Origin of the sequence: Kiloniella sp. (assembly GCF_048270245.1) — a bacterium.
GTDB lineage: Bacteria > Pseudomonadota > Alphaproteobacteria > Kiloniellales > Kiloniellaceae > Kiloniella.
Window position 1 is genome coordinate 57,672 of sequence record NZ_JBLWTH010000006.1, and the last position, 183,569, is coordinate 241,240.

The 183,569-nt window shown below is 45.8% G+C and carries 172 protein-coding genes and 1 pseudogene (1 of these 173 only partly in view); 98 read left to right on the top strand and 75 right to left on the bottom strand.

What is annotated here, in order from left to right; all coding sequences use genetic code 11:
• Together ACN0W5_RS14350 and ACN0W5_RS14355 are read left to right on the top strand one after the other, a co-directional pair.
• Positions 1 to 270, top strand: partial view of an Lrp/AsnC family transcriptional regulator gene (locus ACN0W5_RS14350; protein WP_299381415.1) — the 3' portion only. The gene continues 195 nt to the left of window position 1, outside the view; 270 of the gene's 465 nt are visible here — the last part of the coding sequence; the start codon falls outside the window, past its left edge; its stop codon occupies positions 268 to 270.
• Between the two features lie 164 nt (positions 271 to 434).
• Positions 435 to 1,736 (top strand): FAD-dependent oxidoreductase, encoded by a 1,302-nt coding sequence (locus tag ACN0W5_RS14355; RefSeq protein WP_417454786.1) that lies wholly within the window; start codon positions 435 to 437, stop codon positions 1,734 to 1,736.
• A 1-nt stretch (position 1,737) separates the two neighbouring features.
• On the opposite strand, the gene ACN0W5_RS14360 is transcribed toward ACN0W5_RS14355, so the two are convergent.
• The gene (locus ACN0W5_RS14360; RefSeq protein ID WP_417454787.1) at positions 1,738 to 2,397 is read right to left on the bottom strand and encodes a LysE family translocator; all 660 of its coding nucleotides are present in this window, start codon (positions 2,395 to 2,397) and stop codon (positions 1,738 to 1,740) included.
• Between the two features lie 159 nt (positions 2,398 to 2,556).
• Between ACN0W5_RS14360 and ACN0W5_RS14365 the strand changes: the two genes are divergently transcribed.
• The 3 genes from ACN0W5_RS14365 to ACN0W5_RS14375 all read left to right on the top strand — a co-directional run bounded on the left by ACN0W5_RS14365 (position 2,557) and on the right by ACN0W5_RS14375 (position 5,565).
• Entirely contained in the window at positions 2,557 to 3,726 is a 1,170-nt protein-coding gene (locus ACN0W5_RS14365; protein ID WP_417454788.1) for an aminotransferase class V-fold PLP-dependent enzyme, read from the top strand.
• Positions 3,727 to 4,016: 290 nt separating this feature from the next.
• On the top strand, positions 4,017 to 5,000 hold the full coding sequence (locus tag ACN0W5_RS14370) for a GlxA family transcriptional regulator (RefSeq protein WP_417454789.1): 984 nt from the start codon (positions 4,017 to 4,019) through the stop codon (positions 4,998 to 5,000).
• 94 nt (positions 5,001 to 5,094) lie between these two features.
• The gene (locus ACN0W5_RS14375) at positions 5,095 to 5,565 is read left to right on the top strand and encodes a hypothetical protein (protein WP_417454790.1); all 471 of its coding nucleotides are present in this window, start codon (positions 5,095 to 5,097) and stop codon (positions 5,563 to 5,565) included.
• A gap of 10 nt (positions 5,566 to 5,575) precedes the next feature.
• On the opposite strand, the gene ACN0W5_RS14380 is transcribed toward ACN0W5_RS14375, so the two are convergent.
• The 4 genes from ACN0W5_RS14380 to ACN0W5_RS14395 form a co-directional block, all read right to left on the bottom strand.
• Positions 5,576 to 6,541 carry a metal ABC transporter permease gene (locus ACN0W5_RS14380; protein ID WP_417454791.1) on the bottom strand — a complete coding sequence of 322 codons (966 nt, stop codon included), beginning with the start codon at positions 6,539 to 6,541 and terminating at the stop codon, positions 5,576 to 5,578.
• Entirely contained in the window at positions 6,541 to 7,755 is a 1,215-nt protein-coding gene (locus tag ACN0W5_RS14385) for a metal ABC transporter permease (RefSeq protein WP_417454792.1), read from the bottom strand. The genes ACN0W5_RS14380 and ACN0W5_RS14385 overlap by 1 nt, the downstream gene beginning before the upstream one ends.
• Positions 7,756 to 7,823: 68 nt before the next feature.
• Positions 7,824 to 8,636, bottom strand: a complete 813-nt coding sequence (locus ACN0W5_RS14390; protein ID WP_417454793.1) for a metal ABC transporter ATP-binding protein — start codon at positions 8,634 to 8,636, stop codon at positions 7,824 to 7,826.
• 21 nt (positions 8,637 to 8,657) lie between these two features.
• Positions 8,658 to 9,638, bottom strand: a complete 981-nt coding sequence (locus ACN0W5_RS14395) for a metal ABC transporter solute-binding protein, Zn/Mn family (RefSeq protein WP_417454794.1) — start codon at positions 9,636 to 9,638, stop codon at positions 8,658 to 8,660.
• Between the two features lie 291 nt (positions 9,639 to 9,929).
• On the opposite strand from ACN0W5_RS14395, the gene mntR reads away from it, so the two are divergent.
• From mntR to ACN0W5_RS14410, 3 genes are all read left to right on the top strand, one after another.
• Positions 9,930 to 10,394, top strand: coding sequence for a manganese-binding transcriptional regulator MntR (gene mntR / locus ACN0W5_RS14400; RefSeq protein WP_299378539.1), 465 nt, complete (start codon positions 9,930 to 9,932; stop codon positions 10,392 to 10,394).
• Positions 10,395 to 10,568: 174 nt separating this feature from the next.
• Positions 10,569 to 11,174 (top strand): superoxide dismutase, encoded by a 606-nt coding sequence (locus tag ACN0W5_RS14405; RefSeq protein ID WP_417454795.1) that lies wholly within the window; start codon positions 10,569 to 10,571, stop codon positions 11,172 to 11,174.
• A 245-nt stretch (positions 11,175 to 11,419) separates the two neighbouring features.
• Complete coding sequence (locus tag ACN0W5_RS14410; protein WP_417454796.1) at positions 11,420 to 13,123, top strand: hypothetical protein; 1,704 nt, start codon at positions 11,420 to 11,422, stop codon at positions 13,121 to 13,123.
• Positions 13,124 to 13,207: 84 nt separating this feature from the next.
• Here the strand turns inward: ACN0W5_RS14410 and ACN0W5_RS14415 are convergent, their stop codons facing one another.
• Positions 13,208 to 13,552, bottom strand: a complete 345-nt coding sequence (locus ACN0W5_RS14415) for a hypothetical protein (protein ID WP_417454797.1) — start codon at positions 13,550 to 13,552, stop codon at positions 13,208 to 13,210.
• A gap of 270 nt (positions 13,553 to 13,822) precedes the next feature.
• Here ACN0W5_RS14415 and ACN0W5_RS14420 point away from each other — a divergent pair, with 270 nt between their 5' ends.
• Positions 13,823 to 15,025 (top strand): phosphoglycerate kinase, encoded by a 1,203-nt coding sequence (locus ACN0W5_RS14420; protein ID WP_417454798.1) that lies wholly within the window; start codon positions 13,823 to 13,825, stop codon positions 15,023 to 15,025.
• Between the two features lie 42 nt (positions 15,026 to 15,067).
• Here the strand turns inward: ACN0W5_RS14420 and ACN0W5_RS14425 are convergent, their stop codons facing one another.
• The 4 genes from ACN0W5_RS14425 to ACN0W5_RS14440 form a co-directional block, all read right to left on the bottom strand.
• The gene (locus tag ACN0W5_RS14425; protein ID WP_299378529.1) at positions 15,068 to 15,427 is read right to left on the bottom strand and encodes an AzlD domain-containing protein; all 360 of its coding nucleotides are present in this window, start codon (positions 15,425 to 15,427) and stop codon (positions 15,068 to 15,070) included.
• Complete coding sequence (locus ACN0W5_RS14430; protein ID WP_417454799.1) at positions 15,424 to 16,161, bottom strand: AzlC family ABC transporter permease; 738 nt, start codon at positions 16,159 to 16,161, stop codon at positions 15,424 to 15,426. The genes ACN0W5_RS14425 and ACN0W5_RS14430 overlap by 4 nt, the downstream gene beginning before the upstream one ends.
• Before the next feature lie 120 nt (positions 16,162 to 16,281).
• Positions 16,282 to 17,850, bottom strand: coding sequence for a PAS domain-containing sensor histidine kinase (locus ACN0W5_RS14435; RefSeq protein ID WP_417454800.1), 1,569 nt, complete (start codon positions 17,848 to 17,850; stop codon positions 16,282 to 16,284).
• On the bottom strand, positions 17,850 to 19,112 hold the full coding sequence (locus ACN0W5_RS14440) for a DUF2336 domain-containing protein (protein WP_417454801.1): 1,263 nt from the start codon (positions 19,110 to 19,112) through the stop codon (positions 17,850 to 17,852). The genes ACN0W5_RS14435 and ACN0W5_RS14440 overlap by 1 nt, the downstream gene beginning before the upstream one ends.
• A 314-nt stretch (positions 19,113 to 19,426) precedes the next feature.
• On the opposite strand from ACN0W5_RS14440, the gene ACN0W5_RS14445 reads away from it, so the two are divergent.
• Positions 19,427 to 19,702: a hypothetical protein gene (locus ACN0W5_RS14445; protein ID WP_417454802.1), complete on the top strand. Its 276-nt coding sequence runs from the start codon at positions 19,427 to 19,429 to the stop codon at positions 19,700 to 19,702.
• A gap of 55 nt (positions 19,703 to 19,757) precedes the next feature.
• Here the strand turns inward: ACN0W5_RS14445 and ACN0W5_RS14450 are convergent, their stop codons facing one another.
• The gene (locus ACN0W5_RS14450) at positions 19,758 to 20,183 is read right to left on the bottom strand and encodes an Lrp/AsnC family transcriptional regulator (protein WP_417454803.1); all 426 of its coding nucleotides are present in this window, start codon (positions 20,181 to 20,183) and stop codon (positions 19,758 to 19,760) included.
• Positions 20,184 to 20,356: 173 nt separating this feature from the next.
• Between ACN0W5_RS14450 and ctlX the strand changes: the two genes are divergently transcribed.
• From ctlX to ACN0W5_RS14465, 3 genes are all read left to right on the top strand, one after another.
• Entirely contained in the window at positions 20,357 to 21,319 is a 963-nt protein-coding gene (ctlX, locus tag ACN0W5_RS14455) for a citrulline utilization hydrolase CtlX (protein ID WP_417454804.1), read from the top strand.
• A 75-nt stretch (positions 21,320 to 21,394) separates the two neighbouring features.
• Positions 21,395 to 21,937 carry an NUDIX domain-containing protein gene (locus ACN0W5_RS14460; protein WP_417454805.1) on the top strand — a complete coding sequence of 181 codons (543 nt, stop codon included), beginning with the start codon at positions 21,395 to 21,397 and terminating at the stop codon, positions 21,935 to 21,937.
• Between the two features lie 229 nt (positions 21,938 to 22,166).
• Positions 22,167 to 24,275, top strand: a complete 2,109-nt coding sequence (locus tag ACN0W5_RS14465; RefSeq protein WP_417454806.1) for a methyl-accepting chemotaxis protein — start codon at positions 22,167 to 22,169, stop codon at positions 24,273 to 24,275.
• A gap of 42 nt (positions 24,276 to 24,317) precedes the next feature.
• On the opposite strand, the gene ACN0W5_RS14470 is transcribed toward ACN0W5_RS14465, so the two are convergent.
• Positions 24,318 to 25,238: a LysR family transcriptional regulator gene (locus ACN0W5_RS14470; RefSeq protein WP_417454807.1), complete on the bottom strand. Its 921-nt coding sequence runs from the start codon at positions 25,236 to 25,238 to the stop codon at positions 24,318 to 24,320.
• Between the two features lie 97 nt (positions 25,239 to 25,335).
• On the opposite strand from ACN0W5_RS14470, the gene speB (ACN0W5_RS14475) reads away from it, so the two are divergent.
• Positions 25,336 to 26,298 (top strand): agmatinase, encoded by a 963-nt coding sequence (speB, locus tag ACN0W5_RS14475; RefSeq protein ID WP_417454808.1) that lies wholly within the window; start codon positions 25,336 to 25,338, stop codon positions 26,296 to 26,298.
• 34 nt (positions 26,299 to 26,332) lie between these two features.
• Here the strand turns inward: speB (ACN0W5_RS14475) and ACN0W5_RS14480 are convergent, their stop codons facing one another.
• The 6 genes from ACN0W5_RS14480 to ACN0W5_RS14505 all read right to left on the bottom strand — a co-directional run bounded on the left by ACN0W5_RS14480 (position 26,333) and on the right by ACN0W5_RS14505 (position 31,887).
• The gene (locus ACN0W5_RS14480) at positions 26,333 to 27,049 is read right to left on the bottom strand and encodes a hypothetical protein (protein ID WP_417454809.1); all 717 of its coding nucleotides are present in this window, start codon (positions 27,047 to 27,049) and stop codon (positions 26,333 to 26,335) included.
• Between the two features lie 46 nt (positions 27,050 to 27,095).
• Positions 27,096 to 28,037 carry a signal recognition particle-docking protein FtsY gene (gene ftsY, locus ACN0W5_RS14485; protein WP_417432189.1) on the bottom strand — a complete coding sequence of 314 codons (942 nt, stop codon included), beginning with the start codon at positions 28,035 to 28,037 and terminating at the stop codon, positions 27,096 to 27,098.
• A 36-nt stretch (positions 28,038 to 28,073) separates the two neighbouring features.
• A complete protein-coding gene (mtaB, locus tag ACN0W5_RS14490; RefSeq protein WP_417454941.1) occupies positions 28,074 to 29,393 on the bottom strand; it encodes a tRNA (N(6)-L-threonylcarbamoyladenosine(37)-C(2))-methylthiotransferase MtaB in 1,320 nt (439 codons plus the stop codon).
• 71 nt (positions 29,394 to 29,464) lie between these two features.
• Complete coding sequence (locus ACN0W5_RS14495; protein WP_417454810.1) at positions 29,465 to 30,319, bottom strand: hypothetical protein; 855 nt, start codon at positions 30,317 to 30,319, stop codon at positions 29,465 to 29,467.
• 134 nt (positions 30,320 to 30,453) lie between these two features.
• Positions 30,454 to 31,317 carry a diaminopimelate epimerase gene (gene dapF / locus ACN0W5_RS14500; RefSeq protein WP_417454811.1) on the bottom strand — a complete coding sequence of 288 codons (864 nt, stop codon included), beginning with the start codon at positions 31,315 to 31,317 and terminating at the stop codon, positions 30,454 to 30,456.
• 117 nt (positions 31,318 to 31,434) lie between these two features.
• Positions 31,435 to 31,887, bottom strand: a complete 453-nt coding sequence (locus ACN0W5_RS14505; protein ID WP_417454812.1) for a PAS domain-containing protein — start codon at positions 31,885 to 31,887, stop codon at positions 31,435 to 31,437.
• Between the two features lie 404 nt (positions 31,888 to 32,291).
• Between ACN0W5_RS14505 and ffh the strand changes: the two genes are divergently transcribed.
• The 5 genes from ffh (at position 32,292) to rplS (ending at position 35,947) form a co-directional block, all read left to right on the top strand.
• Positions 32,292 to 33,662, top strand: a complete 1,371-nt coding sequence (gene ffh, locus ACN0W5_RS14510; protein WP_417454813.1) for a signal recognition particle protein — start codon at positions 32,292 to 32,294, stop codon at positions 33,660 to 33,662.
• A gap of 73 nt (positions 33,663 to 33,735) precedes the next feature.
• Positions 33,736 to 34,122: a 30S ribosomal protein S16 gene (gene rpsP, locus ACN0W5_RS14515; protein ID WP_417454814.1), complete on the top strand. Its 387-nt coding sequence runs from the start codon at positions 33,736 to 33,738 to the stop codon at positions 34,120 to 34,122.
• A 27-nt stretch (positions 34,123 to 34,149) separates the two neighbouring features.
• Positions 34,150 to 34,674, top strand: a complete 525-nt coding sequence (gene rimM, locus ACN0W5_RS14520; protein ID WP_417454815.1) for a ribosome maturation factor RimM — start codon at positions 34,150 to 34,152, stop codon at positions 34,672 to 34,674.
• A gap of 55 nt (positions 34,675 to 34,729) precedes the next feature.
• A complete protein-coding gene (gene trmD, locus ACN0W5_RS14525; protein ID WP_417454816.1) occupies positions 34,730 to 35,461 on the top strand; it encodes a tRNA (guanosine(37)-N1)-methyltransferase TrmD in 732 nt (243 codons plus the stop codon).
• 57 nt (positions 35,462 to 35,518) lie between these two features.
• The gene (rplS, locus tag ACN0W5_RS14530; RefSeq protein ID WP_047764988.1) at positions 35,519 to 35,947 is read left to right on the top strand and encodes a 50S ribosomal protein L19; all 429 of its coding nucleotides are present in this window, start codon (positions 35,519 to 35,521) and stop codon (positions 35,945 to 35,947) included.
• A 132-nt stretch (positions 35,948 to 36,079) separates the two neighbouring features.
• Here the strand turns inward: rplS and ACN0W5_RS14535 are convergent, their stop codons facing one another.
• Positions 36,080 to 36,970, bottom strand: coding sequence for a DUF547 domain-containing protein (locus tag ACN0W5_RS14535; RefSeq protein ID WP_417454817.1), 891 nt, complete (start codon positions 36,968 to 36,970; stop codon positions 36,080 to 36,082).
• Between the two features lie 499 nt (positions 36,971 to 37,469).
• On the opposite strand from ACN0W5_RS14535, the gene leuC reads away from it, so the two are divergent.
• The 8 genes from leuC (at position 37,470) to ACN0W5_RS14575 (ending at position 48,035) form a co-directional block, all read left to right on the top strand.
• Positions 37,470 to 38,876 (top strand): 3-isopropylmalate dehydratase large subunit, encoded by a 1,407-nt coding sequence (gene leuC / locus ACN0W5_RS14540; RefSeq protein WP_417454818.1) that lies wholly within the window; start codon positions 37,470 to 37,472, stop codon positions 38,874 to 38,876.
• Positions 38,877 to 38,893: 17 nt separating this feature from the next.
• Positions 38,894 to 39,496, top strand: coding sequence for a 3-isopropylmalate dehydratase small subunit (gene leuD / locus ACN0W5_RS14545; RefSeq protein ID WP_417454819.1), 603 nt, complete (start codon positions 38,894 to 38,896; stop codon positions 39,494 to 39,496).
• A gap of 141 nt (positions 39,497 to 39,637) precedes the next feature.
• Positions 39,638 to 40,750: a 3-isopropylmalate dehydrogenase gene (leuB, locus tag ACN0W5_RS14550; protein WP_417454820.1), complete on the top strand. Its 1,113-nt coding sequence runs from the start codon at positions 39,638 to 39,640 to the stop codon at positions 40,748 to 40,750.
• Positions 40,751 to 40,968: 218 nt separating this feature from the next.
• Positions 40,969 to 43,167 carry an inverse autotransporter beta domain-containing protein gene (locus tag ACN0W5_RS14555; RefSeq protein WP_417454821.1) on the top strand — a complete coding sequence of 733 codons (2,199 nt, stop codon included), beginning with the start codon at positions 40,969 to 40,971 and terminating at the stop codon, positions 43,165 to 43,167.
• Between the two features lie 160 nt (positions 43,168 to 43,327).
• The gene (locus tag ACN0W5_RS14560; RefSeq protein WP_417454822.1) at positions 43,328 to 43,489 is read left to right on the top strand and encodes a hypothetical protein; all 162 of its coding nucleotides are present in this window, start codon (positions 43,328 to 43,330) and stop codon (positions 43,487 to 43,489) included.
• A 158-nt stretch (positions 43,490 to 43,647) separates the two neighbouring features.
• Positions 43,648 to 44,664 carry an aspartate-semialdehyde dehydrogenase gene (locus ACN0W5_RS14565; RefSeq protein ID WP_417454823.1) on the top strand — a complete coding sequence of 339 codons (1,017 nt, stop codon included), beginning with the start codon at positions 43,648 to 43,650 and terminating at the stop codon, positions 44,662 to 44,664.
• 243 nt (positions 44,665 to 44,907) lie between these two features.
• Complete coding sequence (locus ACN0W5_RS14570) at positions 44,908 to 45,495, top strand: TetR/AcrR family transcriptional regulator (RefSeq protein ID WP_417454824.1); 588 nt, start codon at positions 44,908 to 44,910, stop codon at positions 45,493 to 45,495.
• A complete protein-coding gene (locus ACN0W5_RS14575; protein WP_417454825.1) occupies positions 45,492 to 48,035 on the top strand; it encodes a PEP/pyruvate-binding domain-containing protein in 2,544 nt (847 codons plus the stop codon). The genes ACN0W5_RS14570 and ACN0W5_RS14575 overlap by 4 nt, the downstream gene beginning before the upstream one ends.
• Before the next feature lie 37 nt (positions 48,036 to 48,072).
• On the opposite strand, the gene ACN0W5_RS14580 is transcribed toward ACN0W5_RS14575, so the two are convergent.
• Positions 48,073 to 49,134: a GlxA family transcriptional regulator gene (locus ACN0W5_RS14580; protein WP_417454826.1), complete on the bottom strand. Its 1,062-nt coding sequence runs from the start codon at positions 49,132 to 49,134 to the stop codon at positions 48,073 to 48,075.
• 158 nt (positions 49,135 to 49,292) lie between these two features.
• Here ACN0W5_RS14580 and ACN0W5_RS14585 point away from each other — a divergent pair, with 158 nt between their 5' ends.
• The 8 genes from ACN0W5_RS14585 to ACN0W5_RS14620 all read left to right on the top strand — a co-directional run bounded on the left by ACN0W5_RS14585 (position 49,293) and on the right by ACN0W5_RS14620 (position 58,917).
• On the top strand, positions 49,293 to 50,501 hold the full coding sequence (locus ACN0W5_RS14585; RefSeq protein ID WP_417454827.1) for an MFS transporter: 1,209 nt from the start codon (positions 49,293 to 49,295) through the stop codon (positions 50,499 to 50,501).
• 194 nt (positions 50,502 to 50,695) lie between these two features.
• Positions 50,696 to 51,577, top strand: coding sequence for an HpcH/HpaI aldolase/citrate lyase family protein (locus tag ACN0W5_RS14590; RefSeq protein ID WP_417454828.1), 882 nt, complete (start codon positions 50,696 to 50,698; stop codon positions 51,575 to 51,577).
• Positions 51,578 to 51,606: 29 nt separating this feature from the next.
• A complete protein-coding gene (locus ACN0W5_RS14595; protein ID WP_417454829.1) occupies positions 51,607 to 52,659 on the top strand; it encodes a MaoC family dehydratase in 1,053 nt (350 codons plus the stop codon).
• Positions 52,660 to 53,112: 453 nt separating this feature from the next.
• Positions 53,113 to 53,505: a succinate dehydrogenase, cytochrome b556 subunit gene (gene sdhC / locus ACN0W5_RS14600; RefSeq protein WP_417454830.1), complete on the top strand. Its 393-nt coding sequence runs from the start codon at positions 53,113 to 53,115 to the stop codon at positions 53,503 to 53,505.
• 1 nt (position 53,506) lies between these two features.
• Positions 53,507 to 53,887 carry a succinate dehydrogenase, hydrophobic membrane anchor protein gene (sdhD, locus tag ACN0W5_RS14605; protein WP_417454831.1) on the top strand — a complete coding sequence of 127 codons (381 nt, stop codon included), beginning with the start codon at positions 53,507 to 53,509 and terminating at the stop codon, positions 53,885 to 53,887.
• Between the two features lie 10 nt (positions 53,888 to 53,897).
• On the top strand, positions 53,898 to 55,700 hold the full coding sequence (gene sdhA / locus ACN0W5_RS14610) for a succinate dehydrogenase flavoprotein subunit (protein WP_299374173.1): 1,803 nt from the start codon (positions 53,898 to 53,900) through the stop codon (positions 55,698 to 55,700).
• Between the two features lie 35 nt (positions 55,701 to 55,735).
• Entirely contained in the window at positions 55,736 to 56,524 is a 789-nt protein-coding gene (locus ACN0W5_RS14615; protein ID WP_417454832.1) for a succinate dehydrogenase iron-sulfur subunit, read from the top strand.
• Between the two features lie 212 nt (positions 56,525 to 56,736).
• Entirely contained in the window at positions 56,737 to 58,917 is a 2,181-nt protein-coding gene (locus ACN0W5_RS14620) for a PAS domain S-box protein (protein ID WP_417454833.1), read from the top strand.
• A gap of 9 nt (positions 58,918 to 58,926) precedes the next feature.
• Here the strand turns inward: ACN0W5_RS14620 and ACN0W5_RS14625 are convergent, their stop codons facing one another.
• The 5 genes from ACN0W5_RS14625 to ACN0W5_RS14645 form a co-directional block, all read right to left on the bottom strand.
• On the bottom strand, positions 58,927 to 59,394 hold the full coding sequence (locus ACN0W5_RS14625) for a periplasmic heavy metal sensor (protein WP_417454834.1): 468 nt from the start codon (positions 59,392 to 59,394) through the stop codon (positions 58,927 to 58,929).
• A complete protein-coding gene (locus tag ACN0W5_RS14630; protein ID WP_417454835.1) occupies positions 59,394 to 59,876 on the bottom strand; it encodes a hypothetical protein in 483 nt (160 codons plus the stop codon). Before ACN0W5_RS14630 ends, ACN0W5_RS14625 begins: the two co-directional genes overlap by 1 nt.
• Entirely contained in the window at positions 59,873 to 60,463 is a 591-nt protein-coding gene (locus ACN0W5_RS14635) for a sigma-70 family RNA polymerase sigma factor (protein WP_417454836.1), read from the bottom strand. Before ACN0W5_RS14635 ends, ACN0W5_RS14630 begins: the two co-directional genes overlap by 4 nt.
• 55 nt (positions 60,464 to 60,518) lie before the next feature.
• Positions 60,519 to 60,932 carry an EF-hand domain-containing protein gene (locus ACN0W5_RS14640; protein ID WP_417454837.1) on the bottom strand — a complete coding sequence of 138 codons (414 nt, stop codon included), beginning with the start codon at positions 60,930 to 60,932 and terminating at the stop codon, positions 60,519 to 60,521.
• Between the two features lie 78 nt (positions 60,933 to 61,010).
• A complete protein-coding gene (locus ACN0W5_RS14645) occupies positions 61,011 to 61,217 on the bottom strand; it encodes a DUF6494 family protein (RefSeq protein ID WP_417454838.1) in 207 nt (68 codons plus the stop codon).
• A gap of 143 nt (positions 61,218 to 61,360) precedes the next feature.
• Between ACN0W5_RS14645 and ACN0W5_RS14650 the strand changes: the two genes are divergently transcribed.
• From ACN0W5_RS14650 to ACN0W5_RS14690, 9 genes are all read left to right on the top strand, one after another.
• On the top strand, positions 61,361 to 61,738 hold the full coding sequence (locus tag ACN0W5_RS14650) for an SDR family oxidoreductase (RefSeq protein ID WP_417454839.1): 378 nt from the start codon (positions 61,361 to 61,363) through the stop codon (positions 61,736 to 61,738).
• Between the two features lie 61 nt (positions 61,739 to 61,799).
• A complete protein-coding gene (zapE, locus tag ACN0W5_RS14655; protein WP_417454840.1) occupies positions 61,800 to 62,921 on the top strand; it encodes a cell division protein ZapE in 1,122 nt (373 codons plus the stop codon).
• 222 nt (positions 62,922 to 63,143) lie between these two features.
• Entirely contained in the window at positions 63,144 to 63,461 is a 318-nt protein-coding gene (locus ACN0W5_RS14660) for a TraR/DksA family transcriptional regulator (RefSeq protein ID WP_417454841.1), read from the top strand.
• Between the two features lie 210 nt (positions 63,462 to 63,671).
• Positions 63,672 to 64,631, top strand: coding sequence for a malate dehydrogenase (gene mdh / locus ACN0W5_RS14665; RefSeq protein ID WP_417454842.1), 960 nt, complete (start codon positions 63,672 to 63,674; stop codon positions 64,629 to 64,631).
• Positions 64,632 to 64,924: 293 nt separating this feature from the next.
• Complete coding sequence (sucC, locus tag ACN0W5_RS14670; protein WP_417454843.1) at positions 64,925 to 66,121, top strand: ADP-forming succinate--CoA ligase subunit beta; 1,197 nt, start codon at positions 64,925 to 64,927, stop codon at positions 66,119 to 66,121.
• Position 66,122: 1 nt separating this feature from the next.
• Positions 66,123 to 66,998 (top strand): succinate--CoA ligase subunit alpha, encoded by an 876-nt coding sequence (gene sucD / locus ACN0W5_RS14675; RefSeq protein WP_299380402.1) that lies wholly within the window; start codon positions 66,123 to 66,125, stop codon positions 66,996 to 66,998.
• Positions 66,999 to 67,054: 56 nt separating this feature from the next.
• Positions 67,055 to 69,991: a 2-oxoglutarate dehydrogenase E1 component gene (locus ACN0W5_RS14680; RefSeq protein ID WP_417454844.1), complete on the top strand. Its 2,937-nt coding sequence runs from the start codon at positions 67,055 to 67,057 to the stop codon at positions 69,989 to 69,991.
• A gap of 110 nt (positions 69,992 to 70,101) precedes the next feature.
• On the top strand, positions 70,102 to 71,784 hold the full coding sequence (gene odhB / locus ACN0W5_RS14685) for a 2-oxoglutarate dehydrogenase complex dihydrolipoyllysine-residue succinyltransferase (protein ID WP_417454845.1): 1,683 nt from the start codon (positions 70,102 to 70,104) through the stop codon (positions 71,782 to 71,784).
• A gap of 153 nt (positions 71,785 to 71,937) precedes the next feature.
• The gene (locus tag ACN0W5_RS14690) at positions 71,938 to 72,291 is read left to right on the top strand and encodes a hypothetical protein (RefSeq protein WP_417454846.1); all 354 of its coding nucleotides are present in this window, start codon (positions 71,938 to 71,940) and stop codon (positions 72,289 to 72,291) included.
• A 167-nt stretch (positions 72,292 to 72,458) separates the two neighbouring features.
• On the opposite strand, the gene ACN0W5_RS14695 is transcribed toward ACN0W5_RS14690, so the two are convergent.
• Both ACN0W5_RS14695 and ACN0W5_RS14700 read right to left on the bottom strand, forming a co-directional pair.
• Positions 72,459 to 73,829 (bottom strand): alanine/glycine:cation symporter family protein, encoded by a 1,371-nt coding sequence (locus tag ACN0W5_RS14695; protein WP_417454847.1) that lies wholly within the window; start codon positions 73,827 to 73,829, stop codon positions 72,459 to 72,461.
• 257 nt (positions 73,830 to 74,086) lie between these two features.
• On the bottom strand, positions 74,087 to 74,716 hold the full coding sequence (locus ACN0W5_RS14700) for a helix-turn-helix domain-containing protein (protein WP_417432160.1): 630 nt from the start codon (positions 74,714 to 74,716) through the stop codon (positions 74,087 to 74,089).
• A gap of 413 nt (positions 74,717 to 75,129) precedes the next feature.
• Between ACN0W5_RS14700 and lpdA the strand changes: the two genes are divergently transcribed.
• The 3 genes from lpdA (at position 75,130) to ACN0W5_RS14715 (ending at position 79,310) form a co-directional block, all read left to right on the top strand.
• Positions 75,130 to 76,530, top strand: a complete 1,401-nt coding sequence (lpdA, locus tag ACN0W5_RS14705) for a dihydrolipoyl dehydrogenase (protein ID WP_417454848.1) — start codon at positions 75,130 to 75,132, stop codon at positions 76,528 to 76,530.
• A gap of 160 nt (positions 76,531 to 76,690) precedes the next feature.
• Positions 76,691 to 77,938 carry an MFS transporter gene (locus ACN0W5_RS14710; protein ID WP_417454849.1) on the top strand — a complete coding sequence of 416 codons (1,248 nt, stop codon included), beginning with the start codon at positions 76,691 to 76,693 and terminating at the stop codon, positions 77,936 to 77,938.
• Positions 77,939 to 78,077: 139 nt separating this feature from the next.
• The gene (locus tag ACN0W5_RS14715) at positions 78,078 to 79,310 is read left to right on the top strand and encodes an MFS transporter (protein WP_417454850.1); all 1,233 of its coding nucleotides are present in this window, start codon (positions 78,078 to 78,080) and stop codon (positions 79,308 to 79,310) included.
• An 11-nt stretch (positions 79,311 to 79,321) separates the two neighbouring features.
• On the opposite strand, the gene ACN0W5_RS14720 is transcribed toward ACN0W5_RS14715, so the two are convergent.
• The 3 genes from ACN0W5_RS14720 to fsa form a co-directional block, all read right to left on the bottom strand.
• Positions 79,322 to 80,233, bottom strand: coding sequence for a tyrosine recombinase XerC (locus tag ACN0W5_RS14720; RefSeq protein WP_417454851.1), 912 nt, complete (start codon positions 80,231 to 80,233; stop codon positions 79,322 to 79,324).
• Positions 80,234 to 80,318: 85 nt separating this feature from the next.
• A complete protein-coding gene (locus ACN0W5_RS14725) occupies positions 80,319 to 81,044 on the bottom strand; it encodes a DUF484 family protein (protein ID WP_417454852.1) in 726 nt (241 codons plus the stop codon).
• Between the two features lie 21 nt (positions 81,045 to 81,065).
• Positions 81,066 to 81,722 carry a fructose-6-phosphate aldolase gene (gene fsa / locus ACN0W5_RS14730; protein ID WP_417454853.1) on the bottom strand — a complete coding sequence of 219 codons (657 nt, stop codon included), beginning with the start codon at positions 81,720 to 81,722 and terminating at the stop codon, positions 81,066 to 81,068.
• 280 nt (positions 81,723 to 82,002) lie between these two features.
• Here fsa and ACN0W5_RS14735 point away from each other — a divergent pair, with 280 nt between their 5' ends.
• From ACN0W5_RS14735 to ACN0W5_RS14765, 7 genes are all read left to right on the top strand, one after another.
• Positions 82,003 to 84,267 (top strand): primosomal protein N', encoded by a 2,265-nt coding sequence (locus tag ACN0W5_RS14735; RefSeq protein ID WP_417454854.1) that lies wholly within the window; start codon positions 82,003 to 82,005, stop codon positions 84,265 to 84,267.
• A gap of 403 nt (positions 84,268 to 84,670) precedes the next feature.
• Positions 84,671 to 85,231 (top strand): F0F1 ATP synthase subunit delta, encoded by a 561-nt coding sequence (locus ACN0W5_RS14740; protein WP_299379660.1) that lies wholly within the window; start codon positions 84,671 to 84,673, stop codon positions 85,229 to 85,231.
• On the top strand, positions 85,231 to 86,763 hold the full coding sequence (gene atpA / locus ACN0W5_RS14745; RefSeq protein ID WP_417454855.1) for a F0F1 ATP synthase subunit alpha: 1,533 nt from the start codon (positions 85,231 to 85,233) through the stop codon (positions 86,761 to 86,763). The genes ACN0W5_RS14740 and atpA overlap by 1 nt, the downstream gene beginning before the upstream one ends.
• 47 nt (positions 86,764 to 86,810) lie before the next feature.
• Positions 86,811 to 87,695, top strand: a complete 885-nt coding sequence (locus tag ACN0W5_RS14750; RefSeq protein WP_417454856.1) for a F0F1 ATP synthase subunit gamma — start codon at positions 86,811 to 86,813, stop codon at positions 87,693 to 87,695.
• Between the two features lie 45 nt (positions 87,696 to 87,740).
• On the top strand, positions 87,741 to 89,165 hold the full coding sequence (atpD, locus tag ACN0W5_RS14755) for a F0F1 ATP synthase subunit beta (RefSeq protein WP_047764955.1): 1,425 nt from the start codon (positions 87,741 to 87,743) through the stop codon (positions 89,163 to 89,165).
• Positions 89,166 to 89,213: 48 nt separating this feature from the next.
• On the top strand, positions 89,214 to 89,618 hold the full coding sequence (locus ACN0W5_RS14760) for a F0F1 ATP synthase subunit epsilon (protein WP_417454857.1): 405 nt from the start codon (positions 89,214 to 89,216) through the stop codon (positions 89,616 to 89,618).
• Between the two features lie 150 nt (positions 89,619 to 89,768).
• Positions 89,769 to 90,506: a TerC family protein gene (locus ACN0W5_RS14765; protein WP_417454858.1), complete on the top strand. Its 738-nt coding sequence runs from the start codon at positions 89,769 to 89,771 to the stop codon at positions 90,504 to 90,506.
• Positions 90,507 to 90,590: 84 nt separating this feature from the next.
• On the opposite strand, the gene ACN0W5_RS14770 is transcribed toward ACN0W5_RS14765, so the two are convergent.
• The gene (locus ACN0W5_RS14770) at positions 90,591 to 91,169 is read right to left on the bottom strand and encodes a PhnA domain-containing protein (protein WP_417454859.1); all 579 of its coding nucleotides are present in this window, start codon (positions 91,167 to 91,169) and stop codon (positions 90,591 to 90,593) included.
• A 295-nt stretch (positions 91,170 to 91,464) separates the two neighbouring features.
• On the opposite strand from ACN0W5_RS14770, the gene ACN0W5_RS14775 reads away from it, so the two are divergent.
• Together ACN0W5_RS14775 and ACN0W5_RS14780 are read left to right on the top strand one after the other, a co-directional pair.
• On the top strand, positions 91,465 to 91,977 hold the full coding sequence (locus tag ACN0W5_RS14775; RefSeq protein ID WP_417454860.1) for a GNAT family N-acetyltransferase: 513 nt from the start codon (positions 91,465 to 91,467) through the stop codon (positions 91,975 to 91,977).
• A 62-nt stretch (positions 91,978 to 92,039) separates the two neighbouring features.
• On the top strand, positions 92,040 to 92,369 hold the full coding sequence (locus ACN0W5_RS14780; RefSeq protein ID WP_417454861.1) for a 5-carboxymethyl-2-hydroxymuconate Delta-isomerase: 330 nt from the start codon (positions 92,040 to 92,042) through the stop codon (positions 92,367 to 92,369).
• Here the strand turns inward: ACN0W5_RS14780 and ACN0W5_RS14785 are convergent, their stop codons facing one another.
• The 13 genes and pseudogenes from ACN0W5_RS14785 to rplU form a co-directional block, all read right to left on the bottom strand.
• Entirely contained in the window at positions 92,370 to 92,861 is a 492-nt protein-coding gene (locus ACN0W5_RS14785) for an RNA pyrophosphohydrolase (protein WP_417454862.1), read from the bottom strand.
• A gap of 28 nt (positions 92,862 to 92,889) precedes the next feature.
• The gene (locus ACN0W5_RS14790) at positions 92,890 to 94,263 is read right to left on the bottom strand and encodes a divergent polysaccharide deacetylase family protein (protein ID WP_417454863.1); all 1,374 of its coding nucleotides are present in this window, start codon (positions 94,261 to 94,263) and stop codon (positions 92,890 to 92,892) included.
• A gap of 36 nt (positions 94,264 to 94,299) precedes the next feature.
• Complete coding sequence (locus ACN0W5_RS14795) at positions 94,300 to 95,595, bottom strand: S41 family peptidase (RefSeq protein ID WP_417454864.1); 1,296 nt, start codon at positions 95,593 to 95,595, stop codon at positions 94,300 to 94,302.
• Positions 95,595 to 96,845 (bottom strand): murein hydrolase activator EnvC family protein, encoded by a 1,251-nt coding sequence (locus ACN0W5_RS14800; protein WP_417454865.1) that lies wholly within the window; start codon positions 96,843 to 96,845, stop codon positions 95,595 to 95,597. The genes ACN0W5_RS14795 and ACN0W5_RS14800 overlap by 1 nt, the downstream gene beginning before the upstream one ends.
• Positions 96,846 to 96,972: 127 nt before the next feature.
• Entirely contained in the window at positions 96,973 to 98,517 is a 1,545-nt protein-coding gene (gene gpmI / locus ACN0W5_RS14805; protein WP_417454866.1) for a 2,3-bisphosphoglycerate-independent phosphoglycerate mutase, read from the bottom strand.
• 301 nt (positions 98,518 to 98,818) lie between these two features.
• Complete coding sequence (gene rlmH, locus ACN0W5_RS14810; RefSeq protein WP_417454867.1) at positions 98,819 to 99,292, bottom strand: 23S rRNA (pseudouridine(1915)-N(3))-methyltransferase RlmH; 474 nt, start codon at positions 99,290 to 99,292, stop codon at positions 98,819 to 98,821.
• Between the two features lie 33 nt (positions 99,293 to 99,325).
• Positions 99,326 to 99,784, bottom strand: coding sequence for a ribosome silencing factor (rsfS, locus tag ACN0W5_RS14815; protein WP_366941153.1), 459 nt, complete (start codon positions 99,782 to 99,784; stop codon positions 99,326 to 99,328).
• Between the two features lie 182 nt (positions 99,785 to 99,966).
• Entirely contained in the window at positions 99,967 to 100,632 is a 666-nt protein-coding gene (locus tag ACN0W5_RS14820) for a nicotinate-nucleotide adenylyltransferase (protein WP_417454868.1), read from the bottom strand.
• Positions 100,633 to 100,656: 24 nt separating this feature from the next.
• A complete protein-coding gene (locus tag ACN0W5_RS14825; protein ID WP_417454869.1) occupies positions 100,657 to 101,916 on the bottom strand; it encodes a glutamate-5-semialdehyde dehydrogenase in 1,260 nt (419 codons plus the stop codon).
• Between the two features lie 81 nt (positions 101,917 to 101,997).
• Positions 101,998 to 103,146: a glutamate 5-kinase gene (gene proB / locus ACN0W5_RS14830; protein ID WP_417454870.1), complete on the bottom strand. Its 1,149-nt coding sequence runs from the start codon at positions 103,144 to 103,146 to the stop codon at positions 101,998 to 102,000.
• Positions 103,147 to 103,161: 15 nt separating this feature from the next.
• Entirely contained in the window at positions 103,162 to 104,211 is a 1,050-nt protein-coding gene (gene obgE, locus ACN0W5_RS14835) for a GTPase ObgE (RefSeq protein WP_417454871.1), read from the bottom strand.
• A gap of 214 nt (positions 104,212 to 104,425) precedes the next feature.
• The gene (rpmA, locus tag ACN0W5_RS14840) at positions 104,426 to 104,683 is read right to left on the bottom strand and encodes a 50S ribosomal protein L27 (protein ID WP_047764940.1); all 258 of its coding nucleotides are present in this window, start codon (positions 104,681 to 104,683) and stop codon (positions 104,426 to 104,428) included.
• A 186-nt stretch (positions 104,684 to 104,869) separates the two neighbouring features.
• A pseudogene (gene rplU, locus ACN0W5_RS14845) lies at positions 104,870 to 105,178 on the bottom strand (50S ribosomal protein L21); the annotation flags it as partial.
• A gap of 285 nt (positions 105,179 to 105,463) precedes the next feature.
• On the opposite strand from rplU, the gene ACN0W5_RS14850 reads away from it, so the two are divergent.
• A complete protein-coding gene (locus tag ACN0W5_RS14850) occupies positions 105,464 to 106,618 on the top strand; it encodes a saccharopine dehydrogenase family protein (RefSeq protein WP_417454872.1) in 1,155 nt (384 codons plus the stop codon).
• A gap of 131 nt (positions 106,619 to 106,749) precedes the next feature.
• Here the strand turns inward: ACN0W5_RS14850 and ACN0W5_RS14855 are convergent, their stop codons facing one another.
• The 5 genes from ACN0W5_RS14855 to ACN0W5_RS14875 form a co-directional block, all read right to left on the bottom strand.
• A complete protein-coding gene (locus ACN0W5_RS14855) occupies positions 106,750 to 107,040 on the bottom strand; it encodes a DUF1330 domain-containing protein (RefSeq protein WP_417454873.1) in 291 nt (96 codons plus the stop codon).
• A 121-nt stretch (positions 107,041 to 107,161) separates the two neighbouring features.
• Complete coding sequence (locus ACN0W5_RS14860) at positions 107,162 to 108,340, bottom strand: hypothetical protein (protein WP_417454874.1); 1,179 nt, start codon at positions 108,338 to 108,340, stop codon at positions 107,162 to 107,164.
• Positions 108,341 to 108,380: 40 nt separating this feature from the next.
• Entirely contained in the window at positions 108,381 to 108,728 is a 348-nt protein-coding gene (locus tag ACN0W5_RS14865; RefSeq protein ID WP_417454942.1) for a RidA family protein, read from the bottom strand.
• 166 nt (positions 108,729 to 108,894) lie between these two features.
• Complete coding sequence (locus ACN0W5_RS14870; protein ID WP_417454875.1) at positions 108,895 to 109,671, bottom strand: IclR family transcriptional regulator; 777 nt, start codon at positions 109,669 to 109,671, stop codon at positions 108,895 to 108,897.
• A gap of 171 nt (positions 109,672 to 109,842) precedes the next feature.
• Entirely contained in the window at positions 109,843 to 110,451 is a 609-nt protein-coding gene (locus tag ACN0W5_RS14875) for a carboxymuconolactone decarboxylase family protein (protein WP_417454876.1), read from the bottom strand.
• 102 nt (positions 110,452 to 110,553) lie between these two features.
• Between ACN0W5_RS14875 and ACN0W5_RS14880 the strand changes: the two genes are divergently transcribed.
• The 7 genes from ACN0W5_RS14880 to ACN0W5_RS14910 all read left to right on the top strand — a co-directional run bounded on the left by ACN0W5_RS14880 (position 110,554) and on the right by ACN0W5_RS14910 (position 118,550).
• A complete protein-coding gene (locus ACN0W5_RS14880) occupies positions 110,554 to 111,354 on the top strand; it encodes an IclR family transcriptional regulator (RefSeq protein WP_417454877.1) in 801 nt (266 codons plus the stop codon).
• 33 nt (positions 111,355 to 111,387) lie between these two features.
• A complete protein-coding gene (locus ACN0W5_RS14885; protein ID WP_417454878.1) occupies positions 111,388 to 112,353 on the top strand; it encodes an NADPH:quinone oxidoreductase family protein in 966 nt (321 codons plus the stop codon).
• A gap of 190 nt (positions 112,354 to 112,543) precedes the next feature.
• On the top strand, positions 112,544 to 113,731 hold the full coding sequence (doeA, locus tag ACN0W5_RS14890) for an ectoine hydrolase DoeA (RefSeq protein WP_417454879.1): 1,188 nt from the start codon (positions 112,544 to 112,546) through the stop codon (positions 113,729 to 113,731).
• A complete protein-coding gene (argE, locus tag ACN0W5_RS14895) occupies positions 113,728 to 114,891 on the top strand; it encodes an acetylornithine deacetylase (RefSeq protein ID WP_417454880.1) in 1,164 nt (387 codons plus the stop codon). The genes doeA and argE overlap by 4 nt, the downstream gene beginning before the upstream one ends.
• 40 nt (positions 114,892 to 114,931) lie before the next feature.
• Positions 114,932 to 115,438, top strand: a complete 507-nt coding sequence (locus ACN0W5_RS14900; RefSeq protein ID WP_299373051.1) for an Lrp/AsnC family transcriptional regulator — start codon at positions 114,932 to 114,934, stop codon at positions 115,436 to 115,438.
• 133 nt (positions 115,439 to 115,571) lie between these two features.
• On the top strand, positions 115,572 to 117,083 hold the full coding sequence (locus ACN0W5_RS14905) for an NAD-dependent succinate-semialdehyde dehydrogenase (RefSeq protein WP_417454881.1): 1,512 nt from the start codon (positions 115,572 to 115,574) through the stop codon (positions 117,081 to 117,083).
• An 84-nt stretch (positions 117,084 to 117,167) separates the two neighbouring features.
• The gene (locus tag ACN0W5_RS14910) at positions 117,168 to 118,550 is read left to right on the top strand and encodes an aspartate aminotransferase family protein (RefSeq protein ID WP_417454882.1); all 1,383 of its coding nucleotides are present in this window, start codon (positions 117,168 to 117,170) and stop codon (positions 118,548 to 118,550) included.
• A 60-nt stretch (positions 118,551 to 118,610) separates the two neighbouring features.
• Here ACN0W5_RS14910 and ACN0W5_RS14915 read toward each other — a convergent pair whose 3' ends face one another.
• Complete coding sequence (locus ACN0W5_RS14915) at positions 118,611 to 119,438, bottom strand: 3-keto-5-aminohexanoate cleavage protein (RefSeq protein ID WP_417454883.1); 828 nt, start codon at positions 119,436 to 119,438, stop codon at positions 118,611 to 118,613.
• 2 nt (positions 119,439 to 119,440) lie between these two features.
• On the bottom strand, positions 119,441 to 120,775 hold the full coding sequence (locus ACN0W5_RS14920; protein ID WP_417454884.1) for an aspartate aminotransferase family protein: 1,335 nt from the start codon (positions 120,773 to 120,775) through the stop codon (positions 119,441 to 119,443).
• Between the two features lie 148 nt (positions 120,776 to 120,923).
• Here ACN0W5_RS14920 and ACN0W5_RS14925 point away from each other — a divergent pair, with 148 nt between their 5' ends.
• The 5 genes from ACN0W5_RS14925 (at position 120,924) to ACN0W5_RS14945 (ending at position 127,447) form a co-directional block, all read left to right on the top strand.
• Positions 120,924 to 121,817, top strand: coding sequence for a MurR/RpiR family transcriptional regulator (locus ACN0W5_RS14925; RefSeq protein WP_417454885.1), 894 nt, complete (start codon positions 120,924 to 120,926; stop codon positions 121,815 to 121,817).
• A gap of 537 nt (positions 121,818 to 122,354) precedes the next feature.
• Complete coding sequence (locus tag ACN0W5_RS14930) at positions 122,355 to 123,320, top strand: TAXI family TRAP transporter solute-binding subunit (RefSeq protein WP_417454886.1); 966 nt, start codon at positions 122,355 to 122,357, stop codon at positions 123,318 to 123,320.
• A 198-nt stretch (positions 123,321 to 123,518) separates the two neighbouring features.
• Entirely contained in the window at positions 123,519 to 126,338 is a 2,820-nt protein-coding gene (locus ACN0W5_RS14935) for a TRAP transporter permease (RefSeq protein WP_417454887.1), read from the top strand.
• A gap of 12 nt (positions 126,339 to 126,350) precedes the next feature.
• The gene (locus ACN0W5_RS14940; RefSeq protein WP_299381085.1) at positions 126,351 to 126,779 is read left to right on the top strand and encodes a universal stress protein; all 429 of its coding nucleotides are present in this window, start codon (positions 126,351 to 126,353) and stop codon (positions 126,777 to 126,779) included.
• A gap of 266 nt (positions 126,780 to 127,045) precedes the next feature.
• The gene (locus ACN0W5_RS14945; RefSeq protein WP_417454888.1) at positions 127,046 to 127,447 is read left to right on the top strand and encodes a DoxX family protein; all 402 of its coding nucleotides are present in this window, start codon (positions 127,046 to 127,048) and stop codon (positions 127,445 to 127,447) included.
• 72 nt (positions 127,448 to 127,519) lie between these two features.
• Here the strand turns inward: ACN0W5_RS14945 and ACN0W5_RS14950 are convergent, their stop codons facing one another.
• The gene (locus ACN0W5_RS14950) at positions 127,520 to 128,776 is read right to left on the bottom strand and encodes a multidrug effflux MFS transporter (RefSeq protein ID WP_417454889.1); all 1,257 of its coding nucleotides are present in this window, start codon (positions 128,774 to 128,776) and stop codon (positions 127,520 to 127,522) included.
• Positions 128,777 to 128,822: 46 nt separating this feature from the next.
• Positions 128,823 to 129,743, bottom strand: coding sequence for a LysR family transcriptional regulator (locus tag ACN0W5_RS14955; RefSeq protein WP_417454890.1), 921 nt, complete (start codon positions 129,741 to 129,743; stop codon positions 128,823 to 128,825).
• 127 nt (positions 129,744 to 129,870) lie between these two features.
• Between ACN0W5_RS14955 and betC the strand changes: the two genes are divergently transcribed.
• Together betC and ACN0W5_RS14965 are read left to right on the top strand one after the other, a co-directional pair.
• Positions 129,871 to 131,394 carry a choline-sulfatase gene (betC, locus tag ACN0W5_RS14960; RefSeq protein WP_417454891.1) on the top strand — a complete coding sequence of 508 codons (1,524 nt, stop codon included), beginning with the start codon at positions 129,871 to 129,873 and terminating at the stop codon, positions 131,392 to 131,394.
• Positions 131,395 to 131,637: 243 nt separating this feature from the next.
• Entirely contained in the window at positions 131,638 to 132,537 is a 900-nt protein-coding gene (locus ACN0W5_RS14965) for an ATP-binding protein (protein WP_417454892.1), read from the top strand.
• A gap of 45 nt (positions 132,538 to 132,582) precedes the next feature.
• Here ACN0W5_RS14965 and ACN0W5_RS14970 read toward each other — a convergent pair whose 3' ends face one another.
• The 11 genes from ACN0W5_RS14970 to ACN0W5_RS15020 form a co-directional block, all read right to left on the bottom strand.
• Positions 132,583 to 133,773 (bottom strand): PP2C family protein-serine/threonine phosphatase, encoded by a 1,191-nt coding sequence (locus ACN0W5_RS14970; RefSeq protein WP_417454893.1) that lies wholly within the window; start codon positions 133,771 to 133,773, stop codon positions 132,583 to 132,585.
• A gap of 65 nt (positions 133,774 to 133,838) precedes the next feature.
• Positions 133,839 to 134,147, bottom strand: coding sequence for an STAS domain-containing protein (locus tag ACN0W5_RS14975; RefSeq protein ID WP_417454894.1), 309 nt, complete (start codon positions 134,145 to 134,147; stop codon positions 133,839 to 133,841).
• Between the two features lie 66 nt (positions 134,148 to 134,213).
• A complete protein-coding gene (locus ACN0W5_RS14980; RefSeq protein WP_417454895.1) occupies positions 134,214 to 135,422 on the bottom strand; it encodes a methyl-accepting chemotaxis protein in 1,209 nt (402 codons plus the stop codon).
• 69 nt (positions 135,423 to 135,491) lie between these two features.
• The gene (locus tag ACN0W5_RS14985) at positions 135,492 to 136,559 is read right to left on the bottom strand and encodes a protein-glutamate methylesterase/protein-glutamine glutaminase (RefSeq protein ID WP_417454896.1); all 1,068 of its coding nucleotides are present in this window, start codon (positions 136,557 to 136,559) and stop codon (positions 135,492 to 135,494) included.
• A gap of 13 nt (positions 136,560 to 136,572) precedes the next feature.
• The gene (locus ACN0W5_RS14990; RefSeq protein WP_417454897.1) at positions 136,573 to 137,250 is read right to left on the bottom strand and encodes a hypothetical protein; all 678 of its coding nucleotides are present in this window, start codon (positions 137,248 to 137,250) and stop codon (positions 136,573 to 136,575) included.
• 1 nt (position 137,251) lies between these two features.
• Positions 137,252 to 138,163 carry a CheR family methyltransferase gene (locus tag ACN0W5_RS14995; protein WP_417454898.1) on the bottom strand — a complete coding sequence of 304 codons (912 nt, stop codon included), beginning with the start codon at positions 138,161 to 138,163 and terminating at the stop codon, positions 137,252 to 137,254.
• 55 nt (positions 138,164 to 138,218) lie between these two features.
• On the bottom strand, positions 138,219 to 141,479 hold the full coding sequence (locus ACN0W5_RS15000; protein WP_417454899.1) for a methyl-accepting chemotaxis protein: 3,261 nt from the start codon (positions 141,477 to 141,479) through the stop codon (positions 138,219 to 138,221).
• Between the two features lie 51 nt (positions 141,480 to 141,530).
• Entirely contained in the window at positions 141,531 to 142,124 is a 594-nt protein-coding gene (locus ACN0W5_RS15005; RefSeq protein ID WP_417454900.1) for a chemotaxis protein CheW, read from the bottom strand.
• Positions 142,125 to 142,130: 6 nt separating this feature from the next.
• On the bottom strand, positions 142,131 to 144,425 hold the full coding sequence (locus ACN0W5_RS15010; protein ID WP_417454901.1) for a chemotaxis protein CheA: 2,295 nt from the start codon (positions 144,423 to 144,425) through the stop codon (positions 142,131 to 142,133).
• A 114-nt stretch (positions 144,426 to 144,539) separates the two neighbouring features.
• On the bottom strand, positions 144,540 to 144,905 hold the full coding sequence (locus ACN0W5_RS15015) for a response regulator (RefSeq protein WP_417454902.1): 366 nt from the start codon (positions 144,903 to 144,905) through the stop codon (positions 144,540 to 144,542).
• A gap of 4 nt (positions 144,906 to 144,909) precedes the next feature.
• Positions 144,910 to 145,206 (bottom strand): STAS domain-containing protein, encoded by a 297-nt coding sequence (locus ACN0W5_RS15020; protein WP_417454903.1) that lies wholly within the window; start codon positions 145,204 to 145,206, stop codon positions 144,910 to 144,912.
• 680 nt (positions 145,207 to 145,886) lie between these two features.
• Here ACN0W5_RS15020 and phnD point away from each other — a divergent pair.
• The 4 genes from phnD to phnE (ACN0W5_RS15040) all read left to right on the top strand — a co-directional run bounded on the left by phnD (position 145,887) and on the right by phnE (ACN0W5_RS15040) (position 149,366).
• Entirely contained in the window at positions 145,887 to 146,864 is a 978-nt protein-coding gene (phnD, locus tag ACN0W5_RS15025) for a phosphate/phosphite/phosphonate ABC transporter substrate-binding protein (protein ID WP_417454904.1), read from the top strand.
• An 80-nt stretch (positions 146,865 to 146,944) separates the two neighbouring features.
• The gene (gene phnC / locus ACN0W5_RS15030) at positions 146,945 to 147,745 is read left to right on the top strand and encodes a phosphonate ABC transporter ATP-binding protein (RefSeq protein ID WP_417454905.1); all 801 of its coding nucleotides are present in this window, start codon (positions 146,945 to 146,947) and stop codon (positions 147,743 to 147,745) included.
• The gene (phnE, locus tag ACN0W5_RS15035; RefSeq protein ID WP_417454906.1) at positions 147,742 to 148,548 is read left to right on the top strand and encodes a phosphonate ABC transporter, permease protein PhnE; all 807 of its coding nucleotides are present in this window, start codon (positions 147,742 to 147,744) and stop codon (positions 148,546 to 148,548) included. The genes phnC and phnE (ACN0W5_RS15035) overlap by 4 nt, the downstream gene beginning before the upstream one ends.
• On the top strand, positions 148,548 to 149,366 hold the full coding sequence (phnE, locus tag ACN0W5_RS15040; RefSeq protein ID WP_417454907.1) for a phosphonate ABC transporter, permease protein PhnE: 819 nt from the start codon (positions 148,548 to 148,550) through the stop codon (positions 149,364 to 149,366). Before phnE (ACN0W5_RS15035) ends, phnE (ACN0W5_RS15040) begins: the two co-directional genes overlap by 1 nt.
• A gap of 75 nt (positions 149,367 to 149,441) precedes the next feature.
• Here phnE (ACN0W5_RS15040) and ACN0W5_RS15045 read toward each other — a convergent pair whose 3' ends face one another.
• A complete protein-coding gene (locus ACN0W5_RS15045) occupies positions 149,442 to 150,155 on the bottom strand; it encodes an SDR family NAD(P)-dependent oxidoreductase (RefSeq protein WP_417454908.1) in 714 nt (237 codons plus the stop codon).
• 102 nt (positions 150,156 to 150,257) lie between these two features.
• On the opposite strand from ACN0W5_RS15045, the gene ACN0W5_RS15050 reads away from it, so the two are divergent.
• On the top strand, positions 150,258 to 150,725 hold the full coding sequence (locus ACN0W5_RS15050) for a flavodoxin family protein (RefSeq protein WP_417454909.1): 468 nt from the start codon (positions 150,258 to 150,260) through the stop codon (positions 150,723 to 150,725).
• A gap of 67 nt (positions 150,726 to 150,792) precedes the next feature.
• Here the strand turns inward: ACN0W5_RS15050 and ACN0W5_RS15055 are convergent, their stop codons facing one another.
• Both ACN0W5_RS15055 and ACN0W5_RS15060 read right to left on the bottom strand, forming a co-directional pair.
• Positions 150,793 to 151,761 carry an NAD(P)-dependent oxidoreductase gene (locus ACN0W5_RS15055; protein WP_417454943.1) on the bottom strand — a complete coding sequence of 323 codons (969 nt, stop codon included), beginning with the start codon at positions 151,759 to 151,761 and terminating at the stop codon, positions 150,793 to 150,795.
• A 35-nt stretch (positions 151,762 to 151,796) separates the two neighbouring features.
• Complete coding sequence (locus tag ACN0W5_RS15060) at positions 151,797 to 152,981, bottom strand: mandelate racemase/muconate lactonizing enzyme family protein (RefSeq protein ID WP_417454910.1); 1,185 nt, start codon at positions 152,979 to 152,981, stop codon at positions 151,797 to 151,799.
• 187 nt (positions 152,982 to 153,168) lie between these two features.
• Between ACN0W5_RS15060 and ACN0W5_RS15065 the strand changes: the two genes are divergently transcribed.
• Positions 153,169 to 154,077, top strand: a complete 909-nt coding sequence (locus ACN0W5_RS15065; RefSeq protein ID WP_417454911.1) for a LysR substrate-binding domain-containing protein — start codon at positions 153,169 to 153,171, stop codon at positions 154,075 to 154,077.
• Between the two features lie 14 nt (positions 154,078 to 154,091).
• Here the strand turns inward: ACN0W5_RS15065 and ACN0W5_RS15070 are convergent, their stop codons facing one another.
• Together ACN0W5_RS15070 and ACN0W5_RS15075 are read right to left on the bottom strand one after the other, a co-directional pair.
• Positions 154,092 to 154,985 (bottom strand): DMT family transporter, encoded by an 894-nt coding sequence (locus ACN0W5_RS15070; RefSeq protein WP_417454912.1) that lies wholly within the window; start codon positions 154,983 to 154,985, stop codon positions 154,092 to 154,094.
• A gap of 56 nt (positions 154,986 to 155,041) precedes the next feature.
• Entirely contained in the window at positions 155,042 to 155,539 is a 498-nt protein-coding gene (locus ACN0W5_RS15075; protein WP_417454913.1) for an Lrp/AsnC family transcriptional regulator, read from the bottom strand.
• Between the two features lie 170 nt (positions 155,540 to 155,709).
• On the opposite strand from ACN0W5_RS15075, the gene ACN0W5_RS15080 reads away from it, so the two are divergent.
• Positions 155,710 to 156,024 (top strand): hypothetical protein, encoded by a 315-nt coding sequence (locus ACN0W5_RS15080; RefSeq protein WP_417454914.1) that lies wholly within the window; start codon positions 155,710 to 155,712, stop codon positions 156,022 to 156,024.
• A gap of 9 nt (positions 156,025 to 156,033) precedes the next feature.
• Here ACN0W5_RS15080 and ACN0W5_RS15085 read toward each other — a convergent pair whose 3' ends face one another.
• Positions 156,034 to 158,112: an FAD-dependent oxidoreductase gene (locus ACN0W5_RS15085; RefSeq protein WP_417454915.1), complete on the bottom strand. Its 2,079-nt coding sequence runs from the start codon at positions 158,110 to 158,112 to the stop codon at positions 156,034 to 156,036.
• Positions 158,113 to 158,412: 300 nt separating this feature from the next.
• Here ACN0W5_RS15085 and ACN0W5_RS15090 point away from each other — a divergent pair, with 300 nt between their 5' ends.
• The 9 genes from ACN0W5_RS15090 to speB (ACN0W5_RS15130) all read left to right on the top strand — a co-directional run bounded on the left by ACN0W5_RS15090 (position 158,413) and on the right by speB (ACN0W5_RS15130) (position 166,671).
• Complete coding sequence (locus ACN0W5_RS15090) at positions 158,413 to 159,441, top strand: ArsJ-associated glyceraldehyde-3-phosphate dehydrogenase (RefSeq protein WP_417454916.1); 1,029 nt, start codon at positions 158,413 to 158,415, stop codon at positions 159,439 to 159,441.
• A gap of 155 nt (positions 159,442 to 159,596) precedes the next feature.
• Positions 159,597 to 160,829, top strand: coding sequence for an organoarsenical effux MFS transporter ArsJ (gene arsJ, locus ACN0W5_RS15095; protein ID WP_417454917.1), 1,233 nt, complete (start codon positions 159,597 to 159,599; stop codon positions 160,827 to 160,829).
• Between the two features lie 114 nt (positions 160,830 to 160,943).
• Positions 160,944 to 162,086: a TRAP transporter substrate-binding protein gene (locus ACN0W5_RS15100; protein ID WP_417454918.1), complete on the top strand. Its 1,143-nt coding sequence runs from the start codon at positions 160,944 to 160,946 to the stop codon at positions 162,084 to 162,086.
• Between the two features lie 192 nt (positions 162,087 to 162,278).
• A complete protein-coding gene (locus tag ACN0W5_RS15105; RefSeq protein WP_417454919.1) occupies positions 162,279 to 162,962 on the top strand; it encodes a hypothetical protein in 684 nt (227 codons plus the stop codon).
• A 40-nt stretch (positions 162,963 to 163,002) separates the two neighbouring features.
• Positions 163,003 to 163,506: a hypothetical protein gene (locus ACN0W5_RS15110; RefSeq protein ID WP_417454920.1), complete on the top strand. Its 504-nt coding sequence runs from the start codon at positions 163,003 to 163,005 to the stop codon at positions 163,504 to 163,506.
• A 198-nt stretch (positions 163,507 to 163,704) separates the two neighbouring features.
• Entirely contained in the window at positions 163,705 to 164,313 is a 609-nt protein-coding gene (locus tag ACN0W5_RS15115; protein ID WP_417454921.1) for a DUF1007 family protein, read from the top strand.
• Positions 164,307 to 165,302, top strand: a complete 996-nt coding sequence (locus ACN0W5_RS15120; RefSeq protein ID WP_417454922.1) for a nickel/cobalt transporter — start codon at positions 164,307 to 164,309, stop codon at positions 165,300 to 165,302. The genes ACN0W5_RS15115 and ACN0W5_RS15120 overlap by 7 nt, the downstream gene beginning before the upstream one ends.
• A 120-nt stretch (positions 165,303 to 165,422) precedes the next feature.
• Positions 165,423 to 165,740, top strand: coding sequence for a hypothetical protein (locus ACN0W5_RS15125; protein WP_417454923.1), 318 nt, complete (start codon positions 165,423 to 165,425; stop codon positions 165,738 to 165,740).
• Positions 165,741 to 165,852: 112 nt separating this feature from the next.
• Entirely contained in the window at positions 165,853 to 166,671 is an 819-nt protein-coding gene (speB, locus tag ACN0W5_RS15130) for an agmatinase (RefSeq protein WP_417454924.1), read from the top strand.
• A 69-nt stretch (positions 166,672 to 166,740) separates the two neighbouring features.
• Here the strand turns inward: speB (ACN0W5_RS15130) and ACN0W5_RS15135 are convergent, their stop codons facing one another.
• The 3 genes from ACN0W5_RS15135 to ACN0W5_RS15145 form a co-directional block, all read right to left on the bottom strand.
• Positions 166,741 to 168,819, bottom strand: coding sequence for a methyl-accepting chemotaxis protein (locus ACN0W5_RS15135; RefSeq protein ID WP_417454925.1), 2,079 nt, complete (start codon positions 168,817 to 168,819; stop codon positions 166,741 to 166,743).
• A 135-nt stretch (positions 168,820 to 168,954) separates the two neighbouring features.
• Positions 168,955 to 170,625 carry a U32 family peptidase gene (locus tag ACN0W5_RS15140; protein ID WP_417454926.1) on the bottom strand — a complete coding sequence of 557 codons (1,671 nt, stop codon included), beginning with the start codon at positions 170,623 to 170,625 and terminating at the stop codon, positions 168,955 to 168,957.
• Between the two features lie 274 nt (positions 170,626 to 170,899).
• Complete coding sequence (locus tag ACN0W5_RS15145; protein WP_417454927.1) at positions 170,900 to 171,151, bottom strand: DUF1289 domain-containing protein; 252 nt, start codon at positions 171,149 to 171,151, stop codon at positions 170,900 to 170,902.
• Positions 171,152 to 171,362: 211 nt separating this feature from the next.
• Between ACN0W5_RS15145 and ACN0W5_RS15150 the strand changes: the two genes are divergently transcribed.
• Positions 171,363 to 173,024 (top strand): adenylate/guanylate cyclase domain-containing protein, encoded by a 1,662-nt coding sequence (locus tag ACN0W5_RS15150; RefSeq protein WP_417454928.1) that lies wholly within the window; start codon positions 171,363 to 171,365, stop codon positions 173,022 to 173,024.
• 17 nt (positions 173,025 to 173,041) lie between these two features.
• Here ACN0W5_RS15150 and ACN0W5_RS15155 read toward each other — a convergent pair whose 3' ends face one another.
• Positions 173,042 to 173,506 (bottom strand): tetratricopeptide repeat protein, encoded by a 465-nt coding sequence (locus tag ACN0W5_RS15155; RefSeq protein ID WP_417454929.1) that lies wholly within the window; start codon positions 173,504 to 173,506, stop codon positions 173,042 to 173,044.
• Positions 173,507 to 173,789: 283 nt separating this feature from the next.
• Between ACN0W5_RS15155 and ACN0W5_RS15160 the strand changes: the two genes are divergently transcribed.
• Positions 173,790 to 174,587, top strand: a complete 798-nt coding sequence (locus ACN0W5_RS15160) for a class I SAM-dependent methyltransferase (protein WP_417454930.1) — start codon at positions 173,790 to 173,792, stop codon at positions 174,585 to 174,587.
• Positions 174,588 to 174,618: 31 nt separating this feature from the next.
• Here ACN0W5_RS15160 and ACN0W5_RS15165 read toward each other — a convergent pair whose 3' ends face one another.
• Positions 174,619 to 175,221 (bottom strand): regulatory protein RecX, encoded by a 603-nt coding sequence (locus ACN0W5_RS15165; RefSeq protein WP_417454931.1) that lies wholly within the window; start codon positions 175,219 to 175,221, stop codon positions 174,619 to 174,621.
• A gap of 52 nt (positions 175,222 to 175,273) precedes the next feature.
• Between ACN0W5_RS15165 and ACN0W5_RS15170 the strand changes: the two genes are divergently transcribed.
• From ACN0W5_RS15170 to ACN0W5_RS15210, 9 genes are all read left to right on the top strand, one after another.
• Positions 175,274 to 175,555, top strand: a complete 282-nt coding sequence (locus tag ACN0W5_RS15170; protein ID WP_417454932.1) for a TfoX/Sxy family DNA transformation protein — start codon at positions 175,274 to 175,276, stop codon at positions 175,553 to 175,555.
• Positions 175,556 to 175,652: 97 nt separating this feature from the next.
• Positions 175,653 to 176,477, top strand: coding sequence for an ABC transporter permease (locus ACN0W5_RS15175; RefSeq protein ID WP_417454933.1), 825 nt, complete (start codon positions 175,653 to 175,655; stop codon positions 176,475 to 176,477).
• A 13-nt stretch (positions 176,478 to 176,490) separates the two neighbouring features.
• Positions 176,491 to 177,309, top strand: coding sequence for an ABC transporter permease (locus ACN0W5_RS15180; RefSeq protein ID WP_417454934.1), 819 nt, complete (start codon positions 176,491 to 176,493; stop codon positions 177,307 to 177,309).
• A 200-nt stretch (positions 177,310 to 177,509) separates the two neighbouring features.
• Positions 177,510 to 178,448, top strand: coding sequence for a TraB/GumN family protein (locus ACN0W5_RS15185; protein WP_417454935.1), 939 nt, complete (start codon positions 177,510 to 177,512; stop codon positions 178,446 to 178,448).
• 52 nt (positions 178,449 to 178,500) lie between these two features.
• Entirely contained in the window at positions 178,501 to 179,448 is a 948-nt protein-coding gene (locus tag ACN0W5_RS15190) for a TraB/GumN family protein (RefSeq protein WP_417454936.1), read from the top strand.
• A gap of 137 nt (positions 179,449 to 179,585) precedes the next feature.
• Complete coding sequence (locus ACN0W5_RS15195) at positions 179,586 to 180,764, top strand: aspartate aminotransferase family protein (RefSeq protein WP_417454937.1); 1,179 nt, start codon at positions 179,586 to 179,588, stop codon at positions 180,762 to 180,764.
• Between the two features lie 32 nt (positions 180,765 to 180,796).
• Positions 180,797 to 181,705 (top strand): ornithine carbamoyltransferase, encoded by a 909-nt coding sequence (argF, locus tag ACN0W5_RS15200; protein ID WP_417454938.1) that lies wholly within the window; start codon positions 180,797 to 180,799, stop codon positions 181,703 to 181,705.
• A gap of 18 nt (positions 181,706 to 181,723) precedes the next feature.
• A complete protein-coding gene (locus ACN0W5_RS15205) occupies positions 181,724 to 182,692 on the top strand; it encodes an Hsp33 family molecular chaperone HslO (protein WP_417454939.1) in 969 nt (322 codons plus the stop codon).
• Between the two features lie 130 nt (positions 182,693 to 182,822).
• Positions 182,823 to 183,419 carry a hypothetical protein gene (locus ACN0W5_RS15210; protein ID WP_417454940.1) on the top strand — a complete coding sequence of 199 codons (597 nt, stop codon included), beginning with the start codon at positions 182,823 to 182,825 and terminating at the stop codon, positions 183,417 to 183,419.
• Positions 183,420 to 183,569 lie beyond the last annotated feature (150 nt).

The following is a 183,569-nucleotide window of genomic DNA, read 5'->3' on the forward strand; positions in this document are numbered from 1 at the left end:
ACGGTTTTTGTCGAGTTGCGAACGGCGCATCATGGGGATGGATGGCTTGAAAGTTTTTCCGAGGGTATCAGTAAGATTGATGAGGTGGTTGAATTCCATCGGCTCAATGGGAACGTGGATTATTTGTTGAAAATTCTGGTGTCTAGTATCGAAGACTATGACAGGGTTTATAAGAAGATTATTCGCACGGCACCATTGCATGATGTGACGTCATACTTTTCTATGGAAAAAATTAAAGAAACAACAGAGGTGCCGCTGGATAAAAGATAAGAGGAAGGCATATGGCGTTATCATTTAGCGTCGTTAAATACAGAAATCGGGCTTTTTACTTCCCATGATTTCATCGACGTGGCAGCTTACTATTCTACGATATTCTTTATTTCAGATGTAAATCTTTTGTGTGAATTTTTTCTCTCCAATAACTGAGCATGGCCATGGCTGAATTTGAAGCTTTCAAGCATGAACCTTTTTGGTGGACTGATCCTCGTTTTCAGCCAGATAGTTACGTTCAGCCTGATACCCCACCTAAAAAAGTTGATGTTGTCATTATTGGCGCAGGATACACAGGACTTTCTGCGGCGCTTACCCTTGCGCGTGCAGGACGATCTGTCGTTGTTTTGGACGCTGAACGTCCGGGATGGGGGTGTTCAGCGCGAAACGGGGGCCTGTTGGGACCAAGCTTTCATAAACTTGGCCTCAAAGGGCTAGAGCGCGCGTATGGGAAAGATAAAGCGCGTGGCATCATGCGTGAAAGTTTGGATAGCATGCGGTCGCTGATTTCTTTTGTGGAAGAGGAAAAAATAGATTGTGAATTGGTAATGCGTGGGCGGTTTCGAGGTGCCGTTCATCTTAAGCATTATGATAACCTCGCCCGACAAGTTGAGGTTATGCAAAAAGAGCTTGGTCTTAACGCGCATATGGTTCCAAAATCTGAACAACACTATGAAATTGGGTCTGACCTTTATCATGGTGGAGCTGTGTATGAAGATGATGGCACGCTTCAACCTGCGTTATTACTACAAGGTATTTTGAGTAAAGCTACTGAGGCGGGTGCAAAGGTTTATGGTGGACAAGCTGTGCAGGATGTTTCTGGCTCAGCAGGTGAGTTAGAGGTGCGCACGAAGAACCATTCTGTGAAAGCGAGCGATGTTATCGTGGCTACGAATGGCTACACGCCTAAAAATTTAAAATGGTTTCGTCAACGCATTATCCCGATCCGGTCTGCGGTAACAGCGACAGAAGAGTTGCCGCCGGAAAAAATTGTCGAACTTTCACCTAAATTAAGAGGTCACGGCGATACGCACCGTTTGGTTTTTTATTACCGTCCGTCGCCTGATGGAAAGCGAATGGTCTTTGGCGGTCGTGCAAAGGATCTCAAGGATAACCCCAGAGAGTACGTTGCTTATCTAGGAGCCGCGATGCGACGAATTTATCCACAGTTACAATCGGCAAAGATTGAATATGCGTGGTCCGGTGTTGTGGCCTATACTTTTGATCATGCGCCGCATGTGGGGAAAATCGATGGTGTCCATTATGCTATGGGGTATTGTGGTTCAGGCGTTGGACGCGCGGTCTATTTCGGTCGTAAGACAGCGTTGAAAATTCTGGGTGATCCTGAAGGTCGGACCGAATTGGATGACCTGCCTTTTAATAGCAGGCCATTTTATAGCGGATCTCCGTGGTTCATGCCCTTTATGATTCGCTGGCATGCTTTTGCGGACAGAATGGGATGGTAGCTTACCTTTGAGCCGAAGCGAGTAGAGCACCAAAGCTGACAAAAGTTGCGCCGAGCACGCGGCGAACAAGACGAATGCGCTTTATATTGCTCATAAAATTTTTCAAGCGTCCGCCCATCATGGCAATCATCAGGTGGTTTAAGAAACAGAGAATCGCATAAGTTGCGGACAAGATTGTTGCCTGAAATAGTGCGGATCCTTCTCCGCTCATAAAGGGCGGGAACAGCGCCAATATAACGACGATCGCTTTTGGGTTGGTCAGTGATACAATTAGGGCTGTTGAAAAAAGTTTGTGTTTTTGAGGGGGACGTATGTTTAGATCGTCTTCTACCAAGCCGCTTTTGTCTCTCCAAGTTTTAATGCCGAGCCAGATCAGATAGCCTGCGCCAATAAATTTTAGAATGGTAAAGGCTAGGGCTGACGTTTCCATAATTGTACCCAAGCCCAGAGCAACTCCAAATCCGAGAATAAATAAGCCAAGCGCATTGCCTGTTGCAGACCAGATCGTTGCGCGCCCGCCAAATTTAAGGGTGTTTGAAAGTGCTAATAATACCGCCGGTCCTGGGCTGATTGCCGGAACAAAACTAACGGCTATGAAAAATAGCCAAACTTCTAGTGTCATGGAGAGGCTCGATTTGAGGGCGTGATTGATGAGAGCCAAACTCTGCGCCTTTTTTGAGAGGCAGGCAAGCTTGATGAATGAAAAAGGGATTATTGCGTTTATGTCACAATTGTTAATCCGAATTTACCCTTTTTACAAAGGGTCCGTTTGCGTACTCTCTGATGAATTTATTTTAAAGATACTGCTAAGGATTTAATGATGGCTGGCCGCAATTCACTTTTCATCCCCGGACCAACAAATATGCCGGAACGTATTCGTCTGGCGATGGATATAAATACAGAGGATCACCGGGCTATGTCTGCGCCGGATTTCATGGTGCCCTTGTTTGAAGATTTGAAAAAAATCTTCCGGACAACCAAAGGTGAAGTGATTGTTTTTCCATCATCCGGGACGGGTGGATGGGAAGCGGCCATTACCAATACGCTTTCACCGGGCGATAAAGTGCTTACGGCGCGTTTCGGACAGTTTTCGAGCCTGTGGATTGATTCGTGTCGTGCACTTGGTATTGAGGTCGAAGATATTGATGTGCCGTGGGGTGAGGGTGCGCCTGTAGAGCAAATTGCTGAACGCCTTGCTGCTGATACCCAGCATGAGATCAAAGGTGTCATTGTTTGTCACAATGAGACTGCAACGGGTGTTACATCTGATATCAAGGGTGTTCGCGAAGCTTTGGATGCCTGTAACCACCCAGCGTTGCTGTATGTGGATGGTATCAGTTCAATTGGTGCCATTGAGTTTGAGATGGACGCATGGGGCGTTGATCTTGCCGTCGCTGGTTCACAAAAGGGCTTCATGTTGCCAACAGGGCTTGGCATTATTGGCGTTAGCCAAAAGGCACTTCAAGCGGGTGAAACGGCATCGTGCCCGCGGTTCTATTTTGATTTTAAGATGATGATTAATCAGACACGTACTGGTTTTGGTCCCTATACACCTGCCATGGGATTGTTGAGAGGCTTGCGTGCTTCTGTTGATGTTCTGCTTGAAGAGGGCATGGAAAACGTGTGGCAAAGACACCATCGTCTGGCCGAAGGGGTACGGCAAGCTGTTGCCGCATGGGGACTGTCGACCTGTGCCAAAACACCTGCATGGCAATCTGATACGGTTACCGGTGTTATGGTTCCTGAGCATATTGACGGGCAGGAAATCGTTAAGCGAGCCTATCAGGATTATAACCTTTCCCTCGGCGGGGGGCTTACTCAAGTCGCTGGAAAGCTATTCCGTATTGGACATCTTGGTGATTTGAACGAATGCATGCTGTTTAGCGCACTTGGCGGAGCTGAGATGGTTATGCGCGATCTGGGAATGGATATTGAACCAGGCAAAGGTGTTGGTGCTGCGATCGAGTATTGGCACAAGAATAAAGTATAGCTGTTTTACTTAATCCTTCTTCCCGATATTCTTATGCGTTGTTTCATCGCTCATGCAGAAAAATCTACACTTCACTCTTTACGCCTTGAATAACAATTAAGTTAAACAGCTAAAGCTAAATACTGCGTCTAATTATGAAAGGCTGTCTGTTTCAGGCAGCCTTTCTTGTTTCTACTATTGAAACCTTGGAAAAGGCCGCTTAGAAGGGGATGTGTCGTTTTATGTAGAAAGCGACAGAATCCAGTTGTTGTACTCGTGACACGTGTCAAACATTTGTAAAAGAGAATAAAATGTTTCCAGAACCCAAAGAAGGCAAAACCCGGCGTGTTGGCTTTTTGCTCTTGCCTGGGTTCTCAATGAACTCTTTTACCTTTGCGATGGAGCCCTTGCGGGTTGCAAATAAAGTTGCGCGAGAAGAGCTTTACGATTGCCCTGTTTTCTCACTGGATGGAAAGAACGTTGAAGCATCTAATGGCTTGCGATTGGAGGTGCGGGGTGATTTGGTATCTGCGAGCGAGCCTGAAAATATTATCCTTTGTGGCGGACATAATATATCGGGGTTTGATACCAGTGATTTTATGCCATGGCTCAGAGCCGTGGGGCGTCAGGGCAAGGTGATTGGGGCGCTTTATACAGCGTCGTATTATTTGGCCAAAGCCGGGTTGGTTGATAAAACCAAATGTGCGGTCCATTGGGAATATTTGTCAGCCTTCAAAGAAACTTTTCCCGAGATTGAAACATCAAACGAACTGTTCGAAGTTAGTGCAAGAGGCTTTACCTGTGTGGGCGGTACGGCTGGGCTGGATATGATGCTGAACTTTATCTCTGACCTGCACGGGTTTGAGCTGGCCAGAATGGTGGCGGATCAGTTTGTGCACGAACGTATTAGAGATCGTCGAGAGTTCCAGTACTTTGGTCTTTCCGCACGCTATTCCATTCAAGATCAACGCCTGTTGCGAGTGATCCAAATTATGGAAGATCACTTGGAAGAGCCTTTGAGCCTTGAAGAGTTGTCCAAAATTGCGGGATCGTCACGCCGTCAACTAGAACGCATGTTCAGCAAGCAGTTTAATAAGTCGCCGGCCAGATATTATAGCGAACTCAGGCTCTATCGATCACGACAGTTGATCATGCAAACCAAGATGCGGATTATCGAAGTGGCCTTGGCTTGTGGCTATAATTCATCGGCGCATTTCTCGCGCTGTTATCGTAATTTCTTTGGCTGTACGCCGCTTTCAGAACGTAAACTGCCAACTCAAAGCCAGAAGTTATAATCATCATTTACCCGCTAGGTATATCTACGCTGATCCAATTATTGCCTCTTTTCGCTTATACTCTTCCCTAACGAACAAGAAATGAGGTTACGTTATGAAGCGTCTAATCAGAAAAAGTTTCACTGCGGCAATTATACCAACCGTTCTTTGTTTGACGGCTGTGGGGATTGTGTCCATGTCGCCAGCCTATGCGGCACAAACGTCGCAAGAACAGGTCATTGGAAATGTGATCAGTGAAATTGAGCGGACGGTGATTAATCGTTATTTTGGCAAAGAAGACCAGACGTCCAAAGATCACAAAAAGAATAAAGGGAAGGGCAAGAAGAAAGGCCTGCCGCCAGGTTTGGCTAAAAAAGGATCTTTGCCTCCCGGACTACAAAAGCAGCTGGATGAAAAAGGGTCTCTACCTCCTGGTTTAGCCAAGCGTGATCTGCCTAGCGACTTGCAAAGCAGATTACCTCGCCGGGCAAACAGCAGATTTGTGATCGTAGATGACGATGTTGTCTTGATCGATATTTTGACCAATAAAGCCTTGGATGTTCTCGAAAACGTTTTGAAGAAATAGACTTCCGAATTTAAAGCGGCGCGGGCTCCTGAAGGGCTTTGCGCTGCTTCAGGAAACGCCCGAGCGTCCCGTGATTCGGGGCAAATATCATTGAAAAGGCCTGTAGCAGACACGCGACAACGGCAATCATACCCGCTGCGTTTAACGCGTAATTTTCACCGAGTAGAAACGGGCCAAAAGCGGCGATCAAGTATCCGAGGCATCCGGATAAAAGTGCAAAGAAGGATGACAGGATGATCTGGGAACTCAGTTTATCCGTCCACATACGTGCCGTTGCGGCGGGGCAGATGAACATGGCAATGACAAGAATGGATCCAACGGCATCAAATGCGGCAACAGCAGAGGTTGCAGTTATGATGATCAGGCCAATGCTGATGTAACGGGCATTGAAGCCCAAGGATGTTGCCATCGCGGGATCAAAGGTTGATATCTTCAATTCTTTAAAAAAGAGGATAATGACAAGCAGGACGAGAAGGGTAACACCCCCAAGCCTGCTGATACTGCCCGGCATCTGTGCCAGCCCATCAGTTGATAATATATCAGACCAGTTGTTTAGCCCGAACCAGAGAGTAGATTCCAGATTTCCGTAGAGGGCATGTTCGACATCAAGATGAACACCAGAGGCTCCGGTCTGTTCCAAAATGAGCACACCAAGAGCAAACATGGATGTAAAAACGACTCCCATGGCTGCACCTGGTTCTACATTACCAAGACGGCGGATAACTTCGATCAAAAGGGCCGATATCAGCGCCGCGCCCAAAGCGCCGAGCAGCATGGGCAATGTATCTAACGTTCCAGACAAGAGGTAGCCGACCACGATACCCGGCAAAACAACGTGGCTCATGGCGTCGCCAATCAAACTCTGGCGCCTGAGAACAAGGAAGTTGCCAGGTAAACCACAACAAAGCCCAGCAAGAGAGGCAACCAGTAGTGCTGGGAAATCAATCTGGAGAAAATCTGCGAGTGGTAAATCCATTAGCCGATTTCCTTCTGCGGATTGTCAATCGACATTTCCAGCTCTTTTATTAGATCGCGGGGAAGAATGTCGGTAATCATGGCAAGCGACCAGCGGTTTTGAGCGAAGGCTTCTTCCGGATAGTCATTGAGGTATTGATTCCAAAGTGCTTGGTCTCTGGACATGGAAGTAACGATTCTCGTCCCCCTTTTTGTTAGGGTGAGGTCGTTGTTCAAAACGCCTTCATGTTTCAACAAGAATGAGGCCAAAAAAGATAGATCCGGTTGCCCCTTGTCGAGGGATAAAAGAGCACGGCGGCGCGTAATTTTGAGTCTGAAGGAAAACTGTCTTAAGGCCGTGGCAACCACACCTCTTTTCGGGGCAAAAAGAAGAGAGAGTGTAAAGAGAGCTGTTGCGGTCAACACGATTGTTGCCCCAGAAGGTAAGTCCGGGGTAAGCGCAGATAACGCTGCCCCAAGATAACAGCTCATCCCGCCCGTAAAGGCAGAAATTGCGACCATAACGCCCAGGCGGTCAGTCCAAAAACGGGCCGCAACGGGTGGGATAATTACAAGCGCGATGATCAGAATGAGTCCTACAGTTTTAAGGCCAATGACAACAACCGCGAGCAATAGGGCCATCATAAGAAGGTCAATTTTACTCACGGCCCAGCCACGTGATGCAGCGTAATCCGGATCAAAGCATACCAAGCCAAATTCTTTCATGAACAGGACAGCAAGCACAGTTATGACAAGGGCTGAAGTGGCGATCATTTCGGCTTCACTCTGTAGCATGCTGGCTGTGGAGCCTAGTAAGTAACTCTCCAGACCCGCCTGGCTCCCGCTTTTCAGGGTTTGAATGTAGCTCATCAATACAACGCCCAGACCAAAGAACGAGCTGAGCACAGTACCAATAGCCGAATCTTCTGGAAGGCGTGTGTTGTCCTTGATCCATTGGACTAATAAAACGCCAAGTATACCGCTCAGTGTTGAGCCGATCATGAGAAAAGGAAGGCTTTTGCCTGTCCCTGTCAGGGTAAGGGCAACCAGAAACCCCAATGTGATGCCGGGAAGAGTTGCATGGCTGATTGCATCGCTGATCAAGGCGCGTTTACGCAAAAGAGAGAAGACACCGACAACTCCCCCTGCAGTGCCAAGTAAGCCAGCACCGAGAAGGACAACATTCGTGTTGTACCCACTCTGTAAAGTTAGGGTTTCAAAAAGTTCCTGAAGCACGATTCTGCCTTTGGCGTTTCTGGTGGTATTTTCTGGTTTTTAATGTGTTCTGGGTCTTTAGGTTAGGATCATTGGCCTGCGAGAGACATCAACCCTGACAATTCCGAAGGTGCTAGGCGGCCACCGTAGGCACGTTGCAAGTTTTCAGAGGTAAAGGCCTCGTGCATTGGGCCACTGGCCACTGACCTGACATTGAGAATAAGCGCGTGATCGAAATAATCCGGGGCCGATTGAAGGTCATGGTGAACACAAATTACGGTTTTCCCCTGATCTTTTAGCTTTTTCAATACATTGATAATGGCACGTTCTGTCGCGGCATCGACACCGACAAAAGGTTCATCCATGAAATAAAGCAATGCGTCCTGTGCCAGTGCACGGGCAAGAAAAACACGTTGTTGTTGCCCGCCAGATAGCTGTCCGATCTGCCGATCTGCGAAATCGACCATCCCGACTTTCTCTAAATAAGATAGAGCCTGTTCTTTATGGGCTTTTCGAACGGGTTTCAGCCAGCCAATCTCGCCGTAAAGTCCCATGGTGACAACATCAAGCGCAGAGGCGGGGAAATCCCAGTCCACGCTGCCGCGTTGAGGAACGTATCCGATAAGCTTACGTTGCTTGTCCACGGGCTTACCGTAAACGGTGATTTCCCCCGATAGCTTCGGGATCAAGCCAAGGGCAGCTTTGATGAAAGTTGACTTCCCGGCCCCATTGGGGCCTACGACCGCGACCAACCCTTTCTCCGGTGCAATAAACGAGAGATCCCAGACCACTGGTTTGTGGTGATAGGCAACAGAAAGTCCTTCGATTGCCAAGGGGGCTTTTTTTGCGGTCTCTGAGCTGAGGGATGTACTCGGTTGCAATTTCAATAGTTTCGCGATCATCGGAAAGTTTCCTGTACAGCCTTAGTTAGCTGTGTGTTGGGTCAAGGTCAATTGTTTGCTCATGCCAGCTAGCGGTGCTTCACCCCCAAGGGCACGGCTAATTACTGTCGCATTGTGATCAAGCATGCCGATATAGGTGCCTTCGTAGGTTCCCGCGGGCCCCATCGCATCGGAAAAAAGCGTGCCCCCGATTGTTATGTTATGGCCACGAGCTTTAGCGCCTTCGATTAAAGCTTTTACATTTCGATCGGCTACAGAACTTTCAACAAAAACGGCGCTGATCTTACGTGTCACGATAAGATCAACAAGGGTTTCAATCTTTTTTAATCCTGCTTCACTTGCGGTGCTTAACCCCTGAATGCCGACAACTTCAAAGCCGTATGCTTTGCCAAAATAGTTAAAAGCATCATGAGCAGAGATAACAACTCGCTCGTTCGAGGGAACAGTTGCAAGAACAGTTTCTACATATCCATTAAGCTGTTCCAGTTTGATCAGATATTCGGCGGCATTTTTGTCGTAGAAATCGGCGTTTACCGGGTCGTGCTTTTTAATAACATCAAGTGCTTTACTCGTCACGGCCATCCACTTTCGGACATCCATCCAAACATGGGGATCGTTTTTGTTTTCGTAATCCTGGCTAGTTAATAGCATAGATTCATTGATCGTTTCTGCCAAAGGAATCACTGGCTTCTTTGTGGCCATACGCTTTAGGGCGTCTTCCATCTGGGCTTCTAGATAGAGACCATTATAGAGAACAATGTCGGCCTTGGTTAGGGCGGCAACATCGTATCTGTTCATCCGATAGGTGTGTGGGTCAACGCCTTCGCCCATCAGACTGTCCACTTCCATCTTATCCCCGACGATATGGCTGACGACATCGGCAATCTGAGCAATGGTGGTAACAACAACGGGTTTATCAGCTTTGGCGAGCTGACCAGATGCGATGAGCATCGCTGCTGCTAAGATAGTCTTTGTTACAAAGGTAAACGATTTAAATAACATCATTTGTTTCTTCAGGTCCGCTTGCTTTTGGAGCTTAGGGCGAGAGCGAATCGATTCGCGTAGGTGGGCAATGTTATGTTGCTGCTAGATTAATTTGTAGCTTAGGCTACATTTGGTGTCAATGGCATAATAGTTGGCGTGTGCCTTCTAATATTTCGTATGGGCTTAAAAAGAAATTTTTAAAGAATAAATGAAAGAGCTTGCTCTTTTACATACGGGATTCTTTCAGGTAAGTAGGGGGCGAAGCAGAGTTGATCTTAAGGTGAATGGCGGAAGGTTATATTTAAGTCCATGGCATCAGTTACTGACCCGGGAAACGCTGAATCGAACTTAGAGTTAGAAGATGCAGAACAACAGGCTGCAAAGTTTGAGCGTGTCCGCGAAGCCCATAAAACAGAAGTCGCCGAAGATTACGTAGAATTGATTGATGATTTGATCAATGTGAATGGTGAGGCACGAGTCGTTGAACTGGCCGAACGTATGGGCGTCAGTCACGCGACCGTTAATAAAATAATCCAACGTCTACAGCGCGAGGGATTAGTTATTTCTAAGCCTTATCGATCGATTTTCTTGACGGAGGAGGGGCGTGAAATGGCTTTGGCTGCACGCCGTCGGCATGAAATTGTAGTTCGTTTTTTGAAGGCTGCGGGCGTCAGTGATGCAACGGCAGAGATTGACGCCGAGGGTGTGGAACACCATGTGAGTGAGGAGACACTTAAATGTCTTTCTGCTTTAACACTTAAGATCGAGAAATAAATAGCCTTTCGCTTGAATGTCCCGTTTATCTGTTCCCGATTTTCTTTTCTTTTTGATTATTCGGAACTGAAAATCATATAGATGCGGTTTTCGCTTTTGAAACAGGGGGTAAACGGGCTAAAGTGCGGCAGAAATTCGAACACTGAAACGAAACTAAAGAATTGGGGAAATCTCATGGCTCTTGAATTACCAGCCCTTCCATATGCTTACGATGCACTGGGACCATACATGTCAGCAGAAACTCTTGAGTTTCACCATGACAAACACCATAACGCCTATGTTGTAAATGGTAACAAACTTCTCGAAGGTTCAGACTTGGAAGGTAAGTCCCTTGAAGAGATCGTTAAAGGCTCTTTTGGCGATGCGTCTAAAGCGGGCATTTTTAACAATGCTGCACAGCACTGGAACCATATTGAGTTCTGGAACATGATGAAGCCAAATGGCGGTGGCGCTATTCCTGGTGAACTTGAAAAGAAAATCATCGAAGACTTCGGTAGTGTTGACCAGTTCAAAGCTGACTTCGTAAATGCGGGTGTGACACAGTTCGGTTCTGGTTGGTGCTGGCTTGTGCTAGACGGTAGCGGCAAGCTTGCTGTGACCAAAACAGCAAATGGCGAAAATCCATTGGTAACTGGTGGTCATGCGCTTCTTGGTTGTGATGTGTGGGAACACTCTTACTACATCGATTACCGCAATGCGCGCCCAGATTACGTGAAAGCGTTTGTTGATAGTCTTGTGAACTGGGAATACGTTGCTGAGCGCTTTTCAAAAGCTGGCTAATTCCGGTAACAGATAATGAAAAACGGTCCGTTTGTCGGGCCGTTTTTTATATGTAATCAGGTGGCTTCTCTTGGGAAGCATTAGTTAATCAGGTAGAATTTTAACTGGAATTTGTGTGGAAAGATCAAGGTGGTTTTCTTTCCCCGATCTTCCTGTTATTTTGCCAATACTTTTTAAAGTGCGTTTGAGCCAGTTTAGTGGCCAGACAGAAGAAGATTCTGTGTGAGATGAGGAAAGTAAGTCGTATGAGAGCATTAGGGCGTATTGCCGGAACGATGGTGGCTATTGTGGCTGGTTTCAGCTCTCTGGCAGGAACAGTTCATGCTCAGGATTTGGCCGGAGAGCCAGCTCCTAATCAACTTATTGCGTTTGATGGATTAGAGTATGCGGGAGCCGCGAAAGTTTTTGAACTTTCTGCTGACCAGCTTTATTCTTTTATTCCTTCTCTTGGTGATCTCTCTGGTCGGGTTTCTTCTGTGAAGCTTGGTTCCCAAGTCGGGGCGTTGTTTTTCGAGGGGCCGTTGTTTCAAACCACGGATAAATCCTGTTCCCCGCTTTTGGGGAGTAAAGAAGAGCCTCATTTGTTATGGCAGGGGGCATCTGCTGACTTAGTCCCGCTAAAACGTGTAAATGATGCGCCAGTTTCAATGGCAGTCCCGAAAGATGATACCTATTCGTCTATGATTATTTATCGCCGAGACATGGGGCCACCACCGGGAATTCTTATGTTGCAGCGTTTGAATACCTATAGCCGTGGCTGTGCAAATGTTCTTGAACAGTTGAACTACAGACGCGCCTTTATTCCAGCATGGGACAAAGGGCGTACGGGGTATTGCCAAAATCTGGTTGGTCCAACGACCTATGCCGGAGAACGTGGCACTTTTCGATTTAACGATAGCGATCAACTGATCTTTATGCATCCCGACGGCATGGATGGGGCTTATCAGTCCGTTCGTCACCGCGTGCGGGCAACATTATATGATTTCCCTGATTGTCAGGGAAATCACGTTACTTTTCCTTTCAAGGCAGAGAGTATTCGCAAGTTCAATCTTGCTGACTATGGCTATAAAGGGCGTGCACGTTCTGTCAAAGTTGAATATGTATCCGGTCCTGCTGCTTCCATATCAGGGGTAGCCGTTGCAAGTTCTGCTCCTAAGACCGTTGTTGCAAAAGCTCCTGCTCAGCAAAAGGTTGCTTCTCCATCTGTGTCTGTGCAATCAGCAACGCCAACAACCGAAGTTCCTGTTGTGAAGCAGGAGGCAGAAGTACAGCAGTCTGCAGCCATACAGAATGCTGCTCCTAAAGCGGCGACTTCAACCGTAGAACCGCAAACATTTGTGGCGCCTGAGCCCGCCCAGACGTTCTCTGCCCCTGCCCCTCAGACGTTTACGGCACCCGAACCTGGGACAACATTTCAAGCTCCAGCATATAGTTCTGCGGATTCTGATCTTGTTGCTGCTGGCATTACCCCGGCAGGTGATGATGCCTTGATCCCACCGCCAACTCAGGTGACAGAGGGTGAGCTTCAGCGGCAGGCAATTACATCTCAATCTGAAAACCCGTTGTTTACGTCGTCTTATCAATTGTTTGAAGCGAAACCCGCCGAAAATGTTGAAAGTCAACCTTTGGGCTCGGAAACGTCACCTGATCAAGGAAGTTTGCCGACTGAAACCGCACAACGATTTGTTAGTCCAACGGCAGTAGGGGGGACCACCTATGAGTACCCTGTTTTTGATGCCTATCGTCTGAACTATTGTCTAACTCCTGGAACGAATTGTGGCGAGCCTGCTGCGGTTGAGTGGTGTAAGAAAAAAGGCCATGGAACAGCTGTTGCCTGGGTCAGGGATGATAACATTGGCTCTCTTTTTCCGACCATCAACATGGGGTCCAAAGAAATTTGTTCAAGCTATCGCTGTGATGGTTTCAAAGAGCTGACGTGTGGTAACTAAAGGCTAATTTTAAATCCCTTATAAATGTCGAGAGTCAGTATCTCATTTTATAAGGGATTGGCTAATTTCTGGCTTGCCATGTTCTCAATGTTGAACCTTGGGCATTGTGCTATATATTTCAGCAAGTAATGCAGTGTGTTTATCAATAGCTTCTGGGCCTTGTTCTGGCCCGTCATAAAGGCCGAGCTCTTTTAATAGAATGAAAAAGCCAGTGCGTGGAATAGCTGGCTCCCCTCGACTGACGGCCACAGGGACGAGTGAAAGCACGCCGTTTTGATGGTCTTGCCGGAGTATGTCTTCTAGTACATTTGTTAACTTATGGATAATTTGCGGACCAGGAATCTCAGCTTCGATAGCAAGCATACGATAGCTGATGGTTTGATGTTTGCGAGCTGTGTTCTCTAGAACGGTCCTGATCTTTTGTTTCACGTGTGCCATCCTTCTCGCAATAATTCCTTTGGTACAAATTTTTGGTTCTAATGTTGATATATCCGGTATTGATGTACCCAACTATCTGGCTTTCCCAGATTGCTGGAATTCGAACGCCTATGACCATTCATGCCGTTATATCCTGATTTCTCGAACAGGGCTATAGTATCCACTTCTTGCTTGAATTTGATGGGGTGACTCTGTACGACTTCCATTAAATAAAAAACGATTTGGGCGCCAGAAGTCTTATAAGAACAACAGGAAGTAATCATGACTCAATTTCAAACTATTGACGATCTTCAGTTGAGCGGAAAGCGTGCGCTTGTCAGGGTGGATTTTAATGTTCCGATCAGGGACGGAAAAATTACTGATAACAGTCGTATCGTGCGGGTTTTGCCAACAATTCGGGATTTGAAGGCTCAAGGCGCAAAAATAATCCTAATGGCCCATTTCGGACGCCCAAAAGGTAGTGTCGTTCCTGAAATGAGTTTGGCACCCGTTGCTCAGGGCCTTTCCGATGCCTTAGGCGGTGAAAAAATTGCCTTCGCAAATGATTGCATTGGTACCGAAATTAATGCGCAGGTCGACGCGTTAGAAAATGGTGACATCATCATGCTTGAGAACCTTAGGTTTCATGCTGGTGAAGAGGCTAATGAAGCCTCTTTTGCACAAGAGCTTGCGAAGCTGGGGGATGTTTTCATCAATGACGCTTTTTCTGCTGCACACCGCGCACATGCTTCTACTGAAGGGCTGGCACGCTTACTTCCTGCTGCGGCAGGACGTTTGATGCAAACCGAACTGGAGCATCTGACACAGGCGCTGGGGCAGCCAAAACGCCCTGTTGCTGCACTGGTCGGTGGGGCGAAGGTATCTACCAAACTGGAATTGCTTAGTAACCTGGTGGGGCGGGTTGATGTACTGGTTATCGGCGGTGGCATGGCGAATACCTTTTTGAATGCACAGGGAATCGAAATTGGTCGTTCTCTTTGTGAACATGAAATGGCGGATACAGCACGGACTATTCTCAAGGAGGCTGAGGCGCAAAATTGTAAGGTAATGTTACCATCTGATGTTGTTGTGGCAGAGACTTTGGCGGAAAATGTACCAACATCTACTGTTGAGGCTTCTGCGGTTCCTGAGAATAAAATGATCTTGGACGCGGGGCAACAAACCGCGCAGGAAATCATTGCTGAATTGAAAAAATGTAAGACACTGGTTTGGAACGGCCCGCTTGGCTGTTTTGAAACAGAGCCGTTTGATGCTGCCACTAATTCAGTGGCTCAAGCAGCAGCCGCTCTAACGATATCTGGTGATCTCCTGACTGTTGCGGGCGGAGGAGATACGGTTGCCGCTTTGGTTCATGCTGGGGTTGATAAAGATTTTTCTTATATCTCAACGGCGGGCGGAGCATTTCTTGAATGGCTGGAAGGAAAGACACTTCCAGGAGTGAAGGCGTTGGAAGACGCGGCTTAATAGGATTAGAGAAGCTTAAACTGTACTTTTAGCTGGGGCCTTTTATAGAGGTCCCAGTCTTGCCATTAGAACCAGTGCTACGGCTCCCGCGGTTACTCCGGCGAGTAGGTTTTTTCGAGTTAGAAAAAAGACGGCTAGAGAAATGATTGTGGCTCCGGCACGTTGTTCTAATCCCAATTCAGCCAATGGGCCGATGGGTAAAAGAATCATCCGAGCAATTAACCCTGCGAGTAATGCGTAAGCAACGCATGTAACCCAGCGGAAAATGGCGCTGTCTTTATCCATTTTGCCTGATACGGCAACGCCCAAACCCCGCCAAAAGTAAGTAACGGCGGCAGCAACACCCAATGCAGCCATTGGGGCCATAAAATCCGAACTTAGAAAGCTGTCTAATCCATTCATGATGATTGAGTTTTCTTGAGTCTGTGCTCGCTGATCAGGAAAGCAATCGTCCCGGCAACCACCCCGGTTATGAGCAAGCTCCAATTGGGTGTGAGTAAAAAGGTTAGTGGGCCTAAAATTGCGCCTAGAATTAAGGCTGTTGGTCGGCCGGGTTGTGTAAAATCAGCAAGAAAGACCAGCATAAAGTAAACTGGGTTTAGGAACACCAAACCCATTGTAACTTCGGCGGGAAGCACACCGGGAAGGTGATATCCAACGAAGGTTGCGAGCATGCAAGTGGACCACAAAGGGATGACAAAACCTGTGAAGTAGGGAAGGCGCTGTTCTTCGGGAAGTTTGGGACACAATTTCATTGCTGCTGCCCATCCTGTAACGGCGATAAAATTGCTCATGAAGTAATAAACAATTTTTGGGGTTGTTTTGTTCCGGATCAAGGGCATTAAGACAATTGTCATGGGCATTAATCGGCAGTTAATCAAACCAACTGCGGCGGCGATAGCAAACAGCGAGGCATTAATCGCATAAAGTTCCATCGTCGCAATTTGCCCCGGAATAGCCCAGTTAACAGCCGTTGAGATCAAGGCATGCCAAACTTCCAGCCCGGTTTCACTGACCAGGGCGCCAAATCCCATATAGGTACTGCCTAAAATGAGGGCTGGTATGGTGAGAGCATCTTTTGCTCCCTGAATATAGGCGGCTCTGGTGGAGCCAAAATTAACAGGTGTATGTTGCATACCCGGCTTTAGACTCCGGACTAAAAGAAGAGAGCGAAAGCCTAGCACAGAGGAATGAAGGGACGCATCTGTTTTGTGCAGTGCGAAATCAACTGGGTTAGATTCGTGTCGATAAGTGCTTTAAGAGGGCAGGATTCTAGATCCGGGTAGCACACATTTTACAGAAGTTCCTTTGCCGGGATCACTGGTCATTTCAAGTTCACCACCGTGAAGTCTGATGAGGCCTTGCGCTAATGGAAGACCGAGACCTGTGCCGTCAAACTGGCGACTTAAAGTGCTGTCAATTTGGGCAAAAGGTTCAAAAGCTTTCGGTATATCATCTTCGGACATACCGATTCCGGTATCCATAATGACAAATTCGAAATCACCGTCGTCGTTCACCCCACCAGCAAGTTCAACGGTCCCGCCCGAAGGCGTGAATTTAACTGAATTTGCAAGAAGATTGATAAGTACTTGTTTTAGCTTTCGTTGGTCTGCGTAAATAAGCGGAAGCTTTGACGGAAGGGACAATTTCAGTTTTAGGCCCGCATTTTCAGCGCGTTCTATCATCAGGCGCTGAACAGATACTGCTAATTTGAGAGGGTCTGTGGCATCTTCTAGTAGTTCGAGTTTCCCGGCTTCTATCTTTGCAACATCCAGAATATCGTTGATCACGCTTAACAGGTGGCGAGCAGAGGTATGAATATCATGTGAATATTCATGATATTGCTTGTTTCCGAGCGGCCCCAAAAGCTGAGATGACATCATCTCGGAGAAGCCAATGATAGCGTTTAGTGGTGTGCGAAGCTCATGGCTCATATTAGCCAGAAATTCAGACTTAGCTCGATTGGCGACTTCAGCTGTTTCCTTTGCTGTTCTCAGCGCGCCTTGCTGGTGTTGCTGTTCTGTAACATCTCGGGCGCTTCCCCGGTAACCGGCGTAGGTACGATTATCATTGTTATAAAAGGCTAGGCCACTGACCAGGAACAGCCGTTCTTCGCCGGATCGGCTTAGGATTGACAGTTGTTCGTCTCTGAAGGGTTTGTGGGTATCTGTCGCTGCTGTATTCGGGAAGACATGATCTGGTTCTTCGACGATCAGATCTTTGATGCTCCGTCCCAGAAGTTCACTTGGGTGGTACCCTAGGGCTTTTTGTACCTGCGGGGAAACGTAGGTGAAATTCAGATTTTTATCTGTTTCCCACGTCCAGTCTGAAACCAGTCTGCTCATATCATTCAGACGACTCTGTACAGACGTTAAAACCTCTTTTAGACGGGCATTTTCGTCATAGGGGCTAAGAACAACTGCTGTTGCGCCGGAATGATTTTTGGTCCCGTTTATATAGTGGTAGGAAGCTAAATAGTGTTGGGCTTTCTTGTTGACGACAATGGTATATTCATCGGGATTGCTTCCACCAGCTGATTTTATTGCTTCGATTTCTGCTGGACTATAGGGGGGGGCAATAGCATTTTCTATTAATCCGGCATCTTCCATTTCTGCAGCGATTGTTTCATAGGCGTTATTGGCAAATATAACCTGACCTTCATTACTTATGACGCACGTTGGGGGGCCGTTGTGAACAATATCATTTTTAAGCGCAGAAATAATTTCCAGCGAACTGCTCAAATTATGAGGAAGGCCGGCACTTTTATTCTTCGTATCGCGATCCTTGGGGAGCTTCACGATACGCCCTTTTGTTTCTTTTACCATCACGACGCTTTTGCCCCGCTAGCTGATTTTTCTTCGGGCGAGGCTGCATCGATTTCGCTTATGGCGTCTTGATATTTGGGATCCATACGCCAGGAATCAGTAATTAACTGAGCGTCATCTTTGTTGACTTTATCATAAATTAACATTGCTCGGGAAAGATCACGGGGATCTGTTGTTTGTCCTCGAGGATTACCTTTGCGGCTAAGTAAAAAGATCGTCGCGAACGTTTGTTTGGGTATCCCCATCGCGAGGCATAGAATAGCAATACCTTCGCCCTTCGTTTCATAAAGTGCTTTTCTTAGGCCGCCCGGACGAAAGCCGCTCATTTCACAGAACATACTTTCGAACAATTCAACTTCCCCCTGACGAAGAGATTGAACCAGACTTTCTACGGTAAGCAGGTTATTTTGTTTTAGCTTTTGCGCGAGCTTTGTCGAAGGAGCATGCGGCGTTGGCTTTATTCTGTCTTGGTCAATAAGTTTATGAACGCCAGATTGTATCTTGTTATCTATGTCCTGAATATCAACTGGGAAATTCTTGAGAATATGTGATCTTAGGGCTGCTGATACCCACCAATACATGCGTTCTGCAAGGTGTATAGGTAAATCTTCTCTGTTGATTAGGGGCTCTTGGAAATCATCAATGCGCCGGGATTGATCGGCTAGATACTCTAACGTTAGTTCTGAAATAGATGCGTTTTTGTTTTCAAGGAGTGTTTTGATAACGTCTTTTTTGCCCGTATTGATCAAGGCATCAGAAACTTCGCTGCTTAATTCATTCCGGAGTGCGATAGAGAGTTGATGTTGATGAGTTCGGGATTTGATAATGTCGACCAGATCTTGATCTTTTAAGATATCGCTATTCAATAAGATCGGACGAGCCACTTCGATGTCGTCGTTCGCAAGCATTAGAATCAGTTCATGGGGAACGGTCTTGGTTGCGGCAAGTTCTTCGCTTAGGGCCTGGCGGACCAACTGTTCTACGTCGCTGATCAATTTGCCCAAGATATCAGTCATCAAGGCTCTCTCTAATTCAGAAAGAGCGATTTCTTCTTCTGAAAAAAGATGGCCAATTGTCCGCGCAAGCGCTTCTCGGCCTTTGACCGAGCGGTCTAGAGCCATCGAGAGCAACTTTTGCAAGTTATTATCCTGGTTTTCCGGCAAGGGAACCCCCGCTTCCTTATACCCCGGTGCGCTACTTGCGCGTTCACAGCCATTATTGACTGCATTAGTCCTTATTATTGTCAGAGAATCCACACCCATGTAGATTGCTCATAAACAAACAATTACGTCAAAATTTATGAAAATAGTCTTAATTTTTTGGTTAATCTATTCGAGATATGTGTGTCTCTACATAGTCGATACTAAATATAGTAGTTTATGTGCATAGTTGATAGCAAGTTCTGTGCTGTTAATAAAAATTTCACGGAAAGAATCGGTACTGATAAGTTGTAATAAAGAGTTGTGTAATTATTTGATTTTAACTTAATTGCTGTGGGTGCTCATTATTATTCACCTAAAAAGAGTGATTTTGTGCAGTTAATATATTCTTTACGGGAAGTTGCCATAATTAAGATATGAAAATTTCTAATAAAACGGATGCCGGGTTTTTATCAGGTGTAGCGCTGGATGGAGCCACAAAGCAACAACCGTCGCGACAAGAATCCTCTGAGATCCCCAAAGAAACAACTCCTGCTCAGCTTAGGCTTCAAAAGGTTCTTCAGCCCTTTACGGGTGACCTTAGAAGCTTTGGCGTTGCCGAACGGCTGAAAGAGTTATTTGATGCAGCAAGATTAGCGGCTGAATCCGGTAAAATACTTCCCCGAGGGTCGTTTTTGAATATTAGAGTATAACGATCAAGTGTTCATTGATTGAGTAAGTAGCTGGCCGACCTTGGCTGGTTTTTGGTTAAACAGAGCTGAGTAAAAGACTTGTTTCGCTGTTGAGTATGCCATCAATACTTCTGACTTTTCTAAGAGTGACGTCAAATTCCTGCAAGCTGGTAACCTGTATTTCTGCTACAAGATCCCATTTTCCATTTGTTGTGTGTAGCTTGACCAATTCCGGCATGCCTCTGAGTTTTTGAATGACCTGGGTTGTTGATTTACCCATTACTTCTATCGACATAATTGCTTTAATCAGGTTTGGTTCGCTTTCTTCTCTGACGCGAACCGTAAAGCCCAACAAAGCACCTGAATTCAACAATCGATCCAACCTATTTTGCACTGTGCCCCTTGATACCTGCAAAATATCGGCTAGCTTGGATAGTGGCGCTCGACCATCTTTTTTTAAGATGGTTATTAATTCTTGGTCTAAGGAATCAAATTTATACATGAGTATAGGCCAAATTGAACAAATTGCTAATATGAGTATATAATTTGATTAAAAAAATGCAATTATATACAAAATACTGACATATTAATTAAAGTATCACTCTCCTAAGCTCCAGACCTTATCAAACACATTATTTTTGTCGTGTACTCATCAGTCTAGGAAGTTTATCTGTTATGTCCTCTTGTGCTCCTGCAAATTTACACCCGTCTGTTATAGGTAAAAATCCACAAACTCCGGTGGGGGTTGTTCTTGTTCGACCTCATCATTTTATAGCGAACCCCGAAACAGCTTTAGATAACAGTTTTCAGGCGATAGCGAATAAACAGGATATAACTGATGGATATAACGCTTTTAAGGAAGCCTCTGGCGTTGTTGATGAGCTCAAATCTCTTGGGGTTGATGTGCATGTTTTTGAAGATGAAAATTATCACACGCCTGATTCTGTCTTTCCGAATAATTGGTTTTCTACACACGCAGGTGGTCATGTCGCTATATACCCTATGTCTGTGGAAAGCCGACGACGAGAGCGCCGTACGGATATTATCGAGATGCTTAAACAAGTATACCGGGTCCAAGACATTATTGACTATTCAGGACAAGAGAAAGATGGGCGGTATCTAGAAGGCACAGGAGCGATGGTGCTGGATCATATAGAGCGTGTGGCATATGTATGTAAGTCGCGACGATCTGACCCGGTTCTTCTAGAGCGATTTTGTTCTCAGTTTAATTATGAGCCGATGGTTTTTGACGCCTCTGATAGCAATGGAAATGCCGTTTATCATACGAACGTGTTGATGTGTATTACAAGCGACCTGGTTCTGATCGGCGCAAAGATGGTCCGCAATGATACCCAAAGGGCAGAGTTGTTGCAGCGACTTAAAAGCACGGGGCGAAAGGTTATCGAGCTTTCGGAAAAACAAGTGTCATCATTTGCCGGGAATATGTTGGAAGTTCAGGGGGCAGCAGGGCGACTGCTTGTGATGTCAGCGACTGCTTATCATTCATTGACCTCTGAGCAGATTAATCTGATTGAGCAGTGTCTCTCAATTGTTGTCGTTTCAATCCCCACGATTGAAAAGGCTGGTGGATCCGTTCGGTGTATGTTGGCTGGCATCCACCTTTCAAAGCGTTTGTAAGTCTCCTTGATTTGTAAGAGATCTTGAAATGATATTGTTCTTGCTCTGGGCTCGCGGCAGGGACATGCTGAGCTCATGAGTAATGATGATCATCTTCATATTCCTGCGGATGCAGCTTTTTCACGTAGAATTCCTGAGCAAGATGACAGGGAACGACTGGTTTGTGATGCCTGTGAATATGTCATTTATGAAAATCCAAAAATTGTCGTCGGGGTTGTTGCTACCTGGCAGCAAAAAGTATTGTTGGTTAAAAGAGAAATAGAGCCTCGACGAGGATATTGGGCGCTGCCAGCTGGTTATATGGAGTTGAATGAGACTGCAGACGAGGGAGCAGCTAGGGAGGCTTGGGAAGAAGCCCGTGCAAAACTAAAAATTGATCAGCTTCTCGCTATATACTCTATCCCTCAAATTAGTCAGGTGCAGATTATTTACCGGGCCAAGTTATCCCACCCAGAAGTCTCTCCCGGGCCAGAAAGTCAAGAGGTCGCTCTTTTTGGCCGGGATGATATTCCTTGGCGCGATTTGGCCTTTCCAACTGTAGAGTGGGCCCTCAATCAGTACTATTCCGTTCAGGAAAAAAACTGGTTTCCTCCATTTTCTAATCCCCGTGAAGCCTGAATTTTACACGCCTTATTGCCAAACATATTCGTGATATAGGTATTGGCTATAATTAATATAGAATTTTTTTATATTTAAAGAATATGTATTTGTATTTATAAAAGGTAATTTTTTTCAATAAAAATTTCAAAATATAAGTATTTATTAGTTAGTTGTTAAATAATCCGAACTTACATTTGTGTTTCAGGTCGCGCGATCCCGGGTCGCTAATGCTATGGAGTTCGAGTAAATGCCGTCTAAAGCCCTAACTATTCGTAACAGTCTTTATGCTGTTGCTTTAATCCTAACAGGACTTGTTATCTACCAAGCCGCGATTTCTGTTCTAGATGATTGGCAGGATTATCAGGATACGCAGACAACGTTGGAATATAACAGGGTTGAGGGGCAATTAATTCAGGCTGCAAAGTATTGGGCAGAAGAGCGTTCTTTAACGTCTGTTGCAATTGCATCAAGCCAAGAAATAACGAAGGCGGGGCAAAAGAATATCATCAATGCCCGGGAACAGGGGGATGAGAACTTCCTGAAAGCTTTCTCTTGGTTGGAAGCTAATGCAAAATTTCTTGATAAAGCAGCTGTTTTGGAAGAAGTACAGGCAACTCATACGTTATTAGTAGAGATGCGTCCTGATATAGATACATATATCTCAGTCCCGAAGTTTCAGCGAGATCGAAAGGTAGGATCTGCCGCAGAACCCGCCATTACAAGTATGATCATGGCGTCGAAAATACTGCGGGAAAGGTCCTCGTTTCAGCCCAAAAAATCAGGTCCGAATTTTACGATGGTGCAGCGCTTAAAAGAAAGTGCATGGGTCATGAGTGAGTATGCGAGTCGAGAAAAAGCGGGTTTGGCCTATGCGATCTCTAAGAAGGTCAAATTGCGGGGTACACGTTTAAAGAACTTCTATACCGATCGCGGACGGTTGGAGAACGCGTGGCAGAACTTTCTTGTTTATACAAACAAGCCAGAGGCTGCAGAAAAAATTACTGGTGTGATGACCGAACTGGAAGCTGGTTTCTTTGCAAAGGATCAGTTCGAAGGCATGCGTGAGACTGTTTTCAAAAAGGGTATTCGTGGCACTGACTATCCGGTTGATGAAGCAACGTGGTCTAAAACAGCCGAAAGCGCGATCAGTCCTCTCTGGGATTTGGTGGATGTAACAACAATTACTTCAGGAGAATTAGCAAATACTGCCGCAACAGAAAGCTGGAATCGTATGGTTACGGCGTTGATTATCTTGGTTGTTGGTGTCGTTGCTGGCCTGGTTTCATTTTGGATTGTTGCCATGCGGGTGATCTACCCAGTAAAGTCGATTACATCTTCTATGCAAGAGTTGGTTGATGGTAATCTGGACGTTGAGATCCGGGGTGCAAGCGGTCATGATGAGATTGCTGATATGGCTAAGGCCGTTCTGGTGTTTAGAGACAATGCAATTGCCGTTAAAAAACTGGAAGAAGAACGCAAGGAAGTTGAGAAGCGAAACGAACAAGAAAAACGACAGGCTATGGTCGAACTTGCTGATCGCTTTGAGAGCGAAGTGAAGGGGATCGTTCAAACTGTTTCGTCTGCGGCAACGGAGATGAGAAGTACCTCAGAAGGGATGCAAGAAACAGCTGGTAACACGTCTCAACAGGCTGTGGCCGTAACCTCTGCCTCAGAACATGCCACGGGTAATGTGCAGACTGTGGCTGCTGCGGCTGAAGAACTCTCTAGTTCGATTAATGAAATTAGCCGACAGGTTAGTCAATCGACAAGTATTGCAAGTGATGCTGTTGCCAGAGCTGAAGATGCAAACACGCAGGTTTCGGGCTTACTAGAAGCATCTACTAAAATTGGGGAAGTTATCAAGCTAATTTCGGACATTGCTGAACAAACAAACTTACTTGCTTTAAATGCCACGATTGAAGCTGCCCGTGCAGGTGATGCTGGAAAAGGCTTTGCTGTGGTTGCAAGTGAAGTGAAGAGTCTCGCGACACAGACAGCCAAAGCAACCGAGGAGATTGCGCAACAGGTGACGGGTATTCAAGGGGCTACAGATACAGCGGCTGATGCCATCGGTAAAATTACAGGCACGATTGAGCAAATAAATGAAATTACGTCTTCTGTGGCTGCGGCGGTAGAAGAGCAAGGGGCGGCGACGCTTGAGATATCGCGTAATGTTCAAGAGGCCGCGACAGCTACGGGTGAAGTGTCTTCTACGATTTCTGATGTCACAAACGGCGTAGAAGAAACGGGTCGATCAGCACAGGATGTTTTAAGTGCAGCATCAGAGCTTTCACGACAGTCTGAAATGCTTAATACACAGGTTGATGATTTTATTCATCAAATCCGTGAGGCTTAAGGTTTTTTTATCCCTTAGGTATTCAGTTAAAAGGGACCTTGGCTATAGCAGGGTCCCTTTCTTTTTTGCGGCTAAGCAAGTAGCCAAGCACTGTTTGAAAGCTTTAAGGACGGGTGATGCATGTGTGCCTGCCCTGACAATTAATTCAAATGTTGATTCATAGCCAAGTCCTTGGGGATTGAGCGCTTTCATAGCACCCCTTTCTACCCATTTCTGAGCGAGATGGTCAGGAAGGTGAGCAATGAAATGACCAGAAAGAACAAGGTAAACAAGTCCCTCCATTTGATAAGAAAGGGCACCTGATCCTGCTGTTTTGATGTTTGATGGGTGAGGTCGTCCAGCCGTATATCCACGTTGAGCCACCTTGTGTTTTACCAAGTCCTGAAGGCTGAGTTTGTCCGTATTACTGTTGAAAAGAGGATGTTTTGAACTGCAATACAGGATCTGATTTTCCGTAAAGAGTGGTTGATAATGAAGGCCGGGAAGTTGCTTGGGAAAGGCGCCGATTGCAATATCCAGACGTTGGTCAAGTACTTCTCTTTCTAATAAATTAGGAGGGAGGATACTGATCGCAGCTTCTATTTTGCCCTCCATGTTAAAGAGCTGGTGCAAACTTTGGGAAATCGAAGGGTTTGGGTGGGTCACCAGATTATCTGCGATACCTAACAAAAGCTTGCCACTAAGCTCCTGTCTCAGATCATGAATTTCGTTGTTAAAACCATCTATCTGACTAAAAAGCGTTTTAGCTGCGCTATAAACACGTTCCCCTTCCTTTGTGAGTGAAAAGCCCGACCGGCCCCGTTGACATAGGCGCATACCAAGTCGGGTTTCCAAATCTGACATTTGAATGCTAATTGTCGAGATGCTGATATTCAACTCGGCCTGGGCCTGTGAAAAACCACCACAGTCGGCAACAGTCAGGAATACGCGAAGTTGGCGAAGGTCCAGATTGTCAAGTTTCATAGTTTGATAATTCTCAAAGTAACATTTGTTATTTTATTATTTTATTAAGTTACCCGCAGGGAGACACTAAAGGCGAGATTTATTTTGGGAGGCAAGAATGAGCAAGTTAACGGAATTACCACCAGATGGAATGGACATGCCGCGATTCAGTGGCATTGCGACATTTATGAGACTGCCTCATGTCTCTGAATTTACTGGTTATGATATTGGAATCATTGGTGTCCCATGGGACGCAGGGGTTACTAACCGACCTGGTACACGTCATGGCCCTCGTCAGCTCAGGGATATGTCTAGCCTGATCCGTCGCTATAACGGAGCAACCTGGATCGCGCCCTTTGATGATTGTCGGATTGCTGATTTTGGGGATGTAAAAGTTAATCCTGTCGATCTTGATATGACAATGCAACGTGTCACTGACTTTATGGCGAGTATTCGTAAGGCTGGTGTCATGCCGATGGTTGCTGGCGGGGATCATATGATTTCGTTGCCAATTCTTCGCGGGCTTGTCGCGGATAGTGGCCCGGTTGGTATGGTGCATTTTGATGCCCATATGGATGTGAATGATAGCTATTTTGGCGGGAGTAAACTGACCCATGGAACACCGTTCCGCCGCGCAATAGAAGAGGGATTGCTTGACCCCAAGCGCGTTGTGCAGGTTGGCATTCGCGGATCACGTTATGATCGTTCTGATGAAGAATATGCGCAAGAAGTTGGGATAAGAGTAATTACGATTGAAGAGTATTTTGATCTTGGAATTCAAAGGGTCATTAAAGAAATTCATCGCGTGGTCGGCGACGAAAGAGTTTATGTGACCTTTGATATTGATGCTTTGGACCCTTGTTATGCACCGGGAACTGGAACCCCGGAAATCGGTGGTTACACCCCTTTTGATGCGCAGGTGATGATTAGATCTCTTGGGGATTTGAACTTGATCGGCGCGGATCTAGTTGAAGTTTCTCCGCCCTTTGATCAATCGGGCGGGACAGCAATAGTAGGTGTTAATCTGATGTTTGAGCTGATTTGTGTGCTTTCACAAGCACGGTGCCGACAAAGGGGATAATCTCAAATGTAAAGCAGTTGTTTGGCGCAAGCGGCTAGGGTTTTTTGGTTGCAAAGGCCAACCGAAATTGTTGCATCAACAGTCTTGTTAGCTGCCACCCCTGTAGAGCTTGTTGGTTGGTTTGCTCGTTGCAAGAGGTTTTTTCTTGGTTGGCTGCTTCGGTATATGAAGCCTTGATACGAGATGTATCCGGATTTTCCGGGTACCGAATTTTCATCGCATCAGTTAATGCTTCATAGCCAACTCGTAACTGTTCTGCGTATTCGGGTAAAAGATGCTCACAAACCGCGTTTGTACCAGTCGCTGCAGCGATAATAGTTATTCGTTGTTCGTCGAATGCCTGGTCACTGACGTTTTCTTCAAAAGCTTTCCCAGTTAGCTTGAAATTCAGGTCCCGTGCTTTTTGGAGTGAGCTTTGGATGAAATCCAATGATTCCTGATCACATTTGAAGCGCTCATCTTTTGAGGTCTGGTGGGCTGTCCCGCGAATCATTGTCAGAACGGGAGAGCCTGTAAAAATTTTGCTGAGAGAAAAGTCGAGTAGATATTGATGCCAATAGTACTCTCTGGTTTCTACGGAGGAAAGAAGCAGACATCTTTCTTCTAATGCTAGCCCCGTCGCTATTTTCCCGTATTCAGTGATGACTTCGTTTGAATCAAGTTGCTGATTTTGTTCTGCATAACTTGCAGATAATAGAGACGTGATAACAGAAAAAGAAGCACAGATAAGAACGAGATATTTTTTGAACACGGAAGAGCTTTTCTTTTATTTTTTCAAAGAGAGGGGGCGCGGCGATTTAGATCTTGTCCAGCCCCATAAGAGAACGTGAAAAATCCTTGGCTGTAAAGGGGCGTAAATCATCGGCGGTTTCACCGACCCCGATAGCATGAACTGGTAGCCCGAACTTTTCTGCTAAAGCGACAAGTATTCCCCCGCGTGCAGAGCCGTCCAATTTAGTCACAACCAAGCCAGTGATATCGACGAGTTCTTTAAAAGTGCCAACCTGTGAAACGGCGTTTTGACCTGTTGTTGCATCCAGTACCAAGACCACGTCGTGGGGGGCATTCTCATCAAGCTTTTTAATAACACGAATGACTTTCTGGAGCTCTGACATTAAATCTGATTTGTTGTGGAGGCGACCGGCAGTATCAATAAGAACAACATCAGCATTTTCAGCCTTCGCACGTTCAATCGCTTCGTAGGCAAGACCTGCTGCATCTGCGCCGGTTTCTTTGGCGACAACCGGGCATCCTGTGCGGTCCCCCCATATCTGTAGCTGTTCTATGGCTGCTGCCCTGAAGGTATCACCTGCGGCAAGCATAACATTGAGGCCCTGAGCTTTGTATTGAGTTGCCAGTTTGCCGATTGTTGTGGTCTTACCGCTACCATTAACGCCGACCATCAAGATAATATGAGGGGACTTGGACCTGTCAACGTTAAGTGGGATTGCAACAGGTTCTAGAATTGTTGCAATGTCTTCTGCGAGTGTTTCTGAAACTTCTAGCGGTTCTACATCTTTGTTAAACCGGGTCTTCGCTAGATTTTCTGTTAATTTTGTTGCGGTTGCGACGCCTAAATCAGAAGTGATCAAAAGCTCTTCCAGCTCTTCGATACTCTCGTCGTCCAATTTCTTCTTGGTAAAGATTCCGCCAATACCGTCACCCAGCTTAGAGGACGAACGGCTAAGTCCAGCTTTCAGGCGGGAAAACCAGCCACCTTTTTTCTTATCTTCGCTCATTTGGAGGATCGCTCTTTTTGTGGTGTTTGTAATAGATTATTGAGGCATCTTATTGCTGGATATCTGGGCTCTGGCGGTGTCGGCTGCTTTTGTTCCTAAGGGGTAGGCATGCAGCTTTCCATCACGAACATCTGCAATGTACACAGGAACGACTTGTCCGGAAAGATCTCCTTCCAGTGCATCAACTTGTACAGGTGCATAGTGTTCTGTTCGGCCGAACCCGTTCTTTTCAATTAGGACCTGTGCTGTCGTACCCACTCTACCCTGCATAAAAAGATTCTCCGCTTTTTGTCCGGCACCCCTTAAGCGTGCAGCCCGTTCTTTACGAAGATTACCCGGAACTTGAGGCATTTTTGCTGCAGGTGTTCCCGGGCGCTCGGAATAGGGGAATACATGTAAATAGGTCAGGCCCAGCTCTTCAACCAGACGATAGGTGTTTTCGAACATTTCATCGGTTTCAGTTGGAAAACCAGCAATGATATCTGCACCGAAAACAACATCTGGACGTAGTTCTCGGGCTTTGACCACCATGTCGATGACGTCTTGTCTTAGGTGCCGCCGTTTCATCCGCTTGAGAACCATGTCATCACCTGCCTGCAAAGAAATATGCAAGTGGGGCATGATTCGTGGTTCTTCACTGAACAGTCTGTAGGTATCTTCGTCAATCTCAACAGGATCAAGAGAAGAAAGCCTAAGGCGTTTGAGTTCTGGTACTTGAGCCAATAATCTGCGGGTCATCTGGCCAAGGGTTGGTTTTCCCGGTAGGTCCAGTCCATAGTCGGTGATATCAACCCCGGTCAAAACGACTTCTTGCACGCCATTGTTAACCAAGGTTCTGACTTGTTCGGTAATTGCTCCGATTGGGACAGAGCGATTGTTGCCGCGACCAAAAGGAATGATACAAAAGGTACAGCGGTGATTACAGCCTTGCTGGATTTGAACAAAAGCGCGTGTATGTTCTTCAAAACCATGAACAAGATGAGCCGCCGTTTCTGTGGCTTCCATAATGTCATTTACGGAAACCTTGGCGTTTGGATCTAGGTCAAAACTTTCGCGCTTTAATTTTTCTTCGTTGCCCATAACATGATCAACCTCTGCCATATTGGCGTAGAGGTCGGGATTAATCTGGGCAGCACATCCCGTAACAATGATCTTTGCATCAGGGTTCGTGCGGCGTGCTTTACGAATACTTTGTCTTGCTTGGCGTTCAGCTTCGGTTGTTACCGCGCACGTATTGAAGATTATAGTGTCTGACAGTCCGGCTTCGCGGGCATGCTGACGCATTACCTCGGACTCATAGGTGTTAAGTCGGCAACCAAAAGTAACAATCTTTGGATCTGTCAGATTCTTTGTCATGCCCGCTTTATGAACGATCACGCAAGCCTTGTCCAGCAACGGCTATGCAAGCCAGCTATGCTGGAGGAAGGCTAGTTTGTGCTATTGGAAGCTTGCTTCTGTTCAATGGAAATACGGTGTTGAATATATTGCCAAATTTTGGGTGTTTCTTTTTCTCTGAAGCAACGGCTCCAAGGATAGCCATGAAAGTCAGAAATGCCACAGTCTTCCGGGGTTTGAACGAGTAGGGTGATGTTCTTCATATTTTCCATAAAATCAAGATCTTCTGGCGGTGCGATTGTGTCGCCTTCGAAGGCGTAAACCAACCCGGATTTTTCCGTTGCTTGTTCTATCGTTGATTTCCAGATTTGATAGTAAGGTGCCAGGTCGTCTGATTCTTTACTTTCGCCCGTATAGGCAAAGCCGTATCCCGGGGCTGAAACGACGAATCCGTTAAAAGAATCCGGTATATCTGCTGCAGCAATCAGGGTGGTTGACGCGCCCCCTGAATGACCTAACAAAAATGTTCTATCGGGAGTAACCCCATGGCGTTTAAACCTTTCCAAAAGAAGTTCTAGTTCGACACTTCTTTTGAAATAACGGGACTCACCCGGGGCTTTCCCGCTTACTTGTTGAGAGCATAGATAGAAAATTACAGTGTTGTCGTGTTGACGCACAATTGCACGTGCGTAAGACGGAATTGATTCAGGGTAACACTTTTGCCCGTGCCCACCGTTACTGGTGCCGTGATTATAGATAAACAGAATGGCCTTATCCGGATTTGGAATATTTCGTTCCATTTCCTTTACAAAATCAATATTCCGAAGCGGGGTAAAGTTGTGCCCAATCGCAAAGGCCCCGTAGGGATCTTCAATTTTATCGGATTTTGTTGTCTGACATGCCGTAAGTGTGGTGAGACAGAAAGCGATAATCAATATAGTTTTCATTAAATTCCCCTGAATTGATAAGAAAAATGTACATCTTTAAGGGGAAATGCAATGAGAAAGTTAGCGTCAACTGCCTTTCTGTTCGTGCCGAGGAGAGAGTAGTTTCTATGTGTTATGTTTTTTTGATTTTTTATCTATTTAGATAGTTGTAAAAGTTCGGGGGAAATTTGCCCTTCGAATGCCTTTGAAACGGGGCCGGTCATAAGAACCGTGCCGTCTTCTTGCCAATGGATATACAGGGGGCCGCCATCAAGGTCGACTTGTACTTTTTTGCCTGTTAATCCGCGTCTGGCTGAAGCCACTGCCGCGGCACAGGCCCCTGAACCACAGGCAGAGGTTATGCCTACACCCCGTTCAAACACACGTAACCGGATATGGTTTTCATCGACTAAAGAGGCCACACTGATATTGGCCTGCTCGGGAAAAAGAGGGTGGTGTTCCAAGCGAGGTCCGAGAGCTTCGAGTTCAATAGCCTCAGCGTCTTCAACAAAGAAAACGGCGTGTGGATTTCCCATGTTGACACAAACAGGGTTGCGTAACGGGGGGAGTTTTATGCCTGTGTTAAGAGTGTCTCTTTCTTCTGCAAGCGGGATATCTTTCCAATCCAGGAGCGCAGGCCCCATATTTGCGGTAATTAGACCATTCGCTTCTTTGCTGACATGTAGTAAACCTGCAAGTGTTTCTATGGTGACGTTATCTTTTTCTGCTTCATCCATGAGTAATGAGGCAATGCAGCGGGTAGCATTGCCACAAGCGCCGACTTCACTGCCATCGGCATTTTTTATGCGCATGAAGGCATTGGCTTCAGGCTTAGAGCTTTTTTCAATTATAATGAATTGATCACACCCAATGCCAAAACGACGATCCGCGATCAGGCGTGATTGGTCTTTCGTTGGGGTGAAGACTTCTTCGCGAGCATCAATGACAACAAAATCGTTGCCGAGGCCATGCATTTTGGTAAAGGATCTACCGCTCATTTCGTACTCATCTGAAGGCATTGTTGCCCCAGAGTGTCTATTCACTGAGGCTTTGCGTCGTTAATCAGGTATAAGATAAAGGGTAATCTGTCTATTTAAAAGCGTACAAGGTTATGGATGTCGAAGTATTAAGGTGAATTAATCAGTTGTTTTGTGTGTATAGGTAACGCCGACGAGTAACATGTCGACGTTTATACCGTCTCTGGCTAAGGGAAGAATCAAATCTTCCATTTCCACGATATCTTGTTTTGGTCCGATATATGGGGTGTAGGGGAAGACAGGCCCACGTGTCTCGACAGCCTTTTTGCAATTATCCCATATTCTGCTGGGGGGCTTTTGGTGATCTAGCGTACTCATCCATCGGCTTGTGAGGTCTTCTTTTAGATAAGCAGATATATGTGTCCCAATTAGCCTGTATCTGAAATCGAGTGGATCAGTTTGCACATCAAGTAATATTAGGTGAGGCAAAAATTCAGCCATTTCAGCTGGATCAATATCATGCCTGGCAGGCAACATGCTTGGAGGAGCTTTGCTTAGCCAGTAATCGTAAAGTTTTTTGATCGGTTGGGTTTTTATATTAATTTCTAGCATGCCGACTCTTTTCCTGAATCAGATGTAGATTTGATGTTTTCAATGTGTAAAGTTCGCATGTTGGCATCAGAAGGCATTGTTTTTTATATTTATTTGCCGTGTATAATTAGCTGTGATGCAAAAATTGACAACTGACGAATGATTGTATTTCTTGGTGTAATGACACTTGGCGACTCCAAAGTATTGGAAAACTGGGCTCTCTAGGATCTGATTTGCTGAAAAGACTTGACCTGATCACTGGTTTTTTATAGGTTCCGCTCAAATATCTGCAAAAGTTTAAGTGCATAAGCTCTAAGGAGCTCCGCCAGTCCGCGAGTATCGCGCACTGGCGTAAGTTGCGTTTGGCCTTTGGGGTTACCGTTTCCAGCCATGTTGGCTGGATGATTGAGGGAAAGAGGAACAGTATGTTCGATAGCTTACAGGATCGTCTGGGATCAGTCTTTGACAAGCTGAAGCGCCGTGGTGCATTGAGCGAGGCTGACGTTACAGCTGCTCTGCGCGAAGTGCGTGTTGCTTTGCTTGAAGCTGACGTGGCGTTACCTGTGGTCAAAGACTTTATCGAAAAGGTAAAGGGTGAAGCTGTCGGCCAGGATGTTCTGAAGTCTGTGACCCCGGGGCAGATGGTCGTAAAGATCGTCAACGATCAGCTCAGCGAGATGTTGGGTGCAGACCACGTTGCTCTTAATCTACAGGTGACACCGCCTGCCGTCATTATGATGGTTGGTCTGCAAGGATCTGGTAAGACCACATCGACGGCTAAAATATCTAAGCGCCTGACCGAAAAAGAACGCAAGAAGGTCCTGATGGCTTCTCTCGACGTTCGCCGTCCGGCTGCCCAAGAACAGCTGGCTGTTCTTGGGGCGCAAATCGGCGTGAGAACCTTGAATATTGTTCCCGGTGAGCAACCTGTCGCTATTGCCAAACGTGCGGTCCAAACCGGTGCGCTCGAAGGTTTCGATGTTGTTATGCTCGATACCGCAGGGCGTTTGGCTATTGACGAAGAGTTGATGGGCGAAGTTGCAAGTGTTCGGGATGCCGCCAAGCCAGCAGAAACATTGCTGGTAGCTGATGCCATGACAGGTCAGGATGCGGTTACTGTTGCTGATACCTTTAATCAAAAAATTGGATTAAGTGGTATCGTGATGACCCGTATGGATGGTGATGCCCGCGGTGGTGCGGCATTGTCTATGCGTGCGGTAACCGGATGTCCGATCAAGTTAATTGGTGTCGGTGAAAAGCTCGAAGAACTAGAAGATTTCCATCCTTCGCGTGTTGCCTCTCGTATTTTAGGCATGGGCGACGTGGTTTCCTTGGTCGAAAAGGCTGCTGAATCCTTTGAAGAGGAAGAAGCTGCCAAACTTGCCGAGAAAATGAAGAAGGGTAAGTTTGATCTGAATGACTTGGCGTCTCAGCTTAAACAAATGCAAAAAATGGGTGGCATGTCGAGCCTGTTGAACATGCTTCCGGGTATGAACTCCGCCCAGATGAAGAAATTGAAAGATGCCAAAGTTGACGACAAGATTATCAATCGTCAATTGGCTATCATTTCATCAATGACACCTCATGAACGTGAAAAACCTGAAGTTATCAAAGCAAAGCGGAGAACCCGTATTGCGAATGGTTCCGGCACTTCGGTTCAAGATGTGAATAAGCTTCTAAAGCAACAGCAGGAAGCTGCCCGCATGATGAAGAAGGTCCAAAAAATGGGCAAGAAAGGCATGATGCGGGGTGGGTTGCAAAACCTGATGCCTCCTGGGATGGGCTTCCCTAAATAAGGGACGACCACGAAAGAGTGCTTCTGAGTAAATTGAGTATTATTAAGTTTAGTGTTTAACAAGAGGAACTGAAATGGCTGTAAAAATTCGCCTAGCCCGTGGCGGCGCCAAAAAGCGTCCATACTACCGTATCGTAGTTGCCGACGTTCGTGCTCCACGTGATGGTCGCTTCATCGAAAAGGTTGGCGCCTATAATCCAATGGTACCAAAAGATCACCCAGAGCGTCTGATCTTGGACGAAGATCGCGTTAAGTACTGGTTGTCTACTGGTGCTCAACCTACAGATCGCGTTGCGCGTTTCTTGGGTAATCTTGGTCTTACTGAAAAGCGTGCTGTTCCAGAACAGACCAAGAAAAGTCAGATGAAAGCGAAAGCAAAAGAACGTCTGGAAGAAAAGCGTATGGCTGCAGAAGCAGCAGCTGAAGAAGCTGCTGCTTCCGAAGAAAGCGCAGCTGAGTAATTCGGCAAACTTAGGATTTCTTAGCTCATGGCTTCAAACCACGAAGATAGAATTTGTGTAGGTGTGATTGCTGGTGCGCACGGTGTGCGTGGCGGGGTGAAGGTCAAAAGCTACACCGAAATTCCTGAAGACGTGGCGGCATTTGGACCGGTGATGGATGATACGGGCAACCGTCTCAAAATTACCGTAACAGGCCAGGCCAAGGGTACTGTTCTTACGCGGATTGAGGGTGTGAAGGATCGTGATCGCGCCCAAGAAATGCGAGGAACAAAATTGTATGTTAACCGTGATCTTCTACCGAAACTGACGGAAGACGACGAATATTACTATTCTGATCTCGTAGGCCTTAAGGTCGAGAACGCTCAGGGAGTGGCTCTTGGCACTGTAAAAGGTGTCTTCGATTTCGGCGCTGGGGATATTCTTGAATTTGTCAGTGACAGTGGGCAATCGGAAATGGTCAGCTTTACTGAAAGCTCTGTTCCGGTTGTGGACCTCGAAGGGCAGCGTATCGTTGTTGATATGCCCGAAGTTGTTCTGGGTCGGGAAGACTAGGGATCAAGATCTATGATCTTATTTCTGTGTCTTTCAAACGAGGTTGCTCGACAGGATGTTGGATAACGTGTCAGCCAACTGGAAAGCAACAGTACTTTCGCTCCATCCGGAAATGTTTCCGGGCTCACTGGGATTATCCCTAGCGGGCAAGGCCCTTGAAAAAGGGATCTGGGAGTTGGAAAAGGTAGACATTCGCAATTTTGCGTATGATAAACACCGTACTGTTGATGCCATCCCCTTTGGGGGAGGTGCTGGTTTGGTAATGCGTCCGGATATTGTTGATGCGGCTTTGGACTCTGTGGCTGGCAATGCTGGTCCGGTTATCTATCTCTCGCCGCGCGGACGGCTTTTGGACCAGAGCCTGGTCAAAGAGCTAGCGGCAGGACCCGGGGTAACTCTCTTATGTGGGCGTTACGAAGGGATCGATCAGCGGGTCTTGGACGCGCGTGAAGTGATAGAGGTTTCGGTTGGTGATTACATCCTGTCCGGTGGTGAACAGGCGGCATTAATCCTTATGGATGCTGTCATCAGGTTATTGCCGGGGGTTATGGGAAACAAGGAATCCGCAGACGAAGAATCGTTTGAGACTGGGTTACTGGAATATCCGCTCTATACGCGACCTGCCGAATGGCAAGATCGCAAGGTGCCCGAGGTTCTTTCCTCTGGCCACCATGGAAAGATAAAGCAGTGGCGTCAGGAACAGGCGGAAAAAATTACCAGGGAACGACGCCCGGATTTGTGGGAAAAGTACCTGGATAAACGTAACGATACCAAGCTGGGCCGTTAGGTCCGTTGAAAAGTTAAACGGGTCATTGGCCCCAATAGAATGGTAGAGGATAGAAACATGAATGTAATCGAGAAGCTGGAAGCTGATCAGGTTGCCAAACTTACAGATGGCAAAAAAGTTACCGAGTTTGCTGCTGGTGATACCGTCCGCGTAAACGTTAAAGTTGTTGAGGGTACACGTGAACGTATCCAGGCATTTGAAGGCGTATGTATTGCACGTAAAAATGCTGGCCTGAACTCTTCTTTCACTGTTCGTAAGATTTCTTACGGTGAAGGCGTTGAGCGTGTATTCCCACTTTACAGCCCACGTGTTGATTCAGTTGAGTTGATCCGTCGCGGTGATGTGCGTCGTGCGAAGCTTTACTACCTGCGTGGTCGTCGTGGTAAATCTGCACGTATCGCAGAAAAAACAACTGGTGCTGCTGGTAAAGCTGCTGCTGCGGATCGCGCTGATAAAGCTGCTGCTAAGGCAGCTGCTAAAAAGTAAGCGGTTCGACAGGCTGTCGACGAAGAAATTTCTCGTCGATCAGAAATTATAAAAAAGGGTGCCTTGCGGCGCCCTTTTTTATTAGTTCTATTTCATAGTCGATTTTGGTTTTACAAAGAAATCAGAGGCTTTTCAGGATCCTGTTGAAGCCGTGGCGACGATGGGAACAGAGTTCAAATCCCAGTTATAGGTATGGTTTTCGATAGAGCGGATTTTCATCAGCTCTTTTTGGCGTTCTTTCGAGGCGTAGGTACGCAGATGATCCAGCACAGATGCATCGCTGCCGCCAAAGTCATCTTTGAACCAAACATAAATGCTGGAAACAACAGCTTCGTTATTTTCGCCGATGCTTACTGCACGCGGGTGGTCAATGAAACGTTGAGCCGCTGCTGTTAACTGGGTATCGAACTCTGTGGCTGTGATGGCTTCATTGGGAAGATCGGGACAGCCGAGTGATGCGCAGTTGAGCACATAATGGACGCGTGGATCTTTCCAGCCCGGACGTAGGATGCCGTGTTCTATATCATTCAGGGAAACTTTCTCTCCTTCTATACGGAGAAGTTTCTTTCCCCATGGACCAGATGCAAATAGTCCTGGTGAAATATTGATGTCCCGGATACTTTCAAGGGGCATGTGTTCCAAAATCAAATTTACGGTTGCTGCATTGTATAGGTTAATCCAATAGGCCAGTTGTTGGTCCCTGTTAAGGTTCTTGACCTTGATACTTTGCAGGTATTCCAGATGTTCTTTGAGCGCCAAATGGTCATCAAGATCGACGCGGTGGTAAGCAATCCGTGCGATACCGTCAAAGCTCTCTTCACGATACTTTCGAATAAAATTGTTCCATTTGCTCTGACTAACAGTTTCAGTACTTTCAGCACTAAAATCTGCCCATCGAGGAATAAGGTTGGAGCTTGGGGCAAAAAGCGACTCGAAGGGGCTGAAGCCACTGGTGAAGACCAGTATTATCATCGCCAAGGGCACAGCCAGTTGTCTGGAGAATCTCTGTGTAAAACTGGCCATATTAATAAATCCCACTTCTGCCGAAAACTTAATCTAAAAGTATATTGTCATGAACATATGTACTTATTATGGGCAGACTGAGACCATTTGGTGAGTGTTCGTCCAGTAACAATCCTGTGGCATAAATGGTCAATGGCTGTGAAGATGATTAATAATTATCTGTTATTAAAGCCATTTTTCCTCACAATGGCTTCACTTTATCTGTGAGGTGAGCTGCGTGCAAAAATGGCGATATTTAGAAAGTTGAGCAATTTCTCTCTATATTAAAGTATGTGATTCGCAGGCCAAACGTGAAATTTTCTTATAGAATCGTCATAAAAACAGATTCAATCGTTCTAAAGGACTTTTCGCCGCACTGCGGAAGCGCTATGCTCCGCCCGAAACTAGTAAGAAAACTGCTTGGCCGCTGTTAGAGGTTTAGCCTCGTTGACAGGGCTTGTTTAGGTGGAAATAGCCACCAAAAAAATTACGCAGTAAAATATACGAGGACGATGTTAGGATGAGTAACCCGCGTACCCTTTTCGAAAAGATTTGGGATAGCCATCTGGTTGACCGTCAAGAAGACGGCACCTGTTTGCTTTATATTGATCGCCACTTGGTGCACGAAGTCACAAGCCCGCAGGCATTTGAAGGACTTCGTATGGCTGGACGTAAGGTTCGCCGCCCGGAAAATACACTTGCTGTTCCCGACCACAACGTACCGACATCTGGTCGTGCACAGGGAATTGCCGATGAAGAAAGCCGCATTCAAGTTGAAACGCTTTCCAGTAACTGTGAAGAGTTTGGCGTGCAGCTGTTTGGCATGGATGATGTCCGTCAGGGCGTCGTGCATATTATCGGCCCAGAGCAGGGCTTTACCCTGCCGGGAATGACAATTGTTTGTGGTGACAGTCACACAGCGACGCACGGTGCATTTGGGTCACTTGCTTTTGGTATCGGAACATCCGAAGTTGAACATGTTCTGGCGACGCAAACGCTGATCCAGAAACCAGCCAAGACAATGCGTATCACTGTCGAAGGTGATTTACTGCCGGGCGTTACCGCGAAGGACATGGTGTTGCACATTATTGGTGTCATCGGTACTGCGGGTGGTACAGGCTATGTGATCGAATATGCTGGTGAAGCTATGCGTAAGCTTTCTATGGAAGGCCGGATGACGATCTGTAACATGTCAATCGAAGCTGGCGCTCGCGCAGGTTTGATTGCACCTGATGAGACAACATTTGAATATATCAAAGGCCGCCCAATGGCCCCGAAAGCGGGTAACTGGGAACAGGCTGTTGAATATTGGAAGACCCTGCCTTCTGATGAAGGTGCGACTTATGATAAAGAAGTTGTCATCAAGGCCGCAGATATTGAACCACAGGTTACCTGGGGTACTTCGCCGGAAGACGTGGTTGGTATTTCTGCCGTTGTACCTGGACCGTCTGATGGTCGTGACGACAACAAAAAATCAGCGATTGAACGTTCCCTTGAATACATGGATCTCAAAGCTGGTCAGGCGATTAAAGAAATTGCGATTGATAAAGTCTTTATTGGGTCCTGTACAAATGGACGTATTGAAGATTTGCGCGAAGTGGCGCGTATCGCAAAAGGCCGCAAGGTTGCCGATAGTGTTTATGCGATGATTGTTCCCGGATCTGGCTTGGTTAAAATTCAAGCAGAAGAAGAAGGTCTTGATGAGATCTTTACCGAAGCTGGTTTTGACTGGCGCGAGCCGGGTTGTTCAATGTGTCTGGCGATGAATGCTGACCGTCTGTCACCGGGCGAGCGTTGTGCATCTACATCAAACCGTAACTTCGAAGGTCGTCAGGGCCGCGGCGGTCGTACACATCTGGTAAGTCCGGCAATGGCAGCTGTTGCTGCGATCGCGGGTCATTTCGATGATGTTCGCAAATACGACTAAGCAAAGGATTACAGAGTATGGATAAGTTTACATCACTCACCTCTGTGGCGGCTCCCTTGCCATTGGTGAACATCGATACGGATATGATTATCCCGAAACAGTTTTTGAAAACTGTTAAACGTACAGGTCTGAAAGCTGGTCTGTTCTATGAACTACGAACGGATGAAGAGGGTAATCCTGTTGATTTCGTTCTGGACGAACCTGCCTATAAAGAAGCGCAAATTTTGGTGACAGGCGATAACTTTGGCTGTGGTTCTTCTCGTGAACATGCGCCGTGGGCACTTTTGGATCAGGGCATTCGCTGTGTTATTGCGCCAAGCTTTGCAGATATCTTTTATAACAATTGCTTTAAGAACGGTATCTTGCCAATCGCTTTGCCACAGGAAGATGTGGACAAGTTGATGGATGATGCGAAACGTGGGGCAAATGCTGTCGTTTCCGTTGATTTAGAGACACAGGAAATCAAAGGTCCGGATGGCGGGACACTTACTTTTGAAGTTGATGCTCACCGTAAACATTGTTTGCTGAATGGTCTGGACGATATTGGTCTGACTTTTGAAAAGGCGGCACATATTGATACGTTTGAAAATAAGCGTAAAGCGACGCAGCCTTGGCTGTAAGAATTTGATGGGGGCCGTTTATGGCCCTCATTTTTTGTGAAAAGGCCCTGAGGTATTGCTGAGATTACCTCGTGAGCCTGTGTTTATAGAAAGGCTGGCAATCGCCAGTCTTCTCTTTGTAAAAAATTCGGAAGAAGAAACATGGCATCTAATAAAAATCTATTGATTCTCCCCGGGGATGGAATCGGTCCTGAAGTTATGCGTGAAGTCCGTCGCGTTGTGGATTGGATGGACAAGCGTCGTGCAGTGACCTTTGATATCGACGAAGATTTGGTCGGTGGTTCTGCGATTGATAAGCACGGTGTTCCCCTGGCTGATGAAACAATGGATAAGGCAATGGAAGCCGATGCCGTGTTATTGGGTGCCGTAGGTGGTCCGCAGTGGGATAATCTTGATTTTTCTATCAAGCCTGAACGCGGCCTTTTGCGTTTACGTAAGGAAATGGAACTTTTTGCCAACTTGCGTCCGGCGCTTTGTTTTGATGCGCTGGTTGATTCTTCATCCCTAAAGCCAGAGCTGGTTTCTGGTCTGGATATCATGATCGTGCGCGAACTGACTGGTGGCGTTTACTTTGGTGAACCGCGTGGTATCGAAGATCTCGGCAATGGTGAGCGTCGCGGTATCAACACGCAAGTTTACACAACATCTGAAATTCGCCGTGTTGCCGAGGTTGCTTTTGATCTCGCACGTAAACGTGACAGTCGGGTTTGTTCTGTTGAAAAAGCCAACGTTATGGAATCAGGCCTGTTATGGCGTGAAGAAGTAACCAAGCTGCATGGTGAAGGCTTTGACGATATTGAGCTGTCTCATATGTATGCTGATAACTGTTCTATGCAGCTGGTACGTACCCCAAAACAATTCGATGTTATCCTGACTGATAACCTGTTTGGTGACATGTTGTCAGATACGGCGGCAATGCTGACGGGCTCCCTTGGGATGCTGCCATCTGCGTCTTTAGGCGCGACGGATGAAACGGGGCGCCGCAAAGCAATGTACGAGCCTGTGCACGGATCTGCACCGGATATCGCTGGTGAAAACAAAGCGAACCCGCTGGCGACCATTCTCTCCTTTGCCATGAACCTGCGCTATTCCTTCGATATGGGCGATGAAGCCGATCTGATTGAAAACGGCGTGAACAAAGTTCTGGCATCTGGTAAACGCACAGGTGACATCATGGCTGCTGGTTGTGAAATTGTCTCCACCGAAGGCATGGGTGATGCTCTTCTTCGTGCTTTAGACGAACAAGCTGCTTAATTCCTTAGATTTAAGCTAAGTATTTTAAAGAGCTGTGAGACGTTTCTCACAGCTCTTTTTTTGTGTGAATCTTCCATAATAGCTAATAAATAATATTACATGCAGCATCCTTTCCACCCTTAATTGAGCAAGAAAATAAAAGGCTAAATTTATGTTAACAAAGCGTTTATTTAATGATAATGAGTCGCATTATCATTAAATAATAAGAGTTTCCTAAAATGCCTAAAAACACATCTCAAGCTGCTGGCTATCGCCGAGCAGCTCTCGCACTAATGTTCATGTCCTCAACGATGCTTTGTAGTACTCGGGTTGTTGCCCAAGAAAAAATTGAAGCAAACCAAGGCCCGTCAAAAAAATGGGGTGCACATATAGAACTGGAAGGGAAGTACGGTACAGATCGACATCTTGGTGAGAGTACCGTTTTTCTCCCATTACACCAAAATGACAACAGTATGCTCTTCCTCGATGTGCGGGGGAAAATGGATAACAACAAATCAAGAGAAGCCAATGTTGGATTGGGGTATCGTCATATTATTGATGAGGACTGGCTGATTGGTGGATATGGCTTCTACGACCGTAGACGTTCGCCCGAAGGTAATAGTTTTAATCAAATGACATTTGGTGCGGAAATTATGTCGGGTGATTTTGATCTTAGGATGAACGGTTATGTGCCTTTTGGCGATACAGTCAAAACCTCAGCTCGGCATGATAGCGTTCAGCTTAATGGTAGTTCGATTACCATGAAAGAAGGTGAAGAGCGGGCTATGAAGGGGATGGATTTTGAAGTTGGCCATACTCTTCCATGGTTATCCGTAACCGAGGATAGTTCTGATGAGTTTAAGTTGTCGCTAGGTGGATATCATTTCTGGGAAGATGATTTGGATAGTGTAACGGGGCCAAGATTAAGGGCAGAGTATCGCCTTAATGATGTTCTTATGGCTGGTTCACGGATTAGCTTTAGCGGTGAAGTGCAACGTGATAGTCCGCGGGGAAATCAAGGGTTTGTCGGTGTTAAATTCCGTATTCCTTTACAGCCTGATATCGCAAAAAAACGGAAACGTCTTTCAAAAATTGAAAAAAGAATGACGGAAACTATTGTCCGTGATGTTGATGTGGTTGCTCAAGCGGGAAGTTTTGGTGCTGAGGTGCCTGCGATTGATATGGAAACGGGGCAACAGCTTACGAATTTGAATGTGATTGATGGCAAGTCAGGCGCTGATTTGAAAACCGCGATTGAAACCGCGTCGGTAGATCAGGTTAGCTTTGTTAATGGAAAAGGTCAGGTATTAAACGTTGAGGATACGATAACTCTACAATCGGGACAGCGGGTTCGCGGACAGTTCAACGTTAAGCATCCAACTACAGGACGGGAAATGAGCTTTGGCCAAACCCATATCCATGGCACAGATGAAAATAAGCACGTCTTTGAAATGAATAATAATTCGACACTTTCAGGTATGACGATTACTGGTGGATCACACGGTATTCATGCTGACGGGAAAAGTAATGTCCGTATAGATAGGGTCCGAATTAGTAACACAGCGCAAGCAGGGTTAAATTTTGAGAACGGATCCGGTCTTACCGTCTCGGATTTGGAAGTCACTAATCTGGATTTTGAAAATGCAGACGGCTTTTCTAATGCGAACCCTAATAGTACGGTAACAGGGGTTGGTCTGCGACTGGTTAGTTCCGATAATATCAATATTGATGGATATAGAGCTGATTACTTAGGCACGGGGCTTTTCTCGAATGCTGTTACGGATTTAAATGTGACAAATTCATCCATCTCGCGATCGCGTAAAGAGGGGATGGTCCATCATTATCTTCACAATGCGACTTTTGATAATTTGAACATCGATAAAACGGGTGCTGATGGCGCGGCCTTTATCGTTTCGGCAGATGTGAACTTTAAAAATTCCAACTTAAGTAATTTAGGCGCGATGAACTCACTTGGAAATTATAGTGGAATTAATATTAGTGGTTTTTCGAGTGACGGTTCAATTATCGTCGGTGCAACTGAAAATAAAAACTATAACTTTGATAACATCACCATCACGAATGCGTCGAATAGCGGGATGATGATTCAGGAAATCAAAGATTCTACGTTTACGAATATCGATATTGCGAATGTTGATATTATCGGGGTGCAATTAATGAGAATGATGCGGGATGTTGAAAACTTAACTTTTGATCAAGTTACAATTGATAATGCAGCAAACGCTGGTTTCTGGATGATGGGTGATTTTAAAGATATTGATGCTAATATCACGACAACAAATACGTCGGTTGCTTGTGGGAAATCACAATTCATGCCGACAAACCTGACACAAAGCGGTGGGCAGGAGCTGACGATTAATGGAGAGGTGTTTGCACCGATGGATATTGCGGCAAAGTGTGACAATGCATCTAACTTTTAATATTTAAGTGAAAAATAGTAACTGAAATATGGGCGGCTATATGAGCGTATAGCCCACCTGTCTGGCAGCTTAAAAAAAGAATCCAACATTTCAATGTTGACCAAGCTGGTAAAGCTGACTAGGTTTACGCCCGAGTTAAATTCCGAGTGGAATAGAGTTTATGTTTAATAACGTTGTACATATGGCCCCGCGCGCTGCACACACTGCGAAATCTCTTCGTCGTGCGTTCGCTGCTGCGCGTCCAGTTGCAACAACTACATGGACCATGATTACCACCACGCCTGTCAAAACCGTGAAGGTTAAGATGGGCGGCAGTAGGTAAACCCTCTCGGGAATAAAGGCTGATAAAAGGGCCGTCCCATTGAGGGGCGGCCCTTTTTCTTTAGGGCTTCTGTCACCACTTTTAAGGTGGTGAGGATGTGAAGATTTTTTAAACCGGTCCTCATTGGGCCAGTAAATGAAAGAGCATAGGCTAAAGCCATGGGTCACAAGATTGCAGTAATGGGCGCAACAGGCGCCGTAGGTCGTGAAGTTCTAACAACTCTGTCCGAGCGCGGGTTCGATATCAAGGATATCACCGTTCTTGCTTCTAGCCGTTCAGCGGGTACTCAGGTTTCTTATGGTGAAGAAGGTGAGCTGACAGTTCAAAATCTTGCTAATTTTGACTTCAAGGGGATCGACATCGTGCTGTCATCTCCCGGTGGTGCTGTGTCTGCGGAATACTCTCCAAAAGCTGCGGCGGCTGGCGCTGTTGTCATCGATAATACATCTCACTTCCGTATGGATCCGGATGTTCCTTTGATCGTACCGGAGGTTAATCCAGAAGCTTTGGCTGGCTACAAAAAGCGTAATATCATTGCCAACCCGAACTGCTCTACCATTCAAATGGTTCACGTCCTGAAGCCATTGCATGAACTTGGCTTGATCAAGCGTGTGGTTGTTTCTACCTATCAGGCTGTTTCTGGTTCTGGTAAGGATGCTATGGATGAGCTATTTAACCAAACACGCGGGATTTTTGTGAATGATCCGGTGAAAAAAGAATGTTTCACCAAGCAGATTGCTTTTAACGTAATTCCACACATCGATGTCTTTATGGAAGATGGATACACCAAAGAAGAGTGGAAGATGATGGTCGAGACCAAGAAGATTCTCGATCCAAAAATCAAGGTTACTGCAACTTGTGTTCGTGTTCCTGTTTTCATCGGTCACGCCGAAGCTGTTTCAGTTGAATTCGAAAAAGATGTGACTGTCGAGCAAGCTCGTGAGGCGCTGAAAGATACACCAGGGATCACCGTTATCGACTATCGTCAGGATGAAGGTTACGTAACGCCACATGAAGCACAGGGCGAAGATGCAACATTCGTTAGCCGTATCCGGACGGATCCAACTGTAGAACATGGCTTAAGTTTGTGGGTTGTTGCTGACAACCTACGTAAGGGCGCAGCCCTTAACGCAGTTCAAATTGCTGAACTGCTTATTAAGGATCATCTCAGTTAAGCTGAGGTTATTCCTTAATGCCTCCTCTGTCGTACTTGCCGGGCTCGGAAATTTATTTCCGAGCCCTTTTTTTATGGTCACTGGTGCTTGGAAATTTATTTCGAACCCTTTTTGTATGGTGCTGGCACTTGGTGATGTCTTTCCGTTTTTTATTGCCTTTGGTTTTTGCAAGTTGATCACAAGACTTGACTCTTTTTAGACTATAGTAGAAATTTAGACTGTAGTCTAAAAAGAGTGATGCTTATGATTAAAACGTCTCGTCCTAAATCGCGTGATTTAATTATGGATGCTATGGAAAGCATCTTGAATCAGGATAGTTTCGAGGCCGCTACAGTTGATGCGGTTATTGAAAGATCCGGTGTTGCCCGAGGAACCTTTTATTACAACTTCCCGAGTAAGAATGCGGTTATCCATGCCCTGGCCCGTCGCGCTGCGCAGCCAATGATACTGACCGCAAGAGATAGATTATCAAACAAAGCGCCACTATCAGAGATTTTGACTGATATTGCATGGGGAATTGCAGACTGGAACCAACAACATCCCAAGCTGGGGCGCGCAGTCCTAAGCAGTATTTATGATGACCGTGGCGTACCTGTGTCGCCGGACCCGAATAATCCAGGATCTTTCCGTAGTTTTCTTGCTGAAGTCTTTCATGAGAGCCAGCAAAGGGGCGAAATTCGTGAAGATATTCCGGCGATGCATTTATCGTTGATGTTTATCGGCATGATTTATCAGGGACTGTTTGGTTGGTTCATGCGGCCAGAAACAGTTGATTTGACGGTTTGGGCGCAACAATCAACATCGCTTTTTCTTGAGGGAGTTAAGTTATGAGTGGTTTTATTTTGTCGATGGAAGAAGCATTTGAGCGCGGTGCTGATGTTGTCGGGGGCAAAAGCTGGGGCCTTTCAAGACTTGATCGCTATGGATTTAAGATCCCCAAAACACTGGCGCTGACGAATGGATTGTATTTGCAAGTGATTGAAACAGTTTTGCCGGAAAGCTTGCGGACGGATTTGGAATCAAAGCCGGATGATCCAGTTTTGATCGAACAGGTACATGCGATCATTATCAAATCAGATTTGCCAGAAATATTTATTACGGAGCTAAATGCAAAGCTTGCTGAGAATAACTTGCAGAATGTGGATCTTGCGGTTCGCTCGTCTGCGGTTGGCGAAGATGGGACCTTTGCGTCCTTTGCCGGGCAGCATCAATCCGTTCTCTACGTTAAGGGAGTTAATCCCCTGATCCTTGCAATTAAACAGTGCTTTGCGTCTTTATGGACGCCTTCGGCCGTGGCTTATCGTCAGCACATGGGATTTGATATACTTGGCGTATCCATGGCTATTACGCTGTGTCAAATGGTGGGAGAGAGAGCTGAGCGAAGAACCAAAGGCCAAACCAAAGCTGGTGTTGCCTTTACAATCGATCCAGTTACTGGGCGACGCGATATCATGGTTGTAGAGGCCGTTACAGGATTGGCTGATGAACTGGTCAATGGGCAAGTGCAGGGATACCGTTATGAGATGTCCCGTGAAGATTTGACGGCATCTTTTGTTAAAAACGGTCCCTTAAGTGATCGTCAATTAGAGATACTGGCTAATCAGCTATCGCGTCTTCATTGGGCCATGGGGGATGGTGATACCGCTTACGATACAGAGTGGGTTTTTGATGGCGATGATTTGTATTTTGTACAGGCGCGCCCTGTCACTATTGTTCCGCATCTAACGCTTCCCAAACTTGCTTCTGATCCTGTTATTTGGAGTAATGCGAATTTCAAGGAAGTCCTCGCCGAAATACCTTGTCCCATGAGTTGGAGTTTTATTGAAACAGCAATCCCAGAAATGTTACACATTATCCCAAACTGCACTGGATATCAGGTCCCCAAAGGGCTGCATACCATAAAGCGGATTAAGGGACGGTGTTATGCCAATCTGTCAGAGTTGCAATGGCTTTGGTACGACGGGTATGGGCAAAGCCCGGATGATTCCAATAAAAACCTTGGCGGACATCAACCTGCTATTGCTTTGCCCGAAAAGGAAAGCTGGTTTGTGAAGCTAAAACGTATCTGGCGCGGAATTCGGGTTATGTCACTCTTGAACGGCGCAGAAAAGAAGCTGGAAGAAACAAGTGCAGATATATTTGAACGAGTTCGATCTTTCCGAAAATATGATTTGAGGGATTGGAAAGACGAGGAATTGACCGATCATCTGTGGCGCTGGGTGGAAGATACAAAAACCTTCATGCCTGATTTTGCAAAAGGTGCGAACTATTGCGGCATCAAGCTTTTTCTTTTTGACCAACAAGTCGGTAAGCTGAAAACCGAGGCCAACCGTATGCTTGCCTATGCACTGTTGAGCGGGGGTGGGCAGATGGATAGTGCTGAACATGCTATTTCTCTGCGTGCAATTGCTGAAGTGGCAAGGAATGATCCCAAGGCAAAAGATATACTCGGAAGCAACGATCTGCCCGTTGAGGTTGGTGATGGTGTTTTTGAAACTGCTTTGAGGGATTATCTGGATCTTTATGGGCACCGTGGTGTCGGAGAGCTGGACATGCGCTATCCGCGTTGGAGTGAAGCGCCCCGCTTTTTGTTTGAACAAATTAAATTTCTTATGAAACAGGAAAAAGAGCCTTCGGGTCGATCCGCTGTTGATCATGATCTCGAGCAGATGCTGGATACTTTACCAGCACGGCAACGCAAGGCATTGACTGCGGCTGCGGAACAGGCCCGCGCGGGTATGGCGTTGCGTGAGCGCGTCAAGTCAGCGATTGTTGCCCTAATGGAGCCAGCTCGGCGATTAGTTATGGAAAAGGGGCGACGTATGGCTTTAGAGGGGCGTATTCAAATAGCTGATGATTTGTGCTGGATTACTTTTCAGGAGCTTTCGGCCTTAGTCGAAGGAACATGGAATGGAAAAGGACTCTGCGAGTTAATTGAATCGCGAAACCTGAAGCATGATCAATGGGCTAAGGAAGCCGTTGCAAATGTCTATACTGAAGAGCCCGGGCAAAAGCCTGTTCAACAGGTAGTTGAGCGATTGACCGGGACTCAATTATTGGGGTTTGGAGCTTTCCCCGGTCAGTATCGAGGCACTGCTAGAGTGCTGACGTCTCCTGATAAAGGGCAAGATATGATGCAAGGAGATATCATGGTTGCTCCCTTTACAGATCCATCTTGGACGCCGCTTTTCTTAAGGGCTGGGGCACTTGTTATGGAAATTGGCGGTGCTATGTCCCATGGTGTTATTGTTGCACGTGAACTTGGACTCCCGACTGTGGTTAACACTCCCGGTGCTTTGGAGTGGGTTGAAGACGGAGAACTATTAGAGGTTGACGGAAGTTTGGGGCGCATAACCAAAAAGGCTGCGTGACATAATTGAAGATATGAAAGCTTTGCTCAAAGCTTGGTTAGGAGGGGCCAAAATGTTGCAGGTATTCCGTTGTCGTGATGCCTAGATTGCGGAGAAAGCTTCTGCGCATTTTCTGAAGATCACCAAAGCCACATAAGCTGGCGACCTGCTTCATTGAAACCCCTTTGGTCAGAAGGATTCTGGCTTGGTTAAGGCGGGTCAGTTCAACAAATTGGACAGGGGAAGAGCCAAGAGCTTGATTGAAGCGTCTATCAAGCGTGCGTGGTGTCATATTCGCCTCTTTTGACAGTTCTGATAATGTCCAGTTTCGGCAGAGGTCAGAACTTATCTTGTCGACAAGTTTTAGAAGTCTTGGTTCTAGACGCTTTTGAGCTTCGAGAAGATCAGAGAACTGTTTCTGCCCACCATTTCGGCGCAGATAGACGACCAGCTCTTGGGCGACATCAAGTGAGTTTGCTGTGCCGTGGTCTTCCTCGATAATTGCCATTGCCAGATCAATACCTGTTGAGACGCCCGCCGAAGTGTAGATCTGATCTGACTTTGTGTAGATGGTGTTGAGTTTCCAGTTCACATTGGGGAAGCGTTCTCTTGCCATTTGTTCCCGGGACCAGTGGGTTGTGGCATCGCGTCCGTCAAGGATGCCTGATGCAGCCAGTATTAGGGCACCGGAACAAATCGAAATTAATCGTCGATCTTTGTAATTGGGGTGGAATGCTTTAAGCGTATGGAGCAATACCTCGTTTTCAAGAAGTTCATCAACGCCGTTGCCGCCGGGTATTAACAAGTCCGAACAAGGATGCAGGTCGGTGATTTTCCCGTGGGGCATTATTTCCATCCCACAGGATGTGTGAATGGAATTACCATCAAGCGAGAGGAAGTGATGCTTGTAAAGCGGTATATCATTTGCCCTGCTTACAGGCTTTTTACTTGCCGTTGGTTCCGTTTTTGTTGGCGTCTGTGAGGCTGTGGTCTCTGGAGACGTGGCGCTATGAAAAGCTTGTACGGGGCCGCTTATATCTAGAAGATTCACGTTATCAAAAACTAGGACGCCGATTTCTCGGATCCTTTTCTCTGTTCCCAGGGTTTTTCTTAGTCTCAATGTTTTGCTCCTTAATCGTCCGCCCATATTGCCTATAATGCACTATTTGGCAATATTTGATGTTTGAATTACATTTTTGACAGTAGTTATTTGGAATACAGTCGGAATTATGATCGCAACCATTAAAAATAATTTGGGTTAAGGATGCCTGTAACAGTATGAGCGATAGTGTGACGATGCGGGACCAAACACAGCGACTGAATTTTTCGCTGATTTTACTGGGCAACGCCGTTCTTGGAACGCCGATGCCTATGTTGATTATCTTGGGCGGGTTGGCGGGGGCCATGTTAGCGCCAACAAGTGAGTTCGCAATCCTGCCGGTTTCGGTGCAGATGCTCGCTGGTATGTTAACGGCGGCACCTATGTCTGTTTTTATGGGGAAGTATGGCCGGAAGCTAGGATTTCTTCTTGGGGCTACGATTGCGGCATCTGGCGGGATTTTAGGTGTTTACAGTCTATTCTACGATAATTTTTATACCTTGTGTTTCGCCCATGCTGCGATGGGAAGTGCGCTGATTTGTTTTGGCTTCTTTAGATTTGCGGCAGCCGAAGTTGTTTCTGAATCTTGGCGACCGAAAGCGATTTCTTTTACTCTTGGGTCTGGTCTAGTTGCAGCGCTGGTGGGGCCAGAAATCTTTATCTACAGTAAAGATCTCTTCTCTCCTATTCCCTTTGCGGGTGCCTATGGGGCGATCACGGTATTGTCCATTATCGGGAGCCTTCCTATTCTTGCGTTACGGTTGCCAAAAACAAGCAATGCTGACCAATTGAATGGAAGTGAGCAAGTTGCAACAGTTGGTGAAATTGTGCGACGCCCGGCTGTTTTTACCGCCATTCTTTGTGCAGCAGTTTCGTTTGGTGTCATGGTTTTGTTAATGGCACCGACTCCCCTTGCCATGGTCGGTTGTGGCTTTACTGATGTGCAAGCCGGTGACGTAATCCGCTGGCATGTCATTGCCATGTTTGCGCCGAGTTTCTTTACCGGAAGTCTCATTTCACGGTTTGGGTCCGGGAAAATTATTTCCTGTGGTTTATTGTTGCTTTGTCTATCGGCAGGCATGGCCATGGCAGGTATTGAGTTAGAGAATTTTTACCTTGCGCTGATCTTTCTGGGGCTTGGATGGAACTTTGGGTTTATTGGGGCAACAAATATGTTGAATGAAAATCTGAGTGCAGGTGAGAGATCCGCTGTTCAAGGGGCTAATGATACGCTCATCGCCCTTGTGTCGACTCTGGCGTCTTTTGGGTCAGGGGTTCTGATTTCCAGCTTCAGTTGGACAGCAGTTGCCGCGACTGTTCTGCCGCTTGTTTTGATTGCTTTTATTGGTCTTGTCTTTTTACGTCAGCGTGTTCGGTCTGTTGCGTAAAAGGTGGATAGTCAAAAGGGGAAGGGTACAACCTTCCCCGAACTTGAGTAATTATAGATGGATGTGAAAGGGAAAAAGGAAATAAAAAGTCTTGTTTGTCGTTTCGTTTGATGGAACTATGCGGTAAATGCTGCGGTGCACAATTAAGTATTACGTGATTAAAATGACAGCAAAACAAGACAGAGGAGTTGAAGATGGTAGCAGCCCCAAAACCGAGAAGATCTGTTCTTTATATGCCCGGTTCAAAAGCCAGAGCCTTGGAGAAGGGGCGTAGTCTTTCGGCAGATGCGCTTATTTTTGACTTGGAAGATGCTGTTACTGACGACAAAAAAATCGAAGCACGAGAAATGGTCGTTGAGGCTTTACGTCAAGGTGGATATGGCAAGCGCGAAATCATTGTTCGTGTGAATGGCATGGATACCGAATGGGGCCTTGAGGATATCAAAGCAATCTCTCGAACAACAGCTGATGCTATCTTGCTTCCCAAAGTCGAAAATGAAAGGCAAGTGCATAATCTTGTCGATTTGATGAACAAGTCTGATGCCCCAGAAACCATGTCTGTCATGTGTATGATGGAAACGCCTTTGGGCATGCTCAATGCCAAAGAGATTGCGGCGTCATCTGAACGAATTTCCTGCTTTGTGATGGGCACATCTGATCTGGTTAAGGATTTACAGGCCCAACATACGAGGGAACGCTTACCTGTGATTACGTCGCTGGGGCTATGTGTTTTGGCTGCCCGAGCTTACGGCATCGCGATAGTTGATGGGGTTTGCCTTGATCTTAACAACGACGATGCCTTTACAGAATCCTGTGTACAGGGATTGGCCCTAGGCTTCGATGGCAAAACACTGATCCACCCTAAAACAATCACTGTTGCAAATAATACCTTTGGTCCTTCAAAAGAAGCAGTAGAAAAAGCGCGATCCATCGTATCGGCATTTGAAGAAGCCAAAAGACAGGGACAGGGCGTTGTTGTGCTTGATGGGCATCTGATTGAAAACCTTCATGCCGATGAAGCGCGAAGATTGATTGCTTATTCAGATGCAATTATCGCTTTGGAACAGGATGTTTAGGAGGATAAATCTTGGGTGCGAAAAATCATATGAAAAGTAAAACCCGAACAGGAAATTTTTTCGAAGATTTTTATCCGGGAATGGTCCTGACGCATGCGACCCCAAGAACAATAACCTCTGGTGATCAGGCGCTCTATACATCCCTGTACGGTTCCAGGTTTGCTTTTTCCTCTTCAGATGAGTTTGCGCGGACTCTTGGTTTTGAGTGCGCACCAGTAGATGATTTCCTTGCATTCCATATTGTTTTTGGAAAGACCGTCGCCGATATTTCCTTGAATGCCGTGGCAAACCTTGGCTATGCCGAGGGCATTCTGGGAGTGCCGCTGTATCCGGGCGATACGGTTTCTACAACAAGTGTTGTGATTGGTGTAAAGGAAAATTCCAACGGTAAAACCGGGGTTGTTTATGTGCGGTCCACCGGGCGTAATCAGCACGGTGAAATGGTGTTACAGTATGTACGCTGGGTTATGGTGCGAAAGCGTGATGTTGATGCTGCCGTTCCGGTAGTTGTTGTGCCTGAGTTGAGCGAAAGTGTTGCCGCAGGATCTTTATCAATTCCCAAGGAAGTAAATTTAACGGGGTATGATGTTACTTTATCAGGATCGGCCTACAGGTGGGGAGATTATAGTGTTGGCGAACGTATAGCCCACGTCGACGGCATGACCATCGAAGAGGCTGAGCATCAAATGGCGACCCGACTCTATCAGAACACGGCAAAGGTTCACTTTAACCAGCATACAGAATCTCAGGGGCGTTTTGGGCGGCGCTTGATCTATGGCGGGCATATAATCTCTATTGCTCGTGCGCTATCTTTCAATGGTATGGAAAATGCGTTCAAGGTAGCTGCGATTAACGGGGGTACTCATGTTGCCCCGACTTTTGCAGGTGATACGATCTATGCTTGGAGTGAAATTCTGGAGAAAATCGAAGTTCCTGAACGCGATGATCTCGGCGCCTTGAGAGTCCGTCTGGTTGCGGCCAAGAATAACAGCTGTGAGAATTTCCCCCTCAAGAATAGCGAAGGGCAGTATCAGGAAGATGTCGTTTTGGATTTTGATTACACAGTACTAATGCCAAACTAATGCCAAAATAAAAATCTTTCTGATATTGGGCGATTTACAGTGTTTGATGTGATTAATAACATTGTATCGAAACAATAAATATTCGGTGTGTTCAATGCACTTTTCTTGGAGGGTCCCTTTTTGCAAGTAATGTGGTTTGTTTTTCATGAGTTTTATCAGTTATTGCAAAGCTAAAATTATTTTTTATTTTAATGCTTCTTTTTGTGAATGTGGCTGTGCAGTGCAACATGGAGATGTTTGGAAGTTTTAAGACGATGTTAATAAGTAAAAGTCACAATTCTTATGTTCGTAAAATACTTGTTTGTCATCAGGTCGTTCTTTAGCGAGTTTTAGTCGCCTTGCATTGACTAATGCTGCATTGCGGTTTAACGTCATCAAATCTTTGGGTTCTGCTAAATATAAGGCGCGCGAAGTTGAAAAGCGGAACCAGTGCGCAATATCGGGAAAGAAAACATGTCCAGGGGTAACAGACCTCTTTCACCTCATTTGCAGGTGTATCGTCCTCAATTAACTTCCGTACTTTCTATTCTATTCCGCATCATGGGCGTTGCCACATCCGTGGGTTCCATCGTTCTGATCTGGTGGCTTGCTGCGGCAGCAAGCGGCGCGGAATATTTTGAACTGGTACAATCCTTCTTGGGATCTTGGTTCGGCCGACTGCTTCTCTTCGGTTGGACGTTTGCTCTCGTTTTCCATCTTTGTAACGGCATTCGCCATCTCTACTGGGATGCGGGTAAAGGCCTAGAGCTCGAAACCGCATATGCATCTGGTAAGGCTGTGATTGTGTTCTCAGTTATTATCACCGTGGGGCTTTGGGCCCTTGCCTATGCAGTAGGAGGAGCTTGATATGTCACTACGTACGCCTTTGGGACGTGCCCGTGGATTAGGGTCAGCAAAAGATGGCTCTTCACATTGGTGGGCACAACGCCTGACCAGCTTGGCACTTGTTCCGCTCGTTCTGTGGTTTGTGTTTTCGGTTGCGTTGATGACCGGGGCTGATCATATACAGTTTCTAGAATGGGTACAGTCGCCTGTTGTTGCAGGATTGTTAATTCTTTTGATCTCTGTTGGCCTTCTTCATTCTCAGCAGGGAATGCAAGTGGTGATAGAAGACTATGTACATGGAGAGGCCAGTAAAGTTCTTTCCCTGTTCCTGAGTCTGTCGGTCCATGTTGTCTTGGGTTTGACAGGTATTCTTTCAATTTTGATGATTCTCTTCAGGGGCTAGGAAATAAACGATGAACACTGCTCCATCAAACAAAGCATATGAGTTTATCGATCACACTTATGATGTGGTTGTTGTCGGGGCCGGTGGCGCAGGTTTGCGTGCGACGCTGGGTTTGGCAGAAGCAGGTCTGAAAACGGCTTGTATTACCAAGGTTTTTCCAACGCGTAGTCACACCGTTGCTGCTCAAGGAGGTATTTCTGCTTCTCTTGGTAACATGGGTGAAGATGACTGGCGCTGGCACATGTATGATACCGTAAAGGGATCTGACTGGCTTGGTGATCAGGACTCAATTGAATACATGGTACGTGAAGCTGTTCCGGCAATTGTTGAGCTGGAACACTACGGAATGCCTTTTAGCCGTACGGAAGAGGGTAAGATCTATCAGCGTCCTTTCGGTGGTATGACAACCCGCTTTGGCGAAGGTATTGCACAACGTACTTGTGCCGCAGCCGACCGAACTGGTCATGCAATGTTGCACACGCTTTATCAACAGAGTCTAAGACGTCACGCTGAGTTCTTTATTGAGTACTTTGCCATTGATTTGATCATGGAAAACGGCGAATGCCGTGGTGTTGTGGCGTGGAACCTTGATGATGGTACGATCCATCGTTTCCGTGCACAGAAAGTTATCTTGGCGACTGGTGGTTATGGCCGTGCATACTTCTCTTGCACGGGTGCGCATACCTGTACGGGTGATGGTAACGGTATGGCTTTACGTGCCGGCCTTGATTGTCAGGATATGGAATTTGTTCAATTCCATCCAACTGGAATCTATGGTGCTGGTTGCCTGATTACTGAGGGCGTTCGCGGCGAAGGTGGTTATCTGACCAACTCTGAAGGCGAGCGTTTCATGGAACGTTATGCACCGAGCGCTAAAGATCTTGCGTCTCGTGATGTGGTTAGTCGTGCCATGACAATGGAAATTCGTGATGGCCGCGGTGTTGGCACTGGAAATGATCATATTCATCTGCACATTGAGCATCTGGATCCGGATCTGATTGCTGAACGCCTGCCAGGTATTGCTGAATCAGCAAGTATCTTTGCGGGTGTCGATGTGTCGAAAGAACCTATTCCGGTAATCCCGACTTGTCACTACAACATGGGCGGTGTTCCTTGTAAGTATACAGGTGATGTCGTCACCAGTAAGAACGGGGATCCCAATACGGAAGTTCCCGGTTTGATGGCCATCGGTGAAGCTGCTTGTGTTTCTGTACACGGGGCTAACCGTCTGGGGTCAAACTCCTTGCTTGATTTGGTTGTTTTTGGTCGCGGTGCAGCGCTTCATTGTATTGAAACACTGAAGGCTGGTGCTTCTCAGGCGCCGCTTCCTGCGGATGCTGGGGATAATTCTCTCGCACGTTTGGACAAGGCACGCTACGCCAAGGGATCAATGAAGACATCCGAAGTTCGTTTGGAAATGCAAAAAGCGATGCAGAACCATGCGGCGGTGTTCAGGACTGGGGAAAGCCTGAAAGAAGGTATTGACCTTCTAGGGTCAATCTGGAGCAAGCGTGACGATATCAATGTTACTGATCGGTCGCTGATCTGGAACTCTGATCTGGTTGAGACTTTGGAACTTGATAATCTGATGTATCAGTCACGTGTCACCATGGCTGGTGCCGCAAATCGTGAGGAAAGTCGCGGGGCGCAAGCCCGTGAAGATTTCCCTGATCGTGATGATGAAAATTGGATGAAACACACACTGGCCAAGTGTGATGAAGACGGGAATGTTACTTTTGATTATCGTCCGGTTAATCTGGAGCCGTTAACTGATGAAGTGCAATCCTTCCCACCAAAAGCCCGCGTTTACTAAGTGGCTAAAGGGAAAGCGTCTAGGAGAAAATAACAATGGTAGAATTTGCACTTCCAGCTAATTCAAAAATAAATAAGAGCGGGAAAAAGCATCCTGCTCCGGCTGGAGCAACAAAGACCAAGACCTTCCGTGTGTATCGCTGGGACCCTGATAGTGGGGAAACGCCACGGGAAGATGTTTACGAAGTGGACATGGACGATTGTGGCCCTATGGTCTTGGATGCCTTGATCAAGATTAAAAACGAGATTGATCCAACTCTGACATTCCGTCGGTCTTGTCGTGAAGGTGTCTGTGGGTCTTGCGCCATGAACATTGATGGGTCAAACACACTGGCTTGTACCAAGTTCTGCAGCGATGTGGACGAGGATGATGAAGTCAAAATCTATCCCTTGCCACATATGCCTGTGGTTAAGGATTTGGTTCCAGATCTAAATCAGGTCTATGCACAATACGCCTCTATTGAGCCGTGGTTGAAAACCACGACTGCTGCACCAGAGAGAGAGCGCCTTCAGACACCTGAAGATCGTAAGAAGCTTGATGGTCTGTGGGAATGCATCCTTTGTTTTAGCTGTTCAACATCCTGCCCGAGTTATTGGTGGAATGGCGATCGTTATCTTGGGCCGGCTGTTCTGCTTCAGGCTTATCGCTTTATTGCGGATTCTCGTGATGAAGAAACCGGATCGCGCTTGGATAATCTGGAAGATCCGTTCAGGCTTTTCCGATGCCATACAATTATGAACTGCACTAAAACCTGTCCAAAGGGGTTAAACCCGGCGAAGGCGATTGCAGAGATTAAGAAGTTGATGGTTGAGCGAAAAGTTTAATTATTCCTAGTGATTTTGATGAATTGGAAAAGGCTGGCGTTTTGCCAGCCTTTTTTGTCGTAAAAATTGTTGCATTTACTTCCTATTAGTTTTCATTATTGATACTAACTTAAATATGAAAATAAATGCTTAAATTCTGGAATCGTCCCCGCTAAATTGGGGTGATAGAGAAGTAAGAATTTTGTAGTGTAGGGTGGGGAGCCTGGTCTTTAATGCTGGATTTGACGGCGGAAATATTTCGTACAGCCGTTCTAATCACTCTTGTTGGTGTTGTTATTTGGCGTCGCCCGGCCCAAGATCTTGCTTTTCGTGGATGGAACTTTATCACGGCTGGCTTTATTCTTTTGGCTGTTGCAAGTCTGTTGGATGTGTCTGATAACTTTCCACAGCTTAATAAATTCCTGATTATCGGCGATACAGCGTATCAGGCAATATTGGAAAAGATGGTTGGCTATCTTGGGGGCGCAATCTTTCTTTTTATTGGTATTATCAGGGCAGTCCCTAGCTTTCAAAAACTCAATCAACAGATTAAACGTCTCGAAGAAGCTGAAAGTGCGGTAGAGCAGCATAATCACTTTTTACAAACATTATTGGATGCTGTTCCTGCTCAGATTTACTTCAAAGATCAAGACGGAAAATATCTGGGATGCAATAAGCTGTTCCTCAAAAATATTGGGTTAGAGCTGGATGAGATTATTGGTAAAACATCCCATGAATTGTTCCCAAAGGAATTGGCCGATACTTTTATAGCGGCGGACCAGCAGGCAATTTATGCAGGGATGACTGACGAAGGGACGGCCGTTTTTACACGTCCAGATGGTTCAGATATGCACATTTTGATGCATAAAGCGCGATATAATAATACTGATGGAACATTTGCGGGGTTGATTGGAGTCAGCGTTGATATTTCTGAGCGTATTAGGGCGGAAGAAAATCTGAGGGTGAGTGAAGAACGTCTCCGCAGATTATCTGAACTTTCAAATGAGGGAATTATTATTCATGCTGATGACGTAATGTCAGATTGTAATGATGCAGCTATGCGTATGTTTGGCTATGAATATGAAGAGATGATATCTTTACAGGTCGAGGACTTGATTGCTCCGGAATCTCTGGATGAGGTTCGTAATTCAATTAAAATGAAGAAGACGGGAGCGTATGAAGCCATCTGTATTCGCAAAGATCAATCTCGTTTTGAGGTAAGTATCGCAGCAAAAAACAGTGTCCTCGATGGTGAGAATAACAGAATTACGTTTATCCGGGATATCTCTGCTCAAAAAGAGGTAGAGGGACGTTTACGAAAACTTTCAAAAGCTATAGAGCAAAATCCCGCTGTTATTCAAATCACCGATCCGAATGGTGTTATTGAGTATGTAAACCCAAAATTTACAGATGTAACGGGATATGTCCCGGATGAAATTATCGGTAAAACCCCGAGTGTTTTAAAGTCCGGTTACACGACTGATGATCAATACAAAGAGCTTTGGGAGACAATTTCCAACGGTCATGTCTGGACTGGAGTTTTTAAAAATAAACATAAAAATGGTGATTATTTTTGGGAACGAGCGTCGATATCAAGTGTTGTAAATGATCAGGGGGAAATTACTAATTATGTCGCAACCAAAGAAGATATAACCAAGCAACGCCAAGCTGAAGTGCAGTTGATGCAGGCCAAGGAGAGTGCGGAGGTCGCGAACCGAGCTAAATCAGAATTTTTGGCTAATATGAGCCATGAATTACGTACGCCGTTGAATGCGATCATTGGTTTTTCCGAGTTGATGGAGCGTGAAGTTTTTGGGCCTCTGGGGTCTGAAAGGTACCAAGACTATTTATCGGATATCCGAAATAGTGGTGATCATCTATTGAACCTGATCAATGATATTCTTGATCTGTCTAAAATTGAAGCTGGAGAGTTTTCTCTTAACGAAGAGGAGATTAATCTTCAAAACTTGATTAATTCATCAGTTACAATCATTCGTCCAAGATTGGATAGTGGTGAGCTGAATCTTGAAATTGCGTCGACAGCGTCTCTTCCTAATGTTTTTGCTGATGAACGGGGAATGAAACAGATTTTGATTAATTTGTTGTCCAATGCTGTTAAGTTTACACCAGCGGGTGGAAAGATCACAATTGAGGGTGGCTTGGACGAGGATAATATCTTTATTGAAGTTACGGATACCGGGATTGGCATTCCCCAAGAGCGTCTTCAGGATGTGATGAGCCCTTTTATTCAAGTCGATGGAGCTATGACGAGGCAAGTCCAGGGAACTGGTTTGGGACTTTCAATCTCTCAAAAGCTTTGTCTGCTTCACAACGGCAGCCTTCGTCTTTCAAGTGAAGAAGGTAAAGGGACAACAGCATCCATTATCTTGCCAGCAAATCGGATTGTTCAGTAGTTTTTTATCTTATCGCTGTTGATGCTTGCCTCTGCTAGGGCCTGTCCCCCACAAGGAGAGGAAGGTGCTACGGTCTTCTGGTGGTAGGGTCATTGCTATATCGAGTAACTTTTCCAAAGTTTGACTGTGAATGTCGGATTGTTCTGCCATAAAGATTTTAAATGCAGCCTCAAACTCTGGACGTTCGGTCTTCCCTTTTAAATTGCCTTTTAATTTTTTATGCGATGCGCGCAGTTCCTTAAAAGAGGATTTAATATCTGATTTGTGTTCTCGCCATACTTCTTTGAAAATATCACGTTGTTCTGACGAGAGGTTGCGCCACTGTTTCTTTTGTTCTTGTGATTTACTATGAATACCAACAGGACCATAAGTGCGTGCGTGCCACATATGCGATCCGATAAGGCCACCCATGAAAATATTCAAGGCCAAGGAAATAGAGAAAATTATAGTAAGAACCTTTTTTGAAGGAACGGGCATTAGTCAATTTCTCCTTCAGGAAAATTATTAGTGAAGTTCTCACCCAGAGAGAATTCTAGATAAGCGGTTTCTATTTCTACTGCCTCTTGTTGATAGAGGAAGGCCGGAGACGTTGTTCCAAGCATAATGCCGAATATGCCAGCTGTCGTCAGTGCTGAAATAGGTCGCCATATACTTTCAAAGGGCCACAGTTTATGAAGTATGCTTTGTTCTTGGTTCGGCTGTTGTTTCTTTTGCGGCGCTTGAGCTAAAATGGAGTTGATGAGGTGCACTGAATCTGGCTCTGCTGGACTTTGGTCAAGTAACCGATCGAGTTCAAGAGCCTGATCCCTCAACGCCTTGGCTTCAGGGTGATGGTCGATAAGGTTTGAGGCCCAATCGCGTTTTTCTTCAGGCCAGTGGTGAGCGTAAGCACCATAGCAGTCAAAAAGATAAGTGAGCTCAGTTCTGTCTTTGCTTGAGAGAGATGAGTTAGGCGTCATGATGCTGCTCCCAGTAAGTCTTTACGACTTTCAGAAAGGATCTCTTTGAGACTCCGCCGTGCTCTTGCGAGGAGAGATTCAAGTGCGTCAACAGAGATATCCATAACGTGAGCGGCATCTTTATTGGACATGTCCCTATGATGAACAAGGGTGATCGCCGTTCTTTGCCGCTCGGGTAAGTGAGATATGGCTGTTTCAACCTGCCGTGTTATGTCTTGTTGATGAAGCATCTGATCCTGAGTTTTTTGGGTGCTTGTTGTGTTTTCGCTTATTTGTACCCGATCATTTTCGGATAATGTCTGCCGATTTTTTCGACGGATAGCATCAATAGAAAGATTGTGGACCACTCTGTAAAGCCATGTTGATACCTTGGCTTTGGCTTGCCAGTCATGGCTTTGTTTCCACAGTCTGACAAAAGCTTCTTGGGCGATGTCTTCTGCTTCAGATTTACTTTCAGTCATCCGCATGGCTAATCCCACAAGTTGATTGAGGTGTCGTTGCACAAGAAGACGGCATGCATTTGCGTCCCCCTGTGCAACTCGGGCCATTAAATTGGCATCCTCTATTGGGGTTTGAGGCATTGTCATTGATGACCCGGTTTCTCTACCACTCAATTGCACTTTGGTTGATCAAATTAAAAGATTATCCTTTGTGCTTTTTTTTATGGGGTATTTCTTCTTTATCAATGACCCCGTCGTTATTACGATCAAGGTGTTCTATCATCTTGTCTATTCTAGCATTAAATTCTTCGGTAGAGATCCCGCCAGAATTATCAGCATCCATTTTGCTAAATTTGTTTTTTGTTCTTTCGGCGATGTGCCTAGCAACAGCTTCTTGCATTTCTGGCAAGCTGATAGAGCCGTCATTATTTAGGTCGGTCTGACTGAATTTTGTCGCCTGTACATTCGCAATTTCTTGCTGTGTGATTTGCCCATCACCGTTTGTGTCAGCTTTTTCGAAGTGGTTCTTCCACTTTCCGCCGCCGGCAGCAAAGGCGGCACTTGCAGTAAGAAATGCAATTGAACTTGCAACAATAAAAGTCTTTTTACTGATCATGGTTTTTCTCCTGTAATGATCGTTTCATGTTCTTTCAACGCAGGAAGAAAATAAAAACCGTCGCTTTTTTTAAAAAAATTACTCCAGCTCTATTTTGCCGTCGATTTTATGATCGAGTCCGAGTTCAGGTGCGTGTAATTGAACTGATATCGCGAATGAAGGTTTTTCGCTTAATTGGTTGTTTTTAACATTCTGTCGAATTGCAGCTTCGATTTCACGTTGTGATGTTATCCCAACTTTTTTGAGGAACTTGCGGATACTCATATTCAGGGCATCTTCGTTCATTGTTTTCTCCTGTGGTTTGATGGGGTGAAGCTAATGTTACTTATTTTAAAGTGTCTTATTTGCTCGTCCGAGAGTTGAAATGACAATCATTTCGGGCTTTTATGATCTCGCATAGATATATCAAGTGCAAGACTGGAGATGTTATGAGCAAGGTAATGATTGTCACAGGCGGGAGTAGAGGCATTGGTGCTGCCATATCAAAAATGGCGATTGCTAAGGGCTATGTCGTGGTTATCAATTATCATGCTCGTGCTGATGCTGCTGTTGATACAATGACCGTTGGATTGGCAAAGGAAGTTGGTGGGGAAGGTATTAGAGTAAACGCAGTATCCCCAGGCATTATTGATACTGAAATTCATGCGTTTGGGGGGGAGCCTGGGCGAGTGGATAGAATTGCCCCTGCTATTCCGGTGAAACGTGCGGGAACAGCAGATGAAATTGCGAATGCTGTTATTTGGCTTTGCTCTGATCAAGCATCTTACTGTAATGGAACAATCCTTGATTGCTCTGGTGGACGTTAAAGGCGTGCGTTAGAGAATGTCTTTTGGTTAATTTATATACAGGCTTGGGAATTTCTTTTCTATGAGTGAGGGACCGCTTTTTCTTTATCGTGATATGCGAAACGCTGGTGAGCTTCGCCCAGATCAAACGCAGGAACTTGCGGCTGAAAAATTACAAAGCCTTTATCATGCTTTGAAAAATTACCAACCTTCGACAGGAATGGGGGGGTGGAAAGAACGCCTTGGTCTGGGGCGTCGAAAAATAACCCCACCGCAAGGGCTATACCTGTTTGGGGGTGTTGGTACTGGGAAATCCACAATTATGGATATGTTCTTTTCTATCGCCCCGACGGAGCCAAAGCGACGTGTTCATTTCCATGCCTTTATGTTGGAGGTGCAGGAGCGTCTTCACAAATGGCGAGAAAAACATAAGGGAACGCGGGCTGATCCCTTGCCGGATGTTGCTGCGGAGCTGGCTGAAGAGGCTTTACTCCTGTGTTTTGATGAATTCCATGTGGTTAATATCGCTGATGCCATGATTTTGGCCCGCCTGTTTGAAGCATTATTCGAAAAGGGTGTCGTTGTTGTCGCGACTTCGAACTGGCCACCGGATCGTCTGTATGAGAATGGACTACAACGCGAGAGTTTTTTGCCTTTTATCGATCTTTTGAAAGAACGATTGGATGTGCTGCAGCTTGATTCTGGAATTGATTATCGCCTGGAGCGGATGAAAAATCTTCCTGTTTACTATGCGCCGCTCGGCAATGAAGCCAGCCAGGCACTGGAGGACGCTTTCTTTCAACTGACAGAGGGCGCGCGAGCCGAAGAGGAAACCCTTCATATCAAAGGGCGAAAAGTTAGAATGACAAAGACAGCTAGAAAGGTTGCTTTTGCAACTTTTGACGAGCTTTGCTCAACCGCGCTCGGTCCCGGAGATTATTTAACAATTGCTAAGAAATATCACACATTAATTTTATCGGATATTCCTATAATGGGCTCAGAGAATAGAGATAAGGCACGTCGGTTCATGTCTTTAATTGATGCCCTATATGAACATCGGTGTAATTTGGTTGCTGCGGCTGCGGCTGAACCTGAAGAATTATATCCCAGTGGTGATGGCGCTTTTGAATTTGAGCGCACAGTCAGTCGGCTTCAGGAAATGAGATCTCAGGAATATATTATCCAGCCACATATAGATAAGTAATACAGGTATGCCACAGGTATGACCCTTTTAATTTTATGTAAAGCTTCCCTTAAATCAAAAAAAGCCGTAAAATGACCACTCATGAGAGTAATCTCTCATGAGTGGAGTACTTGCTATCTCTTAAATAATGCTGACCTGAGTCAATGACTCGTTTAAAGCAAGTGCCATAATCCCAATAGTACTATCCAAATCAATAGAGCTATCAGAAGGGAAACTGTGCAAATGCCTGATCTGAACAAAATTAAAACCAACCTGAAAGCCCGAATGGAAGAACTTGGCGTTCGGGTCGATCAAATTGAACATGATCTTCGGGAACCTCATAGTCAGGATTGGGGAGAAAACGCAACAGAAAGTGAGGGAGATCAAGTGCTTGAAGGGCTTGAAGAGGCCGGGCTGGTGGAAATAAATCAGATTCGAGCTGCGCTGACGCGGATAAAGAATGATACTTATGGTATTTGCTCTGGTTGTGGGGAAACAATCCCGGAAGCCCGGCTGATTGCCCTTCCCTATGCAACATCCTGTGTGAAATGCGCAAAATAGTTACGAACAGATAAGGGTAAGTACTTTGCCTGTTGAGCCGAGATCACTAAAGTTTGAACAAGAGGAGACTGTGTGCAATGCAACAAAGTTCCTTGCTCAAAATGGGGATACGCGCTAGGACTCCCTGTGTATTTTGCAGGTTCTTTTATCTGCGACGCATTTGATCGAGGGCCCGATCGGGCCGAAGAAATCCTGATAAGGACAGAAATCATGGCACGTAAAAAGATCGCGCTTGTTGGTGCTGGTAATATTGGCGGCACACTTGCTTTGTTGGCTGGAATGAAAGATTTGGGCGATGTCGTTCTTTTCGACATTGCCGAAGGTATTCCTCAGGGTAAGGCGCTGGATCTTGCTCAACTTTCTCCTGTAGAAGGTTTTGATGCTGATCTTAAAGGGGCAAACGACTACGCAGACATCGCTGATTCCGATGTTGTGATTGTAACTGCCGGTGTAGCCCGCAAGCCAGGCATGAGCCGCGATGACCTCCTGGGCATTAACATCAAGGTTATGCAGTCAGTTGGTGAAGGTATTAAACAGCATTGCCCAAATGCTTTTGTTATCTGTATTACCAATCCTCTGGATGCAATGGTCTGGGTTCTTCAACAGGCTTCAGGCCTTCCGGCTAATAAAGTTGTTGGTATGGCCGGGGTTTTGGACTCTGCTCGTTTCCGTCACTTCCTTGCTGATGAGATGAATGTATCTGTTGAAGACGTAACAGCATTTGTTCTTGGTGGTCATGGTGACACGATGGTGCCAATGGTTCGCCATTCAACGGTTGCCGGTATTTCTTTGCCAGAACTCATTAAAATGGGTTGGATGAGCCAAGAGAAACTGGATTCTATTGTTGAGCGCACAAAAAATGGTGGGGCCGAGATCGTCGGGTTGTTGAAAACTGGTTCTGCTTTTTATGCACCGGCTGCTTCTGCAATTCTGATGGCGGAAAGCTATCTGAAAGACAAACGTCGCGTGCTGCCATGCGCTGCATATCTTGAAGGTCAGTATGGCGTTAATGGTATGTACGTTGGTGTCCCCGCAATTTTGGGTGCAAACGGTGTCGAAAAAGTTGTTGAAATCGACCTGGATGCTACGGAATCTGCGCTTCTTGCCAGCTCTGTAGAGGCTGTTAAGGGGCTTGTCGAAGCTTGTAAGGATATTCAGGCTAAAGGCTAAGAAGGTACTGTGCATTGCACAATTAAATCTTCTTGTGATTGAGAATAGTGAAAGGCGTTGTTGACGATAAGTCGCAACGCCTTTTGTTTTTCCGACTATCCGCGGCATTTTATGCCAATTTTCCGACAAAAATTGTTGCGGTGCGGTTGCGCTCTGGGTCCGGGGTGTTAATCTATCGCTAAGTATCTATCGGTATGCTCTTAACAAATTAAGTGTATATTGTCGGTACGAGGGTTTTCGGACTCGTTAACCATATTTAAAAAATAAAACCAATTGAGGCTTTGTGGCGTCCCATGAACATTCATGAATATCAAGCTAAAGAGCTGCTGAGAAAATACGGTGTAGCTGTTCCCCGTGGATCAGTTGCTTTTACACCGGAAGAGGCAGAAAATGCAGCCCGTGAACTGGGCGGCCCAATCTGGGTTGTAAAATCCCAAATCCACGCAGGTGGACGTGGAGCAGGCCGTTTCACCGACGACCCTGATGGCGACGGTGGAGTTCGTCTCTGCAAGACGCTTGATGATGTGAAAGAAAACGCGCGCAAGATGCTGGGTCATACCCTCGTGACAAAGCAGACTGGCGCTGTCGGTAAAGAAGTGAAACGCCTTTACATCGAAGAAGGTTGTGACATTAAACGTGAACTCTATCTTGGAATGCTAATTGATCGCGCGACCAGCCGCGTGACCATAATGGCATCTACCGAAGGTGGAATGGAAATTGAGGAAGTGGCCGAAGCCACGCCTGAAAAAATCTTGAAAGTTGCTATCGATCCTGTCGAAGGTTTTATGCCTTATCACGGTCGTAACCTAGCTTTCGGCTTGGGGCTTGAGGGCAAGCAGGTCGGTGCAGCTGTGAAATTCATGGCGACGATGTACAAAGCCTTTATGGATCTTGATGCCAGTATCGTTGAGATCAATCCACTGGTTGTGACTGGTGCAGGCGACATTATTGCACTCGACGCTAAAATGAACTTCGACGATAACGCGCTTTTCCGTCACAAAGACGTTGCAGGTATGCGCGATGAAGACGAAGAAGATGCAAAAGAACTTGAAGCGGCTCGCCATGAATTAAACTACATTTCACTGGATGGTGAAATTGGATGCATGGTGAACGGCGCTGGTCTTGCGATGGCGACGATGGATATCATCAAGCTATACGGCAGTGAGCCTGCTAACTTCCTAGACGTTGGTGGAGGTGCGACGAAAGAGCGTGTGACCGTTGCTTTCAAGATCATTCTTTCTGATCCAAATGTTAAGGGCATTCTGGTTAACATCTTTGGTGGCATCATGCGGTGTGATGTGATCGCCGAGGGTGTTGTTGCTGCAGCTCGCGAAGTATCCCTCAGCGTTCCATTGGTGGTTCGCCTCGAAGGTACAAACGTCGATCTTGGTAAGAAAATTATGGCGGAATCCGGTCTCCCGATTATTTCTGGTGATGATTTGGCTGATGCTGCTAAAAAAGTGGTCAAAGCCGTGAAGGAGGCCGCGTAAAATGTCGGTACTTGTTAATAAAAATACTCGCGTCATTTGTCAGGGCTTCACAGGCGCGCAGGGAACTTTCCACTCTGAGCAAGCAGTTGCTTATGGTACAAAGATGGTTGGTGGTGTGACGCCGGGCAAAGGTGGCACAAGCCATCTGGATCTACCAGTTTTCAACACCGTTGCTGAAGCCGTTCATAAAACAGAAGCAAATGCATCTGTTATCTATGTGCCACCACCCTTTGCTGGTGACGCTATTCTCGAAGCCGTGGATGCGGGCGTTGAATTAATCGTTTGTATTACCGAAGGCATTCCCGTTCTTGATATGGTGCGTGTAAAGCGTGCTTTGGAAGGGTCTGGATCTCGCCTGATCGGACCTAACTGCCCAGGGATTATTACGCCGGATGAATGTAAAATTGGTATCATGCCAGGGCACATTCACCAGCGCGGTAAAATCGGAATTGTTTCGCGTTCCGGTACATTGACCTATGAAGCTGTTGCACAAACAACGGCTGCGAACCTTGGTCAATCTACATGTATCGGTATCGGTGGTGATCCGGTGAACGGTACGAACTTTATCGATTGCTTGGAACTCTTCCTGGAAGACGATGAAACCCAAGGCATTATCATGATCGGTGAGATTGGTGGTAGCGCCGAAGAAGAAGCAGCAGAGTTTTTTGCTGCGTCCAAAGTGAAAAAACCAATTGCAGGTTTTATCGCGGGTGTTACAGCGCCTCCAGGGCGTCGTATGGGTCATGCCGGTGCGATTATTGCTGGTGGTAAAGGTGGTGCGGATGACAAGATTGAAGCCATGAAGTCAGCTGGTTTCCTTGTCGCAGATTCTCCTGCTAGTCTTGGCAGCACAATGCTGAAAGCTATGCAAGGATAACAACCTAATTTGGAGGGAGCCGAACTGGTACCCTCCAGTTCGGCTACAGGTTATAGATGGCGAACACTACTGTTGGGCATGAAGCCCGCTATTTTGGCCCGAAAGCTGGCGAACTGGCCGATCTCTACGCTCAGTTCATAAGCCACCCTGATTCTGTAGATGCGGGGTGGCAATCTTTCTTCTCTAATCTGGAAGAAGATGCCAAAGATTTACTCGCAGGGATTCATGGTGTTAGCACTGTCCCTGCGGCTCCGGCACAAGCAAGTGGCGTGCCGTTGAGCGATGAAGAAAACCGTCGTGCAATCCTTGATTCAATTCGTGCCTTGATGTTGATACGGGCTTACCGTGTCCGTGGTCATCTCGAAGCGAATCTTGATCCTCTTGGCTTGAAGCCGGTTAATCCACACCCTGAATTGGACCCAAGAGCTTATGGCTTTGGTGATGAAGATATGGACCATCCGATCTTTATCAATGGTGTTCTTGGGCTGGAAACGGCGACATTACGTCAAATTGTCGAGCGGGTTCGCAAGACCTATTGCGGCAAAATTGGTGTCGAGTTTATGCACATTCAGGAACCAGAACAAAAAGCCTGGATCCAAGAGCGCATCGAGGGCATCAATAACAGAACAGATTTCACGGCTAAAGGTAAACAGGCAATATTGGAACGTCTGTCTGCGGCCGAAATATTTGAACAGTTCCTTGGTAAAAAATACACAGGTACAAAACGCTTTGGTCTTGATGGCGCCGAGACAATGGTGCCTGCGCTTGAACAAATTCTCAAAAGGGGATCAGCCCTCGGTTTGGAAGAAGTTGTTTTAGGGGTTGCGCACCGCGGACGTCTGAACATTCTTGCTAATCTGATGGGAAAACCTTTCCGGGCGATTTTTAGCGAATTTAAAGGTGGCGCAGCCAATCCTGAAGATGTTGGCGGTTCCGGAGATGTGAAATACCACCTTGGTACTTCTTCGGACCGCGAGTTTGATGGCAATTCTGTCCACCTTTCTCTAACAGCTAATCCGTCCCATCTTGAGGCGGTTGACCCTGTTGTTGTGGGTAAAGTGCGGGCCAAACAGGATCAGAAAAACGATACGGATCGCAGCAAAATCATGGGTATTTTGCTTCATGGTGATGCGGCGTTTGCCGGGCAGGGACTTGTTCCCGAAACCTTGGATCTGTCTGAACTGGATGGCTATACAACGGGTGGAACGATCCACTTTATTGTGAATAACCAGATCGGTTTTACCACTGATCCGGTTCACTCTCGTTCTGGTCCTTACTGTACTGATGTTGCCAAGATTATTCAGGCTCCGATTATTCACGTTAACGGCGATGACCCAGAAGCTGTGGTGCATGTGGCACGTATTGCCATTGAATACCGTCAGACATTTAAGTCTGACGTTGTGATCGACATGTTTTGTTATCGTCGCTTTGGGCATAACGAAGGTGATGAACCGACGTTTACTCAGCCACAGATGTACAAAAAGATCGCGCAACAGCGTTCTGTTCGTGAGCTCTATGCCGAGCAGCTATCGTCTGAAGGTACTGTTACCCAAAGTGAAATTGACGCGATCAACAAAACCTGGTGGGACAAGCTGGAAGAAGAATTCCAGATTGCCGAAGGGTATAAGCCAAACAAAGCTGATTGGCTGGAAGGTAAGTGGTCACATATCGGCGCTGTGCGGGGGTATGATGCCCGTCGTGGGGATACAGGTGTAGAGCTGGATCTTCTTAAAGAAGTTGGAAATACTCTTTGTAAGGTTCCTGACGGATTTGACATTCACCGCAAGCTAACGCGTCAACTCAAAGCCAAACAGGCAATGATCGACAGTGGCGAAGGCATTGATTGGGCCACGGCGGAAGCCCTTGCTTACGGGACTTTGCTTGTTGAAGGTCACCCGGTTCGCCTTTCAGGACAGGATTGTAATCGCGGAACATTCTCGCAGCGTCACGCTGCGTGGATCGATCAAAAAGATGAAACAGAATACAAGCCCTTGAATGGCATTCGATCCAGCCAGGCAAAGGCTGAAATCATTAATAGTCCGCTTAGTGAGTTGGCTGTTCTTGGTTTTGAATACGGTTATTCATTGGCCGAACCAGATGCGCTGGTTCTGTGGGAAGCACAGTTTGGCGACTTTGTGAACGGGGCGCAGATCATTATTGATCAGTTCATCGTTTCTGGTGAATCCAAATGGCTGAGAATGTCTGGTTTGGTTATGCTTTTGCCGCATGGGTATGAAGGTCAGGGTCCTGAGCATTCATCGGGTCGTGTTGAGCGTTTCCTTCAGTCTTGTGCGGAAGACAACATTCAGGTTGTTAACTGTACGACACCTGCGAACTATTTCCATGTTCTGAGACGTCAAATGCATCGTGGTTTCCGTAAGCCGTTGATTATTATGACGCCAAAATCTCTTCTGCGGCACAAGCAATGTGTTTCCAATTTGGAAGATATGTTGCCGGATACATCGTTCCACCGTGTTTTGCCGTGTAGCGTAAAAGTGAACCCGCCGAGTAAGATCAAGCAGGTTATTCTTTGTACGGGTAAGGTTTATTATGACCTTCTCGATGAACGTGAAAAGCGTGGCATTAACAATGTTCACCTTATCCGGCTTGAGCAGCTTTATCCATTCCCGGCCGAAGCACTGTCACAAGCTCTTAAAGGCTACGAGCATTGTGATCTGGTCTGGTGTCAGGAAGAGCATCGTAATATGGGGGCCTGGACTTTTGTGTCAACTTTCATCGAGGAAGTTGCAGAAGAGATGGGCTTTGAAAGTTACCGTCCTCGTTATGCTGGTCGTAAGACTGCGGCATCACCTGCGACTGGATCTGCCAAAAAACATGCGCTTCAGTTAGAGGCTCTGTTGGATGATGCTTTTACACTTGGCAAAAAAGCGATGAGTCGTATTCAAACACGCAAAGCTGAAGAGCTTGAAGCGAGAGATGCGGCGGCGACAAAAGTTGAAAAATTACGTCCGGTTGCGAAAGCCGGTGAATAAATAAGAAGGGTGGCCTGTCCCGGGTCACCCTTTTTCTTAACGGATGAGCTGATAGAAATGTGAGCGCGTTCAAATTACACATAGCATAATAAACATAATAGAGACAAAAAATGGCCACCGAAATAGTCGTTCCGGCACTAGGGGAATCTGTAACAGAAGCAACAGTTGCGAAATGGTTGAAACAGCCAGGTGAAGCAGTTGCGATGGATGAAGCTATTGTCGAGCTTGAGACAGACAAGGTCACGTTAGAAGTAAATGCGTCAGTTGCTGGTGTTCTCGAAGGTATTGTTGCCAATGAAGGTGATGATGTTGAAGTGGGTGCCGTACTTGGATCAATCGCCGAAGGTGCAGCATCTTCGGCTCCTGTTGCATCAAAACCAGCTGAGTCCAAAGAGCAGGCACCTGCAGAAGCTTCAGAAGCGGCAGAGCCCGAGGCGGTTGAAGCAACAGGTGAGCCTGTTGAAATTCCCGTTCCTGTTCTAGGTGAATCCGTGACAGAGGCCACAGTTGCGCAATGGATGAAGTCTGTTGGGGATAGCGTTGCTCAGGACGAAGCTATCTGCGAACTCGAGACGGACAAAGTCACCTTGGAAGTTAATGCCCCGGTTGCGGGTGTGTTGACGTCCATTGCTGCAGAGGCTGATTCTGATGTTGGCGTCGGCGCAATTCTAGGCGTTATTACACCTGGATCTGGCGGTGCAAAAGCTGCTTCTAAACCTGCTGCCGCATCTAGTGCACCAGCTTCGTCACAAGAAGCGCCAAAGGCTGCAACGCCAGCAACGGGCAATGATTTGGATCCTTCTCAAATTAACGGTTCGGGTGCTGGCGGCAAAGTGACGACAGCTGACTTGGTTACTTTCCTCGAGGGTAATACATCTCCAGCTGCGATGACTTTGCCTCCTGCTGTGGCTAAGCTGATTGCAGAAAATAACCTTAATCCACATCAGGTTAAGGGTAGCGGCAAAGACGGTGCTTTGACAAAAGGTGATGTTCTTGAGCATCTGAAGAATCCTCCGGCTGCACCTGTACCTGCGCCAACTGTTTCTGCTTCTCCTGCTTCTGGGACCGCGAGCACGTCTGCCGCGCCGGTCGAAGAGCGTGAAACACGTGAAAAAATGTCAAAGATGAGAAAGACTATTTCTCGTCGTTTGAAAGAAGCGCAGAATACCGCTGCGATGCTGACAACATTCAATGAAATTGATATGTCGGCGGTGATGGATACGCGTAAACAATATAAAGAAGCTTTCGAGAAAAAGCATGGTGTTCGTCTCGGCTTTAATAGCTTCTTTGCCAAAGCGGTCGTTCAGGCATTGCAGGATGTTCCATCTGTGAATGCACGTATTGATGGCGATGATATTGTTTATAACAGCTTCTTTGATATCGGTATGGCTGTTTCAACACCATCCGGGTTGATGGTGCCGGTTATTCGGGATTGCGATAAGAAGAGCTTTTCTGAAATAGAGGGCAGTCTGGGCGACCTTGCGAAGAAGGGGCGTGATGGCAAGCTTGGTATGGATGATATGGCGGGCGGAAGCTTCACCATTACAAATGGTGGTGTTTTTGGATCGTTGCTTTCAACACCAATCTTGAATATGCCGCAAGCTGCAATTCTTGGTTTGCACAAAATTGAAGAGCGCCCGATTGCTGTAAACGGCCAGGTTGTTGTTCGTCCGATGATGTATACGGCGCTTAGTTATGACCATCGCCTGATTGATGGGCGTGAAGCTGTAACGTTCCTTGTTCGTATCAAAGAATGTATGGAAGATCCTCAGCGCCTTCTTTTGAGTATGTAAGCTCATTCCAAGATTAAAAAAGGGAGGCTTCGGCTTCCCTTTTTTGTTTGGAAGGCTCGTTAATAATGGTTACTTGGTACTGTCATGTTTTGTCGATATAATGATGGGCGCATGTGGCGTCTCTTTTGAGATGCATGATAAAGAGGGTGCGGTATGGAAGACGATACACTAAACCTGAACAATCTTATTGATGGCAGCGGGTATGCAGATTTTGAGCTGGACCTTACTGGTTTGGATCTGAGGCATGCGCTGGAATCCGTACGTCAGATGATTGAACGTCAACGTCGTCGCCGTGATGTTAGGTCTGTTTTGATTCGCCTTGATCCGCCGGTGCCGGGGCAAGGTGAGACACTTTTTCGTCCCGTCGGAAAACATCTGGTCGAGCTTCTCAAAAAAGAAATGATTTCCCGTGTGAAGCCTTACGCTGACAAGGAGTGTTCTGGCTTTGTCATTCATTTACCTGCGGGTAAAGAAGACGATATCAGTGAAGACGAAGCTGAAAGCTAAGCCTCTCAAGTTTCAAATATTCCCTTAAGTAACCGCATTAAAAAGCCTCTGATACTTTAGTACCAGAGGCTTCGCTATAAACTCACCCATGAGCTACTGTCATTTTATCTGGTTGGTTAACTCTTAGTCGAGAAGTTAAGGTTAACCGCACCTGATATGGATAGAAACTATCCTTCTTTCTTCTCTGCTTCTTTGTCCTGGAAGTATTCTTTGGTTAGTTTGAAAACCACAGGGCTTAGAAGAAGAAGTGCAACTAGGTTTGGTAGCGCCATCATTGCATTAAGCGTATCAGATAGCAGCCATACAAAGTCAATCTTCAGGGAAGCGCCAACAAAAACAGCTACACACCAGACAATTCTGAAAGGCCAGATTGCTTTTGTTCCAAAGAGGAAACCAATGCATTTCTCACCATAGAAGCTCCAACCCAAAATGGTGGTGAAGGCAAAGATTGAAAGAACGATAGCAATCATGTAGTTGCCAACACCCGGCAGGGCTGTCTCAAAAGCAAGTGATGTAAGGCTCGCACCGTTTTCACCACTTGTCCATGTGCCACTGGTAATGATAGCAAGTCCAGTAATCGAGCAAACGATGATGGTATCAATAAAGGTACCTAACATTGCAATACTACCCTGTCTGACAGGATCATTTGTAGTTGCTGCGGCGTGCGCAATTGGAGCACTTCCCAAACCAGCTTCGTTTGAAAAGACGCCACGTGCTACACCAAAACGAATTGCCATCCATACTGTTGCGCCTGCAAAGCCACCTGCACCAGCAATTGGAGTAAAGGCGTGTTGGAAGATAAGGCCGAAGGCTGCTGGAATTTCAGCTGCATTGATCACGAGTACAATCAGACCACAGGCAATGTAGATGATCGCCATGGCTGGAACCAGTTTCCCGGCAACAGAACCAATACGCTTGATGCCACCCAGGATAACAGCTGCGGTGAGAACAAATAGAATTCCGCCTGTTACGTAAGAAGGAAGGCCAAAGGATGTGTTGATTGCCGCGGCAATGGAGTTAGACTGAACCATGTTACCAATGCCAAAACCAGCAATAGACCCGAAGATAGCAAAAGTTGGTGCCAACCAGTACCAACCTTTGCCAAGACCGTTTTTGATGTAGTACATCGGCCCGCCAACGTGGTCGCCATTGTCATCTTTTTCACGATATTTGACGGCGAGAACAGCCTCGGCATATTTTGTCGCCATGCCGACCAATGCAGTACACCACATCCAGAAAAGCGCGCCAGGACCGCCGATAACAATCGCGGTGGCAACGCCGGCAATGTTTCCTGTACCGATCGTGGCTGATAGCGATGTCATCAGTGCGTTAAAGGGGCTGATTTCACCACTGTCTTCAGTTTTTTCTCTTCCCTTCCACAGCAAAGAAAAGCCATAGCTGATTTTGCGAAGAGGTAAGAAGGTCAACCCGATCTGAAGAAAGAGACCTGTTAAGAGAATGAGGGCAAGCATGGGGGCGCCCCATACAATGCCATTGATGTAATTTAGTATATTTGTAAGCGCTTCTAAAGCTTCCATATTTATCCCCTGGTTCGCCTATTCCAAATGTAGGCAAAACTGTTTGGTACGCTGCGTTTGCTGGACGATCACGCACTCAATACGTTGATAAGAGTTACTCTGCTGGGAGCTATTCAATAAATCGTATGGTCGATTTTTAATTGCGAAAGTATTATCCTATCGGAAATATTTTCGCAATATAGGATTTGTTGACTGAAATAAAAAAAGCGTGATCTATTGAGGGTCAGGGGCAAAAGGTTAGCAATATCAGTTTTTTACTAGATATGTGGGGTAGAGACCCAGATGATGACGGCGTCTTGTGGGCTGGTAGATACGCAGGAATGTCCCATACCACTGTCATAATACAGGCTATCGCCTTCTTTAAGTGAAACTGGTTCGTAGAATTCTGAATAAAAAGTTAGTTCGCCTTCGAGAACATAGAGAAATTCTTCACCATTGTGGCGGACAAGTTCGCCAAAATCATCCATGGATCGGGCGCGAATAGTACTTTTGAAGGGAATCATGCGTTTGTTGATGATTTCGGTGCAAAGAAGTTCGTGCTGGTAAGTTGCAGTGGGGTGCTCTTTTCCTTCCCCTTTTCTCGTGACCGTTCTACGTCCGACATTTGCCTGAAGGTCGCCCTTGGTAAAGAGTTGAGGGATATCAATCTCTAAGCCGGTTACCAGTTTTTGTACGACTTCGAAGGTGGGTGACATTTGGTCATTTTCAATTTTTGACAAGGTCGAGCGCGCCAAGCCGGTCCGCTTGGAGGCTTCTTCTAACGTCCAGTTTTTGTTTTTGCGTACATCCCGAAGGCGCGTGCCAAGTTTCAAAGGTTCCAAAGTGCGTTCTGCACCTGAAATGGTTGCCTTCGGTTCGACGATTCTTGGCGTCTCTTTGCTCTGCATAGCCTGTCCCAACTTATTGAGTTCTCTCTATCATATCGCTATTTTACCTTTTAGTGGAGAATTTTCTTATTGTTTCCGATAAGAAATATTTGATCTCTATCGGAATGTTGTTATTCTCGTCCGTGATAAAACGCTGTTTAGTAGCGGAGTCCTGCTTATTGTTTTATTTTGCTCAGGAAACTTGAACATGGCCTGAATTGTGTCCCTTGCTTAAGGGGGGCTCTTCTGAATGCTGTTTTCTGAGAAATTATTGCATCTAGGCTATATCGTTCGGGCTTCCTATGCTATCCAGATAGACGAAATCAAATAGCTTATAGCCGACTTGATGCGATAGTCTTGCTGTCATCTTACAGGACTGCATCTTTTCTGGCGGTATGGGGAAGACCCTGAATACGGAAAGGATCCTTAGAAAAATGAGTGAAGCTCTTTACGACCTGGTCATTATTGGCGGTGGCCCAGGTGGGTATGTTGCCGCAATTCGTGCTGCTCAACTCGGCCTGAAAACGGCCTGTATTGAAGGGCGGGGCGCATTGGGCGGAACCTGTCTGAATGTCGGGTGTATGCCATCAAAGGCGCTTTTGAATTCTTCTGAGAAGTTTGTGGATGCGCAAAAACATTTTGCCGAGCATGGCATTAAAGGATCCTTCGAACTTGATCTGGAAACCATGTTGGGTCGTAAAGACAAGGTCGTTGAAGATCTGACCAAAGGCGTTGAATTTCTACTTAAGAAAAACAAGGTTGATTACATCAAGGGCTGGGGATCTATTCCAAAGGTTGGTGAGGTTCTTGTCAAAGGTGATGACGGCGAACAGACGCTAAAAACCAAAGATATTTTGATCGCGACGGGCTCTGAATCAACACCGTTGCCGGGTATTGAGACGGATGAAGAGCAGATTGTAACTTCTACAGGTGCGCTCTCGCTGAAAAAAGTACCAGAACACATGGTTGTCATTGGTGCAGGTGTTATCGGTCTGGAACTTGGGTCTGTTTGGTCACGCCTTGGGGCGCAAGTCACTGTTGTTGAGTTCCTCGATAAAATCCTTCCCGGTATTGATGAAGAAACCGGCAAACTTGCCAAACGTGTTTTGGGTAAACAGGGCCTGAAATTCAAATTGGGTATGAAGGTTACAGCAGCAGAAAAAGTGGATGGCAAAGTTAAGCTGACGATGGAATCTGTCAAAAAAGGGAAAGTTGAAGAGCTGGAAGTTGATACGGTTCTGGTTTCTATCGGACGTCGCGCCTACACTTCTGGCCTTGGTCTTGAAGAATTGGGTGTTGTCATGGAACGTGGAGTGATTCAGGTTGATGGCAATTTCAAAACATCTGTGGACGGCATCTACGCGATTGGTGATTGTGTTCCTGGACCAATGTTGGCGCACAAAGCCGAAGAAGACGGGGTTGCCTGTGCGGAAACTCTTGCCGGACAAAAAGGCCATGTGAATTACGATCTGGTGCCTGGTGTTGTTTATACCCATCCTGAAATTGCAACAGTTGGAAAAAGCGAAGAAGCTCTGAAAGAAGCTGGCATTGCTTACAATGTGGGTAAGTTTCCTTTCAGTGCCAACAGCCGCGCCCGTGCCATGGGTGAATCAGATGGGCAGGTGAAAATTCTGTCTGATGCAACAAGCGATAAGGTTCTTGGTGTTCATATTATTGGCCCCGCAGCAGGCGAATTGTTGTCCGAAGCCGTTGCTGTGATGGAATTTGGTGGCTCAGCGGAAGATATCGCCAGAACCTGTCACTCTCATCCGGGGTTGAGTGAAGCGGTTAAGGAAGCTGCAATGGCTGTCGATAAGCGTGCCATTCATATGTAAGCTGATAGACCTTTCGTTTCTATGATAGAGGGCAGCTTTGGGCTGCCCTTTTTGATTCCTGAGCGTTTTATGCCTTTCATCTTCAGCAAGTGGAATTAAGTCTGGACAATGCAGGGGCTTCACGGCTTATCATCGGACGAAATAGAGAGGAGCAGAATAGATGCTTGATGGAAGCACAGCTAAAAAAGCGACAATATTGATTGCGGTGATGTGCCTTTCTCAAGTGTTGGGGATGCTGGATAACGCCACATTTTCTGCCCTGATCACGCTTTTCCAAAAAAAATGGTACCTCAATAATACTGAAATCGGCTGGATCAGCGGTATTTACTATGGCGGTTATGCGGCGGCAGTGCCGCTGCTTGTTGCTTTTACTGACCGTGAGGATGCCCGCAGGATATATTTGTATTCTATGGCTTTAGGCGGCTTTGCTGCACTGGGCTTTGCATTTTTTGCAGAAGGTTTTTGGACAGCGATGTTTTTCCGGCTTTTCGCTGGGATCAGCCTTGCGGGGACCTATATGGTCGGCCTTAAACTGCTAACAGACCTTATTCATGGGAAAAAAGAACAGAGCAGGGCAGTGGCTTATTATACCGCCCACTTTGCGATTGGAACTGGCGTTTCTGTCTTTGTCGCGGGGGAAGTTTGGCAGCTGTTGGGGTGGCAGTGGTCGTTTATTGTTGCGGGTATAGGTAGTTTTTTTGCTTGGTTAGTGGTTCTATTTTTTGTCTCGAAAGGGTTAAAACCAGAACACCATATTCCCTTACGTGATGTGGTTAACTTCAGACCTGTTATCGCTAACCGACCTGCACTTGGGTATATCCTCGCCTATGCGGCCCATTTGTGGGAGCTGTTTGCTCTTCGGGCCTGGTTGGTGGCTTTTCTAGTCTTTTCGCTTTCATTACAGCCTATGGAAAGTTTTGACTGGAGCCCCACACAAATTGCGTCGTGGGTCTTTCTTCTTGGGCTTCCTGCGAGTGTCATTGGGAATGAGTTCTCGGTCCGTTATGGCCGCCGTAAGTTGTTGACCATCGTTATGGGGGCGTCAGCTTTCATCGGCTTTGGTATCGGATTTTCCGCTAGCTTACCTTTTGTTATTGTTATTATTGTCTTTACTATTTATGGCATATCTACAACGGCAGATTCGTCTTCCCTGACATCTGGTGTGGTTGCGAACTCTGACCTTAAAAGAAAGGGCGCGACAATGGCTTTGCAGTCACTTGCGGGCTTCGCGGCAGGATCTTTGTCGCCAATAGTTTTTGGGGCAGTTTTGGATCTGTTTGGGGGGAGTGGAAATACCATGGCATGGGCAGCGGCTTTTTCGACAATGGGTATAGGGGTTCTTATGGGACCCTTGATCATTCACAAATTTGGTCGTGATAAGCCTTTGTCGTCGGGAAATATTGCATAGGCTGCGCTGTGCTGGTGCCGTTCGCACAGGCCAGTGATTAGAGGTCAGAGATCATAGGCCGATGTGATGATTTTTGCTGTATAGAGTTAGTACCTAATCATATCGTTGATTTAGCAACGTAACAGGAACATTTCGATTTATGATTCGCCAACTTTTACCAATTAGTGCGCTTTTATTAGGGGCTGCCTTTCTCTTCTTTGCTGGTGGCATCAATGCGCTGATCTTACCAGTGCGCGGCAATATGGAAGGCTTTTCAGCGTTCTCTTTGGGTTTACTTGGAACGGGATGGGCCGTTGGGTACGTGAGTGCTTGTCTTGTTGTGCCAAGGTTCGTTTCCAAGGTTGGCCATATTCGTGCGTTTAGCGTTATGGCTGCCTTTGCTGCCTTTGCTATTCTAAGTTCCTTGTTGGTTGTGTCTCCTTTTGCCTGGATACCAATGCGTGCTGTTTCGGGCTTTTGTTTCGCCGGGGCTGCGATGATTGTCGAAAGCTGGCTGGGTGAGCGTGCTGATGCCAGTTCGCGAGGGCGAATTTTCGGGGTCTATACGATGGTAACACTTGCTGCGACAACAACAGGTCAGATGGTTTTGCCCCTTGGTGATAGTGCGGGCTTTTTGTTCTTTGTTTTGGGGGCGATGTTCTATTGTCTGGCTTTGGTCCCTACGGCGGTTTCATCCAGCGCATCGCCCAACCCTTTGGCTAAAGTTAGTCTGGATATAAAAGGGTTATGGAAAAATTCTCCTGTTGCTGTTTTTGCCGTTTTCATGGTGGGCATTTCCAATGCTTCTTTCGGAACATTAGCCGCTGTTTATGCTGACCGTATCGGCCTCGTCCTTACGAGTGTTGCGCTTTTTACCAGTATTCCAATTCTGACAGGGGCTTTGGTGCAGGTACCTGTCGGTCATTTTTCGGATAAAATGGATCGACGAAAAGTTTTGTTGGTGATTGCACTCACAGCCATAGCTGTAGATTTGTCCTTTATCCTGATTGCACCAGAAACACAGCTTTTCAATATGATCCTCATTGGGTTCTTCGGCGCATCGATTTTCAGCATGTATCCGGTGATTGTTGCGCATGCGAACGATCATGCTTCGGAAGGCAGTTTTATCCAGGTGAGTGGTGGACTGCTTCTTGTTTTTGGTTTGGGCTCTATCGTTGGTCCCTTGCTATCAGGTTTTGGAATGGCGAACATTGGAACGTCGGGTTTGTTTATGACATCGCTGGGCGCGCATGTACTTATTGTGCTCTATACGATTTGGCGTATCACGCGCCGTGCACCTGTCGCTACAGACGATAAGGTTGCCTATGTCGCAACTCCGCCAGCGAGAACCTCAACACCAGAGACTGCAGCGATGCAGGTCGAGGACGATTAGAGTGCATGGGGTTAATTCTTCGTCGTCGGATGGGCTTTGTCGTATACCTTTAGCAACTCGTCTGCATCTACATCAGTATAACGCTGTGTTGTGGAGAGTGAGTTATGGCCCAAGAGCTCTTGAATCGCTCTGAGGTCGCCGCCATTGGAAAGCAGGTGGGTAGCGAAGCTATGTCGAAGAGCGTGCGGCGTTGCGGTCTCTGGTAAGCCAAGCAGGCCACGGAGCTTTTGTGTTTGGAGTTGTATAATTCTTGGTGAAAGCCGTTTTCCTTTAACGCCAAAGAAAAGGGGCGATTTCGGGCTTTGTGGAAAAGGGCAACTTGCTTGGTATTCTGCTATAGCATCGGTAACAACAGGTAAAATAGGTACCAGACGTTCTTTATTTCTTTTGCCCAAAATGCGAAGGAAATCTTGTCCTTTTTGCGGAGTATCTTCTTGGTTTAATTCCAGTGCTTCTGAAATACGTAGGCCGCAGCCGTAGAGAAGAAGAAGCACAGCTTGATCTCTGAGACCAACCCAAGTGTCGTCTTGAAGTCTAGAGCTTTGATCCATCACTTGTTGCGCTTCTTCTTTGGTGAGCGCTTTGGGAACGGCATGTGTCTTCTTCGGTGTACGAAGAATATCAAGGGCATGGTTATTGACCAGCTGCTGCTTGTTCATCCATTTGAACAGGCCACGGACAGCGGACAATGCCCGGGCAGTTGAGGTCTTACTTAAATTTTGTCCGGTGCGAGCGGCAAGCCATGATCTGAAATCGCGGATTTGAAGCTGGTCTATTGATTTCAAAGTTACGTTATAACCGCTATGTTCAGCATGGAATCTTAAAAATGATCGAATGTCGTGTGCGTAGGCTTCAATCGTTTTGTCAGAGGATCTTTTTTCGTTGCGGTGCCAGCTTAACCAATCTTCGAAAGCATCTTGCACATCATCGTTCCAGGGAAGAACTGTGAGATCGATTTTCTGTGTCGTTTGGGGGGGCTTTTTTATTGTTCTTCCCCTTGTGAGTTTATTATTCAGGTAATTTAAGCCAAGTTCTGATCGTGTTCTCAACTACTGAGCCCATAAAACGAATCAGCTCAGTGCCCTGGCCAGGTTCAAATTGATCGTCCCTTTGTGAACCGAATGCTAGCATGGCTGGGGGCGTTGTCGACGAGATATGTAGCCTGATCAAGGCATCAGATTGGATAAGGGGGGCCATGGTGCCGTAAAGGCAAACATCGCCTTGTATGTGGCTTCGAAGAACGGCTGGTTGCCCGCTGCCGATCAATCCGTCGACCATACCGGGGAGAAGGCAGGAAATGCCCTCTACGGGGGCTGCGACATCTGATTCGCCAGGTTGCTCAACACCTATGGCGATTGCGTCCATCCCCATGATGATGGGAAGTTCGGTGCTGATAATATCAATCAGATGTTCAAAGTTCTGGGCAGAAATTAGCGCAGTGACAGCCCGATGCGTTCTGTCTTGAGTTAGCTTATTGTGATGGCTTCTTGATATGACAACATCACGTTCTCTTGTTATCTGAGCAAGTTGATTGCGCAACTTTTCAATCATATGCTGTTGCAGATCGGCAAGACCGCGCCCTTCTGTTTTTCCGGGAATCTCAAGGGTGTCTATCACTTGGGGATGTTGCACCAGAAAATCCGCGTGCTGACGAAGGTATTTTTCGACATGACGCGCAGTGATGAGAGGTTCTTTGATTTGATCTGTCTCTACATCCTGAGAAGGGCTGCTCATAATCTTGTCCTACACCACTTGCTAGAGAATGGATTGACCGGTTTTTTTCCAGTCAGCCATAAAGGCCTCTAGACCTTTGTCGGTTAATGGATGCTTGAACATTGCTTTAAGAACGGCTGGTGGAATGGTTGCCGTATCTGCACCCATCTTTGCCGCTTCAACCACATGAAGGGGGCTACGGGTAGAAGCAACCAGAACCTTTGTGCTGATATCCGGATAGGCACTGTAGATTTCAACAATGTCTGAAATTAACATCAAACCGTCTTGTGCCAAATCATCAAGGCGCCCGATAAAAGGTGAAATATATGTTGCGCCAGCTTTTGCCGCCAATAGGGCTTGAGCGGAAGAGAAGCAAAGCGTTACATTGGTATCGATACCTTCGTCAGAGAAGGTTTTACACGCTTTCAGTCCATCAGGTGTAAGGGGTAGCTTGATAACAATATTGTCTGCGATGGCAGCAAGCTTACGACCCTCAGATATCATGCCGTCATATTCAAGGGATGTAACTTCGGCGCTAACAGGGCCAGGTACGACGTCGGCAATTTCTTTGATGACCTCAATAAACTGACGACCACTTTTGGCAATCAAGGACGGGTTTGTCGTTACGCCGTCAACAAGGCCGGTTGCCGCTAGTTCGCGAATCTCGTCGATATCCGCTGTGTCGATAAAGAATTCCATCAATCAATCCTGTAATAATATGTCGCGTTCTGTTTCTTACCTTGGAGTGTTTTCCAGGTATAATCGAACATGTTGTCATCCTGTCAGGTAGCCTATTGCTGCCCGAGGTCCATAGTTTCAATATATATAAATCATGAATGTACGAAGGGAAAGTGAACGATATCGTTTTTACATGTATCGTTTATATGTTCTTGATCGGTTTTCTGGTTTTCTTCCTTGTCATTGTCGTTTCTATAAGCAAAGGCTAAGGCGCAATTTATTAAGTAGGGGATAACGATTCGTGCTCGATGGTGGTAAAGAACAGGCTTTGTTTGAAGATATGGATAAACAGCCTATTCGCTGCCGAGTACAGGTCATTCTGCCGATTGAGAAGCCTTATGATTACCTTTTGCCCTATGGCCCCGACGGAACTCAGATAGAGTTGGAAGCCGGACAGGTTGTGATGGTACCTGTCGGACGTCGTATCTTGCCTGGTGTTGTTTGGGATGGGAATGCGGATGAGAATGTTCCTCTCAAAAAATTAAAAGAAATTGTTGAAGTTTCCGAAGTGCCGCCATTGCAGTCGGAGTTACGGAAGTTTGTAGAATGGGTTGCGAACTATACACTCTCTCCGCAAGGTTCTGTTCTCAAAATGGCTTTGTCTGTTCCCCAAGCATTAGAAAGGTTGGTGGGACAAAAGCTTTATCGGCTGGTTACGGATTGTCCAAATGAAAAGCCCGAAGCAGGTAAGCCTCGTCTGACGAATGCTCGACAGAAGGTAATTGATGTCATCACTGATAGCGGGGGCTGGGTACTAGCTGATCTAGTGAGGGAATCTGGAGTTTCTAGTTCTGTCGTTAAGGGGCTGGAAAAACTTGGGTTGATTGAAAGTTATTTTGATGCGCCGGACTTTTCCTTCCCTCATCCAATGTTTGATGTTGCGGGGCCAGAACTATCCCCTGATCAAAAAGCTGCGGCAGATGATTTGATTGGCAGGGTTAAAAATCAAACCTTTTCTACGGTTGTTCTGGATGGTGTTACGGGATCTGGTAAAACAGAGGTCTATTTTGAAGCTGTAGAAGCAGCGTTGAAAGAAGGGCGCCAAGCATTGGTCCTGTTGCCCGAGATTGCGCTTTCAAGCCAGTGGCTGGATAGATTTGAGAAGCGATTCGGGGTGGCGCCTGCGGAATGGCATTCGGACTTAACACCTGCTTCAAGACGAAAAACTTGGCGGGCTGTTGCCGCTGGTAAGGCGCCGGTTGTGGTTGGGGCGCGTTCGGCTTTGATGCTGCCGTATAGTGACCTTGGCCTTATTATTGTTGATGAGGAGCACGAAGGCTCCTTTAAACAGGAAGACGGTGTTTATTATCACGCAAGAGATATGGCCGTTGTAAGGGCAAAGGGATGTAATTGTCCGATTGTTTTGGCGTCTGCGACACCGGCGCTCGAAACGATGGTTAATGTACAGAACGGGCGATACGAACGCTTGATTTTACCTGGCCGTCATGGAGGCGCCGGGATGCCTGATGTTGAACTGATCGATCTGCGTTTTGATAAGCCAGAGCGATTGCAATCTGGTCCTGGGTGGCTGTCTCAGGCGCTTCGAGGGGCTATTCGCCAAACCCTTGAGGCTGGAGAACAGGCAATGCTGTTCCTGAACCGTAGGGGATATGCGCCACTCACGCTCTGTCGAACGTGTGGTCATCGACTGCAATGCCCGCATTGTACGGCGTGGCTGGTTGAACATCGACGGTTTCGACGATTGCAATGTCACCATTGTGGCTTTTCGGCCGCTCTCCCCGAAACGTGCCCTTCATGTAATGCTGAGGATTCTCTCGTCCCTTGTGGTCCAGGTGTCGAGAGGATTGTGGAAGAGGCCAAGTTGCTTTTCCCCGATGCCAATGTGGCTTTGATGGCGAGTGATACGATGACGTCTCCAGCCGCAACCAAAGAGATGGTCGACAGTATCCAGAATCGAGAGGTTAACCTTCTGGTGGGTACGCAAGTCGTGGCAAAGGGGTATCACTTCCCTTATTTGACATTGGTTGGGGTGGTGGATGCTGATCTGGGATTGTTTGGGGGTGATTTAAGAGCTGCGGAACGGACCTTTCAGCTATTACATCAAGTGGCCGGGCGTGCCGGGCGTGCCGAGCACAAAGGACGAGTGCTGTTGCAAACATCTGATCCTAAGCATCCTGTGATGCAGACACTTAAAGCTGGGGATCGAGACAAGTTTCTGGAAATTGAAGCTGAAACGAGAGCGCGGGGGAATCTCCCGCCCTTTGGTCGTTTGGCTGCTGTTATCATTTCTGGCCCGGATGAAGTTGAAGTCGATAATTTTTGTGCGAGCTTGGCCAGATCGATTCCCCAGTTTGATGGGGCGCAAATTCTTGGCCCAGCACCTGCTCCACTTGCTTTGTTACGTGGAAAATTCAGGCGACGATTCTTGATCATGAGTAAAAAATCCATTGCGCCTCAAGGCATAGCGAAAAATTGGCTTGCCCAGATTAAAGCACCATCGCGGATCAAGGTCGTTGTTGATGTCGACCCCTATTCTTTTCTGTAGCGGATTTGTAATAAAACCTGTCACGCTGCTCTCTCTGCCGTCGTATTGCTACGGGGTAGGGATGTCGTGATTAGTCTTGTAAAGAGGCGGAGATGCAGGAGTAAAAGTTTTTTTATAAAAACGAGAATAAAAAAGTAATGGTAAAATCGGTACATTTTTAAGGATAAACAGAGACTTCTCAGGGGTTCCAGAGGACTCTTTTCCTCAGGTGCGGCGAAAAGAGTATCATAAAAGGTCGAATCTTTCGTCTGACTCGCTTGAAACCCTGTTATGACTGTGATACCTAACCCGCGCCTGATGATTAGTACAGCTCGTACTTTTCGTAAGAATTTAGTTTCGGCTTCACTGAAATGTGACCTGTACAGGCAGGGTCAATTTCTGGCTTATCTTGGGGGCAACCAGCTTGGCAGGCGAAAACACTAGCTTGAATGGCTTGGCAGGGCGCTATGCATTAGCGCTACTGGAAATTGCCGAGGAAAAATCTGCATTGGATGCAGTGGCTGAAGACTTGCAGGGCCTGAAACAACTCGTTTCAGATAGCTCTGAGCTTCAGGATTTGCTCAGCTCTCCGCTTTACACTCGCGATCAGCAGGTTAAAGCGATTTCAGCGGTTCTGGACAAGGCAGGCGTTAATGACGTAACGCTTAACTTTGTACTGGTTGTTGCTGAAAATCGTCGTCTTGCTGTTCTGGCTGACATGGCTGATGCCTACTTGGCAGAATTGGCGCGTCGCCGCGGTGAGGTCCGAGCAAAAGTAACAGCAGCACACGAATTGACAAAGACACAGCAAAAAGCAATCGCAGATGCGTTAAAAGCTTCCGCTGGTGGATCTGTCGAAGTTGACGTAACTGTCGATGAATCCCTAATCGGGGGCATGATTGTGCAGGTTGGTAGCCGCATGGTTGATAGCTCCTTGCGTACAAAACTTCAGAGACTTGAATTGATGATGAAAGGGGTTGGGTAATGGATATCCGCGCCGCTGAAATCTCTACCATTCTCAAAAACCAGATTGAAAACTTCGGCGCTGACGCTGATGTGGCTGAAGTAGGCCAAGTTCTTTCTGTGGGTGATGGTGTGGCTCGTATTTATGGTCTGGACAATGTTCAGGCTGGCGAGATGGTGGAATTTGCTAACGGTATTCGGGGCATGGCCCTTAACCTTGAAGTCGACAACGTTGGTGTCGTGCTTTTCGGTGATGACCGTGGTGTTAAAGAAGGCGATACAGTCAAACGTACCGGTTCTATTGTTGACGTTCCTGCAGGTAAAGGTCTGCTGGGTCGCGTTGTTGATGGCCTCGGTAATCCGATTGACGGTAAAGGTCCTCTTAAGGATGTTGAGCGTACGCGTGTGGAAGTAAAGGCCCCTGGCATTATTCCACGTAAGTCTGTTCATGAGCCAATGCAGACTGGTATTAAGTCTATTGACAGTCTTATTCCAATCGGGCGTGGCCAGCGTGAACTTATTATCGGTGACCGTCAAACTGGTAAGACAGCGATTGCTCTGGATACTATTCTAAACCAAAAAGTAACGAATGATGCTGCTTCTAGCGAAAGCGAAAAGCTTTTCTGTATCTACGTTGCTGTTGGTCAGAAGCGTTCCACTGTTGCTCGTTTGGTCAAGACTCTCGAAGATAATGGCGCTATGGAATATTCCATCGTTATTGCTGCGACAGCGTCTGACCCTGCACCGCTTCAGTTCCTTGCTCCATATACTGGCGCAGCAATGGGCGAGTACTTCCGCGACAACGCAATGCATGCTGTGATCGTTTATGATGATCTTTCCAAGCAGGCTGTTGCTTATCGTCAGATGTCTCTTCTCCTTCGTCGTCCTCCTGGACGTGAAGCTTATCCTGGTGACGTTTTCTATCTTCACTCCCGTCTACTTGAGCGTTCATGTAAATTGAACGATGAACACGGTGCAGGCTCTTTGACTGCTCTGCCAGTGATCGAAACTCAAGGCGGTGACGTGTCTGCCTTTATTCCGACCAACGTGATTTCAATTACTGATGGTCAGATCTTCCTTGAAACGAACCTTTTCAACAAAGGTATCCGCCCAGCTGTAAACGTTGGTCTATCGGTTTCCCGTGTTGGTTCTTCAGCGCAGATCAAGGCTATGAAACAAGTTGCGGGTAGTATTAAACTTGAGCTCGCTCAATATCGTGAAATGGAAGCTTTCTCTCAGTTCGCTTCTGATCTCGATGCAGCTACTCAGCGTCTGTTGGCTCGTGGATCTCGTTTAGTCGAGCTTCTCAAACAGCCTCAATACAAACCGCTGACTGTTGAAGAGCAGGTTGTTGTTATCTATTCAGGCGTGAAGGGTTATCTTGATGCGATTGACGTGAAAATGATCAGTCACTTCGAAGAGAAACTTCTTTCTGAAATTCGTGGCAATGGCCAGGACATTCTGGAAACTATCCGTACAGAGAAAGCTCTTTCTGCTGATACAGAAAGCAAGCTGAAGTCCTTTATGGATAATTTTGCCAAGACTTTTGTTTAACGGATTGGCAATCCAGAGTTTAATGGCTGTGGGAAACGAATAACGACATGGCAAACTTAAACGATCTGAAACTTAGGATCTCTAGCGTTAAATCAACGCAAAAGATCACTTCGGCCATGAAGATGGTTGCCGCGGCTAAACTGCGCCGTGCACAAGAACAAGCTGAAGCATCCCGACCATACGCTGAGCGTATGGAACGGATGTTAGGTTCTCTTGCTGCATCTGCAGGCAAACAGCCCGGGGCATCTCCTCTTCTTGCTGGAACAGGTAAAGATGACGTTCACTTACTCATCGTAGCCGCGGCGGATCGCGGTCTTTGTGGTGGCTTCAATTCTAATATTGTAAAAGAAGCGCGCAAGAAAGCTCATGAGCTGATCAAAGCTGGTAAAACTGTAAAGTTTTACTGTATTGGTCGTAAATCTCGTGATCAGCTACGACGTGAATTTGGGCCTAATATCGTTGATACGATTGAAGATGTTGCAAAACCTAGCTTGAGTTTTGATAAAGCTACGACAGTATCTGATACCGTACTGAGAATGTTTGATGCTGGCGAATTTGATGTTTGCACGATCTTCTACGCGAAGTTCAAATCTGTAATCGTTCAAATTCCTACTGCTCAACAGTTGATCCCATTTGAAGCTGAGGGCGATGCGGATGCATCTGGCCTTTCTGATGGTGGTATCTATGATTATGAGCCGTCTGATGAGAAAATCTTGAGTGATTTGTTGCCTCGCAATATTTCAATTCAGATTTTTAAAGCGATGCTTGAAAATGCCGCTAGTGAGCACGGTGCTCGTATGTCTGCTATGGACAGTGCGACACGTAACGCTGGCGAGATGATTGATCGACTGTCGATTCAGTATAACAGAACGCGTCAAGCAAACATCACAAACGAATTGATTGAAATTATCTCCGCCAAAGAGGCTCTCTAATCTTAGAGAACCCTGGCAAGCGCACTGGCTAAGGAGTGACACTAAATGGCTGATAAGAATATCGGTAAGATCACACAGGTCCTAGGACCGGTGGTTGACGTTCAATTTTCAGGTGGAAATCTTCCTGAAATTTTGGGCGCTCTAGAATTACAGAACGATGGCAAACGCCTTGTTCTTGAGGTTGCCCAGCATCTGGGTGAAAACACAGTTCGTACCATTGCTATGGATGCAACTGATGGCCTTATGCGCGGTCAGGAAGTTTCTGACACTGGCGATGCTATTAAAGTTCCTGTTGGACCTGAAACTTTGGGTCGTATCATGAACGTTGTTGGTGAGCCAATTGATGAACGTGGCGATATTGGAAACAAAGCTTCTTTCCCAATTCACCGTGCTGCACCTAACTTCGATGAACAGGCTACTGATGCCGAGATCTTGGTAACTGGTATTAAAGTTATCGATTTGCTTTGCCCATACTCAAAGGGTGGTAAAATTGGTCTCTTCGGTGGTGCCGGTGTTGGTAAAACCGTGACAATCATGGAATTGATCAACAACATCGCGAAAACACACGGTGGTTACTCTGTGTTTGCCGGTGTTGGTGAGCGTACTCGTGAGGGTAACGATCTTTATCACGAAATGATTGAAGGTGGTGTTATCAACCTAGACGGCGACAGTAAATGTGCGCTTGTTTATGGTCAGATGAACGAACCTCCAGGGGCGCGTGCTCGTGTTGCTTTGACTGGTCTTACTCAGGCGGAATACTTCCGTGATGAAGAAGGTCAGGACGTTCTGTTCTTTGTGGATAACATTTTCCGTTTCACACAGGCTGGTTCTGAAATTTCAGCGCTTCTCGGACGTATTCCTTCTGCTGTTGGTTATCAGCCAACTCTTGGTACTGATATGGGTGCCATGCAGGAGCGTATTACGTCGACAAAGAAAGGTTCAATCACATCTGTTCAGGCCGTTTACGTTCCTGCTGATGACTTGACTGACCCTGCGCCTGCAACAACCTTCTCTCACTTGGATGCGACAACTGTTTTGTCTCGTCAGATTGCTGAGCTTGGAATTTATCCGGCTGTGGATCCATTGGATTCAACAAGCCGTATTCTTGAGCCATCAGTTATTGGTGAAGAGCACTATACAATTGCCCGTGAAATTCAACGTGTACTTCAGTCTTACAAAGACTTGCAGGACATTATTGCGATTTTGGGTATGGATGAGCTATCCGAAGAAGATAAAATGACTGTTGCGCGTGCTCGTAAGATCCAGCGTTTCTTGTCACAGCCGTTTGACGTGGCTGAGGTCTTCACTGGCTCTCCTGGTGTTCAGGTTGCTTTGGAAGACACCATTAACGGTTTTAAAGGCATTCTTGCTGGTGAATACGATCACCTTCCAGAAGCAGCTTTCTATATGGTTGGTACCATTAGCGAAGTTGTTGCCAAAGCTGAGAAAATGGCCGCTGAAGCCGCTTAAGGTTTCTGATCTTTAATTGTCGTTAAGACAGGTAGCAGGAAGAGAATAATGGCCAAAGAACAGGTCGAATTCGAACTCGTTTCTCCAGAGAAACTACTTCTTTCCCAAAGTGTCGACATGGTTGTCGTCCCCGGTGAAGATGGTGACTTTGGTGTGCTGCCGCGTCACGCACCGATGATTTCCACGGTTCGTCCCGGCGTAATCGCAATCTATTCTGGTAAAGAGATTAGTGAGCGAATTTTTGTCGCCGGTGGCTTTGCCGAGGTAACCACGGAACGCTGTACCGTTCTCGCCGAAGTGGCTCAGCCTGTCGGTGAGATTGACAAAGCAGTAGTCCAGCAGCAGCTTCAAGATGCAAAAGAAGATCTTTCTGATGCAAAAGATGACGCCGCTCGTGACGCCGCAAGAAAACAGATCGGATTGTCTGAGGCCATGCTTACAGCTATTGGCTGATTAGACAGTTTATGAATTAAAAAGCCCGGTGCTTTCGAGCCCGGGCTTTTTTTATGTCTAACAGGCTTTGAATCTTATCATTGATCCTCAAGACTATATCGCTAATGATTGTTCTGAATTATTTAGCCCTCAACTTCTAAAAGTGAACTTATGGAAAATTTTGTACCCCTGCTAAGTGAACCGTCAACCTGGTTGGCTCTTTTTACCTTGATCGTTATGGAAGTTGTTCTTGGAATAGATAACCTTATCTTTGTATCTATTCTGACAAATAAACTTCCAGAAGCGCAGAGGCCTAAAGCACGTGTTATAGGGTTGAGTCTTGCTCTTATTTTCCGACTTGCTTTGCTTGGGACTGTTGCAATTATTGTCCAACTTGTGGAACCGGTTATCACTTTGTTCGATCACAGCTTTTCATGGCGAGATATCATCCTGATCTCGGGCGGATTATTTCTTGTCTGGAAAGCAACTAAAGAGATTCATCATAGTGTTGACCCCGAGGATAGTGATGCTGATGCTCAAGGTGCTGTCGTGAGCAGCTTTGCAACCGTCATTGGTCAAATTCTGGTGCTTGATCTTGTCTTTTCCATCGACAGTATTATCACAGCGGTCGGAATGACCGATCATGTACCAATTATGGTGATTGCTGTGGTTATTGCGGTCATCGCGATGTTGTTGGCTGCGGGGCCTCTATCCCGTTTTATCGAAGCGAACCCAACAATTGTAATGCTGGCGCTAGGTTTCCTTTTAATGATCGGTATGACTTTGATTGCGGATGGTTTCGGTGTTCATGTGCCTAAGGGATACATCTATGCCGCTATGGCTTTTTCTGCCTTCGTTGAACTACTTAATATGTTGTCTCGTAAACGCCGCAAGAAGAAGGTCAGTTAGAGCAAAGAACGGGTACATTAAAAGAAGAGAGCTGCAAACTTCAATTTTGCGGCTCTCTTGATGTATCTATAAGGGCGGTTAGTTTTAGGATTTTTTGACGTATTTAGTCAAAATAACGATTTGCTGCCCGTTTACTCGACCTTCTATGTGTTCAGGTGTGTCGGGAACCAAAGATATGCCCCGCACAGCTGTTCCTCTTTTAGCCGTGAAGCCACCACCTTTGACGTTTAGGTCTTTTATCAGGGTAACAGTATCACCAGCTTCAAGAATCGCTCCATTTGAATCAAGGTGCTTTACTGTGTTGTTATCTGAAGAAGTAGCCTCGGTGGATTGAGCCCATTTTAATGTTTCTTCCTCCAGATAAAGCATATCGAATAGATCTTGTGCCCATCCTTCACCATTAAGGCGTTTTAACATCCGCCATGCCATAACCTGAACGGCGGGTGTTTGGCTCCACATACTTTCATTGAGACAACGCCAATGATTTATATCCAGATCTTCGTTTTGTTCAATCTGTCCGTGGCATTTTCCACAGATCAAAATACTTTGGTCTAGTGTTGCATCTGTAGAAGGTGGAACAACGTAGTTAACTAAGCCATCTGGCGTGCTACATAATTCACATTTGGCTTCTGCTCGATTGAGGAGATCTTTGTCTACGGCCATTACAGGGTCTTTCGCTAGATATAATAATCCCTGAGGATTAATGCTGTTTCCTTGCCTTGGGTGGGGGCGGGTTTTGTTTCAGGGCTTTTGGGGACAATAGCAGCGCTTTAATGGCACAACAATATCGGATACTAATTATCCGCAGGTTATTTTGTATTTATATTGATGGAAAGGATGATACTTTTTTTTCATTCTTTTGAAGCACACTGATTTTATAGAATAGAGAAGATATTGAAGACTTTTGGCCTTAAGGTTAGGGGGCAACAAGACATAGTTGATCAACAGGGGAGCCTTTATGTCTTTTATGGAAATCGTTTTTCTTAATGACGGCAGAATAATCAGGCCTTGCGGTATTGATGATATCGAAGATGTATCCGAAATGGTGATTACAGAAGCCAAAAGAAGTATTGCTTCGGACTTTGATGAAAAGAGGTGGGAGGATTTTCAGGAATATGTATCGTTTGACCAAATCTTGAAAAGGTTGGTGACAGGATCTAAAGCACTTTTGGTGCAGGAAGAGGATGATCGGATATCAGGTTATCTAGAGATTAATAATAATCAAATTGTGCTTCTTTTTATTACGGGCTATGCACAAAAACGTCATCTGGCAACACAGCTTTTCAAGCGTGTCGTTATGGCCTTGTCACCGAATGAGTTGTACGTAAATGCGTCTTCTCAAGGATATGATTTCTATTGTTCTCATGGCTTTATTCCTCTTGATGAGTGGAGTGAGAAAGAAGGCGTAAAATATCGTCCGATGAAGTGGGAAAATAGTGACTCCACTGATGAAAACGAGTTCACAAAATAATGGTTCTGTTGTTCGCGCTTTGTTACCCTTAAGGTCTAATTCTCCCTATTCGGAAAAAAATAATGCCTCACTGTATTATTGAGTACGCAAAACCCTTGGAAAATCAGATTGCCGTCGCTGATTTGGTCAAGGAGCTATTCGAAGGAATGGTGAATAGTGGTTTATTTAACCGCTCATCAATCAAGGTAAGAGCGTTACCTTCGGATCATTTTGTGAATGGATCGGACAAACAACTTTATATCCATACGACCATTAAACTGCTACCGGGACGCAGCCCAGAACAAAAAGAAAAGCTAGGGAAGGGACTGCTTGATATAAAGACGCAAGCCCTTGGCGATACTGCCATGCTATCTGTTGAGGTGGTGGATCTGAAAGAAGCCTATTTCAAGTGATCAGCTATATTGAATAAATTCATCAACCAGTTGCTGATATAATCTTTGTTTAAAAGGAACAATGAGATCTGGCAAAGATTTCATTTCAACCCACTTCCAATCGGAAAATTCTGGTATCTCTGTGTTGATATTGATATCGGTATCTTGGCCTTCAAATTTGAAAACAAACCATTTTTGCTTTTGCCCTCTGTAACGGCCTTTCCATATCTTGGGGACAAGATCTTTCGGTAAATCATAGGCGTACCAGTCCCGACTTTCAGCGATTAAACGAGCATTAGCAGTACCGGTTTCTTCTTCCAGTTCTCTCAATGCCGCGGTCATTGGGTCTTCGCCTTCGTCAATACCGCCTTGTGGCATTTGCCAAGCTTCTCCGGGATTGTCTATACGCTGAGCCACAAAGACATGGTTGTTCTGGTTAAGAAGCATGATACCAACGCATGGCCGATAGGGAAGAGTGTCGATCTGGTGATCTGTTAAGGGGGCGTCAGACATGATTCTGTTATGCTTTTTCTAATTGGATTCAATTGATTGTCGTTGGGCTTGATGGTTCTTGTGTTGGTGTCGTTAGTGAGCTTTCATCAATTACAGCAGTAATGGGGACCAATTGAAAACCACGTTGCTCGATATCATTCACCCATTTGGCGATTCGTTCCAGCGTCACAGGAAATGGGCGCCCAGTTGCAATAGCAAAGTTATTTTTTGTTGCTATGCGTTCAATTTGTGCCAAACGGGCGTCAATTGCTTGTCTGCTCAATTGTGCTTCATCAATCGCGCGTTGGTTCACGACAACAGGTGTACCAAGGCTTTTGCCAAGTGAAGACACAAGACTGGCGTCATTATCACCACTATCCAGAAATAGGAGGCCGTGGTCTTTGAAGTATTCCATAACAGGGCGCATTTGACGTTCTGATGTAACAAAGCGGCTGCCCATATATGCCGCCATGCCCACATAGCCAGATCCTCTGGTTGCAATCCAGGCCAGGTTGTTGAGGTTGCCTTCGGGTTGGCGCCCGGTCAGAAGTGCCTGTGGTCCAGGATCATCCGATGGATAGGTCAGGGGCTCCATCGGCAAGTCAAGCATCACTTCGTGATTTTGAGATCGCGCAAGGGCAATCCAGCTTTCCAAATTTTTGGCATAGGGCGTAAAGGAAAGTGTAATTTGGCTGGGAAGTTGGCGGATCGCGGCATCGGTAGCCGCTTTTGATAGGCCTAGTCCAGTTAAAACAATTGCTATTCTTGGGCGTCCGTTGGCCTCTGGAACTTTTTGACCAAAGAGCTTCCAGCTTGGTTCATTACTAAAAACGGGTGGGTTTGGGGGATAGGGTGATGGATTGATCGCGGCGACTTCTGGGGATACCGTAGATACTCCTTCAGCCGCTGAGGTTGTTTCTACGGTTTCGTCTTTTTGAGCTATGGTCGCATCAGAAGCGTGATCTGCTGTTTTGTTTTCTTCTTCCTTGGTTTCTTCTGCGGCGTTTTCTTCTGGCGTTGGTGCCGTTATTTCTGTTGTTTCTTGACTATCTTCTGCTTCATTATTGAGGTGTTCAGTGTCAGTTCCATCTTCAGGCAATGAAGCCGTGGCTTCATCCTGTGTCGATGGCGAATAGTTCGACGCATTTGGCGTTTCTTTTTCTTCTATAGGGAGTTCTGGTTGTGTGGGATCCTCTGAGAGGGGAGAATCTTGGCCTGAAATATCTTCGGCTGCTATGTCCTCATTTCCTAAAGAAGATACATCTTCAGAATGGTTCTCATCACCGTCTTGGGGAGACGTCTCTTGTTCATATTGGTAGGGTAAAGGTACGTGTGGCCCCAAAATCGTATAGCCAACGGCTGCACCGATTATAGAAACCAGTACAGCCCAGCAGGTTATAAGTAAGATTTTTTTCCAGTTCACGGTTGGTCCAACTGAAGTTATCAACCAAGTGGGAGGTTAGTTGCTTGCTCCGTTGCTTGCGCTGTAGAGAGCAATTCCCTGAATGAGATCCAGAGCACGATCAAGCTGGTAATCTTGTGGCTTTGCAGTTTCCTCTGTTGTGCCGTCACCATCTTCCTCGCCATCACCGTTTGTCCCACCTTTGTTTTCCAAAGCGCCTCTGAGATCAGCTTCGCGTCGTTGCCCCTTGATATCAAGGGTTTCAACCTTGGCCTGTTCAACAACAATGTCCGGTGCAATCCCTTCAGCCTGAATTGAGCGGCCAGATGGTGTGTAGTAACGGCTGGTCGTTAAGCGCATGGCCCCGTTTCCAGGCAATGGCATAATAGTCTGTACCGATCCTTTACCAAAAGATTGTGTTCCCATAATGATTGCGCGACGATGGTCTTGAAGGGCACCAGCAACAATTTCTGACGCAGAAGCGGAACCGCCGTTAATAAGAACAACCAGCGGTTTTCCATCGATCAGATCGCCGGATTTAGCATTAAATCGTTGCGCGTTGCTGTTATCGCGTCCGCGCGTTGAAACAATTTCACCCTGTTCGAGGAAGGCATCAGAAACGGAAATTGCTTCCGTCAACAATCCGCCTGGGTTCAATCTTAGGTCCAGAACTAAGCCAACCATCTTGTCGCCCAGTTCCTCCTGAATCGCTTTGATCGATTTTTCCAGTCCTGGGGTGGTCTGCTCATTAAAGGAAGAAACCCGGACATAGCCGATGTTGTCTTCTACGCGGTGACGGACTGAGCGGACCTTGATGACATCGCGTTCCAGAGTGACATCAAAGGAATCAACACCTTCGCGGCTGATTGTGATTTTTAGCTCGCTGCCGACTTTACCGCGCATTCTCTCGACGGCTTCTTGCAACGTCAGGCCCAGAACAGCTTCTCCATCGAGGTGGGTGATGTAATCACCTGCTTCGATACCTGCGCGGGCTGCTGGGGTGTCGTCAATGGGGGAAACAACCTTCACAAAGCCATTTTCCATTGTAACTTCGATACCAAGTCCACCGAATTCACCACGGGTTTGCACCCGCATATCCTTGAAAGATTCTGGTGTTAGGTAACTGGAATGGGGATCCAGACGGGACAACATGCCGTGAATAGCTGATTCAATAAGCTCTTTATCAGAAGCTTCTTCGACATAGTTTGCTTTTATCCGTTCGAAAACATCTGCAAACAGTTCAAGTTGTCGATAGGTATCAAGCCGGGTATCTGCAGTCGTGTCCGCCACCAAACTAGATGGTAGTGCAATAGCAAAAGCTGTTGTTAAGAGCACTTTTTTGAAACTGAGCATTAACCGTTCACCTTATCGAGATTTGAATTCGTATTGTTTGTTAATATCCACGGAGATGGATTGATGGGCTGTCCACCTTGACGTAATTCAAAGTAGATTTCAGCATATTCCAGCTTCTTATCGCTCATCCTAGCGACAGGTTCACCAGCCAAAACCCATTGTCCTTCAGTTACATCAATTCTTTCAACACCAGCCAGTAGTGTATGATATCGTCCAGAATGTTCAATGATTAAGATGCGTCCATAGCCACGGAATTCACCAGCATAGGCAATTCGCCCGTCAAATGGGGCAATAACCTGTGCCGAAGGACGTGTGGCTATAACCAAACCTTTATCATATGATTCATTTGTGCCTCTTTTTTGGCCGTATTTACTAATCACTCTTCCGCGAGCTGGATACAAAAGTACACGTTTTTGGCGTGAAGGAAACTCTCGGATCTGCGATGGGTCAGGCACGACCGTTAATTTTGCGGTCTGTTGTACGGGGGCAGACGGGCTTTCAACTACGGTATCTTTGGGCACCTGATTGGGTGTTTTTTTCGGTTTAGGCTTGGGTTTTTGTGCTACCAAAGCCAGACGTTTACGTTCGGCTTCCAGCTTTTTCACCAAATCTTTCATACTACGCGCTTGCTGGGCGAGTTTTTTTACTTTGGCGCTCACTGATTTTTGCGATGCTTGGGCCTTTGACTGCAAAGCTTGTTTTTTATCGAGAAGGGCATTCAAATCGTTGCGTTCGCGTTTGATGTGTTTTTGAGAAGCTATTAACGCGGCGCGTTCATCTTCGATTCGGCGTTTCAATTCAGCGAGTTCGTCCAAATCGCTACGTAGATTTTCCACACGGGTTTCTATTTCAGGAACCGCGACTTTTAAAAGCATTGCACTGCGGACAGTGTCTACAGGGGAGCCGGGGGCTGCGACCAAGGCTTCGGGCGGTAGCAATGCAATCCGCTGTAGTGCAGACAATGTGTGCCCTAATTTTTGACGATTTTCAGTTAGACGGATTTTTTTATGTTCAGCATCTTCTTTTAGCGAGATCAAAGTTTCTTCAATATTTGTCAGATTGCTTTCGTAGTTCTGTACCTTTTTGGCCGATGCGATCAGCTGTTGTTGTAAATTATTTACCTCGTTGTTGAGTTTTTTTGCCTGTTGAGAAAGTTTCTGTGCTTCTTTTTTACTTTGTGCAGCTTTCTCTTCGATTGTCAGAAGTTGCTGCGTTGCATCCTGAGCTGAAGCGATATCGATAATCAGCATACACAAGCTTAAGCCCGCAACAGCTATCAACGCTCGCCAGCTTCGAAAAAAATTGCTGCGAGTGGATAGTTGGTACGGGCGCAAAGCGTTTGGCAACTGTAACCTCAAAAAGATTTATCCTGGATGTTTAATCGTCATCACGTCTGATAAGCGACTGTCCATCCATATCAACAGGTTGATCCAGATTTAATAAATCTAGAATTGTTGGTGCAATGTCCGCAAGGCGACCATTTGCAATCTTCGTAACATTATCGGGCCCATTTACTAATAAAATGGGAACCGGATTCAAAGTATGTGCTGTGTGTGGCAGGCCTGTGATTGGATCTAGCATTTCTTCGGCATTGCCATGGTCAGCTGTGATCAGTAGGCGCCCCCCCATTGATAGCGTAGCTTGATAGATATCCTGTAAACAGCTATCAACAGTTTCGGCGGCTTCTATTGCTGCTTGCAAGTCACCTGTGTGACCAACCATATCACAGTTGGCGAAGTTACAGATCAGTAGTTCGTATTTGCCGCTTTTTATAGCAGTACAGAGCTTTTTATTTACTTCTGGTGCCGACATAGATGGTTGAAGGTCGTAGGTTGCGACTTTCGGTGAAGGCACAAGAATACGATCTTCACCTCGCAAAGGTTCTTCTACGCCCCCGTTAAAGAAATAGGTCACGTGGGGGTATTTTTCCGTTTCTGCAATACGAAGTTGACGTAATCCGGCGTTGGATACGATCTCTCCTAACGTTTTTGTCAGATCTCTTGGGGCAAACATAACGCCCATCTTTTTCGCCAATTCATTAGAATAGGCCACCATGCCGAGATATGAGCAACATTCGGGGTGGCTCTGACGCTCGAACCCTGAAAAGTCATCGTCAATAAAAGCGTGGAGTATCTGGCGTGCGCGGTCTGCCCTGAAATTGGTCATTAATAGCGCATCACCGTCTTGCATGCCTTTGTAGCCATCAATCACACAGGGTAATACAAATTCGTCCCACACCTTACTTGCATAACTGTTGGCAACAGCTTCGTCTGGTGAAGATGCTGTCTCGCCCTGACACATAGTGATAGCATCATAGGCCTTTTGCACACGCTCCCATCTATTATCACGATCCATTGCGTAATAACGTCCCAACACAGTTCCAATCTGAACGTCCGGTGTCGTTGCTCTGAACGCCGTAAGGAATTCGGCAGCTGATTGTGGTGCTGTGTCACGTCCATCCAATATGGCGTGAACGATAACAGGGATACCCGCTGTTTTAAGCGTGTTAACCAAAAAGGAAGTTTGGTCCTGATGCCCGTGTACACCACCATTAGAAATCACGCCCAAAACGTGGGCGGTTCCACCACTTGCTTTCAGGCTTGAAATTGTCTCAAGCAAAGCAGGGTTTTGTGCAAAACTTCCGTCTTGAATAGCGGTGTCAATTCGGGGGAGCGATTGCATAACGACACGCCCGGCCCCTATGTTCATGTGCCCGACTTCAGAATTTCCCATCTGTCCTGTGGGAAGGCCAACATCCAGTCCACAAGTGGCGAGATAACCCAAAGGAACTTCTTTACTTAATTTGTCGATTAACGGTGTTCTTGCCAGATTAATGGCGTTGTTGTCATCTTCTTTGCGAAAGCCCCAACCATCAAGAATGCAAAGAACGACGGGCTTTGGTTTTTGAAGTGCAGGCGACATGGATAAGTAACTCTTTCTAATAGGAAGTACGTTGTTTGGTAAATGTAAAGTCTGTCGCGTCGGGTTTCTTAGTCAGTTGTTGTGTTTTTAATTAATGTAACCGTCTTATAAGATAATTTCACGATCTTGTTTAGCTCTATAAGAAAAAATCTAGGCATGGGACTCGTGCATGTAAACAGGGCGGGGAGATAATTGGGAGTTAATAGATAGTATTTGGTCGTAGGCTGCAGCTGTTTAAATTGCAATGATTTAAATTTATCCCTTAGAAACAGGAGGCTATTACAGGTTAAAATTTTGGTGTTTAATCTCTGTGGTAGGGGTGCCCGCTTAGAATACAGGAAGCCCGGTATATCTGTTCGGCAAAAAGGCCCCGCACTAGCATGTGTGGCCAAGTTAACCGTCCAAAACAGAGGCTTTGCTGTGATTTTGCTTTTACGGTATCGGAAAGACCATCGGCGCCTCCTATGAGGAAGGCTATATCCTGGTCGCCGCCATCTTGCCATTTCTCTAAAAGCTTTGAGAATTGTGGGCTGGAAAGGTCTTTTCCTTTTTCGTCCAAGATCACAATTTTTGCACCCTTGGGCGCGGCGGCAAGGAGCAGCTCGCCTTCACGTTCTTTCAACTGAGAAGCAGGCAGGTTTTTCTTTTCTTCTACTTCCTTGAGGTCAAGGCTCCAGTTGAGCCTGTTACCTCGGAGGCGATTACAGTAGAGTTCAAAAAGATCCCTTGCCGGACTGGCCTTGGCCTTTCCGACAGCAATTAGTGTTATCCGCATTACCTACTTCTAGTTTGTGGCTTTCGGCCTATACTAGGCTTCTTGCGATGCAAAAGGCTGTGCTGATTCAGGTAATTCCAAACCCCACATTTTTTCCAAGTTATAAAAAGCTCGGACTTCAGGTCTGAAAAGATGAACAACAACATCCCCGGCATCCACCAATACCCAATCACCACGATCTTTTCCTTCGGCAATGATGCTTTTCATGCCGGCAGCTTTAAGGCCGCGAAGAAGGTGGTCGGACATGGCAGAAACCATACGGTTTGAGTTACCGCTGGCAATGACCATGTAGTCAGCAATGCTAGATTTTCCGGCAAGTTCGATGACGACAATATCTTCAGCTTTGTCATCCTCAAGAGAGTTACGAACTAGTTCAAGCAGGTCACGGTTATTTCCCGTCGTATCCTGTGTATTGGCCTCGGGGGCCGTAGATTCTCGTGGTATGATCGGTCTCCGTAAAAATAATCTGCTCGTGAGGTCACGACTTCCCACTACAGATAGTTACTAACACGTTCCGTACTTATCGCTATACAGAACAAGGGTCTTACAGTGTCAGCTTAGCACAGTAAAGGTGCGCGACTCTATATGTTAATGAACATCGTTACATTAATGGGATAAAATCGTTGTTTCTTTGTGATTTTATTCTCTGTACCCGTAATCGCTTCGGCTGGTTGTTATCCTTTGTGTTTCCCGTTCCTGATCGCGGTTGATGATATGTCCAACTGTTGACCGTGAATGACGGTCCAGGCCGGGGCAGAGCGTGAAGACAGATTTCGTGCCAGTTTCTCCGAAATTCTGACATTCTTAAAGCGTCGCGCCGCTTTTGAATTGGTCGCTTGTAGCGAGTATCCCGGGCGGGCAAACACGGCGACTTTTACGGTACTGAAAATATCTTGCCAATCGCGCCATAGGGAAATTTGGCTCAGGTTATCTGCGCCCATAAGCCAGGTGAAATCAACCGCAGGAAATATCTGCTTTAAACGAGATAGGGTATCAGCGGTATAAACCGATCTGATCTGGCTTTCTATTGTGGTAACGCGCACTTTTGGGTGTTTGGGGATCGACAGGGCACTGTTGACCCGATCGGCCAGAGGTGCCATGCCCTTGGAGTCTTTCAAGGGGTTTTGTGGCGAGACTAACCACCAGACTTCATCGAGACCCAAGTGGACAAGAGCTTCTTTAGAAATCTGACAATGTGCCTTGTGTGCAGGGTTGAAGGACCCGCCAAGTAAACCAACTTTACTTCCCCTTGGGGGAAGTCGACCACCCAGACTGTTTGAGATACTTTGCGGACAAAGCACCTTGGTAAAGGTCAGGCTGGGTGGTTTTTGGCTTAGCATTACGGTTTGTGTGCTGCTTTGTGACTAAGGTCTGGCATGGCCTGTGCCACGGACAAGATATTTGTAACTTGTCAGCTGGTCGGCCCCGACGGGTCCACGGGCGTGCAGTTTCCCTGTGGAAATACCGATCTCGGCTCCCATGCCAAATTGTCCGCCATCGGCAAACTGGGTCGAGGCATTGTGAATTACGATACCTGCATCAACTTCCTGTTGGAATATAGCCGCAGCTTGATCACTTGCTGTGATAATAGCTTCAGTATGATGAGAGCCATGGCGATTGATATGCGCAACCGCTTCCTTCAGATCGGCTACTCTTTTGACGGAAAGAATAGCGTCCAGATATTCAGTATCCCAATCACCATTAGAGGCTTTTTTTACCCGACTGTCCATCTTCTGGATTTCGGCATCACCCCTGATTTCACAGCCTTTGTCGATCAAAGCATCTATAATTGGCGTCAGGTTTTCGTCTGAATAGTTGGCATCAACCAAAAGAGTCTCTGTTGCTCCGCAAATGCCTGTGCGACGCATTTTTGCGTTCAAGACAACTTCTAGGGCCATTTGGGGATTAGCTGCTTCGTGGATATATGTATGACAAAGGCCGTCAAGATGCGCGAGGACAGGCACACGGCTTTCGGTTTGAATCCGTTCAATAAGGCCGCGTCCGCCACGTGGAATGATCAGATCAACATAGTCGTTCATAGTCAGCAAGTGGCCAACTGCAGCGCGATCTGTTGTTGGCACACGTTGGATTGCGGCAACGGGTAGCCCAGCTTCTTCCAAACCTGTTTGCAGGCAGTCTAAAATGGCGCCGGAAGAATGAAAACTTTCCGAGCCGCCACGCAGTATAGAGGCATTTCCGGCCTTCAGACACAAAGCACCCGCATCCGCTGTCACGTTAGGGCGACTTTCATAGATGATACCGATCACGCCCAAAGGCACAGAAACCTGCTCAAATTTAAGACCATTGGGCTGATCCCAGCTTTTAAGCGATTTCCCGATTGGGTCAGGAAACGCAGCGATTGCTTCAAGCCCCGCGGCCATGGCTTCGACACGGCCATCGTCCAAAGCAAGGCGATCAAGCATTGCACTGCTGATGCCTTTGGCTTCGGCAGCAGTCATGTCCTTTTTATTGGCTTCAAGGATTGTCGGGAGTTGAGCGCGAATGGCTTTGGCGGCGGCAATCAATGCATTGTTTTTTGCATCTGCCGGGGCCAGAGCCAGATCCTGTGCAGCAGCTTTTGCAGCTTGTCCTAGCTGATCCATTTGCGCTTTCAGTTCGCTCATATCCTTACATTCCTGTTTTGGTGCAGCTTTCTTTGCTACTTTGGTTATGTCTCAATAGAGATTTGATTATATTGTGTTTTTTTAATTGAGGACAAGATCATCCCTGTGAATTAGTTCTTCCCGTCCCAGATACCCTAATCGTGCTTCAATTTCTGATGACTGCAGGCCGATAATTTTTCTGGCATCACCGTTGGAATAGGCTGCGAGGCCCCGGGCGACTTCTCGTCCATCGGGTGATTTTACCAGAACGGCATCACCGCGCTGGAACTTTCCGTCAACAGCAGTAACCCCGGCAGGTAGAAGAGACTTTCCGTTTTGCAAAGCTTTGAGAGCGCCGGCATCCAGTGTCACAGTACCCAAAGGTTTCAGGCTGCCTGCGATATAGCGTTTGCGGGCTGTTTTCGGCTCAACAGAAGCCTCAAACACGGTGGCTCTATTGCCCTCTATAATATTTTGCAGCGGATTAAGCTTATGACCGTTTGCAATGATCATGTTGCAGCCAGCACCGACAGAGATTTTGGCTGCAGAGATTTTGGTGATCATGCCGCCTGAACTATAGCCGGGAAGAGCTTCGCCAGCCATAGCGTCAATCTCAGGTGTAATCTCACTGACAACAGGCAGGAACTTTGCATGTTCATCACGTTTGGGGTCTGCTGTATACAGGCCGTCGATATCGGATAGAAGTACCAGTAGATCAGCATTGACCATGGCACCAACCCGTGCGGCCAAGCGGTCATTGTCACCAAAGCGAATTTCGCTAGTTGCCACGGTATCATTCTCGTTAATGATGGGGACAGTGCCCAACCGCAACAAGGTTGTCAGTGTGTTTCGGGCGTTGAGATGACGACGACGTTCCTCCGTGTCCCCAAGGGTCAGAAGGACCTGAGAAACTGTTATATCGTGTCTTGCCAGTGCTTCTTGGTAGGCATGAGCGAGTAGAATTTGTCCCGTTGCGGCAGAGGCCTGTTTTTCTTCAAGGCGCAGGTTCTGTTTGGTCAGGCCCAGATGATTTCTGCCGACGGCAATCGCGCCAGACGAAACCAGCATGACCTCTGCGCCTCGTGCGCGAAGGTTTGCGACATCGTCTGTCAGGGCGTTGAGCCAGTTCAGACGTGGCTTGCCAGTCTTGTCATCAACCAGCAGTGCGGAACCGATCTTGATGACAATACGTTTTGCGGATCTGAGGTGTTCAGCGGCAGACAAACCTGTCCCGGATGATATGTTGCTCATAGACCTGTACCACGACTAGATAGGGGAGTAGCCTTGCGGCCCCTGTTCAGCTTCGAGTTCTTCCTGTTCCTCTTCACGACCATCAACAACATGATCGAGCAGGCCTGCAAGAACTTCTTTTACGCCGTCCTGACTAATCCCGGAAATAAGATAAACTTTCTGACCGGATAGAGCTTCTAATTCAGCTTGTCTTTCAGCGGCTTCTTCTTCGACCAAGGCATCGATTTTGTTCAGTGCCAGAATGGAAGGTTTTGTGTCCAGACCCTCGCCATAGGCTTCAAGCTCGGCACGAATGATTTTGTAATCTTCGAGATAGCTGTCAGAAGTTCCATCCAGCAAATGCAAGAGAGCACCACAGCGTTCAACATGACCAAGGAAGCGTGTGCCAAGGCCGTGACCTTCGCTCGCACCTTCGATCAAGCCGGGAATATCGGCAATGACAAACTCTTCACCACGGCTATAGACGACACCAAGGTTGGGGTGCAGCGTGGTAAAGGGGTAGTCTGCGATTTTTGGTTTGGCACGGGATACAACTGACAAGAATGTTGATTTCCCGGCATTTGGCAAACCAGCTAGTCCCACATCAGCAATTAGTTTTAGACGAAGCCAGATCCACATCTCTTCACCGGGCCAACCGGGATCAGATCGACGAGGGGCGCGGTTTGTTGATGTTTTAAACCGGGCGTTCCCAAAACCCCCATCGCCACCTTTGCAGATCACAAATTCCTGACCTTCTTCGGTGATGTCACAAATGACTTGTTCTTTATCTTCGCCAAGAACAACGGTGCCAACGGGCACTTTGATAATCAAAGGTTTTGCGGCGGCACCAAACATATCGCTACCGCGACCATGTTCGCCGCGCTTTGCTTTGAAATGCTGAGCATAGCGGAAATCGATCAGTGTATTCAGGCCGTGGGCGCCCTGAATGATAACATCGCCACCACGACCGCCGTCCCCGCCATTGGGGCCGCCGAACTCGATGTATTTCTCACGTCGGAAGCTGGTACAGCCGCCGCCGCCATCGCCGCTTTTTACAAAAACTTTGGCTTCATCAAGGAACTTCATCGTGGTGCCTGTTCTCTATCGTTTTAAAACCGCGTCATTCTTTAGTAGACGGGTGTCGCAACGCTATAGGTATTCAGAGTTAGCTATGGCCGCAGATGAAACTGCGATATAGCCGGAATATAAGTGGAAAATTTAAATACGAAAAGGGGGGAATGGATTGCCATTCCCCCCTAAACCATTTCAACCCAGACACAAGGACTGGTTGGCGGGGCCGTTAGGCCGCCGGCTGTACAGAAATGTATGTGCGTCCACCAGCTCTTTGGCGAAAAACAACTTCGCCTTCAACTGTAGCAAAGATCGTGTGATCTTTACCCATGCCGACGTTAGTGCCGGGGTGGAACTTGGTTCCGCGCTGACGAACCAGGATGTTACCTGATACGACATGCTCACCACCAAATTTTTTAACACCTAGGCGGCGACCAGCTGAGTCGCGACCGTTGCGGGACGAGCCGCCTGCTTTCTTATGTGCCATGAGGTCTTATTCCTCTGCTGCTTTTTTCTTAGGAGCCGCTTTTTTAGGAGCAGCTTTAGCCTTTGGTTCAGCCTTAGCTTTAGGAGCCGCTTTCTTCTTTGGAGCTTCTTTTTTCTCCGCAGTGTCTGCGTCTGCTGCTTTGGCTTTAGGAGCTGCTGCTTTTTTAGCAGGCTTCTTAGCGCCATCGGCGAGAATGTCAGTGATCTTGATGACAGTGAGATCCTGGCGATGGCCGTTTTTACGGCGATGGTTCTTACGACGCTTCTTTTTGAAGATGACGACTTTGTCGCCACGTGTCTGTTCAACCACATCAGCCTTGACCATGGCACCGTCCACTACGGGCGCGCCAATGGTTGCCTTCTCATCGTCACCGATCATTAGAACTGAATCGAAATCAACAGAAGCACCAGCTTCGAGGTTGATTTTTTCGACGACCAGAACGTCGTCCTTACGGACTTTGTACTGTTTACCGCCGGTTTTGATTACTGCGAACATGTTTATCGGTCACTTAGCTGTTAAATTAGGCATTCTATTCATGCATACATGGCCGCACGGAATCCGGGCAGCCAGTGATGCTGGAATATAGCTGTGCTTGCGCGAGAGTCAAACGCTTTGTGAAGATTGTGTGATTCCGGTCAAATCTTTATTCGTTGACGTCGCTCATTTACGATGAAACCGACTAATTTAAATGACTGGGGCCTTATATCTTCAAAAGATTGTCTTCTTGGTGTAGAGAGGTCTCAACAAATAAAACATCGCTGGATATATAAGGAATAAAAAATGGCGCGTATTCATTGGCTGGGGGCTGGCCTTTCAACGGTACCGGGTATTCGACGTCTAATCGAACGGGGTCACAGTGTAACAGTATGGAATCGTACCGTCGAAAAGGCACAGGAAGCAACAAAGGGTCTGAACGGCGATTTTGATATCAAGGCTTTCAGTCTCGAGGCGCTGGAAAGCGATTTGAAAACAGGAGATCTGGCGGTTTCTATGTTGCCGGGGGATTTCCACGTTGCTGTTGCGCAGATGTGCTTGAATGCCGGGGCAAACTTTGTATCCAGTTCCTATATATCCCCTGAAATGCGTGCCTTGGATGCTGTCGCGAAAGAAAAGGGCCTGACGCTGGTTAATGAAGTCGGCCTTGATCCGGGGATTGATCATCTAATGGCACATGTGCTGATGGATGACTATAAGAACTCACCAGTCTTTGCCAAAGACAATGCGCACTATTTCAGATCTTATTGTGGCGGTCTGTCCGAAGAGCCAAATGATTTTTGTTATAAATTCAGTTGGGCACCCCTAGGCGTTCTTAAAGCTTTGCGGTCGCCGTCGAAAAGCTTGCGCGATGGCAAAGTGTATGATGTCAGTCGGCCTTGGGACGCCGTTGAATCTTACGATATTGATTTGGAAAAAGGTTCCGAGACCTTCGAGGTTTATCCTAACCGTGATTCCTACCCCTTTATGGATGAATACGGATTTGGCAAAGATTGGAATGTACAACAGTTTGTACGTGGTACCCTACGGTACGGCGGCTGGTCCACAGCATGGTCAGATCTCTTCAAAGAAATCGAAACCCTAAAAGGTGAGGCGGGAGACAAGCGTCTGGCTGAAATCTCTGCTGATCTTTGGGATAAATATGCACTGGTTGAGGGGGAGCACGACCGTGTTGTTCTTTCTGTCGATCTGTGGGCTGAGCGCAATGGCGAACAGGTCTATAGCAAGTCATATGTCATGGATGCCTATGGGGATGATACGCACACCGCCATGGCTCGTTTGGTTTCAACACCTGTTAGCTATGCTGTCGAAGCTGTGTTGAAGGGCGAGATTGCCCCCGGTGTTTCTGCGGCCCCAAGTGATGTAAAAGTTGCCAAACAATGGCTTGCTGATCTTCAGGCAGCGGGCGAAAAAATGGCGATTGTTGATCACCTTGCCTGATAGATTTTAGAGTTTGATGTTGGATGTGTAAGGGCCGCTGAATGAAATTTTCAGCGGCCTTTAATTTGTGGTGCCTTTAATTTAACTGGATTTCTTGCTCGGTCTATTCTGAAACATGACCTAAGGCTTTGTTATACGCCATCCACCAGTAAGAAAGTGCACTCGGCATTAGCTCGACGGATCTTCTTAACGGGGGCGTATTCTTCGCTGTTGACGAAGTTTCGAGCCGTCTGCATGTCAGTAAATTCGACGATAACAATGCGTGTCGGCGCCCAGAGATCTGATTCCATCGTATCCATGTCGCCGCCTCTGGCACGGTAAATGCCGCCAAATTTTTCGATGATCGGTTTGGCTTGAAGCTTATAGGCTTCATATTCTTCTGGATTGCTGATTTTGGTGTCGACGACGAGATAGGCTGCCATTGGAATAAATGTCCTTGTTATGGGGGGGCTTGAGCTAAGTAACACAGTAATTAAGGCGTGTTTGAATTTATTCAACTTTGATACGAGATATTGAATAGATTCTCATCATTAATGATTTTCCTCAAATACCGTTATTTGATTTTACCCAGCTAAGGCGTGCTTCCGGCACAAGGCCATAGTTGTAATAGTTTATTCCATTGGCACCAGTCTCGATGGCGGTGTCTATTCTTTCGGCCAGTTTTTTTTGCGTTGGTGTATGCTCGTAAAATAGACTGGCGCCGAGACCAAGATATTTACCCGGCCCTATATGGTCCCGGGTCTCGGTGAGGGTCCTAGCGATTTCTTTTTCCGTCGCCGTATAAGCACAGATGATAACGCCATCACAGGCTTGACCAATGGCTTTAATATCAACGCCATCACGCCAAGAGTTTTCGCCTTCTATAACGACAATTTTGCTATCGGGATGGGCGGCTTCTTTGATGCTTTGGACAATTTTTGTCGGTGCTTGGGTGCGCCACTGGAGAAATGCGTAGAGCGCCGTGTGATCTTTAAAGCACTCGAGCCTTTGTCCGGGAAATTCCGGAAACTGTACTTCGGGTGTTTCTCTGTTACTGGCTTGTGTGATCAGGTTTTGGGCATCTTCTTTCGCTGAGAGGGCATCAACTCCGACGTTTTGTGCTGCTTTGATGCAGTGATCGCAAAAACAGATTGAAAGCAGGAAATCATCTTCGGCGGTCAGGCCAAGGCCATCTTTCTCGTGGTGATAACCGTGATCAAAGCCCATAAAACCGATGGTTTCCAGCTCGACCATATCTGGTTTGTAACTGTGGGTTAGGTTCGCAACAAGGGTTGTTGCATAATCTCGCACCGCATTGCTATTTGGACAGAGACTATAATAATTGGGATCACCAAAGGCGTTCCGTGCGACATGTTCAGGATGTTTGAACCCTAAACGACTGTTGTGCAGACAGACTGTCCAGCAGGAAACGCTAAGCCCGTGTTGTTTTTTGTCCCTTATAAGAGGGGAAAGCATATCGCCTGAGTCGTGCAGATTTTGCGCAACAAGCGGCTGGACTTCTTTGCCTGCCCATAGGTTGTCATCCGGGACAAAATAAATCGTTCCGTCTTCTGGGTAGTAGCTTTTTCTATTGGGGCTACGGGGTTGAAGAAAGCGCCCGGCGTGGTAGGAGACAGCGAGACTGATGCCATTAACACCAGCCAGTTGTTGATAGTCATGATAGACCGTATCCAGCCCGAGATCTTGTAAATCCCACGGATAAGCCCATATCGAATGACGCATATCTGTCTCCCCCTCTTTGTCGAAACTCTATCGTTACAGCTTATACGGCGGCGACAGCGGTCATTTCAACAAGGATCATCGGGTCAGCTAGACGCGCTTCGACACAGGCACGCGCAGGCGGGTTTTTAGGGTCGATCCAAGCGTCATAGACAGAGTTCATTTTATCGAAATCTACTATCGCTGGCAAAAAGACATCAATTGCCAATATTTTGGATTTATCTGTCCCTGCCTCAGCCAAGAGATCTTCGATTTTTTGTAATACAGAACGTGTCTGTGTTTCAAGGTCAGCCGATCTGTCTTCGGCAACCTGACCAGCAATATAAACAAATCCATTGTAGGAAACGGCTTGGCTCATGCGGCTGCCAACTTGAAAGCGTTTAATCATTATTTCTCTCATTTAAAAAGTTGTGTCCAAAATAACGGACATTAATATGTTTTTTTGGAATTCAGATGATACTGTATTATTTTGTAGACGCAAGTGCGCCGCAAAATGGACTGAGAATAATGGTTTTTGTCTTCTTGAGAACTTTCTGGAGTGGCGACTAGGCTGTGGATTAGAAGCTTGTGTTCAAGTGCGCTTCCAATTGAGTCGCAGCTGTTTTTAGGCTTGTCAGGTAAGCCTCTTTGTTGCGATGGCCATCGTCTCTGGGGGTGACAAGACAAAGCGTGGCGATACAAACTGATTTTGTGTCTTTTACAGGCACGGCAAAGCAATGGGTAAAGGTGTCGACAATGCTGTCAAAAGTATAGTGCCCATCCAAAGTTGCCTTACGAACTTCTGCTATAAAAGTATCTGGTGATATTGTTTCACCGTTGGGTAGAAGAAAGTCGTCCTTGTCGAGAAAATCAATAATTTCCTGATCAGAGAGATGTCCAACGAGCAGACGGCCAGATGCGGTGCTGGGAACAGGAACAAGTTCCCCCAAGTTGGCTGAAATCCGAAAGGGACGGCTGCCTTCTTTCATCAGGGCGACGGTGTATTTGTTGTTTTCCAGCTTGCAGAACTGTGCAGTTTCACAGGTTTCTTCTACGATGGAATTCAGAATGTTTTCAATGCGCCTATATAGATCGATTTTGTCATTGTAGGCGCGACCCAGGAAGTACAGGCGACTTCCAAGGAATACCTGACCATCGCCCCCGTTATTTTCCAAAACATTCATGTCCAATAATAGATGGACAAGCTCATAGACGGATGATCGTGGGGCGCCCATGAGTCTTGCGATTTCGTTGGGTCGCATTGCACGGTTTTCTCGACGGATTAAATCAAGGATATCAAAGGCGCGTTCCAACCCCCGTGCACGTTGATTTGATGTCTTTCCCTCGATTCCCATAAGAGTATCCTGTTGGCTATATAGTGTGTTGTGTGAGGGTGTTATATAGTGGACGGAATGGGGAAGCCAACTTTTATCCAACTGTTAGTATGCAAGATTAGGATCGGTTTGTTCTGGTGTCCCTTCTTTGTGTCTTTAACATTAAGCTAAGAAGGGGCTTGGTTGTGCTTCCTATTTGTGGGACCAATCATCCGGATCATCAGAGTTATTGGGCGATAAGCCTATAATGTCGCCTTTGGTTGAGCATCCAAGACCTAAAACGGTACGATTAGCATAGTTGAAATAAGCTGAAACCTGATTGACTTCCAGAATTTCCCCGTCGCTATAGCCCGCATTTCGCATTGCGTTCACCATGTCCTCAGTTGTGCTTGCCGGGGATTTGGTCAGTGCTTCTGCATAGATCATTGCCTGTTTTTGTTTCTCATCCAGTGGGGCAATGTCGATGTTGCGGCTATCAATCGCTTTTCTGATTCCTACGGCTTTTTCATCGTCCTGAAGAAGGCGACAGAGGCCGCCAAAATGATGATCTACGCAATACCCACAGTCATTGAGTGAACTAACCCATACACCCAATGTTTCCAAAAACCACTTCGGAATGGTGTTACCCGTATGATGCAGGACGTATTTGTAAATCGCCATGTGCCCTTCCATGCTGTGGGGGCGCAGTGAATGCATCATCATGATATTATCGACGTTATTATCCGGACCTTTTACCCGATCATAGAGACGTCGAAGTTTTCCTTCTGATTCTTCATAAGGAATTGTTTCAATCCAAGGCATTTTTATGTGTCCTTCTAATATTTAAATTTTGTAGTAAGTACAAAAATAATGTTATTGTCTCAAATAATGAGATCATGTATCATATAGTGGGATTTGTTATCTGTGGATGTCAAGCAACAATCTAAATCTGCACAAATCCCGGCGCAGGCCGGGGTGGGCTTGTTACATAAAGCCTTTGAGATTTTGGACCTCTTTCAAGTAGATCACACTGATTGGTCCCAGAGCGAAATAATTGAGAAAACAGGGGTGAGCCGTTCTACTGTGAGCAGGCTTGTCCGCTATCTGGTGGAAACAGGTTACTTGGCTGAGATTCCAAAAACGGGACGCTACAGCTTGGGTATGGCTGCGATTAATTTGGGGCAAAGAGCTGAGGCCGCATTCGATCTTAAAAGCTTTTGCCAGCCCGCCTTGGAAGAATTGGCAAAATTAACCGATGAAACCATCATCTTAACGGTATTTGATCGTTACGCCAAATTAGCCGTATGTATTGATCAGGTTGAGGGGGCGCGCGGCGGGTTGAGAGTGTTTGAAAACATTGGAGCATCTTTTCCTCTTCATGCCGGGGCTGCACCACGGGTTCTTTTAGCTGCTCTGCCGGCACACGAACAGGACGTCTATCTTTCGGGTGAATTGCCTGCCTTTACCCCCCACACATTTATTTGCCCCGAAAAAATTCGCGAAGATTTTGCCCGAATAGAACGTGACGGCTATTGCTCATCGATAGAAGAGACTTATCTTGGTGCGGCGGGAATGGCAGCTTGTTTTATTGGCCCAGATAATTATCCAGTGGGATCAATCGCGATTGCTTTTCCTCTTCATAATATGGATGATATCAAAAAGAATAATATTGGTATCGAAATCGCCAAAATTGCCGATGGTTTGTCAAAAAAACTGAAGGCATGAAGGGGCTGATGCCAACGGCGACAGGTGAGTATTATGCAAGGGTGGCGTTCATCAAAAGTTCTTGGTGTGGATGGTCTTGAATTTGTTGACCTTGATTTAGGGTCTGCCAGTGACCAACATCTTGTCGTTGATGTTAAGGCCGCTGCCCTTAATTTTTCCGATCTGCTTATGTCAGAAGATCGCTATCAGGTTCGGCCACCGCGTCCCTTTACGCCGGGGCAGGAGATTGCGGGGACGGTTCTTTCTGTACCGCAAGGAAGTCGCTGGAAAGTTGGTGATCGAGTTGCGAGTAAAATTCCATGGGGTGGATTCGCCGAGCAGGCTTTGGTCCCCTGCGGTTCAGCATTTCTGATACCAAAAAATATCTCATTTGAACTAGCTGCGGCCTTACCTGTTACATACACCACGTCTATGATTGCTTTTTTTGACAGTACGAAATTACAAGCGGACCAAACCGTGCTGATTCATGCTGCGGCTGGCGGGGTCGGTCTTGCGGCTGTGGAGATTGCCAAGGCCATCGGGGCGCGAGTCATCGCAACTGCCAGTAGCTCGCACAAACTGGATATCGCCCGGGAACATGGTGCAGATATCTGTATCAATTATACTGATGAGAACTGGGTTCAGATGGTCAAGGATGCAACGGATGGGCTTGGTACTGATGTGATTTATGACCCTGTCGGGGGAGAAATCGGGCTTAAGAGCTTACGGTGCCTTGCTCGTAATGGTGTCATTCTTGTTGTTGGCTTTGCTTCGGGAACCATTACGGAAATTCCTGCCAACAGATTAATGCTGAAAAGGGCATCTGCAAAAGGGGTCTATTGGCACCATGATCATGATGCAGACTTAATCAAAGAAATGATGAGCAAGATGTTTGTTATGCTAGAGAAAGGTCTTTTGAAGCCCTTGGTTGATAGGCGCTTTAATTTTGCACAGCTTCCAGATGCTATGCGGGCTTTGCAGAATAGAGACACGACAGGTAAAGTTGTTCTTGCAATTTAGGCCGGCGGTTTAGAATTTGAACTGATTTTAGCTATTTTTACGAAGACTTTTCTCTTTTTGCACTTCTCTTTAGATGAAATATCTTGGGGTTTTGTGTAAATATAGTCCGTAATTTTTTTCGTGATTTACTGAAAAATTTACAGCACTCTTTTCTGTAGTTTACCCTTTTATGGCAGGTGTTGAGATGGTGATGTCTCCTGATGCAGTCGAGCTGAATTTTTCCCGAGCAGAATATGCAGATCGTCTATTAAAAACGCGTATAGCGATGCAAGCCGCTGAGTTAGAATGTTTGATCATTACAGATCCTGCGAATATGGCCTGGCTGACGGGGTATGATGGTTGGTCTTTTTATGTGCATCAATGTGTCATCATAACACTTGCTGGCGAGCCGATGTGGTACGGCCGGGGCATTGATATGAATGGGGCAAAGCGCACCACGTATCTTTCAGATGATAATATCATTGAATATCCAGATTATTATGTCCAAGCCGAAGATCGGCATCCGATGGATTATTTAGCCCAAATCCTTGGTAGCAAAGGTTTTGGTAGCTTTTCTATCGGCGTAGAGATGGATAATTATTATTTCACGGCTGCAGCTTTTGCTTCCTTAGTGCGCAATTTGCCAAATGCCGACTTTAAGGATTGTAAAAACCTTGTCCACTGGCAACGATCGGTGAAATCGGAACAAGAGTTATCTTACATGCGTAAAGCTGGCAAAATTGTAGAGGTTATGCACCAGCGAATCAGAGAAACGATCCGTCCAGGATTACGTAAACACGAACTGGTAGCCGCCATTTATGATGCGTCGTTGTGCGGTGTTCCTGAATACGGTGGTGATTATCCTGCTATTGTACCGCTGCTTCCTTCGGGGCTGGATGCCTCTGCCTCTCATTTGACCTGGAATGATAAGCCCATGAAATCGGGCGAGGGTACTTTCTTTGAAATTGCGGGTGTTTACAGACGCTATCACTGTCCTTTGTCACGAACGGTTTTTTTGGGAAAACCTGGTCAAGACATCCTGGACAGTGAAAAAGCTGTTTTGGAGGGTTTGGCCGCAGGGCTGGAAAAGGCTAAGGCAGGTAATCTCTGCGAAGATATAGCAATTGCCTTCTTCGCCGTATTGGAAAAGCATGGCATTATTAAAGACAGTCGGACGGGCTATTCTACTGGACTTGCTTATCCACCTGATTGGGGTGAGCATACCATGAGCTTGCGTAAGGGAGATAAGACCATCTTGCAAAAGGGGATGACATTTCACTTTATGCCAGGGCTTTGGTCGGATGATTGGGGCCTTGAGATTACAGAGACGATTGCAATTGGAGAGAACGGTCCAGAGCTATTGTCTTCCGTACCACGTGAGTTGGCTGTAATTTCATGACGGAACTGCTGGCCTCAACCAAAGAAATCTTGAGTAAGCTGGTTTCTTTTCAAAGTCTGTCGGGGCAGTCCAATCTGGACATGATTGGCTATATCGAAGAATATTTGAAAGAACACGGTGTTTCATCGTCTCTGTCTTATGACGAGACAAAGCAGAAAGCCAATCTCTATGCCACCATCGGCCCCGAGGTAACGGGGGGCGTTGTGTTGAATGGGCATACTGATGTTGTGCCGGTTAAAGGCCAGACATGGACAATCGATCCCTTTGTTCTTACCGAGCGAAATAATCGCCTGTATGGACGCGGTGCAGTTGACATGAAAGGGTTTCTGGCCTGTTCTCTGGCTATGGTACCTGTCTTCCAGGCTCAAAATCTACAGCGTCCGATTCATGTGTCATTCTGTTACGACGAAGAAATTGGTGGGTTCGGCGCACCGATTTTGGCAGATGATATTGTCACAAAGAATTTTAAGCCTGATGTTGTGATTGTTGGGGAGCCAACAAGCATGAGCCTTGTAACTGGTCATAAAGCAGGAATGGAAATAACAACCCGTTTTACAGGGTTTGAGGTTCATTCTTCTCAACCGGAAAAGGGCGTGAATGCAATTGAATTCGCATCGCGTTTTATTGGGAAAATCCTAGAGGTCGGCGCACGTCTTGCTGCGGCACCTAAAATCGGTTCCCCCTTTGACCCACCCTATACAACTTGTAATGTTGGACGTATAGATGGGGGGGCGGCAAGTAACATTACGGCGGGACGTTGTGAAATGATTTGGGAAATCAGGCCGATCCCGGATGATAATGGACAGGCTATTTTCCAGGAAATTCTCGATTTCTCTGATCATGTATTGTTGCCTGAGATGAGAAAAATTTCTCCCGATGCCAATATCGAAACAATACTTGATGCCGATGTTCCCAGCTTGGACGCTTGTGATGATTCCCCAGCGGTTCAGCTAATCAGGACTTTGACCGGAAGCAACGTACAAAACGTTGTTTCTTTTGGAACTGATGCTGGATACTTTGAACGTGTTGGGTTGTCGACAGTCGTTTTTGGGCCGGGATCAATTGATCAGGCACATAAGGCGGATGAGTTTATCGAAATTTCAGAGCTTGAGCGCTGTCTTACTTTCTTGCATGATCTGGCGAAACACCAGTCTCAATAAGAGAAGCCAATTATAACAAGAAAAGAAAGTTAGGTTACTGATGCACGCTGCTGGCCTTCGTTTAGATGATCGCGATATTGCAATACTAAAGATATTGCAAACCGAAGGACGCATAACAAAAGCGGCTCTTGCCGAACGGGTTAATCTGTCCCCAACCCCTTGCTGGGGACGATTACAACGCCTGGAAAAAGCCGGTATTATTGATTCATACGAAGCACGATTATCTGTGAAGTTCTTTGCTCCGTTATCGTTTGTGTTTATGGAAGCCGAACTTGGAAGCCATCTAACTGAAGATTTTGAGCTCTTCGAAAAAGCTGTACAGGACTATCCTGAAATACAGGAATGTTGGGCTGTTGGTGGGGGGCTCGACTATATTTTGAAAGTTGTGGTCAAAGATGTGGATGGGTATCAGCGTTTTGTTGACAGGTTGTTGGCTGCCGAAGTTGGGTTAAAACGATATTTTACCTATGTTGTGACAAAACCTGTAAAACAAACTAATGCCTTACCAATCGACCTCTTGGTGCAAGAGAAAGCGACATCCTCATAGACGAAACGTCTGATTTATGAGTTATAGACGAAAGCTCTTCTTCTTTTCCTTTGTTCTTTAGAGACACTTTTTGCCTGAGATCCGACATTATTAGGCTGTGATATTAAACGCAGTTAAATAGGTGGTCTCTAGAATGAGTAATCAAGCATATAAAGAAACAGGAACGGATAGTGAGAAAAACAGATCCGTATCCCTATCTTCTCTTCGTGATCCACGGCTATTTAAGCAGTTTAGCTATATAGACGGTCAGTGGTCCGATACGTCTTCCGGGGAGAGTCTTGTTGTTAAAGATCCCGCCAATCAGGAAATAATTGGTACTGTTCCCAAAATGAGTGCAAATGAAAGCTTGGCTGCTGTTGATGCTGCGCAAAAAGCTTTTCGAGATTGGGCAGCTTTATTACCACAAGAAAGGTCAATAATTTTACGGCGCTGGTTTGAACTGTTGCATGAAAACCGCGAAGACCTTGCGTTGATTATGACCGTTGAGCAAGGAAAGCCAATATCTGAAGCGCGTGGAGAAATTGACTACGCCGCAGATTTTATTGAGTTCTATGCCGAGGAAGCCAAGCGCCCGAATATTGAGAATGTAACGTCTCATATGTATGGTGGGGAAGTTGAAGTCTGGCGTGAACCTGCGGGAATTGCCGCTTTGATAACGCCTTGGAATTTTCCCTGTGCCATGATTACACGTAAGGCATCCGCAGCATTGGCCGCCGGATGTACCTGCGTTATTCATCCGTCAAAGGAAACCCCTTTCTCTGCGACTGCGTTGGCCGAGCTTGCTGAACGCGCAGGGATCCCCGCTGGCGTCTTTAATATTGTGACCGGGGAACCGGGCGAAATTGTCCCGCAATGGACTTCGGATGGTCGTGTGCAGGTTGTTTCCTTTACCGGGTCGACCGAAATTGGCCGTCTGATCTATCAGCAATCCGCGCCAACAATTAAGCAATTGGTCCTAGAGTTGGGAGGACATGCACCGTTTATCGTTTATGGGGATGCCGATATCGATCATGCGGTGAAATCCGCGATATCAGCAAAATTTGCGACATCAGGGCAGGACTGTTTGGCTGCTAACCGCTTCTTTATTGAGCAGAGCGTGTATGAAGAGTTTACCCAGAAATTTGTTGCAGAGGTCAAGACATTAAGCCTTGGGCGCGGATTGGATGATCCGGATATTGGGCCGCTTATGAACGAAAACGCTGTCTTAAAACAAGAGGCCCATGTCGCAGACGCTTTGGCAAAGGGCGCAAGTCTCTTGTGTGGTGGGAAACGGGATCCTCTTGGGTCATTGTTCTATCAACCGACCGTGTTGGGGAATGTTCCTGCCGGTGCTTTGGCTAATCGCGAGGAGACGTTTGGCCCTGTTGCCTGTTTGACCGCATTTGATGCCGACGACGATATTATCGCCCGGGCTAATGAATCAGAATACGGTTTGGTCGCTTATGTTCATTGTCAGGACCCCAAAAAGATTTATCGGGCGAGCCGAGATTTGCAGTACGGCATGGTTGCGATCAACAGAACAAAGGTAACGGGGGCACCTATTCCGTTTGGGGGAATGAAGCAGTCAGGTCTGGGCCGTGAAGGTGCTCGGCAGGGTCTGGAAGCTTTCACAGAAATTAAATATGTCTGTCGCAACTATGCGTAACGACAACAGGAATGTACGGCTGTAATCAATGGCCAATATGTTTAAGCCCTGAACGTTTGGGGCAGAAAGTTTAAGGAAAGTAATATGCTTAGAAATGATCAATTGGCTGAGTGGGATCGCGATAATTTTTTCCACCCTTCAACACATCTCGCACAATTTGCCCGTGGAGATCTTCAAAACCGGGTGATTTCTGGTGGTGAAGGTCTTTATATTGAAGACCGTGATGGCAACAAAACGCTGGATGCCTTTGCGGGACTTTACTGTGTGAATATTGGCTATGGGCGTCAGGAAGTTGCGGATGCAATTGCGGCACAGGCCAAAGAACTTGCCTATTATCATTCCTATGTTGGTCATGGGACCGAAGCGTCTATTACATTGGCCAAAATGATTTTGGACCGGGCACCTGCCAATATGTCCAAAGTATATTTTGGGTTATCTGGCTCTGATGCAAACGAAACCAATATCAAACTGGTTTGGTATTATAATAATGTGTTGGACCGCCCGAAGAAAAAGAAAATTATTTCAAGATGGCGCGGCTATCATGGTTCTGGCTTGATGACGGGTTCTTTGACAGGCCTTGAGTTATTCCATAACAAATTTGATCTGCCATTGTCGCAAGTCGTACACACTGATGCGCCTTATTACTTCCGTCGTGAGAACGTGGATCAGACAGAAGCCGAGTTTGTGCAGCAATGTGTCGATAGTCTGGAAGAGCTTATCGCCCGAGAAGGGGCGGATACCATTGCGGCCTTCATTGGTGAGCCTGTTTTGGGTACTGGAGGCATTGTGCCGCCACCAGCCGGGTACTGGAAAGCTATTCAGGCAGTTTTGAAGAAACACGATATTCTGTTGATCGCGGATGAGGTTGTAACTGGCTTTGGTCGTCTAGGATCAATGTTTGGATCTGATCACTATGATATCGAGCCAGATATTATCACGATCGCGAAAGGCTTAACATCAGCGTATGCGCCTTTGTCAGGTTCAATTGTATCTGACAAAGTCTGGAAAGTTCTCGAAGAAGGGACGGATAAACTAGGGCCGATCGGTCACGGTTGGACCTATTCGGCACATCCGATTGGTGCTGCTGCGGGTGTTGCAAACCTGAAGCTGATTGATGAAATGAATTTGGTTAGTAACGCACGCGAAATGGGGGCCTATTTCAACGAAGGTCTAAAGAGTGCGCTGTCTGACATTTCTATTGTTGGCGATGTCCGAGGCGAAGGTATCCTATCGGCTATTGAATTTGTTAAAGACCGAGATGATCGTATTTTCTTTGATGCAGCGGATAAAGTTGGACCGCAAATTGCCACTGCTCTGCTCGAGCGGAGTAAGGTAATTGGTCGGGCGATGCCGCAAGGTGATATTCTTGGGTTTGCGCCACCACTTTGCATGACGAAGGATGAAGCCGATATTATTATTGAAGCTGCGAGAGATGCGATAGCTTCTGTTGCAGTAAAAGTTCTCTAAATTTTGAAGTTCACACCAACTATCCGGATATAGCTTGTCCTGGATAGTTGGTGTTTTCGTTCAGATGATACCGAGAAGTTCTCGTGCCTCCTGCGCCGTCGCGATTGTTTTACCCATTGCTAGGGCATTGTCGCGAGTTTGTTCTATTATCTCTGCTGTCGATATTGCTTCTTTGCCGGAGCTAAGGTGGGAATTGTTTTCAAAACCAACGCGGGCATGACCGCCTTGTTTGATGGCCTCGGACACGCATTGGGCTTCGCTGTGACCAAAGGCGCATACAAACCACGGCCCAAGGTCAATGGTTTTTGGATCTTGTTTAATCTTTAAGAAGAGGTCCAGCTCTTCAATTTTTCCTAGGTTGTCTGAAGCATAGCGACCCAGAACAAAAAGAAGGGATGGTTGATTTACTGGTATCGAGCCTTTTTGGATCAAAAGCAGGAAGCGTTTGAAATCTTCAGCATCGTAGAGAATGTGTTGGACGTGAACAGAGGCATCTTGCGCCCAGTGGTAGAATTCAGATCCCTTTATCTCTCCACCTTCGGGCATCATTTCTCTTAAGGCAACACTGACGGCTTCGGGCTGGACGTTCTTAACGCAAGAAATTTGTTCTTGTTGGTTGAATCTTCCAACGGCCTCTGTCGTTATCTGAACCAAGAGATCACGGCCGATGGCCTCTTTAATGCCGGAGAGAACGTCTGTGTAAAGGCCGGAATCAAGAACATGTTGCTGATCCTGGTCTCTGACATGAAGGTGAACCATCGCTGCGCCTACTTTTTGGCAAGCGACAGCCTCTTCAATGATTTGAGGTACTGTCACAGGCAAGTTCGGATGATCTGACCTGGTTTTTCTGGCGCCATTCGGGGCTGCCATCAGAATGGTTGGGGTCATTTTCAGTTTTCCAGTGAATCAAAGACGGATGAAAAGCTGGTGGACAGTTTCTCGACAATTTCTTCAATATGCTGCTCTTCTATAATAAAGGGCGGTGCGAGCAGCACATGGTCGCCGTTCTTACCATCAATGGTTCCGGGCATAGGATAACAGATCAGACCGTTTTCAAAGGCCGTCTTTTTGATCTTTGCGTGAACGGTTAGGCTTGGATCAAAAGGTGTTTTTGTTTCTCTGTCCTTTACCAGTTCCAGTGCAATGAATAGACCGCGACCTCTGATGTCGCCGACAAATGGGTGTTGCCCAAATTTGTCTGATAGAGCCTGCATAAGCTGTTCTGAACGCTTATTAACGTTGTCGATAAGGTTACGTTCTAACATTGTTGAGATAACAGCGTATCCGGCGGCGCAGGCGGTCGGGTGTCCCTGATAAGTATGACCGTGTTGGAAAAAACCGGAACCATTTTCGATAGCGCTATAGACTTTCCTGGTACATAACATGGCACCGATAGGTTGGTAGCCCGCACCCAGCCCCTTTGCGATACAGAGAATGTCTGGAGTAACACCGTCGTGCTCGCAGGCAAAGAGGGTGCCTGTACGTCCCATGCCGCACATGACTTCGTCGAGAATTAGCAGTACGCCGTATTGGTCGCAGATTTCGCGTATGCGTTTTAAGTATCCGGGGGCTGCGGCAACCGCCCCCATTGTCGCTCCGACAACGGGCTCGCAAATAAAGGCCGAAACTTTCTCTGGTCCAATTTTAAGGATCTCAGCCTCTAATCGGTTTGCGGCGCGTAACCCATATGCTTCGTCGCTCTCGCCTTCTTGTTGGTCGCGATAGGGGTAACATGGATCAATATGCGACATAGGAACAAGCATGGGCATGAAGGGTTCTCGTCGCCACTTGTTGCCCCCTGCGGAAAGGGCCCCAATGGTATTGCCATGATAGCTTTGCCAGCGGGCGATGACGTGGGATTTGTCATTATCTCCGCGTTCCAGATGGTATTGTCTCGCGAGCTTTAGTGCGGCCTCAACGGCTTCTGAGCCCCCGGAAACATAATAGACACGATCCAGTCCTTCCGGCGCATTTTCTATAAGTAGGTCGGCCAGTTGTTCTGCTGGTTCTGTCGTGAAAAAGCCGGAATGGGCAAAAGCTAGTTGGTCAGTTTGTTTTTTTATTGCCTCTTGAACTGTATGGTCTGAATGCCCCAGGCAGGAAACTGCTGCGCCACCAGAACCATCAAAATAACGCTTGCCGTTTTGATCAATGACGTAACAGCCTTCACCTGCAACAGCCGTAGGCAGTTTGGTTTTGGTGTGGCGTGGAAATACGTGCCCCATGTTTATTTCTCCGGGAAGCTCAAAAGCGAAGTAAAGCGTTTGCTAAATGTAAAACATGACAAATAGAGTTCGTTAAAATACCGTTTGTGTCAATAAGCGAAATATAATAACATTTGTTATGTTTTGGGTGCGTTGATAGAGGATAAAAATGAGTCAGGTAGATAAAGCCCGCATTGTTGAGCGTCTGACAAAAGAATTGAACGCTTATCCTCGTAGTTTACGCCGAGTTGCTATGTTTATCATTGATAATCCTGCCAAGTTTGGCATGAAATCAATTCGTGATTGTGCTGAAGCCACAAGTGTAAGTACGAATACCTTGGTTCGCTTGGCACAAAAGTTGGGTTTTGAAAGTTATAACCAGTTAAGAGAGCCATTCAGGGCAGCTTTAACAGCCAGTGCATCAAATTCAAACACGACACAATGGGTGAATGAGCTTTATGATCGTGGCGGGATCGAACGGGTCCGAGCGGATACAGTTACCAGTGTGATTGGTAATGTTACGGAAGCTTTGCGTCATAATGAGGCCGAGGATATTGAGCAGGCCGCGGATATGATCTTGAGCGCAAGAAACGTATATCTGATGGGGACACGCGCACCTTACACCTTGATACACTACCTCTATTATGTCGGTCGAATGGCATTACCTAATTTAATTGTAACGCCGGGACATGCCAATTCACCTGTGGATGAAATCCTGACGGTTGAGGCTGAAGATGTGGTGCTCGCGGTTTCAATTTCACCCTTCTCGAGAGAAACGATCGAGGCGTGTAAGATTGCTAAATCAAGAGGATCCAAGTTGATCTTGATGTCTGACAGTACGGCCAATTCCCTCCCTCTCAAGCCCGATGTAACCCTAATCTCACCAATTACGACGCCTCGGAATTATAAAAATTTTGTTGGCTTTGACAGTTTTGTCGGCTTTTTTGCTTTGGCTGAGTGGCTTATGACAACGTTGATAGAAAAAGGCGCGCCGGATACAAAGCAAAGAATCCAGAGTTTTAACGAATACCGAAAAGAAACAAATGTCTTCTGGAAGTCTTGAACTGCGCCATTCTCAAAGGATGGGTAGCTCTAGATTTTTTGAAGATTCGTGGTGTTGAGGTTAAAAAAAGAACAAATGTTATCTGTTGACTGTAAATATTACATACGCAACCATGTCAGCGGTAAAGAACTCATAAAGTAGTTCAATCAGACAGGGAAAAATGAATTGGCTATTTCTTTAGTGATTGGTTTGACGTAAGCTAAGCACATGAAACGAAAGTAGATTCGAAAAGGTAACAACGGATCCTAGATACTTTTTGTAGCGTTCTGAACTGTTTTGTTTTAGGACACTACTGCCAAAAAATAATTATTTACCTGTCAGAATATAAAGAATTCTACGGTGCTTTTGCATCGAGGGAGTGTTGGGAATTTGTGACAAAGACCCAATGGTTAGAAAATTTAATTGTCATTAATTTGATAGTTAATCGTATTCGTTTGTGGTTCGGCACATGAATATGTCTGTAGGATAAAACAGCTGAAAAAGTTGATATCTTGCAGGATAGATAAGTTACTAAAAGCATGAAACCAAGGAGTAGGCATGTTTGTAAAAAAAATGGCAATGACAGCAGTAGCAGGTGCGGCACTGATGACGTCCGCAGCTTTTGCTGACACAAATCACGTTGTGATCGGTACAGGTGGCCAGACAGGCGTTTATTACGCTGTTGGTGGCGCTATTTGCCGTTTGGTAAATAAAGGTACGAAAGATCACGAGATCAACTGTACACATAAAACTGGCGGTTCTGTTGCTAATATTAATGGCATGCGTGCTGGTGATCTGGATATGGGTGTTGCTCAATCTGATTGGCAGTACCATGGTTATAATGGCACTGCGCCAGATAAATTCCCAGATGGTGCTTACAAAGAGCTTCGTGCAGTATTCTCTGCTCATCCAGAGCCATTTACCGTGGTTGCACGTGCTGATTCCGGAATCAAAACCTTTGAAGATCTAAAAGGTAAAAAAGTGAACGTGGGTAACCCGGGTTCCGGTGCACGCGCAACGATGGAAGTTGTGATGGGGGAAATGGGTTGGGCAATGAGTGATTTCGCTCTTGCGTCCGAGCTGAAATCTTCAGAGCAAGCCGCTGCTCTTTGCGATGGTAAAGTTGATGCCATTGTGTTCACAGTTGGTCACCCATCAGGCACGATTAAAGAAGCCACAACATCTTGTGATTCGAAGCTTATCAATGTTGATAACGACGTAATTCAGAAGCTTGCTGCTGATAATGATTATTACGCTATGACCACTATTCCTGGTGGCATGTATAATGGTTCTGATGATGACACGACAACCTTTGGTGTTGGTGCAACATTTATCAGTTCTACAGCAGTAGACGATGAAGTAGTTTATCAAATGGTGAAAGCTGTTTTCGATAACTTCAAGCGTTTCAAAAAAATGCACCCGGCATTTGAGAACCTGAAAGAAGAAGACATGATCTCTAAAAATCTGTCTGCACCTCTGCATGATGGCGCTGTTCGCTATTACAAAGAACGTGGCTGGATGTAATCAGTCGTCCTTAAATAAGGCGGGAAGGTTTTACTTTCCCGCCTTTTCTATAATTGTGTAACGGTTGCCTTTTAAATGTTCGTGTGATGTTTCCAGTCTGCATAATACTGTATTTTGGATTACACGAATAACAATCAAATAAAATTACCAAGGGTACCGTGTGATCAGCATCGGGCGCAGATAACAGGGATATGGGGTATGGCATCAGAAAATTCTGAAAGTGCAAAATTAAGTGACGAGGAACTACAAGACCTTGTCGCTTCTACGGATACGGGTGGACGTGTCCCATCTAATCAAAAGATAATCACATTACTTGCTGCAACAGCACTAATATGGTCAATTTTCCAAGTTTGGATCGCGTCCCCATTACCATATACAATTGGGTGGGGTGCTTTTTCCGGCCGTGAAGCGCGACCAATACATTTGGCGTTTGCTATATTTCTTGCATTTTTGGCTTACCCCGCTTTTAAAAGCTCTCCACGGCGGAGGATACCGCTTGGGGATTGGGCCTTTGCCATTATCGGTAGCTTGTGTGCCTTCTATCTTTTCCTCGCAGATACAGCCTTAATAAAAGCGATCTCTGGCTCAAGATTATCTGATCGTTCTGGTAATCCGAATGATGTCGATATCGTTGTGGCAATTATCGGTATGGCTTTGCTCCTCGAAGCGACGCGTAGAGCCCTTGGGCCCCCGTTGATGGTGGTGGCAATGGTTTTTCTTGGCTACACATTTTTCGGCCCCTATGCCCCTGATTTAATCGCTTGGAAAGGATCATCCTTTGGCGGAACAGTTGACCAGCAATGGACATCAACCAATGGCGTTTTTGGTATTGCATTAGGTGTATCGACGGATCTGGTTTTCCTCTTTGTTCTTTTTGGCGCCTTACTTGATCGCGCAGGTGCTGGTAATTATTTTATCAAGGTTGCTTTCTCATTAATGGGGCACTTTAGTGGTGGACCTGCAAAGGCTGCGGTTGTTGCATCTGGCATGACAGGCCTTATTTCTGGATCATCCATCGCAAATGTGGTGACGACGGGTACTTTCACGATTCCGATGATGAAACGTGTCGGATTTAATTCAGAAAAAGCAGGGGCCGTTGAGGTCGCATCTTCTGTGAATGGGCAGATCATGCCGCCGGTTATGGGCGCTGCGGCGTTCTTGATGGTGGAGTATGTAAATATTCCATACTTCGAGGTTGTTAAACACGCCTTCTTGCCAGCGATAATTTCATATATTGCGCTTGTGTATATTGTGCACCTTGAAGCACAAAAATTGCACATGAAGGGTCTAACCCGTGCTGGTGAAGTTAAAACTGCGCGTGATGTTGTCTTGTCTTGGTTGATCTCTTTATCAGGCATTTTTGCATTGGCCGGAGGGCTAACATATGCTTCTGAAGCTTATCAGTTCTTACAGGGAACATCGGAAAGATTAATCGCGGTTTTGGTTATTTTAGTTATACAGTTTGGTATAATTAAAATGGTGAAAAGCAAGACTAGTGTGAGTACCTATGCAAGAACGATTTCTACTGGCGCTGTTGTGTTGGGTAATGCAGTTATCGTCTCTTTTGGTCTGTTCTTCCTGATCAATTTTATTCAAGATACGGCTGGTAAAGAGCTTACACCTTGGGTTGTTGGGGCTTTGGTTCTTGTTGCCTATCTTTTCTTGGCAAAGTATAGCTCTCAGTATCCAGATTTGGAGATTGATGATCCAAACCAACCCATTGCGAAGTTACCAGAAGTCGGCCCAACGTTAAAATCTGGACTGCACTTCCTTTTACCCGTTGTCGTTTTAATCTGGTGTTTGATGGTTGAGCGGCTTTCACCAAGCTTGTCTGCCTTCTGGGCCACCGCATTAATGCTGTTTATACTTCTGACGCAGCGCTTTCTTTTTGCAATGTTCCGGAACGAAGCAAAGAACGGTACGTTCAAACGAGGGCTTGAAGAACTCGTTGAAGGGATGATCGCCGGTGGACGCAACATGATCGGTATCGGCATTGCAACAGCTGCTGCCGGTATCATTGTTGGGGCGGTAGATCAAACTGGTGTCGGCGGTAAGCTAGCTGCTTTGGTTGAGTTCCTCTCACTTGGTCATATTATGCTTATTCTTTTCTGGACGGCTATTTTAAGCCTGATCCTTGGGATGGGCTTGCCAACAACAGCAAACTATATTGTTGTTTCGTCACTTCTGGCACCTGTGATCGTGGCTCTTGGTCAGCAAAACGGACTGATCGTACCGCTTATTGCCGTGCATTTGTTTGTGTTCTATTTCGGAATTATGGCGGATGTGACGCCCCCGGTTGGACTTGCTTCCTTTGCTGCCGCGGCGGTATCTGGTGGCGATCCTATCCGGACAGGGTTTGTTGCTTTCTTCTACTCCTTGCGAACAGCTCTGTTGCCGTTCCTGTTTATTTTTAACACTGACTTGCTGCTTATTGATGTATCTCTATTAGAAGGGGTCCTTATCTTTATAATAGCAACCGCGGCGATGTTGATATTTACGGCGGGGTCACAAGGGTACTTTTTTGCAAAGTCGAAGATCTGGGAATCGGCGGCACTTCTTTTGATTGCATTCACATTATTCCGTCCCGGTTTTTGGCTGGATTATGTTGTCGCACCATATGAAGAAAGAGGTGGTGACCAGTTGGTTCAGGCAATGGCAGATGTTAATCCTGGTGATGAACTTCGATTGTTGATTGATGGTACAGATGATGTTGGTGATGCTATTACTTTAACGATGCTTGTTAAAGTCGGAGATGAAGCTACCGGAGAAGAGCGTGTCGAATCGTATGGTCTCGAGTTGCTTGAAGACGAAGGTAAAGTCATCGTTGATGGCGTTGGGTTTGATAGTGCAGCCGAAAAAGCGGGTTTCGATTTCGATCAGGTTATCACATCAGTTGGTGTGCCGATCGAACGTCCAGCAAAAGAGCTTTTCTATATACCTGCTTTCTTGCTGCTTGGCTTAATCATTATGCTGCAACGTCGCCGTCGTGATCTTCTTGCGCAAACTGCAACTGCTTAGTGGAGAAAAATAATGTTTAAACATATCCTATTGGCAGTCGATCTTGATCAGAAAGATAGCTGGGGCAAGGCACTGCCGACCAGTGTTGAATATGCCAAGGCTTTTGGGTCAACACTTCATATTATGACGGTTGTCCCTAACTTTGGTAGCAGCATTGTGAGCTCTTTCTTTCCGAAGGATCATGAAGAGCAGATGATGGAAGGGGCAAACAAAGCTTTGCATAAGTTTGTCGATGAAAACATCCCTGATGGTATCAAGGTTCAACACATTATCGGACACGGAAATGCCTATGAAGAAATTCTACGCATTTCGGAAAAGATAAATACTGACGTGATTATCATGGGGGCACATCGCCCACGGATGGAAGATTATCTGCTGGGACCAAATGCGGCGCGGGTCGTTCGTCACGCAAAGTGCTCTGTTCTGGTGGTTCGTGACTAATTACGGATAAACAACTTTAGCAAAAATATTTCAGGCCCGATCATGAAAATGGTGGGGCCTGTTTTGTTTCCCCCGACAGGTGATTTGTGGAAGCCATTGAAAAGATGGACCTTCTTTTTTCGTTGTGTCATCATGTTCGAAAGTTTTTTCTTTTGATGGGAACAGATCAAGGGACAAAGCAAGACGAAACAACAGATACGAAGAGCGCTTTTTCTGCCCTTGATAAAAATGCTCTGGTAGCGTGAAGACGCTAGGGGGATAGATAGATGGGCCTTTTTCATAACACATCGCTGGGATTATTTCTTCTTCGCCTTGGTCTTGGTGGAATGATGATCTTGCATGGTATTCACAAGCTGGGAAATCCGGGATCAATTCAATTTATTGGCGGTAAGTTAGCCTCTTTGGGATTACCTGAGTTTATGGCTTATGGTGTGTTTGTTGGTGAGGTGATTGCACCGCTGATGATTATCGGGGGATTTTATTCACGACTAGGATCTTTTTTGGTCGCTGTTAATATGATTTTTGCGCTGGTGCTTGTTCACAGTCACCAACTCATGCTCTTGAACAATCAAGGTGGTTGGCAGTTAGAATTACAGGGGTTCTTCCTGATCTCGGCCTTGGCGCTTCTTTTTTCTGGTAGTGGTCGTTACGCGATTAAGCCTGATTAAAATTTTATCTGGTTAGAGAACTGGAAAGCAGCGCACACGATTTTTGTGCGCTGCTTTCGTTTTTTAAAGTTGTTATGTAAGTTGCGTTTCTGACTGTCTTTCTATCCAAAGCATGATACCTAGCGAAATAAGGCCGAGGATGGCAAAGGAATAAACCAGAGGCAAAATCGTGGTGTCGTAGCTTTGGCCGATGGTGATACCGATTGCCATGCAGATATATGTTGTGAAGGATCCAACAACGGCGGAGCCAAGGCCAGCAAGCTTGCCAAGAGGTTCCATGGCAAGGGTATTGAAATTCCCGAATAGAATGCCGATACAAAAGAAACTCAACATCATATAGACCATAAATGACCAAAGGTGTGGTTGTCCTGAGGCTAGGTTTGCCGGCACCAGAAAAAGTATGGCAAGAATGGTCATGGTGATCAGGGCAATTTTTGACAACTTTCTCATACCAAATTTCATGACAAGATTGGCATTGGTCAGTGAAGCTGCGCCGATAGAAAGGGACAAGATCGCAAAGTAGATCGGGAAGAGCTCTGTTATGCCGTATATATCCTGAAAGATCTGTTGAGCACTGGTGAGATAACCAATAAAGGCCCCAAAAATAATGCCGGCAGCAAGAGTATAGCCTAGGGACTGTTTGTTGGTAAGGATCGTTTTTAAGCCATTCCAGAAGTGCCCGAAGCTCAAGGAAATTCGACTTGCTTTTGACAGTGTTTCCGGTTGTCTGCCTGCAAACCAGACAAGGACAATGCTCGCGAGTAGAAAGAAGCTATAGAAAATAGCCTGCCAGTCAAAGAGCATCATAATCGAAAGGCCCAGGGCCGGGGCAATTGTCGGTACTATAATGAAAACGGCCATAATAAAGGACATAATACGCGCCATGGCGCGGCCTTCGAATTGGTCACGGACTAGGGCAACAGAAATTGTCCTTGGACCAGAAGCTCCGATGCCCTGAAGTAAACGTCCCAGAAGCATAATATTAAAGTCGCTGGCTGTTGCTGATATGATGGAACCGATGATAAAGATGGTTAAACCACAATAGATAACCGGCTTCCGCCCAATACTATCTGACCAAGGACCAAAGAAAATTTGTCCGGTGGCTAATCCAAAAAAAATGATTCCGATGACGAGTTGTACATCGTTTGGGTTTGTCACGGCTAGTTGTTGCCCTAACAAAGGAAGGGCAGGCATAACGGCATCAATTGACAAGGCAACCAGTGACATTAAAAAAGCCATAAGGGAGATGAATTCCCCTGAACTAAGGGGCGTTGTTGGGCGTGTGAATAGCATGGGACTCTCAAAAGGCACAAATATATACCTTTTCATATAAGAGCTCCTGTAAGTCGAGGCAAGTGAAGGTATTTTTATTGATCTATGAGCTTCGCGAAGAGTTCGTCTTGATCCAGTTGTAAACCTTTTTCACGTGGGGAGACGCGTCGTCTCTTTGTTCAAGGCAATAGGAGCGATCACTTCGCACTGATTGTGGCCAGGCAATGACAAGCTCGTTCTGTTCAAGATGCTCTTCAATAAGCCCCTTCCAGCCAAGGGCAAGACCCTGACTTCTTATCGCTGCTTGTATGACAAGGCTATAATTGCTTAGGCCAACAGCGGTTGTTTGCGTTGATTTTCTTACGCCTTGCTGTTTTAGCCAACTTTCCCAATTATGCCAGATTGCGTCTGGTGAAGCGGTTAAATCAAGTAGAGGGTTATTCCCGATAGCTGAAACATTTTGAAAAGGACCATGTTCTTCAAGAAATTGGGGGCTGCATATCGCAAAGACTTCTTCCTCAAAAAGAATATGATTTCGCGGATTTGTATAAGGTGACGTTTTTAACGAGATGATGAGGTCGCTTTGAAATGTAAGCGGGTTATTCGGGGTTTGAGATGTGAAAACCTGAATATCTATACCGCGTAGATCATTCCTCAGTTCTGCCAAACGTGGGACTAGCCAGTGCCCCGCAAAGGCAAAATCAGTGCTAATGCGCACTTGTTTCGTTGACTTTCTATTCTCGATGTTTCCAAAAACTTCGCGAACGGCCTGAAGGTTTTCGTGAGTAGAAGCAAAGAGAGCTTTGCCTGTCGGGGTTAATTTTACGCCGCGGTTCTGGCGCAGGAAAAGAGGCTCGCCAACAAAAGCTTCTAGGCGTTTAATTTTTTGGCTGAGAGCTGGTTGAGTGATTTTGAGCTGTGCAGCGGCTTTGGTTAAGCTACCTAATCGGCTTGCGGCATCAAAGGCGTGTAACTCAGCGATGTGAGTGTGAATTTTGTTATCTAAATTATTTATGACAGCCATATGGAATCTCAGTCTACAAGCTGGAATTTATTTATAATACAGTTTTGATCGTAATTTTTGTTATGTCTCGAGGTCAATCGAATTGTTGATATCTCAGATGATGTTTTTTGGATAGAGGATCCTGACAATGAGCGCACAACCAAACATTTTGATCATCATGGTTGATCAGTTAAACGGAACATTATTCCCAGATGGTCCGGCTGATTTTCTTCATGCGCCCCATCTCAAGGCTCTGTCGCAAAAGTCTGTGCGCTTTCAAAATAACTATACGGCAAGCCCTCTTTGTGCGCCGGGGCGTGCGTCATTTATGGCGGGGCAGTTACCTTCGAGAACAAGGGTTTATGATAATGCAGCTGAATATGCGTCAGATATCCCGACCTATGCGCATCATCTACGGCGGGCAGGGTATTACACCTGTCTGAGTGGAAAGATGCATTTCGTTGGGCCGGATCAGCTTCATGGTTTTGAAGATCGCCTGACGACCGATATCTATCCTGCTGATTTTGGGTGGACCCCTGATTACAGAAAACCCGGTGAGCGTATTGACTGGTGGTATCATAACCTTGGTTCTGTCACTGAAGCCGGGGTGGCGGAAATAAGCAACCAGATGGAATATGATGACGAAGTCGCATTTCATGCTCAACAAAAGCTTTACCAACTCGCCCGTGAGCAAAGTGAAGAGAAACGTCCCTGGTGTTTGACTGTTAGCTTTACGCATCCACACGATCCCTACGTTGCCCGCCGTGAGTTTTGGGATCTGTATAATGATTGTGAATATTTGGAACCGATGGTTGATCAGATTCCTTATGATGAGCAAGACCCACATTCTCAACGCATATATCTTGCGAATGACTATGAGAATTTTGATATCAAATCCGAGAACGTGAGGCGGTCGCGTCAGGCATACTTCGCGAACATTTCTTATCTTGATCACAAGGTCGGCGAGCTTGTCAGTGTTCTTGATCGCTGTCGGATGCGCGATGATACCATCATCGTTTTCTGCTCTGATCATGGTGATATGCTGGGTGAACGCGGACTGTGGTTCAAGATGAATTTCTTCGAAGGATCTGCACGCGTTCCCTTGATGATTTCGATTCCGAACGGTGATAGGGGTTTGGTAAATGCCCCTGTTTCAAATCTGGATGTCGTTCCGACCCTTGCTGATCTTGCCGGTGTTGATTTGAGCCAAGTTGAACCCTGGACGGATGGCGAGAGCTTGATTCCGTTAATGCAGGGTCGGGAACGGGTAAGTCCGGTTTATATGGAATATGCTGCAGAGGGTTCTTATGCGCCGTTGGTGGCTATTCGTGAGGGAAAATATAAATTCACATACTGTGAATTGGATCCGCCGCAACTCTTTGATCTGCAAGGAGATCCTTATGAATTAAATAATTTGGCTGAAGAGGGGCGTTATTCAGGCTTAGTCAAAGAATTTATGGCGAAAGTTCAAGACAGATGGGACATGTCTTTGTTTGATGCGCAAGTGCGTGAAAGTCAGGCGCGTCGCTGGGTTGTTTATGAAGCCTTGCGCAACGGTGGTTATTTTCCTTGGGATTTTCAACCTTTGCAAAAGGCATCAGAGCGATACATGCGTAACCATATGGATCTTAATGTTTTGGAGGGAAATGCACGCTTTCCTCGCGGTGAATAAGGTTTTGTTTGGAAACTCGAGAAGGACACCCGATATTAAATATCGGGTGTGTCGCTTGTGGGGTGATTTGGTTTTGGGTGTGCATTGAATGATTTAGGTGAATGTAAAATTCATTTCTCAGAAACGTTGAGCAATTATGGGTTGTTGGTATTTATCGTTTGTTTATACTTTTGAGCGTTAAATGAAGGGGGGGACCTTTATTGTAGCCGACGATCATGATCATGCCGAGGTCAGGGGGAATTAATGTTTTCCAAAGAACCGCGTATACTTTTGATAGAGCCGGATCAGGCTATTCGAACAGAAATCTGTGATTTCCTGACGGAGAAAAATTTTGAAGTCATCTGTTCTTTAGAGCCGGACAATGTTCTTTTTGATGAAGCTTTAAAAACAGATCCCGTCGGATTAATTTTGATTTCGGACGAATTTGACCGGGATTTACTGTCTGAATCATCTCTGGTTCTTGGGGCTCCTAAAAAGTTACCTCAGCAAATTCCGGCAGTTATCATGACTGAAATTGATAGCGGAAAATCACCGTTGGAATTGGTTGTGCATAACTGGTTCCATACGATTAAAAAGCCGTGTGATTCAGATATTTTATACTCTGTGACCTGTGCGGCGATTAATCAATTTAAGCATATTCGTGCATTGTTAAACGAAATTGAAACGCGCAGCTCTGCGATTGGTTTGATCACGTCTGGAACTTTTGAATTTCAATCCGTAGAAGAAGCCAGAAATTTAACGACAATGTTGAGCTTAGCCTGTCCCGGGGCAGATGGTATTGTAATAGGTTTGAACGAGTTACTTCAAAACGCAGTTGAGCATGGAAATCTTGAAATCGGATATGATTTGAAAACAGAGTTACTTGAAACAGGACGTTTGTATGATGAAATTCAAAGTCGTATCAAACTTGAGCCATTTGATTCAAGATTTGTCAGGGTTAATTATCAACGAACAGATAATGAAATTATTTTTGTCATTGAAGATGAAGGCAAAGGGTTTAACTGGCGTAAATATCTGACGATTGATGATGAACGGATACGGTCAAGTCATGGGCGGGGTATTGCTATGGCAAAGATGATGGCCTTTACCGAACTTACTTATAATGACGTAGGTAATCGTGTGACAGCTCGAATTGCTCTATGACTAAGGAGTATCTTATCCCCTGTAAAAATGCGTAACGCATTGTTGTTATAAATAATCAAAGCAAACCGCCGTCAGATCATCACGTAGCTTATTTCCACCTCTTTCAAAGAAGGTCGATATTAATTGATCCAGCAGCTTTGGTTTTGGCCTGCCACCAGTAAGGTACTTTACCAGCCCGATTAATTCTTCACCCTCCAGATATGTATCATTGTTCAATTTTGTTTCTATCAGGGCATCACTGAACGAAAAGAGGAAATGGTTCTTTGTAAAAGGAACTGTCTGAAGATCATATGTTGCTGTTCTAGTTATCCCAAGCGGTAACCCGGTTGTATCAAGGTACTGTAAATTATCGGGTTCTTCCCACAAGCCATAAATCGGCGGAGGGGACGCGGCGCCAGCATAACTCAAGGTGTTATTTTTGGGAGAAATCAAGCCAAGTATCATTGTCGCGTATTGCTCAGTTGGTAGCATATCGCACAAGCTTTGGTTAATGCTGGAAAGCAACCGATCTGGTTCTTGCCATGCTTCACCTACATTAAATAGAAGCGTGTGCAACCTAATAGTGTTTAGGGCCGATACGACACCATGCCCTGAAAAATCGGTGACATAAAAACCGATCGATCCATCATTTAAGGCGTGGACCCCCCAAAAGTCGCCACCGAGTTCTGATGATGGTTGGCACATAGAGGAAATTTGAATACCAGTTTGTTCTCGAATTTTTCTAAGGTGCTTGGAAGATGGCAATATGTTTTGCTGTACATCTTTTGCCATTGCCAGTTCGTCGGCAACTCGGGTTCTGTATCTTTCCCGGTTCTCAGTTAGAACTAAATTTTTAAGATGTAGTGTTGTCCGGATTACGAGTTCGAGTGCATTCACAGGTTTCGTAACAAGGTCACTCGCGCCGGCAGCAAATGCTTTAAGACGTTCTTCGTTGTCATGCATTGCGGTTTGGACAAGGATCGGTATAGATTCTGTTTTTTTCGTTTCTCGTACTTGGTAACAGACTTCCATGCCCCCCATAATTGGCATGATGAGATCGAGAATAATAAGGTCAGGGGGGGCCGCAGTTATTTTGGCCATAGCTTCCTGACCATTTTCAGCCTGTTGTATATTTTTAAACCCAGCTTTATGCAAAATAAGACTCATGACGTCTCGCAATGATTTTACATCATCAACAATCAAAATCTTCCGGTTTGCAAGTTGTTCAAAGGGTATGTCGTTTGGGTTCTGGGGCATGTAAATTCAGCCTAATTTGGCTTAGTTATTTTTTGAGATAAGCTATCTGTTATTGCTGGCATAGATTAGTCGTTTATTATCGGAACGATAGTTTCTAGTTTTGCAAGAGTGAACATTTTTTGAGTTTTCTCTCGCGGATTACTTATTGAAAATTTCCATCCTTCTTCTTCAGCCCTTTCATTCGCAACAAGAAACATACCTAAACCTGCAGAATCAATATACTCTACATCTCGTAAGTCCAATTGGATGGATCGGGATCCTGTTTTGACGGCTTCGTCAATCATATCGCGGAAAGTAGGGTGATCTGCAAAGGTAAATTCACCGGTCATTTTGCACTTTAGTAAAATTCCATCTGATTTAAGTGTATAGTCCATTTAGTGATATCCTTTTCCATATTATATCGCGAATTCAGGTCTGGGTTATGATTTGTCCCTACATTCTTAAAATAGCTCTATGTCATCTTCATCGTCTTCTGGCTGGGTAGCATTTACCTCGGATGTTGAAGTCTCTGTGCTTGTCGTGCTCTGGTCATCATAAAGTGCGTGCATAATGAAGCGTTCGCGCATTTCTCCCAGATGAAATCCATTGATAAGTTGGTTGAGCCATTCTCTATCAAGTTCCGGTGTTATTTTTTCACCAACTTGCTCTTCAGTTTTTGCTTTCATTTCTTCCCCCGCTTCTGACAAGACGTTCAAAGCGTCCAAAATATTACCAAGTCTTTGACTGGTTCGATCTTGGAATTGGATACCTGTAATCATTTCCGAGACCTGGCTCGTCATCGTGTCGGAATTACTTGCAGAGTTTTGGATAGTTGCACTGAAAGCTTCATTGCGTTCTATGAGACAAGTCATGATTTTTTCTATTCGATCTTTGGCCATGATATTTTCGGTCATATCAATAGAGGTGACTTCTTTCAGGTTTACCTGGCTATCAGATAAGGACTGAGAAACATCGGATATTTCTTGCCTAATTTGTCCTGAAAGATCGTTAATTGAGTTTGATAATTCCCTCACGCCATCGGCAACAACCGAAAAACCGGCCCCGGCTTCTCCGGCTCGCATGGCCTCTATTTTAGCATTCAGGGCGAGCAGGTTTGTTTGTTTTGTAACTGTTTCAATATCGGTTACCCTAGCTTGAACCTTTTCGACATTGCCAAGCAAATCTTCCATAGCATAGGCCATAGACATTCCGTGTTTTGCGACATGCAATATTTGTTCAACGACCGTGCTAATAGACCCATCCATGACATGGAGAATATCCGTTAAGGTTATTTCTTGATCATCGACAACCACTGTACTTGCTGATGCTATTATTGATTTAAGGTCTTCGGCTTGTTTTTGAGAGAAACTGGCGAGTTCTTGGAAGTTTTTAGACAGCTCTTCTGTTGATGTTTCAACAAGGTTACTCGCAACTTCAACCTCTTTTGTCAGCGCTTTAAAAGTTCTTTTTTGGACGTTGGATAAACCGACCCAAAGGGTTAGCAAATCATGCATACCTTCATGGCTTCCGACGGGGGGGAGTCCAGGGATAACGGGCAAGCTGTGATCGTCTGATGCCCCCTCCTGATCTACTGTCGCTTCTGGCTCAGCATCATCCATGGTCTTTTCCTTTTCAGGATCATAGATATTCGGTTGTGCTACCATAGCCATAAATTTCTCCTTACAGTGCGAGACACTACTCTCACGTTGTGTGGTACGGTGTCCGAGGTTTAATTATGTTTACACTCGGATATGCCTGTCTTTTGCTGCGCCACAGGCTGTTAACATTGTTTCCGTCATTTTGTTTAGGGGGACTTGTTGTTCGACAGCACCTATCTCATACGCTGCTTTAGGCATGCCATAAACAACACAAGAAACTTCGTCTTGCCCGAAAGTTTTTGCGCCAGCTTTCCGTAATTCGAGCATCCCTTCTGCACCATCTTTGCCCATACCAGTTAGAATAACACCGATGGCATTTTTGCCTGCCGCTTCGCAGGTAGAGTTGAACAAAACATCAACTGATGGCTTGTGACCTGATACAGCTTCGTCATCGGTTAATTGGCAGAGATAGTTTGCGCCAGAACGATGAAGCTTTAGATGTTTCCCCCCAGGGGCTATATAGACGTGCCCAGGAAGTACCCTTTCGCCGTGTTTTGCTTCGCTAACTGAAACAGCAGAAATTTTGTTTAAGCGGTCTGCAAAGGTTTTGGTAAACTTTTCTGGCATGTGCTGTGTCACGAGAACGGCCGGACTATTCGCCGGTAAGTTCTTGATCACAACACGCAGAGCTTCGACCCCACCAGTCGAAGCCCCAATGGCAATAATTTTTTCAGTTGTTGAAAACGTGATGTTTGAGAGAACAGACGAATCAAGCGGTGTTTGAGGGGGGCGCTCAAGTGTTTTTACTCTTGCTTGTGCCGCATTTTTTACTTTTTGTATAAGCTCATCAGCGCGATTTTCAATGCCACGTTTCATGTCGAGTTTGGGCTTAGGGAAAAAATCAACTGCGCCGAGTTCAAGCGCATTGATTGTTGCTTCGGCACCCTGCTGTGTTAAGGAGGAAACCATGACAACGGGCATGGGGCGGAGTGTCATTATTTTTTCCAGAAACGATAAACCATCCATTCTCGGCATTTCGATGTCCAAAGTGATCACATCAGGTAATAGCTGTTTGATCATTTGACGCGCTTGATACGGATCGGGGGCCGAGCCAACAACCTCGATTGATGGGTCTTGAGATAAAAGGGCTGATAAAAGCTCTCTCATAAGAGCAGAATCATCAACAATAAGGACTTTTATTGGGATCAAAATAACTTCCTACTCAAAATAATTCGACACTGCCTTCGATTTCTTGATGGTCAAGATTAGTGCGTAGCTTCCTTTCGTTCATGAGAACTTCTTCGTCAAATGCATGGGGCAAGAGTTTCATTTTTACGATTCCGGTCTTAGGAAAGAAGATAATTTTTCTGGCCTGAGTCCCCCCTAGATGTTGCGATGAAGGGGCTAGATGTTCGTTCTTTAAATAACGTTCAACAAACTGGACATTCTTCTCGCCCACAAGGTTGGATGAATTGAGAACATGTCCCCCACCAAAAAGTTTAATTTCCAGGCGATTTTTTGCGCCGCCCATGGCGAGAAGATCATTCAATAAGGTTTCCATGGCGTGATTTCCGTACCGCATAGCAGCACTGCTTCCGCCCCATTTTCCTGTGTCGCTTTCCGGGAGCATGAAATGATTCATTCCACCCACACCAAGCGCGGTGTCCCGAATACAGGCACTCACACATGAACCCAAAGTTGTTACCAGCATTTCGTCATGTCTGGATGTGACATAATGAGTACCCGGCATGATTTTTACGGCGTAATGCTTGAACTTTGGGTCGAAAAACCTTTTGGGTTCGCCTTCGTGTGGATGGCGCAGGTCTGTATCATCTGAATAAAAATGATCAGGAACTTTTTTTGTTGAGGGGGTGCTTTTATTATCAGTTGTTTGTAACATTTCACCCGTTCCTGTCGTATCGTTGATAAATGGTTTTACCAATGAGTTTGAGGTTGGTTTCGTTGGAAAGGCTTTCGGAATGGCCGATATAAAGCCAACTATCTGGCCTCAACATATTTGCATAGCGCTGACCAAGAGACATTTTTGTTGCTTGATCAAAATAGATCATGACATTTCGGCAAAAAATGATGTCGAAAGGGCCCTTCATAGGCCATTTTTCAAGTAAGTTAAGCTGTTTGAATGTGATCAGATCGCGTAAATCTGCGGTCATTTTGATCTGGGTATCTGATATATCGTGTGTATATTTTGTTCTAAATTTTTCTGGCATGCTTTCGGTTGATTTATTGTTGTAAACCCCGGTCATCCCGGTTTGAAGCATGCTTGTATCAAGATCTGTGGCTAAAATTTTAATATCAATCGGCGATGTCTTTTTCAAAAGCTCACTCATAACAATGGCTATTGAGTAAGGCTCCTCCCCAGATGAACACCCTGCAGACCAAAGACGAAGTCGACGTTTCTCGCCTCTATCGGACTGTGCTTGTGTAATTGTATGACAAGCATTGTAGAGGTGTTTGAAGTGGTGGGATTCCCTAAAAAATTTGGTTAAATTTGTTGTTATTGCATTTATTAGCATGCCCGTTTCATCTGTACTGTCAGCGCTATCCAGATACGCTAAGTATTCTTTGAACGAATACATACCCAGTTTTCTTAATCGTCTGGCAAGTCGGCCGTACACCATATTTTTTTTATTGTCTTTTAGGACGATGCCAGTTCTTTCATAAACCATCTTGGTTAAGGTATTGAACTCTTTATCTGAAAAGGGAAATTCACGCTCATGATTATCATCTGGAGCCTCTGTTACTGAGGCTCCAGATGAACGTGTGCCAGATGAAACGAGTGTAGATGAAATCATCTGTTTACCCTTTTAATTTCTAATGGGTTCAAAATAGATTCCTTTTGGTTTCGATTTAGAATTCAGACCAATCGTCGTCGTCTTCGATGGCGACGGTTGTGGTTGGTTTTAAGGCGGTAACTCTTTTTTGTTTTGCCTGTGGTTTGGTTGTCGTTGCTTGGGGGACCTGTTTGACCTCTTTGGGTTTTGGGGAACTGATCCGGTTTGCGTTGTTGGTTTTGAAGAAAGCAATCATTTCAGACAAACCTTCGGCTTGTTCTTCGAGGGTGCGAGCCGCCGCAGAACTTTCTTCGACCAAGGCAGCATTTTGTTGGGTCATCTCATCCATAGAAGTCACCGCTGCGTTGATCTCTTCAACACCGGATGCCTGTTCCCGGCTAGAGGCTGCGATCTCGGAAATGATATCGGCGACCCGTTTGGATGAATCAACAATCTCGGACAATGTGTCCCCTGTTGAGCGAACCAGTGTGACGCCTTCCTTGACCTGATCATTGGCTTCCATAATCAGGGTTTTGATATCCTTGGCGGCTTCACCAGAACGTTGTGCCAGTGTACGAACCTCGGCGGCAACCACAGCAAAGCCCTTGCCTGCTTCTCCAGCTCTGGCAGCTTCAACTGCAGCATTAAGGGCAAGGAGATTGGTTTGGAAGGCGATTTCATCAATCACACCAATGATATCGGAAACTTTCTGGGATGCCTGTTCAATACCTGTTACGGCAACAACAGCTTCCTGTACAACCTCTCCGCCACGTTCAGCGGTCTCAGTTGCATTCAATGCCATCTGGTTTGCCTGTTGGGCGCTGTCGGCGTTTTGTTTCACAGTGGTCGACATTTCCTCCATAGAGGCGGCGGTCTGTTGCAGGCTGGAAGCTTGAGCCTCTGTTCTTTGGGACAGGTCCATGGACCCAGATGATATTTCTGTAGAGGCAGAGCCAATCTCGTCTGTGGTGGTGATGATTTCACCGACAGTTTCAGACAATCGCTTTGATGTCTGGTTTACATCCTGTTTTAGGGTTTCATACATACCCGTATAGTCAGCGGTGATTTCGTGGGTGAGATCTCCGCGTGAAAGGGCTGAAAGGGCGGTTGCAACATCATCAACGACATCACTGACATTTTTGTTCAGGGAATTCAGGGCGTTGGTTAAGGCAAGCATGAAACCTTCTTTGCCTTCAGCGGATAGTGATTTTGTAAAATCACCGGTCGAGATCGCATTAACCATCTGATCAACTTCGGCCTCGATTGCGAGTTCAGCCGTAACATCATCCCACTCGACAACTGTGCCGAGACGTTCTCCATTCTCGTTGGTGATTGGGTTGGCGATGAGATCGAAGGATCTGCCGCCAACATTAATACGCCCTTGGTATGTTGTGGTTAGGGCTTCGAGCATAGAGCGCTGATGCGCGGGGTTTTTATGGAACCGGTCTATACTTCCGCCAAGAAGCTTGTTTGTATCAAATCCCGTAAGGTCCTTGCGGATGTCTGTTTCTCCTTCGCGCATCATATTGAGGACAGCTTCGTTCATATAGATGATGTCAAAGTCATTGTTGGCAACCATGACATTGGCTGTACAGCTGTCCAGGGCGACTTTGACGCGAGCATTTTCTTGGGCAATACGGTCAGCTTCTTGCTGTTCGGCAAGTTTGAGAGTCACATCATCCCACTCGACGACAGTCCCTAAACGTTCACCCTTCTCATCGTTAATAGGGGACGCAATCAAGTTGAATGTTCTACCTCCAACTTCGATTGTGGCTTTATAAGGGGCTTTCAGGTTTTCAAGCAGACCGCGTTGATGGGCTGGTGATTTATGGAAAGTATCAATGTTGGTGCCAAGCAGCTTATCTGTATCAAGATTAGGTAGGTCCTTTTTGATATCGCTTTCAGCGGTGCGCATCATATCGATCATCGTATCGTTCATGTAGATGATAGTCAGGTCAACATCGGCAACCATCACATTCGCCTGACAATTATCTAATGCAGATTTGATACGAAAATTTTCAGAAGCCAGTTGACTTTGCTGAATAGCATTCTCTTTAAAAGTTTGCAGCGCAGAAGCGATGTTTCCGATTTCATCTTTTCTGTTCAAGCCTGTGATTTCGATCGTTTGATCACCATTTGCCAGCTCTAACATTTCCGATGTTGATTTTTGGATTGGACGAACGATTGAGCGTGCGAATAACCACCCTAGTAGAGCAACAACAGTTAAAACAATTGCCCCGATCATAAAGATAAAGAGTCTGGCCTCTTTTGCCGGGGTCAACATTTCTTGTTCATCTATTTCAGCGATTAATGCCCAGCGAACATTTTGAAATTCAAATGGTTGATAGGCAGAAAGGACAGGGATATTTCTGTAGTCCCTTGTAATTTCTGCACCTGTTTCGCCCTCCAAGGCTTTTTTGACTGTGGCGGTTTGTACTTTGTTTCTAAGGATTGTTGATTCCTCTGAAAACCTTGAATCGCTGCGCATCAGATAGTCGTTACCGACGAGGTAGGTTTCGCCTGTCTCACCCATTCCGACGCTTAACTGAAGGACTTGATTAATGCGATCAATTGGCATTTGAAAAATCAATACGCCTTCAAACCCAGATTGTGAAACTACAGGAGTAGAGATGAAGCTTGCAGGTGTATCGTTGCTTGGGGCATAAGGGGCGAAGTCTACGAAGCTAATGTTGCCTTCTTTCCTGCTTGATAAAGCCGCCTTAAAAGCTTGGGAAAGGCCCGTCTGGTTGTATTTACCGTCAAGAAGGTTTGTTGCGTAATCAAGCTCTTTGAATACGGTATAAACAACGTTACCTTCTGGATCGGCGAGAAAAATATCGTAATAGCCACGTGCTAATAATATTTGGCGGAACCATGGGTGAAAACGCTGGTGCTGGTTATGATAAATGCCTTCTACTACTGTGGGGCCATCAAAGAGATGCTTTTGACCGAGTGCTTCTTTGCTGCCAAATGAGTTGGTAGATGTGGTTGCCTTCTCATTTATGTAGATACCTTGCAGTGATTGAAGCGGATCATTGTGGCGCCGGGCTTCGTCTTTAAATCCAGCTGTAAATCTTGTGAGGGCATCCTGAACGTTGCTGCTGGCAGCCGTAATCACGATATCTTCACTTATAGATTCAAGATATTGGCTTAGGGAAGAGCTTCTTGCCTCTGCCAATGCTGTCAGCGTGTGTTTTTCCTGTGAAATAAGAGCATCAGATGTACTTCTTATACTGAAAGCGCCGACCGATATCACAGAAATCATCGCAATAAGAACAAATAGTATTGGTAGCTTGTATGCGATTTTTAACGATAATCTGTTAAATATTCTGTGCATCATCTTCTCCATTTAGCAGCGATTTTTTAGTTTTCTGGGTGGAAATTTTGTTTAATCTTCTAAGTCAATTTCACCTGTAGCGATTCCGTTTTCGATTATTTGGGTGTCAAAGAGACGTTCTTGATTGAGCAGGGCGACCATTCGTTCTTCTATGGTGACCAAGCCGGATAGATATTCTTCTTCGATAAGTGTTTCCATTTTGGGGACATCTCGAATGTCAGAATTGGAAACGGTTAGGATATCTGAAACAGTATCGACCAGAATGCCGACCATTCTATTCTTCACGGCAATGATGATGATGACATGCAGGTTTGTGGCTTCTGTTTTTCCAAGCCCAAAACGACATCGTAGATCAAAGATGGGAACAATGACGCCGCGAAGATTTAAAACGCCGCGCATGTATTCGGGTGTATTGGGTAAAAGAGTTGTTTCTACCCAGCCCTTAATTTCGCGCACGGACATGATATCAACGCCATATTCCTGGTCGCCAACCGTAAAGGTTATGAACTGTTGCTGGCCAATGTCCTTTGCCACGGCCATTCCTGTTTTTCCCGTGGTATGACCTTGATTATGACCTGGTGAATTTGGTTCGCCTTGTCGTGTTAGGTCCATATTTTCCTGTGTTGCGAGGCTATTACTTTCCATCCGCGGTTACTCCATTACTTCGTATTTTTGTGTTATCGCTTCCGAGGCTGTATCGGCCGGAATGATGGATGTGTTTTCAGGCTGAGCAGGTGTCAGTTTTTCTTCGGAGCCTAATTTTTTCGTGTCTGAGTCTGTGGTTATTAAATCTGGTTGGTTTCTGGTTTCATCTTTCTCGTCACCCTGGTTTTGTTTGTGGCTTGTTTGCCTTGCCATAGCATCCAAACCATCCACATCAAGAATGAGTGCAACCATGCCGTTTCCAAGGATTGTTGCGGCGGAAATACCTTCGACGGGATCGTAGTTTTCTTCGAGGCTTTTGATGACGACCTGTTGTTGTCCCAGCAGCTCATCAACTAAAATGCCGACTTGTTTTCCACCCTCAATTTCAACGACAACCACAAGAGCTTGGCTTGGGTCATTTTGCGCACCGGGAATGTTGAAAAGACGATGTAGTTTGACAAGACGAATATATTCACCACGCAAAGAGACAACTTCTGCCCCGTTCGAGAGCTTGTGGAGCTCGGTTTTGGCTGGGCGCAGGCTTTCAATAATTGCGGTGAGAGAGATGATGAATTTTTCTTTCCCGACAGCAACGACCATACCATCCAGTACGGCAAGCGTAAGGGGAAGAGACATAATGAATTTGGTTCCTTGTCCGGGGGTGGATTGTACGGAAATCCGTCCACCAAGATTACTAATATTTCTGCGAACAACATCCATACCAACGCCACGACCAGAAACGTCGGTGACCTCTTCTGCTGTTGAAAATCCGGGGCTGAAAATCAGATCATCGATTGCTTCATCCGAAAGGTTTTCGTCGGGGCCGATGATCCCCTTTTCTATGGCCTTGGCTTTTACACGTTCGCGGTTGATACCGCGACCATCATCAGTGACAATAATATGTATGCGTCCGGATCGATGTTCAGCCGATAGAGTGACGGTTGCAAGTTCGGGTTTACCTGCTTTAATCCGGTCTTCGGGTGTTTCTTCAATCCCATGATCCAGAGAATTTCGTATCATATGGGTTAAGGGGTCAGAAAGTTGCTCTATGACTGTTTTATCAACTTCGGTGTGTTCACCAGAAGTCTCGAGCTCTACTTTCTTCCCAAGTTTTGTTGCAAGCTCTCTTACCAAGCGTGGAATTCGGGCGAAAACAGATTTCACAGGCTGCATACGGACAGCCATGACAGATTCCTGAATTTCCCTTGTGTGCATTCCAAGATCTTCGAAACCCTTGGCCATAAAGGCCGCTAGCTCAGAGGGAAGGTTATCGACCTGTTGGCGCAACATAGCTTGAGTAATCACCAGTTCACCCACCATGTTAACCAAGCGGTCCACACGATCGAGCTCTACCCGTATTGACGAAACACGTTGCGAAGCTTGGGTGTTGCCAGCTGGGTTTGGCTTTACGGGTGCTGGCGTTTGAATCGTTGGCGCCTGCATCGCTTCAACAGCTTGTTGTTTTGTCGTTTCCAGTGATTTTTCCGAACTGTCTTCTACTGGTTCTGCTGATATTTGTTGCGATATAGCTTTTTCTTCTTGTTCGACCTCTGCCTCTGCGGCTTCTTCTTCGATTTTTATGTCGAGGTCACAATCTTCTGTGACGAACTCAAACACTTCTTCCACATCTGACAAGCTACAATCTGAGATAAGTTCAAAAACCCAGGAAAAGTACGCTTCATCTGAGATAATTTTCTGAATGGGGGGGAGGCGATCTGTATTAACTTTAGTTGTTAACTCGCCCAGCTCTTTCATCTCTCGGACAAGGAGGAGGGGCTCATTGGCGTGCTGTAATAATTCAGGTTTGGGATTGAATGAAATAATATACTTTTTTGCCCTTATTTCGTCGGGCGTCATGGTTTCGTGTTCACTTTCCTCAGCTGGACCACTAACTGGTTGATCAAAAGCGAGAAGATTCAGCTTGTTTTTGACATCGGCAAAGCTTTCTTCGGGAAGGGTCGTATCATTTTGGGCTGCCTGGATGAGGTTTGTGAGGATATCATTGGCCGAAAGTAGAAGAGTGACGATCTCTTCTGTTATCTGGATTTCGCCTTGACGCATTCGATCGAGAAGAGCTTCGTATATGTGTGCAAAACCAACAAGCTGGTCGAAGCTAAATGCACCTGCCCCACCCTTTACAGAGTGGACGACACGAAAGATGGCATTGAGATCTTCTGCATCAACGCTCTCAGGGTTGTGTTGTAAGTCGGCAAGTCTTGTTTCTGCATCTATCAGCAGTTCTGCGCATTCTTCAAAATAGGTTGCTTTGAACTGATCAAGGTCAAAATCGTTGGTACTCACTTGTCCCCCTTTATACGAAAACTTCGTAGATCGGCGATTAAATGATAGTGTCCTGTACCAAACTTTATTGCAGGATTTTGGGTGAGCGGTGTGCGAGCCACCCTCTGGGTTATTTTATGGGCAAACTTTATTAACGACTTGGAGTAATTTTTCGGGATTGAAGGGTTTCACAATCCAGCCAGTGGCACCGACACTCCGCCCTTCATTTTTTTTGTTCCCGTCTGATTCCGTTGTGAGAACTAAAATTGGCGTAAGTCGATGTGTAGGGTTGGATCGAATTTCTTTGCAGAGAGTCAGTCCATCCATATTCGGCATATTGACGTCAGTTATAACCAGATCAACCCGATCACCACCGAGAACGCGAAGGGCTTCGCAGCCATCAGAGGCTTCTAATACATTGTGGCCTGCACCTTTTAGTGTGAAGGACACCATATCCCGCATTGTTTTTGAATCATCTACTGTTAAAACTTTTAACCCCATATTTTTAGCTCCGAATCGTAATTTTGGAATAAAGACCGAGATCTTTGAAAGCAGTAACCAGAACGCCTGAGGCTTCCGTTATCTGAAAAGCGCGATCAGCTTCTATACAGCTGACGGCAGCGGAATGAATAATCTGCAGGCATGCAGTGGAGGCTTTTTCTACGCCTCCTGCATTTATGTTCAGATCTAAGCTTTTGTTATCGGCATCGACAAATAAAGCGAGCAATTCCTCTGCAACAAAAATGTCCAAACTGGGTGCTAATTCAATTGTCGCGGTTTGGTCGGATACTTCCAATTTCATAGTCGCGTAATGCCTCCTGAAATAAGGAGTTAATCTAATACCGCACTGATGAAAGTTATGCATGGCCGTACAAATGCATTCTATGAGTGTGGTCATTATTCGTTAATAAGCTCTTAAATGTGTTTAGAGATTGCATGGATATTCATTTTTCATCTGATTTCGGGCTTGCCGTTTTAACCAGTATATTTTTTGTATTTTATGGAAGGTGGTTGTGGGTTTTATTATTAGTAATTTGATATTAAATAGTAAATTTTTATTATGGCTACGTTTTTGTATGATCTAATTTGATTGGGTATTGAATTAAAATATCGTTGTTAGGTGAATAAGGGACTTAGGGGTTATTCTATGAAGTTCAATTTTCATTTAGCTTGTGATGTGTTTGTGGAAATAATTTAAAATACCTCATGGTTGTGGGTGTTTGGCGCGATGCCCAAATTTATGGGCACCTTGTGGTTTATTTTGTTTTACTAAGGCTTAGGCTTGAACAGGGGCTGATTTTTACGTTTTTCCGAAAACTGTATTTCAAATGAAAGTATATTGTGGTTCAATTGAAACTATCGGATGGGAAAAACAAAAATAAACTCATCTTTATTTGTAAAAGTTACCTGAAAAGAACGTGTTCTAGCGTAGTACACGTTTTTATATAAACAATGGGCGATACAATACTAAGGGAGGTATTGATGAAACTTCGGGATATTCTTTTTGGCTGTGCCAGCGTACTGGCTTGTCTTTCTGTAAACGTATCAACTGCGGCGGCTCAAGATTGTGCGCGTGGTGATCTGGATACGCGATTTTGTGATGTAGATGGCGACTTGATTGCAGATACGCCAACAGATCCAGCGAAGCAACTGGATCCGGATACATTGATTTTTGCTTATACACCTGTCGAAGATCCTGCCGTTTATAAAGAAGCATGGTCCGATTTTCTTGCTTATCTGGAAGAAAAAACCGGGAAAGATGTTGTTTTCTTCCCAGTCCAATCAAATGCTGCCCAAATCGAAGCTATGCGGTCGGGACGCCTTCATATCGCGGGCTTTAACACGGGATCAAATCCGCTTGCTGTGAACTGTGCCGGTTTCAGTCCTTTTACTATTATGGCACGGGAAGACGGCAGTTTTGGCTATGAAATGGAGATTATTACATACCCGGGTAGTGGTATTGAAAAGGTACAGGATTTGAAAGGCAAAGCGTTGGCCTTTACGTCACCTACATCAAACTCTGGATTTAAGGCTCCATCAGCTATCCTGAAAGCTGACTTTGATATGGAAAAAGATCGTGACTTCGAAGCCACCTTCTCTGGAAAACACGATAACTCTATCCTTGGTGTGGCGAATAAAGATTATATAGCAGCTTCGATTGCAAACTCAGTGAAGTTTCGGATGATCTCACGAGATGTGATTAAGGAAGATCAAGTTAAAACGATTTACAAATCACAGACATTCCCAACAACAGGTTTTGGGGTGGCTTATAATTTGAAACCGGAACTACAGGGCAAAATTAAAGACGCGTTCTTTAGCTTTGAATGGGCAGGGACATCTTTGGAAAAAGAGTTTAAGAAATCCAAAGAAAGTCAATTCATACCAATGACCTACAAAAAATTCTGGGATGTTATTCGCAAAATTGATGCAGCGAACAACGTTTCTTATTCTTGTAAGTAACAGGAATATTTGAATTTTTTTACTACAACCCGACACCTTCCAAGGTGTCGGGTATGTTATTGATATGACAGGTAAATAGCATGTTACACCTGAATAAACTTACTAAGCAGTATGCAACGGGTGATATGGCTCTTAAGAGCGTAGAGCTTGAAATTCCCAAAGGGCAGGTTGTTGCGCTGATCGGACCGTCTGGTGCGGGTAAAAGTACTTTAATTCGCTGTATAAATCGGTTGGTTGAACCAACGTCTGGAAGTGTCACACTCAATGATAAAGAGCTGACTAAACTTGGTTCGGGTGCTTTGCGTCAGGCAAGACGGCGTATGGGAATGATTTTCCAGGAATACGCATTGGTAGAGCGATTGTCTGTGATGGAAAATGTTCTTTCCGGGCGGCTAGGCTACGTTGGTTTCTGGCGTTCGTTTTTACGGAAATATCCGCAAAGTGATGTTGACGAAGCTTTCCGTTTGTTAGAACGGGTTGGTCTGGATCATATGGCTGATAAGAGGGCGGATGAACTATCAGGTGGTCAGCGTCAGCGTGTAGGTATAGCACGCGCATTGATTCAGGATCCAGAGCTTCTGTTGGTTGATGAACCGACAGCTTCTCTTGACCCGAAAACATCACGCCAGATTATGAGATTGATTTGTGAGCTCTGTGCAGAACGTGATCTTGCGGCAATTATTAACATTCACGATGTTGCTTTGGCGCAAATGTTTGTACAGCGGGTTATTGGCCTACGTTTTGGTGAAGTTGTTTATGACGGCCCACCCGATCAGCTTAAACCAGATACGCTCACCGAAATTTATGGCGAAGAAGACTGGGAAGCGACCATTGAAGCCGTGGATGAGGACGACGAGGCGGCACAAGGAGCTGTTGCATGAGCGCTTCGATGACTGCTTCGCGCAAATGGCGAAAACCGCCGACGATCAAAAACCCTCTTATGCGTTGGGGATTGACCACTGGGTGCTTAATTTACCTTGTGCTGGCGTTTGGCTCGTTTGATGTAAACTGGGCGCGGGTATACGAGGGATTAGATCGTGGTTGGCAGTTTATACTTGCTTTCTCTGAGCCGGATTTTTTGAGCAGGAAGTCAGATATTATTGATGGCATGGTTGAATCTGCCATTATGACAATAACGTCAACGGCCTGTGGTATCTTGATCTCTATTCCTATCGGTCTTGGTGCAGCACGGAATATCGCGCCTTTACCTGTTTATCTTGTCTGTCGTGGAATTATTGCGGTTTCCCGCGCATTACACGAAATCATTGTTGCCATTCTTTTGGTTGCTATCTTTGGTTTCGGGCCTTTTGCAGGTTTTGTGACGCTCTCTTTCGCGACAATCGGCTTTCTGGCAAAGCTTTTGGCGGAAGATATCGAAGATACAGACCGATCACAGGCCGAAGCAATTAAAGCGACAGGGGCTAGCTGGTGGCAATGGGTTACTTATGGCATTCAGCCACAGGTAATGCCGCGTTTGATCGGGTTGTCTATGTACAGGCTGGATATTAACTTCCGTGAATCTGCGATTCTCGGTTTGGTTGGTGCTGGTGGTATCGGCGCGACATTAAATACGGCGTTTGATCGTTATGAGTTTGATACAGCAGCGGCAATCATCATTATGATTATTGCCATTGTTATGCTGCTTGAATATCTCTCTGGCGTTATTCGGGCGAGGTTACAATAATGGCTATATCTACAAATAAAAATGGTCAAAAAATTTGGACCGTCCGCGATCAAAAAACACAGTTAACACGTTGGTTCGTGTACTTTGTTGCTGTCGCTTTGATTGTTTATTGCTGGCAGACAATCTCTGAAGCTACGACCTGGTTCTTTGTTGTTGATGCTCCGCGAATTGCAGGTGACATCGGGGGTCGGGCAATGCCGCCCAAATGGTCCTATATCAATGAGTTATGGAAACCACTTTGGGATACGATTAACATTGCAACAATCGGGACAGTCCTGTCCTTGATTATTGCTGTCCCGGTTGCCTTTATGGCTGCACGGAACACAACACCGCATCAGATTTTTTGTCGATGGCCTGCCTTATTAATCATTGTCTCCTCACGCTCAATCAATTCCCTGATCTGGGCTTTGTTATTAGTCGCGATTATTGGCCCCGGGATTTTTGCCGGAACTATTGCCATTGCTCTGCGATCTATCGGGTTTTGTGCAAAGCTTCTTTATGAGGCGATCGAAGAGATTGATGAGAAGCAGGTTGAGGCAATAACGGCGACGGGCGCGAGCAGATGGCAAGTTATGGCCTATGCTATCGTTCCACAGATCATGCCATCTTTTGCTGGGATTACTGTTTTCCGGTGGGATATTAATATCCGCGAATCAACTGTTCTTGGCCTGGTTGGAGCAGGAGGAATTGGTTTGCAGATGCAATCTTCCCTTAGTGTTCTGGCGTGGCCACAAGTTTCTTTGATTTTGCTGGTTATTTTTGCGGCTGTGATCCTTAGCGAAATGGTTTCTGCCAAGGTACGTGCTGCAATTATCTAATAGAGTTAGGTCTTAATAAAACAAAAGGTCCCAAAAATGATTTTGGGACCTTTTGTTGTCATATGTGTATTGTCTTTATTGATAGTCATTAATGCTGCGACCTGATACGTGGCCCCACAGAATTTTCTCGTCAGTTAACATGCGTTCGATCATGCTAGCGGCATCTGTTGGTGTCATTGCTACGTCCAGATCTCTGTCGATTCCGGCAGTTGAATACATGTTCGTATCAACTTTTCCCGGATAAAACCCCATGACTCGAACACCTTTTGGGGCGCATTCAACTTCCATGCAGCCTGTGAAGCCGCGTATAGCCCATTTGCTTCCGGCATAAACGGAAATGGATTTCCGGCAATATAGGGCACCTGTGGAGACAACATTGATAATCGCACCTGATTTTCGGCTTATCATGTTGGGTAGCACGGCGTGGGTCATAAACATGGTGCCAAGAGTATTGGTCTCCATAACGGCACGGATATCAGAAGTGCTATAGTCTTCAAAAGCACCCTCCAGCCAAATGCCAGCGTTGTTAATGAGCCCCCAGATTGGTCCGATATCTTGTTCAACAGCTGCAACAACTCGTGCGCAATCTTCTTCATTTGCAACATTCAGTTGATAGGCGGGGATGTTTAATTTTCCGGCACAGGATTTGACCTTATCCGCATTGCGTCCAGTTAAAACAGGGCGATATCCTGCTTCTTTGATTTTTTCTACGGTTGCCAGGCCAATGCCACTGGTCGCACCAGTAATCAAAACAACTCTATTCTCGTGGGATGTACTTTGTTGCGACATGTTTAGGTGAGCTTTCGAAATAAATCTGATAATAAAACGATTAGTGTTATCTTACTGGTGTAACAGTAATAAGTGTAGTCATCCTTTTTAAGATTTTGCCTCATGAATAAAAACCTTCTTATCGTCGGACATGTTCCTTCGCCCAATACAAAAATTCTGCGTGATGCTGTGGTTAAAGGAGCAACAAGCCCTGATATCTCGGGAATAAGAGTGGTGGTGCGAACCCCTTTTGAGGCGAATGCTGAGGATGTTTTGAAGGCGGATGGCATTATATTGGGAACCTCCGAAAATTTAGGCTATATGAGCGGGGCGTTGAAGGATTTTTTTGACCGTATTTATTATCCCTGTCTTGAGGAAAAACAAGGTTTGCCTTATGGCATCTATATCAGGGCAGGACATGATGGAACCGGGACCAAACGTGCAGTTGAAACGATTATTGCTGGCTTACGTTGGAGCCCTGTGCAGGAAGACGCTTTGATCTGTCGCGGTGACTATAAATCAGAGTTTGAAAATCAATGTGAAGAACTTGGCATGTTGATGGCCGCAGGGCTAGAGGCAGGTATCTTTTAACGTAAACCTGTTGATAGTGCTGAAGCGTATTTAACCTGAAAGTAATAACGGTCTTTCGTGTTTGGATTTATCCAGAGTTTTCTTCTGTGAGCTCTACAGGGTAGCCCTCTGCACGCATTTTTATGCCACAGGCCTGTTCGATCATTCTGGCGACTTCCGGCGACTGCGCCGCACCCCCAAACAGTCCTTTCGCCCGACGATAGATCTGTTGTGTTGCGCTTCCAAGTTCTAGCGGGACGCCTGTTTTATCTGCGATATCCTGTGCAAGACCCAGATCTTTTAGGACAAGATCAATGGGGAAGTTAACGTCGTAACTGCCGCTAAGGATAAGCTTTGATTCTGTTTCATGAGCAAAAGAATTGCCCGAACTGTGACGAATACCTTTCCAGATTGCATCCATATCGACACCGTATTTACGGGCGAGCATCATGCCTTCACTTGCGGCAACAAGATTAATGAAAGCAAGCATGTTTGTTACGACTTTAACAACGGTGGCGTGGCCTGTCGGTCCCATGTAAAGAATTTCGCCACCCATGATTTTCAGCACAGGCTTTACCTTATCGTAAATGGCTTCGTCGCCACCGACCAGGATTGTGATCAGACCAGAATGCGCCCTGTGAACTCCGCCGGTTACGGGGCACTCCAAAGCATCAATGCCCTTTGTTTTTGCCAGGTCGGTTAGGCGTTGCAGGTCTTCGAAATCTGTGGTGCTCATTTCTATCCAGATTGCGCCGGACGTTAGGTTTTCGAGCACACCGTTATCACCTTCGACCACAATTCTTGATGCAGCAGGGGATGGAAGGGCGGTAATAACAACTTCGGCACCGTTACAGGTTCCGGCGACATCATCTGACCATTTTGCCCCTGCCTCGAGTAAGCGATTTGCTGCTTGTTTGTTGAGATCTGTTACCGTGACATCACAACCTGCCGTGACAAGGTTCATTGCCAAGGGTTCACCAAGACTTCCCAGACCGATAAAGCCAATTTTCATTGTGTGCGCTCCCGTAATGCTCAGCCTGCGAAGATCAGAACTGATGCTCTATTATTATATTTTTATACCAAGGCTTAATGTCAGACAGGGTCTGGATGCATTTCCAGATGCAAAGCCTTCCCATTGTATGGATTGGCCTCAGCAACCTGCTCGTTCAATTCAACGCCGATCCCTGGCTCTTTGGATGGGATAATATAACCGTCTTCCCAAACCATGGGTTTTTTCAGAATTTCAGAATGAAAGCCCTGCCATTGTTGGATGCTTTCCTGAATAAGGAAATTCGGGCTACAGGCCCCGATCTGAACGTTGGCGGCGCCTTCGATGGGACCACAGTAAAGATGCGGGGCAATTTGTGCGTAGCTTGCTTCTGCCATAGCTGAAATTTTCTTGGCTTCAAGGATGCCACCAACCCGACCCAGTGCAAACTGGAGGATAGAAGCCGCACCGCTTTGTAGCACGCGCTGGAATTCATATTTTGTGGCAAGTCGTTCGCCCGTTGCAACCGGAATAGAGGTGCTGCGTGCGACCTTGGCCATTTCTTCCTGATTATCTGGTGGAGTTGGCTCTTCAAACCAAAGCGGGTCATAAGGCTCCAGACGTTTTGCCAGTCTTATTGCTCCGGCAGCGGTCATTTGACCATGGGTTCCAAATAAGAGATCACACTTATTCCCAACAGCTTCGCGAATTTTTCGAGCAAATTCTTCAGAGCGATCCAATTCCTCCAGCGAAAGTTGCCGGGGATCAAACGCTGTATAAGGTCCTGCAGGGTCAAACTTTACAGCTGTAAAACCTTGTTTTACATAATCAGCGGCACGTTCTGCCGCCAGATCAGCATTCATATAAACGTCTGTCGTGTCCCCTTCTTGCGGGTAGAGATAGGTGTAGGATCTGAGCTTCTCATGGACTTGTCCGCCCAGCAGCTCATACACAGGTTTGTCGAGAGCTTTACCAATAATATCCCAAAGGGCTGTTTCCAGACCACTTAGAATACCCATTGTCGAAATATCGGTTCTCTGTGTAAAGCCACCGGAATACACTCGTCGCCAGAGTGTTTCGATTTTGAAAGGATCCATGCCTTCGACGTGTCGCGAAAACATGTCATCAATCATGGCCTCGACAACTTTGGGATGGAAAGGGACGGAATAGACTTCTCCTATCCCTTCGATACCTGTGTCAGTTATGAGTTTTGTGAAAATCCAGTACTTGCCACCAAAATGAGGGGGAGGATTGCCGACAACGAACGTTTTTAACTCGGTAATTTTCATTTTGGCCTCAATAGACTGCTTTATCGATGGTTTTTATTATTTTTATCTCATCAAGAATGAGCCTATCAAAAAAAAATCGCAATTGATGTTTTTAACCCAATTGGTTCAAAAAATATTCCAATTGCCCTGTTCCAATTGTTTGTGTGCTGTGTGAATAATATCCGGTGGGTTTTGAAATGAGATCGTGATGGCTGGACAGATAGATTTAAAAAAATTACCCCCTTTGAAAGCTTTAAAAGGTTTTGAGGCGGCTGCAAGGCTTTTGAGTTTTAGAGGCGCTGCGGGTGAATTGAATCTGACGCATACGGCTATCAGTCATCAAATTAAAGTTCTGGAAGAAGACCTTAATGTTAAATTATTTCAACGGGATGGGCGTGGCGTTAAGCTAACGGCTGAGGGGCAGCAGTTTTATCTTGTCGTCAGAAATATTCTTGAACAGCTGATTCATTCTTCGGAAGTGATTCGGTCAAGTGGGCAAGCACAAAAGTTACGTGTTCAAGCCTTTGTAACCTTATCCATTCGCTGGCTGGCTAGGCGTATGTCGCGGTTTCGTGTGGTACACCCCGATTTGGACGTGCAAATAACATCTAGTATTCTTGATGGGGCTTTTGATGAAGTAAATGAAGATGTGGGGATTATCTATAGTCCTCTGCCTGTCGCGAAGCACCTGCATTGGATACCTTTGTTCGCCGCGGAGCTTATGCCTGTCTGTAGCCCTGATCTTCTAAAAGAAAAAGGCAATAAGATCTCTGCAGAAGAGCTACTCACTTTACCACTTTTGAAGGTTTACACGGCTGATAATCATTGGGAAGAGTGGTTTCAATCACTTGGAATTTTTGCTGAAATATCTCGTAATTCTATCGCCGTTGATACTGTGGCTATTGCCCTGGAAATGGCATTGGATGGAGAGGGCGTGGCCATGGTCAATGGGCCCTTTGCTGACAATGACATCAAAGCAGGACGTTTGGTTCACCCGATCAAACATATTGCAAAGGCACCTGGCGGATGGGGAATTGTCTGCCGGAAAGAATTAAAGGATACACCGCATATTCAGGCATTTACAACTTGGTTACTAAAAGATATGGCCGTTTATTAGGGCTCGTTTTGGGTTTATTTATATGCTTTAGAAATGGTGATCATTCCCATTCCAGCAAGAACAATCAGCCCAGCGATAATCATATGTAGGGTCAGAGGTTCATCAAAAACATATACTGTTGCAAAGACGGCCAGCACTGGGACAATAAGTGTTAAAGGTGCGAGGAAAGATATCGGCTGACGTCGCAACATCCATGCCCAAGATCCATGAGCGATAATACTTGAAGCTATTGCTGCATAGGCAATGCCAAGCCAACTCTCTATGCTCGCGTTTTGTAATGTTTCCGGTATGGATGCTTCCATTGCCAGAGCCATGCCAAAGGAAAACGGAATGCCCAGAGCAGAAGACCAGCAAATAATTGCAAGTGGTGAGATTTGATTCTTACCGCGAACTAAAACCATGTATGTACCCATAAAAAATGCAGAGCCAAGGCCAGCAATAAGGGCATCAATCGTGTCGAAGAAAGTTGGCTCGTAAAACAGGAAAATAATACCTATAAAACCAATAATGAGTCCGCTAATACGTTTAATACCGGGTGTGTCTTTGAAAAAGATCCAAGCGAGTAATACTGAGAAGGCGGGGCCGACTTGTATGATGACAGAGATTGCCCCGACACTGGCTGTATTCTGGATTGACCAGAAGAGTAGTCCGAAATGACCTGGCACAAGTGCGACACTGATTAAGAGTAAAGATCGAAACTGGCCTTTGGGAAATTTAACAAAAGGCGCTAGAAGCACGACGATGATGCTGAAACGAATACCCAAGGCCGTCCATACAGGAAACTCATCTACACTAACTTTGACTGCGATGTAGTTCAACGCCCAAAGAATGAAGATCATCGCGAGTACGCTATAATCGATCAACCCAACGGGTTGGTCTCCACCGGATGGAGTTATCGCTTTGGTCATGCTTTTCTTTCATGGCGACGTTGGCCCGTCTGCTACATTCAGAGTATCAGGTTAGGTCATCGATCTTGATTGCCCTCAAGATAAAGATGATCAAGAGGAAGGCTGGTGGTATCAACAAAACGTGTCAGGGCTGTTGATGAACTGATTTCCTGAACGCCTTCGATTTGGGATAGATCTTGCCAAAAGAAACGTTCATAATCCTCAATATCCTTAACGATGATCTTTAGCAAGAAATCAACGCTGCCCATTAGGGTATGGCATTCAATAACCTGTGGAAATTTCTGCACTGCTTTTACAAAGTCTGGCAGGGCGTCCTTTACATGATGGTGCATTTTGACCTGTGCAAAAACGGTAACTCCAAGACCAATTTTCTTTTGATCTATGATGGCGACGCGGTCCTTGATCACCCCTTCGTCAAGCAAACGTTGGATGCGACGCCAGCATACTGATTTTGATGATCCTAATTTTTCGGCAAGTTCTGTTACTGGTATAGTAACGTCTTTTTGCAAGTTTTCTAGGATGCGAATGTCGAGGGCGTCTAGTTTTGTGGTCATTTTTCCCAATAATATTTAATTAGTAGAGATTTTGTTTCTAATGGTAGCATTTAAATAATGCATTGGGGAAGAAATACCTGCTCACTTTAGTAATACTGGCTATATCAGGACAGGTGTAGCTATCTTGGCCTTAAAAGAAAAAATAGTGATCGTAATCGGGATGAATTTCTGTGCTAAAAACAACAGATATAAATACGCGGGTTAAGTTTGATATCGTGGCAATGAGTGAACCAAATACATTGTTACGAATATTAGAATACTTTGCATTGATCGGGGCGACGCCAAGTAATGTGAAAGCTGATGCTACCTCGGACGGTACACAAACTATTTCCATTATTGTTGAGGGGGTATCTGAGCAACGCGCTTATATACTCGCGGGCAAAATCAATGAGATCTTTACAGTCAACTCCACAAGTTATGCCGTTGAACCAATAAAGACATTGGTCGGTAAGACGAACCACCCAGATATGCTGATGTGTGCCTGAAATCCGGGTTTAGGAAATCAGGCCAGGTCTTTCCCCATCAAAAAGAGCAGTATCCCAACTTTCGCCCTCCAAGCATCTCGCGGCAAGATGGCCGTAGTACACTGCCGATGCCAAAGAACCGGGTGAATAGGCATCACCAATGACTTCCAAGGTTTTGATCCCGGCTTGTTCGAGTTTGTCAGGATTACTTTGCAGCTGATGATACAGTGTATCGTTGGCATGTCTTGCGGTCACAAGTAACAAATTATCAACTTGTATGGTTTTGGTGTGACCTGTGTAAGTGCAAGATAGTTCTATCTGGTTTGCGGCAACATTTGATACGGTATGATTTGTGATGAGTTCCACACCAAGATTGATAAGTTTAGCCTGTATCTTTTCCTGTTCGAGTGTGTATTCACACCATGCTGATATCTTTGCGGCCGGTGTTACCAAGGTTACCTTTTGCCCGCCGTTGATAAGTTTTTCGGCGAGTACGCCGCCCATGTAATAGTGATCATCATCAAAGATAATGGTGTGTCCCGTCGGGTTCTTTCCGTTCATTATATCATCAGGGGTAAAGCTCGGAATGGTACTCAGTCCGGGAATAGCTTTTTGATAATATCGCCCGGTGCCATCGCGGCGCCAATGAGATCCCGTGGCAAGCAGGACATGAGGAAAACCAAATTCCAGTATGGCGTCTTCATCAAGTGGGCTGTCTTTGTAAATTTCAACATTGGCCATTTGAGTGAGAAGATTTACGCGGTAATCCCGGACGCGTGCATAACTGGATAGGCTGGGGAGATGACTTTCTTTTGTGGCTCGTCCACCAAGTTCCTTGCCTGATTCTGCCAAAGTGACTTGATAACCTCTGTTGGCGAGTTGCAGGGCTGCTTCTAGCCCTGAAGGGCCAGCACCGACGACAAGCACAGAACTATCCGATGCCTTGGGTGCAATTTTTTCCGGATGCCACTTGCGTCGCCATTCTTCACCCATTGTCGGGTTTTGTGTGCATCGGATGGGAACGCTCAGATTATCACCGCTAACGCAGATATTACATCCTATGCATTCGCGTATTTCGTCAATGCGCCCTTGGGCTATTTTGTTTGGTAAAAAAGGATCTGCGATTGATGGTCGTGCAGCCCCGATGAGATCAAGCACACCGCGTTTGATTTGGGAAACCATGGCATCTGGTGAAGTGAACCGTCCCACACCAACAACGGGTTTAGAGGTAAGAGACTTCACAAAAGATGTATATTTTTCCTGATAACCTTCTATAGGTTCGAAACGCGCGGTTGACGAATCATGTGACCAACCACTGATGTTCACATCCCAAAGGTCTGGGAGTTCGGCCAGAAGTCCAACAACTTCTTGTGCTTCGCCTTCAGAGGTCATGCCGTCTTTGCCCATGAGCTCATCAACGGCAAAACGAAAGGCTACGGCACAATCGTCACCAATGGCCTCTTTCACATCAGAGATAACTTCGCGGGTAAGGCGGACTCGGTTTTTTAGAGAGCCTCCATAGTTATCACTTCGGTGATTAAAGCGTTCCAGCATAAAATGCATAAGGGTGGTCATACAATGGCCAGCATAGACATAGACAATGTCGTAACCTGCTTCGCGCGCGTTTAACGCTGCCTGCCGATGCCATTTTCGGAAATTCTTGATGTCGGTTAAATCCATCGCACGCGCATGAACAGGGTCGTAGGAATCAACAGGTATTGGAGAGGGAGCCATCGGGGGCAGCCGAGATGTTCTATTGGGAGCATGGAATCCGTTGTGGACAAGCTCTATTCCCGCGAGCGCGTCATGTTCCTGGACCGCTGCGGTCATTAATCTATGGGCGGGAATGTCAGATTTATCCCAAAGTCGTCCTTCGATGGAGGGGGAGATTTCAGAAGAGGGATGAATTTCAACTTCTTCTGTACAGATGGCACCCCAACCACCCTCGGCCTTGATACCACGCATGGCAGCGAGACTTTGTGGGCGAGCATACCCCATCCCATTACAATGTGGCACCTGATAAAATCGATTTTTCATGGTAACGGGGCCAATTTTTATTGGCTCGAAAAGGATATTATACCGAGAATTGCGGGCGTTGGAGGAGGACATGTTAGGTTTCCAGATATCTGCTGACGTACTTGTGGCTTGTTTCTTTAAGCTCATTACGGTGATGATGTCAGAAGCAGGTGAGAGAAACCAACAAGATTTATTTATGATGCTTTCATTCTGCTAATAGGGATTTTTCGTCTAATTTTTTTTATCGGTGCGTCATGAAAAATTCATTTGCTTTAAATCTTATTTCGAATATTTTCGAAATAAGATTTTTATAGTGCTGATGTAGGCGAAAAATATTAGAGGCATATATCAGTGGTACGGGGTTAAATTCTCAAGAACAGAAGGATCAAAACAGTGACAGTACGTGTGGGCATCAATGGCTTTGGCCGTATGGGGAAACTTGTACTGCGAGCTGCGTGGGACATAGAAGATATCGACATTGTTCATATTAATGAAATCAGCGGGGGCGTAGAATGCGCGGCCCACTTGCTGGAATTTGATACTGTCCATGGCCGATGGGATAAAGCTATTGATGTCGAGGGAGATACCATCATCATCGAAGGGCAGGCGGTGAGTTTTTCTGAAGAAAAAAACATTTCGCATGTCGGTTGGGCCGATCGTGGTGTGGATGTGGTTCTTGAATGTTCGGGTAAGTTTAAAAGTAAAGATGTTCTGACGCCCTATCTTGATGAAGGGGTGAAGAAAGTATTGGTGGCTGCGCCTGTTAAGTCCGAGGGAGTGCCTAATCTGGTCTATGGCGTTAATGAAGATCTTTATGACCCGGCCAAGGATGACATCTTAACTGCTGCATCCTGTACAACGAACTGTATTGCCCCTGTTATTAAGGTAATCCACGAAGCTTTGGGTGTTGAACGTGGATCCATTACAACCATTCACGATGTTACCAACACACAGGTCATGGTTGATGCGCCGCACAAGGATTTACGCCGCGCCCGATCCGGGCTTAATTCTTTGATCCCGACAACCACGGGATCAGCAACCGCGATTACGATGATTTACCCAGAGTTAAAGGGAAAGCTGAATGGACACGCGGTAAGAGTACCTCTGTTAAATGCTTCTTTGACCGACTGTGTCTTTGAGTTGGCCCGGGATACAACAGCGGAAGAGGTTAATCAGCTCTTTCAAAAAGCTGCGGATGGCGAGTTAAAGGATATTCTCGGGTTTGAAAGTCGGCCACTTGTCTCTACCGATTTTGTCAATGATCCTCGCTCGGTAATCATCGATGGCCCAAGTACCATGGTTGTGGATAAGCGTCATCTGAAGATTTATGCCTGGTATGATAATGAATGGGGATATGTGAATCGTATGTCTGATTTACTGTCCATGATTAGTCGAGATCTTCACTCTAGTTGCTTAACTTAACTCTTTCTCCCGGTGTCTCATGGGTTGTTGCATCGTTCATGCAGAAATACTTACATTTCACTCTTCACGCTTTGAGCAAAAATTAAGTTAAAGAACTATAATTGGAGCGAATGGAGATTAGAGCTGACCGGGATTAAAATTGACGGGTAGATTCAATGTCTGATTTACGTAGCTACAGTGCTGTAACAGCAGCCTACTGGGGTTTTACCCTGACGGATGGCGCCCTGCGCATGTTGGTATTGTTACACTTCCATCGTCTTGGGTTTACCCCACTTGATTTGGCTTATCTGTTTTTGCTTTACGAGGCGATGGGGATTGTAACCAACTTTGTTGGGGGATGGATTGCGGCGCGGTTTGGCCTTCGGCTGACGCTTTTTCTTGGTCTGATTACCCAGATTATGGCGCTGGGATTGCTCTCTCAATTACGTGCTGAGTGGTCTATCGACTTTTCGATCATCTATGTCATGGGGGCACAGGCGTTATCAGGTGTTGCCAAAGACCTGACTAAGATGAGCTCTAAGTCTGCTGTGAAGCTTGTGGCGAAAGATGATGGCGAAGACAAAGGAACTTTGTTCGGATGGGTCGCTATTTTAACGGGCTCTAAAAATGCTCTCAAAGGTCTTGGCTTTCTCCTCGGCGGTGTTTTGCTGGAATGGATCGGTTTTGCAAATTCTCTTCTCTCAATGGCTTTGGGTTTAGTCGTCGTTCTCGTTACGACATCTCTGGTCGTGAAGGTTGACTTGGGAAAGGCAAAACAAAAAATTCGCGCCAAGGAGCTCTTTTCAAAATCAAGAGCCATAAATGTCCTTTCGTTTGCGCGGATTTTTCTCTTTGCAGCGAGAGATGTTTGGTTTGTGGTTGGGTTACCTGTTTTTCTCTATTCTACTCTTGGCTGGTCTTTTGATGAAGTCGGGGCCTTCATGGCGCTTTGGGTTATTGGTTATGGTATTGTTCAGGCGCTGGTGCCAAAATTAACTAAAAAAGTAAAAGACCCTCGTTCCGGGATTGTGGCTGCACGTTTCTGGGGGATTGTGTTGGCGGTTTTACCTGCCGTTATCGCAGCCGTTTTATGGCGTGATTTACCTTTTTCTGGCGCTTTTCTTCTGGGGGGACTTCTCGTCTTTGGTTTCGTCTTTGCCGTTAACTCTTCGCTGCATTCTTATCTTATCGTTGCCTGTTCTGATACAGACAAGGTTGCGCTGAATGTTGGCTTCTATTACATGGCCAATGCCATTGGTCGCCTTGTGGGTACACTGCTTTCCGGGTTGATCTTTCAATATGCCGGCCTTGAAGCTTGTTTATTGGCATCAACAGCAATGCTTGTTATTGCAACTCTTACTGCCTTTTTTCTGGAACCAGAACAGTCTTCTATTTCGTCTTCAGCTTAAAGGGCTTCATTTCAGGGCTAGCCCGAAGTTATTTTTGTGAGATGATCTTCTCGGGCATTGCGTCTTATAGGAGAGAAGGTAAAGTGGTTTTTCATATAAATTATGGGGGCCGCTATGACCGACAAAAAGACGACGACAGAGACCTGCAAAAATCAGGATCAACAATCTAAGGTTTTGGGTAGAAGACAAGCTCTTGGAGCTTTGGTCACCGCTGGTGCCGCGACACTTGCCGCTCCCGCTGTCGTTAAGGCTCAGGATACAATAACATGGAAGATGGCCATGAGCTGGCCGCGCAATTCGCCTGGCGTGGGCATGAATGCTCAGCGTTTAGCAGAGATGATTACGACGATGTCCGGTGGTCGCTTGCGCGTTGATGTTTATGCTGGTGGAGAGTTGGTTCCTCCCTTTGAAGTTTTTGACGCCGTGTCAAATGGTGTCGCCCAGATGGGGCACGCAACACCGTATTATTGGCAGGGGAAAGACAAGGCCTTTCATTTCTTCACGGGTGTGCCTTTTGGGTTGAGTGTTGCCGAATACACGGGGTGGCTTTATTTCGGTGGTGGTCAGGATCTTTGGCAAAAGGCTTATGAGCCCTTTGGTGTTTTGCCTTTCTATGCGGGATCTTCCGGGCCGCAAGCCGGAGGGTGGTTTCGTAAAGAAATCAATAGTCTCGAAGATTTACAAGGCATCAAGATGCGAATCGCGGGCTTGGGCGGAGAGGTCATGCGGAAGTTGGGTGTGAATGTTGTTTTGATGCCACCGGGTGAGATTTTTGCGGCTATGAAGTCGGGTACTGTTGATGCCGCAGAGTGGGTTGGCCCTTGGAACGATATTGCATTCGGGCTCTATAAAGCTGCGAATTACTATTATATGCCAGCGTTCCACGAAATTGGTCCTGCATTGGAAGCAATGGTTAACAAGGAAGCTTATGATGCTTTGCCAGATGATCTGAAAGAGATTGTAAAGCGTGCCGTTATGGCGTCTGCAAATGAGAGCTATGCTGATTTTACCTATGGAAATGTGAAGTCTTTCGAACCCCTGTTGGCAAAAGAGGGAGTTGAGTTACGTCGCTTCCCGGATGATGTGATGAAGGCGCTTTATAAGGCATCGGAAGAAACGCTAGGCGAAATTAGTGAAACAAGTTCCTTGGCAAAAGAGATCTTTGATAGTTTTGTGGCCTACAGAAAAGAAGCAAATAGCTATGCTAAAGCATCTGAGCTCGCGGCGCTTGAAATGCGTGCTAAAGCGATGGGATAGATTAGTGCTGACCTTATTATGATACTTAATATGTAGATTTATGAAGTTTAATTTCTTAAATATAGAGAAGTTAACGTTTGAATATTTTCTAAAGAAAATACGCATATTAATGTGTTTTCTACTGAGGCAGGAGGCTAAAATTGTGAGTAAAGAAAGTAATAATAAATAATGTCATCGAATTTGGGTTTGTAGATGGATATATACGAAAATATTATTATTGGGAATTTTTTAGTAGGTCTTGGCCATCAAATCGGTCGAATTAATTCTAATTTACCGTTTAATGTGAATTTATTGCAGCAAACGCCTTTGGATAAATCCATTGGCGATGTATTGATGGAGCGAGCCGATTTCATTAAAATTATAGAATTTAAGAGACAAGTAAACACTAATAAGAAAGAGCAAACTAAACATACGATTTTATCTCGTGCGTTGAATGATCACAAGCTTCATGATGTTTCTAGAGAAATTCACTGGCTGGTTTCTCACCAAAATACGGAGAAAGAGTTAGTCGTTAAATCAGCTCCTTATTTAGATTTTAACACCGGTTTGGAGACTTATAGCTTAACTGAATTAATCAAAGATACAGCTGATGAATTAACAGGGAAAAATGTCCCAAAGCATAAGGCTGCAGATTACGAAAGTTATATTAAGCTTCTTCAAACTTTGAACGGCAGAAATTCAGACTCATCCGGGGCTATAATATTATGCAGTTCATCAGAGGGAGGGTTAAATTATATGCCAGTTAATAGCCTGGAAAATTTACGTTTTAGTCTGAACCAAATTGATCATTTATTTAAGAATAATCATGAGAAAAAATTGCAACAAGAAAAAAAACGTTCTTATCAAAAGGAACGTAGTTATGGACGTTCATTGTAGTGTCAATATTGTCTAACATTTAAATTTTTTGAAGGCCAAAATGACTACAACTACTGATGAACAACACCAAATGATTACAGATATTCTTTTGCGTCTTTTGAAAAATGCGGAGACGGATCAGGAAGATATTCGAAATGCAACTTCAAAAATGAATGATATTCGAAGTCAAATTATTTCTGAAACTGGAATGTGTGTTGATAAAAAAATAAGATTGGTGTTCTCCGAGCAAATGGTCGCATTTGATAGAGTAAGAGAGCAATTGTCCGTCGCATCAAATGAAACTCGTAAAATGACGCGTGGATTATTTCTTAAAACAGTTATTCTATCGTGTTTAATAACAGCACTTATCACTTTGACATTAGGCTTTTTTTTCATACCAAGCTTACAAACGATCGAAAGCAGAAGAGCGGAATTGGCCTTTTTAAACAATCAAATCACTAAGCATAACATATCACTTAATAGTTGTGATGGGCGAGTGTGTGTGAAAATTGATGAGAAAGCATCAAAATATGAGAAGGGGTATCGTATTCTTTCTGGTCATTAGTCACTTGCATGTAGTAACTTGTACTTTTGAAATGTTATAATATAACTAATGCCGTTTTACCGTCATAATTTTATGTGACTTAAATCGTGACGGTTATCTTTAAAGGAACAGGTTAGAGTGATTTCTTGTAAACGAATGAGCACAAACTGGATAACGAGGTGTTGGAGGCAGGTATTCTGTGCAGGATTCCTGCTTACCTTGCTCTATCCTGCTTACGCTCAATCTCATCCGCATGTTTGGGTCGATGCTGCACTTATAATCCATCGAAATGATGCAGGAGAAATCTCTGCTCTGGAACCTGTGTGGATTTTTGATGATCTCTATACGGCTTCTTTGCTGCCTGATTTGGATAAGGATCAGAGCGGTGAAGTTGAGAAAGCAGAGTTGTTAACCTTTGCGAGAGAAGCCGTCGGGAATTTGCGGGAGTGGGACTATTTTTTGAAGGTTAAAAGAGACGACAAATATAGTCCCCTTTATAAAAAAGAAATTATTGCTGATGGAGCTGTGCTCAATAACCGTCTCTTATTAAGGTTTCGATTGGAACTTGAAGAACCCATTACCCAGGGTACTGCCGTTCAAATGCAAATGTATGATCCGTCTTATTTCATTGCAATTGATGTTATCGAGGATAATGCCGTTTCTTATCTTCCTGTGGCGATGAGTCCTTGTACTCATCGTGTTACCCATCCTGATGACAATCTAGAGAATGGAACGACGCTTTCAGATTTGGTTTTTAGTGACGAAGAAGTTGCCCAAAATCCTGATCTTGGATCAATTTTTGCTAAGACAGTTTCGGTGACATGTTAAAACTATTTGGACTAAACACAAAATCGACGGCGGCAATTTTTAGTATCTTTGTGGTCTTGTTTCTATTGGCAGGAATCGCTGCGTTACTTAATATTTTCTCTGTCGAAGATCAGTCTGTAATTGATTTTACGCTTAATGAAATTCGCCTTCAGCAAAGAAATTTTTCTGATCTATTGGGCCAAGGCGTTCGGGCGCTTGGGGATGATATCGGTTTCGATTCTATTCTTCACCTCGTTTGGATTTGTTTTCTCTATGGTGTTTTCCATGCGCTGGGACCCGGCCATGGAAAAGCAGTCATTGCAAGTTATACCCTGACCACTGATACCAAGGTCTTGCCCGCAGTTTTGTTGGCTATGGCTTCTTCTTTTGTTCAAGGATTAACCGCGATCATAATCGTTGGAACGTGTTATTTTCTTCTAGAGACAAGTGTTCGAAGCACATCGCTCGCGATCGAAGATGTGATGGAACCACTTAGTTATGGTGCTGTTTCGATTGTGGGTATTGTTCTTATTTGGCGTGGGATAAGAGGCGATGCGCATGCGGGGTGCGGACATGATCATAGCGCAGATGGCGCGGGTGGACATCATAGTTGTTGTGGGCACAAGGCTTTGGACGAGAACAAACCGGAAGCAATGTCAGTAGGGGCCAAAAAAAGCAGGCGTGATTTGATTGCGATCATTCTTGCTGTTGGTATCCGACCTTGTACGGGCGCGCTGTTGGTACTCATCCTTGCGTTTGTTCTTGGTCACTGGGCGGGTGGTTTAGCCGCTGTACTTGCAATGTCTTTTGGCACAGGTATTACCGTATCGCTTCTGGCTATAGGGGCGCGTGGTATCCGGTTTCCGCTTATGAAGATTATGGATGAAATTGGCGTACATGTGGGGTATTTCGGGCGCTATATTTCACTACTTGGTGGTATTGTTATTGTGATGATTGGCCTGTTTCTTCTGGTTGACACACTGATGACCCCCAAACATCCTTTTGCCTGATGCAGGGGCATATGAATAGGGTATTCCAGTCGTAAATTTCGCTATCTGACTAACTCTAGGCTAAACTATGGTTTAAGTAGAAAAAGACTTTGTCTTATAGGGGGGGGCAAGAGGTTTAGAATGTCAGATTTATTCAAACAGGCATTTACTGTTGCAGGCATGATTGGTTTCGTTTTTCTGACCTTTCTCGGCACGTCAATCATTACGGGGCACTTCAACTCTATTCTTTTAAATCAGCGCAAGTTTTGGAAAAATCTCTGCGGAGAGCGAACAGATGGACCCGTTTTTATTCTGGCTGTCTTGTCTCTTGGTCTGATTGGAATGGGCTATGGAATTGAAAGCCCGTGGTTACTGGGGATGGGCCTGAGTACCGCGGTGTTCTGCTATGTTAAGTACAGAGAAACGACTGTTGTTGATCCTTTTGATGATCAGCAATAACGGCTTTAATTGCGTCTTACAGTTCCTTCTTTCAGACTTGACCCAGTTCTTTAATGGCATAAGCTGGCGCCGAAACAATTGAGTTCTACAGATAAATTGATTGGGGCTGGTAATGGATCTGGGAAATATTAAGCAGGGCGATCTCGCTATATTGGGGCTGCCTGTTGATCACAATTCATCTTTTATGACTGGCCCTGCCATGGGGCCACAGCGTATGCGCGAAGCTTTGCATTGTGGTTCGGCGAATCTTACCTGTGAAAACGGGCATGATCTGGGGAACGATAACAGGTGGAAAGATCTTGGTGACTTGATCTTTGATGATACAAGTACTGCCATCGCCGAGATTGAAACCCGAGCAGAAGAGATTATTACCACAGGGGCAAAACTTCTTAGTATCGGCGGAGATCATTCAGTATCTGCACCTTTGTTACGCGCACATAGTAAAAGCTATCCAGATCTCAACATTTTACACTTTGATGCCCATTCTGATCTGTATGATGAAATGCAAGGTAATCGGGATAGTCATGCTTGCCCATTTGCAAGAGCGATGGAAACTGGGCGTGTGAAACGGCTTGTTCAGGTTGGTATACGCACCTTGAACAAACATCAACAAGAACAGGCTGAAAAATTTGGTGTTGAAATTATTGCAATGAAAGACTGGCGCCCTGAAATCACTTTTAACTTTGATGGACCCTTGTATTTATCCGTCGATTTAGATGTTCTCGACCCGGCTTTTGCCCCAGGGGTTTCACATCATGAACCCGGTGGCATGTCTGTGCGTGATTTAATCAATGCGTTACATAAGCTGGATGCTGATTTGATTGGGGCGGATATCGTCGAACTTAATCCCCATCGAGACCTTGTCGGTATGACGGCGATGGTTGCAGCTAAATTGACGAAAGAAATATCAGCTAAATTAATTACGACTTAATTCTTAATCGGAAACAAGAAAGGCCTGCAAAACGCAGGCCTTTCTCAGTACAAAACGTCTTATTTGCTCTTAAGCGCTTCGAACTTCAGACACAAGTCTTGAAGCTTCTTCGTTCAAAGCCTGCACTTTTTTGTCCAAATTGTTGATCGTTTCAACAACAGAGTGCGCAGCGGTATCTGTCTGGATTGAAACCTCATCTACACCAGAAATATTCTCTAGAATTGAGCCGACTCCTGAAGCGACCAATTGAATTTTGGAAGAGATATCCTGTGTCGCTGAACCCTGCTCTTCAACAGCACCGGCAATGACAGTACTGATTTCGTCAATCTTTCCAATAACAGTGCTGATATGGCCAATTGATTCAACAGCATTTTTGGTTTCGTTCTGAATAGCGATAACCTGCTGTTCAATTTCACCCGTAGCATTCGATGTCTGTGTTGCCAGTGATTTGACTTCACTTGCAACAACAGCAAAACCTTTGCCTGCTTCACCAGCACGTGCCGCTTCAATTGTTGCGTTAAGGGCCAGCAAGTTGGTTTGCTCGGCGATATCAGAAATGAGTTTTAATACCTCTCCGATACGTTGTGCTGCCTGCGCAAGAGATTGCACATTTTCATTTGATCTGCTGGCTTCAGCAACAGCTTCGCCTGTGATTGATGTTGCTTGACCAACTTGACGCCCGATTTCACCCACAGAAGCGGCGAGCTGTTCAGAGGCACTTGCTACGGCCTGTGCGCTCTGATTTGCAGTATCCGATGACGCAGATGCCTCTGAAGCACGCGATCTGGTCTGTTGGGACATTACGTTCATGTTGTCAGCAAAGGATTTCATATCACTTACCGAAATCTCAATATCGCCGATCAGTGTGCTCACACCTTGTTGGAAACGTGTAGCAACCTGATCAAGTGTTGCTTTCTTTTCAGCTGCGGCAGCTTCTTGAAGCTGTATCTGTTCAGCTTCTAGACGCTGCTTGTCCAAAGCGTTTGTGCGGAAGATTTCGACTGTTCTTGCAATGGCACCAACTTCGTCACTTCTGTTGCGAGCAGGAATTTTGATATCTGTCTCGCCCTCGGCAAGACGTTGCATGCTATCAGTCACTTTTCGAAGAAGTGACATCGCTTTGGTGCCAATAATGCCATTGATAGCAATCACTGTGATAACAACCAATAGAGAAAGTAAGATAGTGAGATTACGAGAATCATTGGCAGATGCCATGATTTCACTTTCTGGGGCGGATACGACAACGCCCCAAATAGCATCACTGTCACCAAAATTTACAGGCTGAACAGCCAGATATCTATCGCCGCCAATTGATGGATCATCGATGTTTCCATAAAAGCTTTTCCCTGCAGAAAGTTCTTTTAGAACAGATGTAAGGGCTTTGCTTTCTTCGATTGTGGCCAGCTTCTTGTCATCAGGGTGTGAAATCCACATACCTGTAGAGGTGATAAGAGAGACAGTTCCACTTTCAAATAGTTTTAGCTCTGATAGACGAACTTGAATATCTTTAAGGGCCATATCAGTGGTGGCGACACCGACGGCTTGATCCTTGGCGTCAAAGATGGGAACAGTGGCTGTTGTCATAACAACATCTTCGCCGTTTACAGGGTAGACGTAGGGTTCTGTTACGACCTCCTGTTTTTTGTTTTTTGGGAGATCATACCAAAGTTCTGATCCGCTATCGCCGCCAAGAGCGAGCGGTTCCCAAGCAACACCGCCTTTGCCGTCTTGGTAGAAATAAGGGAGCAAACGTCCTGCTTTGTCGTTATAACCCTTCCCGGCAAAATCACTGTCATTACCACCAACATTGCTGTCAAAGCCGACAGCACCGCCCACAAGATTAGGGTAGCGGCGAATCGTATTTTCGACAATCTGGGCAAAACCATCCCGATCGATAGAACCGTTTCTTAGCGGCCCTTCGATTGCGTGCGCCATGCCGCGGGCTGCAACAAGAGCTTCTTCAATATCAAGTCGTACATCCAGCGCATATTGTGCAGACAAACTGGTCAGATAGCTTTTGGCATTATCTTGCGCGTTTTGATATTGGCTGATTGTTGAATAGGATATGACAGCTGCAAATCCAAGGATAACCATAATTGCTGTCAATCCAACAAGCCTGAAGCTCAGGCTTTGGAAGGCATTTTTCATGTTTTTTACCTGTGTTTGTCGATGGTCATCATCTTCTTAATTGTGCGGTGATCCATCTGTACGGAAAGTTTAAGAACAGGCAGTGTTAAGGGCAAAAGACTAAGAAAGCGTTTAATTTAAACGTAATAATTGTATTTACTGTTGTGCAATTGGGGGAAAGGTATTGTTTCGCATGTCACGGTCAAACATCTCACCCTGTTTCTTCTGTGCCAAAAGTGCCCGAGCCTTCTCATAAATTGGATCGTGCCAGAAAATTACGCACCCGTTGCAACCACGACCACAGCATCCTTCAGTGCCAATACGCGGTGTTTTGGGGATACGCTCGCCGTTTTCTTCAAAGATAGAGTTTTGGAGTGAGGCACGCTGTTTTTGGTAAAGAGTATCGCTGCCAATACCCAATTCTATCCTTTGAGCTGTTGCATCAAGCTTTAATCGATCCCACTCTGCCTGTGTAAGAGATTTCTCTTTTCTTATAATCGTTTGCTCACAAAGTGTTTGCTGTAATGATGGGATGTTTTCCTGATCAAAAAGAGACCAAGGGATGAGAATTATTGGCTTTTGGCCTGCATTGATGGCATCGAGGGTTTGTCTGGACTTCGCATCTATAAACTCATAGAGGCGGATTAAGATGGTATCCATGGTGTTGGGAGGAAGTAATTCCAGCACATCGCCCGCTTGCAAACGGTTTTTGACCGCAACGAGGAGGCCTTCATCCGTAACTTTTTCGATATATCCGGCGTATTCGTATTCAGCGAAGGTTTTTGTATGTTCGTAATTATGGGCGTGATTTTCAAGACGACCATTATGGAAAGCAAGGGTATACCCCCGACTGGGAACGGTAGAAAGTTCTTCCATGTAGGTTTTCGGTGACCATCTGTCCGGATCTTGGTACCAGTCATCAATAGCTTGTCTATAAGCTCTAGCAGTCACGGCTACATAGTATGCGCTTTTGTTGCGTCCTTCTACTTTGAGCGAATCAACTCCGATTTTGAGATAATCGTCGAGTTTCGGCATAAGACAGAGGTCTTTGGAATTAAGTATATAAGATCCACGCTCATCCTCTTCGATAGGCATCAACTCACCCTGACGACACTCTTCTTCTATCAGAAATTCAAAGAGCTCCAGATTTTCTTCGGATAAGTTGAGTTCTTTTACAGTTCCGTCCTTGAGCTTCATGTGCACTTTGTAGTGCCATCTGCAACTGTTGGCGCAGTTTCCTTGGTTGGCACCACGTTCCGCCATGAAATTGGATAACAAACACCTGCCCGAATAGGTCATGCACATTGCGCCGTGAACAAAGGCTTCGAGCTTTATGTTCGGGCATTTTTCACGGATCTCGCACAGCTCGTGATAGTTAACTTCGCGTGCCAAAACACAAAGGCTTGCTCCTTGTTTTTGCCAAAAATCAACTGAAACCCATGAACAAACATTGGCTTGGGTTGAGATATGAAGTTCGAGTTCCGGGGCATTTTCTTTTACATATTGAAAAATACCAGGGTCCGCGATGATAACACCATCGGGTTTGATGGCTTTTATTGTTTCGATAAACAGTGGCAGTTTGGGGATATCTTTATTGTGGGAAAAAAGGTTGAGTGTCAGATACACGCGTTTGCCATGAACATGGGCAAATTTAACTCCCTCTACGACTTCTTCTAATGTGAAGGATGACTTTGTCCTAAGCGACATATCTGGGGTGCCCAGATATACGGCATCCGCACCGTATAAGACGGCTATTTTTAACTTTTCTAACGATCCAGCTGGCATAAGTAATTCGGATCGTTGAGGGCGAGATGCAATTGTAACCATTAGAAAACCTGTGCTTGCTCATGAACTGGGCTAGGTTATGGCGGTACTTGCAGAATTAATATTTGATCTAGAGCAATTTAGTTGGGTTCATTTGATAATAATTTCTTTAGAAGCTTATATTCGAGGAGGGGGCTATAGATAAACTAGAGAATTTTTGGTTCTATCCCGAAATTCTCGCGCAAGATCTGGCGTCATTCGAGGAAAACTTCTGGAGACGAAAAATTTCATGAAGAAAAGCTAAGTGTGGCTTTCAATTGCAATTAGAGACATTGAGTTAGGCAACCATTCCAGTTCGTCTTTGGTCGATTGATTCTAAAAGCTCCTGTTTTTCATCCCCAGTCATAATGACCCAGTCTCTTATTTCGTCAATTGTACGGTGGCAACCAATGCAAAGCTGCGTTAGATCGTCCATCTGACAGACCGAAGTGCAGGGGGAAGGAATAGAGGAATCAAGCTCTTGGAGAAGCTTTTCGCGCCGCTTTTTACGGCGTGCGGTTCTTTCTTCTCTGGATAATCTTGATGTCACGATACTTTTTTCCTGCACTGGATATCATTCCTATTCCCTATTATCCTACTCAGCTATTAATTAATTACTCGTTCTTTTCGCGACAAGAACTTATAACTAGAACGACAAAAAGCCCGGATGTTTGAGGTAAAGTGCATGTATTAACTGCAATATTACCTGTATCCAAGGGGTGGAATGATAAAGTCGGGATAGAGAATAGGGATAAAACTACATGGTTCGGACAATCCGTCTCTATGGCGGGCTTGTACTTTTTATTTATATACTAACCCATCTGTTGAACCATGTTCTTGGGCTTCATTCTATTGAAGCTATGGATGAAGGACGCAAAGCCTTTTTGGCTTTGTGGCGTAATCCGGTTGGGACCGTACTGCTATATCTTTCTCTGTCCTCTCACATGGCGCTTTCTATGTGGGGTGTTTATCAGCGTCAACATTTACATATGAAATTTTGGGAAATGGCCCAACTCTTGTCTGGGTTACTCATTCCCTTCTTGTTGATCCTGCATATTTTGGGGACACGGTTTGCGCATGAAATATATGGGGTAGAGGATAACTATTTTTATGTGCTTTATGCCTTGATTGTTTACAATATTGATACGGGTTTGCGACAAGCACTCTTAATGGTTTTAGGGTGGGTTCATGGCTGTGTTGGTATTCACTATTGGCTTAGATATAAGCCTGCTTATGAAAACTATAAATCGCTGGCGCTTTCGTTTGCGGTTGTTATTCCTGTTCTTTCCATGTCGGGATACTATGTTGCGAGCCTTGATATCCTTAAGCTCGCTGACGATCCTGAATGGTTAAAATCTTTCTTCGGGGGCTACAACCTACCTACAGCTGAAGAAGCCGGAGAAATATACAGTCTTGAAGGGATCGTTCAGTTTGCGTTTGCAGTGCTGATAGTTACCGTGATCATTGGGCGGTGGGTCCGTTTTGCCATTCAGCGATGGCAAGGCACCTTTAAAGTTACTTACCCTAATGGAAAAGCATTTCGAGCGATAAAAGGTACCAGCCTACTTGATGTAAGCCATTTGAATAATATACCCCATGCTGCGGTTTGCGGGGGTAAGGGGCGCTGTTCGACTTGTCGTGTGCGGGTTGGTGCCGGGTTGGACCAGTTACCTGAAAGTGAAACTGGTGAGCTTAAGGTGCTTACCCGGATTGGGGCGTCAGACAACATGCGGTTGGCCTGTCAGACCTATCCTATTGCTGATCTTGAAATGACACCATTGTTACCTGCTCAAAGCGGCTTAAAAGCTGCACGACGCCAACACAGTTCAATTGCACAAGGACAGGAAAGAGAGATCGCAATCCTATTTGCGGATATAAGGGGCTTTACAACTCTGTCTGAAAAGAAGCTTCCCTACGACATTGTCTTTATCCTTAATCGCTACTTTGAGGCGATGGGAACCGCGGTGGAAGAGTCCGGGGGGCGTCTAGATAAGTTTATTGGCGATGGTGTTATGGCGCTGTTTGGCATTGATCGCGGGGTCGAGACAGGGTGTAAAAATGCGTTACGAGCAGCACGGCGAATGGCGGAAAAATTAGATGAACTTAATGCGCACTTAGCCCATGAACTGCCGGAACCTCTTCGCATAGGTATCGGTGTTCACACGGGGGCTGTTATCGTGGGTGAACTTGGCTGGGGACAGGCGACGTCCATTACAGCGATTGGTGATGCTGTGAACACAGCCAGTCGCCTAGAAGGCATGACCAAGGATTTAAAATCACAACTTGTGGTGTCTCAGCCGCTCGCAAAAATTGCCGGGGTCGATTTAAGTGATTTTCCCCGGCAACATATTCAGGTCAGAGGACGGCAGGATGGGATGGATATCTGGTCCCTAGAAAGTGCAAAGGATTTACCGACGATCTGAGATTAACTCTAAAATGCTTATTGAGCTTTTTCATAAGCTTCAATTGCTTCTTTGAGCGAAGTGTATTCATCACATCCAAAAGTACAGCTTTTATCCAATACTGCCAGTCGTTCTTTTGCTTTGTCAGGGTTGTTTAATTCCAGATATAGCTGGCCAAGATACTCATTGGCCCCACGATGGCGCGGGTTCAGATCAAGCGCTTTGGTATAGTAGTCGAGCGCAACATCTTTGTTTCCCATTTTTCGCTGGCTGTAACCAAGCATGTTATAGGCATCAGCATTATCTGGTTCAGCTTTTATTGCCTTTTGCAGCAAAGGTTGAGCATCACTGTATTTTTCGTCTTCAATCAGCTCTATCGCATTTTTGAGATCTTTGTTGGAATTGCTGCTCCAGCTACCACTACCGGCGGCCAAGCTTTGTCCTGTCACACCCAAAAGAAAACCGCTGAGAGATACTGCGAGGGTAAATGCCTTGAGCTTCATATGTTGTGTTCCTCTGTATTAATCTAATTGTACTGGATATTTAATACAATTGTACTGGGTGTTATTGTTTTGTTGTCCTGTAGTTATGATTGTAGGTTTTTTGTAGAATTTCAATGATCTCTTGATCACATTATTCTGACATAAGAATAATGAATAAAATTCTGCTTCAAGTGTTTAAGCCTTCTTACTCTGTATAGTAGGGCATAATTTGGCGTTAATAAGATCCGGCTTGCCATTCTAGCAAGTTCGAGTTTTCAAAATAAATTACTTATAGAAGAGAAACATGCGAGAAATCGGAAAAGTAAGTTCTGACGGAATAGATTTTGGTAAAACCGCGCAAGATTATGCAAAGCACAGAGCCGGATTTCCTTCGCTTATTTTTGATTTGTTGAGAGAACGAGGTATTGGTTTGGCCGGGCAGTCTCTCGTTGATCTGGGAACGGGTACAGGAACACTCGCTCGTGGGTTTGCGGCACAAGGTGTCGAGGTTATCGGTGTTGATCCCGCCGAAGCTATTTTGGAGCAAGCACGATTAATGGCAGAGGAGGAAGGCGTCCGGGTCACTTTTCAACAGGGTAGTTCAGAAGCAACAGGCCTTGATAATGTACGCTTTGATGTCGTGACAGCTGGCCAGTGCTGGCATTGGTTTGAAGCCACAAAGGCGACAAAAGAATGCCAACGGATACTCAAACCCGGGGGATATATTGTCATTTGTCACTTTGATTGGCTTCCTTTGCCTGGAAATGTCGTTTCAGCAACAGAAAGTCTGATTTCCAAACATAACCCGGCGTGGGAAATGTCGGGGGGAACAGGTATCTATCCACAGTGGACTATAGATTTGGCAACGGGCGGCTTTGAAGAGATTGAAACTTTTAGCCGGGATTTACGCGTTCGCTATAGCCATGAAGACTGGCGAGGACGTATTCGGGCATCTGCAGGTGTTTCAGCTTCTCTTTCCCCAGAAGCGGTTGCAGCTTTTGATACCGAGCATGGTGATCTACTCCGTCGGGATTTTTCTGATGATCCTCTGTTTATTCCGCACCGATTGTGGTGTGCAGTTGCCAGAAAACCACAAGGATAAAAGTCAGGAACATAAACTAGAGGTAGCTGAGTTACAGCCCAGCTTCGGCTTCCAGTTCTTCAATGTCATAAGCAAGAATAACACGCTCTGCGATAGCGAAAGAAAAACCCTTACGGCCCAGCGCGGCGAGATCTTTGGCCCGTCGTTCTTCGCGTTTGTCGTCGGTTCGGTAAGGGCCAAGGCGGCGCCTTCGTGCATAGGCAATAGCCGCTTCCAGGTCGGGATTGCTACTTTCCTCTCGAATAAGGTCAATGGCTTTATTGGCGAGGTCTTCGGGGACACCTTTGAGTGACAGATCCTGTCGGATGGCACGAAGTGACATTCCCTTGCGATGTAAACTGCCGCTTCGACCTTCGGCGTAACGTGCATCGTTCAGAAAGTTCAAATCACGGAATTTAGAGATCAGTCCTTCAATGATCTCGGCCCCTTCTTGCGGGATTGTTCCGTGCTCTTTCGCAGAGAGGTTTACTTTCCGCATTAGGTAACGGCGCAGACCGACTTCTGTTGTGGCGTAGCGTTCCAGATAAAATCGAGCAACATTTCCCAGGTATTTCGCTGTCGCTTTTCTGGGGACTTTACGTTTGGGTTGTTCGCGGTTGTTTTTTTCTGACCGTTCCATCATGTTCTTATACATGCCACGGAGACGTTCCTGGGCCAATTCTTTTTGTCGAAAAATTTATTTCAAAATGAACCGTGATCCAAAAAAAGAGCTACTTTCCTTGAAAAATCTGGGGCCTAAATCCGTTGCTCAATTGGTAGATATCGGAATTACTTCGTCAGATCAATTAATCGAATTGGGTACGGAAGAAGTATTTCGGCGGCTATATTTTCGTTTTTGTGATGAGCACCGACTTTCCGTGAATTATCTTTATGCATTGGAGGGCGCGATCAAAGGATGTGATTGGCGTCTGATACCTGTGAATAGGAAAGCCGAACTCAAAGCTTTGGTGAAAAATTTGAAATCGTAGGTTTTATTGTGCTTTTCTTAACGCGGGGACAATAAAAATGGCAAAAATAAGAAGTAATTAGGATCTTGCCCTTGAAGCCAACGGAATGGTTGCGTAAATGTGTCGCATGGCTTTGATCGATCAAAAACTTACCCAAATAGCTCCCCGTACCATGGGTCGTGTGAACACCCTTGGTCTTTGGACACTCTACAGTCGTGAAGTAAAACGATTTTTAAACGTTTTCACACAGACACTTATGGCGCCTGTTATTACAACCTTATTGTTTTTAGCCGTCTTCGCGCTGGCTCTTGGCGGGTTGAACAGAACTGTGGGCGGTGTTGATTATATCACCTTCCTTGCACCAGGGCTGATGATGATGACCATGACGCAAAATTCCTTTGCCAATACATCGTCCTCTATCCTGATTGCTAAGGTTCAGGGCAACATAGTGGACATTTTGATGCCACCGCTGGCACCATGGGAAATGGCATTGGGTATTGCAGCGGGCGGGATTACTCGTGGCTTGATGGTCGGATTGACGGTGTTTTTTGCCATGATGCTTTTCCTTCCAGTTTCACTGGCGCATCCTTTGTCGGCGTTATGGTTTGCCATTAATGCTTGTATGATGCTGGCTCTTCTCGGAATGCTTGGCGGGATTTGGGCACAAAAATATGACCACATTGCTGCGGTGACTAATTTTATTATCACGCCGCTTTCTTTCCTTTCCGGCACGTTCTACTCAATCGACCGTCTGCCCGATGCTTGGGTTGCTGTGGCTCATTTTAACCCTTTCTTTTATATGATTGATGGTTTCCGGTATGGCTTTATTGGTCATGCCGACGGAAACATCATGATTGGAGCTATTTTGCTTCCTGTGGTTAACCTCATCCTATGGTTTGTTACACATCGTCTGATTACCACTGGTTATCGTTTGAAAGCCTGATGGGATGAATAACGTGACGCCAGATCAAAGCAACAATGTTGTGCCCGGTGAAGGCGTCCGTATTATCGCATTTTTGCGTATTTGGACTTTGTTCTATCGTCGTGGCGTAATTCGGTTTATGCGGTTTTGGGTCGAGAGCCTTCTGGGGCCTATGGTCTCAACTATGCTGTTCATGACGGTTTTTACCCTTGCATTGGGGCCAAGCGGTGAGATGGTTCCCGGACTCTCTGCCTTACAGTTTATAGCGCCTGGTCTTGCGGTGTTTGTGCTGTCGCAAACGGCGTTTCAAAATGTTTGTTTCATGCTGATTATCGACAAACAGGAAGGGGTGATAACCGATGTGCTGATGGCTCCTTTATCACCGATAGAGCTTCTGTTTGGCTATAGTCTGGCTGGTGTCGCCAATGCTCTTCTCGTCGCATTGCTGCTTCTGGGGGCGATGACGGTTTTCACAGGGCCAATGTTATACAGTTTCGGGGCGACCGCTTTCTTTGGGATCTCAGCAGCATTGCTGTTTTCTATGATTGGCGTCCTTGTAGGTCTCTGGTCTGATAAGTGGGACCAGTTCTCTTTGGTGGATAATTTTCTTGTCCTGCCGCTTGGTCTTCTATCTGGCACGTTTTTCACTTTGGATCGTATCCCGGAAAGCTGGCAATGGCTTTTCGAAGCCAATCCGATGTTCTGGATTATCAGTGGCTTTCGCTATGGCATTACCGGATATGGATCTGCCGAAGATTTAATCTGGCAAGGTGGCACGCTTGTGTGTTTGATTTTGGTGATGGTTGTTTGCGGTTGGTTGTTATTTAAGCGCGGCTACAAGATCAAGGCCTGATATTACGCCGTCGATTTTTTTTTACCTCAAATTTTACGCCAAAAGCTTTTTGCTGTGACGTATTTTTAATAACATTCGGCCCATTTTCCTGTGCATTTTCATCTTTTGTAAGGAAGTGATTTCTAGACTGTTTGTATACAATGACTGTGCTGTACTACCCGTTTGAGTGCAGCGGGGCACACTGGTTCAAAGAGAGTCTGATGTCTTTCCCATATAGTATTTTTTTTACCCGGTATAAGTTCTTAGCGTTTCTTTTGCTTGCTGGTTGTCTACTGTTTCCAAACCCAACTCTTAGCGATGGGGCAATTCCTTATGGTAAGGGGCTGTTTTGGAAAATTGAGAAAGATAATAGAGAGCCGAGTTATCTTTTGGGAACCATGCACGTTGCGGACCCAAGAGTACTTAAGATCAAAGATCGCGTTGAGCCTTTTATTAAAAATGCTGATCTTCTTAATTTGGAAATTAATCTCTCACAGCGCGAATTACGTGAATCATACAATGTGCGGATACGGGATGACGGCAGAACCCTGAATGAGGTTCTGCGTGATTTGGAACTTTGGGCTATTTACCCAATCTTAAAGGCCTTGCCAAATGACCCGGATAGGGAAAAACATCAAGACAGCGGGGTTGCATTGGATTTTCAATTAGGTGCTTTTGCCAAGGAACATGGGATTAAAGTCAACGGTTTGGAAACCGTGCGTGAACAGCTTTCTGTTTTTAGTGACCGCGACCGTCAAATTTATCTGGATGCGATTATTCGTATTCTTGAAAAGCCCGACGACGGAAAACATCATGATGATTTGATGGAACAATACGTTGAAATGTATCTATCAGAAAATACGAATAGTTTTTATGAGACACTTCTGGACGACCTAAAAGAAGAGCCGCCAGAAATGTACGATATTTGGATAACGCGACTTTTAGATAAACGAAATCTCAATATGATAAATGGGATGACCAAGGGGTTGATAAAGGGAAATTCTTTTACCGCTGTTGGTGCCCTACACTTGCCAGGTGAGAAAGGAATTTTGAATATGCTCGTACAACGCGGATATCAGGTTTCCCGTGTCCCATGCGAAGATGGAAAAAAAGTCACTTTTGTCCTAATCAAGGCATGTAATCTGCATAAATATCTGTAACAATGACCTAGATCCAGCGTAATTTGTTGAACCCATTCCTTCAGGAATTAAGATGGCTTTGATGCAGATTGGCCAATATCAAAGATTGGCTGAAAATATGTTTTTTGTTCGTTTCTTTCTCAGTGTTTTATTTTTACTTTCGGTTGTTTTCTCATGGCAACCCAGTGTTGCTGAGCCATTAATTAATGGCGATGCGGTGTTGTGGAAAGTTGAAACGCAAGGGGCTGAGCCGAGCTATATATACGGGACACTGAATAGCAGTGATCGTCGGGTTGTCGATGCCGGGGCCTATGCACATACGCTCTTAAAAAATGCCGATTATCTTATGGTCGATATCCGTGATGATGATGCGATTAAACAGAAGTTATTCAGTGTGATGCTGTATAATGATAATCGCCGACTAAGAGATCTTGTTTCGCCAGAAACGTTCGAGAATATCAAAGTTATTGGCTATGAATACGGATATCTAGCACGACAGATGGATGTGTTGAAACCTTGGGCCGCACGGGTTGTTTTTTCATCCCCCCCGTCCGAAGCATCACGAATTTCATTGGGGATCAGGACGCTTAATCAAACGTTTCAGGATATCGCGATTGAGCAGGGTATAGAAATTGTGCAGCTTCAAACTATCGAAGAACAGCTCCAAATTGCAGATGCATCAAACGAAGCGGACCAATTAGCATTGCTGGATACGCTGCCCGCAGAAATTCAAACTGTAGAAGTCATTTATCAAGCCCGGATTAACAATTTTCTCTCTCAATCCTCTGGCGCGCTGTATCAAGAGGTTCTTGACGAGATATCTGTTTTGTCGGCTGAAGGGCAGGCGAGATATATGGATAGTCTTGTTTTTAGCCGTAATCTTCAAATGGTTTCACGGATGGGTGAGACGCTTGAAAAGGGGAATAGTTTAACTGTGATAGACGCAGTCTATTTGCCCGGGCAACAGGGGGTTTTGAAACTTTTGCAGGATAAAGGCTTCACCATTACGCCTGTGAAATAGCTTTTCTGCTAAAAACCTTGTGAATCCTGCTTGTTCCAGTTGACAGCGGGCATCGATATTGGGTTAATACGTTGCTCCGGGGTGACTGACTGTCGCCCCGGGCTTTGTTTTTTCAGCAGATATTAAAGAGAGATACCATGAGTGACGCAGTAATGCCCACCTACGCACGTATCGACCTCGCATTTGAGCGGGGCGAAGGTCCTTACTTATATACTGCTGAAAACCGACGATATCTTGATTTTGCTGGTGGTATTGCTGTTAATTCCTTGGGGCATAGTCATCCAAAGCTTGTTGCTGCACTAGAGGAACAAGGCCGTAAGCTGTGGCACGTTTCTAACCTATACAGAATTACAGGTGGTGAGACGCTGGCAGAACGCCTTGTTGCAAACTCTTTTGCCGATAAGGTCTTCTTTACCAATTCTGGAACAGAAGCGCTGGAAGGTGCCATTAAGCTGGCACGTAAGTATCACAGCTATAACGGACAACCACAGAAGTATCGTATTATTACCTGTGACAGCGCGTTCCACGGCCGGACGATGACAGCATTGTCTGCGGCGGGGAATGCTAAACATCTTGAAGGTTTTGGACCTCAGACGCCGGGCTTTGACCATGTTGCTTTTGAGAACTTGAATGAATTGCGCGCTGCTATCACTGAAGAGACTGCAGCGATTATGGTTGAACCGATCCAAGGTGAAGGCGGTATTCGTGCTGCGTCTACGGATTTCCTTAAGGGGTTACGCACCGTTTGTGATGAATTTGGTCTGCTTTTGATTTTGGACGAAGTTCAGTGTGGTAACGGTCGTACAGGTAAGCTTTTTGCCCATGAATGGGCTGACATAGAGCCGGATGTTCTCGGGACAGCCAAGGGACTTGGCGGCGGCTTCCCTATGGGCGCTTTCATGGCAACAAATAAGGCTGCTGCTGGTATGGTACCGGGTACCCATGGCAGTACCTACGGCGGAAATCCTTTGGCAATGGCAATCGGGAATGCTGTTCTGGATGTCTTGTTGGAAGACGGCTTTATGGACAGTGTAATTTCCATTGCTGACTATACCCGCGAGAAGCTGGATGGCCTTGTTGCCCGGAATCCCAATGTTTTCGAAGAAGTTCGTGGTGCTGGTTTGATGCTAGGGCTGAAATGCCGTGTTCCCAATAGTGACGTGATTACAGCAATGCGTGATGGCGGTCTTTTGAGTGTTGGCGCGGCGGATAATGTTATCCGATTGTTGCCACCGCTTGTTATTGAGCGATCACACGTTGATGAAGCAATTACAATATTGGAAGACGTCTGCAAAGGATTAACCCTGGCTGCCTAATAAATGGCGCTGGGTCTATAAGGTATAATACAATGAGCGATACAAAACACTTTCTGGATTTGAACCAGTTTGAAACACCAAAATTAAGAGAAATACTAGGCTACGGTTCTCAGTTAAAATCAGGGGAAATTTCCGGTCGACCACTGGAAGGAAAGTCTCTGGCAATGATTTTTGAAAAACCGTCGACGAGAACACGCGTTTCTTTTGAAGTGGGTATTAATCAGCTTGGTGGCAATGCGGTTTTACTTGATCCAAGTAGCTCGCAGATGGGGCATGGTGAAACCATTGCGGATACCGCGCGTGTTTTATCGCGTTTTGTGGATGCAATCATGATCCGAACATCGTCTGAAGAGATCCTGCAAGAGCTTGCGGAATATGCGACGGTTCCTGTTATCAATGGTTTGACCGACGAGTCTCATCCATGCCAATTAATGGCCGATGTCATGACCTATGAAGAACATCGCGGTGCCATTTCTGGTAAAACAGTTACCTGGTGTGGTGATGGTAATAATGTTGCGACATCATGGATCCATGCAGCAACCCGATTTGGCTTTGAATTGAAACTGGCTACACCTGCTGAGCTGGCGCCGGACCAAAAAGCACTGGATTGGGCACAGTCACAAGGCGGGAAGATTTCCGTAACTCGTTCAATGGATGATGCGGTTAAGGATAGTGATTGTATTGTCGCCGACACATGGGTATCCATGGGCGATAAGGATGCGGCGAACCGCCATAATCTGCTGAAACCTTATCAGGTTGATGAACGTGTTATGTCCTTGGCCAAAAGCGATGCGCTGTTTATGCACTGCTTACCAGCACATCGCGGTGAAGAGGTTATTGCAGAAGTTATCGATGGCCCGCAATCTGTTGTATTTGACGAAGCTGAGAACAGATTACATGCCCAAAAAGGCATCCTTTATTGGTGTATGAGTAACCTTTAGGGACGTTGGAGAATAAAGATGAATGACACCGTTGGGGAAAATGTTGAAACTGGTTTTTTAAGGGATGATGTGATTCAACCCTTCTTACTTGAATCAACAGGAATCAGAGGGCGCGTTGTCCGCATGGGGCCTGCTCTTGATGAGATTCTCAAACGGCATGACTATCCTCAAATAGTGAATGAGCTATTAGGTGAGGTTGTGGCCCTGACGAGTGTCCTTTCTTCTCTGATGAAATTTTCAGGCTGTTTTACGTTACAAAGTAAAAGCGATGGCTCGGTTAAAATGCTCGTCAGTGATATGACATCCGAAGGAGTGATTAGAGGTTGCGCTGGGATAGACCATGCGGCTTTGAAAGAGCTGCTTGATAAAACGGAAGACCATTCGACACTTTCACTCACTGATCTTACAGGTAAAGGTTATATTGCCTTTACCGTGGATCAGGGAGAGAATATGGAGCGCTATCAAGGGATTGTCGAACTTGAAGGTGAAAGCCTGTCCGAGTGTATTCAGGGTTATTTCAAACAGTCAGATCAAATTAATACAGGTGTTCTGGTTAATGTTGCCCAAATCGACGGAGTCTGGCATGGCGGCGGTATGATATTGCAATACGTACCCGGTGATGGTGGGATTAACCAGCAAGCTGACAAAGACGACGAGGAGATCAAAGAAGATTGGCAACGATCCATGATCTTGATGTCGAGTTGTACAGAAGAAGAGTTGCTGGATCGGGATCTTAGCGTATCTGATTTACTCTTTCGTTTGTTCCATGAAGAACAGGTGAGAGTGTATGATCAACGCCCGCTTAAAGAAGGATGCCGTTGTTCACGGGAAAAGCTGGCTAATGTGATCAAAACTGTTTCAGCTGAAGAAGTTGATTCTTACAAGGTCGACGGTGTGATTGATGCGAAGTGTGAGTTCTGTGGTCGGTCCTATGTTTTTGACGATGCTGCAATTGCCGAAATCCAGAGTGAAAACGATCAGAACTAAATTATCCTTATAAGAGCAAAGGCCTTTGTCGTGCCATATTGTTTCTTTAGAAATAAGTGCTGATACCACTTCGTATATTTTGTGGCGTGTGGGTAAAATCATTGTGTTTGTGCAAAGGTGAGATTTCAGAATGTTAAGTCGACGTTCATTTATGTTGAGTGGGTTAGCTATTGGTGGTGCGGCTTTAACGGGGTGTAAAACAGCCCCTTCCAGCTATGAATATGCCGAGCTTACTTATACTCATTTGCCGCCTTATAACCTTCTTGTGCGGGATGTGGTTGTTGATCAAGCCTATGTCAGTCCGGCTAAATCGCCGAATGTTGAACATTTGTTTGATATTTCACCTGCTCAGGCATCAGCCCGATGGGCAAAAGACCGTCTATATCCGCAAGGCAATAATAACGTTCTGAATTTTGTTATTAAAAATGCTGCTGTGACTGAAAGTGAACTGGAACAGCAAAAAGGTATCACAGGTTTGTTCACCTATGATCAATCGGAACGCTATACTGGCGTGCTTGAAGTTGAATTGCAGGTTTTGAGTGATCAGGGCTTTAACGAAGCTTCTGTTGTTGCGAAGGCAGAGCGCTCTGTAACCGTTGCTGAAAATATCAAATTGCGTGATAGAGAAAAGGTTTGGTACAAACTGACCGAAGACCTGATGACGGAAATTGATCGTCAGCTTCAACAGGGCATTGCTAAACATTTAGGCCAGTACGTTCTGCCGTAGGGATCAAAAATAAGCTCTGTTATCGGTTGAAAATTTTATACAAAAAAAGCCGCTGAAGTTTTCTTCAGCGGCTTTTTTGATTGATCTTTGGGGTTTTGATTTAGCCAAAGATGACCTTTGGTAACCATGTTGCCAGTTCCGGGAAGATTG

Excerpts from the sequence above, each read along its gene's own strand:
- ACN0W5_RS14355 (WP_417454786.1), top strand. The coding sequence starts at position 435 with ATGGCTGAATTTGAAGCTTTCAAGCATGAACCTTTTTGGTGGACTGAT.
- ACN0W5_RS14365 (WP_417454788.1), top strand. The coding sequence starts at position 2,557 with ATGGCTGGCCGCAATTCACTTTTCATCCCCGGACCAACAAATATGCCG.
- ACN0W5_RS14370 (WP_417454789.1), top strand. The coding sequence starts at position 4,017 with ATGTTTCCAGAACCCAAAGAAGGCAAAACCCGGCGTGTTGGCTTTTTG.
- ACN0W5_RS14375 (WP_417454790.1), top strand. The coding sequence starts at position 5,095 with ATGAAGCGTCTAATCAGAAAAAGTTTCACTGCGGCAATTATACCAACC.
- ACN0W5_RS14380 (WP_417454791.1), bottom strand. The coding sequence starts at position 6,541 with ATGGATTTACCACTCGCAGATTTTCTCCAGATTGATTTCCCAGCACTA.
- ACN0W5_RS14390 (WP_417454793.1), bottom strand. The coding sequence starts at position 8,636 with ATGATCGCGAAACTATTGAAATTGCAACCGAGTACATCCCTCAGCTCA.
- ACN0W5_RS14395 (WP_417454794.1), bottom strand. The coding sequence starts at position 9,638 with ATGTTATTTAAATCGTTTACCTTTGTAACAAAGACTATCTTAGCAGCA.
- mntR (WP_299378539.1), top strand. The coding sequence starts at position 9,930 with ATGGCATCAGTTACTGACCCGGGAAACGCTGAATCGAACTTAGAGTTA.
- ACN0W5_RS14405 (WP_417454795.1), top strand. The coding sequence starts at position 10,569 with ATGGCTCTTGAATTACCAGCCCTTCCATATGCTTACGATGCACTGGGA.
- ACN0W5_RS14410 (WP_417454796.1), top strand. The coding sequence starts at position 11,420 with ATGAGAGCATTAGGGCGTATTGCCGGAACGATGGTGGCTATTGTGGCT.
- ACN0W5_RS14420 (WP_417454798.1), top strand. The coding sequence starts at position 13,823 with ATGACTCAATTTCAAACTATTGACGATCTTCAGTTGAGCGGAAAGCGT.
- ACN0W5_RS14425 (WP_299378529.1), bottom strand. The coding sequence starts at position 15,427 with ATGAATGGATTAGACAGCTTTCTAAGTTCGGATTTTATGGCCCCAATG.
- ACN0W5_RS14430 (WP_417454799.1), bottom strand. The coding sequence starts at position 16,161 with ATGCAACATACACCTGTTAATTTTGGCTCCACCAGAGCCGCCTATATT.
- ACN0W5_RS14435 (WP_417454800.1), bottom strand. The coding sequence starts at position 17,850 with ATGGTAAAAGAAACAAAAGGGCGTATCGTGAAGCTCCCCAAGGATCGC.
- ACN0W5_RS14440 (WP_417454801.1), bottom strand. The coding sequence starts at position 19,112 with ATGGGTGTGGATTCTCTGACAATAATAAGGACTAATGCAGTCAATAAT.
- ACN0W5_RS14445 (WP_417454802.1), top strand. The coding sequence starts at position 19,427 with ATGAAAATTTCTAATAAAACGGATGCCGGGTTTTTATCAGGTGTAGCG.
- ACN0W5_RS14450 (WP_417454803.1), bottom strand. The coding sequence starts at position 20,183 with ATGTATAAATTTGATTCCTTAGACCAAGAATTAATAACCATCTTAAAA.
- ctlX (WP_417454804.1), top strand. The coding sequence starts at position 20,357 with ATGTCCTCTTGTGCTCCTGCAAATTTACACCCGTCTGTTATAGGTAAA.
- ACN0W5_RS14460 (WP_417454805.1), top strand. The coding sequence starts at position 21,395 with ATGAGTAATGATGATCATCTTCATATTCCTGCGGATGCAGCTTTTTCA.
- ACN0W5_RS14465 (WP_417454806.1), top strand. The coding sequence starts at position 22,167 with ATGCCGTCTAAAGCCCTAACTATTCGTAACAGTCTTTATGCTGTTGCT.
- ACN0W5_RS14470 (WP_417454807.1), bottom strand. The coding sequence starts at position 25,238 with ATGAAACTTGACAATCTGGACCTTCGCCAACTTCGCGTATTCCTGACT.
- speB (WP_417454808.1), top strand. The coding sequence starts at position 25,336 with ATGAGCAAGTTAACGGAATTACCACCAGATGGAATGGACATGCCGCGA.
- ftsY (WP_417432189.1), bottom strand. The coding sequence starts at position 28,037 with ATGAGCGAAGATAAGAAAAAAGGTGGCTGGTTTTCCCGCCTGAAAGCT.
- mtaB (WP_417454941.1), bottom strand. The coding sequence starts at position 29,393 with ATGACAAAGAATCTGACAGATCCAAAGATTGTTACTTTTGGTTGCCGA.
- ACN0W5_RS14495 (WP_417454810.1), bottom strand. The coding sequence starts at position 30,319 with ATGAAAACTATATTGATTATCGCTTTCTGTCTCACCACACTTACGGCA.
- dapF (WP_417454811.1), bottom strand. The coding sequence starts at position 31,317 with ATGCCTTCAGATGAGTACGAAATGAGCGGTAGATCCTTTACCAAAATG.
- ACN0W5_RS14505 (WP_417454812.1), bottom strand. The coding sequence starts at position 31,887 with ATGCTAGAAATTAATATAAAAACCCAACCGATCAAAAAACTTTACGAT.
- ffh (WP_417454813.1), top strand. The coding sequence starts at position 32,292 with ATGTTCGATAGCTTACAGGATCGTCTGGGATCAGTCTTTGACAAGCTG.
- rpsP (WP_417454814.1), top strand. The coding sequence starts at position 33,736 with ATGGCTGTAAAAATTCGCCTAGCCCGTGGCGGCGCCAAAAAGCGTCCA.
- rimM (WP_417454815.1), top strand. The coding sequence starts at position 34,150 with ATGGCTTCAAACCACGAAGATAGAATTTGTGTAGGTGTGATTGCTGGT.
- trmD (WP_417454816.1), top strand. The coding sequence starts at position 34,730 with ATGTTGGATAACGTGTCAGCCAACTGGAAAGCAACAGTACTTTCGCTC.
- rplS (WP_047764988.1), top strand. The coding sequence starts at position 35,519 with ATGAATGTAATCGAGAAGCTGGAAGCTGATCAGGTTGCCAAACTTACA.
- ACN0W5_RS14535 (WP_417454817.1), bottom strand. The coding sequence starts at position 36,970 with ATGGCCAGTTTTACACAGAGATTCTCCAGACAACTGGCTGTGCCCTTG.
- leuC (WP_417454818.1), top strand. The coding sequence starts at position 37,470 with ATGAGTAACCCGCGTACCCTTTTCGAAAAGATTTGGGATAGCCATCTG.
- leuD (WP_417454819.1), top strand. The coding sequence starts at position 38,894 with ATGGATAAGTTTACATCACTCACCTCTGTGGCGGCTCCCTTGCCATTG.
- leuB (WP_417454820.1), top strand. The coding sequence starts at position 39,638 with ATGGCATCTAATAAAAATCTATTGATTCTCCCCGGGGATGGAATCGGT.
- ACN0W5_RS14555 (WP_417454821.1), top strand. The coding sequence starts at position 40,969 with ATGCCTAAAAACACATCTCAAGCTGCTGGCTATCGCCGAGCAGCTCTC.
- ACN0W5_RS14560 (WP_417454822.1), top strand. The coding sequence starts at position 43,328 with ATGTTTAATAACGTTGTACATATGGCCCCGCGCGCTGCACACACTGCG.
- ACN0W5_RS14565 (WP_417454823.1), top strand. The coding sequence starts at position 43,648 with ATGGGTCACAAGATTGCAGTAATGGGCGCAACAGGCGCCGTAGGTCGT.
- ACN0W5_RS14570 (WP_417454824.1), top strand. The coding sequence starts at position 44,908 with ATGATTAAAACGTCTCGTCCTAAATCGCGTGATTTAATTATGGATGCT.
- ACN0W5_RS14575 (WP_417454825.1), top strand. The coding sequence starts at position 45,492 with ATGAGTGGTTTTATTTTGTCGATGGAAGAAGCATTTGAGCGCGGTGCT.
- ACN0W5_RS14585 (WP_417454827.1), top strand. The coding sequence starts at position 49,293 with ATGAGCGATAGTGTGACGATGCGGGACCAAACACAGCGACTGAATTTT.
- ACN0W5_RS14590 (WP_417454828.1), top strand. The coding sequence starts at position 50,696 with ATGGTAGCAGCCCCAAAACCGAGAAGATCTGTTCTTTATATGCCCGGT.
- ACN0W5_RS14595 (WP_417454829.1), top strand. The coding sequence starts at position 51,607 with ATGAAAAGTAAAACCCGAACAGGAAATTTTTTCGAAGATTTTTATCCG.
- sdhC (WP_417454830.1), top strand. The coding sequence starts at position 53,113 with ATGTCCAGGGGTAACAGACCTCTTTCACCTCATTTGCAGGTGTATCGT.
- sdhD (WP_417454831.1), top strand. The coding sequence starts at position 53,507 with ATGTCACTACGTACGCCTTTGGGACGTGCCCGTGGATTAGGGTCAGCA.
- sdhA (WP_299374173.1), top strand. The coding sequence starts at position 53,898 with ATGAACACTGCTCCATCAAACAAAGCATATGAGTTTATCGATCACACT.
- ACN0W5_RS14615 (WP_417454832.1), top strand. The coding sequence starts at position 55,736 with ATGGTAGAATTTGCACTTCCAGCTAATTCAAAAATAAATAAGAGCGGG.
- ACN0W5_RS14620 (WP_417454833.1), top strand. The coding sequence starts at position 56,737 with ATGCTGGATTTGACGGCGGAAATATTTCGTACAGCCGTTCTAATCACT.
- ACN0W5_RS14625 (WP_417454834.1), bottom strand. The coding sequence starts at position 59,394 with ATGCCCGTTCCTTCAAAAAAGGTTCTTACTATAATTTTCTCTATTTCC.
- ACN0W5_RS14630 (WP_417454835.1), bottom strand. The coding sequence starts at position 59,876 with ATGACGCCTAACTCATCTCTCTCAAGCAAAGACAGAACTGAGCTCACT.
- ACN0W5_RS14635 (WP_417454836.1), bottom strand. The coding sequence starts at position 60,463 with ATGACAATGCCTCAAACCCCAATAGAGGATGCCAATTTAATGGCCCGA.
- ACN0W5_RS14640 (WP_417454837.1), bottom strand. The coding sequence starts at position 60,932 with ATGATCAGTAAAAAGACTTTTATTGTTGCAAGTTCAATTGCATTTCTT.
- ACN0W5_RS14645 (WP_417454838.1), bottom strand. The coding sequence starts at position 61,217 with ATGAACGAAGATGCCCTGAATATGAGTATCCGCAAGTTCCTCAAAAAA.
- ACN0W5_RS14650 (WP_417454839.1), top strand. The coding sequence starts at position 61,361 with ATGAGCAAGGTAATGATTGTCACAGGCGGGAGTAGAGGCATTGGTGCT.
- zapE (WP_417454840.1), top strand. The coding sequence starts at position 61,800 with ATGAGTGAGGGACCGCTTTTTCTTTATCGTGATATGCGAAACGCTGGT.
- ACN0W5_RS14660 (WP_417454841.1), top strand. The coding sequence starts at position 63,144 with ATGCCTGATCTGAACAAAATTAAAACCAACCTGAAAGCCCGAATGGAA.
- mdh (WP_417454842.1), top strand. The coding sequence starts at position 63,672 with ATGGCACGTAAAAAGATCGCGCTTGTTGGTGCTGGTAATATTGGCGGC.
- sucC (WP_417454843.1), top strand. The coding sequence starts at position 64,925 with ATGAACATTCATGAATATCAAGCTAAAGAGCTGCTGAGAAAATACGGT.
- sucD (WP_299380402.1), top strand. The coding sequence starts at position 66,123 with ATGTCGGTACTTGTTAATAAAAATACTCGCGTCATTTGTCAGGGCTTC.
- ACN0W5_RS14680 (WP_417454844.1), top strand. The coding sequence starts at position 67,055 with ATGGCGAACACTACTGTTGGGCATGAAGCCCGCTATTTTGGCCCGAAA.
- odhB (WP_417454845.1), top strand. The coding sequence starts at position 70,102 with ATGGCCACCGAAATAGTCGTTCCGGCACTAGGGGAATCTGTAACAGAA.
- ACN0W5_RS14690 (WP_417454846.1), top strand. The coding sequence starts at position 71,938 with ATGGAAGACGATACACTAAACCTGAACAATCTTATTGATGGCAGCGGG.
- ACN0W5_RS14695 (WP_417454847.1), bottom strand. The coding sequence starts at position 73,829 with ATGGAAGCTTTAGAAGCGCTTACAAATATACTAAATTACATCAATGGC.
- ACN0W5_RS14700 (WP_417432160.1), bottom strand. The coding sequence starts at position 74,716 with ATGCAGAGCAAAGAGACGCCAAGAATCGTCGAACCGAAGGCAACCATT.
- lpdA (WP_417454848.1), top strand. The coding sequence starts at position 75,130 with ATGAGTGAAGCTCTTTACGACCTGGTCATTATTGGCGGTGGCCCAGGT.
- ACN0W5_RS14710 (WP_417454849.1), top strand. The coding sequence starts at position 76,691 with ATGCTTGATGGAAGCACAGCTAAAAAAGCGACAATATTGATTGCGGTG.
- ACN0W5_RS14715 (WP_417454850.1), top strand. The coding sequence starts at position 78,078 with ATGATTCGCCAACTTTTACCAATTAGTGCGCTTTTATTAGGGGCTGCC.
- ACN0W5_RS14725 (WP_417454852.1), bottom strand. The coding sequence starts at position 81,044 with ATGAGCAGCCCTTCTCAGGATGTAGAGACAGATCAAATCAAAGAACCT.
- fsa (WP_417454853.1), bottom strand. The coding sequence starts at position 81,722 with ATGGAATTCTTTATCGACACAGCGGATATCGACGAGATTCGCGAACTA.
- atpA (WP_417454855.1), top strand. The coding sequence starts at position 85,231 with ATGGATATCCGCGCCGCTGAAATCTCTACCATTCTCAAAAACCAGATT.
- ACN0W5_RS14750 (WP_417454856.1), top strand. The coding sequence starts at position 86,811 with ATGGCAAACTTAAACGATCTGAAACTTAGGATCTCTAGCGTTAAATCA.
- atpD (WP_047764955.1), top strand. The coding sequence starts at position 87,741 with ATGGCTGATAAGAATATCGGTAAGATCACACAGGTCCTAGGACCGGTG.
- ACN0W5_RS14760 (WP_417454857.1), top strand. The coding sequence starts at position 89,214 with ATGGCCAAAGAACAGGTCGAATTCGAACTCGTTTCTCCAGAGAAACTA.
- ACN0W5_RS14765 (WP_417454858.1), top strand. The coding sequence starts at position 89,769 with ATGGAAAATTTTGTACCCCTGCTAAGTGAACCGTCAACCTGGTTGGCT.
- ACN0W5_RS14770 (WP_417454859.1), bottom strand. The coding sequence starts at position 91,169 with ATGGCCGTAGACAAAGATCTCCTCAATCGAGCAGAAGCCAAATGTGAA.
- ACN0W5_RS14775 (WP_417454860.1), top strand. The coding sequence starts at position 91,465 with ATGTCTTTTATGGAAATCGTTTTTCTTAATGACGGCAGAATAATCAGG.
- ACN0W5_RS14780 (WP_417454861.1), top strand. The coding sequence starts at position 92,040 with ATGCCTCACTGTATTATTGAGTACGCAAAACCCTTGGAAAATCAGATT.
- ACN0W5_RS14785 (WP_417454862.1), bottom strand. The coding sequence starts at position 92,861 with ATGTCTGACGCCCCCTTAACAGATCACCAGATCGACACTCTTCCCTAT.
- ACN0W5_RS14795 (WP_417454864.1), bottom strand. The coding sequence starts at position 95,595 with ATGCTCAGTTTCAAAAAAGTGCTCTTAACAACAGCTTTTGCTATTGCA.
- ACN0W5_RS14800 (WP_417454865.1), bottom strand. The coding sequence starts at position 96,845 with ATGCTGATTATCGATATCGCTTCAGCTCAGGATGCAACGCAGCAACTT.
- gpmI (WP_417454866.1), bottom strand. The coding sequence starts at position 98,517 with ATGTCGCCTGCACTTCAAAAACCAAAGCCCGTCGTTCTTTGCATTCTT.
- rlmH (WP_417454867.1), bottom strand. The coding sequence starts at position 99,292 with ATGCGGATAACACTAATTGCTGTCGGAAAGGCCAAGGCCAGTCCGGCA.
- ACN0W5_RS14820 (WP_417454868.1), bottom strand. The coding sequence starts at position 100,632 with ATGCTAAGCCAAAAACCACCCAGCCTGACCTTTACCAAGGTGCTTTGT.
- ACN0W5_RS14825 (WP_417454869.1), bottom strand. The coding sequence starts at position 101,916 with ATGAGCGAACTGAAAGCGCAAATGGATCAGCTAGGACAAGCTGCAAAA.
- proB (WP_417454870.1), bottom strand. The coding sequence starts at position 103,146 with ATGAGCAACATATCATCCGGGACAGGTTTGTCTGCCGCTGAACACCTC.
- obgE (WP_417454871.1), bottom strand. The coding sequence starts at position 104,211 with ATGAAGTTCCTTGATGAAGCCAAAGTTTTTGTAAAAAGCGGCGATGGC.
- rpmA (WP_047764940.1), bottom strand. The coding sequence starts at position 104,683 with ATGGCACATAAGAAAGCAGGCGGCTCGTCCCGCAACGGTCGCGACTCA.
- ACN0W5_RS14850 (WP_417454872.1), top strand. The coding sequence starts at position 105,464 with ATGGCGCGTATTCATTGGCTGGGGGCTGGCCTTTCAACGGTACCGGGT.
- ACN0W5_RS14855 (WP_417454873.1), bottom strand. The coding sequence starts at position 107,040 with ATGGCAGCCTATCTCGTCGTCGACACCAAAATCAGCAATCCAGAAGAA.
- ACN0W5_RS14860 (WP_417454874.1), bottom strand. The coding sequence starts at position 108,340 with ATGCGTCATTCGATATGGGCTTATCCGTGGGATTTACAAGATCTCGGG.
- ACN0W5_RS14870 (WP_417454875.1), bottom strand. The coding sequence starts at position 109,671 with ATGGGAATCGAGGGAAAGACATCAAATCAACGTGCACGGGGGTTGGAA.
- ACN0W5_RS14875 (WP_417454876.1), bottom strand. The coding sequence starts at position 110,451 with ATGCCTTGGATTGAAACAATTCCTTATGAAGAATCAGAAGGAAAACTT.
- ACN0W5_RS14885 (WP_417454878.1), top strand. The coding sequence starts at position 111,388 with ATGCAAGGGTGGCGTTCATCAAAAGTTCTTGGTGTGGATGGTCTTGAA.
- doeA (WP_417454879.1), top strand. The coding sequence starts at position 112,544 with ATGTCTCCTGATGCAGTCGAGCTGAATTTTTCCCGAGCAGAATATGCA.
- argE (WP_417454880.1), top strand. The coding sequence starts at position 113,728 with ATGACGGAACTGCTGGCCTCAACCAAAGAAATCTTGAGTAAGCTGGTT.
- ACN0W5_RS14900 (WP_299373051.1), top strand. The coding sequence starts at position 114,932 with ATGCACGCTGCTGGCCTTCGTTTAGATGATCGCGATATTGCAATACTA.
- ACN0W5_RS14905 (WP_417454881.1), top strand. The coding sequence starts at position 115,572 with ATGAGTAATCAAGCATATAAAGAAACAGGAACGGATAGTGAGAAAAAC.
- ACN0W5_RS14910 (WP_417454882.1), top strand. The coding sequence starts at position 117,168 with ATGCTTAGAAATGATCAATTGGCTGAGTGGGATCGCGATAATTTTTTC.
- ACN0W5_RS14915 (WP_417454883.1), bottom strand. The coding sequence starts at position 119,438 with ATGACCCCAACCATTCTGATGGCAGCCCCGAATGGCGCCAGAAAAACC.
- ACN0W5_RS14920 (WP_417454884.1), bottom strand. The coding sequence starts at position 120,775 with ATGGGGCACGTATTTCCACGCCACACCAAAACCAAACTGCCTACGGCT.
- ACN0W5_RS14925 (WP_417454885.1), top strand. The coding sequence starts at position 120,924 with ATGAGTCAGGTAGATAAAGCCCGCATTGTTGAGCGTCTGACAAAAGAA.
- ACN0W5_RS14930 (WP_417454886.1), top strand. The coding sequence starts at position 122,355 with ATGTTTGTAAAAAAAATGGCAATGACAGCAGTAGCAGGTGCGGCACTG.
- ACN0W5_RS14935 (WP_417454887.1), top strand. The coding sequence starts at position 123,519 with ATGGCATCAGAAAATTCTGAAAGTGCAAAATTAAGTGACGAGGAACTA.
- ACN0W5_RS14940 (WP_299381085.1), top strand. The coding sequence starts at position 126,351 with ATGTTTAAACATATCCTATTGGCAGTCGATCTTGATCAGAAAGATAGC.
- ACN0W5_RS14945 (WP_417454888.1), top strand. The coding sequence starts at position 127,046 with ATGGGCCTTTTTCATAACACATCGCTGGGATTATTTCTTCTTCGCCTT.
- ACN0W5_RS14950 (WP_417454889.1), bottom strand. The coding sequence starts at position 128,776 with ATGAAAAGGTATATATTTGTGCCTTTTGAGAGTCCCATGCTATTCACA.
- ACN0W5_RS14955 (WP_417454890.1), bottom strand. The coding sequence starts at position 129,743 with ATGGCTGTCATAAATAATTTAGATAACAAAATTCACACTCACATCGCT.
- betC (WP_417454891.1), top strand. The coding sequence starts at position 129,871 with ATGAGCGCACAACCAAACATTTTGATCATCATGGTTGATCAGTTAAAC.
- ACN0W5_RS14965 (WP_417454892.1), top strand. The coding sequence starts at position 131,638 with ATGTTTTCCAAAGAACCGCGTATACTTTTGATAGAGCCGGATCAGGCT.
- ACN0W5_RS14970 (WP_417454893.1), bottom strand. The coding sequence starts at position 133,773 with ATGCCCCAGAACCCAAACGACATACCCTTTGAACAACTTGCAAACCGG.
- ACN0W5_RS14975 (WP_417454894.1), bottom strand. The coding sequence starts at position 134,147 with ATGGACTATACACTTAAATCAGATGGAATTTTACTAAAGTGCAAAATG.
- ACN0W5_RS14980 (WP_417454895.1), bottom strand. The coding sequence starts at position 135,422 with ATGGCTATGGTAGCACAACCGAATATCTATGATCCTGAAAAGGAAAAG.
- ACN0W5_RS14990 (WP_417454897.1), bottom strand. The coding sequence starts at position 137,250 with ATGTTACAAACAACTGATAATAAAAGCACCCCCTCAACAAAAAAAGTT.
- ACN0W5_RS14995 (WP_417454898.1), bottom strand. The coding sequence starts at position 138,163 with ATGATTTCATCTACACTCGTTTCATCTGGCACACGTTCATCTGGAGCC.
- ACN0W5_RS15000 (WP_417454899.1), bottom strand. The coding sequence starts at position 141,479 with ATGCACAGAATATTTAACAGATTATCGTTAAAAATCGCATACAAGCTA.
- ACN0W5_RS15005 (WP_417454900.1), bottom strand. The coding sequence starts at position 142,124 with ATGGAAAGTAATAGCCTCGCAACACAGGAAAATATGGACCTAACACGA.
- ACN0W5_RS15015 (WP_417454902.1), bottom strand. The coding sequence starts at position 144,905 with ATGGGGTTAAAAGTTTTAACAGTAGATGATTCAAAAACAATGCGGGAT.
- ACN0W5_RS15020 (WP_417454903.1), bottom strand. The coding sequence starts at position 145,206 with ATGAAATTGGAAGTATCCGACCAAACCGCGACAATTGAATTAGCACCC.
- phnD (WP_417454904.1), top strand. The coding sequence starts at position 145,887 with ATGAAACTTCGGGATATTCTTTTTGGCTGTGCCAGCGTACTGGCTTGT.
- phnC (WP_417454905.1), top strand. The coding sequence starts at position 146,945 with ATGTTACACCTGAATAAACTTACTAAGCAGTATGCAACGGGTGATATG.
- phnE (WP_417454906.1), top strand. The coding sequence starts at position 147,742 with ATGAGCGCTTCGATGACTGCTTCGCGCAAATGGCGAAAACCGCCGACG.
- phnE (WP_417454907.1), top strand. The coding sequence starts at position 148,548 with ATGGCTATATCTACAAATAAAAATGGTCAAAAAATTTGGACCGTCCGC.
- ACN0W5_RS15045 (WP_417454908.1), bottom strand. The coding sequence starts at position 150,155 with ATGTCGCAACAAAGTACATCCCACGAGAATAGAGTTGTTTTGATTACT.
- ACN0W5_RS15050 (WP_417454909.1), top strand. The coding sequence starts at position 150,258 with ATGAATAAAAACCTTCTTATCGTCGGACATGTTCCTTCGCCCAATACA.
- ACN0W5_RS15060 (WP_417454910.1), bottom strand. The coding sequence starts at position 152,981 with ATGAAAATTACCGAGTTAAAAACGTTCGTTGTCGGCAATCCTCCCCCT.
- ACN0W5_RS15065 (WP_417454911.1), top strand. The coding sequence starts at position 153,169 with ATGGCTGGACAGATAGATTTAAAAAAATTACCCCCTTTGAAAGCTTTA.
- ACN0W5_RS15070 (WP_417454912.1), bottom strand. The coding sequence starts at position 154,985 with ATGACCAAAGCGATAACTCCATCCGGTGGAGACCAACCCGTTGGGTTG.
- ACN0W5_RS15075 (WP_417454913.1), bottom strand. The coding sequence starts at position 155,539 with ATGACCACAAAACTAGACGCCCTCGACATTCGCATCCTAGAAAACTTG.
- ACN0W5_RS15085 (WP_417454915.1), bottom strand. The coding sequence starts at position 158,112 with ATGTCCTCCTCCAACGCCCGCAATTCTCGGTATAATATCCTTTTCGAG.
- arsJ (WP_417454917.1), top strand. The coding sequence starts at position 159,597 with ATGTCTGATTTACGTAGCTACAGTGCTGTAACAGCAGCCTACTGGGGT.
- ACN0W5_RS15100 (WP_417454918.1), top strand. The coding sequence starts at position 160,944 with ATGACCGACAAAAAGACGACGACAGAGACCTGCAAAAATCAGGATCAA.
- ACN0W5_RS15105 (WP_417454919.1), top strand. The coding sequence starts at position 162,279 with ATGGATATATACGAAAATATTATTATTGGGAATTTTTTAGTAGGTCTT.
- ACN0W5_RS15110 (WP_417454920.1), top strand. The coding sequence starts at position 163,003 with ATGACTACAACTACTGATGAACAACACCAAATGATTACAGATATTCTT.
- ACN0W5_RS15120 (WP_417454922.1), top strand. The coding sequence starts at position 164,307 with ATGTTAAAACTATTTGGACTAAACACAAAATCGACGGCGGCAATTTTT.
- ACN0W5_RS15125 (WP_417454923.1), top strand. The coding sequence starts at position 165,423 with ATGTCAGATTTATTCAAACAGGCATTTACTGTTGCAGGCATGATTGGT.
- speB (WP_417454924.1), top strand. The coding sequence starts at position 165,853 with ATGGATCTGGGAAATATTAAGCAGGGCGATCTCGCTATATTGGGGCTG.
- ACN0W5_RS15135 (WP_417454925.1), bottom strand. The coding sequence starts at position 168,819 with ATGAAAAATGCCTTCCAAAGCCTGAGCTTCAGGCTTGTTGGATTGACA.
- ACN0W5_RS15140 (WP_417454926.1), bottom strand. The coding sequence starts at position 170,625 with ATGGTTACAATTGCATCTCGCCCTCAACGATCCGAATTACTTATGCCA.
- ACN0W5_RS15150 (WP_417454928.1), top strand. The coding sequence starts at position 171,363 with ATGGTTCGGACAATCCGTCTCTATGGCGGGCTTGTACTTTTTATTTAT.
- ACN0W5_RS15155 (WP_417454929.1), bottom strand. The coding sequence starts at position 173,506 with ATGAAGCTCAAGGCATTTACCCTCGCAGTATCTCTCAGCGGTTTTCTT.
- ACN0W5_RS15160 (WP_417454930.1), top strand. The coding sequence starts at position 173,790 with ATGCGAGAAATCGGAAAAGTAAGTTCTGACGGAATAGATTTTGGTAAA.
- ACN0W5_RS15165 (WP_417454931.1), bottom strand. The coding sequence starts at position 175,221 with ATGTATAAGAACATGATGGAACGGTCAGAAAAAAACAACCGCGAACAA.
- ACN0W5_RS15170 (WP_417454932.1), top strand. The coding sequence starts at position 175,274 with ATGAACCGTGATCCAAAAAAAGAGCTACTTTCCTTGAAAAATCTGGGG.
- ACN0W5_RS15175 (WP_417454933.1), top strand. The coding sequence starts at position 175,653 with ATGTGTCGCATGGCTTTGATCGATCAAAAACTTACCCAAATAGCTCCC.
- ACN0W5_RS15185 (WP_417454935.1), top strand. The coding sequence starts at position 177,510 with ATGTCTTTCCCATATAGTATTTTTTTTACCCGGTATAAGTTCTTAGCG.
- ACN0W5_RS15190 (WP_417454936.1), top strand. The coding sequence starts at position 178,501 with ATGGCTTTGATGCAGATTGGCCAATATCAAAGATTGGCTGAAAATATG.
- ACN0W5_RS15195 (WP_417454937.1), top strand. The coding sequence starts at position 179,586 with ATGAGTGACGCAGTAATGCCCACCTACGCACGTATCGACCTCGCATTT.
- argF (WP_417454938.1), top strand. The coding sequence starts at position 180,797 with ATGAGCGATACAAAACACTTTCTGGATTTGAACCAGTTTGAAACACCA.
- ACN0W5_RS15205 (WP_417454939.1), top strand. The coding sequence starts at position 181,724 with ATGAATGACACCGTTGGGGAAAATGTTGAAACTGGTTTTTTAAGGGAT.
- ACN0W5_RS15210 (WP_417454940.1), top strand. The coding sequence starts at position 182,823 with ATGTTAAGTCGACGTTCATTTATGTTGAGTGGGTTAGCTATTGGTGGT.